General features: G+C 38.2%; 208 protein-coding genes, 1 tRNA gene and 1 pseudogene (1 of these 210 only partly in view). 60 read left to right on the plus strand and 150 right to left on the minus strand.

Annotated elements, in window-relative coordinates:
• Nucleotides 1-449, minus strand: a 449-nt coding sequence (locus F931_RS22515) for a KGG domain-containing protein (RefSeq protein WP_016141358.1), incomplete at its 3' end; no start/stop codon positions are given.
• A 471-nt stretch (nt 450-920) separates the two neighbouring features.
• Here F931_RS22515 and F931_RS10590 point away from each other — a divergent pair.
• Together F931_RS10590 and yhxC are read left to right on the plus strand one after the other, a co-directional pair.
• Nucleotides 921-1,322, plus strand: a complete 402-nt coding sequence (locus F931_RS10590) for a DUF6367 family protein (protein ID WP_016141359.1) — start codon at nt 921-923, stop codon at nt 1,320-1,322.
• A 140-nt stretch (nt 1,323-1,462) separates the two neighbouring features.
• Complete coding sequence (gene yhxC, locus F931_RS10595) at nt 1,463-2,341, plus strand: SDR family oxidoreductase (protein WP_016141360.1); 879 nt, start codon at nt 1,463-1,465, stop codon at nt 2,339-2,341.
• A 56-nt stretch (nt 2,342-2,397) separates the two neighbouring features.
• Here the strand turns inward: yhxC and katE are convergent, their stop codons facing one another.
• Nucleotides 2,398-4,542, minus strand: coding sequence for a catalase HPII (gene katE, locus F931_RS10600; protein WP_080649479.1), 2,145 nt, complete (start codon nt 4,540-4,542; stop codon nt 2,398-2,400).
• A gap of 49 nt (nt 4,543-4,591) precedes the next feature.
• Nucleotides 4,592-6,004 carry an iron-containing redox enzyme family protein gene (locus tag F931_RS10605; RefSeq protein ID WP_016141362.1) on the minus strand — a complete coding sequence of 471 codons (1,413 nt, stop codon included), beginning with the start codon at nt 6,002-6,004 and terminating at the stop codon, nt 4,592-4,594.
• 316 nt (nt 6,005-6,320) lie between these two features.
• Here F931_RS10605 and F931_RS10610 point away from each other — a divergent pair, with 316 nt between their 5' ends.
• From F931_RS10610 to F931_RS10620, 3 genes are all read left to right on the plus strand, one after another.
• Nucleotides 6,321-6,797: a CinA family protein gene (locus F931_RS10610; RefSeq protein WP_016141363.1), complete on the plus strand. Its 477-nt coding sequence runs from the start codon at nt 6,321-6,323 to the stop codon at nt 6,795-6,797.
• A 279-nt stretch (nt 6,798-7,076) separates the two neighbouring features.
• Nucleotides 7,077-7,304 (plus strand): hypothetical protein, encoded by a 228-nt coding sequence (locus F931_RS10615; protein ID WP_016141364.1) that lies wholly within the window; start codon nt 7,077-7,079, stop codon nt 7,302-7,304.
• A 116-nt stretch (nt 7,305-7,420) separates the two neighbouring features.
• Nucleotides 7,421-7,726, plus strand: coding sequence for a hypothetical protein (locus tag F931_RS10620; protein ID WP_016141365.1), 306 nt, complete (start codon nt 7,421-7,423; stop codon nt 7,724-7,726).
• Between the two features lie 118 nt (nt 7,727-7,844).
• On the opposite strand, the gene F931_RS10625 is transcribed toward F931_RS10620, so the two are convergent.
• The 3 genes from F931_RS10625 to F931_RS22470 all read right to left on the minus strand — a co-directional run bounded on the left by F931_RS10625 (nt 7,845) and on the right by F931_RS22470 (nt 9,003).
• The gene (locus tag F931_RS10625; protein ID WP_016141366.1) at nt 7,845-8,063 is read right to left on the minus strand and encodes a hypothetical protein; all 219 of its coding nucleotides are present in this window, start codon (nt 8,061-8,063) and stop codon (nt 7,845-7,847) included.
• 101 nt (nt 8,064-8,164) lie between these two features.
• Nucleotides 8,165-8,593 carry a hypothetical protein gene (locus tag F931_RS10630; RefSeq protein ID WP_016141367.1) on the minus strand — a complete coding sequence of 143 codons (429 nt, stop codon included), beginning with the start codon at nt 8,591-8,593 and terminating at the stop codon, nt 8,165-8,167.
• A 266-nt stretch (nt 8,594-8,859) separates the two neighbouring features.
• Nucleotides 8,860-9,003, minus strand: coding sequence for a hypothetical protein (locus tag F931_RS22470; protein WP_016141368.1), 144 nt, complete (start codon nt 9,001-9,003; stop codon nt 8,860-8,862).
• 904 nt (nt 9,004-9,907) lie between these two features.
• Between F931_RS22470 and F931_RS22600 the strand changes: the two genes are divergently transcribed.
• On the plus strand, nt 9,908-10,210 hold the full coding sequence (locus tag F931_RS22600) for a hypothetical protein (protein ID WP_016141369.1): 303 nt from the start codon (nt 9,908-9,910) through the stop codon (nt 10,208-10,210).
• Here F931_RS22600 and F931_RS10640 read toward each other — a convergent pair.
• Entirely contained in the window at nt 10,203-11,108 is a 906-nt protein-coding gene (locus tag F931_RS10640; protein ID WP_016141370.1) for a LysR family transcriptional regulator, read from the minus strand. The genes F931_RS22600 and F931_RS10640 overlap by 8 nt on opposite strands.
• 111 nt (nt 11,109-11,219) lie before the next feature.
• On the opposite strand from F931_RS10640, the gene F931_RS10645 reads away from it, so the two are divergent.
• Nucleotides 11,220-12,458 carry an SGNH/GDSL hydrolase family protein gene (locus F931_RS10645; protein ID WP_016141371.1) on the plus strand — a complete coding sequence of 413 codons (1,239 nt, stop codon included), beginning with the start codon at nt 11,220-11,222 and terminating at the stop codon, nt 12,456-12,458.
• Between the two features lie 47 nt (nt 12,459-12,505).
• Here F931_RS10645 and F931_RS10650 read toward each other — a convergent pair whose 3' ends face one another.
• From F931_RS10650 to F931_RS10670, 5 genes are all read right to left on the minus strand, one after another.
• On the minus strand, nt 12,506-13,861 hold the full coding sequence (locus F931_RS10650; RefSeq protein ID WP_016141372.1) for an MFS transporter: 1,356 nt from the start codon (nt 13,859-13,861) through the stop codon (nt 12,506-12,508).
• A 100-nt stretch (nt 13,862-13,961) separates the two neighbouring features.
• The gene (locus F931_RS10655) at nt 13,962-15,245 is read right to left on the minus strand and encodes a DcaP family trimeric outer membrane transporter (protein ID WP_080649690.1); all 1,284 of its coding nucleotides are present in this window, start codon (nt 15,243-15,245) and stop codon (nt 13,962-13,964) included.
• A gap of 278 nt (nt 15,246-15,523) precedes the next feature.
• Nucleotides 15,524-16,195 carry a class I SAM-dependent methyltransferase gene (gene cmoA / locus F931_RS10660; protein ID WP_016141374.1) on the minus strand — a complete coding sequence of 224 codons (672 nt, stop codon included), beginning with the start codon at nt 16,193-16,195 and terminating at the stop codon, nt 15,524-15,526.
• A gap of 71 nt (nt 16,196-16,266) precedes the next feature.
• On the minus strand, nt 16,267-17,961 hold the full coding sequence (locus tag F931_RS10665; protein WP_016141375.1) for an AMP-binding protein: 1,695 nt from the start codon (nt 17,959-17,961) through the stop codon (nt 16,267-16,269).
• 109 nt (nt 17,962-18,070) lie between these two features.
• On the minus strand, nt 18,071-18,688 hold the full coding sequence (locus tag F931_RS10670) for a TetR/AcrR family transcriptional regulator (protein WP_016141376.1): 618 nt from the start codon (nt 18,686-18,688) through the stop codon (nt 18,071-18,073).
• Between the two features lie 144 nt (nt 18,689-18,832).
• On the opposite strand from F931_RS10670, the gene ivd reads away from it, so the two are divergent.
• The 5 genes from ivd to mvaB are packed head-to-tail and all read left to right on the plus strand — an operon-like array spanning nt 18,833 to nt 25,346.
• Nucleotides 18,833-20,005, plus strand: a complete 1,173-nt coding sequence (gene ivd / locus F931_RS10675; protein ID WP_016141377.1) for an isovaleryl-CoA dehydrogenase — start codon at nt 18,833-18,835, stop codon at nt 20,003-20,005.
• 24 nt (nt 20,006-20,029) lie between these two features.
• Nucleotides 20,030-21,631, plus strand: a complete 1,602-nt coding sequence (locus tag F931_RS10680; protein ID WP_016141378.1) for a carboxyl transferase domain-containing protein — start codon at nt 20,030-20,032, stop codon at nt 21,629-21,631.
• Nucleotides 21,632-21,640: 9 nt separating this feature from the next.
• The gene (locus F931_RS10685) at nt 21,641-22,444 is read left to right on the plus strand and encodes an enoyl-CoA hydratase/isomerase family protein (RefSeq protein ID WP_016141379.1); all 804 of its coding nucleotides are present in this window, start codon (nt 21,641-21,643) and stop codon (nt 22,442-22,444) included.
• Nucleotides 22,445-22,455: 11 nt separating this feature from the next.
• Nucleotides 22,456-24,447 carry an acetyl/propionyl/methylcrotonyl-CoA carboxylase subunit alpha gene (locus F931_RS10690; RefSeq protein WP_016141380.1) on the plus strand — a complete coding sequence of 664 codons (1,992 nt, stop codon included), beginning with the start codon at nt 22,456-22,458 and terminating at the stop codon, nt 24,445-24,447.
• On the plus strand, nt 24,444-25,346 hold the full coding sequence (gene mvaB, locus F931_RS10695) for a hydroxymethylglutaryl-CoA lyase (RefSeq protein ID WP_016141381.1): 903 nt from the start codon (nt 24,444-24,446) through the stop codon (nt 25,344-25,346). The genes F931_RS10690 and mvaB overlap by 4 nt, the downstream gene beginning before the upstream one ends.
• 251 nt (nt 25,347-25,597) lie before the next feature.
• Here mvaB and F931_RS10700 read toward each other — a convergent pair whose 3' ends face one another.
• Nucleotides 25,598-26,539 carry a LysR family transcriptional regulator gene (locus F931_RS10700; protein WP_016141382.1) on the minus strand — a complete coding sequence of 314 codons (942 nt, stop codon included), beginning with the start codon at nt 26,537-26,539 and terminating at the stop codon, nt 25,598-25,600.
• A 204-nt stretch (nt 26,540-26,743) separates the two neighbouring features.
• Between F931_RS10700 and iorA the strand changes: the two genes are divergently transcribed.
• Entirely contained in the window at nt 26,744-30,226 is a 3,483-nt protein-coding gene (gene iorA, locus F931_RS10705) for an indolepyruvate ferredoxin oxidoreductase family protein (RefSeq protein ID WP_016141383.1), read from the plus strand.
• Between the two features lie 73 nt (nt 30,227-30,299).
• Here the strand turns inward: iorA and F931_RS10710 are convergent, their stop codons facing one another.
• Nucleotides 30,300-31,103: a thioesterase family protein gene (locus F931_RS10710; RefSeq protein ID WP_016141384.1), complete on the minus strand. Its 804-nt coding sequence runs from the start codon at nt 31,101-31,103 to the stop codon at nt 30,300-30,302.
• Between the two features lie 196 nt (nt 31,104-31,299).
• The gene (locus tag F931_RS10715) at nt 31,300-33,102 is read right to left on the minus strand and encodes an acyl-CoA dehydrogenase C-terminal domain-containing protein (RefSeq protein WP_016141385.1); all 1,803 of its coding nucleotides are present in this window, start codon (nt 33,100-33,102) and stop codon (nt 31,300-31,302) included.
• Nucleotides 33,103-33,406: 304 nt separating this feature from the next.
• On the opposite strand from F931_RS10715, the gene F931_RS10720 reads away from it, so the two are divergent.
• The gene (locus F931_RS10720) at nt 33,407-33,856 is read left to right on the plus strand and encodes a PaaI family thioesterase (RefSeq protein ID WP_079284144.1); all 450 of its coding nucleotides are present in this window, start codon (nt 33,407-33,409) and stop codon (nt 33,854-33,856) included.
• Between the two features lie 20 nt (nt 33,857-33,876).
• Here the strand turns inward: F931_RS10720 and dcaY are convergent, their stop codons facing one another.
• The 6 genes from dcaY to F931_RS10750 are packed head-to-tail and all read right to left on the minus strand — an operon-like array spanning nt 33,877 to nt 40,331.
• Nucleotides 33,877-35,094: an MFS transporter gene (dcaY, locus tag F931_RS10725; RefSeq protein ID WP_016141386.1), complete on the minus strand. Its 1,218-nt coding sequence runs from the start codon at nt 35,092-35,094 to the stop codon at nt 33,877-33,879.
• An 18-nt stretch (nt 35,095-35,112) separates the two neighbouring features.
• A complete protein-coding gene (gene dcaP / locus F931_RS10730) occupies nt 35,113-36,429 on the minus strand; it encodes an outer membrane trimeric porin-like protein DcaP (protein WP_016141387.1) in 1,317 nt (438 codons plus the stop codon).
• A gap of 36 nt (nt 36,430-36,465) precedes the next feature.
• On the minus strand, nt 36,466-37,119 hold the full coding sequence (gene dcaJ / locus F931_RS10735; protein WP_016141388.1) for a 3-oxoacid CoA-transferase subunit B: 654 nt from the start codon (nt 37,117-37,119) through the stop codon (nt 36,466-36,468).
• Nucleotides 37,119-37,787 carry a 3-oxoacid CoA-transferase subunit A gene (dcaI, locus tag F931_RS10740; RefSeq protein WP_016141389.1) on the minus strand — a complete coding sequence of 223 codons (669 nt, stop codon included), beginning with the start codon at nt 37,785-37,787 and terminating at the stop codon, nt 37,119-37,121. The genes dcaJ and dcaI overlap by 1 nt, the downstream gene beginning before the upstream one ends.
• 47 nt (nt 37,788-37,834) lie before the next feature.
• Entirely contained in the window at nt 37,835-39,118 is a 1,284-nt protein-coding gene (dcaK, locus tag F931_RS10745; RefSeq protein WP_212749811.1) for an MFS transporter, read from the minus strand.
• 58 nt (nt 39,119-39,176) lie between these two features.
• The gene (locus tag F931_RS10750; protein ID WP_004793088.1) at nt 39,177-40,331 is read right to left on the minus strand and encodes an acyl-CoA dehydrogenase family protein; all 1,155 of its coding nucleotides are present in this window, start codon (nt 40,329-40,331) and stop codon (nt 39,177-39,179) included.
• A gap of 311 nt (nt 40,332-40,642) precedes the next feature.
• On the opposite strand from F931_RS10750, the gene dcaE reads away from it, so the two are divergent.
• The 6 genes from dcaE (at nt 40,643) to F931_RS10780 (ending at nt 47,213) form a co-directional block, all read left to right on the plus strand.
• Nucleotides 40,643-41,431 (plus strand): enoyl-CoA hydratase, encoded by a 789-nt coding sequence (gene dcaE / locus F931_RS10755; RefSeq protein WP_016141391.1) that lies wholly within the window; start codon nt 40,643-40,645, stop codon nt 41,429-41,431.
• Between the two features lie 29 nt (nt 41,432-41,460).
• Nucleotides 41,461-42,222, plus strand: a complete 762-nt coding sequence (gene dcaG, locus F931_RS10760; RefSeq protein ID WP_016141392.1) for an SDR family oxidoreductase — start codon at nt 41,461-41,463, stop codon at nt 42,220-42,222.
• A gap of 61 nt (nt 42,223-42,283) precedes the next feature.
• The gene (gene dcaH, locus F931_RS10765) at nt 42,284-43,807 is read left to right on the plus strand and encodes a 3-hydroxyacyl-CoA dehydrogenase (RefSeq protein WP_016141393.1); all 1,524 of its coding nucleotides are present in this window, start codon (nt 42,284-42,286) and stop codon (nt 43,805-43,807) included.
• A gap of 14 nt (nt 43,808-43,821) precedes the next feature.
• Nucleotides 43,822-45,027, plus strand: a complete 1,206-nt coding sequence (gene dcaF, locus F931_RS10770) for a 3-oxoadipyl-CoA thiolase (protein ID WP_016141394.1) — start codon at nt 43,822-43,824, stop codon at nt 45,025-45,027.
• A 107-nt stretch (nt 45,028-45,134) separates the two neighbouring features.
• Nucleotides 45,135-45,977 (plus strand): IclR family transcriptional regulator, encoded by an 843-nt coding sequence (dcaR, locus tag F931_RS10775; protein ID WP_000081480.1) that lies wholly within the window; start codon nt 45,135-45,137, stop codon nt 45,975-45,977.
• A 63-nt stretch (nt 45,978-46,040) separates the two neighbouring features.
• Nucleotides 46,041-47,213 carry an MFS transporter gene (locus tag F931_RS10780; RefSeq protein ID WP_025470327.1) on the plus strand — a complete coding sequence of 391 codons (1,173 nt, stop codon included), beginning with the start codon at nt 46,041-46,043 and terminating at the stop codon, nt 47,211-47,213.
• 59 nt (nt 47,214-47,272) lie between these two features.
• On the opposite strand, the gene F931_RS10785 is transcribed toward F931_RS10780, so the two are convergent.
• Complete coding sequence (locus F931_RS10785) at nt 47,273-48,244, minus strand: NAD(P)H-dependent flavin oxidoreductase (RefSeq protein ID WP_016141396.1); 972 nt, start codon at nt 48,242-48,244, stop codon at nt 47,273-47,275.
• A gap of 281 nt (nt 48,245-48,525) precedes the next feature.
• Here F931_RS10785 and pecI point away from each other — a divergent pair, with 281 nt between their 5' ends.
• On the plus strand, nt 48,526-49,335 hold the full coding sequence (gene pecI, locus F931_RS10790) for an enoyl-CoA hydratase (protein ID WP_016141397.1): 810 nt from the start codon (nt 48,526-48,528) through the stop codon (nt 49,333-49,335).
• Between the two features lie 65 nt (nt 49,336-49,400).
• Here the strand turns inward: pecI and pcaR are convergent, their stop codons facing one another.
• A complete protein-coding gene (gene pcaR, locus F931_RS10795) occupies nt 49,401-50,246 on the minus strand; it encodes an IclR family transcriptional regulator (protein ID WP_013198245.1) in 846 nt (281 codons plus the stop codon).
• 184 nt (nt 50,247-50,430) lie between these two features.
• A complete protein-coding gene (locus F931_RS10800) occupies nt 50,431-51,648 on the minus strand; it encodes a CaiB/BaiF CoA transferase family protein (RefSeq protein WP_016141398.1) in 1,218 nt (405 codons plus the stop codon).
• Between the two features lie 331 nt (nt 51,649-51,979).
• Between F931_RS10800 and F931_RS10805 the strand changes: the two genes are divergently transcribed.
• Together F931_RS10805 and F931_RS10810 are read left to right on the plus strand one after the other, a co-directional pair.
• Entirely contained in the window at nt 51,980-53,131 is a 1,152-nt protein-coding gene (locus tag F931_RS10805) for an acyl-CoA dehydrogenase family protein (RefSeq protein ID WP_016141399.1), read from the plus strand.
• 61 nt (nt 53,132-53,192) lie between these two features.
• Nucleotides 53,193-54,443, plus strand: a complete 1,251-nt coding sequence (locus tag F931_RS10810) for an MFS transporter (RefSeq protein WP_016141400.1) — start codon at nt 53,193-53,195, stop codon at nt 54,441-54,443.
• A gap of 206 nt (nt 54,444-54,649) precedes the next feature.
• Here the strand turns inward: F931_RS10810 and phnX are convergent, their stop codons facing one another.
• The 8 genes from phnX to pobA form a co-directional block, all read right to left on the minus strand.
• Nucleotides 54,650-55,465, minus strand: a complete 816-nt coding sequence (gene phnX / locus F931_RS10815) for a phosphonoacetaldehyde hydrolase (protein WP_016141401.1) — start codon at nt 55,463-55,465, stop codon at nt 54,650-54,652.
• Between the two features lie 33 nt (nt 55,466-55,498).
• The gene (gene phnW / locus F931_RS10820) at nt 55,499-56,647 is read right to left on the minus strand and encodes a 2-aminoethylphosphonate--pyruvate transaminase (protein WP_016141402.1); all 1,149 of its coding nucleotides are present in this window, start codon (nt 56,645-56,647) and stop codon (nt 55,499-55,501) included.
• A 65-nt stretch (nt 56,648-56,712) separates the two neighbouring features.
• The gene (msoX, locus tag F931_RS10825; protein WP_016141403.1) at nt 56,713-57,867 is read right to left on the minus strand and encodes a TIGR03364 family FAD-dependent oxidoreductase; all 1,155 of its coding nucleotides are present in this window, start codon (nt 57,865-57,867) and stop codon (nt 56,713-56,715) included.
• A 105-nt stretch (nt 57,868-57,972) separates the two neighbouring features.
• On the minus strand, nt 57,973-59,682 hold the full coding sequence (gene fbpB / locus F931_RS10830; protein ID WP_016141404.1) for a putative 2-aminoethylphosphonate ABC transporter permease subunit: 1,710 nt from the start codon (nt 59,680-59,682) through the stop codon (nt 57,973-57,975).
• Nucleotides 59,676-60,878, minus strand: a complete 1,203-nt coding sequence (locus F931_RS10835; RefSeq protein WP_016141405.1) for an ABC transporter ATP-binding protein — start codon at nt 60,876-60,878, stop codon at nt 59,676-59,678. The genes fbpB and F931_RS10835 overlap by 7 nt, the downstream gene beginning before the upstream one ends.
• Before the next feature lie 22 nt (nt 60,879-60,900).
• Entirely contained in the window at nt 60,901-61,938 is a 1,038-nt protein-coding gene (locus F931_RS10840; RefSeq protein ID WP_016141406.1) for a putative 2-aminoethylphosphonate ABC transporter substrate-binding protein, read from the minus strand.
• A 91-nt stretch (nt 61,939-62,029) separates the two neighbouring features.
• Nucleotides 62,030-62,752 (minus strand): UTRA domain-containing protein, encoded by a 723-nt coding sequence (gene yvoA / locus F931_RS10845; RefSeq protein WP_016141407.1) that lies wholly within the window; start codon nt 62,750-62,752, stop codon nt 62,030-62,032.
• A gap of 174 nt (nt 62,753-62,926) precedes the next feature.
• Nucleotides 62,927-64,141 carry a 4-hydroxybenzoate 3-monooxygenase gene (pobA, locus tag F931_RS10850; protein ID WP_016141408.1) on the minus strand — a complete coding sequence of 405 codons (1,215 nt, stop codon included), beginning with the start codon at nt 64,139-64,141 and terminating at the stop codon, nt 62,927-62,929.
• A gap of 141 nt (nt 64,142-64,282) precedes the next feature.
• Between pobA and pobR the strand changes: the two genes are divergently transcribed.
• Complete coding sequence (pobR, locus tag F931_RS10855; RefSeq protein WP_016141409.1) at nt 64,283-65,098, plus strand: IclR family transcriptional regulator PobR; 816 nt, start codon at nt 64,283-64,285, stop codon at nt 65,096-65,098.
• 62 nt (nt 65,099-65,160) lie between these two features.
• Here pobR and F931_RS10860 read toward each other — a convergent pair whose 3' ends face one another.
• The 10 genes from F931_RS10860 to F931_RS10900 form a co-directional block, all read right to left on the minus strand.
• The gene (locus tag F931_RS10860; RefSeq protein ID WP_000064100.1) at nt 65,161-65,544 is read right to left on the minus strand and encodes a carboxymuconolactone decarboxylase family protein; all 384 of its coding nucleotides are present in this window, start codon (nt 65,542-65,544) and stop codon (nt 65,161-65,163) included.
• The gene (locus F931_RS10865) at nt 65,541-66,998 is read right to left on the minus strand and encodes an NAD-dependent succinate-semialdehyde dehydrogenase (RefSeq protein WP_016141410.1); all 1,458 of its coding nucleotides are present in this window, start codon (nt 66,996-66,998) and stop codon (nt 65,541-65,543) included. Before F931_RS10865 ends, F931_RS10860 begins: the two co-directional genes overlap by 4 nt.
• Before the next feature lie 138 nt (nt 66,999-67,136).
• A complete protein-coding gene (locus tag F931_RS10870; protein WP_016141411.1) occupies nt 67,137-68,306 on the minus strand; it encodes a hypothetical protein in 1,170 nt (389 codons plus the stop codon).
• Nucleotides 68,307-68,331: 25 nt separating this feature from the next.
• Entirely contained in the window at nt 68,332-69,738 is a 1,407-nt protein-coding gene (locus F931_RS10875; RefSeq protein WP_016141412.1) for a purine-cytosine permease family protein, read from the minus strand.
• Between the two features lie 38 nt (nt 69,739-69,776).
• A complete protein-coding gene (locus F931_RS22000) occupies nt 69,777-69,920 on the minus strand; it encodes a hypothetical protein (RefSeq protein ID WP_075382724.1) in 144 nt (47 codons plus the stop codon).
• Between the two features lie 122 nt (nt 69,921-70,042).
• The gene (tgnC, locus tag F931_RS10880; protein WP_016141413.1) at nt 70,043-71,512 is read right to left on the minus strand and encodes a (Z)-2-((N-methylformamido)methylene)-5-hydroxybutyrolactone dehydrogenase; all 1,470 of its coding nucleotides are present in this window, start codon (nt 71,510-71,512) and stop codon (nt 70,043-70,045) included.
• A gap of 11 nt (nt 71,513-71,523) precedes the next feature.
• A complete protein-coding gene (gene tgnB / locus F931_RS10885) occupies nt 71,524-72,561 on the minus strand; it encodes a flavin-dependent trigonelline monooxygenase oxygenase component (protein WP_004793333.1) in 1,038 nt (345 codons plus the stop codon).
• Nucleotides 72,562-72,563: 2 nt separating this feature from the next.
• On the minus strand, nt 72,564-73,496 hold the full coding sequence (gene tgnA, locus F931_RS22385; RefSeq protein ID WP_016141414.1) for a flavin-dependent trigonelline monooxygenase reductase component: 933 nt from the start codon (nt 73,494-73,496) through the stop codon (nt 72,564-72,566).
• A gap of 30 nt (nt 73,497-73,526) precedes the next feature.
• Nucleotides 73,527-74,318, minus strand: a complete 792-nt coding sequence (locus F931_RS22390; protein ID WP_016141415.1) for an alpha/beta fold hydrolase — start codon at nt 74,316-74,318, stop codon at nt 73,527-73,529.
• Nucleotides 74,287-74,889 carry an amino acid synthesis family protein gene (locus F931_RS10900; protein WP_000420415.1) on the minus strand — a complete coding sequence of 201 codons (603 nt, stop codon included), beginning with the start codon at nt 74,887-74,889 and terminating at the stop codon, nt 74,287-74,289. The genes F931_RS22390 and F931_RS10900 overlap by 32 nt, the downstream gene beginning before the upstream one ends.
• 152 nt (nt 74,890-75,041) lie before the next feature.
• Here F931_RS10900 and F931_RS10905 point away from each other — a divergent pair, with 152 nt between their 5' ends.
• The gene (locus F931_RS10905; protein ID WP_016141416.1) at nt 75,042-75,704 is read left to right on the plus strand and encodes a GntR family transcriptional regulator; all 663 of its coding nucleotides are present in this window, start codon (nt 75,042-75,044) and stop codon (nt 75,702-75,704) included.
• Nucleotides 75,705-75,766: 62 nt separating this feature from the next.
• Nucleotides 75,767-76,051, plus strand: coding sequence for a DUF1330 domain-containing protein (locus F931_RS10910; RefSeq protein ID WP_016141417.1), 285 nt, complete (start codon nt 75,767-75,769; stop codon nt 76,049-76,051).
• Nucleotides 76,052-76,116: 65 nt separating this feature from the next.
• Here F931_RS10910 and F931_RS10915 read toward each other — a convergent pair whose 3' ends face one another.
• From F931_RS10915 to F931_RS10935, 6 genes are all read right to left on the minus strand, one after another.
• Nucleotides 76,117-76,761: a glutathione S-transferase family protein gene (locus F931_RS10915; protein WP_016141418.1), complete on the minus strand. Its 645-nt coding sequence runs from the start codon at nt 76,759-76,761 to the stop codon at nt 76,117-76,119.
• 85 nt (nt 76,762-76,846) lie between these two features.
• Complete coding sequence (locus tag F931_RS10920; protein ID WP_080649481.1) at nt 76,847-77,044, minus strand: hypothetical protein; 198 nt, start codon at nt 77,042-77,044, stop codon at nt 76,847-76,849.
• 147 nt (nt 77,045-77,191) lie between these two features.
• Nucleotides 77,192-77,662, minus strand: coding sequence for a hypothetical protein (locus tag F931_RS10925; RefSeq protein WP_016141420.1), 471 nt, complete (start codon nt 77,660-77,662; stop codon nt 77,192-77,194).
• Nucleotides 77,663-77,758: 96 nt separating this feature from the next.
• Nucleotides 77,759-77,905, minus strand: a complete 147-nt coding sequence (locus tag F931_RS22010) for a hypothetical protein (RefSeq protein ID WP_016141421.1) — start codon at nt 77,903-77,905, stop codon at nt 77,759-77,761.
• Between the two features lie 219 nt (nt 77,906-78,124).
• Nucleotides 78,125-78,334, minus strand: a complete 210-nt coding sequence (locus tag F931_RS10930) for a cold-shock protein (RefSeq protein WP_000072127.1) — start codon at nt 78,332-78,334, stop codon at nt 78,125-78,127.
• A 232-nt stretch (nt 78,335-78,566) separates the two neighbouring features.
• Entirely contained in the window at nt 78,567-78,887 is a 321-nt protein-coding gene (locus tag F931_RS10935; RefSeq protein WP_016141422.1) for a hypothetical protein, read from the minus strand.
• 386 nt (nt 78,888-79,273) lie between these two features.
• Between F931_RS10935 and F931_RS22015 the strand changes: the two genes are divergently transcribed.
• The 3 genes from F931_RS22015 (at nt 79,274) to F931_RS22520 (ending at nt 80,301) form a co-directional block, all read left to right on the plus strand.
• Complete coding sequence (locus tag F931_RS22015) at nt 79,274-79,426, plus strand: hypothetical protein (RefSeq protein WP_016141423.1); 153 nt, start codon at nt 79,274-79,276, stop codon at nt 79,424-79,426.
• A gap of 183 nt (nt 79,427-79,609) precedes the next feature.
• Nucleotides 79,610-79,726 (plus strand): hypothetical protein, encoded by a 117-nt coding sequence (locus F931_RS22395; RefSeq protein ID WP_122975058.1) that lies wholly within the window; start codon nt 79,610-79,612, stop codon nt 79,724-79,726.
• Between the two features lie 341 nt (nt 79,727-80,067).
• Complete coding sequence (locus tag F931_RS22520; protein WP_025470329.1) at nt 80,068-80,301, plus strand: hypothetical protein; 234 nt, start codon at nt 80,068-80,070, stop codon at nt 80,299-80,301.
• Between the two features lie 235 nt (nt 80,302-80,536).
• Here F931_RS22520 and F931_RS10950 read toward each other — a convergent pair whose 3' ends face one another.
• Nucleotides 80,537-81,430 carry an NAD(P)/FAD-dependent oxidoreductase gene (locus F931_RS10950; RefSeq protein ID WP_016141426.1) on the minus strand — a complete coding sequence of 298 codons (894 nt, stop codon included), beginning with the start codon at nt 81,428-81,430 and terminating at the stop codon, nt 80,537-80,539.
• Between the two features lie 278 nt (nt 81,431-81,708).
• Between F931_RS10950 and F931_RS10955 the strand changes: the two genes are divergently transcribed.
• Nucleotides 81,709-82,353: a TetR/AcrR family transcriptional regulator gene (locus F931_RS10955; protein ID WP_016141427.1), complete on the plus strand. Its 645-nt coding sequence runs from the start codon at nt 81,709-81,711 to the stop codon at nt 82,351-82,353.
• Nucleotides 82,354-82,441: 88 nt separating this feature from the next.
• Here F931_RS10955 and F931_RS10960 read toward each other — a convergent pair whose 3' ends face one another.
• The gene (locus F931_RS10960) at nt 82,442-82,996 is read right to left on the minus strand and encodes a TetR/AcrR family transcriptional regulator (RefSeq protein WP_025470330.1); all 555 of its coding nucleotides are present in this window, start codon (nt 82,994-82,996) and stop codon (nt 82,442-82,444) included.
• Between the two features lie 698 nt (nt 82,997-83,694).
• On the opposite strand from F931_RS10960, the gene F931_RS10965 reads away from it, so the two are divergent.
• The gene (locus tag F931_RS10965; RefSeq protein WP_016141429.1) at nt 83,695-84,309 is read left to right on the plus strand and encodes a hypothetical protein; all 615 of its coding nucleotides are present in this window, start codon (nt 83,695-83,697) and stop codon (nt 84,307-84,309) included.
• 6 nt (nt 84,310-84,315) lie between these two features.
• On the opposite strand, the gene F931_RS10970 is transcribed toward F931_RS10965, so the two are convergent.
• The 15 genes from F931_RS10970 to paaA all read right to left on the minus strand — a co-directional run bounded on the left by F931_RS10970 (nt 84,316) and on the right by paaA (nt 101,206).
• Nucleotides 84,316-88,263, minus strand: a complete 3,948-nt coding sequence (locus tag F931_RS10970; RefSeq protein ID WP_016141430.1) for an NACHT domain-containing protein — start codon at nt 88,261-88,263, stop codon at nt 84,316-84,318.
• A 293-nt stretch (nt 88,264-88,556) separates the two neighbouring features.
• Nucleotides 88,557-89,327, minus strand: a complete 771-nt coding sequence (locus F931_RS10975) for a hypothetical protein (RefSeq protein WP_016141431.1) — start codon at nt 89,325-89,327, stop codon at nt 88,557-88,559.
• A 512-nt stretch (nt 89,328-89,839) separates the two neighbouring features.
• On the minus strand, nt 89,840-90,223 hold the full coding sequence (paaI, locus tag F931_RS10980; RefSeq protein ID WP_016141432.1) for a PaaI family thioesterase: 384 nt from the start codon (nt 90,221-90,223) through the stop codon (nt 89,840-89,842).
• A gap of 75 nt (nt 90,224-90,298) precedes the next feature.
• Entirely contained in the window at nt 90,299-90,904 is a 606-nt protein-coding gene (paaY, locus tag F931_RS10985) for a DapH/DapD/GlmU-related protein (protein ID WP_016141433.1), read from the minus strand.
• The gene (gene paaX, locus F931_RS10990) at nt 90,891-91,856 is read right to left on the minus strand and encodes a phenylacetic acid degradation operon negative regulatory protein PaaX (protein WP_016141434.1); all 966 of its coding nucleotides are present in this window, start codon (nt 91,854-91,856) and stop codon (nt 90,891-90,893) included. Before paaX ends, paaY begins: the two co-directional genes overlap by 14 nt.
• A gap of 53 nt (nt 91,857-91,909) precedes the next feature.
• Complete coding sequence (gene paaK, locus F931_RS10995) at nt 91,910-93,199, minus strand: phenylacetate--CoA ligase PaaK (protein ID WP_000377865.1); 1,290 nt, start codon at nt 93,197-93,199, stop codon at nt 91,910-91,912.
• A gap of 40 nt (nt 93,200-93,239) precedes the next feature.
• The gene (pcaF, locus tag F931_RS11000; RefSeq protein WP_016141435.1) at nt 93,240-94,448 is read right to left on the minus strand and encodes a 3-oxoadipyl-CoA thiolase; all 1,209 of its coding nucleotides are present in this window, start codon (nt 94,446-94,448) and stop codon (nt 93,240-93,242) included.
• Nucleotides 94,449-94,460: 12 nt separating this feature from the next.
• A complete protein-coding gene (paaH, locus tag F931_RS11005) occupies nt 94,461-95,999 on the minus strand; it encodes a 3-hydroxyacyl-CoA dehydrogenase (protein WP_016141436.1) in 1,539 nt (512 codons plus the stop codon).
• A 2-nt stretch (nt 96,000-96,001) separates the two neighbouring features.
• Nucleotides 96,002-96,793, minus strand: coding sequence for a 2-(1,2-epoxy-1,2-dihydrophenyl)acetyl-CoA isomerase PaaG (paaG, locus tag F931_RS11010; protein WP_005041595.1), 792 nt, complete (start codon nt 96,791-96,793; stop codon nt 96,002-96,004).
• Nucleotides 96,793-97,566 (minus strand): enoyl-CoA hydratase-related protein, encoded by a 774-nt coding sequence (gene paaF, locus F931_RS11015; protein ID WP_016141437.1) that lies wholly within the window; start codon nt 97,564-97,566, stop codon nt 96,793-96,795. Before paaF ends, paaG begins: the two co-directional genes overlap by 1 nt.
• Nucleotides 97,567-97,574: 8 nt before the next feature.
• Nucleotides 97,575-98,636 (minus strand): 1,2-phenylacetyl-CoA epoxidase subunit PaaE, encoded by a 1,062-nt coding sequence (paaE, locus tag F931_RS11020; protein WP_016141438.1) that lies wholly within the window; start codon nt 98,634-98,636, stop codon nt 97,575-97,577.
• A gap of 23 nt (nt 98,637-98,659) precedes the next feature.
• The gene (paaD, locus tag F931_RS11025) at nt 98,660-99,160 is read right to left on the minus strand and encodes a 1,2-phenylacetyl-CoA epoxidase subunit PaaD (RefSeq protein WP_001177938.1); all 501 of its coding nucleotides are present in this window, start codon (nt 99,158-99,160) and stop codon (nt 98,660-98,662) included.
• A 16-nt stretch (nt 99,161-99,176) separates the two neighbouring features.
• A complete protein-coding gene (gene paaC, locus F931_RS11030) occupies nt 99,177-99,932 on the minus strand; it encodes a 1,2-phenylacetyl-CoA epoxidase subunit PaaC (RefSeq protein ID WP_016141439.1) in 756 nt (251 codons plus the stop codon).
• Nucleotides 99,933-99,944: 12 nt separating this feature from the next.
• Complete coding sequence (paaB, locus tag F931_RS11035) at nt 99,945-100,235, minus strand: 1,2-phenylacetyl-CoA epoxidase subunit PaaB (RefSeq protein ID WP_000389648.1); 291 nt, start codon at nt 100,233-100,235, stop codon at nt 99,945-99,947.
• A gap of 32 nt (nt 100,236-100,267) precedes the next feature.
• Nucleotides 100,268-101,206, minus strand: a complete 939-nt coding sequence (paaA, locus tag F931_RS11040; RefSeq protein ID WP_016141440.1) for a 1,2-phenylacetyl-CoA epoxidase subunit PaaA — start codon at nt 101,204-101,206, stop codon at nt 100,268-100,270.
• Between the two features lie 265 nt (nt 101,207-101,471).
• Here paaA and paaZ point away from each other — a divergent pair, with 265 nt between their 5' ends.
• Nucleotides 101,472-103,574 carry a phenylacetic acid degradation bifunctional protein PaaZ gene (paaZ, locus tag F931_RS11045; protein ID WP_016141441.1) on the plus strand — a complete coding sequence of 701 codons (2,103 nt, stop codon included), beginning with the start codon at nt 101,472-101,474 and terminating at the stop codon, nt 103,572-103,574.
• Nucleotides 103,575-103,617: 43 nt separating this feature from the next.
• Here paaZ and sdaA read toward each other — a convergent pair.
• Nucleotides 103,618-104,997 (minus strand): annotated as a pseudogene (gene sdaA, locus F931_RS11050) (L-serine ammonia-lyase).
• Between the two features lie 351 nt (nt 104,998-105,348).
• On the opposite strand from sdaA, the gene F931_RS11055 reads away from it, so the two are divergent.
• Nucleotides 105,349-106,257: a DMT family transporter gene (locus tag F931_RS11055; RefSeq protein ID WP_016141444.1), complete on the plus strand. Its 909-nt coding sequence runs from the start codon at nt 105,349-105,351 to the stop codon at nt 106,255-106,257.
• A 367-nt stretch (nt 106,258-106,624) separates the two neighbouring features.
• Here the strand turns inward: F931_RS11055 and F931_RS11060 are convergent, their stop codons facing one another.
• From F931_RS11060 to F931_RS11070, 3 genes are all read right to left on the minus strand, one after another.
• Nucleotides 106,625-107,059, minus strand: coding sequence for an I78 family peptidase inhibitor (locus F931_RS11060; RefSeq protein WP_016141445.1), 435 nt, complete (start codon nt 107,057-107,059; stop codon nt 106,625-106,627).
• A 162-nt stretch (nt 107,060-107,221) separates the two neighbouring features.
• Entirely contained in the window at nt 107,222-107,686 is a 465-nt protein-coding gene (gene soxR / locus F931_RS11065; RefSeq protein ID WP_016141446.1) for a redox-sensitive transcriptional activator SoxR, read from the minus strand.
• Nucleotides 107,687-107,887: 201 nt separating this feature from the next.
• Entirely contained in the window at nt 107,888-108,181 is a 294-nt protein-coding gene (locus F931_RS11070; protein WP_016141447.1) for a hypothetical protein, read from the minus strand.
• 453 nt (nt 108,182-108,634) lie between these two features.
• On the opposite strand from F931_RS11070, the gene F931_RS11075 reads away from it, so the two are divergent.
• Nucleotides 108,635-109,294 (plus strand): epoxyqueuosine reductase QueH, encoded by a 660-nt coding sequence (locus F931_RS11075; RefSeq protein ID WP_016141448.1) that lies wholly within the window; start codon nt 108,635-108,637, stop codon nt 109,292-109,294.
• Between the two features lie 277 nt (nt 109,295-109,571).
• Here the strand turns inward: F931_RS11075 and F931_RS11080 are convergent, their stop codons facing one another.
• Nucleotides 109,572-111,050, minus strand: a complete 1,479-nt coding sequence (locus F931_RS11080; RefSeq protein WP_016141449.1) for a MocR-like pyridoxine biosynthesis transcription factor PdxR — start codon at nt 111,048-111,050, stop codon at nt 109,572-109,574.
• A gap of 111 nt (nt 111,051-111,161) precedes the next feature.
• Here F931_RS11080 and F931_RS11085 point away from each other — a divergent pair, with 111 nt between their 5' ends.
• The gene (locus F931_RS11085; RefSeq protein WP_016141450.1) at nt 111,162-111,617 is read left to right on the plus strand and encodes a GNAT family N-acetyltransferase; all 456 of its coding nucleotides are present in this window, start codon (nt 111,162-111,164) and stop codon (nt 111,615-111,617) included.
• Between the two features lie 40 nt (nt 111,618-111,657).
• On the opposite strand, the gene F931_RS11090 is transcribed toward F931_RS11085, so the two are convergent.
• The 4 genes from F931_RS11090 to F931_RS11105 all read right to left on the minus strand — a co-directional run bounded on the left by F931_RS11090 (nt 111,658) and on the right by F931_RS11105 (nt 115,298).
• Entirely contained in the window at nt 111,658-112,815 is a 1,158-nt protein-coding gene (locus F931_RS11090; protein ID WP_016141451.1) for a winged helix-turn-helix domain-containing protein, read from the minus strand.
• Between the two features lie 134 nt (nt 112,816-112,949).
• On the minus strand, nt 112,950-114,131 hold the full coding sequence (cynX, locus tag F931_RS11095; RefSeq protein WP_016141452.1) for a cyanate transporter: 1,182 nt from the start codon (nt 114,129-114,131) through the stop codon (nt 112,950-112,952).
• Complete coding sequence (locus tag F931_RS11100; RefSeq protein ID WP_025470334.1) at nt 114,128-114,613, minus strand: nucleoside deaminase; 486 nt, start codon at nt 114,611-114,613, stop codon at nt 114,128-114,130. The genes cynX and F931_RS11100 overlap by 4 nt, the downstream gene beginning before the upstream one ends.
• Nucleotides 114,614-114,629: 16 nt before the next feature.
• On the minus strand, nt 114,630-115,298 hold the full coding sequence (locus F931_RS11105; RefSeq protein ID WP_016141454.1) for an ankyrin repeat domain-containing protein: 669 nt from the start codon (nt 115,296-115,298) through the stop codon (nt 114,630-114,632).
• A 147-nt stretch (nt 115,299-115,445) separates the two neighbouring features.
• On the opposite strand from F931_RS11105, the gene F931_RS11110 reads away from it, so the two are divergent.
• Nucleotides 115,446-116,303: a LysR family transcriptional regulator gene (locus F931_RS11110; RefSeq protein WP_016141455.1), complete on the plus strand. Its 858-nt coding sequence runs from the start codon at nt 115,446-115,448 to the stop codon at nt 116,301-116,303.
• Here the strand turns inward: F931_RS11110 and F931_RS11115 are convergent.
• The 24 genes from F931_RS11115 to F931_RS11230 all read right to left on the minus strand — a co-directional run bounded on the left by F931_RS11115 (nt 116,300) and on the right by F931_RS11230 (nt 147,514).
• On the minus strand, nt 116,300-117,253 hold the full coding sequence (locus F931_RS11115) for a M15 family metallopeptidase (RefSeq protein WP_016141456.1): 954 nt from the start codon (nt 117,251-117,253) through the stop codon (nt 116,300-116,302). The genes F931_RS11110 and F931_RS11115 overlap by 4 nt on opposite strands.
• A 7-nt stretch (nt 117,254-117,260) precedes the next feature.
• Nucleotides 117,261-117,881, minus strand: a complete 621-nt coding sequence (locus tag F931_RS11120; protein WP_016141457.1) for a hypothetical protein — start codon at nt 117,879-117,881, stop codon at nt 117,261-117,263.
• A gap of 12 nt (nt 117,882-117,893) precedes the next feature.
• Entirely contained in the window at nt 117,894-118,700 is an 807-nt protein-coding gene (icmH, locus tag F931_RS11125) for a type IVB secretion system protein IcmH/DotU (RefSeq protein ID WP_016141458.1), read from the minus strand.
• Between the two features lie 17 nt (nt 118,701-118,717).
• Nucleotides 118,718-120,082, minus strand: a complete 1,365-nt coding sequence (gene tssK / locus F931_RS11130) for a type VI secretion system baseplate subunit TssK (RefSeq protein ID WP_016141459.1) — start codon at nt 120,080-120,082, stop codon at nt 118,718-118,720.
• A 16-nt stretch (nt 120,083-120,098) separates the two neighbouring features.
• The gene (gene tssA, locus F931_RS11135) at nt 120,099-121,193 is read right to left on the minus strand and encodes a type VI secretion system protein TssA (protein WP_016141460.1); all 1,095 of its coding nucleotides are present in this window, start codon (nt 121,191-121,193) and stop codon (nt 120,099-120,101) included.
• 22 nt (nt 121,194-121,215) lie between these two features.
• Nucleotides 121,216-123,897 (minus strand): type VI secretion system ATPase TssH, encoded by a 2,682-nt coding sequence (tssH, locus tag F931_RS11140; protein WP_080649482.1) that lies wholly within the window; start codon nt 123,895-123,897, stop codon nt 121,216-121,218.
• Between the two features lie 148 nt (nt 123,898-124,045).
• Nucleotides 124,046-124,309 (minus strand): PAAR domain-containing protein, encoded by a 264-nt coding sequence (locus F931_RS11145; RefSeq protein ID WP_016141462.1) that lies wholly within the window; start codon nt 124,307-124,309, stop codon nt 124,046-124,048.
• Between the two features lie 16 nt (nt 124,310-124,325).
• Complete coding sequence (gene motB, locus F931_RS11150; RefSeq protein WP_016141463.1) at nt 124,326-125,093, minus strand: OmpA family protein; 768 nt, start codon at nt 125,091-125,093, stop codon at nt 124,326-124,328.
• A 2-nt stretch (nt 125,094-125,095) separates the two neighbouring features.
• On the minus strand, nt 125,096-126,055 hold the full coding sequence (tagF, locus tag F931_RS11155) for a type VI secretion system-associated protein TagF (protein ID WP_016141464.1): 960 nt from the start codon (nt 126,053-126,055) through the stop codon (nt 125,096-125,098).
• Between the two features lie 37 nt (nt 126,056-126,092).
• On the minus strand, nt 126,093-129,914 hold the full coding sequence (tssM, locus tag F931_RS11160) for a type VI secretion system membrane subunit TssM (protein WP_016141465.1): 3,822 nt from the start codon (nt 129,912-129,914) through the stop codon (nt 126,093-126,095).
• Nucleotides 129,915-129,944: 30 nt separating this feature from the next.
• On the minus strand, nt 129,945-131,354 hold the full coding sequence (locus tag F931_RS11165; RefSeq protein WP_016141466.1) for a hypothetical protein: 1,410 nt from the start codon (nt 131,352-131,354) through the stop codon (nt 129,945-129,947).
• The gene (gene tssG, locus F931_RS11170) at nt 131,351-132,349 is read right to left on the minus strand and encodes a type VI secretion system baseplate subunit TssG (protein ID WP_016141467.1); all 999 of its coding nucleotides are present in this window, start codon (nt 132,347-132,349) and stop codon (nt 131,351-131,353) included. Before tssG ends, F931_RS11165 begins: the two co-directional genes overlap by 4 nt.
• Nucleotides 132,313-134,124, minus strand: coding sequence for a type VI secretion system baseplate subunit TssF (tssF, locus tag F931_RS11175; RefSeq protein ID WP_016141468.1), 1,812 nt, complete (start codon nt 134,122-134,124; stop codon nt 132,313-132,315). The genes tssG and tssF overlap by 37 nt, the downstream gene beginning before the upstream one ends.
• Before the next feature lie 16 nt (nt 134,125-134,140).
• Complete coding sequence (gene tssE / locus F931_RS11180) at nt 134,141-134,617, minus strand: type VI secretion system baseplate subunit TssE (protein WP_002048404.1); 477 nt, start codon at nt 134,615-134,617, stop codon at nt 134,141-134,143.
• Nucleotides 134,618-134,695: 78 nt separating this feature from the next.
• Nucleotides 134,696-135,199, minus strand: a complete 504-nt coding sequence (locus tag F931_RS11185) for an Hcp family type VI secretion system effector (RefSeq protein WP_016141469.1) — start codon at nt 135,197-135,199, stop codon at nt 134,696-134,698.
• 49 nt (nt 135,200-135,248) lie between these two features.
• Entirely contained in the window at nt 135,249-136,730 is a 1,482-nt protein-coding gene (gene tssC, locus F931_RS11190) for a type VI secretion system contractile sheath large subunit (protein ID WP_016141470.1), read from the minus strand.
• Nucleotides 136,723-137,226 carry a type VI secretion system contractile sheath small subunit gene (gene tssB, locus F931_RS11195; protein WP_005041656.1) on the minus strand — a complete coding sequence of 168 codons (504 nt, stop codon included), beginning with the start codon at nt 137,224-137,226 and terminating at the stop codon, nt 136,723-136,725. The genes tssC and tssB overlap by 8 nt, the downstream gene beginning before the upstream one ends.
• 16 nt (nt 137,227-137,242) lie before the next feature.
• Nucleotides 137,243-137,932, minus strand: coding sequence for a hypothetical protein (locus F931_RS11200; RefSeq protein ID WP_025470336.1), 690 nt, complete (start codon nt 137,930-137,932; stop codon nt 137,243-137,245).
• A 685-nt stretch (nt 137,933-138,617) separates the two neighbouring features.
• The gene (locus tag F931_RS11205; protein ID WP_016141472.1) at nt 138,618-139,523 is read right to left on the minus strand and encodes a tetratricopeptide repeat protein; all 906 of its coding nucleotides are present in this window, start codon (nt 139,521-139,523) and stop codon (nt 138,618-138,620) included.
• A 478-nt stretch (nt 139,524-140,001) separates the two neighbouring features.
• Complete coding sequence (locus F931_RS11210; RefSeq protein ID WP_016141473.1) at nt 140,002-141,069, minus strand: PoNe immunity protein domain-containing protein; 1,068 nt, start codon at nt 141,067-141,069, stop codon at nt 140,002-140,004.
• Between the two features lie 126 nt (nt 141,070-141,195).
• A complete protein-coding gene (locus tag F931_RS11215) occupies nt 141,196-142,059 on the minus strand; it encodes a type VI secretion system immunity protein, TaeI family (protein WP_016141474.1) in 864 nt (287 codons plus the stop codon).
• A gap of 13 nt (nt 142,060-142,072) precedes the next feature.
• Complete coding sequence (gene tafE / locus F931_RS11220; RefSeq protein WP_016141475.1) at nt 142,073-143,662, minus strand: type VI secretion system effector DNase TafE; 1,590 nt, start codon at nt 143,660-143,662, stop codon at nt 142,073-142,075.
• A 6-nt stretch (nt 143,663-143,668) separates the two neighbouring features.
• Nucleotides 143,669-146,512: a DUF2345 domain-containing protein gene (locus tag F931_RS11225; protein WP_016141476.1), complete on the minus strand. Its 2,844-nt coding sequence runs from the start codon at nt 146,510-146,512 to the stop codon at nt 143,669-143,671.
• Nucleotides 146,513-146,620: 108 nt separating this feature from the next.
• Nucleotides 146,621-147,514 carry a LysR family transcriptional regulator gene (locus F931_RS11230; RefSeq protein WP_016141477.1) on the minus strand — a complete coding sequence of 298 codons (894 nt, stop codon included), beginning with the start codon at nt 147,512-147,514 and terminating at the stop codon, nt 146,621-146,623.
• A 98-nt stretch (nt 147,515-147,612) separates the two neighbouring features.
• On the opposite strand from F931_RS11230, the gene F931_RS11235 reads away from it, so the two are divergent.
• Together F931_RS11235 and F931_RS11240 are read left to right on the plus strand one after the other, a co-directional pair.
• On the plus strand, nt 147,613-148,953 hold the full coding sequence (locus F931_RS11235; protein WP_016141478.1) for an MFS transporter: 1,341 nt from the start codon (nt 147,613-147,615) through the stop codon (nt 148,951-148,953).
• Entirely contained in the window at nt 148,946-149,347 is a 402-nt protein-coding gene (locus tag F931_RS11240; protein WP_016141479.1) for a hypothetical protein, read from the plus strand. Before F931_RS11235 ends, F931_RS11240 begins: the two co-directional genes overlap by 8 nt.
• Nucleotides 149,348-149,432: 85 nt before the next feature.
• On the opposite strand, the gene ybdR is transcribed toward F931_RS11240, so the two are convergent.
• A complete protein-coding gene (ybdR, locus tag F931_RS11245) occupies nt 149,433-150,596 on the minus strand; it encodes a zinc-dependent alcohol dehydrogenase (protein WP_016141480.1) in 1,164 nt (387 codons plus the stop codon).
• 242 nt (nt 150,597-150,838) lie between these two features.
• Nucleotides 150,839-151,789, minus strand: a complete 951-nt coding sequence (locus F931_RS11250; protein ID WP_016141481.1) for a 3-hydroxyacyl-CoA dehydrogenase NAD-binding domain-containing protein — start codon at nt 151,787-151,789, stop codon at nt 150,839-150,841.
• A gap of 118 nt (nt 151,790-151,907) precedes the next feature.
• Here F931_RS11250 and F931_RS11255 point away from each other — a divergent pair, with 118 nt between their 5' ends.
• Both F931_RS11255 and yddG (F931_RS11260) read left to right on the plus strand, forming a co-directional pair.
• Nucleotides 151,908-152,963: a GlxA family transcriptional regulator gene (locus tag F931_RS11255; protein ID WP_025470337.1), complete on the plus strand. Its 1,056-nt coding sequence runs from the start codon at nt 151,908-151,910 to the stop codon at nt 152,961-152,963.
• A gap of 159 nt (nt 152,964-153,122) precedes the next feature.
• The gene (gene yddG / locus F931_RS11260) at nt 153,123-154,070 is read left to right on the plus strand and encodes an aromatic amino acid DMT transporter YddG (protein WP_016141483.1); all 948 of its coding nucleotides are present in this window, start codon (nt 153,123-153,125) and stop codon (nt 154,068-154,070) included.
• Nucleotides 154,071-154,107: 37 nt separating this feature from the next.
• Here yddG (F931_RS11260) and yddG (F931_RS11265) read toward each other — a convergent pair whose 3' ends face one another.
• The 8 genes from yddG (F931_RS11265) to F931_RS11300 form a co-directional block, all read right to left on the minus strand.
• The gene (gene yddG, locus F931_RS11265) at nt 154,108-154,995 is read right to left on the minus strand and encodes an aromatic amino acid DMT transporter YddG (RefSeq protein WP_016141484.1); all 888 of its coding nucleotides are present in this window, start codon (nt 154,993-154,995) and stop codon (nt 154,108-154,110) included.
• Between the two features lie 33 nt (nt 154,996-155,028).
• A complete protein-coding gene (locus F931_RS11270; RefSeq protein ID WP_016141485.1) occupies nt 155,029-158,466 on the minus strand; it encodes a pyruvate carboxylase in 3,438 nt (1,145 codons plus the stop codon).
• Between the two features lie 95 nt (nt 158,467-158,561).
• Nucleotides 158,562-159,737, minus strand: coding sequence for a hypothetical protein (locus tag F931_RS11275; RefSeq protein ID WP_016141486.1), 1,176 nt, complete (start codon nt 159,735-159,737; stop codon nt 158,562-158,564).
• A 129-nt stretch (nt 159,738-159,866) separates the two neighbouring features.
• Nucleotides 159,867-161,363 carry an aldehyde dehydrogenase gene (locus F931_RS11280; protein ID WP_016141487.1) on the minus strand — a complete coding sequence of 499 codons (1,497 nt, stop codon included), beginning with the start codon at nt 161,361-161,363 and terminating at the stop codon, nt 159,867-159,869.
• Entirely contained in the window at nt 161,363-162,271 is a 909-nt protein-coding gene (locus F931_RS11285; protein ID WP_016141488.1) for a dihydrodipicolinate synthase family protein, read from the minus strand. Before F931_RS11285 ends, F931_RS11280 begins: the two co-directional genes overlap by 1 nt.
• 81 nt (nt 162,272-162,352) lie before the next feature.
• Nucleotides 162,353-163,684 carry an MFS transporter gene (locus F931_RS11290; RefSeq protein WP_016141489.1) on the minus strand — a complete coding sequence of 444 codons (1,332 nt, stop codon included), beginning with the start codon at nt 163,682-163,684 and terminating at the stop codon, nt 162,353-162,355.
• Nucleotides 163,685-163,854: 170 nt separating this feature from the next.
• Nucleotides 163,855-165,180 (minus strand): NAD(P)/FAD-dependent oxidoreductase, encoded by a 1,326-nt coding sequence (locus F931_RS11295; protein WP_016141490.1) that lies wholly within the window; start codon nt 165,178-165,180, stop codon nt 163,855-163,857.
• Nucleotides 165,181-165,261: 81 nt separating this feature from the next.
• Entirely contained in the window at nt 165,262-165,939 is a 678-nt protein-coding gene (locus F931_RS11300; protein WP_228681259.1) for a GntR family transcriptional regulator, read from the minus strand.
• Nucleotides 165,940-166,210: 271 nt separating this feature from the next.
• On the opposite strand from F931_RS11300, the gene F931_RS11305 reads away from it, so the two are divergent.
• A complete protein-coding gene (locus F931_RS11305) occupies nt 166,211-166,642 on the plus strand; it encodes an SRPBCC family protein (RefSeq protein WP_016141492.1) in 432 nt (143 codons plus the stop codon).
• 47 nt (nt 166,643-166,689) lie between these two features.
• Here the strand turns inward: F931_RS11305 and F931_RS11310 are convergent, their stop codons facing one another.
• Nucleotides 166,690-167,256 (minus strand): TetR/AcrR family transcriptional regulator, encoded by a 567-nt coding sequence (locus F931_RS11310; protein WP_016141493.1) that lies wholly within the window; start codon nt 167,254-167,256, stop codon nt 166,690-166,692.
• Nucleotides 167,257-168,572: 1,316 nt separating this feature from the next.
• Between F931_RS11310 and F931_RS11315 the strand changes: the two genes are divergently transcribed.
• Nucleotides 168,573-169,793 carry a reverse transcriptase/maturase family protein gene (locus tag F931_RS11315; RefSeq protein ID WP_016141494.1) on the plus strand — a complete coding sequence of 407 codons (1,221 nt, stop codon included), beginning with the start codon at nt 168,573-168,575 and terminating at the stop codon, nt 169,791-169,793.
• A gap of 28 nt (nt 169,794-169,821) precedes the next feature.
• Here the strand turns inward: F931_RS11315 and F931_RS11320 are convergent, their stop codons facing one another.
• From F931_RS11320 to dos, 15 genes are all read right to left on the minus strand, one after another.
• Nucleotides 169,822-171,042 (minus strand): chloride channel protein, encoded by a 1,221-nt coding sequence (locus F931_RS11320; RefSeq protein ID WP_016141495.1) that lies wholly within the window; start codon nt 171,040-171,042, stop codon nt 169,822-169,824.
• Between the two features lie 304 nt (nt 171,043-171,346).
• Entirely contained in the window at nt 171,347-173,065 is a 1,719-nt protein-coding gene (bccA, locus tag F931_RS11325; RefSeq protein WP_031945519.1) for an acetyl/propionyl/methylcrotonyl-CoA carboxylase subunit alpha, read from the minus strand.
• Nucleotides 173,065-174,648, minus strand: a complete 1,584-nt coding sequence (ybgK, locus tag F931_RS11330) for a 5-oxoprolinase subunit B/C family protein (RefSeq protein ID WP_016141497.1) — start codon at nt 174,646-174,648, stop codon at nt 173,065-173,067. Before ybgK ends, bccA begins: the two co-directional genes overlap by 1 nt.
• A 32-nt stretch (nt 174,649-174,680) precedes the next feature.
• Nucleotides 174,681-175,496 (minus strand): putative hydro-lyase, encoded by an 816-nt coding sequence (locus F931_RS11335; RefSeq protein WP_080649483.1) that lies wholly within the window; start codon nt 175,494-175,496, stop codon nt 174,681-174,683.
• A 2-nt stretch (nt 175,497-175,498) separates the two neighbouring features.
• The gene (locus F931_RS11340) at nt 175,499-176,263 is read right to left on the minus strand and encodes a LamB/YcsF family protein (protein ID WP_016141499.1); all 765 of its coding nucleotides are present in this window, start codon (nt 176,261-176,263) and stop codon (nt 175,499-175,501) included.
• A 34-nt stretch (nt 176,264-176,297) separates the two neighbouring features.
• Nucleotides 176,298-177,551 carry an NRAMP family divalent metal transporter gene (gene ycsG, locus F931_RS11345; protein ID WP_080649484.1) on the minus strand — a complete coding sequence of 418 codons (1,254 nt, stop codon included), beginning with the start codon at nt 177,549-177,551 and terminating at the stop codon, nt 176,298-176,300.
• A gap of 297 nt (nt 177,552-177,848) precedes the next feature.
• On the minus strand, nt 177,849-178,760 hold the full coding sequence (gene mumR, locus F931_RS11350; protein WP_016141501.1) for a LysR family transcriptional regulator MumR: 912 nt from the start codon (nt 178,758-178,760) through the stop codon (nt 177,849-177,851).
• A 96-nt stretch (nt 178,761-178,856) separates the two neighbouring features.
• Complete coding sequence (locus F931_RS11355; RefSeq protein WP_016141502.1) at nt 178,857-179,801, minus strand: DUF4424 family protein; 945 nt, start codon at nt 179,799-179,801, stop codon at nt 178,857-178,859.
• 123 nt (nt 179,802-179,924) lie between these two features.
• Nucleotides 179,925-180,269, minus strand: coding sequence for a hypothetical protein (locus F931_RS11360; RefSeq protein ID WP_016141503.1), 345 nt, complete (start codon nt 180,267-180,269; stop codon nt 179,925-179,927).
• Nucleotides 180,270-180,582: 313 nt separating this feature from the next.
• Nucleotides 180,583-181,044, minus strand: coding sequence for a hypothetical protein (locus F931_RS11365; RefSeq protein ID WP_016141504.1), 462 nt, complete (start codon nt 181,042-181,044; stop codon nt 180,583-180,585).
• 250 nt (nt 181,045-181,294) lie between these two features.
• A complete protein-coding gene (locus F931_RS22035; protein WP_079284409.1) occupies nt 181,295-181,489 on the minus strand; it encodes a hypothetical protein in 195 nt (64 codons plus the stop codon).
• 174 nt (nt 181,490-181,663) lie between these two features.
• Complete coding sequence (locus tag F931_RS11370) at nt 181,664-181,981, minus strand: hypothetical protein (RefSeq protein WP_016141505.1); 318 nt, start codon at nt 181,979-181,981, stop codon at nt 181,664-181,666.
• A gap of 127 nt (nt 181,982-182,108) precedes the next feature.
• The gene (locus F931_RS11375; RefSeq protein ID WP_016141506.1) at nt 182,109-182,804 is read right to left on the minus strand and encodes a hypothetical protein; all 696 of its coding nucleotides are present in this window, start codon (nt 182,802-182,804) and stop codon (nt 182,109-182,111) included.
• Nucleotides 182,805-182,970: 166 nt separating this feature from the next.
• Nucleotides 182,971-183,525: a TetR/AcrR family transcriptional regulator gene (locus tag F931_RS11380; protein WP_016141507.1), complete on the minus strand. Its 555-nt coding sequence runs from the start codon at nt 183,523-183,525 to the stop codon at nt 182,971-182,973.
• A 670-nt stretch (nt 183,526-184,195) separates the two neighbouring features.
• On the minus strand, nt 184,196-185,539 hold the full coding sequence (gene dos, locus F931_RS11385; protein ID WP_016141508.1) for an EAL domain-containing protein: 1,344 nt from the start codon (nt 185,537-185,539) through the stop codon (nt 184,196-184,198).
• 368 nt (nt 185,540-185,907) lie between these two features.
• Between dos and F931_RS11390 the strand changes: the two genes are divergently transcribed.
• Nucleotides 185,908-186,606, plus strand: a complete 699-nt coding sequence (locus F931_RS11390; RefSeq protein ID WP_016141509.1) for a DUF1826 domain-containing protein — start codon at nt 185,908-185,910, stop codon at nt 186,604-186,606.
• A gap of 209 nt (nt 186,607-186,815) precedes the next feature.
• Here F931_RS11390 and F931_RS11395 read toward each other — a convergent pair whose 3' ends face one another.
• Together F931_RS11395 and F931_RS0103790 are read right to left on the minus strand one after the other, a co-directional pair.
• Nucleotides 186,816-187,403 (minus strand): biliverdin-producing heme oxygenase, encoded by a 588-nt coding sequence (locus tag F931_RS11395; RefSeq protein WP_016141510.1) that lies wholly within the window; start codon nt 187,401-187,403, stop codon nt 186,816-186,818.
• A gap of 162 nt (nt 187,404-187,565) precedes the next feature.
• On the minus strand, nt 187,566-188,612 hold the full coding sequence (locus F931_RS0103790; RefSeq protein ID WP_016141511.1) for an omptin family outer membrane protease: 1,047 nt from the start codon (nt 188,610-188,612) through the stop codon (nt 187,566-187,568).
• A 638-nt stretch (nt 188,613-189,250) separates the two neighbouring features.
• Here F931_RS0103790 and F931_RS11400 point away from each other — a divergent pair.
• Both F931_RS11400 and F931_RS11405 read left to right on the plus strand, forming a co-directional pair.
• Nucleotides 189,251-189,730 (plus strand): PAAR domain-containing protein, encoded by a 480-nt coding sequence (locus tag F931_RS11400; RefSeq protein ID WP_016141512.1) that lies wholly within the window; start codon nt 189,251-189,253, stop codon nt 189,728-189,730.
• Between the two features lie 3 nt (nt 189,731-189,733).
• Entirely contained in the window at nt 189,734-190,336 is a 603-nt protein-coding gene (locus tag F931_RS11405; RefSeq protein WP_016141513.1) for a hypothetical protein, read from the plus strand.
• A gap of 112 nt (nt 190,337-190,448) precedes the next feature.
• Here the strand turns inward: F931_RS11405 and F931_RS11410 are convergent, their stop codons facing one another.
• The 4 genes from F931_RS11410 to F931_RS11425 form a co-directional block, all read right to left on the minus strand.
• Nucleotides 190,449-191,264, minus strand: coding sequence for a DUF6502 family protein (locus tag F931_RS11410; RefSeq protein WP_016141514.1), 816 nt, complete (start codon nt 191,262-191,264; stop codon nt 190,449-190,451).
• A gap of 468 nt (nt 191,265-191,732) precedes the next feature.
• Nucleotides 191,733-193,310, minus strand: coding sequence for an AMP-binding protein (locus F931_RS11415; protein ID WP_016141515.1), 1,578 nt, complete (start codon nt 193,308-193,310; stop codon nt 191,733-191,735).
• Between the two features lie 145 nt (nt 193,311-193,455).
• Nucleotides 193,456-193,722 carry a hypothetical protein gene (locus F931_RS11420; protein ID WP_016141516.1) on the minus strand — a complete coding sequence of 89 codons (267 nt, stop codon included), beginning with the start codon at nt 193,720-193,722 and terminating at the stop codon, nt 193,456-193,458.
• 450 nt (nt 193,723-194,172) lie between these two features.
• A complete protein-coding gene (locus F931_RS11425) occupies nt 194,173-194,979 on the minus strand; it encodes a hypothetical protein (protein ID WP_016141517.1) in 807 nt (268 codons plus the stop codon).
• Between the two features lie 602 nt (nt 194,980-195,581).
• Between F931_RS11425 and F931_RS11430 the strand changes: the two genes are divergently transcribed.
• The 3 genes from F931_RS11430 to F931_RS11440 are packed head-to-tail and all read left to right on the plus strand — an operon-like array spanning nt 195,582 to nt 198,519.
• Complete coding sequence (locus F931_RS11430; RefSeq protein ID WP_016141518.1) at nt 195,582-196,817, plus strand: class-III pyridoxal-phosphate-dependent aminotransferase; 1,236 nt, start codon at nt 195,582-195,584, stop codon at nt 196,815-196,817.
• Nucleotides 196,817-197,878 (plus strand): zinc-dependent alcohol dehydrogenase, encoded by a 1,062-nt coding sequence (locus F931_RS11435; protein WP_016141519.1) that lies wholly within the window; start codon nt 196,817-196,819, stop codon nt 197,876-197,878. The genes F931_RS11430 and F931_RS11435 overlap by 1 nt, the downstream gene beginning before the upstream one ends.
• Nucleotides 197,879-197,886: 8 nt before the next feature.
• Nucleotides 197,887-198,519 carry an HAD family hydrolase gene (locus tag F931_RS11440; protein WP_016141520.1) on the plus strand — a complete coding sequence of 211 codons (633 nt, stop codon included), beginning with the start codon at nt 197,887-197,889 and terminating at the stop codon, nt 198,517-198,519.
• Nucleotides 198,520-198,689: 170 nt separating this feature from the next.
• On the opposite strand, the gene F931_RS11445 is transcribed toward F931_RS11440, so the two are convergent.
• The 3 genes from F931_RS11445 to F931_RS11455 all read right to left on the minus strand — a co-directional run bounded on the left by F931_RS11445 (nt 198,690) and on the right by F931_RS11455 (nt 201,001).
• Nucleotides 198,690-199,016 (minus strand): hypothetical protein, encoded by a 327-nt coding sequence (locus F931_RS11445; RefSeq protein ID WP_016141521.1) that lies wholly within the window; start codon nt 199,014-199,016, stop codon nt 198,690-198,692.
• Between the two features lie 367 nt (nt 199,017-199,383).
• Nucleotides 199,384-200,508: an LLM class flavin-dependent oxidoreductase gene (locus tag F931_RS11450; protein ID WP_016141522.1), complete on the minus strand. Its 1,125-nt coding sequence runs from the start codon at nt 200,506-200,508 to the stop codon at nt 199,384-199,386.
• A 265-nt stretch (nt 200,509-200,773) separates the two neighbouring features.
• On the minus strand, nt 200,774-201,001 hold the full coding sequence (locus tag F931_RS11455) for a hypothetical protein (protein ID WP_016141523.1): 228 nt from the start codon (nt 200,999-201,001) through the stop codon (nt 200,774-200,776).
• A 1,008-nt stretch (nt 201,002-202,009) separates the two neighbouring features.
• Here F931_RS11455 and F931_RS11460 point away from each other — a divergent pair.
• On the plus strand, nt 202,010-203,038 hold the full coding sequence (locus F931_RS11460) for a MerR family transcriptional regulator (protein ID WP_016141524.1): 1,029 nt from the start codon (nt 202,010-202,012) through the stop codon (nt 203,036-203,038).
• A gap of 560 nt (nt 203,039-203,598) precedes the next feature.
• Here the strand turns inward: F931_RS11460 and F931_RS11470 are convergent.
• On the minus strand, nt 203,599-203,913 hold the full coding sequence (locus F931_RS11470) for a hypothetical protein (RefSeq protein ID WP_016141526.1): 315 nt from the start codon (nt 203,911-203,913) through the stop codon (nt 203,599-203,601).
• 125 nt (nt 203,914-204,038) lie between these two features.
• Nucleotides 204,039-204,497: a hypothetical protein gene (locus tag F931_RS11475; protein ID WP_016141527.1), complete on the minus strand. Its 459-nt coding sequence runs from the start codon at nt 204,495-204,497 to the stop codon at nt 204,039-204,041.
• A gap of 723 nt (nt 204,498-205,220) precedes the next feature.
• On the opposite strand from F931_RS11475, the gene mutS reads away from it, so the two are divergent.
• From mutS to F931_RS11500, 5 genes are all read left to right on the plus strand, one after another.
• Nucleotides 205,221-207,860, plus strand: coding sequence for a DNA mismatch repair protein MutS (mutS, locus tag F931_RS11480; RefSeq protein WP_016141528.1), 2,640 nt, complete (start codon nt 205,221-205,223; stop codon nt 207,858-207,860).
• Nucleotides 207,861-207,921: 61 nt separating this feature from the next.
• Entirely contained in the window at nt 207,922-208,452 is a 531-nt protein-coding gene (locus F931_RS11485) for a GNAT family N-acetyltransferase (protein WP_016141529.1), read from the plus strand.
• 344 nt (nt 208,453-208,796) lie between these two features.
• Nucleotides 208,797-209,120 carry a ferredoxin FdxA gene (gene fdxA, locus F931_RS11490; RefSeq protein ID WP_003650851.1) on the plus strand — a complete coding sequence of 108 codons (324 nt, stop codon included), beginning with the start codon at nt 208,797-208,799 and terminating at the stop codon, nt 209,118-209,120.
• Nucleotides 209,121-209,250: 130 nt separating this feature from the next.
• Nucleotides 209,251-209,973 carry a D-Ala-D-Ala carboxypeptidase family metallohydrolase gene (locus tag F931_RS11495; protein WP_212749812.1) on the plus strand — a complete coding sequence of 241 codons (723 nt, stop codon included), beginning with the start codon at nt 209,251-209,253 and terminating at the stop codon, nt 209,971-209,973.
• Nucleotides 209,974-210,110: 137 nt separating this feature from the next.
• Nucleotides 210,111-210,779 carry an O-methyltransferase gene (locus tag F931_RS11500; RefSeq protein ID WP_016141531.1) on the plus strand — a complete coding sequence of 223 codons (669 nt, stop codon included), beginning with the start codon at nt 210,111-210,113 and terminating at the stop codon, nt 210,777-210,779.
• Between the two features lie 116 nt (nt 210,780-210,895).
• Here the strand turns inward: F931_RS11500 and F931_RS11505 are convergent, their stop codons facing one another.
• The 11 genes from F931_RS11505 to kdsD all read right to left on the minus strand — a co-directional run bounded on the left by F931_RS11505 (nt 210,896) and on the right by kdsD (nt 221,639).
• Nucleotides 210,896-211,738: a universal stress protein gene (locus F931_RS11505; protein WP_016141532.1), complete on the minus strand. Its 843-nt coding sequence runs from the start codon at nt 211,736-211,738 to the stop codon at nt 210,896-210,898.
• Between the two features lie 155 nt (nt 211,739-211,893).
• Nucleotides 211,894-212,505, minus strand: a complete 612-nt coding sequence (locus F931_RS11510) for a chloramphenicol acetyltransferase CAT (RefSeq protein WP_016141533.1) — start codon at nt 212,503-212,505, stop codon at nt 211,894-211,896.
• Complete coding sequence (locus F931_RS11515) at nt 212,498-213,097, minus strand: IMPACT family protein (protein ID WP_016141534.1); 600 nt, start codon at nt 213,095-213,097, stop codon at nt 212,498-212,500. The genes F931_RS11510 and F931_RS11515 overlap by 8 nt, the downstream gene beginning before the upstream one ends.
• Nucleotides 213,098-213,189: 92 nt before the next feature.
• Nucleotides 213,190-214,380, minus strand: coding sequence for a beta-barrel domain-containing protein (locus tag F931_RS11520; RefSeq protein ID WP_016141535.1), 1,191 nt, complete (start codon nt 214,378-214,380; stop codon nt 213,190-213,192).
• Nucleotides 214,377-216,518 carry a type I secretion system permease/ATPase gene (gene paxB / locus F931_RS11525; RefSeq protein ID WP_016141536.1) on the minus strand — a complete coding sequence of 714 codons (2,142 nt, stop codon included), beginning with the start codon at nt 216,516-216,518 and terminating at the stop codon, nt 214,377-214,379. Before paxB ends, F931_RS11520 begins: the two co-directional genes overlap by 4 nt.
• Nucleotides 216,515-217,981 carry a TolC family protein gene (locus tag F931_RS22680; protein ID WP_016141537.1) on the minus strand — a complete coding sequence of 489 codons (1,467 nt, stop codon included), beginning with the start codon at nt 217,979-217,981 and terminating at the stop codon, nt 216,515-216,517. Before F931_RS22680 ends, paxB begins: the two co-directional genes overlap by 4 nt.
• 273 nt (nt 217,982-218,254) lie before the next feature.
• A complete protein-coding gene (gene lptB / locus F931_RS11535; protein WP_009389082.1) occupies nt 218,255-219,001 on the minus strand; it encodes an LPS export ABC transporter ATP-binding protein in 747 nt (248 codons plus the stop codon).
• Complete coding sequence (gene lptA, locus F931_RS11540) at nt 219,001-219,549, minus strand: lipopolysaccharide transport periplasmic protein LptA (protein ID WP_016141538.1); 549 nt, start codon at nt 219,547-219,549, stop codon at nt 219,001-219,003. Before lptA ends, lptB begins: the two co-directional genes overlap by 1 nt.
• Nucleotides 219,533-220,081 carry an LPS export ABC transporter periplasmic protein LptC gene (lptC, locus tag F931_RS11545; RefSeq protein ID WP_016141539.1) on the minus strand — a complete coding sequence of 183 codons (549 nt, stop codon included), beginning with the start codon at nt 220,079-220,081 and terminating at the stop codon, nt 219,533-219,535. The genes lptA and lptC overlap by 17 nt, the downstream gene beginning before the upstream one ends.
• 37 nt (nt 220,082-220,118) lie before the next feature.
• Nucleotides 220,119-220,658, minus strand: coding sequence for a KdsC family phosphatase (gene kdsC, locus F931_RS11550; protein WP_016141540.1), 540 nt, complete (start codon nt 220,656-220,658; stop codon nt 220,119-220,121).
• 3 nt (nt 220,659-220,661) lie between these two features.
• Nucleotides 220,662-221,639, minus strand: a complete 978-nt coding sequence (gene kdsD, locus F931_RS11555) for a KpsF/GutQ family sugar-phosphate isomerase (protein ID WP_016141541.1) — start codon at nt 221,637-221,639, stop codon at nt 220,662-220,664.
• 213 nt (nt 221,640-221,852) lie between these two features.
• On the opposite strand from kdsD, the gene cysS reads away from it, so the two are divergent.
• The 3 genes from cysS to F931_RS11570 all read left to right on the plus strand — a co-directional run bounded on the left by cysS (nt 221,853) and on the right by F931_RS11570 (nt 224,642).
• Nucleotides 221,853-223,274, plus strand: coding sequence for a cysteine--tRNA ligase (gene cysS, locus F931_RS11560; protein WP_016141542.1), 1,422 nt, complete (start codon nt 221,853-221,855; stop codon nt 223,272-223,274).
• A 63-nt stretch (nt 223,275-223,337) separates the two neighbouring features.
• A tRNA-Gly gene (locus F931_RS11565) sits at nt 223,338-223,413 on the plus strand.
• A gap of 215 nt (nt 223,414-223,628) precedes the next feature.
• Nucleotides 223,629-224,642 (plus strand): tyrosine-type recombinase/integrase, encoded by a 1,014-nt coding sequence (locus F931_RS11570; RefSeq protein ID WP_016141543.1) that lies wholly within the window; start codon nt 223,629-223,631, stop codon nt 224,640-224,642.
• Between the two features lie 473 nt (nt 224,643-225,115).
• Here the strand turns inward: F931_RS11570 and F931_RS11575 are convergent, their stop codons facing one another.
• Together F931_RS11575 and F931_RS11580 are read right to left on the minus strand one after the other, a co-directional pair.
• Nucleotides 225,116-225,745 carry a hypothetical protein gene (locus F931_RS11575; protein WP_016141545.1) on the minus strand — a complete coding sequence of 210 codons (630 nt, stop codon included), beginning with the start codon at nt 225,743-225,745 and terminating at the stop codon, nt 225,116-225,118.
• Nucleotides 225,746-226,132: 387 nt separating this feature from the next.
• The gene (locus tag F931_RS11580) at nt 226,133-226,726 is read right to left on the minus strand and encodes a DUF4142 domain-containing protein (RefSeq protein ID WP_016141546.1); all 594 of its coding nucleotides are present in this window, start codon (nt 226,724-226,726) and stop codon (nt 226,133-226,135) included.
• Between the two features lie 686 nt (nt 226,727-227,412).
• On the opposite strand from F931_RS11580, the gene F931_RS11585 reads away from it, so the two are divergent.
• The 3 genes from F931_RS11585 (at nt 227,413) to F931_RS11595 (ending at nt 229,185) form a co-directional block, all read left to right on the plus strand.
• Nucleotides 227,413-228,132, plus strand: coding sequence for an AzlC family ABC transporter permease (locus F931_RS11585; RefSeq protein ID WP_016141547.1), 720 nt, complete (start codon nt 227,413-227,415; stop codon nt 228,130-228,132).
• On the plus strand, nt 228,125-228,424 hold the full coding sequence (locus tag F931_RS11590) for an AzlD family protein (RefSeq protein WP_016141548.1): 300 nt from the start codon (nt 228,125-228,127) through the stop codon (nt 228,422-228,424). The genes F931_RS11585 and F931_RS11590 overlap by 8 nt, the downstream gene beginning before the upstream one ends.
• Nucleotides 228,425-228,789: 365 nt before the next feature.
• Nucleotides 228,790-229,185 (plus strand): Fur family transcriptional regulator, encoded by a 396-nt coding sequence (locus tag F931_RS11595; RefSeq protein ID WP_016141549.1) that lies wholly within the window; start codon nt 228,790-228,792, stop codon nt 229,183-229,185.
• Between the two features lie 50 nt (nt 229,186-229,235).
• Here the strand turns inward: F931_RS11595 and F931_RS11600 are convergent, their stop codons facing one another.
• Nucleotides 229,236-229,919, minus strand: a complete 684-nt coding sequence (locus F931_RS11600; RefSeq protein WP_016141550.1) for a Fe2+-dependent dioxygenase — start codon at nt 229,917-229,919, stop codon at nt 229,236-229,238.
• A gap of 94 nt (nt 229,920-230,013) precedes the next feature.
• A protein-coding gene (locus F931_RS11605; protein WP_016141551.1) for a TonB-dependent receptor crosses the window boundary here: on the minus strand, nt 230,014-230,686 show its 3' end. It continues 1,562 nt past the right edge of the window; 673 of the gene's 2,235 nt are visible here — the last part of the coding sequence; the start codon falls outside the window, past its right edge; its stop codon occupies nt 230,014-230,016.

Raw genomic sequence — 230,686 nt, forward strand, 5'->3', positions numbered from 1 at the left:
CCTGAGCGGCCACCGCGATCATCATCGTCATCGTCGTCATCACGGCTACGACCTCGGCCTCGGCCACCTGAACGGCCACCGCGATCGTCATCATCGTCATCATCATAACGGCTGCGACCACGGCCACTTGAGCGGCTACCGCGATCGTCATCATCATCATCATCATCACGACTGCGGCCACGACCATTACGGTCATTTTTATGACTTAAAGCACCCGCTTCACGTGCTTCTTCAGACGTAAATTCATGAGCGTTACCACTTGCATGGGCTGCTCGGCCAGCTTCACGAGCTTCTTCAGACGTAAACTCATGTGCATTACCACTTGCATGGGCTGCTCGCCCACCTTTGCTGGCTATTTCTCGTACTCTTTCAGGATCCATACTTGCAAATCCACGATTTGAAGTACCTGTTCTATTGTTATCATCATCTTCATATCTAGTATTAGCCATAGTTATATCTTCCTATATTTAATTATAGTCACTACCGCTTTTGGTTAACGGATTTAATTAAGATAGAAGATCTGTAATATTTTCCCACCTAGGCTCTGTATCAATCGATTTAAATGTATATAAAATTAAAATTTTAATTTTTTATAACTATATTATTTAAATAAGAATTTATATATTCCAACTTTTATTCAACTTTACCTTTTATATAATTATTCACTCATTATTACTCAAGCGTACATTAAAATATATTCTTACAATCGGTTTTAAAACTATCATGTAAATAACAAAACAGTTTAAATAAAAACAAAAAGTAAAACTATGAAACATCCCCACCTAAAAAAATACAAATGAAAAACAAATAATTTTATTAAAAAACAGAAACATATATCATTACATTTCTTTAAAATCTTTACTTGAGTAATAAAAAATACTATTTAAAAATTAATTTAAGATATTTTGAGTGAGTTAGCCATGAAAGCAGATCAACAATCATCACTTCCACAATATATTCATATTTCTATTCCAGAAATTCTATTAGGTCATATTAAGTCTAAGAATTCATGGCAAAATTATGATCAAGAATGGAGTTATAGATTAGAACCCCCACATGCAAGCCATCCCTTCCAAAGAGACTTATACATTATTAAATCAAAAGATATGAACCAAGAAGATATAAAATTATTACACGATAATATCGTACATCAAGATAATAAAGCTCCACACAATATAGAGGGAGCAAAAAAAGTTATTCAGGAAATATTAGACTTATCTAACAATATACCGATAGAAAATTGGTTAGAAGACACAGGAAACCGTTCTATTATTGAGAGTATGATTGATAAAAATAAAATTAAATTAATGGATATTATGTAATTCTCAAATCTAAAATATTTTTTTACATCCTTATATATAAAATAACAAAGACAACTTATTAAAAAATTCATTTTACTTATATTTACGCAACAACAGTTCACCCTATGAAAATTAGATATTCATACAGAGGTATTTAAAACATGGAAAACTCAACAAATCAGTATCCGACGTCTGCTCCAGCACAAGTTCAATCTCATCAACCAGGCGATCAGGAAAAAATGCATCCTGAACCAGAGATTATAAAAAGTTCCCATAAAGGTAGCGAGAAGTTAAAAGGTAAAGTTGCCGTTATTAGTGGTGGTGATAGTGGTATAGGCCGTTCTGTCGCTGTATTGTTTGCCCGTGAAGGAGCCGATATTGCCATCCTTTATCTTGAAGAAGATCAAGATGCCGAAATAACTAAACAGCTCGTGGAAAGAGAAGGACAACATTGTCTTTTATTAAAAGGTGATATTTCTGATCCAGATGTTGCAAAACTAGATATTGATAAAGTTCTACAACAGTACGGCAAAATTAATATTTTAGTGAATAATGCTGGTGTGCAATATCAACAAAAGGAAATTGAGAGTATTAGTAATGAGCAGTTAGAAAAGACATTTAAAACCAATATTTTTCCAATGTTTTATCTTACTAAAGAAGCCATTCCTTATATGGAAGAAGGCGACAGTATTATTAATACGACCAGTATTACCAGCTATCAAGGTCATGATGAGCTAATCGATTACGCAAGTACTAAAGGTGCTATTACTACTTTTACGCGCAGCTTATCGAACAATTTAATGAAACAGAAAAAAGGTATACGAGTGAATGGTGTGGCACCTGGCCCTATCTGGACTCCCCTCATTCCAAGTAGTTTCGATGCAGAAACCGTTGCAGAATTTGGTAAAGATACGCCAATGGGAAGAATGGGACAACCAAGTGAAGTTGCACCTGCTTATCTTTTCCTTGCCTCAGATGATGCGAGTTATATTACAGGTCAGGTTATTCATGTAAACGGTGGTCAAATCGTTAATGGCTAATCATTAAGATATAAAAAAGCCCTGAAAGTAAAAGCTTTCAGGGCTTTTTTTAGTTGTTAAGCTGGTACGTGAGCAGCTATTTGTTCTCGTGACCAAACACGATGAGCCATAATCAAGTTTTTGAATTTTTCAGCAATTTGCTGGAATTCATCTTCAACTAGCGTACCTTCATCGGCAACTAAACCTAGCGGTTCAAGTAAATCAGATTTATTTCCTAAAAATACAATTGGTTTTAAATGTTTATAAGCTTCGAGTACATAGTGGCGCGCTACGCCATCTTGCATAACAGCATTTAAATTATCGCCATCAGGAATAATCACCGCATCATAAGCGATTGAAGGTTCAGCCATTTGCATTCCATCAGCCACAATAATGTTGTCTTGATGATCTTTTACTGGAGCCAAGCTCGGGGCTAGTAAATGAACAACCGCACCTTCTTTAATCGCCCAATTTTTAATAGCTTCAAGGGTATCTGACTTCACAAGGTTATGAATAAGCACAGCAACTTTTCGGCCTTGAATATCTTCTGGAGGGAAAGCCAAGAAAGATAATTTAGCCGACTTTTCAACTGCGGTTTTCTTATAATCTAGCGTTAAATCAGGAACTTCAATTCCTAAATTAGCACCTACTTGTCGAGCTAAGTCGAGATCAATATTTGCCAAAATTTGTTGAACTTGGCGCTCACGGATGTGTTTTCTTTGCACTTTACTTAATTCAAAAGTATAGGCATCGACCACATGCTTTTGCTCATGAGGCGCAAGGCTCTTGTAGTAAAGGCGCGGTTGTGAAAAATGATCGGAAAAGGTTTCACTTCTTTGACGAAGTTTATGTCCACTAATATTTTCAGGATAGCTTTCGAAACCACCATTTGAAGCCGCAGGTGGTGTTTCTGCTGGCCAATCATTATCAATTGAGTTTGGTTGGTATGCAGCCTGCCCTTTGTGAATCGTATGTTGGTGAAGACCATCTCGTTGATTGTTATGGAATGGACACACAGGTTTATTGATCGGGATTTGATGGAAGTTTGGTCCGCCTAAACGACTTAACTGCGTATCGGTGTAAGAGAATAGACGTGCTTGTAAAAGTGGGTCATTTGTAAAATCAATTCCTGGCACGATGTGGCCTGGACAGAAAGCCACCTGCTCTGTTTCTGCAAAGAAATTATCTACATTGCGGTTCAAAACAAATCGGCCAATTGGTGTTACTGGAACCAACTCTTCAGGAATAATTTTTGTTGGATCTAACAAATCGAAGTCAAAGTTCATTTCATCATCTTCTTCGATAATTTGTACACCCAATTCCCATTCTGGATAAACCCCATTCTCAATCGCTTCATAGAGATCTCGACGGTGGAAATCCGGATCTTTACCTGCAAGCTTTTGAGCTTCATCCCATACTAAAGCACTTAAACCTTGTTTAGGCGTCCAGTGGAATTTCACGAAATGAGATTTGCCTTGAGCATTAATAAGACGGAATGTATGCACACCAAAACCCTGTATTGAGCGTAGGTTACGTGGAATAGCACGGTCCGACATCGCCCAAATGACTGCATGTGCTGACTCAGGCACTAAAGATACAAAATCCCAGAAAGTATCGTGAGCAGTTGCGCCTGTTGGCATTTCTGTATCTGGTTCAGGTTTTACGGCATGCACGAAGTCTGGAAATTTAATACCATCTTGTACAAAAAATACGGGTGCATTGTTACCCACTAAATCGAAATTACCTTCTTGGGTATAAAACTTAATTGCGAAACCGCGAATATCACGCACAGTATCGGCAGAACCACGTGGGCCTTGCACAGTTGAGAAACGTACAAAAATTGGCGTTTGAATACTTGGATCGGTTAAAAATCCCGCCTTTGTAAAACGTTCATTTCCTTCATAGGCCTGAAAGTAACCATGTGCACCTACGCCACGTGCATGCACAATACGTTCAGGAATACGTTCATGGTCAAAATGAGTGATCTTCTCTCTTAAAATAAAATCTTCTAGTAGTGTCGAACCACGGATGCCCGCTCTTAAACTATTTTGGTTATCCGCTATTTTAACCCCTTGGTTTGTGGTTAATGCCTCATTGGTTGCATCATCTCTGACTGAGTCTAATTGTTCAGTTTTTTGGGTAGTATTGGCTTTATTTGCAGCGTCCGCACCAGCCATTTCACTTGTTTTATTTGTTGATTTAACATTATCAGTCATGTTCATTACCTATGTTTTAAAGTTAAACGTGGGGTGAATTAAAAAACTCCAAGAGTTAGTTTTTGTTAAAGGAACTTAAATATGGAAAAAGGAGCTCAACATATTTACGTGTGCTCCATAGACCAATGCTTTTATGATGTGAATCTGGGGCCAAAAACGGGATCAGCTTACATATCTTTATGGCAAGATCAGGTGTTTGACGTATACGTTCCTGAAGTGCGTCGAGTTCGCCATCAGAAATATAGCTAAAGAGATAATCTTGAATACGCTGACTATTTTTTAGTTCTCTGCTGTAAGCCAAAAAGTTAGAAGAATGGTCATTACCAGCAATCCAGTCATGAATAATTTGTCGTTCTACAGGGTTAAATACCCCAAACATTTTTCCATATTCTTCATTAATCATTCGCCAGAACACGCTCTGTTCGGGGTCAGTATTAAATTTAATCCATTTATGATCAATGAGATGTGTAACCAGGCCTTTAACGTCTTCAGGTTTTGATAACCATTGGTTAATGGTTTTACATCCAAACTGTCTTTTTTCGTTATGAATGAGCTGACCCACAAGCGCTTTTCTTTTTAAAATTTTAAGAACTAAATCTTCAAGATTTAAATTTTTAATAATTTTAGAAGATGATACGCCATGGCTATTAAGAGCAAAACCGCGCTTCAATTTATTAAAGAAGTGTTCTTTGTCTCTATATTTATCGTAAATATTTTCTATAACTTTAATTGCTTTATCTGCATGGCCGTTATCAATGTTATCGATAGTGATATGCAAATTAAAATATTTAGAATCAATACCAAGTTCCGCAAGCTCATAATTACTGATGAGCAGATGAAGTGGCAGTTGCTCATAGCCTAAATTAAAGCCAACAATTTCAGGAATAAACTCAGATGGAGCATAACCAAGCGCCAGCTGAATCACAGCATTATGATAATATTCATCTTCTAAGAGTAGATCAAAACTATCGAGCCCAAGACTACGTAATAAGTCATCATAGATACACACATGATTTGCTTTCGGCTCACCTAGCCCCAGCTCTTCCAAATAGGTAATAATAAGGTCATGAAAAACCGGATCATTCCAGTAATGAACTGAACTATATAGCCATGCACCGTCTACTTTTTTAGTGGGTGAAACTTTAATTAAAAACTCAAATGCCTGACCGACATTTTTAAAGTACTCTCTCTCACCTCCACTTTGTCTACGATTCAAATAGGTCTGAAATAGCTCACAATTTTCTTTATTGTCTTTTTCACACCATTCTTTAACCATATTTATAGAAGAAGGAAAATCAATTTCATTTTGATCTATTTTATCTATTTCCTTAATAAGAAATTCTCTTGCTGTCTTTTCTTTTTCAAAACTAGAAATATCAGGATCAAGGAAAAAAACAAATAATTCGTAATAGTTCTGTTGATTATCTTGTAATAAGTCTAATAATCTTTTTTTCACTACAACAGGCATTTCTATTCTCCTTTAGTGAGATATAAATTACCATACTTCAGCTAAACCATAATCCCAGCGTAACTTTGTTAGGTTACGTTATCAAGAAACAACTTATAAATTTAAAAATATTAAAATTCAATAAGATAAAAAATAACACAAACTTACATTCTCACTTTTAGAATAATTTAACTGTCTGTTTTTATAAAAAATAAATGAATTATAAATTTTATTTACATTTAACCTACCTTTAAAATTATAAAGACCTAAAAATTAACAAAAAGAAATTAAAAATAATCTTATAACTAAATTAAAAACAGTTGTAAGGAGAAAATAAATGTTTAACTCATGTTGCAAATTACTCGCACAAGAAAAAATTAAAATCGCATTTTTTGAAAGTGCTTCGGCTGGGTATCTGGCTTACCGCTTCTCTTTAAGCCCTTATTCAGGTGACATTCTTATTGGGAGTTTAGTCAGCTATGACTTACGTGTTAAAGAAAATACTCTTCATATTTCACCTGAACTTATTGAAAAATATACGCCTGAGTCTATGCAAGTCACTGTAGAGATGATCAAAAAAGGCAAAGAACTCTTGCATGCCGACCTCTATGTTGCCTGTACTGGATTGCTAAAAAAGGGGGGCTCAGAAACTGCTGAAAAACCTGTAGGCACTTTCTTTTATTCTATTTATTATCAGAATAATTTTTATAACTTTAGAAGAGTATTTAAAGGTTTACCGTGCCTTAAACTTAGACAACTTCTTTATTACATTACCCAAGATATTGAATATATAATATTAGATAATAAAAAATAGCTTTTCTTTATAAAAGATAACAAATACATATTTGGAAATGATCATAGTGTTTGCTTAATTCCAATGTACCTAAATGTAATTTTATCCATCTTCATATTAATTATGTTTATTGATTAAAATTACATTTTATAGAAATCAAGGTTTTATTTAATAATCATAGTTACAGTTAAATATAGGGTAACACCCCAAGGCTACACAATAAAAATTTTCATGTTTTAATGAACCTATCTGAAGCTCTCAGATAAAACACACATCATAAATGATATGAGGTAATTAAAGATGAGCACTACTAATAATCAAAGCAATCAACGCGATAATCAACAGCAACAACAACAGCAAAATGACAACCGTAACAACCAGCAGCAACAAGGCAACCAACAGCAAAACGATCAACAGCAACAAAACAACCAGCAACAACAGCAAAATGACAACCGCCGCCAACAACAAGGCTCTAATCAAAAAGATTCAGGCCAACAAAACTCAAATAACAATAATCAGCAACGTTAATTCGTTGCTGACTTAAATGTCATTTGATGCGGTCATTCATTTTATTTAGGAAGGTGCCCTCACCTTCCTAAATTTACCATAAGCATAAAATTAAATAATAGATGAGGAAAAAACTGATGACAGATCAAAATAGCGATCACGCACGACTGCCAGCTGGCGACCATAATTATTGGCGCGAAAGTTACGTTACTCGTCCTTATTATCAAGAAGCTCAGCTCACTACCCCAGACCTCGATTATGACCGAGACTTTTCGACAGCCTATGAATTAGGTCATCGTGCACGTGCTGAATCGGAACGAGGCACTCAATTCGAAGATGTCGAAGGCGGTTTAGAACAAAAATGGGAAGAATTAAAAGCTGAATCTCGTTTAAAATGGGAACATGCTAAACAAGCCATTAAAGATGCATGGAATGGAAGATAACTTCTTCTAATCACATTCTCTATTGGTCCAAAGCCATGAGCTTATTTCCTATTGGCCCTCGGAAATAAGCTCTTTTTATTGCTAAAATTTCTTAAAAACTTCAGTTTAGAACCCCTCTTTAGAAGAAAGGTGGCATATTAAAATTATTATTTAAATATTGATTGGCTAATTGAGCATTATCAAAAACTTCTTTCTTAAACTGTACACTCGATGCCGATAATGTATGAGTCGGTTTAATGGTTACTTCAACTACATACTTATTTTGCTCATATTTGGCTTTTACCCCATAGATTTCAGACTCATTAATACACGTCCCATCCGTAAAGTATACAAACATGCTTAACCACCTTAAGTATTCATTTGAGCGTCATCGTAATAAAATTCTAATATTATTTAAGCCTGATCTAGTGTTAACATCAGGCTTGTCTGAAAATTGATTTAATTTTCTTTTTTCTTAAAGTATTCAATAATTTCTTCCCCGTTATTTACGGGGCTTCCCGTAGAGGGATATGTTTCTTCATATGCATAGGCAGGCAAAGCAACTTTTGCGCGGATGGGAGGTAATTTTTCTTGACCGCCCGTCGTAATTCGTTCGATAAAACCTGCAAGCCATAGCACAAATTCCTGTGTATTCTTACTTTTAGGAATAATACTTAAATCTAATTTAATTTTAGATTCCTGAAGAGGTTTAATCAGTAATTCAGCGAAATCAATATAATTGTATAAAAGTTTAAGCTTTGTCCCCTTAATCTCGTGTCTGAGCTCAATCATCAAATTGTTAAGGTCTTCCATAGGATCATCTGTAAATCCTTTTTTTTCTTTAACATTTTGATAGATTTTCTCAGCTATCCTTAAGTACTGGGGCATATCCTTACCTTTAAAAAATTGTTTTCACTAAAATGAATTTTGGATGAATATAAGTAATTTATTGTGTTTATTTTATTAATTTTTTGAAACTATAATTTATGTTAGACACAATTCAATAACAACAAATTTATATAAACATAATAACTCACTAATTTATTGATTAATTTTATATTTTCATATAATTGCTTTTTTTATTATGTTACATATTTTATAGAAATAAACGATAAGAAAACCCACATAACAGTGAGTTTTCTTAAGCAAAATTATTATGAGTTTTTATCCATTTGTTGAGGAGTAGTTGGGTCATTAGCGCCATGGGTCCCATTATCTCGCGGATCCCGATCTTGACATGCACTCATACCAACTGCAATTGTCACTACCATACTCACTGCACAAAATATTCTTAACATTGAGGTCACCCTTTTAAATCTTAAGATGTAGCTTTATGAATAACATTTTCTTATGTTTACCTATCGCTATCGTTCTCTTAAGTTTTGTAGGTTATGCAAGCTTTTGTAAAAAGCTAAATAAAATAAATCTAAAAAAATTTACTATTCTTGCAATTGATATTTTGATTATTTTTTGGCAACAGCTAATTATTTAATTACATCATATTTATAAAATTAAAAATTCTTACCCTTTTTAGACTTATGCCTTATTAAGTTAATAGCCCTCTACACTATACAAATACACAATTAATAAATATTTGATATATAAACATTAAAACTCATTTCTTAAATTTGATTGAATGTTTATTCAATACTTCAAATTCTAAATAACTCCTTATTTTATTAATAAAAATTTAAAAATATTAATATTTGTTTATATAAACCAATCTTTTATTTTTGCAATTGACCCGCTTTAAGGCTCAGCTTATGATGCTCCCGCTGACCTATTTTGTCAGTCGGTTTTAGCAGATCGTCTACCTAAGTGCACTAAAAACAAGTTTTTTGGTGTGGAGCCCCTCGTGCCTTTGACGGAGGAACGGGAGTGGGACACCTTCGGGTGTGCTGGTTTCTTAGGTATCAGTCTGCTAACCCTCTTTCGTTTCACCACCATAATTAATAGCAGTGATTGGGCGCAACTTCTTTTATCAAGGAGTCTCTAATGACTATTATTTTATATTATTTTATTTTTCTTACTCTTCACTACCCTTTTATTTGGCTTAAAACAGTTTTAAAAAACTTTTTGTATTTCTTTGCCCATACACACACTCTTCTCTCTCGACAAAAGATCTCAATATTTAACGCATGTTAAAGATTAAGACATCTTCAAACCCAACTGAACGATAACAACAACCAACAAAGAGCAATAATGATGTTTTTTTTATATCGTATTGTTTTAACGTGCATCCTATTAATAAGTTCTATAAGTTTAATAGGTTGCAGATCTATTAGTAAAAATGAATTTAATACACATTGTGTTTGGGCAGGTCGTGCACTTTCACAATGCAACTGTATTTATAACTCTTTAGAAAAACATTATTCGCCACAGTTTGTAGAAAACTTACCAAAAGTAAGCTTACAAAATATTGATGCGGATATGCACTTTGTGGAAACAATGAATGAAACCATGGATCAATGTCGATTAAGTGCCAGAAAAAAACCAATTAACTAATGTTTGCATGCTCGACCAAGAAATCTAAAAAAGCCCTGACACGTTTAGGAACATATTTGTCATGTCCGATCCAGACGGCATGAAATTCTTCAGAAGCATTGGTATTCCAGTCTTCAAGAATTTTGACCAATAGTTTTTGCTCTACAGCTTTTTGGATTTGGAATTCATTAAGCTGTGCAACGCCCACACCTTTAAGTGCTAACTGTAAGATCGCTTCTCCATGATTTACTCTTAACACTTTAGTGGGGACAAGCGTGATTTCTTGATCGTCTTTTTTAAAGAACCATGTTTTATTCTGGCGTTGATAACTTACATCTAAAAGCTGATGTTCATATAAGTCTTCTGGGTGCTGCGGACAGCCATACTTTTCAATATAGGCTGGTGAACATACATAATGTTTCTGCGTGCTCCCGAGTGTACGAGCAATCAAGTTTGAGCTTTTTAAAGGCCCTGTACGAATTGCAACATCTATTCTTTGCTCAACCAAATTAATCACTTCATCGCTTAAATGAGCTTCTAATTCTATTTGTGGGTAGCGTTGATTAAATAGAGAAATACAAGGCAATAGAAAATGCGTCCAATATGAAAGACTAGTATGAACTCTAATTCGCCCTTGCGGCATGTGGTTTGCAGTAACAGATTGTTCAAGTTCGTCTAGATCGTTCAGGATTTGAATGCCTTGCTCATAAAACTGGCATCCTTCACTGGTGAGTTGGAACTGACGTGTTGAACGGTTCAGTAGCCTGACGCCAAGTCTTTTTTCCAACCGAGAAATTAACTTACTGACCGCAGACGGCGTCATGCCACACGCTCTTGCAACAGCAGAGAAACTTCCAAGCTCGACCACTCGAATAAAAATTGCCAACTCACCAGACCGATTAATATCAAAGTAGGACATAACAAAAGCTATTTATGAATTTCATTCACAAATCTTATTCCGCTTATGTCGCTATAACAAGTCAGCAATTTGTTTCAAGATAACTTTAATTTATTTTAAAGAGTTCACGAGATGAAACTTTATCAATCCGCCCTATTTTCTCTTGTTTTATCATCTACTGTAGCGCAAGCAGAAGTACAAAATAGCCAATGGATTACCACTTGGGCAGCGAGTCCACAAAAAGTTTGGAATAAAGATTTCATTTTTCCGACTCTAATTCCAGATCAAATATCTAATCAGACCATCAAACAAATTAGTCAAATTAGTTTAGGTGGTGAAGCTGTTAGGCTTATTTTTACCAATCAATATGGGGATCAACCGATCTATATTGATAAAACTACCGTGGGACTAATCAAAGGACAAAGCCTAAAATCTAAGAATACTTATCCAGTTTATTTTTCTGGAAAGCTTAAAGCACAAATTTTACCTGGCAAACAGCTAATGAGTGATCCAATCCAGCTACCTGTTCCCAATCATGGGCAATTAATGGTTAATACCTTTATTCAAAAGCCAACTACATTTAAAACTTTTCATTGGGACGCCAAACAAACCAGTTGGCTAATTACAGGCAACCAGACCGCCAACTTAAATACCCCTAGCAAAGCCAAAACTACCACTGCGCGATTATTATTGTCAGCTGTGGAAGTAAAACCGAAGCGTAAAGCACATGTTATTGCAGTCATTGGAGATTCAATTACCGATGGTGCAACTGCAACTTTAGATGCAAATACCAGATGGACCGACTTTTTAGCTAAGCGCTTATCACCACATCAAGTAGCGGTCATTAATAGTGGAATTTCAGGAAATCGGTTACTTAACGACGGTATGGGCGACAGTGCTTTAGAACGCTTGAAAAAAGAAGTATTTCAATATTCTGGAGTGAAAACATTAATTGTTCTGGTGGGTATTAATGATATCTCATGGCCGGGTACCGCATTTGCACCTAAACAACCAATACCGACTTTTGAAGCATTAACCCAAGGCTATAAACGTGTGGTAGATGAAGCACATCACCAAGGTATTCAAGTGATTGGGGCAACGTTACTTCCATTTTCAGGTGCCTTACCCAACACTCCTTTAGATAATTACTATCAACCGAATAAAGATGAATTACGTCAGCGTATTAATCACTGGATGAGAACCAGCCATACATTTGACGGCGTACTTGATCTTGATCAAGGCTTAAAAGACCCTAAACATCCTGATCGATTAAATCCAATTTATGATTCGGGAGATCATTTACATCCTAATGACCGTGGTAATCAACAAATGGCAAATCTGGTCGATGTAAACCAGTTACTTCATAAATAAAACCCAGATACAGGTAGGAATTTGCTCCCTACCTGTATCAATATTGATTAATTACCTTCTAACTCGACGTTAAGTTTTGGTGTAATGGACTGTTTTTCAGCTACATGTCTTCGGAGTACCATGACAGCAAAAAGTCCTAAAATTGCAGGGATTGCGATCATCACAAAATTCATCTTATGTGGAAGTTCAAAACCTAATAACAGACCCGTTAAGATAGGACCAACAATTGCCCCAATACGACCGACACCAGAAGCACAGCCAATTCCAGTAGAACGCACACTTAATGGATAATATTGCGCCACATAGCTATAAAGCAAAATTGAGGTACCAATCGTTGCCGCTCCTGCCACAGTCACCAAACCATATAAAACATAAGCTGGTGAGTTAAAACCTAAGCCAACCAGTGCCAGAACACCCGATAGCAGCATTCCCATAATTACAGGTTTTAAGTGGAATTTATCAGACAAAATCCCACCACCGATTGAACCGATCATTGCACCAACATTTAAGGCAAGCAAGAATAAAATACTCTTTCCGAGCGAGTACCCTGCTGCCAGCATGAGTTTTGGTAACCAGCTACTTAAGGCATATACCATGAGTAAGCACATAAAGAATACGAGCCAGAACATGAGTGTATTAAATGCACGGCCTTGCTGAAATAATCCCTTTACAGAGCTACCTGTTGGCACATTATCTTCATTAAGCACTAAGTGTGTGTTGATAGTTAAGGTTTGTTCAGGTGAAATTTTTTGAATAATTTTATGTGCCTGTTCAGTTTTACCAGTCTTCACTAGAAAGGTTAATGACTCAGGTAAAAACTTCCAAATGACAGGTAATAAAAGTAATGGAATACCAGCAATTAAAAACATAATTTGCCACCCCTGACTTTCAACCAAATAACTACCAATTAAGGCTGAAAGAATTCCCCCAATCGCATAACCACTAAACATGGTCCCCACCAGCGTACTGCGTATACGTTTAGGTGCATATTCCGAGGTAAGTGCCACTAAATTTGGCATGACCCCGCCAATGCCTAGTCCCGCCAAGAACCGAAGTACCCCAAACTCAAGTGGGCTTGATGCAAAAGCACCTAAGAAGGTAAAACCACTAAAAAGAGTGACACAAATTAAAATTACATTTTTACGGCCTATTTTGTCTGCCAAAGTTCCAAAGAACATTGCTCCAAACATCATTCCGCACAGTGCTGTACTTGCTAACATCCCCGCTTGTACAGCTGTTAACGACCACTCTTGCATCAGCAAAGGCAGTACTACGCCATAAATCACCAGATCATAACCGTCAAAAATAATAATTAATAAACACCAAAGCAAAATACTCCAGTGAAATGGGGTAAATTTGGCCTGATCAATAACTTCATTTACATTTAATTTAGATGTTGTCATTTACTCACCTCCTCTGTGAGATAAATTCATATTCAATTTTTTAAAACGACATATTGCACCCTAAAGAAAAAACAGATTATTCAAGGTTTTGCTGAATAAATTAAAAGTCATAACTCGCCATCATATTGAAGCGGCTATCAATCCCGTTACGGCCATCAAAAGTTTCTCGTTCGCCATAAACATATTCGACGCCCAAGGTAATTGGTTTATATGGGTTATAAAGTGCATTCACCCAGCCCTGCCAAAGCTCTTTATTTTGAGTGGTGCTATTACTTTGTAATTCAGCAAAACGGTTATCATCTTTGGCTTTCATATAGCCATAACCCAAGGTTGAACGAATTTGTGGCGTAAATTGATGAGTGATACCCAAAGAAACGGTATCAAATTCATTGCTGTGTATATTGTTTTGATCATCTATTGCATAGCCGCTATTACTCCATAGTAGGAAACGCCCATCTCCTTTGACATGGTAATAATCGGCTTTAAGTAATGTATCGGATGTAATCTGATATTTACCGCCGAAGCCTACACCCCAAGACATTTCCTCATCATTATTGGTTCTCTTTTCGGCAACAAAACTACGCCCCGATAGCATCGAACCATTGGCAAATTTATGATTTAAACGCCCAACCAAAGCTGGTAAACGCATTTTGTTATCGGGGTCTGATGCGGCGGTATATTTCGGGTCTTCAACCGATACAGCAAAACTTGTATTGGCAGTTAAGTTATCGCTATAACGAACCAGTGGCGATCTTAATAATGCACTTCCTACAAATGTGCCTGCATCGATCGTTTCTGGATAATATTCTGGAGCAATAAAGGTTGACCATGTTTGACCGACGAGCCATTTGTTAAAGGTTAAATAAGCATGGCGTATCCGAAACTGATCACGAGTGGCTGCCCCAAAGAAGTCCATTTCCAGTTTCCCGCCTACCTCACCCGCAGCAGTTGGGGTTTTAAAATTCAGCCCAAACCGTGTCACATTAACGGTGCTGTGCAACTGGTCTTTTTGTGCGGACTCTTCTGGCGTATTTTCGAGCGGTACTCCACTAATATTGTTATACATAGTAGAGGCCCCCTTCATTTGATAAGAAGCGTCTGCCCGTATATAACCGTATAAGTTAAATTCTGCACCAGACTTGGTTAAACCTTGCTGTATTGGCGATACGGCTTGAGGAGTTACTGAATTTGCTAGTTCCACTCGCCCTTGCGATAAAGATTTTTGCGCCTCCATGTTAGCTTGTAACATAGCCCGTAACTCTTTCACTTCTTGGCGAAGTTGTGCTATTTCAGGATCTCTTTGGCCTGCAAAAGCAGAAGACACACATAGAGTGATCGAAACAGCCAACAGGCTTTTTTGAACCGTTGTATTTAAAACTTTCATCATGAAATTTTCCTTTTGACCTTTAATTAGACTTAAAGATCTCGACATCCCTTTTGTTAGGTACCTATCTAAAATAGGTGCTTAAAATTTTGTATTTCTTTTACAAGAAAGACCTTCGATCATATTTTTTAGTCAAAACCTCCCTAAAGCGGCCTAAAAGCCACTTTTTAAATTGTTTTAAGTAAAGCTAAATCTTTTAATTTTTTTCAGTTTTTATATTCTCTTCCTCATTGAGAATATGTAGGTTTTATATCCGTATTAACGCTTTCCCAAACCGATTATTTTTTTGCAATAAATCCCTGATACGTCAAAATTTGCGTATAAGATTGCACACTTTCAAAACCAGCTTTTTCTAAATGTTTTATATATCCTTCAGTAGTTAAGCTAAAAAAGTCTTGGTCCATACGCTTTAACATTTTTTGACATTGCACTTCCGTTAAACCTTGAGCCAAGCATAAATAACGTAGTGCTTGAAGCTGCTGTGCATTTACACAAGTCATTAAATCGTAGGTCAGTAAAACTGCTTTTTCTTTTAAACGATCATAAATATCCTTAAAAAAAACAGGTTTTATCTCATCTGCAATAAAATGAGCCACCAGTATAGAAAGTGCAGCATCAAAGCAATTTTCCAGAGGTAAAGCTGAAGTTTCACCGTGAATAAAGGTGACTTGGGAAGACTTACCTAAAAGTTCAACCTGTTCCTGAGCTTTTTGCAGCATAGTTAAAGATGGATCAACTGCTGTAAATTTCCAGTCGGGATGTCGTTTAAGTAAATATTCGAGTTCATAACCCGTCCCACAGCCCACAATTAAGATATGAGCATTTGGTGACAACACCGATTGTAAAATGGCATCCACCTGTAGATGGATCACTTCATAGCCCGGAATCAATTTACGAATATGTTGGTCATACCCGTCGACTACTTTTGGGCTATTAAAGTCTTTTGCCATTTTGTTTTCCCTCTATTTAAACTGCCTTTACATTTATAGTTCGCTGCACTTTGACTGGACTCTTGACTTCTTTAGTCAAAGACATTGCCTGTTAAATTAAGTTCAGCTCGCATAATTTCCTGCAATTTAAACTTTTGCGCTTTGCCTGAAGCAGTCATTGGAAACTCATTAAAGAATCGGACATAGCGCGGCACTTTATTATGAGAAATATGCTCTTTACAGAATTGGCGAATACTATCTTCATCAATTTGATGATGTTCATGCAAAATAATACAAGCACAGAGTTCTTCACCATATTTCGCATCTGGCAGCCCAATGACCTGTACGTCACTCACATCTGGATGAGTATATAAAAAGTCTTCAATTTCTTTTGGAAAGAGATTTTCCCCGCCACGAATCACCACATCTTTAATACGGCCTTTGATTTTAATAAAACCGTCTTGGTCCATTTCGGCAATATCACCCGTGTGCATCCAACCGGCTGAATCAATCACTTCTCGAGTCTTTTCTTCTTCACCCCAATAACCCGCCATCACTGAATAACCACGAACACATAGCTCACCTAAAGTACCTTGCGGAACAATTTGCCCTTCTAAATCGACAATTTTAATTTCAACATGCGGATGAACATGTCCAACTGTGCTTACTCGTTTATCAATCGAATCATTTACCGAGCTTTGTACACTTACTGGCGAGGTTTCAGTCATACCGTAACAAATCGTGATTTCAGACATATGCATACGGTCTATAACTCGCTGCATAATTTCACGTGGGCAAGGACTGCCTGCCATAATGCCCGTTCTTAAGCTCGATAGATCAAACTCATTAAACTGTTCATGTTCTAAGGTGGCAATAAACATAGTTGGCACACCATAAGCTGCCGTACAACGTTCTTGATGAATCGCTTTTAAAGTTTCTAAAGGATTAAACACTGCCGATGGATAGACCATGGTTGACCCATGCGTAACGCAGGCTAAATTCCCCATGACCATGCCAAAACAATGAAACAACGGCACAGAAATACACACTTTATCTTGAGGGGTTAAACGTATGCCTTCACCGACAAAATAACCATTATTTAAAATATTATGATGGGTCAACATGGTTCCTTTTGGATTACCTGTTGTACCTGAAGTAAATTGGATATTAATGGTTTCATCAAACTGGAGCTGTTTGGTTAACTGCTTTAACTCTTCTAGCTGTTTTGATGTCGGTGTAGTGACTAAATCACTAAAGCGATGGATACCCGTATGTTGCTGATCATCAATTTTAATGACAAATTTTAAATGTGGCAGTCGCGCTGAACTGAGCACTTTATCTGGACTGTTGGTTAACTCAGGGGCAATTTTTGTAAGTAATTCTTGGTAATCAGTGGTTTTGAATTGAGAAGCAATCACCAATCCTTTGCATGAGACTTTATTCAACACATATTCAAGTTCATGGCTTTTATAAGCTGTATTCAGATTAACTAAAATAATCCCTGCTTTAAAAGCTGCAAATTGGGTAACTGTCCATTCCACACAGTTTGGCGACCAGATGGCTAACCGATCCCCTTTTTTTAATCCCAATTTTAAAAGGCTACAAGCAAAAGCATTGACTTCATCCTGCAAAGCTTTATAGGTTAATCGTCTGTTTTGATGAAAACTAACGATTGCTTCCTTTTCAGCATATTGCTGACAGGCCTGATCAAATTGTTCACCAATGGTCATACCCAATAAGGGCTGCGTGCTTGGTCCCGAGGCGTAGCTTAACCGTTCTTGTTGCATTGAATCATTCTCCTTGATTCTTTTATTCTCTTCTTACCTGATCTAATTTTTGTTACTGCAACTACTTTTCCAAACTACTTATTTTGTGTTGTTTTATCCTTTATATGCCCTATTTCCTCTGCACAGCATCTACACAAAAGTCAGCAATCTGTTTTGAAAAATAGTCTTTGTGGGCATGATCAAACTTTGTATTTTGAGCTGGATCTAGAGGTTCAACCACCACATAGGTCATGGCGCCTACAACACAAAGTGCTGCTGTGTTTAAATCATCCAAGACAAACTCACCACTTGCATTTCCATCTGCTAGTATTTTTTTAATACTTTGTTTAATCAATTGCTTCACACGAAAACGCTCATGCTCAACCGTTGAATCGACGGGTTCAAACATGAGTGAATATGCAAGCTGAGGACTATTCAGTGCCCGTTTTACAAAGGTCGCCACCGCCTTATGTAATTTCTGTTTTGCCGATAACTCACTTTCGGTAATCGAATCGATGACCAATAACTCTGTATTAATAGCCTCAGACAAAACTTCAATCAGCACTTGGCTTTTATTATCAAAGTAGCGATAAACCAGTCCACTTGATACACCCGCTTGCTCTGCAATTGTTTGTATTTGCGCGTCTTTAAACCCTCCCTCTGAAATTAATTTTCTGGCTGAACTCAAAATCGAATTACGATTTTGCTCCATCCGCTCCTGCATTAAAGATGATCGTTTATAGCTCATAATTTATTCTCTAACAAATAAAATGAATTGTAAATCATTTTATGAATCTGTATTCACTTTTTTGAAAAATCATTGTATGGTACATATCAGATATCCACAAAATATTTTATGGACAACAAATATAACCAATAGGATGAAAATATCATGAACCTACGCAGCTTGAATTTCGGTCTAGATGAAACTTTAATTGCGCTTCAAGATTCAGTAGCCGCATTTTGTGCAAAGGAAATTGCACCAATTGCCCAACAAGTTGATCAAGACAATAAATTCCCTGCACATCTCTGGAAGAAATTCGGAGATATGGGCCTTTTAGGTATGACAGTTTCTGAAGAATACGGCGGTGCCAATATGGGTTATTTAGCTCATATTATTGCCTTACAAGAAATTTCTCGTGCTTCGGCAGCTATTGGTTTGTCTTACGGTGCTCATTCTAATTTATGTGTAAACCAAATTAACCGTAACGGTAACGAACAGCAAAAACAGAAGTATTTACCAAAATTGATTTCCGGTGAATATGTAGGTGCCCTTGCGATGTCGGAGCCAAATGCAGGTTCTGATGTGGTCAGCATGAAATTACGTGCTGAGCAAAAAGGAGATCACTTCGTTTTAAATGGTTCAAAAATGTGGATCACCAATGGCGGGGATGCAGATGTATTGGTGGTATATGCCAAAACTGATCCGCAAGCTGGTGCAAAAGGCATGACTGCTTTTTTAGTTGAAAAAGGCATGAAAGGCTTTAGCCATGGTAATCATTTAGACAAACTCGGCATGCGTGGCTCTAACACTTACCCGCTGTTTTTTGACAATGTAGAAGTACCTGCTGAAAACGTACTCGGTGGTGTTGGTAATGGTACAAAAGTACTGATGAGCGGTTTGGACTATGAACGAGCAGTTTTAAGTGCCGGGCCTTTAGGTATTATGGATGCCTGTTTAGATGTGGTAATTCCATATTTACATCAACGCGAACAGTTTGGCCAAGCTTTAGGTGAATTCCAGCTTATGCAAGGTAAACTTGCCGATATGTATTCAACTTGGTTGGCATGTAAAGCCCTCGTCTATGCCGTTGGTGCTGCATGTGATAAAGCTGACCATGACCGCAGTCTACGTAAAGATGCTGCAAGCGCCATTTTATATGCTGCTGAAAAAGCAACATGGATGGCCGGTGAGGCAATTCAAACTTTAGGCGGCAACGGTTATATCAATGAATTCCCTGCTGGCCGTTTATGGCGTGATGCAAAACTTTATGAAATTGGTGCCGGAACTTCTGAAATTCGCCGTATGCTGATTGGCCGCGAACTCTTCAATGAAACCAAATAATAATTATAAATAAGGACGCATCTTATGAACCAATTACAAAGCAAGATTAATGTTCGAAGTGAAGACTTCAAAACAAACCAGCAAGCCATGCAAACATTGGTCACAGATCTAAAACAAGTTGCCCAGCGTATTGCGTTAGGCGGCGGTGAAAATGCCCGTCAAAAACATTTGGCTCGAGGTAAACTTTTACCCCGTGAACGTATTGATCAATTGATTGATGTCGGCACGGCATTTTTAGAAATTGGACAGTTGGCAGCGTATAACGTTTATGAAGATGATGTTCCTGCCGCAGGTGTGATTGCAGGTATTGGTCAAGTCAACGGTGTAACTTGCATGATCGTTGCCAACGATGCAACGGTTAAAGGCGGAACATATTACCCACTTACGGTTAAAAAGCATTTACGCGCACAAGAAATTGCCGAACAAAATCACTTGCCTTGTATTTATTTGGTGGATTCAGGTGGTGCTTATTTGCCAATGCAAGATGAGGTTTTCCCAGACCGCGATCATTTCGGGCGTATTTTCTATAACCAAGCACGCATGTCGAGCCTAGGTATTGCTCAAATTGCTGTCGTGATGGGTAGCTGTACCGCTGGCGGTGCGTATGTTCCTGCCATGTCTGATGAAACCATTATTGTCCGTAACCAAGGTACGATTTTCTTAGGCGGCCCTCCTCTAGTAAAAGCTGCAACTGGCGAAGTGGTGAGCAGTGAAGACTTAGGCGGTGGCGATGTACACACACGTCTTTCGGGTGTAGCTGACCATTTAGCTGAAAATGATGAACATGCCATTGCGATTGCGCGGAACATTGTTGCGAACTTAAATAAAAAGCCAAACGACTTAAATAAACAAGTTGATGAACCGCTATTTGATGCATCAGAACTCTATGGCGTGGTGCCAAGCGATGCGCGTAAACCTTTTGATGTTCGTGAAGTGATTGCACGTATTGTAGACGGCTCTCGTTTTGATGAGTTCAAAGCACGTTTTGGTTCAACATTAATTACGGGTTTTGCTTCACTTTACGGTATGCCAGTCGGCATTATTGCCAATAACGGAATTTTATTTTCTGAGTCTGCACAAAAAGGTGCGCACTTTATTGAGCTATGCACGCAGCGCAATATTCCATTGTTATTCCTACAAAACATTACGGGCTTTATGGTTGGTCGCCAGTATGAAAATGAAGGGATCGCAAAAAATGGCGCTAAATTGGTGATGGCAGTTGCAACCGCAAATGTACCAAAACTCACCCTGATTATTGGTGGTTCGTTTGGTGCAGGTAACTACGGTATGTGTGGCCGTGCTTATTCACCACGCTTTTTATGGACATGGCCGAACTCTCGTATTTCAGTAATGGGCGGCGAACAAGCAGCAAGCGTACTCTCTACCTTAAAACGTGATCAGATTGAGCAAAAAGGTGCTGAGTGGTCAGCGCAAGAAGAAGACGAGTTTAAACAACCAATTCGTGAACAGTACGAGCGCCAAGGCCATCCATACTATGCTTCTGCGCGCCTTTGGGATGACGGTGTCATTGACCCAGCTCAAACTCGCCAAGTACTTGGTTTAAGTCTTGCTGCTGCAATGAATGCCCCAATCCAGCCAACCAAATTTGGCGTGTTCCGCATGTAAGAGGTGTATATGAGCTATCAATTTTTACAACTCGAACAACAAGGTCAGGTTGCCTATGTTTGGTTGAACCGCCCTGAATTGCACAATGCTTTCAACACCACCGTTATTGGAGAGTTACATGCTTGCTTTAAGCAAATCAATACACGTGATGACATTCGTGTTGTAGTTTTAGCAGGTCGCGGTAAAAGCTTTTCGGCAGGTGCCGACCTCAACTGGATGAAACAGGCAGGTCAGGCATCTTCAGCAGAAAATGAAGCAGATGCATTAAAACTTGCACAAATGCTTGATGCACTTGCAACACTTAAGCAACCGACTATTGCCCGAGTACATGGCATTGCCTTTGGTGGCGGCATGGGCTTAGCGTCAGCATGTGATATTTGCATTGCCAGTACCGATGCCAAGTTTGCAACATCTGAGGTTCGTTTAGGGCTTGCTCCATCTACCATTAGTCCCTATGTGATTCGTGCAATTGGCGCAAGACAAGCTTCACGTTACTTCTTAACTGCCGAACGAATTTCAGCACGTGAAGCCAAACAAATTGGCTTGGCACATGAAGTTGCAGATGCCGAAGACTTAGACAGAAAAGTTCAAGAAATTATTGATGCTCTATTACTTGGTGGCCCGCATGCTCAAGCGGCATCAAAACAACTTATTCAAATGGTGAGCAACCAGACTATGAGCAATGACTTGCTGCAACAGACAGCGCATCATATTGCTCAAGTTCGTCAAGGTAGCGAGGCAAAAGAAGGTCTGAATGCCTTTTTAAATAAGCAACAGCCTGCTTGGATTTCTAACTCGAATAACAACAATTAAGGACGATCATCATGTTTGAAAAGATTTTAATTGCGAACCGTGGCGAAATTGCCTGCCGCGTAATTCGTACAGCTAAAAAATTAGGTATTGCAACAGTTGCCGTTTACTCAGATGCAGATGCAAATGCACAACACGTCAAACTTGCAGATGAAGCGGTTTATATTGGTCAGTCCCCTGCAACTCAGAGTTATTTACAGGTTGACCGTATTATTCAAGCAGCAATTGATACAGGCAGCCAAGCGGTACATCCAGGCTACGGCTTCCTTTCAGAAAATGACCAGTTCGCACTCGCTTGCCAACAGCACAATATTTGCTTTATTGGGCCGCCAGTAGATGCCATTTTGGCAATGGGCTTAAAAGCGACCTCTAAAGCTTTAATGGAAAAAGCAGGTGTTCCTTTAACACCGGGTTATCACGGAACCAACCAAGATGCTGACTTTTTAAAGCAACAGGCAGACCGAATTGGCTATCCTGTTTTAATTAAAGCCAGTGCTGGCGGTGGTGGTAAAGGCATGAGTCTGGTTGAACGCAGTGAAGACTTTCTGCATGCCTTAGCTTCTTGTAAGCGTGAAGCCAAATCGAGCTTTGGTAATGATGATGTCTTGATTGAGCGTTATGTGATTCAACCGCGCCATATTGAAGTTCAAGTATTTGGTGACACACATGGCAATTATGTTCATTTGTTTGAACGCGACTGCTCTGTACAACGCCGCCATCAAAAAGTGCTAGAAGAAGCCCCTGCTCCACAAATGCCAAGCGAGAAGCTCGATGCAATGCGTCAAGCGGCAATTGATGCGGCACGTGCTGTAAATTATGTTGGTGCAGGTACGGTTGAGTTTATTGTGGAACAAGACGGTACGGCGTATTTCATGGAAATGAATACTCGTCTACAAGTCGAACACCCAGTCACTGAAATGATTACAGGTGAAGACTTGGTTGAATGGCAACTTCGTGTGGCTTATGGCGAACCTTTGCCTAAACTACAAAACGAATTAAAAATTCACGGACATGCGCTCGAGGCACGTATTTACGCTGAAGAACCTGAAAAAGGCTTTTTACCTGCAATTGGTAAAATTGACTATCTGCATTACCCAACTAAAAACCAATATGTACGTGTAGACAGCGGTATTGTTGAAGGCGATGAAATCACGACCTATTACGACCCAATGATTGCCAAACTGATCGTATGGGGTAAAAACCGTGAAGCTGCGCTCATTCAAATGCAACATGCCCTAAGCCAATTCCATGTCGATGGTTTAGGCAACAATATTGCCTTCCTTGAAAAAATTGTTCGTAGCGAATCGTTTAAACAAGCCAAGCTTGATACCAATCTGATTCAGCGTGAACAAAACTTCTTGTTTAGTCCTGAAGAAATTAAACCTGAACTTGTGGTAGCAGCGGCATTTATTGAGTTTTTAAGCAAACTTAATAACAACAGTTCAAGCCAAAAACAGCTTTGGCAGGCTCAACCACTTTGGCGTTTAAATATTGCCTATCAGCACAGTATCAAACTGAACTATTTAAACCAAAATATCCAAATCAAATTTGCTTCAAATAACGATGGCTTCACCGCAGACTATAACGGTCAAAGCTACCCGATTTCGGGCCAATTGCTTGATGCACATACGGCGTCTGTTCAAATTAATGGAACTCAGCAAAAGCTATCTTTTAACCAAAGTCAGCAAGGCATTACCTTGTTCCAAAATGGACAAAGTTATAAGTTTGCTTATATTCGCCAAGACTTTAATCAAGCAGATAGCCAAGCCGATGAAGGTCACTTAAAAGCACCAATGCCGGGTGTGGTCACTCAAGTGCTAGTCAGTGCAAATCACAGCGTGAAGAAAGACGATATTTTAATGACGCTTGAAGCCATGAAAATGGAATATACCATCCGCGCCCCTAAAGACGGCGTGATTGTAGATTCTTACTTCCAAGTCGGCGATCAGGTCAAAGCTGGCGATGAGCTTGTGGAATTTCAGCCTGCGCAGGAGGAAGTTGCATGAGTGAATTTGTCAAAATCGTGGAGGTTGGTCCCAGAGACGGCCTCCAAAACGAAAAGCAGGCTTTAACCGTCAAGCAACGCTTAAACTTTATTAATGACTTAATAAATGCTGGCCTAAAATCGATTGAAGTGGGTTCATGCGTCTCGGCAAAATGGGTACCACAAATGGCTCAAAGTGATGAGCTATTTAAGCAATTACCGCAAACAACCGATGTGCAATTTAGCTTGCTTACCCCCAATATCAAAGGTTTTGAAACTGCTCAAGTGGTAGGATGCAAAGAAGTTGCGGTGTTTACCGCAGCTTCTGAAAGCTTTACACGTAAAAACATTAACTGCTCAATCGACGAGAGCTTTGAGAAGTTTAGCGATGTCATGGCCGCAGCCAAAGCACATAACATCCGTGTACGGGGTTATGTCTCTTGTATTGTCGATTGTCCTTATGAAGGCGCAATTGCCCCTGAGCAAGTCATAAAAGTGGTTAAACGGCTCTATGACATGGGCTGCTATGAAGTGTCTTTAGGTGAAACTATTGGCACAGCTACTCCAGATCGCGTTCAAAAGGTGTGGCAAGCCTGCCTCGCCGAACTCGACAGCAAGATTCTAGCTGGGCATTTTCATAATACCTACGGCATGGCAATTGCCAATATTTATCAGTCGTTACAGCAAGGTATTCGTGTTTTTGACTCGTCTCTTGCAGGACTGGGCGGCTGCCCTTATGCCAAAGGGGCTTCGGGCAATGTATCGACCGAAGATCTGTTCTATTTACTCTCCCACATGGGGTTTGAAACTGGCATTGACTTAGAAAAACTGATGCAGGCCAGCCAAAATATTAGCAATGTGTTAAACCGAAAAAGCTTGTCGAACTATGCAAATGCTTATTGGCAAACCAAGTGTGCATAGTCATAAATTAAAATAACTCAGCATCTGGTATATGGCTGAATATTAGACCTAGTACCAGATCATTCTATCTCATCTTTATCTCATTTGGTTTAGGAATTGGGACTAAATCCCTCATGCAATTTTTTAAAATTTATCATTTATCTCTGTATCAAATGCCTCTGTCAAAAGAAGCATTTTCTACCCTATTTTTATTCTAATCCGTATTATTCTTAACCCTTTTTTACCTTAATCCTTAAAAAAAATTTATTTCATTATTTATAAAAATAAGAAGCATCCATTTCGATTCTTGGAGAAATATATTCTTCCACCCAATCTAACCATGCACGTGTTTTGGCATCAATAAAATGGCGTGAAGGCAATAAGGTATAAACCCCAATATCGGGCGAACGCCACTCAGGCAAGATATGACATAATCTTCCATTTTGAACCGCATCTAAAGCCGAGAACATCGGCAATAACGCGACTCCCATATCCTGTTGCACCACATCTAATAACAACTCTGGATTATCTGCAATGAGTTGCCCGCCAGTATCTATTTGATAAGACTCACCCTTTGCATTTAACAAGTGCCAATCTGGCGTAATAGACGGGTTTACCAAGCGTAAACAAGCATGATTTTTTAAGTCTTCTGGAGAAGACGGTACACCATGTTTCTCGAGATACGCAGGTGAAGCACATAAAACAGAAAAAATGGTGCCTATTCTACGTGCAACAAAACGAGAGTCTGTTAATGATTCAGTGAGATAAAGACTGACATCGACCCCTTTTGCCAACAGGTCTGGGACGTATTGTGAAGTCGTATATTCCACCGTTAATTCGGGGTAATGCTTACAAAACTCGGCCATCACTGGAAAGACATAATGATGCCCAAAGCTTCCCATGCTTAATACACGTAAACGACCTTTGGGTTTAGATGCTGTTCCTGTTACTTCTGACTCCGCTTCATCCACCATTGAAATGACTTGGCGACAGCGCTCTGCATAGGTCGCGCCAATGTCGGTGAGTGCCTGCTGGCGGGTTGAGCGTTGTATTAATTTTGTACCTAAGCGTGTTTCTAGCTCGCTGATAAGACGTGAAACCTGTGCTGTGGTCAGATCCATCTGCTCAGCTGCTGCTGTGAAACTCCCGCTATCAATCACTTTCAGGAATGCATGCATTGCATGCAATAGTCCACCATCGAGATTTTTGCGCATAACGTAAATATGTTTTCCTAAATTACGGATTGTTGCACCAGTTTAGTTCAACCACAATGACTAAATGTACATACATTGGCACTAATTCTTTTTTAAGAAGAGGAACCGATCTTTTTTATTTCGTATGTCACTTGCTCCAAATATTCAACTGGATGTTGAAAAAAGAAAGTAGTCCGAGCTACTAAAAATTCTAAGGAGATATAAATGAATATAGCTACAAAAGTCACTCCAAATATTATTGCAACAAAGGATGTGTCACTTGAAGATAAATATGTAAGTGATAACGGTACAGCATATATGACCGGTATTCAGGCACTTGTTCGGTTGCCTCTTGCCCAAACTCGCCGTGACGCGTTGAATGGTTATCATACTGCTGGTTTTATTTCTGGTTATCGCGGTTCTCCTGTTGGTAACTATGATAGTTTCCTTTGGCAAGTTCAAGGATTACTTAAATCCCATAATGTTGTATTTCAACCTGGTGTAAACGAAGACTTGGCTGCTACCGCAATCTGGGGTACCCAACAAGTTAATCTTTCAGGCCAAGGCAAATATGATGGAGTGTCTTCATGGTGGTATGGTAAAGGCCCGGGTGTTGACCGTTCAGGCGATGTACTCCGCCATGCTAACTTAGCTGGTACCTCTGAACGTGGTGGTGTTGTTGCTTTATTTGGTGATGACCACTCATGTAAATCTTCTACAATCCCTCACCAGTCTGAACATGTCATGATTGGTTGCGGTATTCCAATTTTCTACCCAACATCCGTTCAACAAATTTTAGACTTTGGTGTTCATGCCATTGCTGTTTCACGTTTTTCTGGCCTTTGGTCTTCAATGAAGCTGGTTAGTGAAATTGTTGAAACTTCTGCTTCTGTTCATGTCGACCTAGATCGTGTTACTCCGGTTATTCCAGAAGATGTTAATTTCCCAGAGGGCGGCGTTAATATTCGTTGGCCAGATCATGGCATTCAGCAAGAAGAACGCCTTTATAAATATCGCTTACCTGCTGTTTTGGCCTATGCTCGCGCGAATAAAATCAACACCGTAACATGGCCTTGTGAAAATGCCCGTGTCGGTATTGCCGCAAGTGGTAAAGGTTATTTAGATACCATTGAAGCCTTACGTATTTTAGGTATTGAAGATGAAACTGCCCAACAGCTCGGGCTACGTGTTTATCAGGTTGGTCTGATTTGGCCTTTAGAACCACAAGGCATTCGTGAATTTGCCGAAGGTTTAGAAGAGCTCATCGTTATTGAAGAAAAACGTCCAATTCTTGAGACGCAAATTAAAGACGAGCTGTACTCATTGCCTGATGGCAAACGTCCTCGTGTCATTGGTAAAGCAACTGATGGTAAAGGTGAATGGAGTACCACTATTGAAGAAGCACCTCTCATTGGTCACTATGAGTACCAACCAGAACCAATTGCAAAAATGTTGGCTGTTCGCTTCTTAAAACTCGATATTCCAGAAAACTTAAAAACACAAATCCAAAGCAGAATCGACTTACTGCTAAAAGCAGAACAAGAATCAAAACGTGTCATTGATCTTGCTGAACGTAAACCGTATTTCTGTAGTGGTTGCCCTCATAATTCTTCAACAGTTGTCCCTGAAGGTAGCCGTGCGCTAGGTGGTATTGGTTGTCACTATATTGCTGTTTCACTGGACCGCGGTACCGAAACGTTCTCGCAAATGGGCGGTGAAGGCGTAAGTTGGGTTGGTGCATCACCATTTACCAATGAAAAACACATTTTTGCTAACCTTGGGGATGGAACTTACTTCCACTCTGGTTACTTAGCAATTCGCCAATCTATCGCTGCAAAAACGAATATTACCTACAAAATCCTCTACAACGATGCGGTCGCTATGACAGGTGGGCAGCATGTAGATGGGCATTTAAGCGTTGCGCAGTTAACTCGTCAACTTGCTGCGGAAGGTATTAAAAAACAAGTCATCGTGACTGATGAAGTTAAGCTATTAAACGAAGAAGACGGCATAGCACCGGGCGTAGAAATTCGCCACCGTAATGAACTTGATGCAGTTCAACGCGAATTACGTGAAGTTTCAGGTGTAACCGCTTTAATTTATGTACAAACTTGTGCCAGTGAAAAACGTCGTCGCCGTAAACGTGATGTCTACCCTGACCCAGCTGAACGTTTATACATTAACAGTGATATTTGCGAAGGTTGTGGCGACTGTTCGAAAAAATCAAACTGTTTATCTATTGAACCAGTAGAGACAGCTTTAGGTACTAAACGTCAAATTAACCAAAGTAGCTGTAATAAAGACTTCACTTGTGCTGAAGGTTTCTGCCCAAGTTTTGTGACTGTTCATACACGTGATATGAAACGACCAGCTAAATTTGAAGGCATTGGCGCAGGCTGGCCAACATCACCAATTATTCCTCAGTTATATGACGTTCCAAGTCGTATTATGGTCGGCGGTATTGGTGGTACGGGTGTTGTGACGATTGGTGCACTGCTTGGTATGGCAGCTCACCTAGAAGGCAAAGCAACACGTGTTATGGACATGGCTGGACTTGCCCAAAAAGGTGGTACGGTTTATTCATACGTACAACTTGCAGCAAGTGATGAGCAAATTTCTTCTACTAAAATTCCAGCAGGTCAATGTGAATTACTCATCGGTGCTGATGCTGTAGTCGCTGGTGGTAGCGCTGCTCTCTCTCGCTTAAAAGATGATGCATTGGTTATTGTAAATGAAGACAGTACGCCTACTTCTGAGTTTATTAAATCTCGTGACTGGTATGCGCCTATTAGCGATTTAATTGACCGCCTTCGTGGTCGTGTTCGTCAAGGTCAACTGGTTTCTCTGCCAGCAGCTCGTATTGCAACACTACTCTTAGGTGATTCAATTTATACCAACCAGTTATTACTCGGTATGGCATGGCAGTCTGGTCGCATTCCATTACTGCGTGAAAGCATTGAAAAAGCAATTCGCTTAAATGGTACTGCTGTTGAAAAGAACCTCGAAGCTTTCCGCGTGGGTTGTCATCTTGCAAGTGACCCAACTTTAGCTGCACGTTTACTTGCGGCAATGCCAAAAACCAAAACTCCGCAAACTTTAGCTGAACTTGTTGAAGACCGTTCTGCTCGTCTAACGGACTATTGGAATGAAGCTTACGCAACTAAATACCGTACACTTGTAGAACTGGCAGCTAAAAAGTTACCTGAAGAATTAACAGGTACGATTGCAACTCAGCTTTATAGAGTTATGGCATATAAAGATGAATATGAAGTTGCACGTCTGTTAACAGGTAAAAGTTTTAAAGAATCGATCGAAACCCAATTCGGTAAAGGCTTACGTTTAACGTATCATCTTGCTCCACCAGCGTTACTCGGTGGTCTGAAAAATGTTCGTAAACGTGCGTTTGGTTACTGGATGCGTTTCCCAATGATGATGCTTGCTCGCTTACAATGGCTTCGTGAAACTTTCCTCGACCCATTTGCGCGTCAAGAAGAGCGTCAGCACGAACAAGCATGGCGTGATCGTTACATCGCATTTGTTGAAGCACTCGTTGAAGCTCCAGAAAATCACAACTTGGCAGTTGCTGAACAAATTGCAAAATTACCGGCAGAAGTTCGTGGTTATGGTCATATTAAAATGAAAGCAATGGACGCTGCAAAACAGCGCTGGGATGAACTTACACCAACACTTCTTAAAGTGCGTAGCTAAGAAATTGCTTAAAAATTAAATCTCAAAATAAAAAAGTCATCCTTAGGGATGACTTTTTTATTGGCTCAAATATTTATTTAGCCATTTTACGTAACGTCAAAATCTGCTCGCTTCGACCAAATGGACCATACACGTCATGTAAAACTGCACTAGTTAAACCAATACCATCAGCCCCATATTGCTGAACGGTTTCCAGACCTAACCATTTACCTTGCGGATAACGGTGCATGTGAACTTGCAAATCAAGATTTGGAAAACCCCAAGTAAATTCGCCTTCTTGTCTTGGTACAATGCCGTTTGCGGTATCTACCATACCAATTAAATGCGCAAAATCTGTGGTCGATTGCCCTTCCACGATTTCAATATCATTATTGAGCCAAACAATACCTTTACCCGCGCGGTGCTGATCATCAGTTTTAGTGACTAATGTCTGGATAAAACCACCTGGCCATCTTTTCATGCCCGTCCATTCTGTAAAGGTATCTGGATGATGAATGGGCTGATCTTCAAGCCCCGCAATAGCGGAACTGTCTTGAGTACACATGCGCCACGCTCGAGCCACAATACAGGTTTTACCTTGCGCTTGCATTTCTGCTTCAATCAATTCGATGGTTTTACCGGCACGAATCACATGGGTCTTAATCGTAAATTCACCAAACGCAATCAATCCAAAAATATCAAAACTAATTCGACCAATTCGCATATCTTGTCGTGGTGAAAATTGCTCTAACTCTGCCGCAATTACGCCACTTGCAGGTGCCATATGCTGTTCATGAGGATTCCATGCCCCTTGTGCATGAACAGTTGAGCAATAATGAGCAATGACTTCACCTTGAGGACCAATTGTTCTATTCAATAATTGATAATAAGCATTCATGATTTTCTTTCCGTAGTCCTTATTCAACATCAATATTTGATGAAAATTCACGTTTTAATGCTTATGTTAACCCTCTATTTGTTTGGCTCAACTGGTTTTTCCTACCAAAAACTCATGAGTCTAAAATTACAAATTTAATCACTAGGTAAAATTCCGCATGTAAATTTCACCTAGTGTTTCTAACAATGACTATTCACTAAAATGCAAAAGCATCTTGATCGAGTTCCATCACAGCGTCAGCGCCAGATTCAATAGAAGCAGCATGGCTCTGTGTACGATGCAAAAGCTTTTGATAGAAAAACTTAGCAGTAGTTAATTTTGCTTTATAAAAAGCTTGCTCTTGTGTACCTGATTCTAATTTTTCATGGGCAACTTGTGCCATTCGAGCCCACAAATACGCGAACACGACGTAACTGGAAAAATAAAGATAATCCACCGAAGCGGCCCCTATTTCTTCTGGGTTGTGCTTGGCTTTCTCTGCAATCGATTTGGTCAGTGACAGCCACTGCTGCTTAAGCTCAGCTAATTTTTCTAAATAAGGTTCCAAGACTTCATTGGATTGCGCTTGACCAATAAATTGATCAATTAGATCTGTCATATTTTTTAGAAGTTTGCCTTCTGACTTGAGAACTTTACGTGCAAGTAGATCTAAAGACTGAATTTCGGTCGTTCCTTCATACAATGTTGAGATACGCGCATCACGTACAATTTGCTCCATTCCATGCTCAACAATAAAACCATGACCACCGAATACTTGAACGCCATGCTTGGCAGACTCATTGCCTGACTCGGTTAAAAAAGCTTTGGCAATTGGCGTTAAAAAAGCCAGTAATTCATCTGAGTGTTTTTGCTGTTGCTGATCATTTGAGCTTTCCACAATATCGACATGCTGAGCTAAAAAGTAAGCTAATGCACGGCCGCCTTCAGAAAACGCTTTTTGGGTCATTAACATTGAACGTACAGCGGGATGGACAATAATTGGATCGGCATTTTTCTCAGGATATTTAGGACCAGATAGCGAACGCATGGCGAGACGCTCTTTGGCATAACTTAATGCGCCTTGAAATGAAATTTCAGAAGCAGCGAGCCCTTGTACTGCCGTTCCAATACGTGCGGTATTCATAAAGGTAAACATACAATTGAGCCCGCGATTTTCCGGACCAATCAAGTAACCTTTTGCGCCATCAAAATTTAGTACGCAGGTGGCATTTCCATGAATCCCCATTTTATGTTCAATCACGCTACAGACGACTTTATTACGGTCTTCTAAATTACCTTCATCATCTACATTAAATTTAGGCACAATAAATAAAGAAATACCTTTGGTCCCTGCGGGTGCCTGAGGTAAACGAGCTAAAACAATATGAATAATATTTTCGGAAAGATCATGTTCACCCGCCGAGATAAAAATCTTTTCGCCAGTAATGGAGTAGCTACCATCCGGATTTGGTTCTGCTTTCGTTCTAATTAACCCAAGGTCCGAACCCGCATGTGATTCGGTTAAACACATGGTTCCAGTCCAGACTCCGCTAATGAGTTTAGTCAAATACTGCTGTTTTTGTTGCTCAGTACCATGGTGCTCAATGGTTCTCATCGCGCCATGAGACAAACCCGGATACATTGCCCACGCCCAATTAGAACCACATAACATTTCAGAAATAGCGATCCGCAACAATGTCGGTAAGCCTTGCCCACCATATTCCGGATCGGCCGTTAAAGAGGTAAAACCTAATTCGGCATATTTTTGGTAGGCTTCTTTAAAACCTTTCGGCGTTGTAACTACGCCTTGATTTAAATGACACCCTTCCTGATCACCATTTTGGTTAATCGGTGCCAACTCATTTTCACAAAAATCTGCTGCTGCTTCTAAATATTGATCAATTAATTCTCGATTTACGCTTTCCTGATATTTGCTTAAACCTTGGTAGTTCTGTTCTGTTTGAAGCATTTCATGCAGCACAAATTGCATATCACGTAATGGAGCTTTATATAAAGGCATAGTTTTTCCCTTTCACGTTACTGCCTTTGTTAGGGGGCAGATATCGTTTTTTCCTTAAATGGACTTTTATTGTTTCAATCTCACCAAAATATCAAAAAATTTCTTATAGCAAAATATATTTTCACTAATTTAATAAAATTATTGTCACCAAAATATAGGTATAAAATGTAAGTTCATGTTTTAAAGTAAAAATATTAGAAATAAATTAATAAATATTGTTTATAAGAATAATTTTAAATTTTGTATAGCAAAATTTTATTCCGTAAAAATTCAATTTATAGTATGGTAATTAGATTGCTTAATCATCCAAGGACGATTTATGGAAAGCCCGAAATACACAGGTCTCGAATTTTTAACCGCTTTAAAAAATGGTGAAGTTTCTCCATCACCTATGGCTCACACCATACCGATGGAACTCGTTGAAGTTTCCGAAGGTAAAGCAACTTATAAAGTTACTCCTCGCAAAGAACATAGAAATATACAAGGCGGTGTACACGGCGGCTTTTGCGCCACCGCTTTAGATACAGCAACAGGCAGCGCAGCTCATACATTACTTGAACATGGCGTTGGCTATGGAACTATTGATTTAAATGTAAAAATGATCCGTCCCATGCAAGTTGATACGTCGTACTATGCGACAGCCGAGTTGATTAACGCAGGCCGCAATATTATTAGTACCGAAGGAAAAATCGTAGATGAAAATGGCAAAGTGTATGCCTTTGCCTCGGCAACCTTAATGATTATTCGAAAATAATAAAATATCCAAGCTCCTGTTTATGGAGCTTTTTCTTGCTTTGCAATCTTGTTCATTTCATAAAAATCTAAGCGATCAATCATAAAACTCACCATTGCCATCGCTAAACCTAAGGCAGCACACGCTTCCCATCCCCAGTGTTTCCATGCATAAACCGCAATAAAAGAACCTAAAGCAGCCCCACCAAAATATAAGGTCATATAAATTGAATTAATACGAGAACGCGCCTCGGCCGAAATTCGGTAGACCAGATTTTGGTTAAGCACATGAAATGCCGACAAACCAAAGTACGCCATAATCACGCCAACAGCATAGGCCACCAAAGATTGCTGGGCAAAAAATAGTGGTATCCATGCACTTATTAATAGCCCCATGCAAATCACTGCAATTTTATTTTCAAGTCCTGCTGCAATTTTCTTGCCTGCCCATGGGGTCGCAAATACACCAGCTAACCCAACAATTCCAAATAAACCAATCTGGAAATCGTTAAAGTGATAAGGCTCATTCGCCAAAATAAAAGTCATGGTGGTAAAAATGAGAGCCAAAATACCAAAGCCAATTCCCCCTGCCAAACCACGGCGTAGTAAATGAGGCTGATGAACAGCTAATGAAAATAGTGAACCATAGATCTGTAGAATATTAAGTTGATGAGACTTACGCGCAATTGGCAATTTCACCCACATTACCCAAGCAAACACCAAAATGACAAGTCCGCTAATTAAATAAACCGCATGCCACGACCAAACTGTAGAAAGTAAACCGGCAATAGAACGTGCCAATAATATTCCCAAGAACAAACCACTCATGAGAGTGCCTACAACTTGAGGACTTTTTTTCGGGCTGGCTAAACCTGCGGCAAAAGGGACTAAAACTTGAGTCGCAATCGAAAAGAACGTGGCTAAAAAGGTAAAGCCATATAAAGCTGGCAAGGTTTGACTTAAGGATAGCCCTACTTGTGCAAAGCCCGTACAACACATGAGCAAGCAAATATAACTACGCTTTTCAAAGAAGTCGCCTAAGGGAACTAATATAAAAAGGCCAACTGCATAGGACAGTTGGCTAATCACAATAGTTAAAGCGACTTGATCTGCATTAACTCTTAATGCTTCAGCAATTGAATAGATTAAGGGCTGGTTATAATAGTTTGAACCCGCACAAATTCCACATGTCATTGCCATGATAAAAATAAAGCTTTTTGACAGTATATTTTCTGCATTGGGCTCAACTATTTTTTCCATTTTTAATTACGCCCCATTTTAAAATTTATACATCGATACAAAGTTTACGCGTGATACATCAGCGGTTCTGCCATCAAATACTTCTCGTTTACCTTGATGATATTCCATACCAATATCCATTTGCTCAATCGGTGAATAAAAGACGTTCGCGGCATAGTCAGTTAAGCGTTTATTGGCATCTGGATTGAGTTTGGCATAAGCCGTGTCGTCATCATAATCAAACATTGAAGCCGATAAGTTTGCACGCCATTGCTCGTTGAATTTATATGAATAACCAATATTGATGCTATTCAACTTATTCATCACCAACTCTGTTTTGTCTTTATTTAAAGAAAAATCACCCGCTGCATTTAAACTTGCCGAATTTGCCAAGCCACTTTGGGTGGTGTAAGGCATAAATTTTTGATCGCCAACAATATATTGATAATTTGCTTGTACCGATTGTTGTGGCGTGAGTTGATATTTTAAGCCGCCGCCAGCGCCCCAGCTTACTTTCTTAACCGTAGCAGTTGCGACATCCGTAGATTTTTCATTAATAAAGCCTTGAGCAAGGGCCGTTAAAGGGCCTTGTTTAAAGGTATAGCGACCCGTTAAAGTTGGAAATGCCGAGACTCTCGAACCTGTATATTCCAAGGCTACTTTTAAATCATTATTGGCATCAATTTTCCAGTCATAGCGTATTTGAGGAGTACGTGTATAAGAGGTTCCTACAAATTGAGTGTAATCGACAGCTTCGGTACGAGTTTCCATGTTAGACATGAGTGACCATGTTTGACCAAAGGTCCAGTCTTTATAGGTAAAAAAAGCATGGCGGATACGGAATTTACCATCCCCCGTTCCCATGTTAGAGCTATCAAAGAAATCGGCTTCGATATTTCCCGTCACTGCTTTATTTGGGCTATTAAAATAAACACCAATTCGACTTGCATTAATCATCGCATCAGAGCGCGCATGATTTGAACGCTTTTCACTTTCAAAAGGTGTTCGGTACAGACTGCTGGTCGTTCTACCGCCCGAGTCAGGTGATGATTTAAAATCGACCGCTGCATCAACACGGGCAATACCGTAAACCTTCACATTATCCGTCCAAGTGACCCATGAAGGAGCAATGGGCTTCTCTGTTACCATTGCTTTAGTTTTTTCGATATTCTCTTCGATCTTTACCTGTTTAACCTGTAAATTATTTTGAGTTTGTTTCTGAGCAGCAAGTTCTGCTTTTAATTTTTGCAGCTCGGTTTCTAGCAAATTAATTCTTTGTTCTGTTGTATCTGAAGAATTTGCAAAAATAGTCCCTGAAGCCGCAGCGCAAGCTGCAGCTAAAATTAATTTTTTCATCTCTTAATCCTTAAAGAAGCGTTTATCCGTGTATATTTAGGCTACACGTGCATCGATTAATTCACAGTCTGTGACTGCCTGTAATTCATCAAAACTTAAGCCTTCCACCATTTCCGTGACATAAGCTTTTTGGTCTTTGAGTTCAATAATGCATAAATCGGTATAAATACGATTTACACACTGCTCACCTGTCATTGGATAGCTCAGTTCTTTTACAATTTTGGACTCACCTTTTTTGGTGACATGTTCCATATAGACATAAATTGTTTTAGCACCGACTGCCAAATCCATAGCACCGCCAACTGCGGGTACATCATCTGCTTTACCGGTATGCCAGTTTGCTAAGTCTCCATTTACCGCAACTTGGAATGCCCCAATCACACAAATGTCCAAATGACCGCCACGCATAATGTCAAACGAGTCACCATGATGCATAAAGCATCCACCATCTAATAAAGTGACAAGTTCTTTTCCGGCATTCACTAAGTCTTCATCTTCCTCACCCGGTTGTGGTGGTGGACCAAAAGCCAAGACACCATTTTCCGAATGTAAAAAGATTTCTTTGTCTTTTGGCAAAAATTTAGCAACGTTGGTCGGTAAGCCAATGCCTAAATTGACATAAGAACCTTCCGGAATGTCATTAGCAATGAGTTTGGCAATATCTTCACGAGAACGCTTTTGAACTGACATTAGATATCTCCTACTTTTACAACGTGCTGAACAAAAATTCCCGGTGTAATAATGCACTCTGGGTCAAGCGTTCCTAGCTCTACGGTATCATTCACTTGAACAATTGTGGTCTTAGAGGCTTTTGCCATAATTGGCCCAAAATTGCGGGCTGCTTTGCGGTAAGTTAAATTGCCCCAACGGTCGGCTTTATCGGCATAAATCAATGCAAAGTCAGCTTCAAGTGGATATTCAAGTACATAATTTTTACCGTTAATAGTTCGTGTTTCTTTACCCTCGGCGACTTTGGTGCCATAGCCAGTCGGAGTAAAAATAGCACCTAAACCAGCCCCCGCTGCCTGAATCCGACATGCCAAATTACCTTGTGGAACCAGTTCTAACTCGATTTTTCCCGCACGATATAAGTCTTGAAAAACGGTTGATCCAGCAGATTTCGGAAATGAACAAATCATTTTTTTAACACAACCCGCAATAATGAGCTTAGTTAAACCACGATCACCAGAAGCCGCATTGTTATTTACAATGGTGAGTTCTTTTTTTCCTAAATCAATTAAGGCTTCAATTAATTCAGCAGGTTGCCCCGTCACACCGAACCCGCCTGTCATGATGGTTGCTCCATCAGGAATCGCTTTTAAAATTGGTTCAATGTCACTGGTGATTTTATTTATCATCTCACTTGTCCCTTTTCATCCTTAATTTAAGGTGACAGATTGATCTGTCACTCTGCCTTTTGCGGGTTAAATAGTCGGTCTTTAATAAATAACAATGGAATTACCCCGCAGATAAAATAAGCTGCAGCCATTACTAAAAGCCCTAAGCCAATAGAACCATGTTGTGATAGATAACCAATTGTTAATGGAGAGAAAATTGAAAGTACTTTGCCGATGTTATAAGCACCACCCACTGCCGAACCACGAATGGAAGTTGGGAAGCTTTCAGTCATATAAGTGGCATTAATTGCGTATGGAATACCGTAAAGGAAACCGAAGAACAGCATCATCCATAAAATGTTGGTTGGTGTATTTAAATAAACAATAACTGGAATAAATAAGGCAGTCCCAATGGTTCCGAAGGCGAATACAGCACGGCGTCCTAATTTATCGGCAATAATTCCTGCAATCACTTTGGCGAACATCATAATCAGGAAAGTACCGACCATATACATGGCCATTTCTTTAAACTTGATACCAAGATCAGACTCTAAATAAGCTGGTAACCAGTTACTTACGCCGTAATAACCGAACTGCAATGCACCAGTACTAATTATCCAAAGAACAAACATGGTGCCATGTTTCTTATCTCTTAAAATTTCAAGATATGGATTTTGACGTTTTTTAGGCTGGTTACTTTGAGCGACTTCTAACGCTTTTAATTGACGAGATTTTTTCCAAGACTCTGGTTCAGGTACACAAAAGTGCATCAAAATTGACAACACTACAGGAGTAATCGCAATCCAATACAGGAAACGCCAGCCATGTTCAGGAATAATATGTCCTGCTAATAAAGTCGCTAGCAAAGAACCCAAGGTATAACCTGTCATGAGCGTAGCCAGAACAGTTGAGCGATGTTTGGTTGGCACCATTTCAGACATTAAAATATTACAAGCAATATAGAGCGCACCTAAGCCCATCGCTCCAAAGGTTCTTAAAACTGCAAATTGCATATAAGAATCAGCAAAACCCAGTGCACTGGTTAAAACTGAAGAATAAGCAATAAAGAACACAATGATGCGAACTCGCCCAAAACGGTCACACGCCCAGCCACCAATCAGACCACCTATAGCCGATCCAAAAAGCGTTAAGCTACCTAGTGTTCCAGCTTGTACCCCCGTCAAATGAAATTCTGTTTTAAGACTGGTCAGGCTTAATGCCAAAAACCCTAAGTCTGCCCCATCACACAACAATGTTAAAAAAGCGAATATAAATGCGGTAATCCAAATTTTTTTTGGTGTCTGGATAGCTTCACTGCTAGCCGTATTTTGCGTAACTGTTTCTGTTGTCATATCCATATCCTCAGAAGGAACATGAGGCATCCAATGCCTCATGGCATTTGATTTTTTATTAGGCTGTAGCTTCCCTAATCATATTTTTGGCAATAATAATTTGTTGAACTTGTGTGGTTCCTTCATAGAGACGGAACAAACGGACATCGCGATAAAAACGTTCAATGGCATATTCACTGATATAGCCTGCGCCACCGTGAATCTGTACACAGCGGTCGGCAACGCGGCCACACATTTCGGTCGCAAACATTTTTGCGCAAGATGCCTCTGTACTAATGTTTTCACCATTATCACGGCGGCGGGCTGCATCTAAAACCATACATTTAGCCGCATAAATTTCGGCTTTTGAGTCAGCAAGCATGGCTTGAATCAGCTGGAAATTTGCAATAGGCTGACCAAACTGCTTACGTTCAATCGCATAGTGCAATGCGTCGTTTAGCATGCGTTCAGCAACACCCACACTATAGGCACCAATGTGCAAGCGACCTTTATCAAGCACTTTCATGGCCGTTTTAAAACCGACACCCTCTACCCCACCAATCAATGCAGAAGCAGGTACACGGCAGTTATCAAAAATTACATCACAGGTGTGTGAGCCTTTTTGTCCCATTTTTTGGTCAATTTTTCCCAATGTAATACCTGGTGTATTGGCCTCAACTAAAAAAGCTGAAATACCGCCTGACCCTTTAATTTCAGGATTGGTTCGCGCCATTACGGTGAAAGTTGCAGCGTGAGGTGCATTGGTAATAAAACGTTTGGTACCGTTTAATACATAAAAATCGCCATCTTTTACGGCACTAGTTTTTAAAGAAGCCGCATCAGAACCAGATTCAGGCTCGGTTAAACAAAATGAACCAATAATTTCGCCACTTGCGTAACGAGGTAAATATTTTTGCTTTTGCTCTTCTGTGCCATCAATCAAAATTGCACTTGAGCCAATCCCGTTATTGGTACCAATTAAAGAACGAAAAGCCGGTGAAGTTTGTCCAAGTTCAAATGCAACTCTGACTTCCTCTTCCATGGTAATGCCTAGGCCACCATATTCTTCGGGAATTGTGAGACCGAACAAACCTAGCTCACGCATTTGCTGCACAATGTCATCCGGAATTTTGTCTTTCTCTACCACTTCGTTTTCACGAGGGATCAATTCATTTTTTACAAAATCTCGAATTGTTGAAAGTAACTGCTCCAACATCCCTTCATCACGGATCATCTGTGATCTCCCTTTTTATGTATTTCCATCGTACCCATCAGCCATCTCCAGCTTGTCTGGATACCATGTTTTAAATCTTGTTTACTGCGGATGTGTTTCATAGTACGAGAACGAAAATACAAATTTCAAGCTTTTTTGAAAATTAATTTCGTTAAACGAAATTTAAAAACACACCATTACGGAATATCAAATACTTAGCTTATTTAATAAATCCTAATTGCTCTAATGGACTAAATAAGACTTGAAATAAATTCCAAAATAAGCATCATAAAAGGAATATAGTTTTGATATGCGAAACAAGGAATTCAAAAATGAGTGTATTAACAGGGAATAATTTCGTAGAAGTCGACTTTTCTATTCAAAAAATAGCGATTGTAAAAATTAACCGACCTGAAGCAAAAAATGCACTGAATACAGAGGTTCGCAAACAATTAGCACAAGCTTTTACCGAATTAAGTTTTAACGATGAGATCAATGCAGTTGTGCTCACAGGTGGTGAGGAAGTCTTTGCGGCAGGTGCTGATTTAAAAGAAATGGCAACCGCAACTTCAACTGAAATGTTATTAAGACACACTGAACGTTATTGGAATGCGATTGCTCAGTGCCCTAAACCCGTGATTGCTGCTGTAAATGGTTATGCATTAGGGGGTGGCTGCGAACTTGCAATGCACGCTGACATTATTATTGCAGGTAAAGGCGCAACCTTTGGTCAACCGGAAATTAAAGTCGGTTTAATGCCAGGTGCTGGTGGGACACAACGTTTATTCCGTGCGGTTGGTAAATTTCATGCCATGCGCATGATTATGACGGGTGCTATGGTGAAAGCCGAAGAAGCTTATATCATCGGTCTTGTTTCACAAGTCACAGAAGACGACCAAACCATTCCAACTGCGATTCAAATGGCACAGAGCCTCGCAAAAATGCCTCCTATTGCCCTGCAACAAATTAAAGAAGTTGCACTCATGAGCGAAGACGTGCCATTAAATGCAGGCTTAACTCTAGAACGAAAATCATTCCAGTTACTGTTTTCTACCGAAGATAAAAATGAAGGCGTTCAAGCTTTTATTGAAAAACGTAAACCGTCTTATCAAGGTAAATAATTTAAAACGATAATAACAAAGGAATGAAAATGAGTAGAAAAGTATTAATTAGTGCAGGTGGTTCAGGGATTGGACGATACATTGCTGAAGTCTTTTTAAACAATCATGATGAAGTTTTCGTTTGTGATATTAGTGCTAAAAGCCTAGAACAATTACAACAAGATTATCCTAAGCTGCATATACATACGTGTGATTTGGCTGATCATGAGCAAATTAAACTCATGTTTAATGAAGCAGTTCAGAAACTTGGCGGTATTGATATTTTAGTCAATAACACCGGCATCTCAGGCCCGACTGTTGCCGCAGATGAACTAAGTTTTGATGATTGGAACACGGTGATTAATTTAAACCTGAATAGTACTTTTTTAATTACCCAGTTAGCCATTCCCTATTTAAAAAAAGCACAAGCAGGCGTAATTATAAATATGTCGTCTATTGCCGGCCGCTTAGGTTATCCATACCGATTGGCTTATTCCACTTCAAAATGGGGGCTGATTGGTTTTACCAAAACGCTTTCTATGGAACTCGGTGCAGACAATATTCGAGTTAACGCTATTCTTCCGGGTGCAGTAGATGGTGATCGAGTTCAACGTGTATTACAGGCCCGTGCCGATGTAGCGCATACCTCACTTGAAGAAGTGACTCAAAACGCACTGAAAAATCAGTCGCTCAAATATTTTGTAAATCCAAAGCATATTGCAGATTTATGCCTATTTATAGCCTCAGATAGTGGTCGCTCAATTTCAGGACAAATCTTACCCATTGATGGTGATAAACAATGCTTAAGCTAAATCACCCCACCCTATTTTTCCGTTTAATTTCAAATATAGATTAATTATCAGGATGATCGACATGACTTATGATATTAAAAGCATGGCTGTGATTGGTGTCGGTATTATGGGCAGTGGTATTGCTCAAATTGCGGCGCAGTCAGGTCATACTACTTATTTATATGATGCCAAAGCAGGCGCAGCAGAACAGGCTAAAGAAAAACTAGCTGCCACATTTCAAAAGTTAGTCGACAAAAATAAAATTACATCTGAGCAAGCAGCAGCGGCAAATAACCATTTAATTGTTGCTCAGCAAATTGACGATTTAAAAAATTGCGACCTTATTGTAGAAGCAATTATTGAACGTCTCGATATCAAACAAAGTTTGATGCAACAGCTTGAGGACATTGTTTCAGAAAACACCATTTTAGCCTCAAACACCTCTTCTCTTTCTATTACAGCCATTGCGGCAAACTGCAAAAAGCCTGAGCGTGTTGTGGGTTATCACTTTTTTAACCCAGTTCCACTCATGAAAGTAGTCGAAGTCATTCGTGGTTTAAAAACTGACCCACTTATTATTGATGCTTTAAATGATCTGTCTCGTGCATTTGGTCATCGCCCTGTTGTTGCGAAGGACACCCCTGGATTTATTATTAATCACGCTGGCCGAGCTTATGGAACCGAAGCGCTTAAAATTTTAAATGAAAACGTCTGTGACATCAGTGAAATTGACCGAATTTTACGTGATGGCGTTGGTTTTAGAATGGGTCCTTTTGAATTACTCGATTTAACTGGCCTTGATGTTTCTCATCCTGTGATGGAGTCGATTTATCACCAATACTATGAAGAAGCCCGCTACAAACCAAACCCGCTGACCAAACAAATGCTAGATGCCAAACAACTTGGACGTAAAGTTAATCAAGGTTTTTATAACTATGAAACTGGTTCAAAAACAGGTGAACAACCTGCCAAGTTTGTAGAGCGTTTAACGCAATATCCAAAAGTTTGGATTGCGGCAGATTTCTTAGACGATAAAAAACAGCTTGAAGATTATTTAACTCAGCAAAATATTGACCTAGACACCAACCCCGAACCTCAAACAGATAGTTTATGTTTACTCGCTTGCTACGGTGAAGACACAACCCAAGCGGCAATCCGCCTAGGGATTAACCCAGAACAAGCTGTTGCTATCGACATGCTTTATGGCATTGCAAAGCACCGCACCTTGATGCCTTCACTTGTTACCAAACCTGAATACCGACAAGCCGCTCACTCTATTTTCAATCTAGATGGAAATCTGGTGAGCATGATTAATGAAAGTATGGGCTTTGTTGCTCAGCGTGTTTTAGCGATGGTGATTAATCTAGGCTGTGATATTGCCCAGCAAAATGTTGCCACGGTAGATGACATTAATGCCGCGGTGCGTCTTGGTTTAGGTTATCCGTTTGGACCAATTGAATGGGGCGATCAAGTCGGTAGCGAAAAAATCTTACTCATTCTGAACCATATAACAGCACTTACGCATGACCCGCGCTATCGCCCTAGTCCGTGGTTACAGCGTCGTGTCGCACTTCATTTACCTCTTACTTTTACTCACGAGTCTTGAAAAGGAATTTCTCAATGTTAAATGCATATATTTATGATGGTTTACGCAGTCCATTTGGCCGTCATGCAGGTGAACTTGCCTCAATTCGTCCTGATGATTTAGCCGCAACCGTCATTCAAAAGTTGCTTGAAAAAACTGGTGTGCCGGGAGCGGATATTGAAGATGTGATTTTAGGCGACACCAACCAAGCGGGTGAAGATAGTCGTAATGTGGCGAGAAATGCCCTGTTACTTGCAGGTTTACCTGTCACTGTACCGGGCCAGACGGTAAACCGCCTATGTGCTAGTGGTTTAGGTGCTGTGATTGATTCAGCACGTGCCATTACTTGTGGTGAAGGCGAACTCTATATCGCAGGTGGTGTAGAAAGTATGTCTCGCGCACCTTTTGTAATGGGTAAAGCCGAAAGTGCTTATAGCCGTGATGCAAAAATTTATGACACCACCATTGGATCTCGTTTTCCAAATAAAAAAATTATTGCTCAGTACGGCGGACATTCAATGCCTGAAACGGGTGATAACGTTGCTGCTGACTTTGGTATTACCCGCGAGCAAGCTGATTTATTTGCAGCTCAATCACAAGCCAAATATCAAAAAGCCAAAGAAGAAGGTTTCTTTGCCGATGAAATTACTCCAATTGAAGTTTTTCAAGGCAAAAAATTACCGCCTAAACTCGTTTCAGAAGATGAACACCCTCGCCCAAGCTCAACTGTTGAAGCACTCACAAAGTTAAAACCTCTATTTGAAGGTGGCGTGGTTACAGCTGGTAATGCCTCAGGGATTAACGACGGTGCAGCAGCACTTTTGATTGGTTCAGAAGCTGCTGGTCAAAAATATGGCCTAAAACCAATGGCAAAAATCTTATCAGCCGCAGCTGCGGGTATTGAACCGCGCATTATGGGTGCAGGCCCGATCGAAGCTATTAAGAAAGCCGTTGCGCGTGCTGGTCTTACTTTAGATGACATGGATATTATTGAAATTAATGAAGCCTTTGCTTCACAGGTTTTATCTTGTTTAAAAGGCTTAGATGTTGATTTTAATGACCCACGTGTGAACCCAAACGGTGGCGCGATTGCTGTTGGTCATCCACTTGGTGCATCTGGCGCTCGTCTTAGCTTAACAGTAGCTCGCGAGTTAATTCGCCGTAAAAAGAAATATGCCGTGGTGAGCCTATGTATTGGTGTAGGTCAAGGTCTTGCAATGGTGATTGAAAACGTTTCATAAACTGCACCAGATATCCATTCATCACAACAGCGCAGTGATGAATGGATTTATTTTGCAGAGCGAAATATAATGGCAAAACTATTGCTTTAATTATATTTGAGGATCGAATGTCTCAAAACACGGAAACTGAAAAACCAATAAATTTTGATGAGATACGTTTAGATCCTATTTCGCATATACATCGGGAAAATAACCCGCAATTTATTGCTTCTTTAGCGCGCGGTTTAGAACTTTTAAGATGCTTTTCTGCAAATAATCAGGTGCTTGGCAACCAAGAATTAGCAAAAATGACAGGTTTACCGAAACCGACCATTGCACGTATTACCAATACCCTTGTGTCATTAGGTTATTTAAAACAATTGCCTAATTCGACTAAATACACACTAGATATTGGTGTCTTATCTTTAGGATACGCAGCATTATCTAACATCTCGATTCGCAATATTGCTCATCAATATATGGAAGAGATGAGTCAGTATGTTCAAGCACCTGTAGCGATGGCAACGCGTGATCGCTTAAATATGGTGTATATCGATGTTGTGCAAATTGAAACTGCATTAAATATGCGCCGTCCCATTGGTTCGACTTTGCCAATTCATAGTAGTTCAATGGGCCGAGCATGCTTAGCTGCGACCCCTGAACGTGAACGCAACTTTCTACTTGATGCGTTGAAACAAAAGAATCCCGAAAACTGGCCAGCCATAAAACGTTCTTTAGAGCGAGCTTTCCGTGATTACCAAGATTATGGATATTGTTTGTCTTTAGGCGAGTGGCATAAAGAAGTGAACTCGGTGGCTGTACCTTTAGTCAGCTCCAAACATGGTCTTTATGTTTTTAACTGTGGTGCGCCAAGTTTTCATTTAAATCCGGAAAAACTTGAAGGTGAAATTGGACCACGTTTAATTCACATGGTGCACAATATTCAAGATGCCTTGAATGAAACGCACTAACAATCGTACTTAAAACAGTCATGGTTGTGTTGATTAAAGTTCCACTTTCATTATGACTAAGGCATGATGAAAAACGCACTCTATACCCCAACCATTATTTTAATGGCGATTGCCGCAGGCATTTGTACAGGTGGAAATTATTTTAGTCAGCCACTTATTCACTCAATTAGTGTAAGCCTAAATTTAACCGAAACAACTACAGCGTGGGTGCCAACTCTAGCCCAAATCACCTACGCATGTGGCTTACTCTTTTTAATGCCGTTGGGCGACCTAATAGAAAAGCGCAAACTGCTATTTATCTTTATGTTATTGGCTTCAAGTGGATTAATTATTAGCGGTTTTTCGCACAATATTTATCTTTTACTGCTTGGTACCGTCATTACTGGTCTATTTTCCAGTTCAGCTCAATTGTTATTACCCCTTGCTGCAAGTCTGGTTCCGATTCAACAAAGTGGCCGTGTGGTTGGTTTTTTACTGAGCGGACTGATGATGGGGGTTTTACTCGCCCGTTCCCTATCAGGATTGATGTCTACTCTTTTTGCTTGGAACATTATTTATCTGGTCAGTGGTTTTCTATTACTTATTATTGCCTTTATTTTGCACCGTAATATCGGGTTATTCCCACCGACTAAATCTGAAAACTATGCAAAAACCATCCGCTCACTTCCGCAGATTTTTATTCAAAATCGACGTTTAAGAACCAGAACTTATATTGGTGGTTTTACATTTGCTTGTGTGAGTTTAACCTTTACGACCATGTCGTTGCTTTTGGCTCCAGCACCCTTTTTTTTTAGCGACTTTACAATTGGGCTTTTCAGTTTTGTTGGCGTGTTAGGAACGTTCGTTGCCAATTTCTCAGGCAAATTTATTGACCAAGGCTATATCCATAAAATTTCAATTTATTGTGGCGTCGGGCTTATTGTAAGTTGGATTCTTTTTTCACTTTTAGCCTACCATTTCGCCTTTTATATTATTGCTTTACTCATTCTCTACGCTTCACTTTCTGCTGTTCATGTCACCAACCAAAGTATCGTATTTAAACTTAATCAAGAATTACGCTCACGGTTTAATGCGATTTATATGACAGGTTACTTTGCTGGCGGCGCATTAGGCACAACAGCGGGAAGCTATGCTTGGAAACACTACGGATGGATGGGTGTCTGTATTTTAGGCTTATTTTTTGCCGTTTTATGTCTTTATTATTGTGTGAGTGATGCAAAAAGTCAGCACAATTAAAACTTGTGCTGATCTTATATAAAATAAGCTAATAATGAGTTATAGAAGCTAGGATAATTCTATAAAAGTCCTAATAAACGCCCACGAATAATATCTTCTGCCTCTTTGACAATTCGGTTAACCAGTTCATCGCATGTCGGAATATCATGAATCAAGCTTGCGACTAAACCGCATGACCATGCACCTGCATTAACATCACCATCAATCATGACTTTTGGATAAACACCTGCAACTTCTTCGATAATATCTTCAAATTTAATGTTATCGCCGAGTGCTTTTTCTCTTGCCACGATTTTTTCTACAGCAGCATTATTCATAACACGTTCTGTATTGCGTAAAGCGCGCATAATTAAACGTGTATCTCGTTCGGTTGCATTTAAAATTGCCTGTTTTACATTTGCGTGTACGGGAGCTTCCTGAGTCGCAATAAAGCGCGTTCCCATATTAATTCCATCGGCACCCATCGCTAAAGCAGCGGCGAGTGAGCGTCCATCTGCCATTCCACCTGAGGCAACAAATGGGATTTCTAATGCATCGGCAGCTAAAGGCAATAAAATCATATTGGGCACATCATCTTCGCCGGGGTGACCACCGCACTCGAAACCATCTACAGAAACCGCATCGCACCCAATTTGCTGAGCTTTTAAGCTATGTCGAACTGAAGTACATTTGTGAATTACTTTAATGCCAGCAGCTTTTAAATACGGCATGACTTGTTCAGGATTCCGCCCTGCTGTTTCTACAATCTTTACACCACCTTTAATAATTGCATCTACAAAACCCGGATAATCAGGAGTATTCACCGTAGGCAAAAAGGTTAAATTTACCCCGAAAGGCTTATCGGTCATTTCTCGGCAACGTGCAATTTCTTTTGCCAAATTTTCAGGCGTACGCTGAGTCAGGCCAGTGATAATGCCTAAACCGCCCGCGTTTGAAACCGCAGCCGCCAGCTCTGCAAAACCAACATAATGCATACCGCCTTGAATAATAGGATGCTCGATTTCAAATAGTTCTGTAATTTTGGTCTTCATATTATTTCCACTCACTGTTCTATAGCTAGCTTCTCATTTCCTTCGCAGAGCTAGATGCTTATTTACGCATAAATCCATCATTTAAAGTGATTTAAGGTAAAAATTTCACAATACAAAATTTTATACCACAATATAAAACAAAATAATTGATAACGGAATTATTTTTCGATAGCATCACTTTAATAAGTTTAAATTTTAGACGGCAAGTTATTTGAATAAGTATGAGTTTCCGTAAAAAAGAAACAAATAATTTTCAAATAGTTAATTTAAAGGAATGAATGATGCAACAGGACAATAGAGCTCAAAACGTGCTTAAAACAGGCTCAATTCAACAGTTTTTTGATAAAAATATACTAACGCTCACCATGAGCAATCCCACCAAAAAAAATGCAATTAACTATGAAATGTATGCGACTCTAAGTCTGGCATTAGATGAAGCTGCAACCAATCAAAACGTTCACGTGGTTATACTGACTGGTGAAGGAGCTGCATTTACCAGTGGCAATGATGTCAACGCATTCGAAACACGCGATACAACCTGTTCCGAACCGCCTGCTTCGATTGTTTTTTTAAAAAGCTTAGCAACCTTTCCAAAACCAATTATTGCCAAAGTAAATGGTGTGGCCATTGGCATCGGCAGCACCATGCTTCTACATTGCGACCTTGTGTATGCAAGCCAAAACTCTATTTTTCAGTTCCCATTTGTAAACTTGGGACTGGTACCTGAAGCAGGTTCAAGTTATATCTTGCCAAGATTATTGGGCTTTGCTCGTGCTTCAGAAATTATTTTACTCGGTGAAAAGTTTTCGGCAGATCAAGCAAAGAATTATGGCTTAGTAAATGAAATATTTGAAGCAACTGAGCTGGATCAAGTCGTTGAAGATGTGGCCATTAAACTCGCTCACAAACCAAACCAAGCCTTACAGCTCAGTAAAAAGTTACTAAGAGATATGCCAATTGATGATCTACTCAATCGTATTGATCATGAGTCGACTATTTTCTCGCATTGTTTGCAAGGTTCTGAGTTTAAAGAAGCATTAAGTGCTTTCAAAGAAAAAAGAAAACCGATCTTTCACAAGCAAACAGCTTAAAGTTTGCCTACTAAAAAGCCAGCTTTGATTTTCAAAGCTGGCTTTTATAAGTAAATCAGATTGGTTTAGCTAATCTCGGTGCGAATATTATTCACCATATGTAAAAGACGTGGTGCGATATCTTCTTCAAGCTTTTCACGGTTCATAATAAAACTTGGACCGCCACAGTTAAACACCAGTAAACCATGTTGTTCATGAATGAGTGGAACAGCAACCGAGTTCACGTCTTTATGCCATTCACCGATCGAAAAACAATATCCAAAATCTTGGTAGTCTTTAAAAGCTTTGTCTAGATCACGGTTAATTTTGATCCAGTCTTCTTTATGTTTGCTACGAATAGCATCTAGCAGAAACTCTCTTTCATCTTCAGGCATTGCAGCTAAACATGCACGCCCCATCGAACTTAAATGAATCGGTAAATAGGTTCCAACTTGACGGCGCATGGTCATATTGCCTTTACCTTGTACCACATCAAGATAAATCATATTGAGTCGATCACGTGTTGCCATTGCAACAGCAGCGCCAGCATAGTCTGCCAAATTTTTCATATATGGATGAGCAATAGAGCGAATCGACACGTTAGACAACATGGAATAACCAAATGCAAGAACCCCCACTGAAAGCTGGAATTTGCTTGAGTTAGGTACTTGTTTGATATAACCCAAACGCGACAAGGTATGTGTAAGGCGAGTAATGGTTGGTTTTGGCAAACCAGTCATCTGAGCAAGTTCTTGGTTGCCCAAATGCTGATGCTTAGGCGTAAAACAACGTAATAGCTCTAAACCACGTGCTAATGCAGTAATAAATTGGCGATCATTTTCATCCTGCATGTCTTCAATCGGATGTAATAATTCATGCCTTAACGGCGCTAATAATTTTTCTGTCGGTTCTGCATCTACTGCATCGTTCATTGTCATACCAATCCATATTTTGTTTCGCACTGCGAAAATTATAATCTATTTTTTCTATAAATAGCAAAAGAGCAAACATCCTAGTCTGCGTCTAAAACATAACTTCATTTAACTCGTTAAAGCAAAAGGTTAAATATTTTATTTTCTGTTTTAAATATAATTTTAACCTTCCGCTTTAAGCAACTTATCCAATTACGCCCTTTTCTTTCAACTCAGCCAGTTTTTCTGAAGAAATCACTCGACCTAAAACCGCCTGAGTATGTTCTCCTAACAACGGAGGTGCTGTTTTGTACTCAACAGGTGTTCTAGAGAGTTTGATTGGTGACCCAATTACCTTCAATTTTTCACGTTGCGGGTGATTCATCTCGACCAACATTTCTCGAGCAATCACTTGCGGCTCTTGGAAAGCTTGTTCCAAATTATTAATCACACCAACCGGAACTTTAGCAGCGTAGATTGCATCTACCCACTCATCTGCCGTTTTAGTTAAAAAGTGTTTTGATAAAATCCCGATAATTTCCTCACGGTGTTTGATTCGATCTGCATTTCGGGCAAAACGTGCATCATTTGGTAAATCGGGTAACCCAATACTTCTACAAAGCTGAATAAACTGAGTGTCATTTCCACACGCGATAATAAAATCACGATCAGAAGCTTTAAATACCTGATAAGGCACAATATTGGCATGTGCATTGCCATAACGCTTCGGGATATTACCCGATGAAAGATAGTTCATTCCCTGATTTGCCATTGTGGCAATTTGAACATCAAGCAAAGCCATATCAATGTATTGGCCTAAACCCGTTACATGGCGGTTGAGTAAAGCAGCTTGTATGGCAATCGTAGAATAAAGACCTGTTGCTAAATCGGAAAATGCGACCCCTACTTTTTGTGGACCGCCACCCGGCAAATCATCACGTTCACCCGTAACTGACATGAGTCCGCCCATGCCTTGAATAATAAAGTCATAACCGGGTTCTTCTGCTCTTGGGCCAGTTTGACCAAAGCCTGTAATGGAGCAATACACCAGTTTAGGGTTAATCTCAGATAAAGACTCATAGTCCAAACCGTACTTTTTCAAAGAACCTGCTTTGTAGTTTTCAATCACGACATCAGTGTCTTGAATGAGGGCTTTAATTAGCTCTTGTCCATCAGGACTAGCAATATCGATGGCAACCGATAACTTATTGCGGTTAGTGGACTGGTAATAAGCGGCTTCTTGGGTGTCTTGGCCTGAGTCATTTTTCATCCAAGGTGGCCCCCAAGAACGAGTATCGTCACCGACTTTCGGTCTTTCAATCTTGATTACTTCTGCGCCCAAATCGGCAAGAATCTGCCCACACCAAGGTCCAGCCAATACCCGACTTAAGTCAAGTACCCGAATTCCATTTAAAGCACCCATCTTCATCCCACTATATTTTGTGACTCATTTCCTATTGGAAAATTTATCCATTTAAAATTTCGCATAGCGATATATATTTTTAATATACACAGCTCATTTTAAAAATCAAACTTTAATTTTCCACTAAAAATAATGATTTTTCATAAGAAAATATAGCTTAAATAAATCAATAAATTAGACAAACATAAAACAACAACAAAGTATCGCATTGCGAAATTAATTTTCAAAATATATTGTTTTACGCTCTTCCTTTGATTACTATCGCTTCAAATATTGATGATTTTACGAACATCACATTGATGTTTTTTGCATGTAGTAAAAGGACGAGACTATGATTCGAGATCAGGAAACCTTAGATCAACTTGTTGATATGATTCGGCAATTTGTTGAAGGTGTATTAATTCCTCATGAGAATGAAGTCGCTGAAACGGATGAAATTCCTCAACACATCGTTGAACAAATGAAAGCGCTGGGATTATTTGGTTTAACCATTCCTGAAGAGTACGAAGGTCTTGGCCTAACAATGGAAGAAGAGGTCTATGTCGCTTTTGAATTAGGTCGTACCTCTCCTGCTTTTCGCTCTCTGATTGGAACCAATAATGGTATTGGTTCAAGTGGCCTGATTATTGACGGGACGGAAGCACAAAAATCATTTTTCTTGCCGCGTTTAGCACGTGGTGAAGTGATCAGTTCTTTTTGCTTAACCGAACCAGACGCAGGATCGGACGCAGCTTCTTTAAAAACCAGTGCTGTAAAAGATGGCGATTTTTATGTGTTAAACGGTACTAAACGCTTTATTACCAATGCACCCCATGCTGGCGTATTTACAGTCATGGCACGTACAAATTCTGATATTAAAGGTGCTGGTGGTATTTCTGCGTTTATTGTCGACAGTCAAGCCCCAGGCATTTCACTTGGTAAACGCGACAAAAAAATGGGACAAAAAGGTGCCCATACCTGTGATGTGATTTTTGAAAATTGTCGTATTCCTGCCTCAGCACTCATTGGTGGCGTGGAAGGTGTTGGTTTTAAAACGGCCATGAAAGTACTCGATAAAGGCCGTTTGCATATTGCTGCTTTAAGTGTCGGCGCAGCAACACGAATGCTAGATGATTCTTTAAATTACACCATCGAACGCAAGCAGTTTGGACAACCTATTGCCGAATTTCAACTCATTCAAGCCATGCTTGCCGACTCAAAAGCCGAAATTTATGCGGCTAAATGTATGGTTTTAGATGCAGCCCGCCGCCGTGATAATGGTGAAAACATTAGTACAGAGGCATCTTGCGCAAAAATGTTTGCGACCGAAATGTGTGGCCGCGTTGCCGACCGCTGTGTACAGATTCACGGTGGCGCAGGCTATATCAGTGAATATGCCATTGAACGTTTTTATCGCGATGTTCGTCTGTTCCGTCTCTATGAAGGGACCACTCAAATTCAACAAGTGATTATTGCCCGAAATATGATTCGCGCTGCGTCTTAATCAAATTTTAAGCACTTTAAAACGACTTGAAGTGCTTTCAATCAAATGTAGGTAATGGATTATGGCTACAAATTACAAAGAAGGTCTTTCTCGTATACAACCTCATACGTGGAAAATAGCATTCATTTTTGCTTTTCTGGCCCTATTGGTAGATGGTGCAGATTTGATGCTGCTGTCTTATAGCTTAAATAGTATTAAGGCAGATTTTGGATTAAGTTCAGTACAGGCAGGTATGCTTGGCAGTTTTACATTAGCAGGTATGGCTGTTGGTGGCATTTTTGGGGGATGGGCATGCGATAAATTTGGTCGTGTGCGCATTGTGGTTATTTCTATTTTAATTTTCTCACTTCTCACCTGTGGCTTAGGTTTTACTCAAAGCTTTCTTCAGTTTGGTATTTTAAGATTTTTTGCGTCACTGGGTTTGGGTTCACTCTATATCGCCTGTAATACCCTCATGGCGGAATATGTACCAACACGTTACCGCACAACAGTCCTTGGGACCTTACAAGCTGGCTGGACTGTTGGATATATTGTTGCGACTTTACTTGCAGGTTGGATTATTCCTGATCATGGCTGGCGTATGCTGTTTTATGTTGCCATTATTCCCGTCGTTATTGCTGTTCTCATGCATGTTCTGGTACCCGAACCAGAAGCATGGCAAAAGTCTCGACTACAACAACCTGTTTTGGCACAAAACGCTCCGAAAACTTCAGCATTTAAGCTTATTTTTCAAGATAAACGAAACCGCAATATGTTTATCTTATGGGCGTTAACCGCGGGCTTTTTACAGTTTGGCTACTATGGCGTAAATAACTGGATGCCGTCATACCTTGAAAGTGAACTCGGTATGAAGTTCAAGGAAATGACGGCTTATATGGTAGGTACATATACCGCCATGATTTTGGGTAAAGTTCTTGCAGGCATGATGGCTGATAAATTAGGACGTCGCTTCACCTATGCATTCGGTGCAATCGGTACTGCTATTTTCTTACCTCTAATTGTTTTTTATAACTCGCCAAGCAACATTCTCTATTTACTCATTACCTTCGGCTTCCTCTACGGCATCCCTTATGGCGTAAATGCAACCTATATGACCGAAAGCTTTGCGACAGCCATTCGCGGTACGGCCATTGGTGGCGCTTATAATGTCGGACGTTTAGGCGCTGCCTTAGCTCCTGCAACTATCGGCTTCTTAGCATCCGGCGGATCTATTGGTCTAGGTTTTGTCGTGATGGGTGCAGCTTACCTGATTTGTGGTGTGATCCCTGCTCTATTCATTAAAGAAAAAATATACGACCCACAAAAGTCGTAAAGAAATTCATTACATATATCTATATGTGGTGATGGAACTAACTATTGGAGCATATGTTTAGATAGTTAGAGGAAAAAAGGAGTTTAATCTGCAAGGTTGCTCCTTATTTTCAAATATGTGGAGTTTATTACTCTTCATTTTAATTTTTTAGGTAAGCTTAGCTCCCAAGGGAGCTAAGCTTAAAAATATATTGACCTAAACTATATTTAAGGTCGTTCACCCTGTCCCAAACGGCGTTCAATATCGTCCAGTACATTTGGCAAGTCTGCGACACTATCAATCACATAGTGAGCACCTGAGGCATTCATTTTTCGATAGGCCTTATCTTTTAGAACAATTTGTTCATCAGGCGATAATGCACTCCACTCTTCATAGCTTAAACCGACTTCATTGCCGCTAATCGCCAGTCCTACGGTCCAGCATCCCGCATTTAAACCTTCATCAATACCCACCACGGTATCATCCACTTTTACAACAGTTTTGATGTCTGATACATCAAGTTGAATTAAGTTTTTCCATAACATTTCAGGATATGGACGACCAAATTTCACATCACTGGCAGTAACGATACAGTCCGGTCGATAGCCTTGATCGGCAGCATCCTTAACCAATCGCCCAATCATCATTGATGCATAACCTGTGTTACTACCAATTTTTGCACCGCGGCCTTTAATATTTTCAAAAGTCGCCAATGCACCCGGAATTAAAGCAGAACATGTGGGAATCGATTTTAATTGGTAAGGAATAAAGTCTTTATATAAACGGTCAATATCTACCTCTGTCGCAGGCTGCCCATATACCTCCTGCCATGCTGCTGCTACGCGCGGCATTTTTAAAACGGCAGCAATATGATCACGTTTTTCCAAACCCATTGGTGCACGAGCTTCTTCAACCGTAATTTCAACTTTATTGTCTTTAAATAAAGCCATAAAAGCCAAAATGGGTGCGCGTGAACCAAAATCTACAGTTGTTCCAGCCCAGTCAAAAACCACAGCCTGAATTTGTGTATTGTTCGTCTTCATGATGTTTAACCTTTAATTTAAATGATTTAAAAACTATGCTGTTACAGCGTGCTGTAGATGGTTCTTGCAGTAACTCTCAATGGCAGCAAGAAGCCCTTCAATGTCATGAACATAAACTTCGCCAATATTGCCAATACGGAAACAGTTAAGATCGGTGACTTTGCCCGGATAAATCACGTAGCTTGATTTTTTCAAGGTTTCATAAAAGCTCTGAAAGCTAAATGTTTCAACTGTCGGGTAAAGGAATGTCGTGATAATTGGTGATTGAGGTGCTTGATTGCCTAATACCAATTCAAAACCAAGCTGTTGCATACCTTGCGATAAGGTTTGCTGGTTTTGTAAATAACGTTGATAACGTGCAGCTACTCCACCCTCTGCCTCAAGCTCAAGCAAGGCTTGATAAAATGCACGTACTACATGAGTTGGCGAGGTAAAGCGCCATTTACCGTTATGCTGCTCCATGGTATTCCACTGGTCATATAAATCGAGGCTGACCGAACGTGCCAAACCTTTACACGCTTCTAGGCAATCACGTTTCGCCAAAATAAAGCCAAAGCCCGGCACACCTTGAATACATTTATTCGCACTTGAAATCAGAAAATCAATTTCAAGCTCCGCGATATCCATAGGCACACCGCCAAATGAACTCATCGCATCTACAATCCAGATTTTTCCTGCCGATTTAACTAAACGGCCAATGTCTTGAATCGGGTTTAAAATTCCCGTGGTGGTTTCACAGTGCACACAAGCAACATGGCTAATAGTTTGATCTTGCAAAACACGTTCAATCTCTTGTAAATCTGGTGTTTGGGTTTCTAAATAGTTCAGCTCTATCACTTCAATATTTAGGCAACGCGCCATTTGCACCATACGTGCACCATAAGCGCCATTATTAATAATCAAGATTTTGCCATCACGCGGAATAGCTGACCCAAGCACAGACTCCACCGCAAAACTACCACTGCCTTGCATTAACACAGCCGTATATTTTTCAGGTTGACTGGTTGCCAAATTAACCAATCGAGAGCGGATATCTTGTACAAGCGAATTATATTCTTGGTCCCAAGTACACCAGTCTTTTTGCATGGCACGGCGGACCGTCGCAGATGTTGATAATGGACCTGGTGTCAAAAGCAGATATTTGTTTTCTAAATCCATATCGAGTTGTGGTTGCATGTTCATAAGATTGCTCATTTCGTTCACGTTAATTTAAATATACACCAATCTGGTTTAAACCAGATGACAAACTAGTAAATATTTTGTTCTAATATTTCTTTCATAAATCCAGCCCCTGTGGTCATGCCTTTGCCAGCAATTGCACTCACCAGAAAGATGCTCTTTTCAGCTTCAGTAACACAGGCCAGCTCATGTTCATGGGTGAGGTAATAACCATTCCAACGCTTTTGAATTGGAGGTAAAGTCAGCCCCAGTTTTTCGTGGCAGTAGGTTTGAATAAATTGATTAATGTCTTCGCGTTGCTCAAATTGAGGTGCTTCATCAAGCGGATGGTATTCGTGACTATCACCCACAATCAGTTCACCAAATTCGTTTTGTTTAATCAGAATATGAATCCCAAATTCTTTAACAAATCCTTGTTGTGATGCTTTAATCAGCTCATCATGACTTGGGCAAATTTCAAAGGCTGGATAGCGCGAAATCGACAAACCTGAATAAAGAGAAGCATTTAATTTTTGTTGAAATGGTTGAGTCAGCGCCATTTGTAAGCCACAACGTTTCAGCTTCAAACTTTGCAGCAACTCTGGATATAAAACATCGATGACCTCACCGTGACAGATCAAAACTTTATTTGCTCGATAAATCTGGCCATTTGCCAGACGAACCTGACACTTTTCCTGCTGATATTTGGTTTGTACTACACACGCATTGGTATAAATCTCTACACCTTTTCTTTGTGCATATGCCAATAGTCGCTGACCGATCACATGCGGCTCTATCGAATAATCTTCCTCAAAGATTAAGCCGCCTTGGAACTGCTGCTCAGGATTCAAATACGAAAATTGTGTGGTGAGTTCTTCATGGCTGAGCAGATGAACCGGAATCTGGTACCGGCCTGCACGCTCGACAAACTCATTTAAAACCTGCCATTCAAGTGCAGTGTTTGCCAGATATACGCCTTGTCTTTGCTCAAATGAAATATCGGTTTCAGCCTGAATACGCTGGTAAAAAGAGCGTGTTTCAAGTGCATACTTTCGCCACGGTTGTTCTGGATGGGTTAATGTCGATGTTCCGACCATGCCAAAATTACGGCGAGTTGCACCTACAGGCTTGGTATTTTTCTCAAAAATACACACTTTTAAGCCTTGTTCTTGCGCTTGTATAGCAGCTGACAAACCTAAAATACCGGCTCCAATAACAATTAAATCAAACTGTACGTTATTCATAAGACTTCCAATTTGCGAAATTTAGGATGAACAAACCCTTGCCTTGTTGAACAAAGCATTTCGTTTCAGTCGGTTAAATAAAAATTATATTTAGCTAAACATCACTTAGTGGGAACTTTCACGCCATTGTTGGCTTCTTGCCATGATTTTTCGGGTAAACAACCAATGAATGAGTTTGACAACACATGAGGTCGTTAAAATCAAAATACTCATCGCAACAGCAGCAACCGTATCACCTGCATCATCCATATTTAAAACGGCCACCGCCGCTAAACTGGTGTCTGGTGAATAGAGGAAAATTGCAGCCGATACGGTCGTCATGGCATTTACAAAAACATACACCGATACATCGCATAGCGCTGGGAAACACATAGGCAAATACACTTTCCAAAAGGTTTTCCACTTCGATGTCCCTAGAGCTTGTGCTGCCTGATCAAGCTGTAGCGGAATCTGTTTAATGGCATTGGTTAAAGTCAGATGTGGAACGGTGTAATAATGCACAATGGTTGAAATCACCAAAATGGTCATGGTTCCATACAGCACATTTAACGGGTTGCTTTGCTGGTTAAAAAACAAAATGTAAGCAATACCTAGAACTAGCCCTGGCACTGCAAGAGGTAATAGAACCAAAGCTTGTACATAATTTTTAATAAGTGGATGTGCCTTAAAACGTTCAGTTAATAGTGCCACCATAAAAATAAGTGCCGTGCCCACAACCGTACTAAAAAAGGCCATACGAACCGAGTTAAAATACGCTGCCCAACCGCCGCCATCGACATATTCAAAGCTGTAATGTGTTAAGGTCAAAGACAAATCGTAAGGCCAAGACTGGATAAATGACGCCAAGACTGCTGTTAAAATAATGAGTAAAATCGAACCCGAAACCAAGCTACAAAATAAAGTCAAAACCGTTTCAAGCTTTTTATTACGCGCAGAGACATAAGGTTTAGTCTGAAAAGATTGAAAACGTGCATGGCGTTTGCTTTGTATACGGTCAAAAATGAATACAAACACAGCTGGTAGCAATAATAAGATGGAAATGACTGCACCCATGCTCATGTTTTGCTGACCAATAATCTGTTTATAGACATCAAGCGCCATCATGTTAAATGAACCGCCAATGACTTTTGGAATACCAAAATCTGTTAGTACATAAATAAAAGCCACCAGACTTGCGCTGATAAGTCCATAACGAATTGCAGGTAAAGTCACATGATAATGCGTCTTCCAGACATTTTTACCCAGCGACAAAGATGCTTCAATTAAACGCTGATCGACACTGCGAAAAGAGACCATCATCAGCATTAAAATTGCTGGAAATAGCCAAAAACAATAACTGATTAAAATACCGATTGGGCCATAAATCTGTACATCACCTAATAAAGGCTTGAATACACCTTGCTTGCCAAATAAATAGACTAATGCCAAAGAAGGTAAAAGTGACGGTGCCAAGATTGGTAAAAATGCCACCAATTTAAAGAAGCCTTTGCCTTTAATATTGACATTGGTCAGTGCAAACGCATAAATACTGGCAAGAAAAACTGTAATGACAGTAGCAGTACAAGCGATCCATATAGAGTTAAATACAGAACTGAGTAAAGCGGAACTACCAAAATAATTATAAAAGTTTTCAAGGCCAACAAGATTTTGATTTTCATCAAAAAATGCACTTTGAAACAGCATTATTAAGGGAGCAATAATCGCTAGAGTCAAAGCAATTGCGACGCTCGCTAAAGCAATATTTGACCTTAATGAGTATTCAGTTTTTTGACGCGGCAGTGTTTTTAAAACCGCTGAAGCAGTTTCATTTAACATAGTGCATACCCTTGATCGTCAAAAACATGGATGAGCTGATTAGGCACTTTTATAAACATGAGTTCTTGCAAAGATTTGAACTTTGTATTTTCAATTTCAATTTGCAAAAGGTGTTTTGCCTGCTCAATTCCGTCAATATGAATGGCGCAAAACAAACGACGTTTTGCACCTAAAAATTCAGTGCTTAATACTTTAACTGGCAAATACAGCGATTCTTTGTCACTGCCAAAATCATCTACCAACTCGACAGCTTCGGGTCTAAAACCCATACTGTAGTTTTGCCCCGCTTTTAGCTTTTGCTGCTCCAGATTTAAAGGAATAAAACCTAAAACATTGAGCTGATTCGGTACTGCACAAGTAGCTTTTAAAAAGTTCATAGTCCCAATAAACTTTGCAACGAATTGGGTTTGTGGCTTGTAATAAATATTGTGTGGCGTATCAATTTGCTCAATCACGCCATGATTCATCACCACAACACGGTCAGAAATGCTTAATGCTTCTTCTTGGTCGTGCGTCACCATAATGGTGGGCAAATTAAGCTGCGATTGAATCGAGCGAATCTTTTGTCTTAGGTTCAAACGTACCTGAGCATCAAGTGCTGAAAGCGGTTCATCTAGCAATAAAATATCCGGATTCGGTGCAATTGCCCGAGCGAGCGCAACACGTTGCTGCTGCCCGCCCGACAATTGATTTGGATATTTTTTTGCAATATCGGGTAACTCAATCAGCTCTAATAACTGTTGAACCCTTTGGCTACGCTGTGCTTTATCCCACTTTTTTTTGTCCAAGCCAAAAGCAATATTCTCTTCGACATTTAAATTTGGAAATAACGCATAGTTTTGAAACACAATGCCACAGCGACGTTTTTCAGCACTCAGCAAAGTAATATCTGTTCCCTTTTTTATAACCTTTCCATAATCAGGTTTTTCTAGACCTGCAATAATGCGTAACAATGTGGTTTTACCACACCCTGATGGCCCCAAAAAGCTGACAAACTCGCCTGCTTTCAGGTCTAAATTAATATGCGTGAGGGCCTGAAAGTGTTGGAACTTTTTTTGAATATCCACCACTTCTAAAACCGAAGGGCCATGTTCAGGATATTTATAGGTCGTTAATGTTGACAATAAATGCCCTGCTAACTCGGCTTTTTGGTTTTGACCTAGCAGTGATGATTGCAATGACGAAGGTATTTGCATAATGAGGCCCTTATTCAAAAGATCACTTTTCAAAACGCTTTGACCATTCAGCCAAAATACGTTCACGCTGTTCGGCCGCCCAATAAAAATCATTTTTTACAAGCAGTTGAGGAAGGTTTTTCGGGAAACTCATGGTGGTATTTTCAATACCTTTATAAGCGACCATTGAAAAGTTATGCGCATAAGCTTCATTTGCCGCTTTGCTTACCGACCAATTAATAAATTTTTGTGCGCTACTTAATTTCTTGGTTCCTTTCACAATTGCTGAGGCTTCCATTTCCCAACCTAACCCTTCAGTTGGATAAACCACTTCCAAAGGTGCGCCATCTGCTTTTAATTTAAATGCTGGATAACCGAAAGAAATACCAATTGGAATTTCGCCTTGTGCGGCCATTTTGCAAGGTTTTGAACCAGAATGAGGATATTGCGAAATGTTTTTATCTAAAGCCTGCATATAGTCCCACGCCTGCTTTTCACCCCAGATCTGCATCCAAGCAGTCACATCTAAATACCCCGTACCGCTTGATGCCGGATTTGGCATCACAATTAGGTTTTTATAAATCGGGTTGGTTAAATCTTTCCAAGTTTTTGGAATCGGTAACTTACGTTTTTCTAATTCGACTTTATTTACACAGATTGCAGATTCCCATGCATCCATACCCGTCCAAGTCGGTACAGGTTTTTGACTTACAAATTCGGGTTTTAAATTTTGGACACCTTCAGGTTTAAAAGGCTCAAGCATGTCTTTCTTTTCCATGACCAGCAAACTGGTTAAAGCCACACCAAAAATCACATCCGCTTGTGGGTTTTTCTGCTCTGCCAAAAGTTTAGCGGTAATTACACCAGTTGAATCTCGTACCCATTTTACTTTTAGCTCTGGATAAGCTTTGTGTAATTCTTCTTGGTATTGTTTAAGCTGGTCGGCTTCCACTGCCGTATAGACTGTAATTTCTTCTGAGTTTTTTGATGTTGCTGATGAACATCCCATTTGAAAAGCGACCACCACTCCTAAAACTGATGCAGTGCCAAGTTTAATTGTCTGTTGAACATACTGTTTCATCTGCAAACCATCGAATGCAATTATTTGATGATCTTATTTCAACAGGTTTATATGACAGTTTGATTAATCTGGTTTAAACCAGATTGTATTTTTATGCTCGTGCTTCGAAATGTAAATCTAAGACATCGTGTAGCCAATATTCTTGGTCAACATCGGTAATCACGCCCTTTTCATTTCTGTTACTACGGCAAATATATAAACCGAGTGCACCGACATTGACATGAAGCGCTTTGGCCTGTTGTTCCGATAGAGCTGTTGGATAGAGGTTAATGTCGGCTCTGGTGATATGGCAGTTATATTCATTTGCCATCAGTAAAGTAATGGATTGCTTGAGATCATGAGTTAAAAACTCAGGAAAAAGCTCTGCATTCACACGTAAATGTTCAACCAACACAGGACGTCCATTAATACAGCGACGACGCCAAACTGAATAAATCGGATGCCCTTTTTCAACTTTTAAATGCTTGGCATCCCAAGAAGTGGCCTGAGTCAGCTCACTGGAAATCACTTCGGTCGAAGGTTCATAGCCTTGTTCAATCACAAACTGGTTAAAGTTTTTTGTCGATTGAGGGTGATAAATAATACGTGGAGAACGAACATACCAACCACGGCGGTCTAATCGATAAATCAAACCATCAGTTTCCAAAGCCAGCAAAGCTTCACGTGCAGCCACGCGAGTGGTTTGGAATTGCTCAGATAGCACTCTTTCCGATGGGAGTTTTGCATGAGCGTCTAATACACCAGATTCAATGTCATGGGCAATTGCATCGCGAATAGGAATATATTTAGGTATGCGTGCTTGGTCCTGTTCCATACAAACTTAGAATTTATAAATAAAGAAATTAATAACAATATACTGAAAAAATATGACAAAAGCTTTTATTAATGCTGATCTTTTAAGCAAAGCGCACCGCATCTCAGACTTTTTCCAACTAAATTTTTCCATAGAAAAAGGGCATCTATGTGCCCTTTTATCTTTTTTTAATTATTAACTCGCATGTTTAAAACTATCAATTTGCTTAATCTCATAAGGCAAACCGACATAGTTTTCGGCTAATGTAGTTTTACCCGCAATCGAACCGAGTACATAACTTAGCTCTGCTTGCTTAATCTTATGATCAAACTCACCTTCAGTTTCAAAACGATGCAGCAAGTGAGTCATCCACCAAGAAAAACGCTCAGCTTTCCAAACACGTTGTAGGCATTTTTCAGAGTATTCATTTATACCTTGTTCTGAACCCTCCACATAATATTCAACAAGTGCGCTTGATAAGTAAGCAATATCAGAGGCAGCGAGGTTGAGACCTTTTGCACCTGTCGGTGGAACAATATGCGCAGCATCACCTGCTAAAAATAGTTTCCCGAAACGCATTGGCTCAGTCACAAAGCTACGTAACGGCGCGATACTCTTTTCAATAGAAGGTCCTGTCACTAGCTTTTCACGGCTTTCAGGGTCTAGGCGGTTTTTTAACTCATCCCAAAATTTTTCATCGGACCAATCTTCGACGTGATCAGTTAAAGGGACTTGTAAATAATAACGGCTGCGCGTTTCTGAACGCATACTGCATAAAGCAAAGCCACGTTCTGACTGTACGTAAATGAGTTCATCGGCTACAGGTGGAACATCGGCCAATACGCCTAACCAGCCAAACGGATAAACTTTTTCGAAGGTTTTAATTTTATCTTCGGGCACGCTGGCACGGCAGACGCCATGATAACCATCACAACCTGCTATAAAGTCACACTGAATTTGATAGGCTTTACCTTGGTACTCAAACTCAACTTTCGGCGCCGTGTAGAAATCTTTCACCTGTACATTTTGAGCTTCATAAAATGAAGTGAGTTGTGCTGCTTCACGGGCAGTCATTAAATCTTTAGTCACTTCGGTCTGACCATATACGGTCACTTGTTTTCCGCCCGTGAGTGCTGCTAAATCAACCCGATGCAATTCACCGTTGGTTAAGATTTCGATGCCCGAATGCGGTAATCCTTTTTCTTTTAGGTTTTGGTCAACGCCTGCTTGTTTCAGCAAGTCGACCGAAACTTGTTCTAAAATTCCTGCACGAATCCGTGAAGCCACATATTCAGCACTACGTTGCTCAACAATAATATGATCGATGCCAGCTTTATATAAAAGTTGCCCAAGCAATAACCCTGCTGGTCCAGATCCAATAATTGCAACCTGTGTCTTTAAAATATCCATAACTTCATCCTTGTTTCATCCTGACTTTTAAATTACTGGCTTTAAGTTTTGTTCACTATGTATTCAAGACGAAAATAACCGTTTATCATTTAGTTTGTCCGAATAGCGGACAGAAACAACCAAAATAATAGGAATGAATGGATGCCTTCTCTCGATGCTTTTTTAGAGCACCCGACCTCGCATGAGAAAATTCGTCAAGATGACTACATTGCAGGATTAGCTAAAGGCTTGGCTTTACTGGAAGCTTTTGGAACAGATCGGCAACGGCTTAATGTCACTCAAGTGGCTGAGCGAACCGGTATTAGTCGTACAGCGGCAAGGCGCTATTTAAAAACTTTAAAATACTTAGGCTATTTAGAAACAGATGAACATTACTTTTGGTTGACTCATCGCGTGCTACGTTTTTCGAGTTCTTATTTGAGCTCTGCTCACCTGCCTAAAGTCGCTCAATCATTTTTAAATCTTTTGTGCGCACAGACATCTCTTACTTTTTCGATAGTAGTTTTGGACGATAACGAAGTCGTACCCATTGCCCGTAGCTATTTACCGCAGCAAGATAATTTGCGTGTAAGCCCTTATGGTATGCATTTAGGCAACCGACTCCCTGCCCATGCCACTTCTACGGGTAAAGTATTGCTGGCAGCACTGTCTGAAGAAGCTCAGCACACGTGGGTAAAAACTTACGGTTTAAAGCGTTTAACCCCTTTTACACTCGTAGATGAGTCCAAGTTTTTTGAAGTGCTTAAGGGCATTTCGTTATCGGATTATTGTCTTTCTAAAGAAGAACATGAACTTGGCGTGATTGCGATTGCCGTACCTGTTTTTAATGCACAAGGTCAAGCGGTGGCAGCGCTTAACTGCATGTCTCAAACCAACCGCGTACAAGAAGATTATTTAGTTCAGCAAATTTTGCCCTTACTGCGTAACACAGCAAATGAACTTAGAAATGTGATTTAAATTATATAAATAAGGCCTCGTCCACTTGAACAAGGCCTTTTTATAATATTCAAACCGAAAGTTTATTGCTCAGATTCAAACTCTTTGATTGCCTCTTTTGCAATACGAAAGCTATCTACAGCAGCAGGCACGCCACAGTAAATGGCTACCTGTAAAAGCACTTCACGAATTTTCTCTTTAGGCACACCATTTCGAAGTGCGCCTTTAACATGTAGTTTTAATTCATGTGGACGATTTAAAGCTGAAATCATTGCCAAGTTAATTAAACTGCGCTCAGGCTTACTTAATTCTTCACGTCCCCAAACAGCTCCCCAGCAATATTCAGTCACTAACTCTTGAAGAGGAAGATTAAATTCATCGGCATTATTAATCGAATTATTTACATATTCTTCACCAAGCACTTGTTTACGGATTGCTAAACCCTTTTCAAATTTTTCATTACTCATATATTCAATCCTCCAAACAAGGTGTATTTAATTTCTAGATAATCTTCAATACCGTATTTAGAACCTTCACGCCCCAAACCAGACTGTTTAATTCCACCAAAAGGCGCAACTTCATTTGAAATAAGGCCTTTATTAATTCCGACCATGCCATATTCGAGCTGTTCACTCATTCGCCAAGCACGGCCTAAATCTTTGGTATAACAATATGCAGCTAAACCAAATTCAGTTGCATTTGCCATTTCTACCGCTTGTTGCTCGGTTTCAAATTTAAATACGGCTGCCAGTGGGCCAAACGTTTCTTGAGTTGCAACGTCCATATCAGCGGTAACATCTGCAATCAGTGTCGGTTCAAAAAATAACTCACCCGCTGTATGTTTTTTACCACCAATCACAAGACGACCATTTTTATCTAAAGCATCTTGAATATGAGCTTCAACTTTTTTCACCGCATTGGCATTAATTAATGGCCCAATGTCATGCCCTGCTTCTAATCCATTACCAATATTAAAGTTTTGAATTTTTTGGCTTAAGGCAGCAATAAATTTTTCATAAATGCCAGCCTGCACCAAGAATCGATTGACGCAGACACAGGTTTGCCCTGCATTTCTAAATTTGGCAATGAGCGCTCCCTCAATTGCTGCTTCTAAATCGGCATCATCAAATACAATAAACGGCGCATTGCCACCCAACTCTAAGGAAACTTTTTTTAAAGTTTTTGCTGAACGCTCAAGCAGCATTTTGCCGACGGGTGTTGAACCGGTAAAAGTAAACTTGCGGACAACATCACTTTCAAAAATCGCATCACCAATATGAACTGCATCGCCCGTAATCACACTAAAAATTTCAGCAGGCACGCCAGCTTGTACAGCTAAGTCGACTAAAGCCAAGGCAGTAAAAGGCGTTTCAGGTGCCGGTTTTACAATACAAGGACAACCTGCCGCCAATGCTGGAGCAACCTTACGCGTAATCATGGCAGCCGGAAAATTCCAAGGTGTAATCGCTGCAACGACACCAATTGGCTGTTTATTTACAACAATTCGAGCATCGGGATATGGGCTTGGAATAATATCGCCATACACTCGTTTTGCTTCTTCGGCAAACCATTCAATAAAACTGGCAGCATATAAAATTTCACCTTTGGCTTCGGCTAAAGGCTTTCCTTGCTCACTTGTTAAAATAAAAGCCAAGTCATCTGCATTTGAAATAATTAAATCAAACCATTTTTTTAAAATAATTGATCGATCTTTTGCTGTTTTATTTTTCCATAGCGGCCAAGCTTCTTTGGCAGCTTCAATGGCACGCTCGGCTTCAGCCTTGCCCATATTTGGGACAGTACCAATCACTTCTAATGTCGCCGGATTTAAAATTTCGGATGTTTGTTGATGGTCTGCATCGCGCCACTTTCCAGCAACAAAGGCTTGCTGACGAAATAAAGCGAGTTCATTAAGCTGCATGATCATTATCCTGTTGAGATCTTCTGCATTGATAGTGGAGCGATATATAAATTAAATAGCTCACCATCAACTTTGTATTATGGCATACCAAAAATTAATTTAAAAAAATTTTCGGTATGCCCGAATGTTTAAATGTTTTTAGAAATAATAAAACAGCGTTAAGTTAAGCAACTTATTCCATGGGTTATCATCCCCTTGTGCCAATGAATCTTGAGTTCCCCCAATGAACGGGTCATTTTTACTCATGATGTATTCAGCCACCAAAGATAGCTGTTTATGGTCAATAGACACACCAATAATATTACGGATGGAATCTTTCATATTGTCCTGATCTTTATCGTACTGACTGTACATAAAGTACGGCGTAATGTTTCCGATCTGCTTAACATTTTTGAAAGAGTAGCCCACGTCTGCGGTATAGAACGTTCCTTTGTTCGCGACATAATATTCAGTGTCGTAGGAACCCATGAGTGACTGATTAGGATTAAGCTGATCCTGATTAGTTACATCATTTTTACCGCCTGTAAGGGTCACATTAAAATTGCCATAATTGGCTTTACCAAAAAGTGCCCATGCATGACGACGCCCATCTCTCGAAGCGGCTTTATTTTCAATATCCGATGTCCAATATGAACCACCGAGCTGTGTGGTTAAACCATTAATTCCAAGATTTACATCTTGAGTCACTCGGCCTACCCACATGTTCTTTTCTTGCAAATCGGTTTTATTCGGATCATCTGAACTCACATAGTTTGCAGTGTAGCGACCTGAGTCTTGGGTAGAGCCTGTGTAGTTTCCACCATCTACCGCAAAATACCCCACATCAAATTTGGTTGATGTCGGCAATTCAAAGTGATAATTCAAACCAAGATTATGAACATCTTCTAAACCTGCGGTTGTGCTCATACTTCCATATAGGCTATTGCCCCAGAAACGTCCCGGCCCAAATGGAATCGGCTGAACACCTGCCACCACCTGATCTGTTTTATTTAATTTGTATCCTACATAACCATCAACCAATGTAGAAAAATCACATAGACGGTCATATTGATAACAACGATATTCCGCATGGCCAAATAACGGTCCACGCTCGTAGTCCAGTTTTAACTGCGCAGCATCAAAACGAATTTTTTGATCAGAAGCAGTTTCGCCATAATGTTTATCTTGATAGTTAGCGCGGACATAACCCGATACGGTGAGCTTACCGTATTCACCATCGGTATTTCCAAAACTTACACCTGCATAACTTGGATAAATTACGGCCATCAATGCTGTGCTTAGAGCCACTTGTAAATAGCTTTTTTTCATTGTGAGATTCCTTTCACTACAATGCTTATTGAGGTAATTTTGCGTTTAATGCGGGAGCTGAACATTTAATCTTTCCTAGATTAAAGACGTAATACACCACCAGACTCACCACCAATCCAATGACCCAAGAAATATCCGCATCCGGAATTACATCGGCCAATGTACCTGTGAAAAACGCATTTTTTAAGAATGGAATTTGTACCGCGATCCCAATGAAATAAGCCGTAAGCGCTTTTGCATTAAATTTGCCATAAATACCGCCATCACGTGCAAAGATCGATTGAATGTCATAAGACTTTTTATTCACCACATAGAAATCTAGTAAATTAATAGACACCCATGGCACCAAAATAAATAACAAGGCAAAAATCACATTCAAGAAGAAACTAATAAAGTTACTTGATGCCCAAAGTGCCGTTAAAGTCGCTAGAACTAACACAATGATTGATAACACGACGCGGATATTTCGGCTTGGCATCCACTGCCCTGCAAAAGTCTGAATAGAGGTAATACAAGACAGAACCGCACCGTATAGGTTCATGGCATTATGACCAATGATATTGCATAGGAACAAAATCATAAGAACATAACCGAATAGCCCAGTACCCGACTTTACCGCTTCCATCGCATCTGTGGTTGAGCCAATGCTGACCGCAATCGTACCAAATGCCATCGCAAAAATAGTTCCTAACGATGCGCCTAAATAGGTAAAGATAAATGGCTTATAAATACCAATCGATTTCGGTAAATATCGTGAGTAGTCTGAGGTATAAGGCGAGAAACTAATTTGCCATACAGCACACAACCCAAACATGGCAAACCAGCCTTTCATATTGAAAGAGCCTTTAGCAAGTACATCTGCATTAATATGCGGCACCATAATCATGAGGCCGATGAGCAACGAACCACCCATAAACCAAGTTCCAATTTTATTGAACTTATGAATAAAGTGGTAACCGATCACGCCAATTGTGGTTGCTGCAATTGCGCCAATCACGGTCGCGGTCGGCACTGGAATGGCAGGAACAACGGTATGCAGGGTTTTGCCTGACAAAATAATGTTAGAGATGAAAAAACCTAAATAAATGAGGGTAGTAAACAGTACAACCAGCAATGCCCCATAACGCCCAAACTGTGCGCGGCTCTGAATCATTTGAGGAATGCCGACCTGCGGACCTTGCGCAGAGGTTAAAGCCAGAATCGCTGCACCAAAAAAATGTCCACAGCAGATCGCAAGCAATGCACTTACAATATTGAGGTTAAAGGTTAAAATTGACATTGCACCCGTAATCACGGCAAGCGGTGCAATATTGGTACAAAACCATAATGTGAATAGATCGCGAACTTTCCCATTACGTTCAGAGGGAGCAACATAATCAATAGAATGACTTTCGATAGCGAAAGCATTATTGCTATTTTCGTTTTGGCTCATATCCTTAATCTCTCTTTGAGGAATTCATTTCCTCAACATCAAAAAATCTGCCCAGCCAAAGTCATTTCAATATGACTCGGCTTCATCTTTTTATTTCCTTTTACAAACAGCTCATTTCTCTGTTTGTGTTGTTTTAGCCAAGAAAAAGGTAAAGCCAGTCCGATCAATACTTGATTAAGCATCGATACATCTAGTTTTACGTTTTCAACTATTTAAAGCTTTAGGCGATTACTGGGTTTGACTGATTCATTTTTTCATCCTTGAAATTAAAATCCCGTTATATTTTCATACCTCAAGTCATGACTTATCTCATGACAAATGGGTCATCAATTGGCTCATCTGAAGTACGTAACCAAATTGTTTTGGTGGCGGTGTAATCTAGAACTGCATTTGCGCCACCTTCCCGACCATGTCCCGAAAGCCCATGTCCACCAAAAGGTGCAAGTGGTGAAACAGCGCGGTAGGTATTTAACCAAACAATTCCCGACCCAATGACTTTGGTCATACGGTGCGCACGGCTTAAATTGGTGGTAAAAACGCCTGCCGCCAACCCATAAGGTGTGCTATTGGCTTTTTGCACAGCTTCCGCTTCATCTTTAAAACTATCTACCGATAAAACCGGACCAAATAGTTCTGTGGTAATGCAATCTGCTTGAGGTGCATCGGTGCAATCTAAAATGGTCGGTGGATAGTAATACCCTGCTCGCTCAAGGCTTTTACCGCCAGTAAGAAGTTTTGCACCTTGCTGGATTGAACTTGCAACGACTTGCTCGATTTTTTGGCGTTGGCGTAAAGTACAAAGTGGTCCAAACTCGGTTGCCATTTCATGAGGTAAACCAATTTTTATGGTTTGTACACGCTCAACCAAACGCTGAACAAATTCATCTTTAATGCTTTCTTCAACCAGTAAGCGTGAACCTGCCACACAACTTTGCCCAGTAGCAGCAAAAATAGCAGCGACCTGAGCATTTACCGCACTTTGAATATCTGCATCAGCAAATACAATAAATGGAGATTTGCCACCTAATTCGAGTGAAACTTTTGCAAGATTTTCAGCCGAGTTACGCACAATGTGCTTTGCCGTTTCTGGGCCACCTGTAAATGCAACATGTGCCACATCTGGATGACTACTCAACACGGCGCCACATTCAGGTCCAAAACCCGTAATCACGTTGACCACTCCAGCCGGAAAACCCGCCTCATGCACTAATTTAGCAAAAGCCAATAATGGCCCAGGACCGTCTTCAGATGCTTTTAACACGACTGTACAACCTGCCGCTAAAGCTGGGCCGACCTTCACTGCCGATAAAAATAACTGACTGTTCCAAGGAACGATTGCAGCAACCACACCCACAGGTTCACGAACAATCCATGCTTGCATGTCTGCCTTATCAATCGGTAGAAAACTACCCTCTAATTTGTCGGCAATACCTGCGTAGTAGCGATAATATTCAGCGACATAGGCTATCTGGCTCGATGTTTCACGAATAATTTTACCCGTGTCACTGGTTTCAATTTGAGCCAATTGCGGTGCAGCTTTTTTAATTAAATCAGCCAGTTTATAGAGCAATTTCCCGCGCTGTGAAGCAGTTAACCCTGCCCAAGCCGGTGCTTTTAACGCACTTGATGCGGCCTGAACTGCTCGATTGACTTCATCCGTTCGAGCTTCTGGCATGTGTGCCCAGACTTCACCTGTTGCAGGATTAATACTTTCAAAAGTCGCTGCACCAGATTCAAACTGACCATTAATATAAAGCTGAAAATCTGCTGTCATGATATTCGCCTCTATGCAAATGCCGGCATAACTTCATTGATCATACGTTCCAATGACGCTTTTTTACGTTCAAAGCTCATGCCCGTATCAATCCAGAAAGAATATTCGTTATAACCCATCGCTTCATAAGCTTTTAAGCGGTCAATTACTTCTTGGGCCTGCCCAATCACGTTATTTTTGCGCATCGCTTCTGGTGTATAAAAAGGATGTGCAGCAATTTCTTCAGCACTTAAAGGTGCGATTAAACCTTGATTAATTTCACGCTCATTTTTAAACCATGCCCCGAAATAGTTATAGAAGGTGTTAATTTCATCTGCTGCCAGTTGAGCATCTTCTTCACTATCTGCCACATAGGTATGGCGGAGCAACATAATTTCAGGGCGCTGAATTTCATTGAACTTTTCGCAAGCTGCATTGAAATGCCCCATAAGCTTCTCAACTTCCTCATCGCCTAAATGCAAAGGTGTTACCTGTACATTACAGCCATTTTGCACGGCAAATTCATGGCTATTTGGATCACGAGCAGCAACCCAGATTGGTGGATGCGGTTGTTGAAGCGGTTGAGGTGCTGAAGTGGTTTTTGGAAACTGCCAAAATTCACCGTTATGCTCATAATCGCCTTTCCAAAGGTTTTTAATGGCAGGAATCATTTCACGTAAACGCTGACCTGCACTCCATGCATCCATGCCCGGAACCATACGTTCATATTCAAACGAATAAGCACCGCGAGCAATACCAATATCTAAACGGCCATTGGTAATAATGTCGGTCATTGCAGCTTCGCCTGCAAGTTTAATCGGATGCCAGAATGGTGCTACTACCGTGCCTGTACCTAAACGAACATTTTTGGTTTTATTCGCTAAATCGACCAGATTTAAAAATGGGTTGGGTGCAATGGTAAAGTTCATGGCATGATGTTCGCCTGTCCAAACCGCATGCATCCCGCCACGGTCTGCAATCTGACAAAGCTCAATCATTTCATCATAAAGCTGTTTCTGAGTTTGCTGATCAGAAACACGTTCCATATGCACAAATAATGAAAAACGCATGATTAAACTTCCTCTTTAACGATTTGACGAACTGTACCTGTTGTCTGATTTCCGTAATAAACACCATACGTTTTCAGATGGTTTTCTTTGCGATAGCGCATCAACATACTTTCTAAAGCGCCGTCTACAAACTCTAGCTTTTCAAGGTCATTTAAATCGACAAACTGACCTTTAGTGGCTTTAGCTACGGGTGTGTTGCATAAAAATGAAATATATTGCTGCTGGTTTTCAACGTTTTCATATACAGAGTAAATGAAGTTGGCAGAAGCATCTGGCTGATATTCTGCAAAGATTTTCTCAAGCGCTTTATCGGCACCGTCTTTATCTACCATCACATGTGGAATAGTCCATTTATGATCGGCAGTTTCTTCAAGCAAAATGGTATTTTCATGACCAATGATCGCACTCATCACCACTTTAGGACCAGAGATGACCTCGGCAGAAAGTTTGGCCGGAGTGAAATATCCACCACGATAATAACCAAGACCTGCAAAACCTGTCGAAGCAAAATCTTCAACTTTACCAATTAAAATGGCGTGGTCACCTGCATCGACAACTTGGTAAGTTGTACAGTCAAACCATGCACTCACATGATGGATTAGTGGATTTTGGCAAGCACTTTTTGACCATGAAAGATTTGCAAAACGGTCTTCGCTTGGACGAGCAAAGGTATTTGAAACATCCTTTTGCTCTTCTGCCAAAATATTAATTGCAAAATGAGTGGTATTTGCAAAGTTATGATAATTGCTTGATGTCTTGGCAATACTCACTAGAAGTAAAGCTGGGTCCAAAGACACCGAAGCAAAAGAGTTTGCTGTAAAGCCAAGTGGCGTTCCATCTTCTTTACAGGTTGTGACCACGGTAACGCCCGTCATAAATGACCCGAAAGCATCACGTAATTCACGTATTTTATTAATTGTATCCATTTCACTCATTGTTATATTCCTTCAGCAATGTGTGGCAATTTAAACGCTGGTTTCCAACCACGCTTGCATTGCATTATTCACTTTATCAGGTGCAGTTAAGTTCACCATGTGACGTTCATTTTCAATGACAATTGCAGTGCCATGCTTTGCCTGATTCGCCATTTGCACGGCCATTTCTGCAGTTGAGTTCGGATCATCCGTTCCAGTCAACACCAAAGCAGGACAAGTAATCTTTGACCAGTCATCTGCATAGGTTTCATCGCCTTGCGCAAAAGCAGAATATGCAGTGGTATAACCAGACAAGTCGACATTTTCGAGCCATGATTTCACTTTAGCTGCCGCTATACGCTCGACTTCGCTTTCGCCAAACCAGCGCTGTAGCGGAGTCTCAACATCAATACGGCCTGTTTTTAACTCTTCAGCTCTTTGGATCACGGCATTACGTGCTTGGGTTGTACGTTTATATACACCATTAAGCACTGCCATCCGTTTAACTAAATCAGGACGGGTAACGCTAACTCCTGTGGTAATTAGCGAGCCCATTGAATGTCCCGCTAAATTTACAGGTCCTAAATTTAAGGCTGTAATAAATTCGATGGTCCATTCAACAAAATCTTGTAATTTTGCGTCTGACGGTAATTTGGTGCTTTGACCATGGCCCGGCATATCTACTGAAATTACATGATAATGTTTAGAAAAATATTCAATTTGTGGATACCATGCCGCAGCTTGCATTCCCACTCCATGGATCAGAACCAGAGGCTCTCCTTCGCCTTGCTCAAAATAGTGAGCAATACGGTTATTTGACAGCTGCAGGGTTTTTGACATCATGACCTAACTCTTCCAAATCTTTATAACGATCACCAATACGATGATGTGGTCGACCACCTGTTGCTGCACCAATCACAACAACCAGCTCATCGGCAGCAGGTGCATCTGGAATTGCAAATTGCAATGTTAAGTAATGAGAACGACGGCCTTCGTCATTTTTATCCATCATTGGAATTAAAATCGGCGCATTTGCTGGGCCACGGGTATTGTTAAATGCTAAATAAGATTTCGCACCGACAGCGCTACGGTAAGTATTACCAAAATGTAAGGTGTGAATTAAAGCTGATGCATGCTCAAGTTCACCATTTAAGCCAACTACTGCACTTTTACCAAAAGCTTCAACAGCTTCGCCCGAACCGACTTCATCAAGAATAAGCTTGGTTAAATGTTCGCTTAAGATCGGCGCAATGCGGCGAATTTCCGGTGTTAGGTTTTCTACATAGCCTTGCCCTGCCCACGGATTTTTAATAACCGCTGCGGCTGCCACCATTTTTAAAGGCTTTGCTGCTTCTTTGCCGCCATCTACATAAGTGGTTTCTACATGAAGCACTGTTTTACGTATGAGTTCCATTGCTCTTCCTTGCAAGTAAATTATCTTGTCATTCGTATTATGGTATACCATAATACATACTGAAAAAAAAGCAAGAGTTTGCTATGCTAATTTTTATTGAAAAACATGTGATGAAACTCAACATGTTAAAAAACAGGAAAATTTAATTATTTATGAATCTTAAAATTGAAAACCCGCCCGTAACATTACGAGAGCTGTGTTTAGATAAAGTGCGCAATGCCATTATTACGGGCTATTTCCCTTCAGGAAAAAGACTGGTTGAAAGAACGTTATGTGAAGAACTCGGCGTGAGCCGCTCTGTGGTTCGCGAAGTGATTCGTTATTTAGAAGCAGAAGGTTTAGTTGAGATTTTGCCAAATAAAGGCCCTATCGTTTCGCTACTTAACTGGGACATCGCTTCACAGATCTATGAAATTCGTCTTTTGTTAGAGCAAAGTGCTGTGGTTGACTGCACTAAAAACCTCGATGATAAAACTGCTGAAAAATTAAAGCTTCTATTAGAAGATCTTAAAGCTGCTTTTGCTGCTGATGACATCAATCTGATTATTGAAACTTCAACCCAGCTTTATCAAACCATCTTCGCTACCGCAAATCATCATATTGCATGGGAAGTGGTGCAACGCTTAAATGGTCGAATTAGCCGTCTTCGTGCCATGACTATGAAATCGACAAAGCGTGAAATTTCAGGTTATCAACGTATTAAAAATATGTGTGAAGCCATCTATCTTCACAAAGACCCAGAAAAGGCAAAAAAAGCAGTTGCTGAACATATTGCTGAAGCTGCTGCTGTCGCAAAAAATATTTTAGATGCGTGAAATCACAAATTTTAGGAAAAGGTAAATAGACCTTTATTTAATAAATTATAGGGAAATACGATATGTCTGCTTACTGGATTGCTCATGTCACTATTCATGATATGGAACAATATAAACAATATATGGCCACTGCTCCGCAAGCTTTTCAAAAGTACGGTGCCAAGTTTCTTGCCCGTGGCGGTGCCTCAGAAGTTTTAGAGGGGCAAGAGTTTGAACGTCACGTGGTGATTGAGTTTCCAGATATGGAAACTGCACGTGAATGTTACTTTTCACCTGAATATCAGCTTGCCAAAAGTAAACGTCAAGGCTGCTGTGAGGTCATGGTGAGTTTTGTTGAAGGGATTTAAATTGCTGAATTGATTTCTCTACTTGAGAAATCAATTCTTTTTGAAGTGCTTAAGAACATTTTGTTTTAGGCATTGGTTTGGTGATGAAGATTTTGTTCTATAGACATAGCTTTTTGCCAGCTTTCTAAGCTTTCTAGACTTTTTACATATTGTTCAATATTGAGATATTTTGAGCGAATATTTAAAGAATTAATTAGACCATAGACTACGAAACCAATCATAAAATCTGCACCTGTTAAGCTATCGCCTACTAAGAATTTTTTACCTAGTAATTGTTGATCTAAATACGAAAATACTTTATCCAACTCAGCATGCGCATATCGGTCCAAGAACTTTAATTGAGTGCCATTTTTTAACTCAATCGAATTAAAAATATTTAATAAATATGGAACCATAGCCGAACTTTCTGAAAAATGAACCCATTGTAAATAATCAAGATAGCTGTCTGAATCTTTTGCAGGCATAAGTTGTGGAGCAAACTTTTCAATCAAAATTTCTACAATTGCACCTGATTCTGCAATCACTTTTCCATTGAGCTCAATCACAGGTGATTTGCCTAAAGGATGAATGTTTTTTAATTCTTGAGGTGCAAGATTTGTAGTTTTATCTCGGAAATAACGTTTTAATTCATAGGGTTGATTAATTTCTTCAAGTAACCACAGAATGCGAAATGAGCGTGAAGCATTTAAATGATGAAGAATAATAGACATTAATTTTCTCTTTTAAACTAGGAGGACAACAAAGTAAGACCTCACTATATAGATTAGTAGACGACCGGTCTAATATTTTTTGTTATCAGTACAGCAAACGACTATATATTGGATCTTCCTCAACAAAAAACACTTCCCCCGATGAGGGTAAGACCCATTGATAAGTTCCTTCTATTTTCTGCATTTTTTCTTTAAAAATATCATATATTGCTACAAGAACATGTTTTTCATCATATTCTCCTATATAGCCAATTTCCTTTTCTTCATGAAAATCTCTAAACATTTTGTGCATTTTTACTGGTTTAAGTTCCATATCCTTTCTCTTTTTTATTATCACTCTAATTATTATGATCCTTTTTTTATTTTAAATACTAAAAAAATGTACCAAAATATATCTTATAGCAATATCAATTAAATGGTCATTAGGAATTTAATATTTATCAAACCTAAACTTTTCCATATCATAAGGGATATCTAGCTTCACGCTCCATTTGCTTGTTTTTTCACTTATTATAACTGCATCAACCTCAAAAGCATCTTTATCACTAAAACCTTTTATTTTTAAAAAATTAACAAAACTTGAAGCATTTATTTTATTAAGATATCCAACTCTTAAAGTATCTATATAGACAGCAATTTTATCTGTTTCTTTTTCGAGGCATATTACAGCATTTTTAAAAACCTTAGTTCTATCACCATTTTGGTTACCGACTAAAGTTATCAGTTCTTCTTGGTATAAAGTTACAACAATTTCATGTTCAAAAAAGTTTTTATTCTCTGTAAATATTTTACCAGCTATTTTCAGGGTACTTTCGGGAAGTTCCAGACTAACTTTAGAAAAAACTTTAAATAAAATATAAGCCAAAACAAAGAAAATAAAAATTATTATAATAAAAGACATATTCAAAATATTCCTCTTAATTTTATAAACTGGCAAAAAGAATAGTTATTCTTTCTACCAATCCATCATTTAAGAAAAAATAAATTTATTATATTATTATTTTTTCTCTTCTTTCTCATTTGGATTTACTTTTTCTACATCATTCTGATCAGGAGTTTTTGGCTCAAACTCTTTACCATCTTGCTGTTGCTGTTGTTGCTCTTTTGATTTGTCTTGATCGCTTTGAACTTGGTCTTGAGACATTAGAGTCTCTCCTATTTAATGGTGTGCAGATGATTATCTAACACTTAGTTAACATAGTCCTTTTAACTGTATATAGATACAACGCAAGTGTATCTGAATGTGATAGTGTTGTTTATTATCATAATAATGCATATTTTTTAATTTATTTAAAATTATCTTGGTGATTAATATACTAAAAACAAAAAAAAAGCACCTAAGGTGCTTTTTTATTTTTAAATATTATTGAGCAATAATATTAGTAGCTGTAGGTCCTTTTTGGCCTTGAGCTATATTAAAAGTAACACGTTGACCTTCATATAATGTTTTAAAACCAGAACTACTGATTTCTTTGAAATGTGCAAAAACATCTGGGCCTGTATCTTGTTGAATAAAACCAAAACCTTTAGTTTCATTAAACCACTTCACTGTACCAATTGCTGTATTAGACATAATATATCCTTTGATTTTTAATAATATAAAGCCATATTTCATGACTCATTAAACTTTGAAAAAATAATAACAAATTGAGCTTAAGATCTTAAAAAACGAAGGATTATGAATAAAACTACGATACTAAAAGAGGATTTACTAATAAGTCTTTTTTTCTAGTTAATTCGAGTATACGCTAAATAAATATTTATACAACAAATTTAAAAATATTTATTTATTATCACCCCGTAATTTAAAAATAATAATTCTTAGATACAGAAATACTTTTTATAAAACCTGCTAACCAAAGAATAAATTCATGTTCATTCTCAAAATTAGGAAGAAGGCTTAAATCTATTTTCACCACACGCTCTTTCATGGGCCGATTTAAGCAATTTTCAAAATCAATAACACTATATTTTAACTGCAAATTATTTGTAGCAGCTTCCTTTTTAATTTCAACCAACAATCTATTGAGACAATCCACTAAATTCTTAGAAGTCTGATTTTTAAGATGAATATTATGATAAACACTTTCAGCCACATCAAAATATTTATTCATTTCAGTATCCATATTTTTCTCATTTTCTAAGCAATTTGATTGAGTATGCATGTAAAACTGTATCTTTATGTTGTATAAATATATTTGAAGATCAACTATAGCACTTCAATAGAAATACCTAACTTTCACTTAAGGAACTTAAATAATATATTTGGTTGAGTTGTAATTATTAAAAAACCATTAAAAACAATAGCGATTTAGGGCTATGTTAAATCTTGTATTTGATTAAAATACCCTTCTACTTATATATCAACAGACTATTTGATTTAAAGAAATATGATGTCGATAATTAAACAGTTTCAGGCACATATTTCTACATAGAGTTCTCACAATCACCGCAATGTAACTAAATTAGAAGCCTACGATAAAGCTTCCTTACGATGATTAAGAAGTTTAAAATGTCTGATTTCAAAGAATTTTCTAAAAAAACCACACAAAATCAAAATGATTCGAATGCTAAACCTACTGAGGATAAAACTGAAAAGACTGTACAACCCCCTAAAGCAGAAAATAATCCTGCCGAAAATAATAATAAAGATAAAAAGGAATAAATAATTAATTAACTCAGAAGCTCTATACTAAATAGAGCTTTTGTTTAGCATTATATTAATTAAAAAATATTTTACCTAAAATTTCTTCATTAAAAATCAACTACCCACCTAATTTCACAGATATATTTATTTTAATTTAAGCAAGTTCAAATCTTTTATTTAATATTAATTCAACTCTTCTTTGTGCATCACAAAAATCAATCTCTTCACTTATCCAAAACGTATGAAGTTGTCCATGTAAATGAAAATGCTCTTTATTATATTGTGAGCCATGGTCAGAATAATGACTATCTACTCTGAAATGATTTTGATCGTCTTTTCTTTTTTTCCCGTTAAGTATACCGCCAATACAGATATCCATTTTAAAGCCAATAATTAATCGAAATTGACTATAACACATAGAGCGCTGTTGCTTAAAAAAGAGTTGTTACCATTATTTTTACAGAATCATATAAAGTTTTCTTATTGTGATGTATCTACTTAAATTTAAACAGAATAAATAAATATGATGTATGTTAAAAATACTTCGATATGTAATATGAATATTTATTTATCTAAAATTTATAACATTTTCAAAATAATTCTTCTGGGAAGAGACAAATCACTATATGCTGCATGAACAACTTACAGAAATTATCCTCATGTCACAGCAGACCCTGCTACAAGAACTGAACTCCAGAATCGATTATTACTCTAACAGAACAGACTACCCACTACGCAGAATTTTGATAGGTTACCGTGCATACGCAAAATTGATGCTATGTGCATCTTTCTCAGATGAAGTTATAAATTCTGCAATTGACCCAAATAAACGAAAATATAAAAAGTTAAAAATCAAAGTCACCAAAGATGATGACCAACTCGAACTTGAATGAATCAATCAAAGCGGCTCATCCATTCGTGCTTTTAGACAATTGATGTCATGAGGCTAGAAAGCCCAATTCTAAAATATAACCTTTTCAATTCTCGAAATGCTTAGAAAAACAAAGAGGCCGAAACCTCCTTATTCTTATTACAATAAAATTCAGTCATCAATTGGCGAACGCTTGCTTAGAAGTGCCTTTAATCAAAAGCTAACGATCACATAGCCAAAGAAAAGAATATTTGCACTCAAACTAGCATCGACTGCTGAGCAGAGATACCCGCGAGTGCGCCCTGCGATGATGCTACGGTAACTGAGGCCATAAGTGGATTAGCGAGATCACCAGCGGCATAGATACCAGGCATACTGGTTTCACGACGTTCATCAACTTTAAGAGCTATACCGAAAGGTGTATTGATCGTGGCAAGACCCAATGATTCATGTAAGCCTGCGGACGGCTTAGTGTCTGGATGTGCGAATAGAATATCAACCATGATATTTTGATGGTTATCAAGACCTACAGTTACTGTGCGCCCTTCGTTGTGGGCAATTTCGGTAATCAGACCTTCTACAACATTTACATTACGTCGTTCGAGATCTGCGAGAACATCAGCAGAAATCTCGTGACCATTGGTGAAGACTGTTAATGTACTCGTCCAATCATGATATAGACGTACATAATTGTGGGACTTTGGACCAGACCAGACGAGTCCCCAATGTTGTTCAGCAACTTCAAAACCATCGCAATAAGGGCAAGGCACAATAGATGCACCCCAATTTTCAGCGAAACCAGAAATATTAGGCATCTGATCGACCACACCATAGCTTAAGATAAGGCGGCGTGCGCCCATAGTTTTGCCATCGTGAGTCAGAACAGAAAAGTTATCGATAGAACCAGAGATGCTTTCGGCCCGAGCATTGACTAACTGAATCGTTGGATAGCGTTCTAGCTGCCGACGTGCTTCAGCTAAGATTTCTAGCGGCGGTTTATGGTCATGTCCAAGCAGTCCATGAGAATGACTAGCAAAGCGATTGCGTGGAAGGCCAGTGTCAAGAACAGTGACCTTACGACGGGCACGGCCGAGTTGCAGCGCAGCGGCAAGACCCGCAAAGCTGCCTCCTATAATAATGACGTCATCCATAGTAATAGGCTCCTAATTTAAATCAAGAAGTTAGCTGATGCCTGAGTTTCAATACCTTGATCAGATATTTACTTGTAACAGGCAATTAATACACTTCGATATTGCAGAGAAAGTCACCCATCACTGTGCTGCCCCATCGAACAACATGGCGTTAGATATGCAGGAGGAGATCTAGGTCTAAAAGACATCGCTGAGATCTAATCACTGGCTTGCACATTTTGGATACTTCATGGTATCGTAATTCAGTAATTAAGATACTGTCAAGGACTATAATTATTGTGAGCGAGAAAAAAAGAAGTCAGCGTGGTCGGCCAGTCAATCAAGCATTAGCTCAAACGATAGTAGATGCTGCGTATGAACTTTTTGTCGAATTGGGTTTTCAAGCAGCAACATTGGACAAAGTTGCTCAGAAAGCAAAGATATCGAAGCTTAGTATCTATCGACATTTTGAAAATAAAGAAGCCCTTTTCAGCGCAGCAATATTAGATCGGTGCCAACAGTTTGCACCACAAACTCTTTTTGAAGGGCTCCAAGGTTCGGCCGAAGAACAGCTCATGGCGGTGGGATCTTCCCTGCTGCGTACGTTATTAAGCCCAGACGTTCGTAGTGTCGAGGCTATGATCGTAGCCGATAAGACAAACCAAAAGACATTAAGCAAGCTCCATTATGAAGCTGGCCCTACTCATGTCATCGCCCAAATTGAAATCCTACTACTCCAATTGCATAAAAAAGGAACTTTGAACATACCCGATCCTTTTCAATCGGCTCGAATGTTTGCCGCACTTTTTAAAGGGTGTGATCTGTTAATGATTGCGCGTTTTGATGAAGCACGAGCAACGGACGACCATGAAATCGAATCCTATTGTCGATCGGCTGTCAAAATGTTCATCACGGCTCATGGTGGCAACGACAAGACGGGTTAATACGCCTTGCCGTTGCAAATAACACCTTATCTTTAGCACCATTCATATAGCGAACATCAGCCTATAGGCCCTTATTTAGGTATATGTCTTAAACGAACCCTTCAAAAAAACAATCCAACACCTTTTCTCTCTCATCCATTTGATTTGAGTCTAAAAGCTGAATGATTGCGCCTTCAATCATATATAAAAACAGTTTGGCGTCTTGAAAAGTCGCATCGGTTTTTAGTTTTATAAGTTGGCTATAGATTTCATTAATCAGCCATGTTCTATATTTAATCGCAACTTGATAGGTGTTTGGATAGATCAGTTTCGTTTCAAAAATGGCTTTAAATAATAAATAGTAAAGTCCCTCTACATCGGTGTGTAAAAAATAAAGCTTTTTAAGTTTATCAGTCGCGCTTGTGACTTGGTCGTACTCAACAATTGAAACCACTTTTTCTTTTAAACGTTCTTTTTGTACGATCAAACAAATTTCAATAAATCGCTCTTTTGAATGAAAAAAGTTATAAAAAGTCGCTTTGGTAATTTCACACTCTTTCACGATTCGATCTACCCCAACGGTATGAAAGCCACGGTGGTGAAATAAATCAATCGACTTATTGATGACGTGTATGGCACGGGAAGAAAGCACTAAATTTGGCATAGTTTTACCGTTATAAATTCTTGTTGTTTCTAAGCGAGATACTTTTTTGGGAGAAAAAAAGGCATAGCAAAGCCGTAAAGACTGTGCTTGGCACATCTCAAATTTGTTGTTGCTAAGTTTTAAGTAAAAATGACTTTAAGCCTGAAAACCTTAGGGCGTTCAAGCTGCTTTATTTTTTAAGCTGTGTCGTTATAGCTTTTGGCATTGAGAGCCAAGAAATAATAGATGTGCAAAGCCAACTCCTTTTTATTGGGAGTTCTGCCGACATTAAAATTATGGTGGCAGAACGAGAAAGGGTTCGCGGACTGGTTTCGACTCCAGCACACCCGAAGGTGTCCCTCTCCCGTCCTACCGCTACGGGAGGGAACGAGGAGTTTTCACATAAGACTATTCCTCAGAAGAAATAATCCTGATGTGGTCGAAAAAAGCGGTCCGCGACGACCGACTGGCAATGTGGCCAGCAGGCAAAGAATAGTGCCCAACCCTTTTGCAGTCAAGCACGCAAAATGCCATTTGTTTTAAATTAAATCATTAGAAAAGTAAGGCTAAATAATGAGGGAGTTATTGTTAAGTGGGGCGTTATAGAGGGAGGAAATAAAAAACAGCATACTGATAAGCTGTGTGAGATGTACGTGAGTATTTTATATAGGGTATATTATGTGAATGTTAAAAAATAAATATAGTTTTTGGGAAATTAAATGAATAAAAAAGAATCATTAATAACTGTAACAGATGTTGGAATCGAAGTATTAAGTGATGGAGCACCAATTGTTTCTCCAATATATAAGTTATTCAAAGCTGGTCAACATGCTTTTATTCAAAATAGGATCAATAATTTTGTGAAAGCAGCAAATATTGAACATTCGATTTTAGAAAAAATTATTGATGATGAAGACTATACAAACATCTTATTCTTATCATTAGATGTTGTATCTAAAACAACTTGTAAGATAGCAATTGCATCATTGGCATTGATATATAAAAATCATAAAGAGAATACTCAATTTATTAAAAGATCATTGCGAGCTTTTAAAGAAATTGATGATTTAACATTATCTGTTTTTGAAAAAATATATGAAGGGTATACTGATACTAGCGAAGCGCTGCATTTTACTGAAAAAAAAGAAGATGGTCTTTATTTTATAAATGAATATGATGAGGTTTTGGATCTCATAAATAGAGGTTTTTTCAGCCAAGTCGCCTCTTCTAACCATATTACAACTAAATTCAGACCACTTTCTGCAATCAAGAACTCCTCAACTGATGTGTTTTATAAAACTATACAAGAAGCTAAAAAATTGATATCGACCTAGTAGTTTCTAAACCAATTTTAAGTTTTTACTTAATCTTTCAATATCTAAAACCACTATTTCAATTTGCCCAGATTTTGCAGCTTGGCTACTTTCAATCAACATATCCTTTAACTGATCAGCGGTAGTAGGAATAAGTTCTCCTCTACCTCGGCTTTTTAACTTCTTATTGTCAGTCCTTGGGCCAAACCATAGCACAAGATAGATACCTCTACCCTCGGCACGCCAGTCTTGTGCATATAATTTATTGAGCTGATTATCAGCACCAGTCCATAATTCAGAATGCCATTGCCCTTTTACTTCAATTGGTAAACGTAATTGCCCTACAGTACATCCTATATCAGCTTCTTTATCATCAGCTTCATGAACTTCCACCTCATAAACTACTTCGTTACTTCCTTGTCGGAGCAATCCTATCAAATGATCTCGACAGCGCTCTTCTTTATATGGTTTAGCATTATCATCATAAAAACCACGCCAAGATTCTGCATCATCACTTCTGATTTTAGCTTGAACTATAGTTAGTTCTTCTAGAATAAAAGCTTGCAAGTCAGAGATAGACTGAGGGGGTAGATCTTCTGAAATTGCTTTAATTTGTTCAATTGTAGGAGGCGTATATAAACTCTCAACTCGTATTTGTTTTTGTTCATACTGTAAAGTCTTAATTAAATCTGTATAACTATCTAGCTCTGCATTCTTAAGCCGCTCTAATGCTCTAGAAGCTTCATCACTAGGATTTTTAGCTAACTGAGCAACAATCCCCTTAAGAAAGTCAGCAGCATCCCAAGGTTGCCTATCCCCTGAATACACTCCTCTAGGATGACCTACATCGGGATATTCATATCGAAATGTATTCATTATCCATTCTAATAAGTTAACACTTAGCTGAAAGTTTGCTTTATTTTCTCGATATCTTCCATTTAACCTATCTCTAATAGTCCAAATAAAATCTCTATCGGATAACTCTTTTTGAAATTTTTTAATCGTCTCTTCAAAATCTATAATTAAACCTATACCAATCCAATTTTTCTTCTGTTCAATATTTTCAGGCTTTGTACGTTGTGATAGAAATTTTTTTAGAAAATCAAACTGGCCTGCATAAAGCAAACTGTTTACTATTTCTAATTCTGGATCAATAGAAATAAGTGAAAATCTTTCCATCCATCGTTTAGCTAAATCAATATTGAAATTTTTATACTTCGCACCATTCAGAATATTAGCTAAACCTTGAATATAAGTAAATCTGCTTTGAAATAGGGGTTCATAAAATAATTGTAGTGCTTCTTCTAAACGTCCACGTCTCATCAACTCATTTTCAATTTCCTCGAATACTTCAGGAATTTTTACATCTTGGTCATATCGATGATTCATTAATGTAAAATAACCCGAAAATAAGCGCTCATCAGGTAGATCACCCAAGCCAATATTTTTTCGAACACGCTCTACCAATGCGGCAATGAGGATAAAGCATTCATTATAAATTTTACCTTCTTTTCTAATTTCCAGAATATCTTCAGCCTTTACTTTGGAGGCACTATTCGTTAGAAAGTTTTCAAACCCTTCCATACAAATATTTGTTATTTCATCCCCTAGCCATGCCGCAATACTTTGGTGAGGTACAGGTTTACTATTATTATCGTTTAATCTTTTTAAATATGTTCTTGCAGGATTCAGAATCAGCTTATAATCACCTTTACGTAATAACTCACTATTTTCATGATAAAATTTCTGCTCTTTAGCTTGAAGTTCTTTTTGTTCCTTTTCTAGCTTTTGTCTACGTAAATTATTCTTAATTTCCCAATTATCTAGTTGTCTAATAGAAATTTGCTCTAACCATAGCTTATCTTTTACATTACCTCTAGTAAAAGGTAGTGCTACATTACGAGCTTCCTGACCTATCTCACCATCATGTTGTAATAACTGAACAATTTCTTTCCAACGCTCATCCCTAGGATTAGTTAAAAACATATTTTCTAATAATAAAATAACATCGTTTTCATTCGGTATAAGACCTAATGATGCTTGTGAAAGATTTCTAGATCGTTGCCCTATAAGCTTCTCATTGGTCAGTTCAAGAAGGACAAAGCTCTGTATTTTTTGTCTTAATAAATTATTCGTCCGGAAAAAGTTTTCTAATTCTTTTATTTTTTCATTATTGTAACCATAGCTATAATCAAATTCTTCAAGCCATCTCCATAATTTTTCAACTGGAATTTCTTTAAAATTAAGAATTCTTAATATTAAATGAGATAGAAGATTCTTTATTTCATATCTTTCATCATGTTGAAATTGGTTTTCTTCTGACTTTAAATATTCAATAAAAACATCAAGAAATTTTTCTATTTGACCATCAGGTAGATCAATTTCGATAAACCAAAGTGGTCCCGAAACAGTTTCTCCAGTCTTTAAGTATGAGTAAGCTAAAGTGGCTATTAGCTTACTATCAATTCTGTTATATCCAATATCTTGTAGTAGCTCTAAAGCTAGTCGGAATGATGATTCATCATTAAATTTAGAGAGATTAAGATAAATTTCTTCCCAATCTATTAGTTGCTTTTGAATTGCTAATGTTTCACCAGCAGCTTTACGAATCGCATACTCTATCTCAGTCTCTAAAACTAACTTCTTTAAAACTTCAATAAAATAAGCTGGCAATTGAAATGATTGAATAGATTCAAGTAAAAAAATTCTAAACGTAAAAGAAATTTCATAATTTAAAAGAGTATCTTTAATTTGGCTTAAAATAACTGGTGTGGTGAAAGCCCGAATCTGATAGCTATTTCGTTTATAAAACCTAGGATTATTTTCTGCTAAGTTTTCTATACTAGACAATAAAACTTTAGCTTGTTCTACTGAAAGATTATCGACATCCCCATATTCTAATATTCCGATTGGATCGGATTTAATAACTTCGAAAGCTAAATTATGATCCATAATTAACCATGCATGCATACCACGTAAATTAGCAGGAACAAGCTGATATGCATGAAAAAAAGATAGAAGACGTTTTCTTTTACGGCTCGTATTTGCTTGTTTAATTAGCCATTTAGCACCTAAAAACTCTCCTATCCTACGATGTAAATAGGTAAAGCGTTCAACACCATTAGCTTTAAATAAGCGAGAACCAATTACATTTTCAATATACTGTCCATTTTCAAGACTTTTTATTTCACTTATTGGCAATTCACCATCATCAATCCTGTGAATAGGCTTCCTAGCAATAGCTTCATTTGCTGACAATATTAAACTTCCAAATGCAGCTCCTGCTACTTCAAGTTCAGTTTCTTTGGATAGTTGTCTTTCTATCTTCTGTTCAGAATGTTCAATTCTTAATAAGCCAACTGCTTGTTCAAAAAGTTGAGTTAATGTTTCAGGTAGTTGAGTCGACCTAGCTACTTCTGAAATCAAATTTAATGTTTGTGGATTACCCAATAGTCCTTCTAAGCCGAGGTTTACAAAATGGTTCACAACATTCAGTGCTTGCTCATTTCCTATTTTTTCACATAAGAAATCATTCATATCACTTTGAGAGAAAGGATTTAAATGAAGTTCTAGTGGTTCAATATTATATTGTTCTTTAATTGCTACTAAACCAGTAGCACTACGCCAATCTGCTACACGACAAGACAAAACAAACTGTGGATAATCAAGTTCTCCCAATTTTTGCAAAACTAAATCGATACCATCTCCATCCTTAGATGAACTCAATTCGTCCAAAGCATCGATTACAAGAACTTTTTTATTATTTAGCAAAGTATTAGGTTTATGACGATAGATTAACTGTCGAGCAGTACAATATGCAAAATTATCCAAGCTTCCTAACCACTCAAGCAGGCAAGATTTTCCCATACCTGCTTCCCCTAGAATAACTAAGGAGTTATCTATATTAGGTAAATCTTCTTGAGTTACTGGCAAATACTCTTTTTCAACTTGATACCACAAAGTTCGTTTAATCATTTATCTTTTAAGCACCTAATTTTTGGAATATCTTGTAAGAAAAATCTAATCATATACTAGATAAAAACAAAAGCACCTATCCTTGACTGTAGATTCAGCTTTTATCATTAGGCCTAATGAAGGCTTAAAATATTATAGTTAAATGAATTCCCTACTATTTATTATAGATATTTTTATTTATACATACACTATTATGGTTGGCTAGAATACAACTAAATTAAATTTTCAATCAAATAAAATTATTAAAATTCATAAAAAATAGTCTATCAATGATAGACTATTTTTACAAACCATTAATCTTCTAATTTTTTTACTATAACTTTAAGATGCTGCCCACTTCCTTCCATAATTAAAAAATAATTATTTGCATGCAATCTAGTTCTTTTATCTTTGTCGATCTTTGGATAATTATATAAATATTGATAATCTACATAATAAGCAATATATCGAATAGATGGATAAAATGAAGATTGATGGTTAACAATAAATTGAAACATTCCTGCCAACAATAGACTATTAATAGAAAAAGCCAAGAAATGTAAAAAAACCCTATGATCAAGATTAATTTTATAATTCAGATTAGCCCTACCTGATATTACTAAAAATGGATGAATAAAAACATATAGGTAGTTTTTAAACATCAATAATATCAAATATATAAAAATTCCTAAATAGATTATAATAAAGATAAAAATTGTAAATGCTATTGCTGCTGGAATATAACAAAGAAGTACTAATAAATGTAAGGTAAGACTAAAATCTTCAGCTGGCAAACCAAAACTTTGTACAATTAACTCCTGAGCATAAACATTTGAAAACCACAATATAAACAAGTTAATTATACTAAACGCAAATATATAAAATGGCTTTCCTCTTATATTATCCTTATAAAAATTAATTGCCCAAATTATAAAACCAACCTCAATAGCAACAACACCAGATAATAAAATTACTTGTGAATAAATTAACTTATGACATAAGGCATATATTATTAGCAACATAAAACCTAACAGGTAACTCTTATAATAATTTTTTTGCTTCAATTCATTCAACGAAAAACCCACATCAACCTCACATACATATATAAAAAAAATATAATCAACAAATAAACCAAAGAAAATTTAAAATCAACTTTAGGCATTGCACAATTATAATACATTTTATTTAAGTGTAAAAATTATGCTTAATCCAGAGTATTTTTATTAATTTATTTTTAACAATTAAAATTATATTTAAGATTTAATAATTATTAATATTTTAATTATAATTATTTTATTTCAGTTTCATAATTAAATTAATTCTTCATACTACTTATACCAAAAATTAAAAAAGTTTAATTATGATAAATTTTTCGAGTTGGATATACTCTGACATGTGGCATAAGGTTTAATAAACAATGTTGGATCAGTATGGAAAGTTCCAGTATCAGGAAAATTTTATATAAGTTCGAATGGGAAAACCTTAAAAAGCTATACCTTAACTTTTTACAATGAAAGCCAGGAATTAGTTTTGTCGAAACAAAATTATTATGAGTATTTTTCTGATTCGACATACTGTGTTCAAAACTATCCTCATATCACGGCGCAAGTCTGTAACAGGTAGATGTAAATAAAGCGACTCTATTATTCAAACCGTCTGTTATCAACACTTCATAATGCGCAAATTTTTTACTGCTTCCGACCTTGGTTGCCGTTGCAAATAACACCCTATCTTTCGCACCACTCATATAGCGAATATCAGCCTGTAGGCCCGTATATGGTGCATCCCCTGCATTACAAGCCATCGCAAAAGCGATATCGGCTAAAGAAAATATGACCCCACCATGCACGCCGCCCAAGGCATTCATATGTTCGTCTTTTACATTAAGCTGACAACGTGCTTCATCAAAACTGCGATGCAGCACTTGTACACCCAATAGCTCTGCGAATTGATCAACCGCAGTAGTTTCTATTTTTTGCACAAACGTCTCCCTACTCGTGCGAGTATTCCTTAAGTGTTAAACCTATATTTATTGAAATCGACTGATTAAAAACCGTTAAACGCTATCTTGTTTAATCTGATAGTTTGAAGAATTAAAGTCTTTATAGGTCAGACGGTCATCTAACTCTGAGGTTAAAGGCTGAACTTCTTGCATTGAGTTTAAGCATCGCTGTGCAAGTTCAATGTATTCTTGCGTGCCTCTAGTTTTCCATTTTTTTTCTTGTTCTGATAAATCACGTGCAACCTTGGCAGGACTGCCCATTGCCAATACATTTGCCGGAATAATATCTTTAGTTTTGACCAAACTATTTGCACCAATAATGGTGTTTTCACCAATTTCGGCATAGTCCAAAATTACGCTATTCATGCCGACCAAAACATTTTTTCCAATACGGCAGCCATGCAAAATTGCCCCATGCCCAATGTGCCCCATTTCCTCAACTAACGTCACGCTTTGCGGAAAACCATGTACGGTGCAGTTATCTTGTATATTGGCATTTTGCTTAATATGAATACGACCAAAATCGGCACGCAACGAGGCAAATGGCCCCACATATACGCCCGCTTCAATAATCACATCACCAATTAAAACAGCCGTTGGGTGTACAAAAGCCTCTGGGCTGACTACCGGAATAACACCATCAATACTATAACAAGGCATGATTTAACCTCTCATTTGTTGCAACCAAACCTCCGAAACGGCGCCAATAATGTGCTGTGGCATTTGGCATTGGCCCTTCTGCTGTTGCGGCAACAGACAAGAAGTATTCATCAGCAGGTTCAAATACTTTTTTATAAATATTCATTGATAACGTTCGTGCACTAATCGCAGGCCAGTCAGTTGGCAATAACTCAAGCGGTAATGCAGGGTCTTTTAATAAAATCCGTCGATAATAATGAATCAACAAAGTTCGAATTTGAAAGGCCTGAACTGGTTCGAGTTGTTCGTTTTCTTGCATCAGCAACACGCCAATTTCTCTAAAAATATCGAGAAACTGTAGATATCTTTGGCGTAATTCATCAATTGGCCAGTTGGTTCTGAGCATACGACCAATGGTATCGACCGAATTATTAAAGAGCTGCAAGGTTTCGGCTTTAAACACCACCACTTGCTCACTCATATTTAAGTCAACCAACAAGCGTTGCAGTTCAATACGATTACAACCTGGATAAGCCATTAAGTTGGTTGAAATATTGGCAAACCCTAACCATTCAAGTTCTTTCTTTAACAACGCTTTATTTTCAGTGTCGAGGCTAGACATTAGAATAAGATCCCAATAATGGTCCCACTCTTTCATCTGGTCGTTGTAAATGCGTTGCTCGGCTTGCAAATACGTCGAACGGCTTGAATCGGTAATACGATAAAAACTGGTTCTGCCGATTTTGTCCGAACATAACCAATCATTTTTAACTAAACGAAAAACAGAGGTTCTCACAGCACGGTCATTAAAACCAAATAGCTCTAATAACTGAATCAGGCTTGCAAGACTGATATTTCCACCCCGATGAAGTACAGAATCTCCAAAAATTGTCGAAATAAGCGAAGTTCCACTTAAGGTTTCATTCTTTATAACAGAATCAATTATTTGCTGTATTTTTGCACTCATACTCATGTCTTGGCGTTTAGTTTCAGGGTATAGATTCTATACCCTGAATGATCTTGATGTTAAGCAATCTGACGCATATCGATTACCCGCTTTGCCTTACCTTCCGAACGAGGTAAGGTCGCTTCTGTCACAACTTCTACAGTAACGCTAATCCCAATCATGGTTTTAATACGTTTCATCAACTCCTGAGCAAGTTGATTGGCCTGTATAGTACAGTTATGACACATCTCTGTACGAATATGCAAAGTATCCATATGGCCTTTTTTAGTCACCAAAATTTCATAATTTGGAACTAAATGCGGAACTTGCAAAATTTGCTCTTCAATTTGAGTCGGGAAAACGTTCACACCGCGAATAATCAGCATGTCGTCGCTACGACCCACAATTTTATCCATCTTACGCATTGCCAGATTTTCACCCGGTAGTAAGCGGGTCAAATCACGAGTACGGTAACGAATAATCGGTAAACCTTCTTTGGTAATGGTGGTAAAGACTAATTCGCCAAGTTCGCCATCTTTACAGACTTCACCTGTTTCAGGGTTAATAATTTCCGGATAGAAATGATCTTCCCAAATGGTTAGCCCTTCGCCCTCACCTAAGCACTGCATCGCAACGCCCGGCCCCATCACTTCAGACAAACCATAAATATCGAGTGCTTTAATATTGAGGCGTTCTTCGATTTCACGGCGCAGTTCGTTGGTCCACGGCTCGGCACCAAAAATACCTACTTTTAAAGACGTATTACGTGCAGTACCAAATTGTTGCTCGAGCTTTTCAATAATGCTCACGCAATACGATGGCGTAACCATAATTGCAGTCGGTTTAAAGTCTTGAATGAGCTGAACTTGCTTTTCAGTTTGCCCGCCAGACATTGGAATAACCGTTGCACCTAAGCGCTCGGCACCATAATGTGCACCTAGACCACCAGTAAACAGTCCATAGCCGTAAGCCACCTGAACCATATCTTTCGCAGTTAAACCTGCCATGCGTAAGCAACGCGCAACAATATCCGACCACGTATTAATATCTTTTTGGGTATAACCCACCACGGTCGGTTTACCCGTTGTGCCTGATGATGCATGTAAACGCACAATTTGCTCTTGCGGTACGGCAAACATTCCAAACGGATAGTTGTCTCTTAAGTCTTGTTTGGTTGTAAATGGAAACTTTGCCAAATCGTCTAAAGTCACAAAGTCATCAGGATGTACACCTGCTTCATCGAACTTTTTCTTATAGACCGGACTATTTTCATATACAAAAGTCAGGGTTTGCTTTAACCGTTTAGTTTGCAGCTCTCTAAGCTCTGCAAGTGTTAATTGCTCAACATTATCCGTTGTAAGGCTGTCCATCGCCTCTCTCCTCATTATGTAATTTTAAAAACCGTCTGAATTAATTTAAATTTTCCAAAATCAGTGCGACGCCTTGTCCAACACCTACACACATCGTGCAAAGTGCATAGCGTCCACCTCGTTTTTTTAGCTCACGTGTTGCCGTAATCACTAAACGTGTACCACTCATACCGAGCGGATGTCCGAGTGCAATCGCACCACCATTTGGGTTCACGCGTTCATCGTCATCTTTTAGCCCAAGTTCACGCATACAAGCCAACGATTGGGCTGCGAATGCTTCATTCAGCTCAATCACATCCATCTGATCTAGCGTTAAACCTGTCTGCTTTAAAATTTTCTGCACAGCCGGAACAGGACCTATACCCATATATTTGGGTTCAACTCCTGCACTTGCAATGCCAATCACGCGTGCTAAAGGTTTTAAACCATGTGTATCTGCAAATTCACGGTTGGTAATGAGCACACATGCGGCACCGTCATTTACACCAGAGGCATTTCCGGCAGTCACCGAGCCGCCTTCTTTTTTAAATGGCGCTTTTAGTTTAGCGAGTGCTTCAAGTGTCGTTTCACGCGGATGTTCATCACGGTTCACCACAACCACGTTTTTCTTACGGTCTACAATCTCGACAGGCAAAATCTCATCGTTAAAGAAACCGTTTTGTTGTGCAGCAGCCGTTTTTTGTTGGCTACGCAATGCAAAAGCATCTTGGTCTTCACGACTAATCTGATATTTTTCAGCTACATTTTCAGCAGTTTCCGGCATGCTGTCGGTGCCATATTGCGCTTTCAGTTGCTTATTCACAAAGCGCCAGCCAATGGTGGTGTCATAAATTTCAGGTGTACGGCTAAACGCTTCGGTCGGTTTAGCTTGTACAAATGGCGCTCGGCTCATTGACTCAACGCCACCTGCCAAAACAAACTGCGCTTCACCTGCTTTAATTGAGCGTGCCGCAAGACCTACCGCATCTAAGCCAGAAGCACACAAGCGATTGACCGTCATGGCCGGAACTGTATCAGGTAAGCCCGCCAAGAGTGTCGCCATACGTGCAACGTTACGGTTGTCTTCACCTGCTTGGTTAGCACATCCTAAAAACACTTCGTCTACTGTATTCCACGGTAAGTTCGAGTGTTTATCTTTTAAATATTTGATGGGCAAAGCTGCTAAATCATCTGCACGTACAGCACTTAAAGCACCTGCATATCGTCCAATTGGGGTACGAATAAAATCGCAAATTAAAACGTCTTCCATGTTGACTCCTGATTATGCAAATTCGGTCATATCACGTGAATATTGAGTAGCAATATTTTGAGTTTTCGCTACATATTGCTTGAGGTAGATACTCGCGCGATATTTTTCCTCTCCATACAGTGCATATAAGTTATTTAAAGTTTGGAGCACATAAGCACCGCCCATTTGTGTCAACCACTGGTAAGGACCCTTAGGATAATTCACTCCATATTTCATGGCATTATCAATATCTTCCAGACTCGCAACACCATGTAAACTTGCTTCGCAGGCTTCATTAATGAGTAAAGCGATGGTGCGTAAGGTTAACAGTGCCGGATGGTCTTTAATCCACATCACGCTAATACCAAACTGTGCAAAGTAAGCTTCAACTTTAGCCAGATCACTTGCTTCACAAAGCTCGTTATGACTCAGTACTAAAGCCTCTGCGTGCTCAAAATCATGATGCCAATCCATTAAAACCACTTTACGGCTCAAGTAATGAATATTGGCTGACTCACCTTGGCTCAAACGTAAGTCGATATCATCAATTTGAAGAATATTGTCGTCGCTCGCAGATCCGCTTTTTACACCCAAACGCGTTAAAAAAGCAGGTAGCTGAGACCAAGTCCCTTTGAGCTGAATATGGGCATCAACTGGTTTGACAGTCACAGCTTGAGGTTGAAAAGTCTCGTACTGATTTTTTTCGTTATAGTGATAAAAGCCCTGTTTTGACTTACGCCCCCAAGCACCTGCATCGACCAATTCTTTTTGAATCAGGCTTGGACGGTAGCGTGGTTCGTAAAAAAACTCTTGATAAACGCTTTGCGTCACCGAAAAGTTAACATCTTGCCCAATGAGGTCGGTAAGTTCACACGGCCCCATCGCAAAACCGCCACATTGCTTTAAAGCATAGTCTAGCTGGCCGTAGCTGGTGACTTGTTCTTGCAGCGCTCTAAAGCCTTCTGCATAAAACGGACGTGCAATTCGGTTCACAATAAAACCAGGAGTTGACTTGGTGAGTACCGGAATTTTTTTCCAGCCCAACATCAAGTTTTTTAAAGCCACACATAAGCTGTTTGGGGTTTTTAAGCCTTGTACAATTTCAACCAGTTTCATGACTGGCGCAGGGTTAAAAAAGTGTAAACCCACTACGCGCTCAGGGTGAGCAATGCCAGCCGAAATTGCAGTCACTGAAATTGAAGATGTATTACTTGCAAAAATGGTTTGCGCACTACAAATTTCAGCAAGTTGCTTAAATAAAGACTGTTTAACTTCTTTTTTCTCAACAACGGCTTCAATAACTAAGTCAGCATCACTTAAGGCTTCAACTTGGTTGACCACAGTTAAACGCGCTAAGGCTTCATCAGCTTGCTGTTGTGTAAGCTTGCTCTTTTCAACTAGCTTTTTAAACGTTTGCTCCAAGCCGTGGGCGGCTTGTTGTGCTTTTTGAGCGTCCAGATCATACAAAACGGTCGAGTGCCCATTAACGATGGCTAACTGAGCAATGCCGATGCCCATGGTGCCAGAACCAATAACGGCAATTCGGGCACGAGATAAGTCTAAATCTGTCATGTTTAGCGCCCTTTAAAATTTGGTTCACGTTTATTCATAAAGGCTTGTACACCTTCACGATAATCTTCTGAACGACCCGCAATACGTTGTAAATCACGCTCTAACAGCACTTGCTCATCAAAAGTGTTATTACTTGATTGATGAATGGCTTTTTTAATGAGAGATAAACCAAAAGTAGGCTGTTTCGCTAAACGTTCTGCCAGTTCAGTGACCTTAGTTTTAAGCTCGGCGTCTTCAACCACATCCCAAATCATGCCCCATTCTTTTGCGGTTTCTGCCGGCAATTTGTCACCTAACAAAGTTAAGCCCATCGCACGCGCATGGCCTACAGCACGTGGTAAAAACCATGTACCCGCAGAGTCTGGAACCAAACCTAAGCGGCAAAATGCTTGTACGAAGTTTGCCGATTTAGCTGCGATCACCAAATCACACGCTAGTGCAATATTTGCTCCTGCACCTGCTGCCACACCATTTACGGCGCAAATCACAGGCTTTGGCATATTTACAATCGTTTTAATGAGCGGGTTATAGTAAGTTTCAATGGAATATCCTAAATCTGGAGCTTCAGCATTTGGGTCAACTACACGATCGCCTAAATCTTGCCCTGCACAAAAGCCGCGACCTTCACCACTAATCACCACACAGCGAACATCCGGATTTTTAGTCCACAGGTTTAAAACCTCAGCCACTTCACGGTGCATATCAACGTTAAAGCTATTCAGTGCTTTTGGGCGGTTAAATGTCAGGTAGCCAACACCATTTTTTTCTTCAGCAATAATATTTTGATAGTCCATCACTCACCTCTAAACACTGGCTTTCTTTTCTCAAAGAAAGCATTAATCCCTTCGTTTCGATCTTTTGTAGCCGCCAGCCAGACAAAGTTTTGACGTTCAAACTTGAGTCCCTGACTTAAAGTCGTTTCATGAATACTTTTAATTGATTGTTTAATCACGCGAATCGCTAAAGGCGCTTGTTTGGCAATTTTGGCTGCAAGTTGAACCGCATATTCGACGGTTAATTCAGTCGGCACCACTTGGCTGCAAATGCCATGTTGCTCTGCCTGTTTTGCCGAAATCATCTCACCTGTCATGGCCCAGCGCATGGTGAGTTGTTGCCCTACCAAGCGCGCTAAACGCTGTGTTCCGCCTGCACCCGGCAACATGCCTAAAGTAATTTCAGGTAAAGCAAAACGGGCATTCTCACCACAAACGACCATATCTGAATGCAAAACCAACTCAAACCCAGCGCCTAAGGCATAGCCATTCACTGCACTAATCAGTGGTTTACTAAACGCATCAATCTTTTGCCAAAGCTTCGGGCGAATATCGAGTTGCAAAGACACGGCGTCCATTGCAGCCAATTCGCTAAGATCTGCTCCAGCAGCAAAACACTGAGCGTTACCTGTTAAAACCACCGCTTTGACTTGAGCATTATGTTCAGCTTCTTCGAGCAACTCGCACAAACACTGCAATGTTGCATTGTTTAAAGCATTTCTTTTTTCCGGACGGTTTAGGGTTAATAACAAAACACCGTCAGTTGCTGTACTGGCTTTGATTAACTCTTGCATGGCGGCCTCTATTCATCAAAACTCAAACGAACATTTGAGCCTTTTGGTAAGGTTTGACAGCTCAGCACATAGCCCTTTTCAACTTCATCTTCTTCAAGACTATAGTTAAGGAACATATCGACTTCGCCAGAAAGCACCTTACAACGACAGGTCGCACACACCCCACCTTTACAGGCATACGGTAAGTCGGCACCTGCGCGTAAAGCCGCATCTAGAATACTTTCATCATCTTGAGCTACAGAAACAATCAGCTCACGGCCATCTAAAATGATGTTGACCTTTTCTTCTTTACGGTTTGCATCCGCTTCAACACTACGTTTACGCGCTTGGCCTGTATGGAAACGTTCGGTGTGAATGCGCTCTTTTGCAATACCAAAGTTCGGCAAGGTGCTTTCTACAGCATTCATCATTTCGTCTGGACCACAGGCAAATACATGATCAAAACTCGTTTCAAGCACATCAAAATCAAAAAGTTGTTTTAGCTTTTCTTCATCAATACGACCATTCATGAGTTCACTGTCATTGAACTCACGAGAAAAGATATTGATGAGTTGAAAGCGTTCTTTAAACTGATCTTTCAAATCCATAATTTGCTCGGCAAACATGGTCTGTTTCCATGAGCGATTGCCATAGAGCAACGTAAATTTAGCTTCAGGCTGTTCAAACAAGACTTGCTTAACAATTGATAAAATTGGGGTAATGCCACTACCCGCAGCAACGCCTAAATAGTTTTGGCCGCCGATTTTAGCTGCTTTTTGAAAAAACACACCTTGTGGTGGCATGACTTCAAGCACATCACCCACTTTTAAATGGTCATTTGCCCAATTTGAAAATTGACCTTGATCAATTTTTTTAACCGCAATACTGATGTCTTCTTTGCCTGCATAACTACAAATTGAATAACAACGGCGGATTTCACCCGCTTCGGTTAAATGGCGAATGGTTAAGTGTTGACCCGGTTGAAATTGAAATTGTTCTTGTTGTTCAGGTACAACGTCAAATGCAATACAAATTGCCTGATCGGTTTGCGGCGTAATACTTTTTACTTTTAATGGTACAAATTGGCTCATGGCTGATTTCCTTATCTAAAGACTTAAATACATTTGAAGTAATCAAAAGGCTCAAGACAGTCCTGACATTTATAAAGTGCTTTACAGGCGGTAGAACTAAACTCTGTTAACAGTCGGGTATGTCGGCTTTTACAACGTGGGCACTCGACACCATCATTTAAATGAACATGGGTCCCACATTGATGCGCCAACCCTTCAGGTGGTGCAATGCCATAGACTTGTAGTTTCTTTTTACCCGCTTCAGACATCCAGTCCGTGGTCCATGCTTCTGACAAATCGACCATAACTTTGACCGGTGTCAAAGCTTCTGCGGTAAATGCCTCAACAATTTGTGCTTTGAGCATATCTGTTGCTGGGCAACCGCTATATGTCGGAGTTAGACGAACAATGATTTCTTGTTGATCGTTAATCTCTACACCGCGAATCATGCCTAAATCGACAACCGATAAAACCGGAATTTCAGGGTCACTGACCGTTTGTAGAACATCCCAACATTGGTCGATGCAATGACGAATCATTTGCATGGCTCACCTCCTTGTCTTACCAGGTCATGCCCGGATAAGTTCTTTGAATACTTTGCATTTCAGCCAACAAATAACCTAAATGCTCGGTATGCAATCCTTGTTTCGCACCACGGCGATAAGCACCATTCACAGCAACATTTAATTCAAAGCGCTTAAGCTCATCTGCAATGGTTTGGTTCCATTGTTCTTTTTCATTTGAAAAATCTGGAATCACGCCTTGTGCGACTAATGCTTGTTCGTCTGCACTCAGTTCAAATAACTCAGCGGTAAAACGCCATAAATTATTTAAACCGTCTTGTACACGTTGATGCGCTTCATCTGTGCTTAAACTTAAACGCTCCATCCAGCTTGTCGAAAAACGGATGTGATATTTCACTTCTTTTAAAGATTTCACTGCAAGCGCGCTTACTTCAGGAAGTGAGCTTTGCGCTAAAGCCGTAAATAAATGAAGATGGTAATGATCCATCAACCACTGACGTACAATCGTTTGAGCAAAATCACCATTGGGTTGTTCACATAACAATAGGTTTAAAAACTCACGCTCAGTACGGAAATATGCAAGCTGATCTTCATCACGTTGAGCTTCATCATATTGACCAGCCAAAGTCAGAAAGTTTCTTGCTTGACCCAATAAGTCCAAACCGATGTTTGCTAAAGCAATATCAATTTCAAGCTCAGGTGCATGCCCGCACCACTCAGCCAAACGCTGCGATAAAACCAGTTGACTGTCGCCAATATGTAATAAGAATTTAGATAAAACTGACTGATTCATGTGCCATTCCCCTTACATGTGCTCAATGCCATCTGGGATATGGTAAAAAGTCGGATGACGATAAACCTTGTCTAGAGAAGGATCAAAAAATTCAGCTTTTTCATCTGGCTGTGAAGATTTAATCAGTTCAGAACGAACCACCCAAATGCTAATTCCTTCGTTACGGCGCGTGTAAACATCACGCGCATGTTGCAGTGCGATTTCATCATCAGGTGCTCTTAAGCTGCCTACGTGACGGTGGCTTAAGCCTTGTTTACTACGTACAAATACTTCGTAAAGCGACCAGTTGTTTTTATCTTCCATTTTGATTTCCTCAAATTTTTCCATAAATCTTGTTAAGCCACTTTGTTTGCTTCAAGCTGCTGCTTTTTCGCGTAGACCACTGCTGCATCACGAACCCATTTGCCGTTTTCCCATGCTTTACGGCGTGCTTCGATACGCTCGTGATTACATGGTCCACGTCCGGCAATCACTTCATTAAATTCGTGCCAGTCGATCTCACCAAACTCATAGTGGCCTGTTTCTTCATTCAATTTTAAATCTGGGTCCGGCACTTCTAAGCCAAGCTGCAACACTTGTGGCACAGTGTTATCAACGAACTTTTGACGTAATTCATCGTTACTAAAACGTTTGATTTTCCATGCCATGCTTTGTGCGCTGTTTGGAGAATGCTCATCACTTGGGCCAAACATCATCAGTGCTGGCCACCAGTAGCGATTTACTGCATCTTGTGCCATCTGCTTTTGTTCTGGTGTACCGTTTGCCAAAGCCATCATGGCTTCAAAACCTTGGCGTTGGTGGAAACTTTCTTCTTTACAGATACGTACCATTGCACGTGCATATGGTCCGTAAGAGGTACGGCAAAGTGCAACTTGGTTCACAATGGCTGCCCCATCGACAAGCCAGCCAATTGCAGCGACATCTGCCCAAGTCAAAGTTGGATAGTTAAAGATTGATGAGTATTTCATTTTCCCATCAATTAATTTTTCCATCATGTCATCACGGTCAGCGCCTAAAGTTTCTGCTGCGCTGTACAAATACAAACCATGACCCGCTTCATCTTGTACCTTCGCCAATAAAACTGCTTTACGTTTTAAAGTTGGCGCACGAGTAATCCAGTTCCCTTCAGGCAACATACCTACAATTTCAGAATGGCCATGTTGCCCGATTTGACGAATCAATGTTTTACGATAGGCATCAGGCATTTGATCCTTAGCCTCGATCGTAATTTCATTGGCAATATTTTGTTCAAATTTCTGGTAGTTGTTTTCCATTCTTTCATTCCCTGTAGGCATCACCCTTAAATCTATTTTTCGATACACTAAAAACAAAGTCAATCACTTTTTTAGTATCAAATTAAATACAACCAATAATTTGAAATTAAATATTTGAAATTATTGAATTTAAATCAACTATAAAAAACCTTTTTACTTTTTCAAATCAAAATAAAGTTGACTTTTTGACAAATTAATCTGAAATTATGAATCATATTTTTGCAATTTTTATAATTGATGTATCACATAAAAAAGGAGTTTGGTCATGCTTGAACAAGCACACCTAGAAGGAACCTCAACTGACACAGATTTTCAGCAGTCTGAGCATCAACTGCCTCACCTTGCTTCTTATGTCTATGGAACATGGCATTCGACGGGCGAAGAACTACGTCCTGTTTATCATGCCATTACAGGTGAACCGATTTATGCCGTAAGTAGTCATGGCATTGATATGAAACGTGTTGTTCAATATGCCAAACAAAATGGTTCAGAATTGGCTAACTGGACGTTTCATCAACGCGCTAATGCTTTAAAACAAATTGCCCAATATTTACTGGAACGTAAGGAAGAGTTTTATAAGCTTGCTTATGCAACAGGTGCAACTCGTAAAGATGCATGGATTGATATTGAAGGTGGCATCCAGACATTATTTGCTTATTCAAGTTTGGTTCGCCGTGAACTCAATGACGAAAAAATTATTACCGAAGACAGCTGGATTCAGTTATCTAAAAATGGAACTTTTGGTGCTAAACACATTTTAAGTCCTAAAGCGGGTGTTGCCGTTCACATTAATGCTTTTAACTTCCCAATTTGGGGAATGCTTGAAAAGATCGCTCCGACGCTACTCGCAGGTGTGCCATGTATTGTTAAACCCGCGACCGATGGTGCTCAATTAACTCAAGCGGTTGTAAAAGCCATTGAAGAAGCACATGTATTACCAAAAGGCTCGCTACAACTCATTTGCGGTCAGACTTATGACTTGTTAGAACAGTTAGGCCCACAAGACTGCGTTACGTTTACAGGTTCTGCCTACACAGGTCAAAAACTACGTAACCACCCTCACCTCAATAAATATTCGATTCCATTTAGCATGGAAGCTGACTCGGTAAACAGTGCAATTTTAAGCCCTGAGGCAAATGAAGAAACTGTCGATTTATTTGTGCGTGAAGTCTTCCGTGAAATGACGACAAAAGCAGGTCAAAAATGTACTGCAATTCGTCGTGCTTTCGTTCCTGAAAACTTGTTAACGACTGTACAAGAGAAGCTAAGCGCCAAACTTGCTAAAGTTGTGGTGGGTGATCCTCAAAAAGAAGAAACCACCATGGGTGCTTTAGCGAGCATTAAACAAAAACATGACGTTGCAGAAAAAGTTGCCGAGCTTAGCAAAGATGCAAAAATTGTTTTTGGTGGCAATGATAGCTTTACGTTTAATGCGGACCATCCTGAAAAAGGTGCTTTTTTCGCTCCAACTTTATTGGTGTGCGAACAGCCTTTACAAGCGACGAATGTTCATACCACAGAGGCTTTCGGCCCTGTATGTACTCTCATGCCATATCAAAACATTGAAGAGCTTAGCGATCTTGTTTCACGTGGTGAAGGTAGCTTAGTGGCTTCTGTCGTTAAAAATAACGATGAGAATATCGAACAGATTATTCAAAAAATTGCACCTTGGCATGGACGTGTACATGTACTCGATGCAGAGTCAGCAAAAGAAAGTACAGGACATGGTTCTCCACTTCCTCATCTTGTACACGGCGGCCCTGGTCGTGCAGGTGGCGGTGAAGAGTTAGGTGGTATTCGTGCCGTTAAACACTACATGCAGCGTACTGCAATTCAAGGTTCTCCAAATAGCCTGACTCAAATTACCCACTCATGGACTGCTGGCTCAAAAGTTAATGAAGACCGCGTACATCCATTTAAAAAGTCTTTTGATGAGTTAGTAATTGGTGAACGCTTATTAACAGCGCGTCGTACAGTAACCGAAGCTGATATTGTCAATTTCGCTTGTTTAAGCGGTGACTACTTCTATGCACATACTGACAAAATTGCAGCTGCCGAGTCTTTCTTTGGTGAACGTGTAGCACATGGATATTTCATTGTGTCTGCCGCAGCAGGTCTATTTGTAGATGCAGCACAAGGCCCTGTAATTGCCAATTATGGTATGGACAACTTACGTTTTGTTGAACCGGTTAAAATTGGTGACTCAATCCAAGTTGAACTCACCTGTAAACAAAAAACACCTAAACCACAAAAAGACCCGTCTCAGCCTGCACATGGCGTTGTGGTATGGGATATTAAAGTCAAAAACCAACGCGGTGAACTTGTCGCAACTTACGACATTTTAACTTTAGTTGCTCGCGAGGCTTAATGTTTAAAATGAGATGGGGTCACCTCGTCCCCATCTCATTTTTTTAACACTCAATGGCGTTAACAGCGAGACCGCCTTTTGAAGTCTCTTTATATTTTTCAGACATATCTTTACCTGTTTCCTTCATAGTCTGAATGACTTTATCTAGTGTGACAAAGTGTTCATCGTCATCATGAAGTGCCATTTGGGCTGCATTAATGGCTTTTACGGCTGCAATTGCATTTCGTTCAATGCAAGGCACCTAAACCAAACCACCAATCGGGTCACACGTTAACCCTAAATTATGTTCAAGCCCAATTTCAGCCGCATGCTCCACTTGCTCAGGTGATGCTCCTAAAATCTCGGCTAAACCCGCCGAAGCCATCGCACACGCCGAGCCGACTTCGCCCTGACACCCTACTTCTGCACCAGAAATAGAAGCATTGAGTTTACATAAAATGCCAACGGCTGCCGCACTTAAAAAAAAGCGAACCACTTTATCTTCGGAAAAGTCTTTAGAGAAAGTCACGTAGTAATATAAAACCGCCGGAATAATTCCTGCGGCCCCATTTGTAGGTGCCGTCACTACTCGACCGCCAGCAGCATTTTCTTCATTTACCGCTAAGGCAAATAAATTGACCCATTCCATCGCATGAAAAGTCGTCACAATCAGGTTTGAGTTTTTCTTATTTAATAACTTATCGTGAATTTTTTTAGCCCGACGTTTTACGTTTAATCCGCCCGGTAATATGCCTTCATTAATTAATCCGTTGTGAATACATTGCTGCATCACTTTCCAGATTTCCATAATCTTGCTACGAATCTCAGCTTCACTACGCCAGCTTTTTTCATTTTCAAGCATTAACTCACTCACTGATAAATGATGAGTTCTACATAAGCTTAAAAGCTCAGCCGCACTGTGAAACGGATATGGAACCTTAACGTCGTTAGTTTCAGTTTGAGTTGTTGCTAATTGCCTTTGGCTAACAATAAAACCGCCACCAACCGAATAGTAAGTTTCTGCATATAAAATTTCTTGAGCCTCGTTATACGCAATCAGTTCCATTGCATTGGGGTGATAAGGCAAAGATTCATCTAAAAAAAGCACATCATGCTTATAGTCAAAAGAAATAGTCTTTTGCTGATTAAGCTGGATGGCTTTATTTTCAAGAACATCTTCAATCAAGCTTGTACTTACTTGGGTATCAATATGTTCAGGATCAAAACCCATTAAACCTAACAGAACAGCCTTATCTGTCGCATGACCAACACCAGTTGCCGACAGCGAACCGTATAACTTCACCTGAACTCTTACCGTTGCTTGTAAATCGTTTTGCTTCAATAAATCATCCACAAAACTGTATGCCGCTCGCATTGGTCCAACTGTATGGGAGCTAGATGGGCCGATTCCAATTTTAAAAAGATCAAATACACTAATAAACACGTGGTCCTACCTTCGATTCATTATTATTCGTATGTTCGTCATTATTATGTCCTTTCGGATAGTTCTAAAATTATCATTAAACCGTCTATAAAGCACTGAAAATAAATGGCTCATAGCCTAAAAACAACGCAATCAATACAACATTTTCTATTTTTTTAAATAGTAGATTTTTCTATTAAATTGAATGATAAATTCTTCAGCAAAATTGTATGATTTGCATATACTGTTCCATTGACGGATAACCGTCAAAAAGGTTCCTATCCATTCAGCTCAATTATTTTTACAAGATCAGTCAGGCTTATCTTGTAGAAATTGTGCTGCATAAAACTTTTTAAGTTTGAGTCACTTCATATGAATGCGCCAACAGAAACAAAATTTTCCCTAACTTATTATACGGGTTTCTTATCTGTACTATTTGCTGCATTTTTATGGGGTACTGCCGGTACCGCAGCATCTTTTGCAAAAGGCATTAGTCCTGTCGTGATTGCCACTATATCTGTAGGTTTTGGAGGGTTAATTCACACATTTTTAAGTTTAAAAGCAATTAAGAAAGATTACCGAAAGCTTTTTAACTATAAAAAGAAAGTATTTATTGCCGTTGTTGTTTCAATTCTTTGCCCTTTCGCATTCTATTCATCGGTCTCGTTAGCGGGTGTTTCCATCGGTACAGTCATTTCAATTGGCTGTGCTCCTTTGTTTTCGGTCATGCTCGAATGGTTATTAGATAAACGCAAACTCTCTATAAAATGGCTTATTAGTTTTATTTTAGGCTTTTTAGGAGTCGTCCTACTTTCGTATTCAGGTGAACATAGTCATCAACAACAAGTCGTACAATCTGATCGTCTTTTAGGTGTATTTTTTGGCTTACTCTCTAGCCTGAGCTATGCAACATATTCTTGGATAATGAGAACCCTAATTCGTCAAGATGTCGACTCAAGAGCTGCTATGGGAGTGATTTTCGGTATCTCCGCAGTTCTGTTATTACCTACATTATTTATTACAGCAACTCACCTATTTGATTACCCAACAAACCTTTGGGTTGCGATTTATATTCCAATTGTTCCTATGTTTTTGGGCTATTTATTTTTTAGCTTTGGTCTTAAAAGAATTCCTGCGAGTCAAGCCATGACTTTAGCACTCGTCGAAATTCCAGTTGCAGCATTATTAGCAGTTGTTGTAGTAGGTGAAAGTTTAACAATGCATAGTTATGTAGGTTTAATTCTTATTTTCCTATGCGTTATTGTTCTCACCAAGAAATAAAGTTCTAGTAATAAATAAACAGTAGAAATTTGAAAATTTACGCAATCAATCAAAACTAATTTACAGAATCGAAAATTTATCTTATGGACTGTTATAAATTACAGTCCATTTTTCAGTATTAAAGCGTATAAAAAACGACCACAGAACATTAGCCATTAGTCGCACCTCTCTATTTTTATTCATTTTTACTGGTAAAGTGCTTTACATGGTTTGATACAACCTACTTAACTCAGATGCATAATTCACCTGTTCTTGCATCTGAAGTTTTTCTGCCTCTAGTCCGCTAGAGGCTTTTTTTTATTACTTAATAAAAAAAGCCTGCATTTCAGCAGACTTTTATTTCACGATTTAATTTAGCAAAGCTTAATTAACCACAGGTTGCCTGAGTAATTTTCTTAGTTGCTGGATCAATAGTCACTGTAACTCGGTTTGTACGATAATCCATAGTCATAGGCTGACCTGGAGCTACTTTACGCACAATTTCCGATTGAGTTTTTTGCTTAATTTGGTCATCAGTAAGTCCAGATTGACCTATCAATTTTTGAGCTTCTTCTGCTACACAGTTTGCTTGATTATCACGGAATAATTTCCATTCTTCAACGACTTGGCCGTTTGGTAAATGACAATACCCAACCTGTCCATTTGCTTCATTTCTAATTTCTAATTTCCCGCCTTGTTCAACACAATATTGACTAGCTGGGTTTGGTGAACCAATTTTTGGTGGAGTTGAATCTTTATGTTGTGCAGATGAACAAGCCGTTAACGAAACAAGCGCTAAACCAAGAAAGATAATTTTTTTCATAAATTTTTGCTTCTTAATAAAAAAAATAAAGATATCAAAAAAATTCATGTTTCATGGGTCTTGTTTACAATAAAAAACTCTCTTAGCAATTTTATTAACCGCTCTTTAATTGATTGGAATTTAAAATATTCTGTCCTAAAAACAATTATTAAAATATTGTAATTAAGGTCTTTCTAAAATTCGTGCACCGGAACCTTCTTGTCCTAAAACATCTTCAGGATTTCTTAAAGGGCATTGCTCTAGTGACAAGCAACCACAGCCAATACACCAGTCCATTTCATCGCGGAGTCTAGTTAATTTTTGAATACGCTCATCCAGATCTTTTCGCCAATGGCTTGATAACTCTTTCCACTGTTTGGCTGTTAATTTGCTTCCCATAGGATATGCACTAAGAGCTGCTTTAATTTCATCTAAGGAAATCCCTACTCTTTGAGCAACTTTAATAATCGCAATATATCTTAAAACGATTAATGGGAAACGGCGTTGATTACCATTCGTTCTTAGACTTTTTATGAGCCCTTTCGCTTCATAAAAATGCAGAGTCGAGACAGGAACTCCACTCCTTTTTGCTACTTCACCCACTGTCAACACTCGACTAGGGTCAGCTTTTTTATTTTCGCTTATCATGATTGACCTCAACTTTACTCGAGGTTATAAGAGAGCCTCTGTGTTTTGTCAAATGAATAAACCAAGCAACTTGACTGCTAAGAGCCATTTTTCTGAGTTTGTTGGCCTTAACTTTTCGATAAAACCTGAGAGGATAAATGTGATGAGATTATTAATTTAGGAAGTCTATAAAATGAGTTGCTAACATTTAAAGTTAAGAAATTAATTTTGTAGAGTACATGGGCATCCGCAAATCCAAAACATGTTGTAAACAAAAGGCATTGGTGCTCCTAGAGGATAGACCTTAGCTTGTTCGATTTTATAAGTTTTTTTACGTGACTCAATGTGAAGTATATTATCGTAACGAGCAACAACGATTCCCTTTTTATATAATTTTTTTCGTTCATTCTTTGCATCAAATTTATATACCAAAAAGTAAACTTTTTCTCCTACGCTGATCTTTGAATGATTAACCATAATGTAACCATTACAATACTTACATTGCCAATCTTTCATATCTCAAATTATCACACGCTTAAGTTTAAAAACACATTGAATTTTATAGTATAGATTTATTAAAGCTACAAATCTAAAGAAATATTTTAATTGAAAAAATAAGGTTTATTTGTGATGTACATCACAAATAAAAACCATAAAATTATAAATTATATCCAGATACATCAACCACTTACCAAACAAAATTTTAGGTTTATTATTTTCATAAATATAAAAATCTTATATATTTTATATTGTCATATAGTATAAAAGACAGAGAAATTAAATATGGCATATAATTAATTCTTAATACTTTACAATATACTTATTTCACTATATTTAACTTAATATTAAATGGAGTAATAAATTATTTTTAAATATTAAATTAATTTCACTTTTAATTGAAAATAATTCAGTTCACATAATATAAACTCCAAATATATAATTATTAGAATTGCAATTTAATTTTTTATTATGGCAACTCAACGTTTAAAATTAGAACTCCCATCTGGACATGATCAATTATTACTTCACTCTTGTTGTGCTCCTTGTTCAGGAGAAGTCATGGAAGCATTGATTGATTCTGGAATTAAATTTTCAATATTTTTTTATAATCCTAATATTCATCCAGTAAAAGAATATCTAATCCGTAAGGAAGAAAATATTCGTTTTGCAGAAAAGCATAATATCCCATTTATCGATGCAGATTATGACACGGATAATTGGTTTGCCCGAGCCAAAGGTATGGAGGATGAACCCGAACGCGGCATTCGTTGTACCATGTGTTTTGATATGCGTTTCGAGCGAACTGCCCTTTACGCACATGAACACGGCTTTAGTCTCATCAGTAGTTCGCTAGGAATTTCTCGTTGGAAGAATATGGCTCAAATTAATGACTGCGGAATTCGGGCAGCATCTCATTATCCCGATATTCAATATTGGGATTATAACTGGCGCAAAAATGGTGGCTCTAGTCGAATGATTGAAATTAGTAAGCGAGAGGAATTCTACCAACAGGAATATTGCGGCTGTGTATATTCTTTGCGTGATACCAACCGTTGGCGTATGAGTAATGGTCGAGATCGAATTAAATTAGGTGTTAAGTTTTATAGTAATGCCATGGAAGAAGATTAATTTTTATTTCTCTTTAAGAATTAATTAAGTTATTCGGAACTATATTTATTTTTGATAAAAAAACGGCCACATCTGGAGAATGTGGCCAAAAGGTGTACTAAATAAGCTTTGATGTAGTTAGATTAATTGTGCTAGCTTAAAATAATATTAATTAAAATTAATTTTTAAAAATTTTAATAACCTCTCTATTTTCATATAACCAATTGATCATCATAGAAATTCGTATTTAAGCATTTAAAAAATGATTAAATTTATCTAAATAACAAAACTTAGGCTATTATTTTTCTTGTAAAAATTGTGCAATTTTTTTAATGTTTTCAATAATTTCATTAGGTGTGTGGGCCGCATAGCCAAAAAGTACCGCGGCCTTTTTGTTTGGCATCTGACAATATCTTGATAGTGGTTGAACAGCCAAGTTTAGAGCTGAACATTGATCAATAAATTCTTGCTCTGTCCTCTCACCTTTTAACCAGCACACTGCATGAATACCTGAATCTGTGGGTTGAACACTAAGCACATCTGAAAGATGCTCATCAATAGTTTTAATCAAGGCTTGTTGGCGCTCATAGCAAGCTTTTCGAACTTTGCGCACATGCCGAGCATAGTGACCTTTTTGTATAAATTGAGACAAAGCCACTTGCTCTAAATAAGAACTTCGAACATCCGTATAGTATTTTGCTGCACTAAAGGTTTCGATTAATGCTTCAGGCACAACCATGAATCCTAACCGAAATTCTGGAAACATCATTTTGGTAAAAGTACCAGAGTAAATAACTCTTTGCTGCTGATCTAAACCTTGTAGAGCTTGAATAGGATGTGTGCCATAGCGGAACTCACTATTATAGTCATCTTCAAAAATCCATTTCCCTTGTTGAGATGCCCAATCGAGTAACGAAAAACGGCGGGCAAGACTTAAGGTTCCACCTACAGGGAATTGATGTGAAGGTGCTGTATAGACCAGTTTGCTTTTTGAATAACGATGAATAATATCAGAGACTAGCATCCCCTCTTCATCACTTTCAACTAAATTTACCTGTGCACCAAAACTTCGAAAAATGTTAAAAGCAGCGTCATAGCCTGGTTCATCTAAACACACCTCATCATTTGCTTGAAGTAAAGCATAGGCCGTTAAATGAATAGCTTGCTGCGTCCCATTTACGATAATAATTTGCTCTTCTTTGCAGTTCAGCCCTCGGGTGGAGCGAACATATTCACAAATTGCCTGACGTAGAGGCAAATAGCCACGCGGGTCGTGAAATTGACCAAGCTGATAATACGACTGCCGCCAAGCTTGATTTAATAACTTTCCCCAAAGTTGATGAGGAAATAAGTCAACACAACCTACCCCCACATGGAACATTTTTTTCTTTTGACTTGACCACGACTGCTCTAGCCATGAAGTTAATAATGCTTCCATATTCGGATTAATATTTAAGGATTGATGATTATTTTTAGACGTTTTTTTTGAATTTTCTTGAACATGTATTAACTGATCTGGCACAACCTCAGCAACATAGGTACCCGAACTTGGTTTGGTAAATAAATATCCCTCATCAAGTAATCGTTCAAGAGCTGCCAATACAGAGTTTCTTGAAATTGACATCATCTCTGCTAGGGCACGACTTGAGGGTAATTTTGTTCCGGCAGATAGTCTTCTATCTAAGATAGCATCACGCAAAGCCGAATATAGCCCATCTTTAATCTGCCCTTTTGGCAAAATCAAATGTGGGAAAGATGCCGAAATCGAAGCTGCCATAACAAACTGGTACTGTAAAAAATATCAAAAGTGTACCTTATAAAAATACCACTATCAAAACTACACTCTAGTTTTCCATTTTCCATTACTTTAAAATAGAGTGTAATTATTATGCAAAATCAAGATATTCAAATCATCCCTGTTCAACAGCAGGACTATTCACAATGGGAAAAATATTGGCTTGCTTATCAAAATTTTTATCAGGTCAATTTACCTCTTCACGTCACGAAAGTGACTTGGGAACGCTTTTTCGATGAAAATGAACCCGTTTATTGTGCTGTTGCTAAACAAGGTGAGCAGGTTTTAGGAATTGTGCATTATGTTATTCATCGTTCAACATGGGCAAAAAATAATTATTGTTATTTAGAAGACCTCTATGTTTCACCTGAAGTCCGTGGTCAACACATTGGTAAGCAACTTATTGAATACGTACAGAAGCAAGCAATTGCACATCACTGTGAACGTTTATATTGGCATACTCAAGAAAGCAACCACACAGCCCAAAAGCTTTACGATTGGATTGCCCAAAAACCAGGGATTATTGAATATCGTATGCCTTTGAACTAAAGAAAGTAAAAAACACCAAAAGCTGGAATGCTTTTGGTGTTTAAATCTTAGCAAGAATAAGCTTAATCACTTTGTCATTAATAGTTGAGCATTGATTAAACGCTGCAAAACGCTTGAGCTCTTGCTCCAATTCGAAAAAGAAAAGCTCCTTATTTTTTACTGTTTTTTCTAGATGTAGACTAATTACTTCTAACTCTTTTATAGAACGATGCGCTTTACAATCTACTCGGCCGACTAACTCATCTTGATATAGAATCGGCAAACAAAAATAACCATATACCCGTTTAGCCGCTGGTACATAGCATTCAATCCGATAATCAAACTCAAATAAAGAAGTTAAACGGTCACGATGAATAAGCGAGTTATCAAAAGGTGAAAGTATTTTTAAACCGAACTCAGTATTAAGCTTTTGTTCTATTGCGGCGGCATCAACATATAGCGTTTGACCATTCTCAAGCTTGATTACAGATACTACACCTGCGTCAATCTGCTCCATCAGCACGGCACGCATAGTTTCTTTTAAATCATTTTTCTTTAAATGAACCAGTTGTTTCCATGTAAATGCACCATGTGCTCGAAGCGTATTATTAAATAAATACTGCGCATATTCATAAAGCGTAGGCATAGTTAAATCAATATTTTCAGGTAAACAGCGCTCGGTCAAATCATAGACCTTTTCCATTCCGTTACGTTCACAGATCATCAGGTCACCCTGCATATATAACTGCTCAAAAGCACGGCGACCTGGTCCGGTATTCCACCAGTTTCCTAAACTCTTTTTATTATTCTTATCAATATCTCTTAATCGAATTTTACCTTCACCACCAACACGCGCCAAAATTTCATTCATAAGCTGCTGATCGCCTCTATTAAAATAACGGCTTTCCCCTTTCCTAACAGACATCATGGCAGGCAGTGCATAGCGATAATCTTTCATAGGAAGATAAGATGCGGCATGATACCAATATTCAAAAATCTGGCGCTCGCGTACCAAACTATTGAGATGACTTAGATCATAATCAGGCACTCGGCTCCACAATATATGGTGATGAGCTCGCTCTACAACCGATATGGTATCAATCTGCACATATCCTAAATGCTCAATCGCCTGTAAAGTGCCTTCCAAACCTTTGGCAAATCGACTAGTTTTTCCTAGGCCTTGATTGAATAAAGTAAGCTGTTTCAAAGAAGAAGTCATAAAAATCAAATATTGTTGTATTCATTTAAAAGCGGGAAATTTTCAGTTCTATCGTATCACTATTTCCTGATTTACTTGTGTTTTAGAATCGGTAATTCTCTATAAAAAGAATCACGATTAACTCAACGTTCGTTTTACAGACTCAGCTTAAAATAACTTTTAGGCGCCAATCTAATCACTAAAATAACTACTAATATCACACTGGCTAAATGGAAAAGCCATCCCGCTTTGTAAGCCCCCGTAAGATCATGCAAAATTGCAATAATCCATGGCGGAATTGCTGCCAATAAGAAACCACCGCCTTGCATCAGTGCAGATAAAGCACCTGCATAAATCGGCTCATCAAAATGATCTAATGCAACTATAAGCGTTAAGGCAAAACATCCTCCCAAACCCGCGCCTAAACAAATTGCCCAAAGTATAGAGGCAAACTCAGGCATAAAAGCCATTCCTGCAAACCCAACCATTTGCATAGCTAACGTAAACCATAGCCATGGACGTCGGTCTTTATATTTTCTTGCTAAAACGGGCAAAATAAGTGCTGAAGCTGCTTGGCCCAAGGCCAATAAAGCAAGTAGTTGTCCACTTTGCGCTGCGCTCCACCCCTGATCTTGAAAAGAAGGCGCTAACCAAGCTACGACTGATGAGTAGCCCCCATTTACAAGCCCGAAACAAGCCATTAATAACCAAGTTCGAGGTTGATTTAATAATTTTCTTACAGGCGCACGATGAATGGATGAGCCAACTTTTGTAGGTAAAAAAGCCAGTGCCAATATAAATGCAAATAAAGCTGGAATAGCAAAAGAAGCCAGTCCAATCGACCAAGAGCCCGTTATATTTGAAATTATGGGAGCTAACCATGCTCCTAACGCCCCACCGCCCATGAGCATAGCTGAATAAAGCCCCATCATCGGACCTATATATTGGCTAAATTCTCGTTTAATCATGCCTGGAAAAGCCGCTTGTATCATCGCAACGCCAAATCCAATTACTATTGCACTAATAATTAATCCTTCGGCTGTAGGTAATAAAAAACGGACAGCACATCCCGCACAAATAGCAAGTAATGCACCAACAATAGCTTTTCGTTCGCCCACATAGTTCTGCAATATTGGCCCAACAAATGCAACAAGCCCCATAAGCATCATCGGTAGCAAAGTAAGTAGTGCCATTCCTTGTAGGCTTAAGCCAGTGGCTGTTCGAATATTGGCAATCAATGGTCCAATACTTGTGATAAATGGTCTTAAATTAAGGCCCACCAAAGCTACCGTTACAACAAGCATGGGACGAGTCAAAAAAACTCCAGACTGCTTCATTCTTCTGAGCCTAAATTCTTGGCCTGATAATTCTTCCAATGCACATAAAGATCAGTGCGGTTTTCAACTCTGATCGGTATATATTGAATTTTCATTGATTGCTCAGAAAACGGCTTGGCAAGCTCAATATATATTTCGGCTGTAGATAAACCAAATGGTGTTCCATCTTCATTAGAATATGCATAGCTCACCGACTTGATACCTGCTAAACGCATTGCAGCCATACACATTGGGCATGGATGGCCACTTGCATACACAGAACAGCCTTCTAAATTGGCAGATCCTAAAACTTGGCTGGCTGCACGAATTGCCAGTAATTCGGCATGTGCGGTGGGATCGTTGGTTGTCAGAATCTGATTTACGCCTGAAGCAATAATTTCTCCATTCTTTACAACAACAGCTCCAAATGGTCTGCCACCTTTTTCAATATTGTTATAGGCAAGCTCCATCGCATTACGTAAAAACTGTTCACCTTTTTCCATCATGTACTCTCACTTTTTATTTTGCACCAGCTGCAAGAAGTCTTTTTTCAATTTCGCGGTAGCCTCGTGAACGTGCATGTTGTAATGGCTTAATGCCGTCTTTATCTGCTAAGTTCGGATCGGCACCTGCTTTTAATAAAAGCTCTACAATGCGTTGATATTTTGATTCTCCATTGCCCAAAATAATGGCCTCAAGCAATGCGGTCCACCCTAAATTATTGACATGATTAACATCTACACCAGAGGCAATTAATGTACGAACTGTTTCAACATGGCCTCGCTCCGCTGCGGGAATGAGCGCAGTCCCACCGTAACGATTAGTACTTTTTAAGTTCGCACCATGCATGAGTGTCATTCTTAGAATTTTTAAATATCCCTGTGCGCCGGCGTACAAATACGGACTGTCTTGAATATTATCTTTTGCATTTACATCGGCACCCGCCTCTATCAGCATATGAGCAGCATGTACATTATTTGCTCTTGTTGCGACCATCAAAGCAGTCGAACCAGTTTCATCCCGCTCATCAATTAAAGCCTTTTGAGATAAAATCTTTTTTATAGATTGAGTGTCGTTATTTATCACTGCCTGATGTAAAGGGTACTCACTCATTGCATTCGTCATATTTGTAAAACCTAAAGCCCCTAACGCGACGATCAGATTCATCCATATTAGTGACTTACGCATGGTGGCCTCCCAATAAAAACTTTTGGCAAAACATTTTGCAAATAGAATAAACATCACCAAAAGTATTTGGAAATTAAATTATTTAATCGATACTATTAAGATTATAAATACTTATCTAATCTGCTTTTAAACGTAGCGGTGCATAATATGTTTGATCCTCGCCTTTTACGTGCTTTTGTCACTATTTTTGAAACGGGCAGTTTTACTGCAGCTGCTGATCGATTACACCTGACTCAATCAACGATTAGTCAGCAGTTAGCACGGCTTGAAGAATCAGTGGGTCATGCGCTTATAGATCGAACAGCAAGACCTTTCAAATTGACCGTTTCGGGAGAATATCTGATTGGTTATGCACAAAGGATTTTGACTCTTCAACAAGAAGCTGAGGCCCTACTTAAAGATCCGGCAGGAAGTATTCCTATTCGTATTGGTTTACCAGAAGATATGATGAGTTCTGCAATGGCTGAAGTTTTCGGTATATTTGCCAAAGAGCATCGTTCTATTCGTTTAGACGTAACCTCGGGCTTAAGTCGAAACCTAACAGAACGTTATCGGAATGGGGAATTCGATATTATTATTGTCAAAGAACCCGCGGCCAGTGCTGATCATCACGCGACATTCCCAGAAGAAATGGCATGGTTTGCAAGTGAAAACTCAAAGATTCCATGGGCCGACCCCGTGAGTTTAGTCACTTTTCCTCAAGGAGGACTTTATAGGGACGAAATGTTCGCAACCTTAGAACGTGAGCGGCGACGTTGGTATATTGCTTTTACTGGTAGTAGTCTAGAAAGCGTGTTAGTTAGTGTTGAAACAGGATTAGGGTTATCTTTATTGCCTGTAGCTACGACCAATGGACGTAGAGTACGTCGATATGATTCATTGGGTGCTGTACCACCTATGGTCGTTTCAATTTACACGTGGGAAAAAGCTGGGATCATTTCCCAGCTTGTAGATAAAATGACGTCTGTTTTACAAAAACGTTTTCAATCCTCAATCAATTCTTAACTTATATCATTCGAACTTTCAGCAATAAGTTTTTCCGCCATTTCTTGAGTTTTTCTTAAGCCCGGCATACGGAATTCGGTATGCCCATAATCTTGGATAGATTTCCAACGTCCACCCCAAGTAAGCCCCACCGATTCGGCAACTTGTCCATATAACCGATAGCCTTGCATCGCCCATGGATCCCGTTCAGAAATAACCACTTTCCCATTTCGTTTAAATGCTACATCAGCAGCTAAACCAAATTGATGATAGCTTTGATACCCCCTCGCTCTAGTCGTGTTAGGATTGCCCGCCAGCATATTCTGACGTGCGGGGCTACGATAACCTTCTAATAGAACCAACTCATAACCATATTGTTCTTTCATGATTTTAAACACCATGAGTAAACGCTGTTTATAACGTGGGTTCATTTTGTCCCATTTACGATCAACTAAAGTCGTGTCCAGAATAGCTCGACCATCGAAACTTGCATTATCAATCGGTGAAGAATTAATAGCTCCACTATTTTGAGACGAATATTGTTGTTCTAACTGCGTCGCCTCAACAATTGCGGCCTCAATTAAGCTTTCATCCACTTCTGGTGGTGGTGATAATATTTCACCATTTAAAAGTGCATAGATTTGAGGGTCAGTTTTTTTCAGATATTCAGCTTCAATTCGAGTTGAACTAATCGGACGAGTAAAAGCAAAAATTAATATACTGGCAAACAAAAAAAAGCCTGCAATTACAATCCACCATTGCTGTAAATGCCAATGAGATTGTAATTTTTCAGGAGCAGCTGCCTGATTCATCGTTTGAGCAAATTGCTTCACCTGATTCAGCTGTTTACGGCCTTGTGGCAGTAATGACAAGACGAAATCTTTGCTTCTACTCCTTAGTTCATAAGACATTAAAAATGCTAAACCAATTGCCAAGCACGTAAAGCAAAAGAAAATGAGAAAGATCATCATCAGTTCATTAATTCACGGCAAAAGGACTTCGTGTAATTTTAATATCTACCGATGCTTTAGGCGGTTCAACCTCAGGTTCTGGTTCGGCTGGAGCTTTACTCTCAACTACGGGTTTAGCCTGTACCACTTGCTGCTGCGGCTTACCCACTGTTTTTTGCTGAGCTGGCTGTACTTTAGGTTGAGTCGTTTTAGCTACGCTTGTCTGTAATTGAGGCACAACTTGAGCTTTCTTCTCACCTGTTAGCTGTTCATCAAATGGTGAAACTCGCTGTTCATTCGCAGCAACAGTTTTATGCGGAACAGGTTTAAAGATATTACTTAATTCATTATCTTTTGGCTGTTCAAAGCCATCACGGCTCATTGAGTCTGTTTCATTGTCTTGGCTTATAGCAACCTGATTTTGTTCATCAGAAGAATGAGCAGCATCTTGATTTAAAATTTGCTCTTCTGTTGATTTACTATCAATTGCTGCTGATTCCGGCGAATTCGGTTGAGACAAGAACAGGAATAGCGAGATGCTGACAAACACCCCTGCAATTACACCAATCACAATATAAAGTAGTGGTGATTTCGGCTTTTTTTTATTCGATTGTAAAACTCGAATAGAAGTTGGTTTTTCCTGAGCCATTTCGTACCATCATCAAGGTAAATAAATTGTAATATGCGCTTGCTCTTGAGGAGCAGAAATCACATTTTGATAATTAGATAATGCTTTATCATTTTGATTGTTCAGCATAAATCTTAAGCCTGCAAAGGTAAGTAATGCAAAAATCAATAAAAAGATCAAAATCCAAAAGAAAGGCACTTCGCGATGAATAATATTTCGTATTTGATCGGGAATTGCCGAGAACGGCGAAAATGCAACTTTTTTCCCTTTTAAATAGTCGATCTCATCACCCACTCGTGATACTAAGTGGTTAAGACTTTCAATAGACTCAATGCGGTACTTACCTTGAAAACCAAGTAAAAGACAGTAATGAAATACTTCAAGAGCAGCTAGTCGTTCTTTTCCACGGCTTCGCAATTGCTCCAAAATTTCAAAAAAGCGATAGCCCGCTAACTGAGAACCAAACAAGCTCAATTGCAATGGGCTAATCAACCAAGCATTTTGTAAATTAAAATAGCTTGGATCTTGTTGCGTTACGATGGTTTCATCAATTAATGCACAAAATGCATATTTAGCATCATGAATATCATCAGCTGAAAATTGTAGCTTTTTAGCTTGTTGCTCAAATTGATTAAGCAAATTTAAGGTTTTTTCACGGAATTGCTGCGCATCTGCCGGCACATATTGATTTCGAATTAAAAAAATCAAATAAAAGCCATCATGCAATAAATCAATAAGATTAATTGCCTGTAGTTTTGCCTGCGACTGGCTATTGTTATTTCCGCCCGTCCCGATTTGCCCATCGTCAAATAAAGAAGGAGCGCCTGTAGATTGTGACATTTTTCTCTCCTTTACCTTTAAGCGTTCATGACCGCAATCAATTCAATACTGATATCTTGGAAACCAGCTGGAACATAAATACAGATCGTCTCTGAATCTAACATGCGCTGATATAGCTCGTGATGCGGTTCAATTTCAAAATAACTCACACCAGAACGTACCGGTATCGCAGTTGGAACCTGAATCAAATGATGTAATGGAATCGCAGGTAATGCAGCAACTACACGTTGCTCTACATCTAAAGTGCTACCAATCTTAAATCGTAAAGGTACGATCTGGATTAACTCATGAGTCTGCATAGCACTACTTGATACTGCAATATAAAGTCGAGTGTCTCGAGTAATCTTATCTGTTTCAAGACTTCCCACCCAATATGAAGGCCGGATCTCTTTAAGCGCAATACTGATATAACGACTTGAAATAATCGTATCGAGTAAATCACGTAGAATCGTGTCTAACTGAGTAAAACTTTCTTGTAAATTATGGTGTTTATAAGCAGGCAGCTGATCAACATCATAGGCTGTCGAGAAAGTTAATAATGAACCTGCTAAACGTAATAATTCGAAAAACAACCGTTCTGGATGGATTTGTGGATATTGCACAAAGTGATTTAAACCAGCATGAGCTGTATTTAAGGCATTTACTAACCAGAAAGAAACGATATCGCCTGAACGAAATTCAATTAATTTCTGTTCATTTTCTCGGTTATTGGTTTGAATCGTCTTAATTTTTGCCTTAATAACATTCAGAGTTCTTTTTAAATTTGAAATGAGTGTTTCAGAGGCATCCACGTGCAAAATTGGTGGAATAAACTTTCGGTCAATTTCAAAAGCACCAGAGCTTTGACGCTTAATTTTTCCAATCGGCAGATATAAAAAACCATCTAAATTATGGTCTGGATTACTATGAATATCTAATAATTTAAAAACAGCACGGCGGCGTAGCAAACTAATATCCGCTTCGGTAGCATTCGTAAATAGATCATGCGTTTCGACAAGGTGAGATTGATATCTGCCCTTTTGCGCTTGGTTTTGATCAATTAGATTTTGCTTATTTGCTTGTAAGAGTGGCAATGCTAAATAGATTAGCATCTCACCACGTAAATTAAGATCATCTAATAAAATTGGTTCAGGCAATAGATCGTATGCAGGCGCCTGATAAATTTCACCGTCTTGCCAGATCATCTCTACAGACTCAAGAGCAAGAATATGCGTACTCAATTGAGCCTCATCGAAACTTAACTTCTGAATACCATACGAAAAAGGCACAACCGCACGAACCGTATGATTTAGGCGTTGTTCATGATAGGTATCTTGAATTTGGAAATGTTGAGGTCTTAAAAATAAACCTTCGCCCCACAGGACTTTTTCAGCTTTAAACATATGTCTTTACCAATCTTTATTCATATTCATTTTTAGGCTGCACACCTAACATTTCCTGAACCATTTGTAATGGATGCTCATCTTTAATGACTTGCGCTAACCATTCATGTAATGGCATTTGACTCCATTTAATCGTTTTTTGAAGCATATAACTCACAGGGCTATGAGGTTCATTGGCTTGGAAGTAATCAGCAATCTCTTGCAGCACTTTCATTGCTTGCTCTCGGTTAGCCAAGTGCGTTTGTGCTTGAGGCTGAAAAGCAGGCTGAGCTGAAACAACTTGTACAGGCGCTTGATTTTCCATAGATGAACTCGTGATGACAGTAGCCTGTTCTTGGATTGGTGCAAGTCCTGCACCAAAAGCTTCTGCTTTATAAATCTTGCGTAATGTGCTGTGAATAGTCTCAAATGCTGAATCAATCGCAGCAAAACTTGGCGAATCTAGTCCCATTAAATGATCGAGAGTTTGCTTTAAAACATCCCACTCAGTTAACACTGAACTAAAATCTTGATAGTTAGAATATTGAAAAGTTTTAGACGTATTAAAAATAGCTTGGTCGAATTGTTCTAATTCCGATGGCCCCGACTGGCTGTCATATTCTTCTGTTTGTTTACGGCGAACATTTTCATGATAAAGAAAATTATCGTAATCAAGCAAATTATAATAAGGAGCTGTATTGGTTAAAGGAACTTTCTTTAGCAACATCGGAAGTTGATTAATTAAACCCTGTAATAAACCAATGCGTTGATCTAAATCATCATCTTCAATAATAGGATGAATTTCCTGCCAGTATTGATTTAGCATGGAATGGCTTAAAGTTAAACCTTTCGCCATACCTTCAAAACCATAAAGATGAGTCCAAGCTTCTAAGAGCCAAGTTAATAGACGAATATCTTTCGTTTTATCTTTTAACAAAACACTTGTGTTCTTTGCTACAAAGTCCCAATCGGCTTGTTTGCGCTCAGCAACCCAATCACCTTGATCTAGCAATAGATCATCTTGTGTCTTCGCTTTTTTTATTTCATGAAATTCATTAGAAAATGAAAAGTCATCACCACAAGGCAAACTATCACTAATGGGTTCAAGTAGTTCAGAAATATCAATATTCATCTAATTTTAGCTCTATTCAATTTTAAACTTCTGACTTCAATTTTTTACTAGTCCTTTTTTTAGCAGCTTTAGCAACCGGGTCTAGTACATATTGAATTTCGTCATCTTTAGCATCAATCATGATAATTTTTGGTAGTTTTTGCTCTGCTAAAGCCACCAAAATTTCTGTAGCCAATGCAGGTAACACTGTAGAATTTAAAATATTATCAACGTTACGTGCACCGCTATCGACTTCTGTGCAACGGCTTAAGAGTAGCTCTACCAAATCATCAGAATACTGGACTTGTGTTCCATATTGTTTCTCAATTCTTGCGGTGATCTTGCCTAACTTATGCTTAATGATTCGTACAAGGAGATCATCATGCAATGGGAAATATGGCACCACTCTCATTCGGCCTAAAAATGCGGGCTTAAATTGTTTATATAAACTTGGTTTTAGGTGCTCAATCAACTCTTCAGCTGTAGGCCACTCTTCTACAGGTCTATTTAAACAAGCTTGCATAATGGCACTTGAACCAGCATTTGAAGTCAGCAAGATAGTGGTGTTTTTAAAGTCAATTACTCGTCCTTCACCATCTTCTAAAGTACCTTTGTCAAATACTTGATAGAACAGTTCCTGAACATCACTATGAGCTTTTTCAATCTCATCAAGCAACACAACACTGTAAGGATTACGGCGAACAGCTTCTGTTAAAACACCCCCTTGACCATATCCGACATACCCTGGAGGCGCACCTTTTAATGAAGATACCGTATGCGCTTCTTGATATTCAGACATATTAATGGTGATTAAATGCTGCTCACCACCATATAATTCATTTGCCAAAGTTAATGCAGTTTCAGTTTTACCCACACCACTTGGGCCAACCAAAAGGAATACCCCTTGTGGCTTATTAGGATCTTCAAGCTTTGCTTTTGAAGTTTTAATACCTTGAACTAATTGTGTGAGTGCATAATCTTGCCCCATTACACGCTCGCCCAATTTATCTTCAAGCGTTAATATCTGTTTAATTTCATCATTGACCATTTTTCCAACAGGAATACCAGTCCAATCAGAAATAATTTCATTAATAATTTGAGAATTTACTCTTTCAAATACTAACGGTTGCTGGCCTTGAATTTCAGCAAGTTCCTTACGCAGTAGATTGATCTGATCATAAGCTTCAGACTCATTAGCATGATTTTGTGCTTCTAAATCCTGAATTTTATGAACAAGTTCTAATTCTTTTTGCCACTGCTCTTCGGTTTCATGAATTTCTTTTTGCAAAGATTCTAAATTAGCTTTTAAAGCTTCCAATCGTTCATGATGAATTGGAATCTGACGATGCTCATTTTCTAAAATTTGCTGTTCAAGTTTTAAGTTATGTTCTTGGGCCTTTAACTGGTCAAGCTTTACTGGTTGAGCATTTTGGGTCAACGCAACACGTGCTGCTGCCGTATCAAGAACACTAACTGCTTTATCCGGAAGTTGACGGCCACTAATATATCGATGTGAAGAGTGAACTGCTGTAACGATCGCCTCATCATCAATTTGTAATTTAAAATGCTGCTGCATAACTGGAATCATCGCACGCAACATATCTACCGCAACTTCTTCGGTTGGCTCTTCTACTTTCACCACCTGAAAACGTCGGCTCAATGCCGCATCTTTTTCAAAATACTGTTTATATTCTGCCCAGGTAGTCGCAGCAATCGTGCGTAATTCACCACGTGCAAGCGCTGGCTTTAAAAGATTTGCAGCATCATTTTGCCCTGCTTGTCCACCAGCACCAATTAAAGTATGAGCTTCATCAATAAATAAGATAATAGGATAAGTAGAAGCTTGAACCTCTTGAATCACTTGCTTTAGACGATTTTCAAATTCGCCTTTAACGCTTGCACCTGCCTGTAATAATCCCATATCCAGCACATGCAAATGGACATTTTTAAGGGCATTTGGTACTAAACCTTGTGCAATTTTTAAAGCTAGACCTTCAACCACGGCTGTTTTACCAACGCCTGGCTCTCCAGTTAAGATCGGATTGTTTTGGCGTCTACGCATTAAAATATCGAGCATTAAGCGAATTTCATATTCACGCCCAATAACTGGATCTATACCGCCTTTTTTCGCTTTTTCAGTGAGATTAATCGTATATTGATCAAGCGCAGGTGTTTTAGCTGTTTTGGTATTTGTTACAGTTGCGTCTGTTGGTTCCGCTTCATCCGAAAGCGTTTTTGTCTCATCTTGTTGTTCAACACTCTTCTCACAAATTTCAAGAAACTTATGTTTCATTGAATCAATTGGTAAAAGATCAAATAAACTCGAAGCTCTCGTTGCAATTTGATATAAATCAGGCGCAGTTAACAGTGCAACTAATAAATGACCGCTACGAATAACTGGATTTTGTTCAGCCGAGGCCAATAACCAAGCTTGCTCAAATAAACGAACAATAGATTTAGCAAAAATAGGAGTTCGAGTATTACCTTTTGGTAATTGAGAAATTGTTTCTTTTAAATCATCAGCTAAAGCTTCAGATGAAATTTTATACTTCTTTAATAAAATTTTTAAATCATTCTCTAAAGATTGATTAAGTAATTCTAAAAATAAATGCTCAATTTCAATTTCGTAATTTTGTTGAATAACACAAGCATTAGCCGATTTTTCTAAAGCAGTTCGTGCAACTGTAGAAAGTTTTGTAATTAAAATTTTTAAATTACTCATCATTACTCTCAATATTTTTAAATAATTTAATGCTTAAAATCATAATGCCTGTATATTAACAAAATTCAGCTTTATCAGACAAACTACTCATCATTTCAAGCGTTAATATGTTTTAGTAGATATTTATATCTATATAAAAATATCTCAACCCTTATCCTTGATTAACTAAACTCTGTTTTGGCAATAATTTACAGCCACATGATAATGAATCATTTACACGTGCTGCGGATTTTCCCATAACAAGCATATTTGAATCTCCCGATACAATCGTAGAAACCGTTTTGTGTAACGGACAAGTTGCCTTATCTCCTACACAGGCAATTGCAATTCCATCAATTAAAAATGTACTGTTCCCTGAAATGACTTGCCCTCCACCAGTGGTTGGGCATCCAATCGTAATGTAAGGGCTAGCCATGTTCTTCTCCTTATATTTATAGAACAGTAAACTCAATTCGACGGTTTTTCTTTCTGCCTTCTGGAGAAGTGTTATCTGCAACTGGCTTAGATGAACCTAAACCTTCTGTAGATAAATGATCGGCAGGAATACTTTTACTAATCAAATAGTTTTTCACTGCTAATGCTCGATCTTGGCTAAGTTTTAAGTTTTTAGTTGCATCACCTGAACTATCAGTATGACCAATAATTTTGACTTTTTTACCGCCTACTTTATTTAAAGCAACAGCCATCTCGTCGAGAATTTTTTGACCTGCATCAGTTAAAACTGCACTACCAGATTCAAACTCAATAATTCGATTTTTAAGTGCGTCATCAATGATTTTTTGCTCAGCCTGATTAACTGATAACTGTGAATACAGTTGATATGGTGGCTGCACTAACCCTTGAAAAGATTGAATTGTAGGCTGGATATCTGCTGGATTCAGCATTTTTCCACTTAGCTCAAATCGAGTACCATTTACGCTTAATTTCCCTTGCGAAACCTTTTTAAGGTCAGGGGTAATCACTCGCGTCACCGAGTCACTCCACCCATTTGGAGCGGCTACAGGTCTTACTTGTATTTTATCTACAACCTGATCGGCACCATAAACAGACTGCATTTTTAATAAGATGGCCTGTTTACTCGCTTCGTTAGGAACTACACCTTCTACAACAATGGGCTGAGCCAAAGCATAATTAGCAATAGCATAGATAAAACAGCCTTTTATGAGCTGTAAAAGTTTAGTTTGATATCGTTGATTCATTATTATTCACCCAAAAAAGTCTGTCTAAATAGTTTTAAGCCTTGGTTTAAACTTAATTGGCGTTGACATAATGATTGTTCCAGCGTAGCTAAACCAGCATTCTGCTCCAAGTAAGTATCAATCCACTGAGCTTCTATTAGAGAAACCCAATGCTTACTATCCATATTCTGAGTAAAAATATCGCTAAGGGCTAAAATATCAGCCCCTTGGAAACCGAAGAATAATACGGGTTGATCTCGATGTAATAAACCTATCAATACCTCAGTATTATGTTCTTTTAAAAAGCGACAAATAATGCTGACCCAAAAGGCTGCTATTTCATAACTGTAAGCAGGATTATTAATAGGCAAAATTAAAACTTTATTTAAGCGACTCGTTCCATTTTGTAAAATTGGTTGTAGTAGTAATCCCAGCCCAATCATACTTTGCGCCAATTCATAAATACTCAACTTCATGAGTTGAGCAAATGAATGCATCGTATGATTTTCATAGAATCCTACACACTCGCGTTCAGTTAAGACCTGAATCTGATTTTGTAAGTGACCTAATTTCCCAAGTAATAGATCTGAATCTTTAATTCCTTTTAAAGCACGATTGTTTTGGAATAAATCAACAAGTACATGTTTATAGCTATATGGCGCATATAACAAATTATCATATGGCAAATCAATTTCTAATAAATGGCTCAGTACCATTGGAAAAGATCGACCTGAACTATCTTCACTTGCCAGTAGGTTCGCTGCTAAAAACATATTTTCTTTTGGATTTGCAATAAAGAAGTCCAGTGAAGGCAATGTGTTATAAGCTTCTTTAAAGCTGCCTGATTGCATTGCATATTCCAATGCTTCAGTAATCCACTGATCAAGCAATTGTATTAGCGCATTCTGTCCTTTTGTTTTTAAAAAGTCACCTCGTGCAGGACTTTTGCCGTAATACAAAGGAGTGGTTTTTAATGTTTGCATTATTGCTCCTCCTTTCGCATAGAGGTTATTTTCCAAGTCATGGTTTAACTCCCGCAGAAGGCTGAGCGAGTGCTGAAACAGGATTTTCAGTTCTTGCTGGAGCAGCTTGAGCTGGTGCTTGCTGAGCAGATACCACACGAGCCGCTTTATCAGCAGTGACTTTGTCAACCAGTTGCATGCCTGCATAACCACGGCTTGAACCGATACTGCCTGAATTGCTGCTGATGAGACGGAAATTCATTTTTACAAATAAAGATGGATCAGTTTTACTACGCCAAAGCATTTCAAATCCGCCATTTTGTTCTTTACGCTGAGCACTATCAATTAAACGGTTAATACCATACTCACCCGGCTCATCAAAAATCGTATGTGTTTGGCCTTGTAAATCTACTGCAGTAATACGAGCGCCCGGAATACTTCCTTGGTTTGGCCAAATGAAGTTAACCCACTGCTGGACACCATTTTCATAAGTCATACGCTGACCATCGATATCAACGGTATATGAAAGTAACTGTGGGTTTGGAATTGGGTAGAACTGGAAGTTCGATTGGTTGGTTGCTGGTGCTGCAGGAGCTTGAGCATTCAACTCACCTGTTGCCATACCATTGGCTGGTGAAACATATCTTTGGAAATTCATGACGAATTGAGGATTTAAACTAATTCCTAAATCTTTCCAAGTTTTAGACGTTAATGTATAACCACGACGAATCACAAATGGATCTAGGCTTTCTTTGACAAAGCGAGAAATACTACCGTTCTCACCCAAGATTTGACCAATTTCACTACTTGTCGCCTGCAAAGAAGCTGATGAGTTAAATGGATATTTCTTAGCAAGATTTGCTGTAAATGGCTGATAAGCTTGCATTACCCATAATTTATTAATTTCGTCTTGGGTCGGTATGATTAAACTTTCAAAAGCTTGCGTAAGTGGGCTAACTACTAATTTTTGTAGTAATCGCTGATCAATTTCATTGAAACCAACCGCCATTTTTTCATCGACAATTTTTTGAGTTTGGTTAAATACAGACGTTTGCTCATTAAGGGTTTGCTTGACTAATGTCATCGCATTAGGTCCAATTTCACCCGCATTCTTAAGCTCGTTAAACTTACTACGAACGAGAGCTAAATTTGTCATATATTCATCAAGCAATGACTTACCTTGTTGGTCATCACGTTTGCGAACCAACTGATAGAACATTTGATATTCTTGAGAAATAGCGCCTTGAGCATTATTTGCCACTTGATTAGCAACTTGCTTATCATCATGATTTAAAACTTTACGCTTAAACCATGCAATAAATCCTTTTTGTGGAGCTGCGAGCTCAGCTTGAACAACTGGATTATCCCAGTTTGTTTCGACTGCTACTCTTTCAATTAATGTTCTAATTGGAGAATTTTGCGGTTCACCTAAGACATCAATATTTTTAACTTGCTGAGCAAATTGACCAGCTTTAGCATAGTGAATACCACTTAAGAATTTTCTCCATTCCGCAATATATTCTTGCTTATAGAGAGCTGTCAGCTGCTTTCTAATTTGCTCTGGACTACCTGAGAAAGTTAGATCATCAGATTGACGACTATTTAGCACCCAATCTTTACTATCTGTTGGCTTATCCGCGGCCTCTTCAATTGCTTTTTCTACATAGTCATTCCATGCCTTTTGAGTAAATACGCCAGGCAATGCATAACTTCCTAATACAACATTTTTATTGGCTTCACCTACAATCTGACTTACAGTCAACGCAGGGAAACGTACTGCTGCACGCATTTTTATTTCATTATAAACACGATCACGTGCAGGCATTCCTCGAACAACCGAGAGCAATACTTGACGTGTTTGATCTACAATTTGAGAGTCAGCTTCTAAAACTGGGAATTGCTTATCATTTGCTAAAGTCATTGCGTAAGACAAGATCTGTTCAGCTTCTTGAATCATGTCTGCACGTGGCATTTGGCCTTTATTTGCATCTAACCAAGAGCGCCAGAAACGCGTAACCTGATCGCTGAGATGACTTGCATCCATATATTGTGGATTACTCATCATTAAATAAGCTTTTAATGCGTTATAAGCATCTTGCGGATTGGTATCTGAAGGTTCCAAATATTGTTGAGACTGAGCAGTCTGCTTAATCTCAACATTCGTATGATTCGCTTTTAATGTTGCTTCATTATTTTTTACACGTTGCAAATATTGAGCAATGTTTTGCTGTGTCGGCGTTAATACAATTTGCTTAACACCTTTTAAATATTCGGCTTTTAGCTTTTCACGAAGCTCATTGCCCTGATATAAACCAAAACTAAATTTAAGTGGTCTATTTTCATCAAACTCGTCTAACTGCTGTAGACGTCTTTGAAGAATTAGCAAAGCTTCTAATTGAGTAGATAGTTGCTGACCAGAAGCTCTTTCTAATTGAACTACCTTATTTAAGTCAGCTTGCACTTCACCAATTAATTGTTGGTTGTTACGATAAGACCAAACCCATACACCCAAAATAATTGAAACACCCGCTAAAGCACCAATAAATGCAATATAGCGCTGACGTTTTCTGCCCGTATTTACATGCTGCTTAACTAAATCTTTATCTTTTAAAATAACATCTGAAAATAGACCATTTAAGAAATAGCCATGATTAGGAGTATTTTTTGAATAATCTTTTAAATCACCTTGAGCAATTTGAGTAAGCTGGAATTCTTGGGCAATTTGTTCAGTCATTGGACTTTCAATTACACCTTCCTGCAAAGCACTGGTGAAGTAAAACCCACGGAAAACAGGTTGAAATTGATATGGATTATCTTCAAAAAGTGTACCAATAAAGCTTTTTAAAGCTGGTTTTAGCGTTTTAAACTCTAATGGGAAAGTCATTACACTTGGTGAAATATTTTGCGAATGACGGCGGCTTAAATGAGTCGAACTTACCCCTTTTAGACCATCGTAAAGAATGTTGTAATGTTTTTCGAATAATTCTACAGCATTATGTGATGAACTCTGTTCATATGGAAGCGTTGCTCCCCAAGCTTGGTTGTATTCTTGAGCTTCGTAAAACTCAAAGAATTCAGTAAAACCTGCAATTAAGTCCATCTTTGAAAAGACTAAATAAACAGGCACAACAACTTCTAAACGTTCAGTTAGATCTTGAATACGTGCACGTAAGTTTTTAGCAAGCTTTAATGAGTTTTCAGGACTTTGACTAATGAGCTCAGCAATACTAACAATTAGAATCAAACCATTGACTGGCGCTTTGGAACGGTTCTTCTTTAAAATATTTAAGAAACCTAACCACTCAGAGTGATCTTCACTATAAACAGAATAACGACCTGCTGTATCGAGCAAAATACCTTCTGTAGAGAAGAACCAGTCACAATTTCGAGTACCACTTAAGCCAGCAGATACCATTTTCTGATGCGTTTCTTCAAATGGGAACTTTAAACCAGAGTTATAAATAGCCGAACTTTTACCTGCTGCCGGGTTACCAATAACCATATACCAAGGAAGCTCATATAGTGCAGCATTCCCTTTTTTATCACCCAACTTAGATTTACGAATCAATTGAATTGATTCTTTCATTTGTTGATTAATAAGCTGAAGTTCTTCTTTATCTTTATTTTTGCCATATTCAGCTTGGTTATCTTTTTCAATTGCTTCAGCTAACTCTTCACCTTGAGCAGCATGCTTTCTTCTTTGAATAAGCCAATAGATACCATAGACAATAAGACCCAAAGCATAGGCAGTTGCTAAAGCCCAGAATATATGACGAGGAATTGAAGTATATGAAGACATCAATGCCACGAACAATGACACGGCGATAATTGCTTTAGGATTCGTGATGTACTGCCACAAGTAGCCTAAAATTGTATGCATTCTATTCTCGTTCTAAGTCCAAAGTTTAAATTAGTTATTCAACACCATCACATCATCTTCTGAATTTTCAGTGACAGATTGCACAAATGTATGCGCTGACACCGTATTTTCTCCAAAGACAAAAGGAATGATATGTTCAGGAAAATGCATGCTCAGCATAAAGCCATAAATATCAGCTAAATGCTGGGTATGCCCTAATGAAGATTTCACATAAATATAGTGATGCGGTTCTACAGGCGTTTGAAGAAAGTGCTGCTGCAATTTTTTCGAAACTTTTATATCCGTCTGATCTGACAATATCAGTACATAAGGCTCCTCACCTTCATGCTGAGGCAAATCATTAAATTTAAAATTATTAAAAAGCTTTGCTGTATCTTGTTGGCCCACAACAACTTTCAGTGCCTTAGAAGGTTCTAATTCCTGAATTTTCACTAGAGGATCGGCCAGTAAACAGCTTGCCGCAAATTCAGCAGGAATATAATCTTTAATCATCCAAGATTTTTCATCGACCAGATCCTGATCAATTTCAGAATCAGCTACGACCAACAAGAACATCTCATGTTCTCTTTTATGAATACCTTTTAATAGGTGTATCAACTCTTGGTAAGCGAGTTGCTCTCCAAAAAAATGATATTCAATATGGAGCTTTTGAGCAGGAATACCAATCTCAGCAAAGAATTCTAAAATTAATTCATTACTTTGGTCATCATTCCAGATATGTAATAAATCCTCCGAAAGAAGGATGTGTAGATTTAAGCGATTTAAACGATAAACTTCTACAATCGGCATTTGAAAATCATCATATTCAGACTCAGGATCCACCCATGCCGGATGCATGTGATATTCACGGGACTGTTGCGACTCATAAAATAAAGTTGAACGTTTTAAATGCTCGGCTAGAAGATATAAATTTTCTATATTTTGTTCTAGTTGCTGTCTTATCAATGACATCATACGAACTTGTCGTGGAGAAGTATATTCGCTCTCCTCACGATTCTCTTCATCCAAATCTTTAATTCGGTAAGATAAAAGAGGCAATCCGTAAGAATTTAACAGTTGATCATCCAACTCTGGACTTTTAAAGTTTTGTAGCTGCTCAATAATGCTTTTATTCTCACCTAACGCATGTAAAGCAAAAGCAGAGTAAATATTAAAATCTAGTTGTTCGAGTGGTGCATCGGTTACTGCAGTTTGTTTTTGACTGTCATCATCTTTATCTTGGTTTATAGCTTGTTCTTTCTTTTCTTTATAATTTTTATAAGCGCTATAAATTAACCATGGCGATAAGATCACCAAAGTAATAATTGCAGGTAATAGCAGAAAATAAAGGAAAAAATCACCCTTATCAGGGTTATATTGAACATCACGCCAGTAGAAAATAATAATTCCACTAACCAATGAAAAAATAGCAATGAATGAGAGTAATATTTTTTTAATCATATTTTCTCTCCAATAAGGCTATAGCAAGTTTCATGGTTATGTACTTTTGGTTGTCGTGATATGAGAAAAGAACCCTGCCCTAAACCACTCTCGTTATTGTGATTTAAGCAAATAGGTTGTATTTCTGACTCATCCAAGATAAGCCGCAGATCTATCGATAAAGTTGGGCTACACCAAGTTTCCACGAGTTTTTTAAGCTTTAAACTTAACTCTTGATTTGGTAAGAAATTTAGATATTGCTGACGTTTTAATGGCCCAATTTGAATTTCAATTTTTCCATCAATCTGCTGAATGGTTTCCCCACAAAAGGTGTTAACACCAAGTAAACTCGGCTGATTTCCACCCAATGTTGTTAATTGGTCACTTGCCAACTTAAAAGATTCTTGTACGAATTCTTTAATCGTAATGTCATGTTTAAAAATACATGACAGCATCGTTTTTAATGCATGAACTGTATTATTTTGTCCCTGCATTAATCCTGAAAATTCTGCAAAATATTCATCCAAATCAGCTTGTTGATGCTGTGATCGCACATAGCCATTCAAAGCATGCAGAATATCTAAATAATCGTTTTTATGTTCTATCTCATATCTAATCGGCAGATTATAGGTAATACTAGACTCTACATATTGAGCAGTAAGCTTATGATTAAATAAGCTTAAAAACTCTTTAGTTTCAGCCCGTTGCTGACGTGGAGCCTGTTTAATTTTATTCGTATATGTATAAGGCAAAGCACCTTGTATGCCCGTAAGGCCAACGATTAAATTTGTGATATAAATCCGCTCGTCCGTTAATTCTAAATTTTCAATCTCTGTAGCAGGAAAATTTAAATTAAAGGATGTCTCAAACTTAAAATGATCACTCCAAGATGAACACATTGCCCGACTTGAATCGTGTCTTAATAGCCGTGTAGCTTGAATAAATTCAAAGGACTTGGGCTTTGTAAAGAGCTCAGCTGTTACAGAAGAGTCTTGCCACCAACGTTCTGACTGCATTGGTATAACTCCTGCTGAGATGAATAATCCTTAACAACCAAATCAACAAAACTATTAATTTGAACCTTTAAATTAAAAACACGACTTAGCAATTGACTAAAAATGTATAGGCTATGTCCTCTAAATACCGATGAATCAATCTGTAATTCTGCTTTTACCCCTCTTACAAACATTGGGAATGGCTTTCCATCTACAAGCTTGTGAGTGAGTGAAAATTCGAGATGTTTGATTGACTCAATAATTAGATAATTTTCTTTTGATAAAGGTAAGTTATATAACGCAAGTAACTCTTTAATATGAGATACCGCATCACCTTTCATTAAAGCTAAACTATTTAATGAAAGATGCGAAATAACACGCCACTGCTCACTCTGGCTTTGACCAAATTGATAAGGTTTTGTAGGTCTTTTTAAAACAATGGCACGGCGAGCCAAACTACTATCATTTAGATTTAATATATTATTGGACTGTCCTAATGCTTCATGTGGTAAGTCACGATTTGAGCATAATAGTTTAGTACTAATAAAATCTGAACGTGTTGAAGAAGGATTTAAGTTTTTTGAAATAATTGAATAACCCATTTCGACGAAATTGGGTTGTAGTTTTTGATAATTCACCGAATAGAAAAAACGTGCCGTGTCAGAATGATAATGGCTCATCGCAAAAAAAGGCAGTACTGGAACATAACTTTCTTCTTGACTCGTTTTTTCGCGAACCATATTCATTTCAGTAATTGAATACACCTGATAAAACTCAGGATGATGAGCATCTGTAATCAGTGGGTATTCTAATTGTTTATGTACAATTTTTTGAGGTTCAGCATATTTTTCAAATAAATTAATGACTGGTGTAGTGAACAACTTAAAATTAGCAACATTTAATTCAGAATAATTTCGAACTACGGCTTGATCATTTAAATTTAATTTAAAATGTATCAACAGTTCAAAATTACTTTCTTCTAAAGATAAGCGCTTTAAAAAACCTAAATCGAGTTTCAGATAATTAAATTTTTCAGGAAAACAAAAATATTCCATCAGTAAACGATAAGCATGATGAGTATGTTGATCGAGTGGCAATAGACTTTCTTGCTCTGAAAAACCTGTTAACTCAAATGGATTTTTGTCCAATTCAACAATTTTCTGTCCTATTTTAACAGCAAAAGTTGTGCTCTTTTTAAAAATACTATCTAGTACTTGAAGTGGAAAATTAGAAATTGCATCTAAATAAATAGGTAATTTTTCGTTTATTAAACACGCATGAGCACGATTAAAAATTTCAAATTTAAAAGTTAAAGTCGCATTTTGACTTAAATGCATATGGGCACTAGGTGTACTTTTGAACTCTAGCGCTTGCAAGCTTATCGGGAGTAATTTGACTTCTTGCGTGGTATTAAACTCACACTGAACGCCTTTAAAACTGCGAGACTTCAAAACTGTGTGTGCAGGAACAATATGTGCTTCTGTGAGCTGCTTTATTTTATTTATATCTTCAAAACTTATTACAGAACAAGCCGGAAAATGACGTAAGTATTGAGGGAACATCACCTCAAATAAAGAACGTGTAAATACGTCATAACTATCAGCAAGCTTTTTATCAATACGAGCCGAAATTAATGAAAAAGCCTGTATAAGACGTTCAATATGCGGATCATCGATCTGCTCTTGATTTAAAGATAGACGCTGAGCAATTTTCGGATATTTTTGGGCAAATTCACGAGATTGCTGACCAAATTCCTGTAGTTGTTTTTCGTAAAAAGGTAAAAGCTCTTCTATCACAACACACCCACTATGCTTAGGTTCTCGCTGAAATTACATATTGCTGCGTTGTTGGTTTTAACAATGCATCAAAAACGACAGGTTCATACAGTGGATGAATATTTAGATATGCTTGAATGCTTAAACACAATGCCCCCATATTGTGCCCATCCAACAACATCTCTACCCGTATTTGTCTTAATCTGGGTTCATGAGCTGCAATTGATTGTTCAATTGATTGGCAAATCTTGTCTCGATCTAGCGGATTAGCTGTAGAAAGCCCCACAAAATCAATAATACCGAACTGAAGTATAGATTTTTTAACTAGTGGATAATCATCGACTACATGATCCAACTTAGCGACTCGACTGTTAAGCAAGTCTTCTAAATCTTTTGCTACCGATTCTCTTAATTGCTGAATAGAAAGACCTTTTGCATAATCTTCACTTTCAGGAATTAAGCGGTCAAACAAAGTTGAACGAAATCCATAGGGATAAAGCCGATCTAAATTCATTCGAGTTCACAACAAGCATGCTTAAAGACAGCAGAGGCTAACTTTATGTCAGCCTCCACCAAATATTCACTTAAACAATTACGCCGCGTAAGAAGCAGTATTGTTAGAAAGTGACCATTTCTTAGTAACAGCACCTTTAGCAGTACCGTTAATATCTTGTTGATTGTAAGTCCACTCAACAGCTGCGTATTTCAAGCCAAACGCTTCTGTTGGAACACCTTCTTCATTAACTGTTGGAGTTACACTAGAAACTAGAACATGTTTCAATTTAATTTGTAAGTACTTGATGCGCTTATCACCATTTGCACGGTAGAAGTCGATTTGTACTTCATCAAATGTATAACCAGCTGAACATGCTTCCCATAACTTCGGGCTAGTTGCATCTAGGTCTTTAACAAAAACCATATCTGAATGTTCAACACGTTCAGCAGTATGACCACCAACACTACTTGAAGTAGCAGATTTAGGTTGACGAATGTTGTGAGACCAAGAGTTAACTTCTAACCAGCCTTTGTGCTCAGCGTCACGAGACTCTCCGTCAACTTTATACTTACCACGAAACTCAACGTATATATCTTTCATTTAGAACTTTCCTATTTTTAATTTAAAGTTATTCTTTCGCTGACCTTTATTAATTTGAGGACTGAGGTAACTCAGTGACAAGTCGTAAAGAAACTGACAACTCATCCAGCTGGAAGTGTGGTCGCAAGAAAACCACAGATTTGTAGTGACCTGGTTGAGCAGGGTCTTCTACAACTTTTACAGACGCTTCACGCAAAGGGTATTGAGCTTTTGCTTCTTGAGAAGCACCATCGTCAAGTAATACATACTGTGACAACCACTCATTTAAGAATGCTTCAACATTTCCAGCAGAAGCAAAACTACCTACTTTGTCTCTCATCATTGCTTTTAAATAATGAGCAATACGTGAAACGGCCATGATGTACTGAATTTGACTTGATAAAGCAGAGTTAGCATTTGCTGTATCATTGTCATATTTTTTAGGTTTTTGAGTTGACTGCGCACCAAAGAAAGCAGCGTAATCAGTGTTTTTACAATGAACCAAAGGAATAAAGCCTAAATCGCTTAATTCTTTTTCACGGCGGTCAGTGATTGCAATCTCTGTTGGGCACTTAAATACCACTTCACCATCTTGTGTTTTAAATGTATGTACTGGCAAGCCTTCAACTAAACCACCACCTTCAACACCACGAATTGCAGCACACCAACCATGCATATCAAATGCATTAGTTAAACGAGTACCGAAAGCGTAGGCAGCATTCATCCACAAATATTCATTGTGGTTTGCGCCCGAAACATCTTCAGCAAAGTTAAACCCTTCTGTAGCTGTTCCTTCCTTTGGATGATAAGGAAGACGACCTAGTACATGTGGCAAGGTTAAAGCAACATAACGAGCATCCTCACTATCTCGGAATGAACGCCATTGAACGTATTCAGCTGTTTCAAAGATTTTTGACACATCTCGAGGACGGTCAATATCTGTAAATGACTCAAGGCCAAGAATGCTTGGGCTAGCGGCCGAAATAAATGGCGCATGGGCTGCTGCAGCAACATGAGAGATTTGCTCAAGCAAATACATATCAGAAGGCGTACGGTCAAATTCAAAATCGCCGATTAATGCTGAGTATGGCGCACCACCAAAAGAACCGTATTCTTCTTCATAGATTTTCTTAAACAAAGTGCTTTGATCGAAGTCTGTAGCACCTTGGAAATCTTTTACTAACTCTTTCTTAGTCGTATTCAACATACGAATTTTAATAAGAGGGTTAGATGGAGTCTCTTGACAGAAGTAATAGAGACCACGCCAAGTTGATTCAATCTTTTGGAATTGCTCATTGTGCATGATCTGACTTAATTGATTTGAAATCAGAGCATCAATTTCCGCAATACGCTTATCAATTGATAAAGTCATATTTTCAGAAACTGTAATTGTCCCGGCCATTACTTCTTTAGCAAGTTCACCAATTAAGCTTTTTGCACGCGAATGTTCTTCTTCATTTCGGGCAATACGGCTTTCTTCAACAATCGAGTCTAAAAGCGTAGCTTGCTCATTTTCAACAAGTGGCATTGCTGCAGATTGAGTATTATTCATGATCAGCCTCCGCACTCAATTTACGAATCTGATCTGTATTTTTAAGAACTTCATCAAGTAAATCTTCCAAACGTTCACTGTTAGAAATTTTGTTTCTTAAATCAGTTAAACGCTCACGTGCTTCAACAAGTTTTTTTAATGGATCAACCTGTTGAACCACATTTTCCGGACGAAAATCTTCCATTGACTTAAATGTTAAATCGACAGCGATTTTACCACCCTCTTCTGTCAACGTATTATCTACTTGGAAAGCAGCTCTTGGAGATAAAGACTCCATAACTTCATCAATGTTATCTAAATCAACATTAATGAATTTTTTATCTTTTAATTTTGTACGCTCAAGCTCAGATGCAGCCGAAAAATCACCCATCACACCTACAACGAATGGTAGTTCTTTCGCTTCTTTTGCATCACCAATTTCGACATCATATGTAAGTTGAACACGTGGAGGTCGAATTCGCTGAAGCTTCTTTTGTACGCTCTCTCTCTTAGCCATAAGATTCTATTCCGGATTATTTAATTAAAGGGTCAAAAGGCGAACTTTTTGATTTATTCACAGTGGCTGCAGGTGCAGTTTTAGGTTTTACTGTAGTCGTCTTTGCTGGGCTTGATACTCGTTTATTTGATGTTCTAGAAGTACTCGCTTTATTACGCGTTACATACTGTTTTTTATAACTTCTCTTTTCATTATCATCTGAGCTACTATCAGAACTCGCTTTAAAGCTCGATGGATCAGGAGCAGGCATCGCAGTGTGAATATTTTCAATTAACTGCTTTGCAGGAGGATAAGTCACATCATTGCTTAAATATCTCAATTCCTGAGTACGCATTTGCTGCAAAGAATTATTTGCAATGCTCACACCAGATAAAAACAAGACATCTGTTATTAATGAACCGCGTATATTTTGACTTTGCAATTGACTTGCTAAATTCAATGCTTTAACTGGTTGATTGGTCTGATAAAACCGCATAGCAGCTTTAGCTAATAAATCATTTTTTTGAGTTGTATTATCGCTATCACAAACTTGTTTAAAAATATTCAATAACTCAGGATCATTTTGACCTTCAGCTAAAGGGTTCTTCTTAATACAACTTTTTTTAAGTTTTACAGGCTCTAGTTCTGCTGCTTGAGCATATGATAGACCGATAATGTTTCCAGTCAAAAAAAGTATCAAAATACTTCGTTTCAACACAACTTTCATTCCTCTGTTTTCTTATTTATTCAAGGCTTTACCGAAAAGTTAATATTCTTAAAACATTAAAAAATCAGTCTAAAAACCTTATATTCAAAAAATTTAGACGCAGTTTATCATATAAACAAACATATTTTATATAAAAATCATATCAACTTAAACTAAAAGTAAATAGTTAAGATGCTTATAAAATATAGCTTAATAAAGTTATTCTTATAAAAATATAATATTGTTATTTTTTGTAATTAAAAATAAGTTGCTGTTTTTTATAGATTAAATAAAAATTAAAACTAAACTTAAAATTATCATAAATATCACTTAGTTAAGATTTACGAAACATTTTCTTAAAAAGATTTTATCTAATAAAAAAGATAAATAGATTAAATGATTGTAAAAGATACATTTCAAATTTATGAAACTAGAAACTCGGTATAAATAAAAATCGACTTGTCAAGACTAATCTGTCTATTTGGTATATTTTTTATTTCAGTTTGCAAGAGCAAGTAGAACTAATAAAGCCCGTAGATTTGCAAATAACCATCTTTCCTTTAGGGCCAAGCTCTTGCACAACTCAAAATCATATTTGATATCAAGAAAATTAAACTATTTGGCTTTATATTTTTAAAAAATATTGCGATTTTTTAAGTTTAGAAAAGCTCTTCTATTCAAAAGAGCCTTTTATTTAAGTATAAATTTATATTTTAGACTTCCAATAATTAGCTTTTTCAGGATTATACTTTGAACTACTATCATCCGAATAAATATTAAATAACAACTCTATTCCAGCCTTATTTCCATTGCGTACAGCCATTTCTGCATATCGTATTGACTCATCTAAATTTTGTTTCATACCCGCACCATTATAATATTTAAGAGCAGTATTATATTGCGCTAACGCATGTCCATGATCAGCCGCACGCTTAAACCAAACAAGTGCTTTAAGTGGATCTTGCTCTACCCCCTCACCTCGCTCATAAGCCAAACCTACATTGTTTTGTGATTCAAGATCTCCCTGTTCAGCAGCTTTTAATATCCATTTAAAAGATGCTTTGATATCCTTTTTAACGCCATCTCCACCATATAATTGAGCAGCAACTACTGTCTGGGATTGTATGAGTCCTAACTCAGCAGATCGAATAAAATATGTAAACGCTTTTGCTCTATCCTGTTTTACATTTAAACCTTTGTAATATGCCAGCCCAACATTATGAATTGCGGAAGGATTTCCCTTTTTAGCGCCTTCTTCAAACCACATTAAAGCTTTTTTATCATCTTTTTTTACAACTTCATTGCCATTTCGATAAATCAGCCCTAATTGAAGCATGGCATTTGAGGAGCCTAATTGTGCAGATTTCTCAAATAGTTCCAATGCTTTCTTTTGATCAAATTTTTCACCTTCGCCTGTGACATACATAGATGCCAATACAAGAATAGCCTCAGCATCATTTGCTTTTGCAGCCTTTTCTAGTTCATGTTTAGACTTATATTCAGATACATCTTTATAATCTTTAGTCAAAGCTCCGTGAGTGTGTTCTTCTTTGTCTTGAGTGCATGCAGATGTGAATAATATTAAGGTAATGACAAACAATCTAAGCTTCATTAAACAAACTTTTACTTCAAAAATTTTTCTTATCAAAATAATATTCTAGATAAGGATCTTGACCTTTTAATAAGTGAGCCAATCTATTTTCTGTCCGTCTGGTCGTAGTTCGATTATTTAATTCACCTTAGAAATTCCCTCACATCAAAAAGCCTATCAATTGGATAGGCCTCATACATAACGGATTAAAATATTATTGATTTTCCATAATAAAAATAATCAAAATCTTCATCTATTAACAATTCACTCTTTTTTACAACTTTCCAATTTTGCATGTATATCTTTAGAAAATACTAAATAGAATAATGGAAGGCCCTAACGGGCTTTAAGCATCCCCACCTCGGCATTGCTCATCCACAAATTTCCCTATATCAAGTATTATTCGTAGAGTACCACGACAAGCTAAAAACTCTAAAAAGCTAGTTCAAAACTGAAGATTTCCATTGCGCTTTATAAAAATGCCCTTTCGGGCATTCAATTAACTCTCACCATCCCAATACCAATACACTTCACCCCAGTCCGTTTCTGAAAGTATTGGCAAGATTGCACCTTGCGTAAAATACAGTCGTGTATCAGGTTTAGCTGGAGTAATCCAATGACCTGTTTTAATACAGGCTTCGCCACCTTTTACTTTTATACGCTCTGACTGTTCCTCATTTGGAATTACATTTGATTGTGTACGCGCAAAATCCACTAAGTCTTTTGGATAGAACTCATGTTCACGATATAAAGTATCATCTATCTCTAATAGCCAGGTTACTGCTGCGGCTTCCCATGACCAATAGCCGTAATAACTAACACCAGATCTTAGATCAGTTTGTGGATGTTGGTCATGATAAGGTTCTCGACGGCTTGCTTCATACCAGCTTTCTAAATATTGCAGCATTAAAGCAGGTCGTTGCTCTGGCGCGGCATTAAACACCTTAATTAACTTTCGATAAGGCAAATGTCTTCTGGCTTCATCTGGTGGAGTGCCACGGTCCGCTATAAATGGAGCAACCAGACGTTCGATTAAACCGTCTTTTTCCTGCCCTTCTGGAGTGGCTTCAACATAGTCAATAATCTGCATAATCCGATACATTTGATCAGCATAACCCGTCAATAAACCGAAACAGATTAAACGTAAAGCAATATACCAATAGTCTTCTGTACCTAAACTGATATGCCAGACATAGCGACCACCAGCATCAGGGCTTAAATTATATAAATGACTGGTTTCAGCATATTCTTCAGTCCAATGAAGTAGGTAAGGATAAAGCTCTTTAATAAAGCCAATATCCCCACCCGCCGAATATTGCAAAGAAATCAAATCTAAAGCATCTCTTAAACGTTGATGACCCGCAGCAATGTAACCGCCAAACTTCTTTTCATTTTTATAATTGCTAAAGCCATCAGTAACTAAATACAATCCATTTACAAGCTCATCAAAGTTTTCATGATAATCCTGTTTTAATAAATGATTATCTCTAAAATTGCTTTCATCAGTAATTTCTAAATCTAACCATTTTTGCCAATCTATTTCTTGATCATTGACTATTATTGACATTCTTAACGCTCCAGCACTTCATTTGACCTAACAAATTCTAAAGTAATTTCATGTATGGTCACTCTGCACTAGAACAGGCAAAATTATAAATAATTTGCAAACAAAAATGCCCTTTCGGGTATTCTATTAATCTTCACCATCCCAATACCAGTACACTTCACCCCAGTCTTGTTCCTTAACTTCAGGAAAAACTTTCCCTTTCTTACAATAATGACGTGTATCTGGTTGTGCAGGCGTTGTCCAGTAACCTGTTCTAGGACAAACTTCTCCAGCTTGAACAGATTCTTGATATTGTGATTCAGCATTTTGTCCACTTGTTAAATCGTCCACACTATACGGTGTCCCATATAGAGCAGCCGAAAGGTCCTCAAAAGTTCTCAGTCTTAATGGAGTCACCTGTTTTAATAACTTCATGTGAACTGGAAGATTTACTTTTGCCAGATATGTTAAGGACTCTTCCCCACCAAATGCCAAAGCAGGTTCAAATGCATACATTTCATCTGCCTTTAACACCCCTAGTTTTTTTACAGCTCGATCAAATAGCTTCTTCCCATTTTTATCAATATGATCTAATGAGTCTTTATCTGAATAGAAAAAAAAGAGGTCTCCATAAAACTCAGCACCTTCTTCTTGTAATCCATTATCATGCAAGATACCTTCCATCGTTTTAATGTAATATCTACCATAGTTACGTTCGCCCCAAATTAACAGCTCACCAAATGCGGAACGCGCCAACACATGGTAGACATCATCATCTGGTAATGGCGTATCTTCCAACCAGTCATAAATCACTTCAGCATAATCATCTGGGTTTGTAATCCAGTACAAACCATTCAAGTAACCTGCAAAACCAATAATTCGCCACTGTTCTAAAATACTTTCAGGCAGTTTACCCCGATATTTTTTTATGAGGTCCTCTGGGACTTCAACTTTATCAATTGGCTCACCAAACAGTTCTTTAAAATCTTTTGCATAATCTGGATGTAACATATTTAGAATCCTCTTATTTACAACGTTTTAATTCAACATCCATCGCATCTTTCCCCATGCCCTTCGCTTTAGCCTGAGCCGCTGCTGTATCCATACCATCTAGACGCCGCTTTGCTGCCATTTGGGAACCAATAGAACGGTTTACGCCACTATGCCCGAAGTCATCTAATTTTGGTGGTTTTGTAGGATCATGTTTAACATCAAAGCCACCCAATTGCATATCCGGGTTATGTAAGACATCCAAGCCCTCTAGGGTCTTTTTAGCATTACTATCTGCTAAATTCCTCATTTGAACTGGTGACAGGTTTGGTTGTTCTTTTGCTATTTTACCCATTTCAGATCTTCTTAACTGCCCAAGCATATCCTCTCGAATTTTCTGTTGTTCAGAACCCGTCCCAGCTCGCTTATATTTTTTATAAGTTTCACGATTTTTTTGGTACTCATCTACGGTCAGACGGTTAAGACCTTCCTCTTGTCGCTTAAGCTGACGATCAAACTCGGCATCCAGCTCAGCCTGAGATTTACCAGTCTTTTTCCCCCAACTATTCTTCAACCCTTTTTTCGGTTCCAAACAAGGCTCAACCACATGCTTCGGTTTCATTTTCCTTGGCGGTGGAGGCGTTTCTTTCTTTTGACGATGGCTGGCTTCTGTTTTTTTACCGGAACTAACATTGGCCTCATAACGCCCTGTAGGGGTGTTCTTACCGCCCCCACCTGCATGTGCCATTGCTAATGGTTGTTGAGGTAATAAACGACCGACTGCCTTATCGACTTCATCACACAACTGATCAATATACTTTTTGATGGTATTTAAAACATGGTTTAGTGTTGCCTGAAATTTTGCTAAGGCGGCTTTCAATGCGCCATTGAACCTTTTCAAACACTTATTAATTACAGATAGGATTCGGTTAATGTTATTTTTTAAAGCATTAAAACCTTGTATCGCTATGCCCTTCCAAGGTCGAGACCTTAACCATGCCTCAGGTGCCTTGCCCCATGGACATTTGATTTTGAGTTTTGTTAAAGCTTCCTCAAAATATTCCATGAACTTAAATAACTTGACCTTACTGACATCTTTCGCACGACTCGATTTCACAACGGTTTTGATTGCCGAACCAACTTCAGGAATGATCCCTACACTTGTGAGAGCCAGTGCCATATAGTTATCTTTCGTTCGGGCTTTCTCATCCGATAAGGTGATAAAGTTTGCAATCAAATCACGGATATCACACACCTGATCAGCTACAGGTATAAGACTAATAAGTCCACCAACAATAATCTGAGACATTGAAGGGTCTTTATTAAAGTCACCTTTGAGCATGCCCCACAACCAGCTCCCTTGATCAGCGATTACTTTACCGGTGTTATAGTGAGTCACGGCCTCATTGTAATGAGCCTGCCCACTGTAAAATAATATCTTTTCCCACCATGACAAATTAGGATCAGGCTTACTCGTATCATAGGTCATATAACCTTTATACATAGCTGGGTTATCATTGAGATACTTTGCTAATTTTTCAGCACCATACCAGAACTCCTGTTGTATTTCCTTAGGTCGTTCTGCGATCTTAGACCAGAATTGTTGATTTTGAGGATTTGGCATAATTCTTTATTCCTCTTTTCCAGTCTTTGCACTGTTTCCAAGTTGAGTAAACCAGTCATCTACTTCTAAAGCTGGAAACTCATCTTTACTTTGGTCTTCCCCATATTGGATTTTGGCTCGTCCAGCAGGTACGCCACTCACAATAGCCTTACCCGAAGCATCTAATTTTCCTTTACGGATAGAACCATCCGATAATAGAACCTCATAATCAGCACCTTTAACTGGTGTGCCATCACTATGTAAATATTCCAGTACTAAGTCATCAGTCTTAATTTCTTGTGTTGGTAAAGAAGGCAAAGCATAGTTCGCTTTTGCCCCTCCCATAAACACATGCTGCCCAGCCTTCACCTCAAACTTACCGCCAGTGACTGGGAAAATTCCCGAGCCATTAATCTTGATTTGAGACCCACCTGCCGTGATAACGATTTCTTTAGAAGCACTAATTTCAATTTTGTCTTCTGTTGAAATAATTTGAACAGCTTTACGGGCAATTAAGTCTGCTCCGTCAACTTGTGCTTGTATTTCAACTTTGCCTTTGCCTGCATAGAGTCTTGCCCCTTCTTGAGCTGCAAAAAGGCTGATTTTATTTTGGGCATGCGCAATCAGGTTCTTTTGAGTGGTCAGGTTAATGCTATCACCAGCAGTTTGACTTAACTGAGCATCTGCGCTGAGGTGAATGTCTTCATTACTGGCTAGAGCAATACTGTTAGGTGCGGTCAATATCATCAAGGCTTGCTTAAAAGCGGCAGCTTTGTCTTGATCTTTTTCTTCAATTTGTTCTATGAAGGTTTTTAAGTTCTCAAGAACTTCCAATGGATCAGTTTGCTGATTTTTAGCAACTTCACTGAGTGCCTTGGCATTGCTAAGACCGCCTTCAATTTGCTGTTTAGCCTCAGCTGCGTCTAAGTGTACGCCTTGGGCTTGGTCCTGTTTATGAGTACTAAGGAGTAAGCCACTGCCAGCTCTTATCGCGCCCCACTGGTCAGTTCTAAGTTCGAAACCTTCACCACGACCGTCACTTTCGGCTTTGTCTTTTGGATGGCTTAAGTTACCGAGGTTTAATTGGCTTGCCGCATGGCTGCTTTGTAGCTGGGCACTGATTTGCCCTGTGGTGTCATCAAAACGTAACTGGTTAAAACCTTTGCCATCGACTTCTTCGGAGCGGATGCCGCTGAGTTTTTTAGTGTCAGGTAATTGGCCTTTCTGGTCGAATTGCGTTGGGTGGCGTTCAGCTTCATGAATACGGCCCACCACAAACGGGCGGTCAATGTTACCGTCAAAAAAGTCGATGACCACAATCTCACCGACACGTGGTAAGAAGCGTGCACCATAACCTGTACCTGCCCAAGGGGTCAGTACATCGACCCAAGCGGAGTCGGTGTCATTGTCGTTACTACCTGCGCCACCGTCATGGCTATGGTCGTCAGTTCGAGTAAACAGGAAACGGACTTTAATACGCCCCCACTGGTCAACATGGATGCTTTCACCCTCTAACCCCACCACTCTAGCGCGCTGTGGGTAAGCTGCTGGTCGGTGCTCTAACGGGCTATATTCAGGGACAGCTTTAACATTACGTCGAACAACATTCAGCTCAGCAAAATGGCGTTGCTCAGGATTTTGCGTGTCGAGTTGGGCAGCTTTGAGCTTATCCTTTGGCAACAGACGCTCAAGTTGCTGTTGTAATTCTTTCGGTAAATTATTCTGGTTATAGTAGTGTTTGCTTAAGATTAAGAACTCTTTATCAGCACTGTCGTGTTGGTCGAGTTCTGGGTGATCATTAAGTTCAAACCAGTAACCCACCTGTGCATCGCGGACGTTGCCTGAAACGGTAAATTGTTTAGAGTTCAAGTGATGGTAAGCATTAATGTGCTGGTTAAGCTGTTCAATCTGGCTATTGCCTGAAGCTGTAGCTTGGTCTTCACCGTTTAAGTCTTGCATCCACGCTGGGCTAACATGCCATGCATCTTCAAGGTTTAAGCTGGCATTGTCATAGTGTTCGCTGTGCTTTTGTGTACCTTGTACGCTGCCACTACCCTCTTCTTGTTGCAGGGCATCGGCTTGCCAGCGTTGCACATGAACAGATGTCGGCTGTAAGCGGCGCTCAGCTTTAACTTGGGTAATGGTATCAAACTGCTCTGTTGCACTGCTGCGTTGATAACGTAGGCTACGACGGTCAAGCGCCTGATAATTTTGGTTATCATCAATTAAGCGCAAGACTTGTGGCTGAATGGAAGCATTTGGATCTGCGACAAAAAGCTGAGATTCATCGACCAGCCAATTAATGCCTTCGCTACGCCACAAACGGGTTAAAAAGTCATAATCGCTTTCATTTGACTGCATCATAAATGGACGCACATCGTAGTCTTTAATTAAGCCAGATGTGTCGAGCGTTAAGCTTGGGGCAAATAGCGGGCTTTTGCCCTGCCATTCTTTAAACAGAATTTCGCTAATGTCCCGCACGCTTTTGTTCATAAACACGCGGCTATTACGGCGTTTATGCCAGAGTGCAGTTGGGTCTTTTAAGGTTAAGTTATAAATGGTGAGTGAGCCGTCGCTTTGCCCCTGACTCGCTTCGATAATAATACCTGTTGTTCTAAAAAACTGACCTGTGTCAGTGACCTGATCGACAGCAACCTGACAGCCAATAAATTGTTTTAATGCAATATGCGCGTTCGTCGACAGACACAGTAACTCAGCAACGCTGCCTTGGTTGAGCGTATGTTCGCCCTCAATGCGCTGTAAGAAGACTTGGTTATTTAATGATGCGTTGGAGAATTGCACATGAAGAACGCGGTTCTGTGCAACTAAACCTAAACTATCTAAAATTTGAAATATTTTATGGGACATCATTATTATAAAAACTGAGTCATAATCGCCGTTATTTTATAAAAAACAGACAGAATTGTCTATTTATATAAAATAGTTTAGCTTCCATAACTTACATAATTTTTAGTTTATCTAAAAAGAAAGACGACTTACTAAAAAATCTATAAAAGCACGAGTTTTGGCTGATAAATTAGAAGTATTCGGGTAAAGCAATTGAATATTTTGTAATGGCAAAGAAAAATCTGGTAATAATCGAATTAAGCGATTTTGTTGAATATCTTCATCAACTAACCATGCTGGACAAATCGCCACACCTAAAGATGAAAGAGCCATTTGGTGAATTGCAGTAACCGAGTTTGATTCATACTGACTTCGAATAAATGGTAATGAATATTGCTCCCCTAAACTGTTTTGCAAAATATATTGTGAATCTTGCCAATTTAATAAGGTATGGCCAATCCAAGGAACAGCCGCTAAATCGGATATATTTTCTATAGGATGGTCTTTTATAAACTGCGGAGTAGCCACAAGATAAATTGGATATTCTCCGATTTTTCGAGTTTTTAGAGAGGAGTTTTTTAAATTCCCTAGCCGAATAACCAGATCTAATTTTTCAGTCACTAAATCATCGAGAGATGAATTAAACGAGTACTGTAAACGTAAATGTGGATAAAGCCGACAAAACTCAGGAAGCAATGGGAGAATAAAACGCTGTCCAAACTCATTAGTTGACGAAAACCGTAAAGTGCCTGTAATACTTGTTCCTAAATACTGACTACGTTCCAAAGCCTCAGCAATATGAAGTTGAATTTGCTTAAAATCTTCATAAAACTGTTGACCTATTTCTGTCAATGCAATGTTGCGGGTATTACGAATTAAAAGGCTTGTATTTAACTGCTTTTCTAATTGTTTTATATCAATACTTACCATTGATCGGCTTAAGCCTAAAGTTTCAGCAGCCTTAGTAAATGATCCAGAATCAACGACCTGTAAAAAACTGGTAATTTGCTTAAGATTTTTTTGCACAATTTAGCCGATTGTTTGAAATTATTAAACAATGATTTTACTTCGCCTGCATCGACAATAAAAGTGCTGGATCTTACCCTGCCTGCTCGGAGGTAGGTATGTCTTATCGATATAAAATAGCAACGGTGTTTTTACTTGGGTTCTTTATTGATTGCATTAATATTTTTATGTCAGCAATCGCATTACCCAATATTGCAGCATCATTTTCAATCAACCAGAGTATGGTCGCTTGGGTAACAAATGCTTATATTCTAGGTCTGATTCTAATCATGCCAATGAGTTTATGGTTAGCCAGCAAGTTAGGAAATCAAAAGTTATTGTCTTTTTCAATGCTTCTATTTTCTTTAAGCATCTGGCTTATTGGCTCAAGTGAATCGATTTATAGCTTAATTTTTTGGCGATTTATTCAAGGCATAGCAGGTGGTTTATTAATTCCAGTCGGACAAGCACTGGTATATGCCTTATTCCCAAACCAAGAACGCCAACGCATTTCTACAATGATTATGGCAATTGCGCTTATTGCCCCTGCATTTTCACCAGCGATTGGTGGAGCGATTATTGATTCATTAAACTGGCGATGGGTATTTTTTTCAAATCTTCCCTTTTCTTTAATTGCTTCGGCTTTAGCATGGTTATGGATTAAACAAACAGAGAATGTACCTAGCGTAAAACCTGATATTTGGGGCTTACTTATTTTTAATATAAGCCTTTTATGTTTATTACTCTCCTTTTCGTTTTATGGGGATTATCATAATGCCACGTTGGCTATAGGCAGTTTTCTAATTTCGGTCGGAATGCTTACTTTTTATCTTCATCATGCAAAGAAAACCGATCATCCAGTTCTCAACCTACAATTATTAAAAAATAAAAATTTACGCAATGCATTTATTATTTATTACGCTGTTCCCGGTGTTTTTACAGGCGTTAATTTACTCAATATTTTTAATTTACAGATCAACTTTGGCTTTAATGCAAAACAAACCGGCTTATTTATGTTGCTCTATGCAGCCGGTGCATTGGCGGCGATGGTCAACGGCGGACTGCTCTACCAAAAACTGGGTAAAAAATATTTACTTATCATTGGAATTATATTGCATAGTCTTGGTATTTTCTTTTTAGTTTATATTTCCAATAGCAATCAATTCAGCCTCTTAATTTTCGCTTATTTATTGATGGGAATGGGAGGCGGACTAAGTGCCAACATTGCCCAAATTAGTTCATTGATTGATTTCACTGGAAAAGATTTATTACAAGGAAGTGTGCTCTGGAATATTAATCGGCAAGTTTCATTTAGTGTCGGCACGGTTGTTCTTATTTCAATATATAACTTGATGTCTTCTTCAAACGGCATAATCGGTTATCAACATACATTTTTAATTGCAGCTCTACTCTGCATCATTTCATTAATTCCCATTTTAAAGGAGAAAAATCATGTCTAACCCAATGGATCAAGCCATTCAAAGTGTAATTGACTTGCATGTGTTGATCGAAAATGTATTTACAGGCCAAAATGCAGAACAAAATCTGAGCCCGCTTTTAGATAGCTTTGATCAAAATTTTAAGATGGTAACGGTTCAAGGTCAGAGCATTGGTTTAACTGAAGTGAAGAGTTTATTCAGCCAAAATATGGGCAAGAAACCTTCTTTAAAAATTAGCATTCTTAAAAGTGCAGCTTTATACGAATTTGAAAATTATTGTTGGGTGCAATATCAGGAACATCAGCAAACTGATGAAACCGAAACATTACGCACTTCGACGGCCTGCATTAAAGTAGAAGACGAAAAATGTTATTGGGTTTACTTACATGAAACTTTAGTTCCACTCGACAATTAAAAATCGATGCCAAATTTTCAAAAGCCTCTTCACATTAGTAAGAGGCTTTTGGATGATTAGAAATGGAATGATAAGACTAAGAATTTTAAGGAAGCAGAATCACCTTACGGCAGTCCTCTTCTCTTTCATTAAAAATACGATATCCCTCTGCGGCGTCTTCTAATTTCATTCGGTGGGTAATGATGGTTTCAGGTGTTAATTCGCCACGCTCAATCAGTTCTAAGAGTTGCGGTAAATATTGATGCACATGGGTTTGGCCCATTTTAAAAGTTAATCCTTTATCAAAAGCATCGCCAAATAAGAAACCATGAATCGGACCTGCATATACACCCGGTACACTCACCACTCCACCACGACGAACTGCCGCAATACATTGACGCAGTGCTGCTCCACTTGAACCTTCTAGTTTTAAATTGGTGAGAACTGTTTCAATCACACTGCCCTTTGCTTCAAAACCAATTGCATCAATCACAGCATCGACGCCGCGGTAATTGTCTGTATGTTGAATAATAAACTCGGCCGCATCGACTTCATCAAAATTCACTGGAATGGCGCCGTATGTTGCCGCTGCATAATTCAATCGATAGTCATTGTGATCGACCATAAATATCTTTTCAGCACCAAGCATCTTGGCACAAGCGGCACTTAATAGTCCGACTGGACCAGCACCATAAATTGCAACGGTTGAGCCACGTTTCACTTGGGCATTGGTCACGGCTTGCCAAGCAGTCGGTAGAATATCAGTCAAGAAAAGTACTTTTTCATCTGACAGTGAAGTTGGCACTTTAAAAGGGCCTTTATTGGCTTTTGGTACACGCACATATTCCGCTTGCCCACCCGGTATACCGCCGTAAAGATGACTATAGCCAAATAAAGCTGCACCTGGTGGAATTTGTTTTTTATTAATAATTGCGCCGCGCCCTGTATTAGTAGTTTCACATGCAGCGGTCAGGTCAAGTTGGCAAAAGAAACATTCACCACAGGCAATGACAAAAGGAACAATGACTCGATCACCCTTTTTCACTGCGGTGACGGCGGGACCGACCTCTTCAACCACGCCCATAAACTCGTGCCCAAAGATATCACCCTGCTCGGTTCTAGGGATTTTGCCTCGATATAAATGCAAATCAGAGCCACAAATGGCTGTGGCGGTCACGCGCAAAATAATGTCATCCGGTTCTTGAATAATAGGGTCTGCTACAGTTTCTACTCGAACATCTTCTGCACCGTGGTAAGTAAGAGCACGCATATTTTTATTCCTCTATTTTCTATCATGTCATTTGATTATGAGGAGGCTTTCTTTACGGTTTGCAACGTTTCTTACCTTTCACGTAAGGCATATAGTGCAAATGCAACGCGACAGAGATTTCAGTAACATTTAATGAATGTAAATTAGTTTTTGCGAGGGCTGTTTTTGTTATTTAACCCAGCAAAAAGCCAATCATCCATGCACTAAAGCTAAAATGATTGGCTTTGTCTTAAAAATTTGAATTAATCTAGTTTAAGTTGCTGTCTGAGCTTTAAAATATCAACCAGACCTTTGTCTCTGGTTTGATATAAATCGACATCTTTATATTGGTTTAAAAGCTGGTTGGTTTCTGCTTCCAATAACTCTGTTGTCTCGTCGGAATGTTGAAATGCGTGCATATCATTCCACCATTCTGTCATTGGTGGGCCTAAATGATGAATTGCCTCTTTAAACCCTTTTTGGTTTGCAAGCTGCATATTAATATAGGGTCCAAAGAGCGCCCATCTTAAACCTGGCCCACTGGTAATCGCGACATCAACATCTTCGGCAGTGCACACGCCTTGTTCAACCAATGAAAAAGCTTCTCGCCATAGCGCAGCCTGCAAACGGTTTGCGACATGTCCTTTTACTTCTTTATTTAAAACGATTGGGTGCTTACCCAACTGTTTATAGAAATCAGAAGCTTGTTTTAAAATTTGAGGATCTGTCAAATTACCGCCAACGATCTCGACCAAAGGTAAAAGATGAGGCGGATTAAAAGGATGACCTAATAAAATACGTTCAGGATGCCGCGCCTCTTTTTGAAAATCAGACACTTTTAAGCCCGATGAACTTGAAGCAATAATGGTATGTTCAGGGCAATATGCTGTGATTTCTTGATATAACTGTTGTTTTACATCGAGACGTTCAGGGGCATTTTCTTGAATAAAATCTACATCTGAAACCGCATCTTTTAAGTGATTAAAAATTTCCAGATGAAGCAGCACATCTTGCGGAGAATAACCGTGTTCAGCGTTTTGGTCTAAAGCCAATAAATCGTTTAAATTTGCAGATATTCTATTTTTAAAGACCGCTTCATCAATCGGATACGGGTCATAAACCTTAACTTTAAATCCTTTATATAAAAACAAAGCAGTCCAACTTGCACCTATTACACCAGCTCCAACAACACCAACCGTTTTAATGACTTCCATATTTTCCTCGTAAAAATGTTGTTTTATTAAGAAATTTCTTTTGTTCCATTTCATGCATATAATAAACATAGCAGATTCTAAGAATCACTGCTCTAAATGGATATTGACGGTGAAAGATATGAAGAACTCATCTTCTCATGCTTATGATGAAGCATCTCCCTCTGAAGAAAGTCTCTCCTCGGTTCACCCGGATTTACGTGTTGGATTTATTCTGATGAATAAATTCACCTTAGCACCTATTTCCGGTTTCGTTGAATCTCTTAGATTTGCAGCAGACAAGTCTTTTCGTAGTTTGCAAATTTACTGCAAATGGGACTGGATGACTTTTAATGATGAGCCAGTTACTGCAAGTTGCGGATTATCCGTTAATCCAACAACCTCACTTAACCTAAAAGCTTTAAAAGAAAATTATGATTACATTGTCATTGCAGGTGGTTTACTCACAGAAACACGCAATCCCCCAGAAAAATTATTAGAAATACTCAACGAAATACATAACGCAAAAATACCAATTATTGCCTTTTGTTCAGGCTGTTTTGTGTTAGGAAATGCAGGACTCATGGATGGTCGGAAATGTGCAATTCACTTTACGACCAGAGAAGAGTTTTCAGAACGATTTCCTAAAGCAATCACGGTGGTGGATAAAGCTTATGTTGAAGATCAAGGTATTTTCACTTGCCCTGGTGGAACTGCTATAGATTTAGCTGCGGATTTAATACGGCGTCATTGTGGTGATATTCGGGCACAAAAAAGCTTAGAATATTTACTCATTAATGCTGACAAACAAATCATTGATGAAAAAGACGAGATACATTTAGATAGCCCAACTACCTATGAAAATAATATTGTCTCTAAAGCTATAGCTTTTATGAGTGAAAATTTAAGTGCGCACGTTACATTAAAAGAAGTAGCAGAGCATGCGAGAACTAACCCAAGACAACTGCACCGCGCCTTTTTATCGAGTACCAATGAACCACCATCAAATTATTGGCGTAAATTAAGACTCGAACATGCCAGAAAATTACTTGCCAACACCAATGCTTACATCACCAATATTGCTATTGAATGTGGTTTTTCTGATGCCTCTCATTTTATTCTCTGGTTTAAAAAACAATATGGCGAAACTCCTTTTACCTATAGAAAACGTCGTCATGAAGTAGAAAAACTCAAATAATAATTCTATTTAACCACGCTACTAAAACGCGATATTTTATATAAATTGTCCTATATAACCTATTTTTTGACCTTAAATTCTTTTAACCTGTCATGCTTCATGCTTTTTTCCACTTCCTATTAACGGCTCAGTCAATTATTTGAGTTATTCAGTTTTCCTATGTCAAAAAATTTAGCAACATTGATTGGTTTAAGCGCCATTCTCATGTGGGCATCTATGGTCGGCCTTGTTAAGCATATTACTGCCGCAATTGGTCCCGATATGGGTATTACGCTGATTTATACTTTCAGTGCCGTGCTATTGCTTATTATTTTTAGAGTTCCAAATTTTAAGTTAATTTCTAAAAAGTATTTAATTTTAGGTACTGCTTTATTCATTGCTTATGAACTCTGTTTTTCATTTGCAATTGCTTATTCCAAGACAGCTCAACAGGCTATTGAGGTGAGTATTGTGAATTACCTCTGGCCAAGCTTAACAGTTTTAGCCTTTGTCATTTTTAAAGAACTAAAGTTTAATTTTATTATTATTTTAGGTTTACTCATCTCAATTTCAGGCATCATTTTTATTCAGACCGGAAATGGTGATTTTAGTCTCAATAGTATTGTTGATAATTTTCATAGCAATCCTTTAAGTTATATTTTGGCATTTGCAGGCGCTGTCATTTGGGCTTTTTACTGCGTGTTAACCAAGAAAATGAGCAATGGACAAAATCCAATTTCTATTTTCTTTATCTGTGTAGCGCTCACCCTATGGATTAAGCTATTTATCACAGGTCACGCAACTCTACCCTCTATCGATCTACTGACCTTTATAACTTTAGCGGTCGCTTCTGTTGCTATTGGTTTAGGTTATGCAGCATGGAATATTGGTATTATTCATGGAAATATTACCATGCTGGTTGTTGCATCTTACTTTACCCCGATCATTTCATCTCTTTTGGCAATGCTCGTTTTGCAAACTCAATTGTCTATGAGCTTTTGGCAAGGAACTGCAATGGTGACAGCAGGTTCCTTTATTTGCTGGATGTCTACAAACTGGTCAGTTATTCGTCCTTTTATTAGAAAGATGGCTAGAGAGATTCAATATCTCTTTACTTCAAACCGTTAAAAATTGAACTCAATTTTGAAAACCCCACTATCGGTTTTTAACGCTTCTGCCGCGTGGCAAGCCAACATAAAACCGAGCCGATGCATACCATAGCTGCCCCCTGCCAAAACGACATTGAAAGCGGTGTTTGTAAAACGATTGCTGCCAGAGCTGCTGAAAACACAGGTATAAAATAAGACGCACCTGCCAGAATCGTTACATTGCCATGCAAGATCCCGACGTTCCATGCGGCATAGCCAAAACCCATTGCCGCAGCAGCAAGCACAAGATAGATCACAGCATGGAAGTCAAATACCATTGGTGCCCCGCCAATGAGGAGGTATTTCACCCATAACACCAGAGCTGTAAGCATGAAAAAGAGTGTTACACCATTTTTTCCGTTGGCGATTCTTGCAGTTACTGTACAGTAAGTGGCCCAAATTAATGCACCGATAAAAGCCAGCCCATAACTGAGCGGATTATCTTTTATATTTTCGAGCATGCTTGCCAAATCAAGTCCTTGCTCACCCCCAAGTACCCAGCAGATTCCCAAAATGGCAATCACAAATCCGGGAATCACCAACCAGTTAGATTTTTGATTATTAAATAAAATAGCTGCGACCATGGTTAAAGCTGGCCATAAATAATTCACCATTCCCACTTCAATGGCTTGGCGATTGGTATTTGAATAACCAATAGATAAGGCAAGACATAACTCATAGGACACAAATAATAGACTTCCCCAAATTAAATAGCGCTTAGGGAATTCACTCAGTTTTGGAAATCCAATGCTAATCAGGAGAAAGACAGAGGCAACGCTATACATCATGGCTGCACCACCAGTTGCTCCCAAGCTTTCGCTTACACTACGAATTAATCCAACAATAGAACTCCATAGCAAAACTGCGATGAGCCCTATTAACGTTGCATTTCTCTTGCTTATCATATCTTTAAACCACTTCTCAAATTGAGAGTCGCTCTATTGAACGACTAAAACCAAATCCATATTTCTAACTTGCTTACCAGCACTCATTAAAACTTCCTGAACCACACAGTCCTGATCAGCTTTAATGGCAAGCTCCATCTTCATCGCTTCAATGGTAAATAAAGTATCGCCTTTCTTGACAGACTGTCCCAGTTTCACAGGTACTGTACTGATCATGCCCGGCATCGAAGCGCCAATATGTTTCGGATTTGTCGGGTCAGCCTTCGGATGAGCCGTCACTTCTTTTTGGCTTGCCTGTTTAATCTGAACCAGACGCAACTGACCATTCAGCTCTACAAACAGATCAATCATGCCATCTTTGGCTTCTGAACGGCCCAACAGCTTTATTTCCAGTGTCTTGCCGCGTTCAAGCTCAATTTCAACTGGACTTTGCTCTTTTAAACCATAAAAGAAAGCTGAAGATGGAATGCTTGATACCGTGCCATATTTCAGTTTGTGTTTCATAAAGTCGGTAAAGACTTTTGGATACATCAGATATGACGCCAGTTCCTGTTCAGTTAGTGTTTTCCCGAACATATTTTCAAGCATTGCTTTTTCACTTGCTAAGTCGACTAGCGGCATCACTGCTCCAGGACGATCACTTAACGGGGCTTCACCCTTTAATACCTTGTGCTGTAACTCTTTTGGAAAACCATGTGCTGGGGTACCGAGCTCACCTTTAAACAGTGAAACCACCGATTCAGGAAAATCAATCTCAAGTTTCGGGTTTTTAATATCTTCTGAATTCAGGTGATTCGACACCATATATAAAGCCATGTCACCCACCACTTTAGAGGTTGGGGTAACTTTCACAATGTCACCAAACAATAAATTGACTTGTGCATAGGCATCGGAAACTTCAGACCAGCGTTCTTCAATGCCCAGTGAGCGAGCCTGTTCACGTAAGTTGGTATATTGTCCACCCGGCATTTCATGGTGATAGACATCGGCTGTACCCGCACGCATATCTGCCTCGAACGGTGCGTAGATATGGCGTACACCTTCCCAGTAAGTAGAAAGCTGCTGCAGGTTGTTAGGGTTGAGTCCTGTATCACGATCGGTATTTTGTAAGGCTGCCACAACAGAGCCCATGCTCGGTTGTGAAGTGAGTCCACTCATGGCATCCATGGCGGTATCGACTGCATCTACACCCGCATCAATGGCAGATAAAATGCTGGCCGCGGCAATACCACTGGTATCATGTGTGTGAAAATGAATTGGCAATCCGGTTTCTTCTTTCAATGCCTTGATGAGTTCACGGGCTGCGGCTGGCTTACAAATACCAGCCATATCCTTAATGGCAAGGATGTTAGCCCCCGCTTTTTGCAGTTGCTTTGCCATATCGACATAGTAATTAAGGTTATATCTGCGGTTGTTGTCAAAGATATCGCTGGTATAGCAAATTGCTGTTTCACACAACATGCCTGACTCTCGAACTGCATCAATGGCAACCCGCATGTTATCAACTGCATTGAGCGAATCAAATACACGGAACAGGTCGATCCCGCCTTGTGCAGCCTGTGCAATAAAGTGACGAACGACATTATCTGGATAGTTGGTATAACCCACTGCATTGGATGAGCGAAGCAGCATTTGAAATAGAATATTTGGCACTGCTTCACGAAGTTGAGCCAGACGCTCCCATGGATCTTCTTTTAAAAAACGCATCGACACATCAAAGGTTGCCCCGCCCCAACACTCTAGTGAAAATAGCTCACTGGCCATATGGGAATAATAAGGTGCAATCGCCAGCATATCTGCGGTACGCATTCGTGTTGCAAATAAGGACTGGTGGGCATCTCGCATGGTGGTATCAGTGACCAATACACGCTTTTGATCAAGCATCCAGTTTGAGAAACCTTCTGCACCCAGTAATTTAAATTGGTCTCGGGTTCCACTTGGAAGAGGCTGGTTTAAGTTAAATGTCGGTAACTGTGCCGGAGCTGGAACGGTTTCAGGAAGTGAACGCCCTTTGAGTTCAGGTTGTCCATTGACGGTAATGTCCCCTAAAAACTCTAGTAACTTAGTCGCACGATCCTGCTTCGGTTTAAGGTTAAATAATTCAAGCGTGGTATCAATAAATCGGGTGGTACAGGTGCCTTGTGTAAATAAAGGATGGGTTACCACATTTTCTAGAAATGCCAGATTATTTGAGACACCGCGGATACGGAACTCCTGTAACGCTCGTAGCATACGGGCATTGGCTTCATCACCACTTGCACCGCGAACCGTGACTTTAGCGAGTAAAGAATCATAATATGGCGTAATGACTGCACCAGTATAAGCTGTACCACTGTCTACCCGCACCCCAAAACCGGTTGCACTACGAAATGCAGTCAGGCGCCCATAGTCGGGCATAAAGCCATTTTTAGGATCTTCGGTGGTGAGTCGGCATTGCAATGCATGGCCTAAAAGTTTGATCTGCTCTTGTGGTGGAATAAAACTATTGCCATCGCCAACCGCAGCGCCTTCGGTCACCCGAATTTGTGCCTTAACAATATCAATGCCAGTAATTTCTTCAGTAACCGTATGCTCAACCTGAATGCGCGGATTAACTTCAATAAAGTAGAAGTCCTCTGTTTCAGCATCCATTAAAAACTCAACCGTACCCGCATGGGTGTAATCTACTGCGCGAGCCAGTCTTAAAGCAGCGTCACAGATTTTACTGCGCTGTATTTCAGACAAATAAGGTGCGGGCGCACGCTCAACCACCTTCTGGTTGCGTCGTTGTACGGTACAATCCCGTTCAAACAAATGCACGATATTGCCATGGGTATCACCCAAGATCTGTACTTCGACATGGCGGGCATGGCGAATGAGTTTTTCTAGATAGACTTCGTCATTGCCAAATGCAGATTTGGCTTCACGACGTGCAACCGTAATTGCATCTTCGAGTTCATTTTCATTTTCAACCACACGCATGCCACGGCCACCACCACCCCAGCTCGCTTTGAGCATAAGTGGATAACCCACTTCAGCGGCCAGTAACTGACAGTCTTCAATACGTTCCGGTAGTGCCGATGTAGCAGGAACAACAGGCACACATGCAACCATTGCAACATTACGTGCCATTACCTTGTTGCCTAACTGACGCATCACTTCCGGTTTTGGACCGATAAAACGGATTCCCGCTTGGCTACAGGCCTCGGCAAACTCAGGGTTTTCGGACAAGAAACCATAGCCTGGATGAATCGCATCTACCCCTGCCTCAAGTGCAATACGGATAATATCTTCAATATCCAGATAAGCCGCGATTGGCTTTTTGCCAGCACCTACCCGATAAGCTTCATCTGACTTGAAGCGATGCAGGGCAAATTTATCTTCTTCTGCATAAATTGCAACCGTGCGGATACCCATTTCTGTGGCAGCACGCATCACTCGAATTGCGATTTCACCACGGTTAGCAACTAAGATTTTACGTATTGGTTTCATCTTTTTAACACTTTTAAATTGCTCTCAAGCATTCTTGTCAGGTCTTCTTGAGAGCGTAGTTAATAGAAGTAGATTGATCAGTTAAGGCGCAACTCTTAGAAGTTATAAACCAACATTACATTTAAGAGCTTGTTCCACTTTCCATCATCACCCGCTGCAAGTGAGCTGCCCGTACCACCCACAAATGGGTCGTTTTTACTCATTAAATATTCGGTATATAACGAAATATTCTTGTAGTCCCATGCCACGCCCACAATGTTGCGCTGTGAGTCGTCAAAGCCTTGTTCTTTCTTGTTGAAACCACTGAACACTACATAAGGCGTAACATTGAGTGAATCTTTTACATTCTTAAAGGTGTAGCTCGTGTCTACGGTGTAGAAATAGCCTTTATTGGCAATGTCATATTCACCATCAAACGAACCAAAAGTAGAGCTTGCTGGGCTTAAGGCGTCTTTGTTGCTAATCGACTGTCTGCCACCTGTCAGTACCACATTCAAGTTTTTATAGTTAATGCGGTTAAACACAGCCCATGTGTTTCGATTTCCATCGGCAGATGTCTTTTTATTTTCAATATCTGAATACCAGTAGCTTCCCCCAACTGATACTTTTAAATCATCTGTACTTAAAAATTTAAGGTCTTGATCAACACGAACCATCCACATATTTTTTTCATTTAGGTTGGTTTTAAGTGGATCAGATGAAGTAACGACATTGGCGGTATAGCGCGCAGAATCTTTACTTGTTCCGTGGTAGTTACCACCGTCAGTTGCGAAATATGCGAAATCAACTTTGGTCGCAGTCGGCATCTCAAAGTGATAGTTCACACCCAAGTCCAGTGCGTCTTGCAGGCCCATGGTATTGTTAATACCTGCATAGAAGCTGCTATCCCAATAGCGGCCCGGACCAAAAGGAATTGGTTGTAAACCGACCGTAATATTATCGGTCGCATTTAAACGGTAACCTGCATAGGCCTGTACCAAGGTCGAAAAATCACAGAATTTATCGTATTGATAGCAGCGGTATTGGACCTTACCAAACCAGTCTGGTGACTCATAAGCTACATTTAAAATCGCTGCATCGAACTTAATTTTCTGGTCAGAAGCAGATTCACCATAGTGTTTATCTTGATAGTTAGCTCGTAAAGTTCCAGAAACTGTGACTGCCCCAAGTTCAGTTTTTGGGTCACCGAAAGTTACACCAGCAAAAACAGGTGTAGACATACCGACTACAAACAAACCCATTCCCACTTTTTTGATATAGACATTATTCATTTACATTTCCTTATTTAAATGAATTTTTGGATAAAACGATCCCTTCAAAAACTTTTTTGTTTTCGAATTAAAAGTTAACGTGTTTTTTTAAACTCCCTTGGCCCCTAAGAACCAAGGTTTACAGAAGTTTTAAGACTCAGACACATCAATCCAGATGGTCTTTAATTCTGTGTATTGGTCATGTGCCCAAATCGATTTATCTCGGCCACCAAAACCAGACTCTTTATAGCCGCCAAACGGTGTCGTAATGTCACCTTCACCAAAGCAGTTCACGGTCACTACCCCAGCACGAATAGCACGTGAAAGCTTGATCGCATTGCGTAAGTTACTGGTATAGACCGAACCTGCAAGGCCATAAACTGAATCATTGGCAAGTGCGATGGCTTCATCAATTGTATTAAACGTGGTCACTGACAAAATTGGACCAAACACCTCTTCTTTAAACAAGGTATCTGTCGCCTTAATGCCATCAACCACGGTAGGCTGAACAAAAATATCTTGTTCTGTGTTGCCACCAAAAACGATGCTTTGTTTTTCAGCTTTTGCCTGATCGATATAAGACTTCACTTTTTCGTAGTGTGATTTGCTGACCATCGAACCTAGTTTATTGTTCGGATCAAGTGGGTTACCCATTTTCCAGTCGTTCAGATGAACACCGATTAAACCTAATAGCTCATCTTTAACATCAGAATGCACAATTAAACGTGAAGATGCAGAACAGTTTTCGCCCATGTTCCAAAAAGCGCCATTCACGATATGCTGTGCAACTTGATCTAAATCGTCGACATCATTCATCACAACAGCAGGGTTTTTTCCCCCACACTCAAGAACAACACGTTTTAGATTCGATTCGGCAGCATATTGTAAAAATAGGCGGCCTGTTTCAGTTGAGCCAGTAAAACTCACCATGGTGACATCCATATGTCTACCTAGTGGCTCGCCGACTTCACGTCCACCACCCGGCAAAATATTGAATACACCAGCCGGAATACCAGCCTCGGCAGCCAACTCAGCAACACGCAGCGCAGTTAAAGTCGTTTCCTTAGCTGGTTTAATCACCACCGAACAGCCTGCCGCTAAAGACGGCGCAATTTTCCAAGCCAGCATCAGCAATGGGAAATTCCAAGGTAAAACAAGCCCAACTACACCAATCGCTTCGCGCACCACAAGCGACAAAGTATCTGAACCTACAGGTGCTGTATTGTCATAAATCTTGTCGATCAGCTCCGCATGCCAACGAATGGTATGAATCATTTCTGGCACATCAGTTAACTGGCATTCACTTACAGGCTTACCACTGTCTAGACTTTCCATAACAGCCAGTTCAACCGTATTTTTCTCTAGAAGGTCAGCAAATTTAAGTAAAACGTGTTTACGCTCATTCGGAGACAAACGATGCCAGCGACCATCCTCAAATGCAGCTTTAGCTTTAGCAACTGCAAGGTCCACATCTTGGCTGTTACATGCCGTAATTTCTGCAAGTAACTCACCTGTTGCAGGGTTGGTCGTTTTAAACGTGTTGCCTGAAATAGAAGCCTGAAACTGACCATCAATAAAGGCTAAAGTCTGAAACGATAAGTTTTTGGCAATCGTTGCATATTCAGATGCAGTCAGAAGCTCAGACATTAAACACCTCCTGTAATGGCTGCAACTTCACGCTTAAGCTCTTCTACAATCACTTTGAAAGCTTGTTTCTTTTCAGCGTCCATATCTTGTAACGGTGCACGAACACTGCCAGCTTTTAGGCCATTCAGTTCACAGCCATATTTAATGCATTGGATGAAATGACCCGTTTCAAGGAAATCCATTAATGGCATCATGGCAGCCATGATACGGCGGCCTTTGTCGAAGTCTTTCTCAATCACACAAGCTTGATATAAAGCAATGTGTTCACGAGGCACAAAGTTTGAACCCGCACAAACCCAGCTACGTGCGCCCCATGCAAAGAACTCAAGTGCCTGATCATCCCAACCGCAAGAAATTTCAAAGAATGGATAATTACGCGCCAACATATGTAGCTGGTTCATATCACCAGAACTTTCTTTAATGCCAACAAAGTTCTTTGACTCGGCAAATACAGTATCAAAAAACTCTTTACCCATGCTCACGCCCATACGTGCAGGATAGTTATAGAACATGATTGGTAAGCCTGCTGCTTTATCAATTGTTAAAGCATGAGCTGCAACTTCTTTTTCAGTTGGCAATGCATAAGGTGGAATAGTCACTAAAATACTGTCGGCTTTAATTTCTTTAGCCACTTTTGCATATTCAACTGAATCTTCGGTGCGAATTGCGCCTGTACCAATCATCAATGAAGTACGTGAACCAATAACATCTTTCGCGTATTTAGCAAGGTCATAACGTTCTTCGGCAGTATGTGCGTAATATTCACCAGTTGTTGCTGCTACGATAATCCCATGTACTTTTGCATCGATCAAATATTCTAAAACTTCTGCAAAAGCAGCTTTATCAATTGAACCGTCAGCAGCTAAAGGAGTGATTGCTGGTGTATAAATGCCTTCAAAAAATGTCATGATATTTTCTCCGTTTTAAAGTGTGTTGAGAGTTGCCATCATCAATTTGAGAACTTGGGATCATGGCAACCCGATCCATTGTTAATTTTTCAAAGAAGTTGCTTGTTCCAAACTCAACCCTTTGGTTTCTGGTGCCGTCATAATCGAAACAATCAAACCAAGTAGGGTGACACCTGCTGCTACAAACATCGTGTTGCCAATACCAATCGTGTCTAATGACATTGGAACCAGCCATGTACCCACCGCTGCGCCGATTCGAGAAAATGAAGTTGCCATACCAACACCAATCGCACGCATTTCTGTTGGAAAGAGTTCATTGGGATAAACCAATTCCAAGACTTGTGCCCCACCAATTAATACGGCGTATGCACAGAACAAAACCAAGACCAGCATTTGTGAACCATCAGCAAATGCACCCAGACCTAGCAATGCCAAACCTGACCATAAGAAACTGTGAATGATTAATTTACGACGACCCATCACATTGATCAGTTTGGTTGCAATAGCACAGCCCACCACGAACATTAAAGTAATTGCCACTGAACCATATTCAGCCCATGAGCCTTTAAGATTCATTGCATCTAAAACACGAGGTGCAAAGGAGTACACGGCAAACACAGGAATCACGGCACACATCCAAAACATCGAGCAGAAAAATACGCGTTTGCCATAGCCCGAAGCCAAGATTTGAGTAAGAGATAAATTTTTAACTTCTTTCTGAACAGGCACATTAGCAAGTGAAAAAGATGGTCCGTATACTTGTTTAATAATGGCTTCCGCTTCAGCATTACGACCTTTACTAATGAGCCAGCGTGGTGATTCTGGTGTACCTATTCGGATTAAAATTAAAATCAGACCAATCACGGCAGGACTCGCAAATACCCAACGCCAAGCCTCGTTAAGATCCATCTTTAAAATCATATTGCCGAAGAGATAAGCTAGCATCGCACCAAAAAACCACATGATTGTAAGCATTGCTAAACGAGGGCCACGTGCTTTGGTCGGTAGAAACTCAGTCAGTAATGACCCGCCTGCGGCATATTCAAAACCGACTGCGATCCCGATCATGAAACGACATAAAAATAATACCCATCCGGAATCAGCCCAAAGCTGAGCTACAGAACATAAAACAAATAAAGTTGGGGCAATGAAATACAGTTTCTTGCGCCCTATCAAGTCACTTAGCCAACCACCTAGAAAGCCGCCAAGAAACATGCCGAACAGAGCGGATGCCGCAATCATGCCTTGCCAAAAATTGGTTAACTGTAATTGCGCAGCGGCCTGCATTAATGCAACGCCGATAATACTTAGAACATAGCCATCCAGTAGCCAACCACCACCTGTACGAATACTCAATAACTGATGAAATCCATTTACGGGCACATCATCAATTGACATATGATTCGTTGCCATTTTTATCTCCAATACTCGTCCACCGAAGTGGATGTGTTTCCTACACATTTAAGAAATTTAAGGTTGAATAGCCCCTGCGAAACTGAAAACTCAATTTCGCTACCTTCGCTGTTTAAAGCTGTTTACCTAATTAATTTGATTTAAAACCTATAAACCTAATGCCACTTACATCACTCTTCTAACCCTGCTTTTCTTTGCCCCCACCACAAGGTTGCATTGACACCAATGGATAAGAATGGCTCAGGTGGAACTTTATTTGGACCTGAGGTTTCTAAAAGAAAATCAATCAAGTCACTACGCTGGCCTGCAATCCAGTCAGCTAACAACGTACCTGTGACTGTTCCGCGGGTAATTCCCAGACCGTTACAACACAATGCACCATAAACATTTGGAGCAAGTTGACCAAAGAAGCCTTTATGGTTTTGCGACAATGCCAGTGAACCACTCCACGTATATTCAAAGTTAACGTCTGGCAACATCGGAAAACGGTTATCAAACGAACGCTGATGTTTATAAATAAAACGCTCTAGACAATGCGGTTTCGGTTTTCCATTTGGGTTAAAACTAAAACTGTTGCGCATTAAAATACGGTTGTCATGGGTACGACGAACTGTACTACCAAACGGGTCTGATGGAATCACACCCCAGAAATCCTTACCGCCTAATTCAGCTTGCTCACTTGGCGTTAAGGGACGAGTCATACTTGCATATAAAAAGACTGGCAACATGGTGCGTTTTAACTGTGAAAAACCAAAACGTTGCCCAAAAGCATTGTTCGCCAAAATCAACTTATCCGCAGTGATTTGACCAAGGTCGTGCTTCAATACCACTTTATCGCCGTATTCAACTTCAGTGATTGCTGTATTTTCATATAGCGTCACATTCGACGGTAAACTGTCTGCTAAACCTTTGACTAACGCCGATGGTTGAAGCAGCATTGTTCCTGGTGTGAACAGTGCTTTTTTATAAAATGATGTTCCAATATGACTCGGTAATTCTGAACCATGAATGACTTGGTATTCTTGCCCGAGTTTGTCTAAGCCACGTTGATAAGCTTCCAAAACCTTGATACCACGGTCTTCTACGGCACCTTGATATTTACCGCTTGGACGCATGTGACAATCGATTGCGTGTTTTTTTACCAAGTCATGCAAAATAGACTGACCCAACAAATTTAACTTCAATGTTGTTTTGGCAATGTCGATATCACCGATATAGTCTTCGGCACCAATATCATGTGGAAGATCAATTGCAAAACCCGCATTTCGACCAGCCGTACCAAAACCAACTTCTTGAGCTTCAATCAAGATCACTTCATCATTTGGAAAATTAAGTGCCAATTGACGTGCTGCCGCCAAGCCCGTATAGCCTGCACCAATGACTGCCCAGCGCGCTGTACTTTTACCTCTATGGCTTGGTTTAACCATTCGTTTTGGGCTCAAGTGATACCATGCACATCGCTGGTCATCGGCAGGTAAGGCTGTAACTTTAGTCATTTCAAAAACTCCATTTATATTTTCCACTCACCTACTTTTCCTGTAAGTGAAAGTATTATTTGTAAAAGGTTTTGCCTTTAATTAATAAGTAAGTGGAATCTCAATACCTTCCGGAACAACATATTCAGTCATTCGACGGCGAGATAAATCCATGTGCACGCGGATCAGCTCACCGGCTTCACCTGCGTTGTGACGCTCTATGGCATCAATAATCTGGTCATGTTGAATAACCGCTGTATCAAGATCTTCTTGCATATCTGATGAAGTCGGCTGGCGATAGAAAATCTTGCCCAAACGGGCATGATCAATCAGCAAACGCTCTAAACTCGGCATGAGATATGCATTTTGGGAAATTTTTCCTATTTCCAAATGAAATTGGTTGTTGTAGTAAACGCGACCTTCCAAATCATTTTCATCAATGGCTTTACGAAATTGCATCTGGATTTCTTTTAACTGCTTAATATCAATTGAACTAGCATTAATTGCTGCCAATTGTGTCGTAGCGATATAAACTAATGGCGCAGCTAAAAAGAAATTACGTAGTGATTGATGGCTCATCGAAGAAACACGCGCAGCACGATTTGCTTCAAGCTCAAGGTAACCTTCGGCTGCCATTTGGCGGATGAGTTCACGAACGGGGGATCTGGAAATTCCAAATTCTTCGCTTAGGGATATTTCATCTACAATAGCGCCCGGCGCCAATTCCATACTAATAATGCGGCGTTTTAATGTTTCGGCTAAACGTATTTTCTTATCCATGTTAACCACTCCATCCATAAGCCTGAGCTCGGTTCCTACCTTCTATGGAAGATGTCTACAATTTGTATAATTCTCCATTTCCCAAATAATACAATGTGTCTACAATCCAAAAAGATAAAGAAAAGGACAGAAAATATAATGGATTTACCTAAATGAATTTTTTTAGAGTTTCCATAACTCCGACGAAGAAGAATTTCCACATTGCCCAAAGCGTGCTAACATCCAAATTCTGACAATTACCAATGTCAAAATAATTTCTAGAGGAAATAAGATGTTAAAAACTCAAAAAATCAACATCGTACAAGAATTTGATACACCTGTAGACAAAGTCTTTGCAACCTTAAGTGAGCATGAAAACCTAAGTAAACTTTTTGCACCTGCTAAAGTGACTCGTATTAGCAACGGAAAGGATGCGCGCAATGGTGTTGGTTCTGCTCGTAAAATGTCTATTCCACTCACCCCTTCATTTGTAGAAACAAATTTAGTCTACAAAGAAAATGAACTGATCGAGTATGCAATCACAAGCGGCATTAGCCCAATTAAAGCCCACCGTGGTGTCATGAAATTTACTGACTTGGGAAATAATCGAAGTCGTTTAGATTACACCATTAGCTTTAAAGGCCGCGTGCCCTTTATTGGTCTTATTATCAAAAAAGCTTTAGAAAATGGCGTGAGCCGTGGACTTAAAAAACTTAAGTTTTAATCGCCGCATCTAAAAGAAAAAGCCCAGTTACGGGCTTTTTTTAAGATTTAAGTTGAATGCTCAGATAGCATAAATAAAAAGTAATCTAGTAATTTATCCCGTTCATCTACGCTATTGGCACTTAATAACTGAACCATTGCTCCATCAATTGCAAATAGAAACATGTGTGCGTCTTTTATTGAAGCGCTAGTTTTGACAGTAAGAAGTAGCTTATAAATCTCATTTATAAACCAGTTTCTATAATCAATAACCACCCGATAAGCCGTTGCATAGCACTTTTCAATTTCAAAAATTGCTTTAAATGGTAAACGGTAAAACCCTTCTAAATTGGCATGTAAAAAGTAAATTTGCTTGAGTTTATCGAACACCATAAGTTCACTGTATGAATTGATAATTGAAAGGACTTTTACTTTGAGCGCATCCGTTTGAAAGGTTAAACACATCTCGATGAGTCGTGCTTTTGAATGAAAGATGTTATAGAAAGTCGCTTTAGGAATTTTGGCCTCAGCAATAATTCGGTCAACCCCCACCGTGTTAAATCCATCTTGAGTAAATAAATCTTTTGCCGTGTGCAGCACTCGTAGTGCTCTAAATGAAGGTTCTAAATTTTTCATATATACCGCTTAAAATAATTTTTTGTTGTATCTAAAAGAGATAGAAATGCCGTCACTCTTAAAATGAGTGCTAAAAACAGGCACGCAAAAACGACACAATAAAGTTGTGCTCGCCTATCTCGGGTTTATTGTTGCTATGATTTTTGAGTCGTAATGATCTAAGGTTGTAGAAAACTTAGAGTCGATTAAACCAATTTATAGACTGTTTAAACGGTATAAATAGAGAGATTTTGGCAAAGGCCAATAAATGAGAAGAATTAGTACGCATAGCGGACTCCTAGATGAAATAGAAGTTCTACCTAATCACTGTCAAATGATTATGGTGGCAGAACGAAGGCGGGTTGACAGACCAGTCATCTAGGAACTGGCACGCACAAGGCGTCCCTCCTCCGTCCTACCGCTACGAAGGGGGACGAACGAGTTCAACACCAAAAAATTACTTTTTTGATGTTCTAGATGATAGCGGCCTGTCAAAGCCGACTGGCGATGTAGGCCAGCACGCAAAGGATAGTATTCGCTCTTGTTGGCGTCAAGCGTGGGAAATGACAATCGTATTAAAGTAGAGCGGTTGGAGTTTTGAGAAAAATTTAAGTAAATGGACAATCGAATAAATACTAATATAGAAAACCAACATCTTACCTAGATAAAAAACTAGTCGATTTAATTTTTATAAATAATTAGATTTTGTTCTTGAAAAATAAACCATTATCCTCATTATTGTTAGAACGTAGCTTCCAATTTTCATCTTTGCGAGTTGCGCTGCACGTATCCAAGCGGCAATGTGATACCACGGTCACTAGTTGGTCATGGGTATCTGGCGTGTCTCTGGCCTATTCATTCGCGCATGACGTGGTGAGTCGGGATGAGATTCTTAGTTTGGGCCCGTCTTCTTCCCTAGGTAATGTCGGGAAGGCGGGTAAAGAGCGTGTGGGGCAGCCCATGAGCACGGATGGGGAAGCGCGTAAGTCGTCGCCTCACTCTGGCTATGTTTTCGGATGGCTTTTATACGGTCTTTGTACCTTATTAAGTCATTTATACATCTGTTATTGGGAGGATTTTGATTTGAGTGAACTAAATAACTTAATATTGCGTCTCATTCTCATTTGCTCGGCGGCGGCTGCACGGTTTACGGTTTGCATCTCTTTGCGAGTTGCGCTGCACGTATCCAAGCGGCATACTGATACCACGGTCACTAGTTGGTCATGGGTATCTGGCGTGTCTCTGGCCTATTCATTCGCGCATGACGTGGTGAGTCGGGATGAGATTCCACCTCTTTAACGCAAACCTAGGGTTAGACATTTGCGGCAAGAATTACGATGACAAAAAAAGTAAAAACTGCATTAGTTCAGGTCGCGAGCCTTGCTAATCTTGAAGAAGCTTGGGACCATATTTGGAAAAATTCAAAAAAACAATCTAAAAGCTCATTGGATTTAAACAACATAAGCCTCAATGATTTTAATCACAATAAAAAACAGCTATTGAAAAAAATTTCAAAAAAGTTGTTAGATAGATCTTATGGATTTAGTGATCTCCATCCGTTTTTAGTTCCTAAAGCGAATGGTAAATATAGGTTAATTTGTGTACCGACTATTGAAGACCGTATAGTACAACGAGCCTTATTAAATGTATTGAACAATTATTATCATAATCAACTTGATAATGGTATAAGCTATGGTTTTATCAGTAAAAAAACAGTTAAAGATGCGGCTAAGAAAGCCTGTGAACTTCGAAAGACGCATAATTGGGTTTATAAAACTGATATAACTGCATTTTTCGATAATGTAGACCGTGAAAAACTTAAGGAAAAAGTTAAATCTTTAGTTAAACATCGCTCCCTCCATCCTCTATTATTTTCGATAATAAATCGTGAAGTACGAATTACTTCAAATTCTCAAGGATCAAGGATTAAAAAACTTGGAATTAGAAGAGGACATGGTGTCCGTCAAGGAATGCCTTTGTCTCCTTTTTTTGCAAATTTATTTTTAGGAACTTTTGATAATGAAATTAAAGCTACTGGTTTTAGGGCTGTAAGATATGCCGATGATTTAATTTTCTTTGCTAAGAGTAAGCATGAATGTGAACAAATTGACAGTTTTTGCCGTACATCTTTAAAAAAATTAGATTTAGATATTCCCCTACTTGGTGAATTAAATTCAAAGACAGTAATTTACAACCCAAACGAAACAGTTGAGTTCTTGGGATTAGGTTTAAGTAAGAAAAAATGTAATGCTGACTATGAGCTTATTTTGACAAATGAACAATTACAAATGATCCGTACGGAATTACTACAATTAGGCTCAATCAAACAACTACTGGATAGTAATATTAAGTTAGCTAATCTTGGGATTGCTATTGAATCACGTATATCTGGATATAAAGCTGCATACTCAGATTGTATTACTAACTATACTGAACTTGAAAACCACATGATTGATTTACATCAGAAAGTTCTCCATAGAATATACGGAGTTGGTGGTTTAAATATTAACTTAAGTTCACTTTCTAGTGAAAATAGAAAATTTCTTGGTTTAACTTAATCTACTCAACTTCCTTAGAAAGGCTTAATCAATCCATCAACTTTTTACGGCGATACAACCCACAATTTCCAGAAAATAACGCTGCCAACAAACAAGTAATAATGGCATAAGTCGCAACATTCATTCCAAATAGCTCAATGGCTAAAATAATAGAGGTTAACGGCGCCTTACTTGCCCCTGAAAACAGACTCACCAAACCTAAGCCTGCAAGCAATGAAATTGGTAAGTTTAAAATTGCCCCTAAAGCATTCCCTAATGTCGCCCCTACATAGAATAACGGCGTAATTTCCCCACCTTTAAAACCTGAACCTAAAGTGATGGCGGTAAAAACGGTCTTATTAAAAAAGTCGTAATACTCAATCGGTACATAAAAAGATGAAATGATTTTATCTGTACCCAAACCGTTGTATTGCTGATGTGCGGTGAATAAAGTAAGTAGCATAATGACAATACCGCCGACCATGGTTCTTAAAGGCAAATAGCGAATATATTTATAAAAGACGTCACTGGCAAAATGAATGGCGGCAATAAAGAAACGTGCAGCTAAACCAAAAATTAGTCCCGCCACAATTAAACTCATGAGTGTGCCAAAATGAATCGCTGGAAACTCACTAATCACATAAAAAATATGCGGATGAACAATATCGAATAGTTCAGGAATGGTCGAAGCAATAAGCGCCGACACAAAACACGGGAAAATGGCTGAATATCTTAAATTACCTAAAGCTGTAATTTCTAAACCATAGATCGCGCCCGCCAAAGGCAAGCCAAACACCCCTGCAAAGCCAGCACCAATACTGGCGATTAAACAAATTTTTCGGTTATCTTCCGAGATTTTTAATATATGGCTCAGGTGGTCAATTAATGCACCCGAAAGCTGAACTGCTGGCGCCTCACGTCCTGCTGAACCACCAAACAACTGCGTTAAAATTGAGGTAATAAAAATGATAGGGCTCATTCGTTTTGGAATAAACGACTTCGGCTGATGAATTTCATCAATCAGTAAATGGGTTCCCCGTTCAATCGGCGATCCATATTTTTTAATGAGGTAACCAATACCAAAACCCACAAAAGGCAAAAAGTAGATGAGCCAGTGATGCAGACTTCGGACTTTGTTTGAAATATCAAAGGCAACAAAAATTAAGGTCGAGGCTAGCCCTGCTACGACTCCAATCACAATCGAAATGACGAGCCAATAGACACTGTATTTTAGAATTTGATCATATTCAGATGAAGGTAGAATTTTCATTCGCTTTCTTCAATTCGCCTTTGAGTGGATGCCAAATTCTCAAATTATTTTTATGCTGCCAGTTCATTAAGTGAGAAATGCTTAAACTGGGCTAAAAATTAAAGCCCGCATATGCGAGCTTTCAATACAGTGATTAATTTTTGGTATCACTAAACTGTGACAAATATCTCATAATTGGCGCTATTTTTCAAGTTGAAAATAGTTAACGAGTACTGTGAAAAACAATTAACTAAGTGAATAAATAAGCATTGGATTTGACCACATTAAAGTCACGCTCAATTAGGCCAAATCTCTTATTTAAATCTCAATCAATGCTAGCAATCACAGTTTCTGCATGACAGGTCGCGCCTTTCTCCGCACTAAGCTGAATAACACCACTGCGATGCGCCAGTACCTGCACTTCCATTTTCATAGCTTCCATAATGGCAACCACTTGGCCTTCGGTGACTTGCTCACCATTTTCGACTTTCCAAGTGCTAATCACACCATTAATTGGGGCAAGTAAATGCTCAGCACTCACTTCTGGTTCAGCGGTTTGGGCTTGAACTGCGGTTGCTGGGCCTTGTGCAAACATACCCGCAGGTAAACCTAAACGGTGTAACTTGCCATCAATTTCAATATAGCTCAGCAACATCGGTTGTTGATGATTTGGAATGCCCCGTTTAGTTGGCTTTAACTCTTGTTTAAAGTCGTTTTCGATCCAGCGTGTATGGACATTAAATTCATCGGTAAAGTCAGGTTCATTAAGTACTGCACGGTGGAAATCTAAAACCGAAGCTACACCTTCAATTTTAAATTGCTTTAATGCACGTTTGGCGCGAGCAATTGCAACTTCACGGGTTGGACCAGTCACAATCAGTTTTGCCATGAGTGAGTCAAAGTGGCTCGACACTAAAGAGCCAGTACGCACGCCTGTATCCACTCGTACACCATGACCAAACGGTGCCTCGAATAAGCTCAACACACCAAACGCAGGAATAAAACCACGTGCGGGGTCTTCGGCATTAATACGAAACTCAATCGCATGACCTTGCGCTTTTGGGGTTTCTTTAATAGAAAGTTCATGGCCTTGTGCCACGCGAATTTGCTCAACCACCAAATCGACTTTTGAGGTTTCTTCAGTTACTGGGTGCTCAACTTGCAAACGGGTGTTTACTTCTAAAAATGAAAGCTTGCCGTCGCGACTCAGTAAGTATTCAACTGTACCCGCTCCCACATAGTTTGCGGCCTGACAAATATTTTTTGCCGAGGTTAAAATTTGCCGGTAAATCTCATCGCTAATAAATGGCGCTGGTGCTTCTTCGACTAACTTTTGGTTACGGCGTTGCAACGAACAATCGCGTGTACCAAGCACCACAATGTTTCCATGCTGATCGGCAATCACTTGCGCTTCTACATGGCGCGGTTTATCGAGATATTGCTCGACAAAACATTCACCTCGACCAAAGGCAGCTTTTGCTTCTCGTACTGCCGACTCATAAAGCTCTTTGACTTCTTCGAGTTTCCACGCAACTTTTAAGCCACGGCCACCGCCACCAAATGCCGCTTTAATGGCAATGGGTAAACCAAACTGTTTAGCAAACGCTAAAGCTTCATCTGCATTGTTGAGTGGGTCTTGCGTACCTTGAACTAACGGTGCACCGACCGAAGCAGCAATTTTACGTGCTTCGATTTTATCGCCTAGTTTTTCTATGGCACTTGGAGATGGCCCGACCCATTTTAAACCTGCATCAATCACAGCTTGGGCAAACTCAGCCCGTTCAGATAAAAAGCCATAACCCGGATGCACCATCGTCGCTTTCGATTTCTTGGCAACTTCAATAATGGCAGGAATATTTAAATAGGTTTCACTGGCAGTTGCACCAGCCAAACCCCATGCTTCATCTGCAAGTTCGACATGCATGCTGCCGATGTCATCATCTGCATATAACGCGACTGATGAAATGCCCATATCACGGCAAGCATGAATAATACGAACGGCAATTTCACCACGGTTAGCAATCAATAATTTTTCTGTATTCATCATTCATTCTCAAAATCTGTAAATTCGGCAATTTTTTTAAATTTGATACGGCAACCTGCTGGAATCTGTGCCACCAAGTCCCAATGGTGTTTAGCAACAGAGCCAATGACTGGATATCCGCCCGTTAAAGGGTGATCATTCATAAACAAAACGGGTTGGCCGCTCGGTGGAATCTGCAAAGCACCAATGCATGTGCCTTCACTTTCCAGCTCATGGGTAATTTTGCGAGTTAAAGGCTCTGCACCTGAAAGTCTTAGCCCGACTCGGTTGCTTTCATTGGTCACGAGCCATTCTTGCTGACACAGTAGTTCAATACTGTCTTGTTCAAACCAGTCTGTGCGTGGCCCCATCACAATATCTAGCTCAACGACTTCGCCAGCTTGCGGCAAGTCACTTTTGCCCACTTCATTTACGCTAATGTTGGCTGCTTTGACCTGCCCTTGATAAATAGTATCTCCAAGCTTTAATGGTTCTGGGCCTAACACAGCCAAGCTGTCAAACGAAGCACTATTGAGTACTGGCTCAACGTCTATACCACCACGAACTGCCAAATAGTTTCTTAAACCTGCCGTCGGTGGCTGAATTTGAAATTCATCGCCTACATCCAAATCAATCGGTTGATAGCTTGCAAAGTCTACGGTTTGCCCGTCGGCAAATTTCACACGAATGTTCGAAATAGCCCCAGCCACCGCAATAACACCTGCATGCTGCATTTTGGCTTTTAAGCCACCCTTTAAAGCTTCAATGACTGGTGTATCGGTTGGATTACCCACAATACGGTTAGCACTATGCATGGCAGATAAGTCCATTGCACCTGCAACCCCAACGCCAATATTGGTCTGATTTAAGCGCCCTTCATCTTGAATAAGCATCTGTAAACTTGGTGCAGTGATCGTAAATAACGGCACAGATTGTTTCGGCTCAACTGTACGAGTGATTTGCTGCGGTACAGTTACAGTTGTTGGACTATGCGTGACATCTTCAAAATGCACGGTCATGCCCGGTAAAAGTAGTGCTGGATTTTTACGCTCTAAATCCCACATTTTTTCCGATGTAGTCCCAATCAGCTGCCAACCACCTGGGCTGTCTTTTGGGTAAATACCAGAGTATTTTCCAGCCAAACCCAGAGAGCCTGACGGTATTTTTTTACGCGGAACCGTTAAACGTGGAATATCGGTAAAAGGCTTATCGGGACTGCTCATATAAGCAAAGCCCGGCGCAAAACCAATAAAAGCCACATTCCACACGCTTTGGTGATGTTTTCTAATCACATCAGCCACAGACAAACCTTGTAGTTCTGCAACCTGTGCAAGGTCTTCGCCATCGTAACGAATCGGCACAATCACTTCTTGGCTGCTACGCTCAAATCCAGAATCAATTTTGAGCCTTTGAATTGAAGCGACCAGCGTTTTAAAGTTAGTTTCGATCTCGTTAAAAAAAACCAAAATTGTTTTTGCAGCAGGGACTAAGTCTTTAATTCCATTCAATTGCGTATTTTGCAATTTATTGTATAACGCCAAAGTTTCTTCTAGGCTCGCAAGCTCAATCAGAAAACAATCGGCGTTTACCGATAAAAAACGCATTTGCTTATCCTTTTAATTCTTCTTTAGTCCAATTAGCCAATCCAAGCGCGGTCAGGAATGTCGGTAATAAACATGTGACCCGGTGCATGACTAATCGCAAAAGGAATTTTCGAGTTCATAACGGCTGCTTGCGGTGTTACCCCACATGCCCAAAACACTGGAATTTCACCTGCTTCAATGCGGGAAGCATCACCAAAGTCAGGCTTATTTACATCCAAAATTCCTAAGCTTTCAGGGTGCCCAATATGTACAGGTGCCCCATGCACGCTTGGCATACGTGAGGTAATTTTTACTGCTTCACTAATTTGATGTGATGGAATTGGTCGCATGGAAACTACCATATTTCCTGAAATACGTCCTGCCGGTTCACACTTGATATTGCTTAGATACATCGGCACATTGGTATCGTCATGAATATGGCGAACTTCAATCCCCGCTTCTTGCAAAGCGGTTTCAAACGAAAAACTGCAACCAATTAAGAAAGTCACCAAATCAGGATGAGCATTATAAATCTCTCTTGCATCGGTCACTTCATCGATCATTTGGCCATCTTTCCAAATGCGATAACGTGGGAAGTCAGTGCGGATGTCAGAATCTGCCGCAAGCTTAGTTGTATAGATGCCTTCTTCGAGCACATCAAGCACCGGACAGCTTTGCGGGTTACGGTGTGCGTATAGTAAAAAGTCATATGCCCACTCTTTTGGCACCGAAATCATGTTGACCTGCGTCATGCCAGCCGCCATGCCTGCTGTCGGTTTATCAAAACCAGCACGGATTTTTAAACGCGCATCTAAAGCGGCTTCAAGCTGAGCTGGGTCGACTTTAATATCCTTATACATGGTGCTCATCCTTATGCTTTATTTACAAACGGGCGGATTTCAATATTATTTTTTACAAGCTCGGCTTTAATGGCTGCCGACATCTCTAGCGCACCGTCGGTGTCGCCATGTAAGCAAATGGTGTCGGCTTGAATTGGGGTAAATACACCATCAATTGACTCAACCCCACCATCTTTAAGCATAGACACCACACGGCTCGCAACAAATGCCGAGTCGTGTAAAACCGCACCTTCGAGACGGCGAGATACCAATGAACCATCGCTGTTATAAGCACGGTCTGCAAAAGCTTCTGACACAACTTTTAAACCAGCCGCACGTGCCTGCTCGACTAAGTTTGACCCAGCCAAAGCCACTAAAACCAGTTCAGGGTTATACATTTTAATAGCATCAATTACTGCTGCTGCTTGAACTTGGTCATGTGCAATAGTGTTATAAAGTGCGCCATGCGGTTTAACATATTGCACTTTTGAGCCTGCTACTTTCGCCAAACCATCGAGTGCAGAAATTTGATAAAGCACATCGGCAATGAGTTCGTCACGCGACAAATCCATATTACGGCGGCCAAAGCCTACAAGGTCTGGATAAGACACGTGAGCGCCAATAGTCACACCCAGCTCAACAGCTTTACGAACCGTTTTTAAAATGCCGAGCGGGTCGCCAGCATGGAAGCCACAAGCAATATTGGCACTGGTCACAACAGGTAAGATCTGATCATCATTACCCATTTTCCATGAGCCAAAGCTTTCACCCAAATCACTATTTAAATCTACAAACATGGCATTATTCCTTTATCACTTCACGCAGTCTGGCTTAAAGCTTGGTCAAATAGTTAAACACTGTCGTAAACGACATATAGCCCATCCACCATGTCAACAGACATGTTAACCCACCCAAAATAAGCAACCATTTTGGATAGTTATAATTACCCATTAAATCTTTACGGCATGCAGCAACATACACAAAAATTGTAAGGCCAATTGGCAACACCAAACCGTTAAAACCACCTACAAAAATGAGTAGACCTGCCGGAGTTGCACCCAATACCACATAGAGCAACAAAGCCAATGCGATAAAGGTAATGGTCGTATAGTTGGTTTGCTTTGGGGTTAAGTTCTTTTTAAACGCAGTAAAGAATGAAACTGAAGTATATGCTGCGCCAATGGTGCTACTAATCCCTGCTGCCCAGAAAATTAAACCAAATAATTTAAAACCGAATGTACCTGCTGCATATTGGAATGCTTGAGCTGCCGGATTGGCATCATGGCTGGCTAAATCAATCGTTGCACCGCTCACCACCACACCTAAAAATGCCAAGAACAACACATAGCGCATGATGCCGACCACAACAATACCCTTGGTCGCAGCTCTAGCAACTTCATCAATATTTTCAGGGCCAACCGCGCCTTTATCGAGTAAACGGTGTGCACCCGCGTAGCAGATATAGCCACCCACTGTACCGCCGACAATGGTAGTAATAATGGCAAAGTCGATTTGATCTGGAGCGAAGGTTTGATGTACAGCTTGCCCAACAGGAGGCATTACAATAACGGCAACAATAATAATCAGTAGGATTTTAAGTAATCCCAACACAATCATGCTTTTATCCATGGCAAGCGTTGCTTTTTTTGATGCAAAAATCAAAATAGCTAACGCACCACTTAAAATACCGCCCCACTTTGTGTCTAGACCAAAAAGTGCATTTAAGCCTAAAGCTGCACCTGCAATATTACCGACACTAAAGAAAAAACCACCCAAGATCACTAAAAATGCCAGCAAATAACCACTACCCGGTAATGCTTTATTGGCAATGTCTGATGCACGCATTTGAGTCAGTGTGACCACTCGCCAAATATTTTGTTGAACCACATAATCAATCAGAATGGAAACTAAAATGGCAAAGCCAAATGCCGCCCCTAACTTGACTGTAAATACAGCAGTTTGGGTTAAAAATCCGGGCCCCATTGCAGAGGTCGCCATCATAAAGATAGAGGCTACAATGGCCCATTGGCGATCTGATAAAAAAGAAGATTTCAGTAAAGACATATTAATGCGTTCCTCATCCATTTGAGCTTAACAACGCTATTTTCAAGTTGAATTAAGAACACCATTTTTGTCCTAAACGATATTCTTTAATCCTTTAAAATGACAAAGATTCCCTGTTCCCCAATCAACACAATCGGTGATCAAATCTTGTAGCTAAAATAAAAACATAGCTCATCCTTACGGACAATAAGGCTTTTTACATTAAGTTAAAAATTTAAATGACTGATTTTAAATAATTTATTCTTTATTAAAAAATCAAGATAAGCTCTACTTATTGAAGTTAATAAGCTGCCTTTATTGTTTTACATACAAAACAGCTTATTTTTTTATTTGCTCATTGAGTCTTTTCATAGCGCATTCAGATACCTTAACTGCAACTTCGGTCAATTTCTCTTTTAAAGCCACATCGTTTCCTTGAATGTAAATCGAGGTGAAATGAAAGGTTTTTAACTGAATAGGCGTATTTAATATTTCTAGTCGCCCATCGGTAATTTCTTTTAACGCCGTTAAGGTCGGCACTACAGCAATACCTAAACCCTGCTCGGCTAAACGCAATAAAGTTGCCAATGAATAACTGGTAATTGAAAGTGGTTCATCAATCCCCTGTTCTTTCATTCGGGCTTTTAATTCTTTATAGGGATAGGTAATTTTTGGATAAGTTAAAATGGTATGTGACATGAGAGTTTTAAAAGACATTTGAGCAACTCCGCCTTTAAATGACGGTGAAGCCAAGAAACTTAGTTCAAAGTCACACAAAGTCTGTTCAATACATTCAAAAGCTAAAGTTGGCCCAAGCAAGAATGCCATGTCTAAGTCGCCTGTCCGAACGCCTTCTTGTAAGTTAGGTGTAAGGTCCACCACAATCTCGACTGAAATTTTTGGGAACTCTTGTTGAACCTTTTCGATATATTCAACCAACCATGTATAAACAATAGTTTCGGAAACTCCTAAACGAATAGTACCCGTCAGGTGCTGATTTTCTGTCAGTTCTGCGACCAGATCTGTTTCTAGGCGCATAAATTTTTCGGCGTACTTAAATAAAGTTAAGCCTTTATGAGTCGGCTTAAACTGTCGATAGTTTCGATCTAAAACTTTAAAACCTAATTCATTTTCAAGAGCTGTGATTTTTTGAGAGACCGCAGGCTGAGTGGTTTGCAATTTAGTCGCCGCTTTATTGAAGCTATTTAAAGTCACAACCCAATAAAATGCTTCCAGATTCTTTAAATTCACGTGTCATCCTGTCTTAATAAACGTCCCTACTTTTATAGTATGGGAGTTGTTAGCGTGATTAGGCTACCCATTTATGCATTTTTATTTGAGTTTGGCCTATTTCACTCTCACAAAAATAATATCCAAATCTTTTTTAGGCACAAACTTGGTTTTGATCATTTGAAATTGAGTTAGGCTAATCTTTTTGACTGGTCCATCCCAACAAAATGACACTAGTTCATCTTTATCTCGCTCAATGGTGAGCTTAAAGTTTTCAATCGGCTTTGCCCAATTTGCACCCGTCGTCAAAATATAGCCCAAAGCACTAAACGGCGAATTTTCTGCACTGGCTTTTTTTAAGCCTTGCTTAAATTGTTTATTCATACAAAATTGCTGGTTATATTCATCTGGATAGAGCGCAACAGAACCACCAACCAACGGTTTATATTCATGGTAAATTTTAGTCAAACTATTGGCTTTAAAGGTTTGTTTCCAACTATAGATCACTTGAGATGACCAAGGAATTACATCATCTTTTTTAAAATTGGCTAAAACTTTCTGTATCTGTGGCTTATTACATTGTTTTAGCTTATCTACATAATATTCATAATCATAGGTATTACGTAGCCACGGGTTTAACATATCTTTTTCACTAAACCCACACTGCTTAAACTCTTCTGTGGTATCAATCAGAGGTGATTTTTCATCTTTTTGAATAAACGTTCGCACATGTATCTCTGGTTTTATATTTTTACCATCCACCACAATCTTAAAACTTTTCAAAAGATGTTCTGTATGGGCAAAATCAGACTCAAAGAAATTATCAATACGCGGTAGCGGAAATAAGATCGTTTCTGTTACGTCCTTATTGCTTAAATTTTTATAGGCGTATTCGACCTTAACCAGTTTTTTACTGATAAATAGATCTTCGCTGTGCATGGCAATCTGCGAATTTTTGAGATATTGAATCCCACCTGTACCTACGTAACCCGTAGAATCATTGGCTAAACCATAGGTTGATAACTGAACCAAAACAGCAAAGGTTATTGCAAACTTTTTCATTTTAAGTGCTCTATATCATTTTCTAATTATGAAATGTCGATCTGCAATAAAGCATAACTGTTTAAGCGTAGATGTTGTTAATCTTTTAGTGATGACTCATATATCTCTATAAACTCTAATTTTTTAGTGAAAACTTAATTTCTGCCTCGTCATCTTTTTAGGCACACTAATTTTCCCAATAAAGTTGGTTAGCCATAAAATGCATTCGTCACGATATTCAAAATGAGGAATTAGACTAAGATCAATTTTTATATCTCTATCGGCTACAGGCAAACTCAGACAATATTCAAAGTCGATAGAATTATATTTTAACTTCAGATCTTTTTCTTCGGCCTGTTTTTTGATTTCCGCCATAATGCGGTTGAGATTAACAATCAAATTATTTGAAAATTGATTATTCTCATAGACACTTTCATAGACGTTCTCAGCAACGTCTATATATTTTATAAGCTCTGCGTTTTCATTCATTTCATTCATGCTCTCTTTTTTTTAAAGATTATGAACAGCTAAATGTTTCATTGCGTTACGTGGCACATTGCTTATGTGAAAAATGTATATTTTTCTTTACCAAAGAATATAACTAAAGTTTTGAAATTTAAAAATAATTAGTTAATCCAAGCACATTTGTATACATTTAACATTTTCTTAAAGATAGCTTTAGGGAAAGTAATAAATCGTGTGATCACTATTTACAGGCAAAAAAAACCGCCCCAGAAGGCGGTCGCTGAGTTAAAACCAGCAGGTATATAGAAGCAAGGTGGACATTCGCTTCTATATTCTTTTACGAAGGAGTTTTATTAGATTTAATAAAATCCTCAGATTTAAAATAATTGATAATCATGTCTGCATGCTCTTCTTTTGGAGCAGTAACAGTCACAGGAAATGACGCATCTTTCGACATCTTAAAACCTGGTGGTAAAAAGTGTGAAATTGGCGGTAATTTAGGTTTTCCACCTTCTGTGATTCGCTCAATAAAACCAGCTAACCATAGAAGATATTCCCCTTCATTTGCGAACTTTGGCATAACACTCAGATCAATTTGAACCTTGCACTCACTTAACGGCTTGGTTAAGTTTTCTTCAAAGTCTATATAGTTGAATTTGAGCTTAAACTCTGTTCCTTTAATAGCTTTTCGAATCTGACTTATTAAACAGTTAAGGTTCTGAGTAATGTCATCAGTGAATAAGCTATCTTTTTTTATATTTTTATAAACCTTTTCGGCTACAGCTAGATACTTTGGCATTAACCTCTCTCCGTACTATTGTTATAAAGTGCTGATCTATGAATGTTTTATGAGTTTGATTATGCTTAAAGACATGTAAGCAAAAGTAATCTTATTGGATTTAATTGTAAGTAGTTATAGCCTTATGTAAAGTGCACCAAAAAAACACCTAAAAAAATTATGGTTTTGATAACTCATCCACAAAATAAACGCTTGAACAGAGATACTTTGAAATATTTTCTTTCATATTGAATTTTATCATTTGGTAAAATTAATATGTTTTCATCTGCTTATCGCGTCGAACTAAACCAAGCACAGCTCTACGTACTCTTATTTCTTCTTCGGAAAAAGGGAGATGGACTGTAAGTTCGTAAATTGAGAGAGAATTATTTTCTATCAAGAAGCAGTCTTGCTCTGTCGTCCAATGAGAAGTGGTTGTGGGAGTTTGTTTAAGATAACGTTTCATATTTCCTAGCAGATCTGTTTACACATATAAAAAGCCTGCCTTTAGGGCAAGCTTAGTTTAAATTTTGTGGTGATCATTATTATAGCAGCCTGTAGATAATATGTTCAGTTAATATTGTAGGTACCCTAACTAAATATTATAAAAAAAGCCCACGCTCTGTGGGCTTCCTCTCGGTTATTTTGCGGCATTCACACCAACAATAAACTGGCTACAATGAGATCCTTCAGAGGCGTTACCTAATTGCTTTTCAGAGAATTTAAATTTAGAAGCAACTGACTCATAATCTTTTTTAAGGCTTTGGCCTGTGAGCTCACCGAACTCTTTCACTTGCTCTGGTTGCAAGAGACCATGTTCAACTGCTTGGTTTACCATTACACATGCTGTGGTCATCGCGTCATAACGTGCGGCAGTTTTAGAGTAACCTAGAGCACCTATTACTCCACCCACAACCAAACCAATAATTACCGCTAAAATTACGTGCATTTTATTCATTTTTTAAATACCTAAAAATCGAACTTAAAAAGGAACACTTTAAGATGTTGTGTTCAAGTTCAATTAGGATAGTCGTATTTACATGATATAAGAAGTTAGAATCTGTCACATTTATTGATGGAAAAAATCAGTCCTTTCTACTTCGCTTTTGTTTTTTAGTCGGTACTTTTATAGGAATAGTCACCTTACCCGTACCTAATCCGCGGAAAAAATAATTAATGATATATAGAAATAAAAGACCAAAATAAAAAATAGGAAATATACTAAATACAGTTATGATGATTTCCCATATCATCACCCCCACTCTGTAATTATAGCCCAATACTATAAGCCCACCTCTACGTCTGGGCCTCTGCTGAGTAATATCATCCTCAATAAAGTGAAAAATTCCGATAATAAAACATAGGGCAAATAAACTTGAGACTAATGTCTTTTTGATTAAAGGTTTCTCTAACCAAGGGTATTTTTTTGAAGATTCAAATTCGGCTTGAAAAAATAATTTGTAAATTTCCTCTTGATAAGATTTATTAACCCCATATTTTTTAATAAAAAAATAGCAGATAACACAACCCACAAAGAACATGACTATGGTTATGTAAAGACTATAAAGAATCGTAAAAAATGGTAATGGCCCTTTTGTACCAACAGTTACATGCATAATTTGAGTAATGTATTGATATAGCTCGTACTGCCATTCATTTTTAGGATAAGCAGGAAATACAAATAAAGGAATAATAAAAAGCATAGAACATAAGGCTATATTTCCTCTGTTTTCTTTACTTTTCCGTGCAAGCTTAGATATAAAGCTTTCTTTAGTGGTCATATTTATATCTTACAATTTGGAATAATGGGTTTAATTCTATAAAGTTCATTAAAACCCTTTTATAATATTCATAACAATTCATTCATTTGAATTAATAACTGCATGTTTTAGATTAAATCAAAAATTAATCCAATTTATAAAAATTTTTCCTCTTTCTAATCGCTCCCTACCCAAACCCCATCAAGAAATACTCAAGCAACCGCTCTCTTTCATCTGGTTTATTTGGGTCTAAAAGTTGAACCATCGCCCCGTCAATTACAAACAAGAACATGTGGGCATCTTGCTTTGTGGCAGTACTTTTCACTGTTAGAAGCAAATTGTAGATTTCATTGATAAACCAGTTTCTATAATCAACTACAAGCTGATATGCCTTTGGATGTGATTTTGAAATTTCAAAAATGGCTTTAAACGGCAAATGATAAAGCCCATCTAAATCGGCATGTAAAAAGTAAATTTTGCGAAGTTTTTCAACCAGTGTTAAATCTTTATCCACGTAAATAATCGAAATGACTGCATGTTTAAGCCCTTCTTTTTGAAAGCTTAAGCTCATTTCAATAAGGCGCTCTTTTGAGTGAAAGTAATTATAAAAAGTCGCTTTGGGCGTTTTTGATGACTCGATAATTCGGTCTATTCCAACATTGTGAAAACCATATTTATTAAAAAGAAATCTTGAGGTGTGAAGCACGCTTAAAGCACGGAATGAAAGATCTGAATGTGGCATAGTTTTTACCGTTATAAAATAAATTCTTGTTGTTTCTAAATGAGATACTTTTTGGGGAGAAAAAAGGCATAGCAAAGCCCGTAAAGACTGTGCTTGGCATATCTCAAGTTTTATTGTTAGTTAAGTTTTAGACGAAGTGATTTAAAGCCTGAAAACCTTACGGCGATCAAACTGCTTTAAAAGTTTAAGTAGTGTCGTTATAGCTTTTGGCGTTGAGAGCCAAGAAATAATGGATGTGCAAAGCCAACTCCTTTTTAATTGGAGTTCTGCCAGACATTAAAATTATGGTGGCAGAACGAAGGGGGTTCGCGGACTGGCCTTAAGACTCCAGCACACCCAAGGGTGTCCCCCTCCGTTCCACCATAGAGGGGGCACGAGGGTGTACACACTAAAAGTATAAAACCTTTAATGCTCCTAAGGGACGGTCCGCGACGACCGACTGGCAATGTAGGCCAGCAGGCAAATGGTAATCTTCAATATCTAAGGTGTCAATGTGAAATTGAATAGAAAATATTTAATTAATTATTGTTTTTCATTTAATTACATATTTAAGGAAAAACTTAAATATAAAATAAAAAAGGTGGAAACTTAACTTCTCCATCCTCTTGTAGCTGACTTGAAATTTTTAGCGACGAACCGTATAAGCTCCTGTTATTAAATTATCTTTTGCCTATTTTTTAAAATGTGGCAATTGTTCCATAAAATCATTTAGTGGCATTGGACAGCCCCATAAGTAACCTTGAAACTCAGTGCAGCCATTATCTTTAAAAGTATTAAATTGTTCAGTCGTTTCAATGCCTTCTACCAACACTCTGAGGTTCAGATCTAGTCCAATTTTGATGATACCTGTGACTAATTTATTACTGCGCTTATCCTCCAAAGCTGCTTGCACAAAGCTACGGTCAATTTTGATTTGCTTAATCGGCATTTTCTGCAAATAGCTTAAAGATGAATAACCTGTACCAAAATCATCAAGAGAAAGTTGAATTCCATTTTTTGATAGGAAATGCATTTTTTCAATCATGCTTACACAATTATTTAAAGCAATATTTTCAGTAATTTCTAAAATGAGCCGAGATGGATTTATGCCGTATTGCAGAACCAAATCAATCAAAGTTTGCTCAAAGGTGGGCTGCATAAAATGATCAGCACTAATATTAATTGAAAGCGTAAGATCTTTGGTCTCGGCTTGTTTACTCCAATCTTGTAAAACTTTGCAGCCCTGAGCTAATACCCACTCCCCAATCTCCGGCATTAATCCATAGTTTTCAGCTGCTGGAATAAAGTCTGGTGTTGGAACATAGCCCAAAACAGGATGACGCCATCTGAGCAGAGCTTCCGCACCAATCAGCCTTTCGGATGAATCTATTTGGGGTTGATAGAAAAGCTCAAATTGTTCCTTCGCAAGCGCTAAACGTAGGTCTTGCACCATGGAGCTTTCGGTTTGTATCTCTAATTGCATGGTATAGATTGAAATACAAATCATGAGTGTCGCCACACAAGTTGCAATCCATCCCCCATGGTCACGAATATCTTCAGATAGCGGTATAGCACTCTCAAGATTAAAAGAGCTTCCACTAAAAAATATAAAACATCCGACCGACAATAAGATTAAAACGATTTGTAAAAAGCTTGGATTTCTACGGTAATTTAAATACCCCAATATCGCGCCAGCGGGTAAAAATAAATGAGCTACCTGCGGACGGTCATTGGTTGCCACATCAAAAAATAAGCAAAAAATGACTGGAAAAACGAGTAAAACAACTTGAGATAAAAGAATGCCCGCTGAAATGCGATTTATATAAATAAGAAAAAGGCTAAATATGGAGATCAATGTAAAAAAGATATCCATATAAACAATTAACCACATTTGTGCGAATGCAAAATATATGGTCCAAAATAAACAAAAAATGATGCAAATAAAGATATTTGCTTTGGCTGCGATTGTAAGCTGCTGGTCCTTTACGGCGCGGTAGTTTTTCTGACGTTTTTTAAAGTAAGACGAAGCTAACATACATAAATCAACCTAAAATATAAAAAAGCACTCTCTTTGTCAGTCATGCTCTATTTCAAAATCCACCAATAAAACTTAGTTTTCTATAAAGTTATTATTTATCTAATATTTTTGAGTTTAAAAACCGCCTACTCTTCACAATAAAATCCATTTATTTAAGAGGTTTAATGAAAAGATATCCGCTTTTCAGGGTTCCTATAATTTTAAAGTATCAGTCTCTAACGATACATGCTTCGGCCTAACAGGTACAAGTCTTAAATACTCACAGTTTTACTCGCTTCAAAGAGACCATGACCCACCTAAAGTGGAATATTTTCAACTCAGCTCAGGCTATAATATTAGACCTGCTCTAATATTTTATTTCTCCAATGAAGAATGCTTTTTCTAACAGCAAACAAATTAGACAAGTTTCTAGCTTCTCTGAACTTGTAAATACAAAGTTCCAAGGAGAGACAAATGCGATTTGCTGGCATAGAAATTTGATGGGCGACTTCAAGGAAGTTGTGAATAAACTTAAGTTAAAAGAAAATATTACAGAAGTTTCTGTTGATGACCTTTTAGCGCTACAACTTTCAGAAAAAGGCAATGTAGCCAGAGAAACTATTTTACAAGATATCAAGCAGTTAACTGAATTTGGTGCCTCACCTGTACTTAATTTGCTTAAACACTATGAACGCGATGAAGAGCTAGATTTTATTTCAACAGATGTATATTCATTTCATGTTGATCGCTCCCCAATTGAAACCGATACATTCTTATGTACCTATCACGGCGCTGCGAGTGATATTGTGCCCAATGATCAGGTTCAACAAAAAGTTTTAATTCCAGAAATTAGAGAAAAGCTTAAAGCATTACATGACGGACCAGATGCTGAGTTTGAAGCTTTTTTGGCAGAATATTTCTTTGATTTACATTATCAGCCTAAACCAAATGCACAGCCTGTAAACTTAGGTACGGGACATATTTGGCGTTTGGCAGTAGATCATCCTACTCAAAAGGTTTTGCCATGTGTTCATCGGGCACCTGTTGAAAAAGATGGCGAGTACCGATTGCTGTTGATTTGCTAAATATGTTCTCTCTATCTAATACAAGAAACCTCTCCCTTTAAAATTTAGATGTTATACCACTTAATAACTGAGAGCTTATTAATGATTTCTACAGCAAATTTAAAATATCTAACAAATTAAATTAGAATAATTTTAATCACATATAAAAAATTAGGGCTATATTACATAAAATAATTTAGCCCTGCGCTAAAGTTTTGATTTCTTATTATTTAGATCAATTCATCTAACTTTTCCAACATAGTCCCAAATTTATTAAACGCAGCAAATGCGCCGTCTACTACCAAATGTTGTTGATCCAGACTTAAGTTAAGTTGGTTTAATTGATTTATAAAATTTTTCCAATATTTAAGTCTACCTTCAGGATGCTCTGCCAAGTTTCTTGCACCAAAATGCTCTGATAGATAATAGCTCTCTTTAGCACTTTTTAACAAAATCGCTGCGCCTAAAGTAAACTCTTCAGAAACATATAGCCAGCCTAAAGCTTCATATATATTTAAAGTTTTCATATCCTTTAACACATCATTTTCTGCCACGATGCCAAGGTCTTCCATATCTTTTTTTATGGCATTCAACCTTTCAGCACATTTAATACCAGAAATTAAATGAGCAATACTATGTACATTAAAAATCTCTGTAACATAAACATGGAAATAATATTGAGCTAATGTGAAGTTTTTATACCGACCTATATTATTAAAAAGGTCTAAACTGATCATTAAATTTCTTAATCTTTCATGCTCACTTGTAGTTTGTCTTTTTATTTTACAATGTAAAGTAGGTCTTACAAAGGTATTCATATAGCCGCCCAAAAATCAAAAGCAAAAATCATAATTAAAAAAAACCAGACATAATACATAGTCAATTAAATAGATATACCTCATAATTCCATGAGGTATATCTAAAATCAAAAAATTAAATTTAATTATTTAAATTAAAAATAATTTTAAGATACAACTAAATTAGAAAGTATGTTTTACACCCACACTTAAAGTGTAGTGTTTGTTTGAGATACCACCTGTAGCACCACTATATCCCTGCTCACCATCAACATCTTGCCATGTCTGAGCTTTTGCAAGCTTATATTCATTCCAATTAAATTCGGTGAATAACTTAGTTCCCGGAATTACATTATATCCAACATTAACTGTTGCCCCATAATAATCAGAACGTTTTGCATTATTTGTAGAAACAAATGAGCGCTCATAATGATTATCAAAATCTTTGGCTTTTGCCCAAGGACTATATTTTACTAAACCATTTAATTCAAAGTTCTTGTAAATATATTGTGCTGCCAAGCCAAAATATGGAACACTAAATTTTTGTTGGTACCCAATAAGCATGTATCCTGGTTCAAATTCACCTTCATTACTTTGCGCACTGTCAGGAATATAATTACCCTCTTCATCTTTACTAGAATAGTGATAAGTTCCTCCACTTGCGTTCCAGCTAAATCGGCTCTCTTGGTATCCCACTAAACCACTTACCTTTAAAGAGGGTTGATTAAAAATCAATCCTTGAAAGTTAAGGTCAAATTCATTTGCATGATTAAGTTTTGTATTAGGGTGATGAGACCAATCTGTGACTAAATTTGAGTCTTCCTCATCTAGCCAATCATAATCATCCATTGTGGTTTTGTTACTTGAAACTGTAGTCCAACCTTTCGCGTTAAATGCTAACCACGGTAAAAATTGCCAAGATAAATCTGCTTTTACAATAGGCGCATTTTTCATTTCCCAGTCTAACTGAGACACTTTTTCAGTATCGGCCAATACTAACTCGCGTGCTTTACCGCCATTTAAAATACCTGATGACAAAGATGCAGATACATTAGAAGGAGTAAAATGAGTCCATTGACTATCTGTATTTGCTTGAACGGAGCAAGAGGCCAAAGTGGCAAAAATTAAAGAATACTTTTTCAATTTTAAATTCCCAAAATAAGAGATGAAAGAAATACCAAAGCTGATTTTTGTGAAACCTATCACAAAAAATATAATAATAAAAATCAATTAATCTCTATGATTTAAATAAATAATAATGATAAGGCCTTAATTAACTCACTTTTTTTTCTAGTATTTCATATAAGATATTGAAAAAAATAAAGTTACAAAAACTATCATTTTATTACATTCCCTACATTTTCTATACAACAATAAAAAGGGAATAAGATAGACAAGAAAACACTTTTTATAGGCTCAAAATAAGCAAATTATCTAGCTCAATAGCCTCTTTTAAATTTTAAACGTGAATATGTCTACCCGCTTACTTATATATACATATGTTTCTTATACTTTTCTTTTTCTATTAAAAATAAAAACAATAACTTAAAAGACTTAAATAGTTAATTTAAAAAGTTATTAGAATTATATTTTTATCAAACTTCTATTACTCAATTAATTATTATAAGTTTATACGACGTAAAATCATTAAACACCAAACTAAAACAAAACACTTAACCTATTGACATATTAAATAAATGAATAAATAAAAATATTAAAACAAAAAAGAAAATAAAATTATTTAAAATCAATATGTTAATCAAAAAAGAAAAATAATATATTTTTAAATAATTATAAAGAAACTTCACAAATAGGGCTTTGGAGTGATTGCTATCCTACATAGAGAAAAATATAGGTTTATGCACTTTATGACAATGAAATATATTTTTGTAGGAAATCCTACCTCTGGTGGTGGACAAGTAATTTCAGGAAATAATCTGCCTTTAAGTAAGGGAGTGGCTATTGCTTGTGTAGGAGACAAAGCTATCTGCCCTAAACATAACACTGTTTCAAAAATTATTACGGGCGATCCTAATCATAAAATAATGGGCAAACCTGTAGCCAGAATAAATGATTTACTATCCTGCGGTTGTAAATTATTGCCTCAATCAAGCTCAACAATTGAAGATGATATTGAAAATTACGGTATTAAGTTTCGACTCATCAATGAAATTTCGGAAAATCCTTTATCGAACCAATATTATAAATTAGAAATTTGTGGGGGAAATGCTTTTGAAGGTTTAACAGATGAGTATGGCAATACATGCCTATTAGAGTCAGGAAAAGAAGTTAAACATATCATTCTTACTACTTACGACTTATCTAAACCAATGGAAAGCTGGGATTAACATATGAATAATAAATTAGAGAATATACAACCCAATATCGCTTGGAATTTACCCATATGGGATATCTCCCCTAGAGAACAAAAGATTTATAAAACTACTGAACTATTATGTGGAACTCATACAAATCTTCAAAAATATTATACGGCACGTCCTTATAATTTTTTAATGAATACCCAACAATGGGCTTCTATCGAAAATACGATTGAATTATTAATGGCAATACGTTTTGGTATGGAATGGGACACATACAAAATATCTGATACGCTCTTTAAAGACCCAGACTTTCACCAGAAAATGTATAATAAATTTCATGACTATGTACTTAAGCACTCACAAAAAGAGGTTGATGAAATTATTAGAGAATTTGAACATACAGCTTTTAGAGTTAGGTTTTTATCTACTTTTTCTATCGACAGTCTCATTAATTTAAAAGATTTCGCCCAATTAAGTTATATTAATTTTTTACCAAAAAACTTACATGAGTTAAAATATAATCATATGAAATTAGATAGAAATAAAGCCTATAAAGATTTACTAGCCTTAAAAAACAATGCAGGCCCTTTATATATTAACGAAAAAATGTTTAAAGAAGTTTTTAATTTATAATCTCTTAAATTTACAAGTGTATGTCAATCCAATTTGTTTGACATACACACTTTAATAAAATGCTTAATCTCAAATTTTATTATAAAATTTTCATTTTCATCATATTAATTTTCTATTTATTGGACATAAGCCCACTATAATCATAAACCCCTAACCGAAAGTTAAATTTTGCTTGCTCTTTGCCTTCATCTTCTTTACAACACTCTATTGCTTCTTTTAATATTTTTTTTGACATATCCTCCCACAACTCCAAACTTAGATATTTTAATCTATTAATAGAGTCGAGAGTTATCTCATCTGCAATTATTGCCTGTTCAAGGTATTTATCATCATTTTCTATTAGATTATGAATCCCTGCTGATAAATGTGAACATACATTTTCTATAAAAATTTTTTTCGCTTCGCTCAATTTAGCCGAAGGAGAAAAACAGTCCTTTAGCAAAGTCACAGTTTTATCACTTACTTCAATTAGTCCAATACGCTTTAACTCTAACAGTATAGATTTCGGATGTTTTTCAGTAGAAATATTTTTAACTAGCCACTCAAAACTATTTTCCTCGCCATATATTAAAATTTTATGAGGCAAATCTAAACTTATCCACAAACCTATTACTCGGGCAGGCACACTAATTGGTAAACTTACATTATTAACTTCTATTAGCTCATGACTCCCATTGTTTACTTGTCGAAGCTCACTTACCTCTCTTCTACTTAAACCCGCCAGCAAACTAATTGATGAGTCTGTTTTTTTCTGATTAATTCTTTCTAACTCATAAATAGCTTCATTATAAAATAATGGTCTTAAAGCAGCTGAAAACTCACTATATCCAATTCCCGATCTAACCAATAGAGGCATAAGTACACGCATGATTTCTAAAGCACTCTCTAAAGTGACTTCTGACTCATGAGATAAAGTTGGCAGTGACAAGTTTAGATCCTCTTAATCCCTAATGAATCTTTCAAGATAATTTATCCATCCAAATTTAACATAAGAAAGCAAAAGCATAGTTAAGATATATAAATTAACTTTATTACTTTAAACACTATATATTATAAAACCATTCTTATGTTTTTTTACCATTCGTTATAATTTATAACACAAAAAAATTATAAGCTATTGTTTTAATAAAAATAAAAAAAATCTAATTTTAATTAAAACCCTACTTTCACTGTCATCTTACTATAAGCCCCCTAAAAGCAAGTTCGGCTGATTGAGTAAATCGCCATATCTATACAGGGCAACTTGCTATTAGGTAATTGTAGGCCTAAAGATTGAATTAATATTTCTCTATGTGTCTTTAAACGAAATTTCTTTTATAAAGAGAAAAGTAAAACTAAAAAAGCTCATATAAATATATGAGCTTTGAAAAAACACTATTCATTAGTCTTTTATATATTAATTTTTAAGTGGTCTTAATTCTTTACGTAAAATTTTACCTGAAGCCGACTTTGGAATAACTTCAATAAAATCAATCCTTCTAACTTTTTTATGAGGAGCTACCCGCTCACTCACCCACTCCATTAATTGTGATTCACTTAAATGGGTATTCGGCTGCAAAACTACAAATGCATAAGGAATTTCTCCCGCATCTTTATCAGGATGTCCCACCACCGCCACATCAGCAATAGCCGGATGTTGAAGTATAAGAGCTTCTAGCTCTGCTGGTGCTACCTGATATCCCTTATATTTAATAAGCTCTTTAAGACGATCAACAATATAGACCTCTTGATATGGACCAACTTCCGCAATATCACCAGTTCGCAACCATCCATCTGAAGTAATCGTAGAGAGCGTCGCGGCCTCATTCCCAAGATAACCAAGCATCAAATTTGGTCCACGAATCCATAACTCGCCAGAACGTGTACGACCACCCGGCACTTCAGGAATATCTTCACCAGTCTCGACATCTACAAGTTTGAACTCCATATTAGGAACTATCAGACCTACCGAACCTTTCGAGATTTTATTATTTCCAATTGGAGTAGCATGGGAGACGGCACTAAGTTCAGTCATGCCATATCCCTGAGCAATATCAACAGCAAAACGTGCTTGTAATTCGTTGCTTAATTTTTCATCTAGTGGTGCAGCAGCTGTAAGAATTAAACGAAGTGAAGATAAATCATAATTATCAACAATCTGATTTTTTGCTAAAGACACAGCAATGGGAGGGGCTATATAAAGATAAGTCACCTTTTGTTTTTGAATAAGGCTTAAAAAGTCTGCAAAAACCATTTTTGCAAGCGTAACAAGGGTTCCACGTTTGCGTAAGGTTAAATTCATAATTATATTCATTCCATATATATGGAAGAATGGTAAAACAGCCATCACTTTATCGTTATTATTGACATCTAGTACCGATGATGCTTGAGTTACATTTACCATTAGATTTTTATGGCTTAGCATTACTCCTTTGGGAACGCCAGTCGTGCCAGATGAATACGGTAAAACAGCAATATCATTTGTTGGATCAATTTCAATTGCTGGAGGAGTTAGGTTCTCTGCAAGCATATCTGTTAAAGATATATAACCATCTGCACTATCCAATAAAATAATATCATTTTTAGTGAACCCTACTTCATTAGCAGCGGCTTCTGCATGCGGTAATATTTCTTTTACTGTCACATAAGCCTTAGCTCTAGAATCATTAAGCTGTTTTACAATCTCTCGAGAGGTATATAAGACATTTAGTGTAGTAACAACAGCCCCAAGTCTAAGAATTCCAAAGAATGCTATGATATATAAAGGAATATTGGGTGCTTGTATTGCAACAGTATCCCCTTGTCTAATTCCTCTCGCCCATAAAGCACCAGCAAAAGCATCTATCTGAGCCCTTAACTCTCCGTAAGTAAACTTGGACACCCCATCTGTAACAGCTACTAGGTCAAGTTCCTCAGGCAGTAGTGTTCCAAATATTTCTGTATAAAGGTCACGTGTTGGAATCTCAACAGAAGGATAAACACTTGAATAAATCATAATTTGTACTCAGTCATTTCTTTTAATTAAGAATAATCAATATGGCCCCACCAAGAAGCCCCACAACCCTTTGTATTTATCTATTTATTTCACCGCATAAATAGATTTAAATTTATTAATAAAAGTCAAAAAATCTAATTCTATTTTACTTAAATTCAGTTAATCCTCTTATAAGAATTAACTCATCTTCATAAAGTTTAGCCAAAAGTTTGATGAGCTCTTCAATAGTATAAACACCGTAGAGACTATACTCCTGCCTTCTAATATTACTCTTTATATATTTCAATTGATTTTCATAACTATTAAATTTATTGTTAATACATAAGTAAAATTTATATCCTTCCAAGAGCCCTCCTATATTTATTTTTTTATAGCTAGATTCATTGAAATATTTAACTCTTAAATTACTCATCTACGTATTTCCTGCTAATAAAAAATTACAATAAAATTTTGGTTAGTCATTTTATTTCAGATATTTTCTCAAGACTTTTTCTATATCTTCACTCTTTAAGCCGGAAATTTTTTTTCTTAATAAATAAAGTTCATAATCTGTCCACCCCTGCTGTTTAGCTGCACAAAAAAAAATAGAAAGCATAACGAATGGATGTTCATTACGTTTAATAAAGGTTTTAACAAATTTATTAGTAATCATAGAACCAAAATAACTTACCAGATGTAAAACTGAGTTGCACAATAAAAAACGGATTAAACAAAGTAAAATCAATAACTTAATAAATTAAATTTCAGATAACTTGATGAGCTAAAAGTTATTATACACAAAAATGTGCAGATTGCACATTTTTCATAAAACAGAGACTTGATAGCAGAATAATTCTGCTATCAAGTTCACATGGTTAATTTCTTATTTTATGGTTATAGTAGGATAAGTAATTGTAAATTTACATCTATTATTATTTTTTTCAAATATATTAATTAAAGGCTTTTTATAACTTATGGCTTGAGGATATAAATCTAATAAAATATCATTATTATCCTGATTATAGCGATTTACTTCCTTATCCACTTTAAAGTTATTTAAAGCTTCATCTTCTTCATTATCAGACTGAACTTCAGCATATATAATTTTATCGCGAACAGCCTTACATTTAAATTCTTTATTTAAAATTTTACTATTTAAAACCACATAATAATCAGGACTATAATTAAAGTTCCACTCTTGATTAATAAATTTACTGTACTCCAATTCATATTTTATTTTATACAGCTTACATTCCCCAGGTTGATATTCTTGAATTAACTTATTCTGTGGCTGTTCAACTATAGTTTCATCATTATTTTTAAAAATAAATTTTTCAGGCAAATCACTATTATCGGCAACAAAAAATCTTGTATTATTTTTTACTAAAATATCTACATCAACTATTTTCTTAGGATGACTATCTAAACTTTTCTCGGAAGAAAACCTGATTACCCGCTCTATACCGCCACAATTATCATAATAATTGTTATCAAAACTTCCAAATGGAAGAGTCCATTTGAAATTACCTTCCCCTTCAACAGGAAGAGCAGGTTCTTTTAAACCACCTTTCCCTCCACCCGTACCCTGAATAGATACCCCACCGCCCCACAAGCTTCCATTTCCTTGTTCACCACATCCTGAAATAATAAATCCAAGACCTAATAATAAAGGAAGATGTCTAAAAATCATAAAATACTCAATTTAAAAAAACTGAACAAATTCTAACATTTTTTTATTTTTATATAATTCACGTTACAAAAAAAATAATCACACCTTCTTTAGATTTTAATCTTTAAATTCTATTTAATATACTTTTGAAAACCAAAATATTTTAAAACTTCATTAAACTTCTGACTATCTAGAAAAAAATATATCCTACTACTATTACATATTACTTTTACTTGCTTTTTATAATACTGCTATAAATAGTTACCCCACCTTTAATTAATAACAAAGATTATAAAGATTAACCTTATATTTTACAATCATATAAAAATCAAACCTCTACTCTTTCACCCCATCTCACCTTAAATACCACTTCATTTCTATCTTTCAATAAGCCATTAAAAAATAAGTATATTCAATTATTCTTAAAAATGATTTTACAGTTTGTTATCATGGTTAACTTTTGTAAAAAATCTACATTTATTAATATAACTACCACACTACATATAAATATTTATTTATTTTCATCTTTATGATGCGGCTTTATTTTTTATTAGCTTATGAAAATTAATAAAAAATAAATCTTTTATGAAGTAATAGCCTTTAAAACATCTATGGAAAATTAAATGAATAGTAAGTTTGAAAACCTCCTAAATAAATTTAAGGGTGACGGTCCTTATCTATTTATTGACAATCAACCCATGATTGATGCCGCTTCCGGTACATTTAATCTACCTTTAGGCTATACACATCCTCGTTTAAGCAACAAGCTCAAGCAACAAATTGATCGTTGTGCACATTTAAGTTCTGCTTATACGAATGAGATGTCGCAAGAAATTTTGAAAAAATTAACGCCTTATTTACCTTCAGAAATTAATCGAATCTGGCTGCGTGATGTTTCTGGTTCTGGTGCAGTGGAATGTGCAATTCGAATGGCACAAAAATTTACTGGCCGTTCAGGTGTTATCACTCTCTATATGGCACATCACGGTCAATCGCTTGCTACAGCACAAATTTCAGGTAATGCATTTAGAATTAAAGATTTCCAAGTTGTAATTCCTGATTCTTTAAAAATACCATTACCCTCTACTGTAGAAAATCAAAGTGACATTCATAATCTTGATGAATATATAGACTTAGACCATTTGATTGAATTTGGTTCAAATAAAAATATAGCCTGTTTAATTATTGAACCAATTTTAGGAAATGGCGGAAATATTGTTATCCCGCAAAAATTTTATAGTTATCTCCGTGAGTTCTGTGATCGCCACAATATTGTGCTAGTTGCCGACGAAGTACAAACTGGTTTTGGAAGAACAGGAACATTTTTCGCCTCAAACGGTTATGCAAAGTGTTTAAACCCAGACATTATTGTCTTTGCTAAAGGTGCTGGTGGTATTGGTATTCCTGTAGGTGGTGTACTCATGAAAGAAAAAATGGATGTCTTAGAAGCTTTTGAACACTCAAGTACTTCTGGCGCGAACCCCCTTTCTTTAGTGGCCTTAGATGAAACTATTTCAATTATTGAAGATGAAAAAATCTTAGAAAACGTACAAAAAAATGAGCTCTATTTAAAAGAGGGTTTATTAAGACTACAAGAAAAATATCTAGAAATAACGAACGTTCGGGGGTTGGGTTATATGTATGGTTTTGACACCCCTTCTCCAGAGTTTGCAGCTCAATGCATTAAGACAGCTTCGAGTTTAGGTCTCATTATTCGTGGTGCTCGTTATGGAAAAAGTTCTGCTCTAAAAGTACGCCCGCCTTTAATTTGTGAACGAGCCCACCTAGATGAAATATTAAATAAGCTTGATCAAACCTTCAACATTTTAACCCAAGTACAATACGAGGCAGCCGTATAATGAAAGCATTAAAATATTTAGACCAATGGAAAGTCAACTTAACTGAAACTAAAGAATTGCATTGTATTGAGGCTGACGATGTTATTGTAAATATTCAAGTTTGTGGTATTTGCGGCACAGATGTTGGAATTATTACGGGCGATTATCCAGTAGCACATCCGGGTGTTACTCTTGGGCATGAAACAGCGGGAGCTGTAACGCAAGTAGGCAATGACGTAAGAGATTTTAAAGTGGGCGATCGTGTTGTGATTAACCCAACATACTCTTGCCAAAAATGTAGAATGTGCCAAATCGGAAATTTTAATCACTGTGAAACGAAAGTAGGCACAGAGGCTGGCGTTTCTTATGATGGTGCTTTTGCAGAACAGTACCGCGCAAAAGAAAAATTTCTAATTAAAATTGATGATCACGTTTCTTTTGCTGCTGCATCATTAACCGAGCCATTAAGTTGTACGATCACAGGTGTAGATAAACTATCAATTACCCACACCAATATTCGTGCTGCCGTAATTGGTGCAGGACCGATGGGGATGCTCTACTTATGGGTATTACATCATAGAGGTGTGAATGCATTTATGGTCGAAAAAAATCAATATCGTTATGATTTTGCTCGCAGAAATCTTCCTGCAGCAGCTTCAATTTATCAAGATTTTGAAGAGGCTATGCAAGCAGAATATCCAGAACAAGACGCTTATATCGACTTAGTAGTTGATACGACTGGCTATTTGACAGAAGTTGTTTGTGAGCATCTTGCACCGGGTGGAAAATTACTCAATATTGCCCTCAAAGATAAAAAAGCAACTATCGATGTTTTAAAAATTGCAGATAAAAGTTTATCTATTATGGGTTCAATTGACTCGCTAAATAATAGCTTTGAACGCGCATATGCAATGATTCGTGATGGTCATATACCAGCAGAACGTTTAATTAGCCATGAATTTCCAATTTCGGAGTATGAAAAAGCATTTCAAATTGTAGGGTGTGATATTAATCAACAAAAGCTCATCCCACCTCAAAATCCTAATTGCAAAGTTTTACTTCGTATTGCAGAGGTTGGGTAAATTATATTATGACTCAGCTGACTATTATTTTTGATATTGATGGAGTAATTGTAGATAGTGAACAACTCCATTTTGATGCACTTTTAAAAGCGGTTCCTGAACAGGCTAAAAATTTTAACGCTGAACAACTCATAGGTCTGAGCTTAGAAGCAACTTTAGATACTTTAGGGATTCCAAAACATAGACATCTCGATCTAACAGCTCAACTTACTGATATATATAATAGTATGTTACATACTAAATATTTAAGATCAGGTATCCAAGACTTCATCACAAGTTTAGAAAAGAAGCAGATCCCATTTGGCTTTGTATCTACAGCCCCTCGGGATGTCTGTTTATCAAATCTTGGTTTATTAGATTTACGAGGAGAAATACAGCTCATTTCTGGAACCGATATTGCACGTACAAAACCTTATCCAGATCCATATCTTGAGATGCTAAATATTTTAGAGGCAGATCCTAAACAAACAATAGTGATTGAAGACACTGATTTAGGAATTACCGCTGCACATCAGGCAGAGATTAAATATATTTATGGTTGGCCACATGCTTTGTCTAAACAACAAAACTATCTGCAAGCTACCGAAGTAATTCAATCTTTAGATCAGATTAATATCATTAATTTGCTCGAGAGTTTTTAACTTCAACTCTTCCACATATAGTGTTTAAAAAATAATTTGTAGATAAAAGAGAGTTCTGTACTCTCTTTTATCATCACAATACATGTTTGCTAGTCAGGCAATATTGATATTAATTTACTTTTAATATTCACCAAAGTGTACAGCCTATATTTTGCAAAATATTGATTAAATTATGATTTTTTAGCACTACTAAAGCCTTTTAAAAAGGCGCTACAATTAACCGTTTCCAAATCATTATTTAAATTTTGTGAAGGAATAAAAAACTTACTCGCTATAGCTGGATAGCCAGTTTTTAAGTGCCTCCCCGTGATCCAACCCAACTCTTTGACCTGCTCTAGATCCATCATTTCATACTTCACGGCTTTGTTGACTATTACACATGCAGTAATAGCCACATCATCTTGATGGGTGATCGTTTTTGCATATACAAAAGAACCGACTGGGCAACCAATAACCAAACCTAAAACTAAAGACAAAAAAATATGTTTTTTAGTCAAAATAACTTTCCATAATAAATCGAAGCATAAAATTAAGTTCGCTAATATATAACTTCAAAAAATAATTAAAATTTTAGTTTTGTTCACCTTTTTTATAAGTCGTTGTATTTTTAAGTAATTACCCCTTGTCTCGTATAACATGGTCCTTTATAACCAGATAAGTTTTTTGTATATTTTACAAGCAAAAAAACACCTGTATTGGCAGGTATTTTAAAGGTAAAAGAAATACTCAATCAAAATAGTCTTTTCTATTTAGGGTGTAAACCTCTTAGAAAACAATAGACTAACATATTGTTTTTAAAAATAATTAAATACTAATATTCATTTAATTATGACAAAATTGCTTACATACCTGTATAACCTCATACTATTTTGAAAAGTGGTGACTTTGCTCTATAGATGAAGACAAAACGACTCTTTCTTTTAATATCGGCATGACATAATCACGGAAAAATGGAAACTCTTTTGTATAGTCGAAGAAAGAGAGCGTACACCCCGAGAAACCTGCTTCCTCTAGTGATGCTAAACCTTCCGCAACTTGTTCTGGAGTTCCCACAATTGGAAATCCACCAAATGCAGTTGCAACACGATCATGAAAACTTGCAATTTGTTCGGGTGGCATGACTTTTGAAAAAGCAAACAAAGTATCTAAAATATGTTGGACCGCTTGTGAATCAGCATTTTCTAATTGTCGCTTCCATTCCACTTGCGCCTCCTCTTCTGTAGGACGGCAAATAATATGTGTAGTTGTAAGCACTTTAATGACTTTACCTAAAGTTTTTGCTTCATCTTTAAGCTGCTTAATTTCCTTACACGAATCTTCAAGCTTCAAATGTACAGGAGTAAATAAAAAGTCAGAATTTTTAAGTGCAAATTCTCGGCCTTCTTTAGAACCTGCTGCGTTAAAAATGGGCGGTAGTAGGGTTAAATTTGGTTTTCCATATGATCCTTTTGTTTGAAAGAATTCACCATTCCAATCAAATGGTTCTTTACTTTCCCATATTTTTTTTATTAGATTAAACCATTCTTGAGCATAACGATATCTCGTGGGGTGATCTTTAGGTAAATGTATTCCTAATGCGTCATATTCTGGTTTATTCCATCCCGCTACAATGTTTACCCCTACGCGACCTTTACCAATTTGAGCCATGGTCGAAATTTGCTTTGCAGCAATAATCGGATGATTCATGGAAGTATGCAATGTTGTAAAAATTTTAATTTTCTCGGTTTTAGCTAACAAAGCAGTTGCCCAAGTAATTGTATCTAAAACAGATCCCTGAAAATCTTTTTTGCCCCCTAACCCAATGAAACGTGCAACGGGCAACATAAAATCAATTCCAGCTTTATCTGCCATTTGTGCTAGTTCTAAATTTTTATCCCAACTCGCTTCCCACCCATCATCAAGTGTAGAAGGAGTCATTCCGCCAGAACAATTTGAAGAAAAAATACCTAATTTAAATGTCTCAGATGTTTTAAAGTCATTATCAAACATAATTACTCCTTTTAATTAAATCTTTTAAATATAAATAGTTAATTAAGCAAATAAATAAAACGAAGACTCATTTACTTATTCTAAAAATTTACCTAAAAACAAAGCCACCAATAAAATTTTAAAATATAAATTAAAAAATATCAGTAAGTTAAACACACAACCCTTCAGTTCAAAACTAATAAAAAAGTCACTCTAAAGGAATTAAAAATACTATTTCGAATTGAGTAAAATAATTAATTAAGCTCAACCAATAAATAATATATTTTTAGTACTCTCCTATTAAATAATAAACTTTTTGGGCGATGACAACTTCCATTGCCGAGTAATAATCTCCTTCCTCAAATAACTTTTTATCTTTTGGATTATAGACAAAATTACCGCAATCATCACCAAAGTAACATCTAGGACCATATATTCTATCTCCCACCATATATTCAATTAATTTAATTTTTTCCCGAGTATTTGGGTTATATGCAGTAAATTTCATTCTCATGATTTATTCCCTGATACAAGCATATAAAATATTTTCTAGATTTCAAAAAAGATAATTAATATAAAAATTATTTTTTCCTAGTTTTAGAATTTATGCATGCCTCTTGTAAGGCATTTAATGCAGCAGGTTCTAACAGATCTGTCATTAAGCTTTTAAAATGCACACATTCATTTGTCTCTTTGGTTACTCTTGAACTTTGAACTGCACAACCGCAAAAAAAACAAAATATAAAAACCATAGAAAAAAATTTCATAAAAATTTCCAAATAATATATAAAGGTATGAAACAGTCATAAACTGTGTAATGAAGTTTTATATGGGAGAAAATTAAAGACTAAGCTGATAACGATCTATACATTCATATTTATCTGCTTTACTGAACGTAACACGTACAGTAATCAATAAATCGTATTTGGGAATATTTTTTATACCCACATAAATCCCCCCAGTTACTAACTTAAAAGTAAAGGTAAAATAATATGATTTTTTTCATAAATCTCTTTACCCTAATAAATTCAAAAAGATAAATTTAATTTTTTTAATATATATCCTTTAAGAATCACTATAATTTTTGTTTTGTTCCTGTTTCTTATATTTCTTTGTATTTTTAAGTAATTAACTCTTGTCTCATACAACATGTATCGTTATAAACGCATAAGTTTTTTTGTATATTTTATAAGCAATAAAACAATCCATATTGACAGGCTTCGAATACTATATTTGTGGCTTTTAGCTATAGATCATCCCTTTCAGAAGGTCTTGCGTTTTGTTCACCGAATGTCTTTAGAAAAAGATGGTGAGCATCGTTTGCTGTTGATTTATTAAATATTTTAGTGGTTTTAGTCTTTTAATGACTTAAATATAATGCCTCTTTATTAGTTGCATAACTTGAAGTCATTTTTATCCAAGAAAAAGTAAAAACAATAAAAAATTATGATTAAAGTAGTTGACCCTCACGTAACGTAAGCCCCTAGCATAAAACACACCTAAGGAAGAAGGAGCTAAAAAGATGCTGTTAAAAGTTGGTGAATTGGCTAAGCAAACAGGACTTACTGTCCGTGCTCTTCATCACTATGACGATATCGGTTTACTTCAGCCTTCGGTCCGTTCCGATGCTGGTTATCGACTGTATACCCATAAAGACATTACTCGTTTGCATCAGATTCAAGCATTACGAGGACTGGGAATGTCGTTAGCCGAAATCCATACGGTTCTTGAAGACCCCAATCTTGCACTTTTACCTATTATTGATCAGCAGATTCAGGCAATTGATCAAAGGTTGACTGAGCAACAGAAATTGCGAAATCAGCTCAGCAAGCTTAAATCTCAGATCATAAATGGTGAAGAGCTCGGTTTGGAGGATTGGCTAAAAACTCTGGAGCTTATAGCAATGTATGAGAAATACTTTACAAAAGAAGAGCTTGAAAAACTGACTTTCTTACAAACAGGCACTAAAAGCCACCAAGAATGGCAAGAGTTAACTCAAGCAGCAAACGCACTATTTAATGCTGGCGAACCATCTAATAGTGAAGCAGCTCAAGACTTGGCTCGAAAGTGGATGAAAACTCTTGAGCACAATACGCGAGCTAACCCTGAATGGTTAGTTAAACTAAATGCCATAAACTCAGCCGAGCCTGAATTTCAGGAAAAATTAGGCGTAACGCCAGAAGTGGTTGAGTTTTTACTTAAAGCTTTTTCTGAGAGTAAGCTGAGTATATTTGCCCGTTATTTATCTGACGAGGAGTTTGCTTTTCTAAAAGAAAATTACATCCGTGAGATGAAAAAATGGCCTCAATTATTGGTCGATATTGAAAAATTGATTGATGCCGAGGTCCCACCAGATAGTGAAGGAGCAAAGCGTTTGGCACAACAATGGCTCTCTATGCTACAAAGCTATGCAGGTAAAAACCCCAGTACTCAAGAAAAAATCCGTAAAGCAATGCAAAATGAACCGAACCTTGCTGACGGAACTTGGCTCAAACCAGTGACTCTACAATTTCTGGAAAAAGCAGTGGCAGCATTAATGCGTGATGCTTAGTTTTAGAAGTTAAGCCGCTTTTTATAAGAAGAGCGGTTTAACCAAGGGATCTATCCTTGCCCTTTAATAAAGTCTGCTATTCCTAAATTTACAGACAGTTGCTCAACAATCTGGTTTAATTTCTTGCCAGAATCATCCATACATCCTTTATAGTGTTCAAATTTAGTCTTGGTCCCATTTTTATCCGACCATATAAAATTGACAAATTGATGGTCCGTTGCCCTTCTCGCGCAATTGTTATCACTTGCGATTTCACCAGTCTTAGGTCTATACACGTGGAGTTGCTCCACAATAAAGAAGCACTGTAAGAGTTATATATAGTTTTCCTAAAAATAAAAAATTCGATCTATGTTTATGATTAATTAAACTTTTTAAACTATAGATATTAAAAAACCCGCTTCTCAATAAGAGAAACGGGCCACAAAAATAAAAACTTTCAGCGCAGTAATATATGAAATATATATTAAAAGTTTAAATATATAAATTCAATACATGTTTTATACTTTTTTAGAAAATTTAATTCCTTCTCATAGAAAGCTACATAAAACTCAGAGAAGCTTTTAAACCTCATCTTTATAGAAATATTCCCGAAGAATACTTTCTATAAATTCCAGCACAGCTTTAAGATCAGATCCATTTGGTACTTCACTCCAAGTAACAAAGTTCTCGACAGTACTATTCAATGACGCTGATTTAAAAGAAATACCTTTTAAATCGCTAACCACGGTTATAGTTGGTCCGTTATCACCAAATTCACTCCAACCCTCAATAAGTGGTAGTAAAATTTTTTCTATATCAAATGATTTTTCTTTGTTCAAAATAAAGTGATGAGCGACCAAAATTTTTGCAATATCTATAATTGCTTTATCTGCCATTTATTAACCTTTCATTATCTATATTTAATTTTAATATTCATTATTGAAAAAAAACCGCCCCAAGTGGCGGTAGCTGAAACAAATCAGCAGAATATAGAAGCATCATGGACTGACACTTCTATAATTTATGAAGGTACTTTATTTGTTTTAATAAAGTCCTCGGATTTGAAATAACTAATAATCATATCTGCATGTTCTTCTTTTTGAACAACCTTCGCTACAGGGATTGAATCATGAGAGAACTTGAAACCTGGCGGCACAAACTGTGAAATAGGAGGTAATTTAGTTTTGCCTCCTTCTGTGATTCGTTCTATAAAACCAGCTAACCAAAGAAGATACTCACCTTCATTTTCAAATCTTGGCATAACGCTTAGATCAAGTTGAACTTTACACTCACTTAACGGCCGGGTTAAAAGCTCATCAAAATCAATATAGTTATATTTGAGCTTAAACTCTGTCCCTTTAATGGCTTTTCTAATTTGGCTGATAAGACAATTAAGGTTCTCGGCAATGTCATTAGTGTATAAGCCATCATTTTTAATCTTCTTATATACTTTCTCTGCTACAGCTAAATACTTTGGCATTACTTATCTCCGTACTATTGTTATAAGGTGCTAAATTATGAATAGTCGTTGTTCTATAAGTATGATTATGGCCCAAGAAATGTATCAGAAAGTAAGTATATAAGAGCAGAATGTAAGTAATTAAAGCTTTAAGTAAGTTTTCAAAAAAAACACATAAAAAAATTATGGTTTTGATAACCAATCCGCAAAATTTATGGATGAATAGAGATAAAATGAAATATTTTTTAACAAGTTAATTTTACTTTTTGGTAAAAATAAAAATTATTTACTTAAATATTTACTCAAAATTTCCTATAAGCCAATAGACATAAAAAGCCCATCTTCCGATGAGCTTCTTTTTAACTACAAATGTGGTATGTAATATGCATAAAATAATTTTGGTACTGTAGATAATCGAATTATAGATAAAAATACTTGGTCATTACTTTTAAGGAATTATCTATTACATGGGCTGAAAGGTTGCCTACTTTTTGTTGTTTATTTCCTCATTCAATTTAGGAATCCTTTTTGTCAATCAGTCTCAATTTGTTAAGATGGCAACCGTGAGAGTTTAAGTTAAGCTCTCACACACTGTTGACTCAATTTTGACATAAAAAGATACACGAAAAGGTGTACTTTTTTCTTACATTAGGTCAGTTTTGCACAGAAGTTGTTAGAATTGGTTGGACAGCCAAACTTTCAAAATTAACTTATTTATTATTTAAATTTAAGGATTTAACATACATGAATAGCGCTGAAATCATGGCTGACTTATCTTCTCATACACCTATGATGCAGCAATATCTCAAAGTTAAAACGGACTATCAACATGCGTTGCTGTTCTACCGTATGGGTGACTTTTATGAACTCTTCTTTGAAGACGCTCATTTAGCAGCCAAACTTTTGGGTATCACTTTAACCCATCGTGGTAAAGCCAGTGGTCGACCTATTCCAATGGCAGGTGTTCCCTATCACTCGGCAGAAGGTTATCTTGCTCGTCTTGTCAAAGCTGGGCGCACTGTCGCCATTTGCGAACAAGTTGGAGAAGTGACAGGTAAAGGCCCTGTTGAACGTAAAGTTGTCCGTATTCTGACCCCTGGTACATTAACTGATGACGCATTACTCAGTAGTTATCAATCATCTAATCTCGTTTCCTTATGCATTCATCAAAACCAGATTGGTTTTGCTTTACTCGACTTGAGCGCGGGTATTTTTAAAGTTCAACAACAAGATTACAAGCCAGAACAATTGCCTATCGAGCTTGCGCGTTTAATGCCAAGTGAAATCTTGATTGATGAAGACTTGGTCGACACCAATATTATCGAACAGATTAAAAAACACTTAGATTGCCCTGTTACTAAACGCCCAAATGTAGATTTCAATCTAAATAATGCGCAAAAGACTTTATGTGATCAGTTTACGGTATCAACACTTTCAGGTTTTGGTTTAGACCCATTACCTTTAGCTAAAGCTGCTGCCGCTGCACTCATTCACTATGCAAAAGAAACGCAAAAAACTGCATTACCGCATATTCGTTCAATCCAACTTGAACAAAGTACCGACTTTATTGCGCTCGACCCAATCACGCGCCGTAACCTAGAAATTATCGAGCCATTATTTGAACACGGCACCTCATTATTCCAACTGGTAAATGACTGCCAAACTGCAATGGGCGGCCGTTTACTCAGCCGTACACTGATGCAACCTGTACGTGATACTGCATTGCTTGATGCTCGTTTAGATGCGATTGAGCAACTCATTCAGGGATATCACGAAAACCCGGTTCGTTTAGTGCTTAAAGAAATTGGTGATATTGAACGTGTACTTAGCCGTGTTGCATTAGGTAGTGCGCGACCACGTGATTTAGTGCAACTTCGTCACGCATGTGCACAAATTCCAGCTTTAAGAACGGCGTTAACTCCAGTCATTCAAGCAAAAAAATCTAAGTTATTAGTTCAACTTGATCAAGAACTTGGAGATTTTAAAGCGCTTCATCAACACTTAATGGCAGCGATTGTTGAAAATCCTCCTGTATTACTTCGTGATGGTAATGTAATTGCAGAAGGATATGATGCTGAGCTCGACGAATTACGCCAAATTCGCGATCATGCAGGTCAGTTCCTGATTGATTTAGAAATCAAAGAACGCGAGCGCACAGGTATTAACACCCTTAAAATCGGCTATAACCGTGTAAGTGGTTACTACATCGAATTGACTCGTGCTCAAGCAGAACAAGCCCCTGCTGACTATATTCGTCGTCAGACTTTAAAAAATGCTGAGCGCTACATTACACCCGAGCTAAAAAGTTTTGAAGATAAAGTCCTGTCGAGCGAGTCACGTGCACTCTCACGTGAAAAAGCATTATTCGAAGCTTTACTTGAAAATCTTCGTGAAAATATTGCTCAGCTACAAATGATGAGTTCAGCAATTGCTCAAATTGATGTAATTGCAAACTTTGCTCATCAAGCACGTTTAAACAATTGGGCGCGCCCTGAATTTACCCCGGAAACAGGCATTAAAATTCAGGCAGGTCGTCACCCTGTTGTTGAAGCATTAAATAAAGCACCATTTACCCCAAATGATACTTTCCTTGATGCTCAGCACCGTATGGCGATTATTACCGGTCCAAACATGGGCGGTAAATCCACTTTCATGCGACAAACAGCATTAATCAGTTTGCTTGCTTATTGCGGTAGCTATGTTCCGGCGAAAGCAGTCAAACTTGGTCCAATTGACCGAATCTTTACCCGTATTGGTTCAGCCGACGACTTATCTACAGGCAAATCTACCTTTATGGTTGAGATGACCGAAACTTCGCAAATTCTGCACCATGCGACCAATCAATCGCTGGTTTTAATGGATGAGGTGGGCCGAGGAACTAGTACCTATGACGGTTTATCTTTAGCATGGGCATGCGTAGTTGATTTAACTAAACGTGTAAAATGTTTATGTTTATTTGCCACCCATTATTTCGAGTTAACCGAACTAGGTAGTGAAGCAGGAATCGATAATTATCATGTGACAGCGCAAGAGCTTAACGGCAACCTGATTTTATTGCATAAGGTTCAGCAAGGCCCTGCAAGTCAAAGTCATGGTTTACAAGTTGCAAAATTAGCTGGTATTCCTGCCAATGTTATTAAAGAAGCACAAAAGCGTTTGCGTATCTTAGAGAAACAGCAGCAGCAACATCTACAAACCAGTTTCCAAAATGATTTGTTTGCTCCACCAGATGCAAACTCTGATTCACAAATCATAGAGAAAGTTGTCGAGATCGAAGTTTCATCCCCTGCTCTAGATTTACTTAAGCAAATTGAAGTCGATAATTTATCGCCTCGTCAGGCGCTTGAACAACTCTATGAGTTAAAAGCTGCACTCAAATCTTGATAAAGCACTTCCGAATAAGCAGGCTTAGGTCTGCTTATTCATATCGGAGAATAATATTTATATGATCTTAAGATCTCTACAACATTCAGAAATTGATCTTATTTGGCAGCAGATTAGCCGTCGTGAATTAATCACTCAAATGTATATTCAAAATCAACAACAGCTAGATTTAGTTGATTGTTTTTTTGATGTTCAATATTGGGATTCATATCATTTAGAAAATGACCCACCTAAGCTCAAACAACTCTTTGCACAAGGTTCAATATTTGTAGGTGCATTTGATGCCCATGAAAAACTCGTTGGTGTGAGTGTGGTGTCAAACCAAGTTATAGCAGACTATCCTCATGCTAAATTACTCCACTATTTCTATGTCGATGCAGACCAGCAAGGTCAAGGCATTGGTGCTAAGCTTATGCAAGCCGCAAAAGAGTCAGCCAAGCAACTCGGTGCGCACCAACTGTATATTTCAGCAACTCCAAGTCGGCGCACTGTAGACTTCTATATGAAGCATGGCGCGCAACCATTAAGTGCTCCAGATCAACAACTTTGGCAGCTCGAACCCGAAGATATCCATTTACTATGTAACGTTTAGCGCTAAAAATTTAAGGGCTATTCAACAAAAAGAGCAGAAAATCAAAATTTATGAAAGAAAAATGAAAAGTTAAGGTATTTATTAATATAGATGCCTTGACTTAAATGACATCTAAATAATTGAATAAAATATTTTTTAAGTTATTGTTTTATAAAATATATTATTATTTTAATTTTATAGTTTCGCAACTCCTAAGCCTCGAAGATCTGTTTGATTATCAACGTATTAACTTATCTTCATATGCATGAATAAAGAATATCAATAAAAGCAATTGTTTGTTTACCCCTTTTTTGCCTAAAATAAGCTATTCGAAATGAAACCATATTTTTTAGGTAGCTGTCGCCATGACCTTTGTTGTCACTGAAAATTGTATTAAATGTAAATACCAAGATTGCGTAGAAGTTTGTCCTGTAGACTGTTTTTACGAAGGTCCGAATTTCCTAGTGATTAATCCGGATGAATGTATTGACTGTGCATTATGTGAACCAGAGTGCCCAGCGAATGCAATTTTCTCTGAAGATGAGTTACCAGAAGGTCAAGAAGTGTTTATTGAATTAAATGCTGATCTTTCTCAAAAATGGCCTAACATTACTCAAATTGGTGACCAACCAGCTGACCGTGAAGAATGGAACGGCAAACCTGATAAATTACAATATCTTGAAAAGTAATTTCAAAAAAGATCAGCAACCGCTGATCTTTTTTATACCCTATTCAAACATTTCATTGCAAATTCCTCGTAATTTGTGCACTGTTTTGCATTAAAATAGCCGCAATATTTATAAGTGCTTAATTTTTCTTATGCGGAAGTTTTTGCAGAGTTTGGTACCCTTATGCATAATCCCAGCGGTTATGGTAGGTTGTGTCAGCTCTCCCCAACACACAACAACAGGCAAAACCTCTCCAAGTGGTAACCGAATCTTTATTCCACAAGAGCGCGTTATTATCGAGCGCCCAATTCGTCCTAAAGTTGAGCCTGCATCTTATCGAAACTGGTTAAGTTCTGGTGAAAATTACCAGCGTGTTCGTGAGTACGAAAATTTCTTAACCCGAAACAATGTCGCAGGTATTGTGCCAAGCTTTGAGCTATTACGCTCAGCACGTGATTGGCAAAAATGTGGACGTTCAGAATATGCCGTACCTAACCGCGAACTATGGGGAAATTCTTTATCGACCCTACGCGTATTTAAATATTTAGTGGCAGCAAAAGTTCTCACTGACTTTGAAGTAACTTCAGTTTATCGAGATTTACCTTTAAATGAATGTGCCGGTGGTGCAAGCTCATCTAAACATTTATTTAACTCGGCAATCGATTTCCGTATTGGTCCTGAGTTTCCACAAGCTCAAGATTATGCATTTATCGAAAATACCAAGTTTAAACTTTGTCAATTCTGGGCTCAGCATGGTCAAAGCTTAAATATGGGTATTGGCTTATATAGCTCAGGACAGATTCATATCGATACGCAAGGCTATCGTACTTGGGGCCCTGACCTCACCCGAAACAGTTCAATGTGTAATTTCTAATAAAAAACTCCTTTCAACCGAAAGGAGTTTTTTTATTGTTCATTTCCCAATCAACCAAAATTTCTTGAAACGAAGATTTTTGCACTCTATGCATAAACGTTTAAAATAGCCCGATCAACATATAGGTAAATTTGATTATGCAGCAGATGTGGACAGACATTGACCAATATATCGATTCACATTTAATTCCCGAAGACCCGCGACTCGAATATGCATTAAAGAATACCGACGAACACGGCTTTTCAAATCATCTTGCAGTGGCTCCTAACCAAGGAATGTTCTTGCAGATGCTTATTCAAATGAATAAATGCAAACGAGTCTTAGAAATCGGAACCTTTGCTGCATACAGTACCATCTGGTTAGGCCGTGCATTACCTGAAGACGGTTATTTACTCACAATAGAAGGCCGTGCGACTCATGCAGAAATGGCTCAAAAAAATATCGATCACGCCAATCTTCCGGTAAAAGTCGACCTTCGAGCTGGCCGTGCCGTCGATATCCTCTCTGCAATTGACCCTGAATCTATCGAACCTTTTGATTTTATTTTCATTGATGCAGATAAACAGGGTTATCCTGAATATTTAGAATTGAGTTTGAAATTTTCGAGATCTGGCACCATTATCGTGCTCGACAATGTAATTCGTGCAGGTGATATTTTAAATCCTGAGAATAAAAAACCGAGTATTGAAGGCATCCGTGAAATGTTTAAAGCCTTAGAAAATCATCCAAAAATTCTGTCTTGTACAGCTCTGCAAACGGTTGGGTCAAAAGGTCATGATGGCTTCGCAATTGCAATTGTGAAATAATGGTTAAAAAATCATCTTTTTTATTTTATTATTTATAATCAATTAATTACTTTTATTACTGTTGCTTTTCCATATAGTTATCCACAAGATTTGCGGATAACTATATGCAAATCTCATCATTTAGCTACAAGTAATGGTACAGTCGCGTTTCGGAATATGGTTGTCGCAATACTTCCCAAGAAGAACTGGTGAATTTTGCTATGGCTAAATGCCCCTAGCACAATGATCTGAATACCGTGCTCTTGTTGATACTCTAGAATATTCTGCGCGACATCACCATAACGGTAAACGGTAACTACATCGAGGCCCGCTTGTTTAAGATAATGCTCAGGTTCATTTAATATTTCTGGATGATCGCCTACATACACCAAATGACATTGCAGTGTTCGCAATAAGTCACTTTGAGCAATACGGCGCATCATTTTTTGGCATGTTGGCGAGTATTCATAAGCAAAGATAAATCGGGTTGGGACTTTAAAGTTTTCACCAATCGTCAAAACTGTACAGTTCGCACCGCGGATGAAGTTCTCGACATTACTACCAATTGGTTTATGTTTTTCGGCGGCTCTTTCCCCGACTCGACCTAAAATGACGATATCATTTTCATGTAAGAGATTAAAACTTTGTTCTAAAAAATCACCTTTTTCCTGGATTTTTGAACTGGTAATTCCGTGTTTTTCTTGAATAAAATCAGAAATGTGACGAAGTAAATTATTGCTATAGTCTAATGCGAGTTCACTCTGTTTTTGCTCTAGCTCAGCTAACTCTTTTAGCAGCATTGCATTGCTTTCAAAGCCGATTACCCCACTAATTTCACCAAGATGATAACTGGCTGGGTAATAGTCCAGAATTTGTAATAATACAAGTTCCCGTCCGGTTGCTTTAGCAACCCATGCTGCTGCATCTGCAATAGCATTAATACACGGTGATGAGTCAATACACGCAATAACACGGTTCATGTTAGCCTCTCTTCTTCAGGTCTATTGCCTTGGAGATTATTATTAAAACTTAGCTTTAACTTAACATAGATAAAAATTGGTATGTTAAGGTTTATGTATAAAAACCAACTTTTTTGTTTAAAGATCAAACATTTTATTACATTCTTAAAACTGCATTATTCTCTTAAGCGAATAAATTTTGCGGGATTCCCACCGATAATATGGTAGGGCTCAACATCTTTGGTCACCATACTATTCATCCCGACCACAGCATGTTTACCGATTTTTATACCGTCTTTGATCCCCACATGTGCACCCAACCAAACGTCCTGCTCTATTTCAATTCCTTTAGAAGTGACAGGCTGTTGGTAAAGCGGGCGGTCTAATTGCATTCCATGATCAAACGCATATAAATGACAATATGCTGCAATTCGGACTTGGTCATGCAATTTTATGCCAGCTCGTCCACCATCTAAAATACAATGATGATTAATCGCGACTTCGTTACCGATTTCAAGCGGTCCATGTAATGTGCAATCAGCCGCAATAAAACTATTATCACCAATGATAATTTTGCGCCCCAGCTCAGCAAAAATGTGTGCTAAGGGTGAAATAAAACAATTTTCACCAATCTCAACGGTCTCCATATCCATTAAATAAGCTTGATATTCTTTTTGCCACTCTTCAGCCCAAGCACGATTTTTCGGTTTTAAACTCCAATATAACCATGGCATATAGTTTAAGCGATGCTTATGTTGCTCACGATATTTCAATAAGGAATCAATCATCTGTTAATTCCTCTTCTATTTTTAATTCTTCACGACCACGGGTTACATCTCTAAGTTTTAACGCCAGCGGTTCAATTTGATGTATTTGTAACCGTGCCTCAACATCTACACCCGTTGCTGTGTAAGTTTCCTGATATTCAATTTGTTGTTGAGTCAGCTCATATTGGAAGATCGCCCATTCATTAAAATGGCAAGAAAAATAAATCGTCTTTTTCGCAATAAGTTCAATGCGTTCAGCCAACAGTAAACATTGTCCAGCACAGCCACCATATGCTCTAACAAGGCCGCCTGTTCCTAGTTTTACTCCACCATACCAACGGTTAACCATCACTATAATATTGGTTAAGTCATTCCCTTCAATGGTTGCCAAGATTGGACGCCCTGCTGTTCCTGACGGTTCACCGTCATCGTTAAAGCGTACGTTATGCCCAATTTTCCATGCCCAACATTGGTGAGTGGTCGAGATATCTTTGTTATATTCTAAAAATTCTTTAACTTGCTGTTCATTTTCGACTGGCGCAGCGATGGCCTGAAATCTGCTTTTTTTAATTTCTTCTTCAAATGTAATCTGTGATGCAATCGTAAAAGCCATAAATTAAATAAAGCATAATAAAAATCAAATTATAACGTGAATTTAAAAGAATCAAACCCATAAAAAAGCCCCGAATCTCGGGGCTTTTTTTATTATCTTTCTCGTAATGCTTCTTTGGCTTTATTAAATGGTTTAAGTAAGTAATCCAATACTGTTTTTTCACCAGTACGAATATCTACTGTTGCCACCATACCCGGTGTAATTCCAAAAGCCTTACCTTCTTTATTATAAAGCTTGTCAGAATCAGTGCGGATATAAACACGGTAATAGAATTGGTCTTGTTTAACCTCATCACGAATCGTGTCTGGTGAAATAACCGTAACTTTACCTTTTAGACCCCCATAAATTGAGTAATCGTAGGCAGTAATCTTAACCAGAGCTTCTTGTCCAGGACGAATAAAGGCAATGTCACGCGGCAAAATACGCGCTTCAATCAGCAGTTGTTCATCGATTGGTACAATCGTCATCAGTTTACCGTTTTGTGGAATAACACCACCATGCGTAGTCACCGCAATTTCTTTCACAACCCCACGTACCGGAGCTCTAAACACTGCACGATCTAAACTGTCACTACGGCCCAGTACGATTTGTTGCTGTGTTTTACTATCAGTCGTAGCTTTAGATAGCTCTTCACGTGCTTTCACATAATACTGGTTCTGCGCATCATTCATTTTGTTTTGCAGATCATTTGCTTCACGACGTAGACGTAAAACCTCGACCTCACTTGCTGCACCTTTTGCAACTAACGGCTCTGTCATTGCCAGTTCTTGTTGCACCAGTTGTAAAGCCTGTCTTAAACCTGCAAGCGTTTGTTCAAGATCAGCGCGACGCGAGCGGTATAACGCTGTTTCTTCTTGTACAAGCTTTGGTTCTTTCATCACAATTTCAGGGAAAACCAAAGGTGTACCATTTACTTCCGCACGCAAACGCGCTGCTGTCGCTTGAGCAGAGATCAGTAAAGATCTTGATTCACCGACATTTGATGCAAAACGGGTTGGATCAAGCTGCGCAAGAATTTGTCCTTTTTGAACAATGTCACCTTCTTGTACATTCAGCTTAGTTAAAATACCACCTTCTAAAGACTGGATAACCTGCTCTTTAGATGATGGAATCACTTTACCCGTACCGGTAGAAACTTCTTCAAGTTTAAATACCCATGCCCAGATAAAGAAAATAACTAAACCGATTCCCACAATCCAGATCACTAAACTGGCACGTGGTAATGGTGGCTCACTATAAGAGACATTCATTGAACGGGTGAGTTCTTGTTGTTGTTCGCTCATGAATTACCCCCTTGGCTCACTTGTTTTTGTTGGGCTGTTGATTGATTAAGGACCTGATCTCTTGGACCATCCATCACGATTTTGCCTTCGTTAACGACAATAATACGGTCCACCAGATCTAAAACAGCTCGGCGGTGGGTCGCAACGACCAAAGTACGATGTGCTAGCCAAACTTTTAAATGATCAATCAGTTGTTTCTCTGCCACATCATCAATCGCTGCTGTCGGTTCATCCAGCAGTAAAATGTTAGGTTGACGAATCAATAGACGTGCCAGTAACAATGCTTGTTTCTGACCACCAGAGAAACCAACACCACCTTCTAAAATCAGGTGATCTAGTCCTTCTTTTTTCTCTTGAACAAAAGGTAATGCACCCGTCACCACCAAAGCACGAAGAATATCTTCATCTGTTGCAAGTGGCGCACCTAAAGTGAGGTTTTCACGAATTGTACCGTAGAAAAGATGTGCATTTTGGTTGAGTAGGCCCATATCACGGCGTACATCAGATGGGTCAATTAAAGAAAGATCAAGACCATCTAAGTGCACTGCACCTTGAGTTGGAACTTGCATGCCAGATAGAAGCTGAAGCAGTGTCGATTTACCTGCACCATTACGGCCTAAGATTGCAATTTTTTCACCAGCACGAATTTTTAAATGGCGAATGGCCAAACTTGGTTTCGGGTCTTCTTCTCCATATTGGAACAAGACATTTTTTAATTCATAATCGCCATTTAAAACAGCTTTATGTACCAGATGCGAACGGTCCGCCTGATCGATCGGGCGTTGCATAAGTTCATCAAGACTTTGTTTTGCAACTTTTGCTTGCTGTAAACGACCTAACACACCTGTAATTTGTGCAACTGGGCCTAACATACGTGAAGATAAAATTGAACACGCAACTAAAGCACCCGTAGTCATTTCACCGTCCATCACGGCAAAACATCCCACTAACACCACAATTGCATAGGTCAAGCCTTGAAGCATTTGAGTCCATGCCATTAAGGTCCCAACAATTTTACGCTGTCTCATCCCGATATCGGCTGAAACTTCGTTCATGTGGTTCCACTGGTTTTGGAAACGAGACTCAGCACGTAATAGTTTGATATCTTCAATACCTTGCACCGCTTCAACAAGAATCGCGTTACGGATTGAGGATTCTCTCATACCTTCTTGTGCGAGTTGCGCTAGTTTTTTCTGTGCCAGAATACCTGGTAAAAGCATAAGCGGTACTACTAGTAACATCACCCAAAACAGTTTTCCACCAATAATGGCAAAGATGATCAGGAACAGGAAAAAGAATGGGAAATCGGCAATTGCACTAATGGTGGTTGATGTCACCAATTCACGAACCCCTTCGAGTTCACGAATCTGGGAAATAAAACTACCGGTAGATTTTGAACGGTCTTTATTTTTGATGCGTAAGGCATGACCAAATACACGATCAGAAACACGTAAGTCAGCACGTTTACCAATAATGTCGGACAAATACACTCGCGATATACGTAAGGTAAACTCAAAAAGAGCTGCAATCAGTACCCCACCTGCCAGTACCCATAAAGTCGGAATAGACTGTGAAGGTACAACGCGGTCATACACTTGCATTGAGAAAATAATGGTTGCCAGTGCCAACACATTGGCAATGAGTGAGGCAAACATAATATCAACGTAGCGTTTCCAGTCTCTTAGAACGATTGACCAGAACCAGCTCGCTTCATATGGCTTGATATATTCATCAATACGCGCATCGGGAATAGAGGTTTCAGGGCGCAGAATATAGACATTCTTAATTGTAGTTTTTAAGACATCTAAGCTTAAATTTTGAGAAAGGCCATGATCTCCACTAAACTGAATACTGACGTTTCCTTGAGTATCAGCTTTATCAATTACACCGACTTGACCGTCATTGAACTCGACCATGACAGGTAAACGCCATGGGTTGAGCAACTCTAAAGAAAATGGCACTTTACGTAAATTGAGTCCAACTTGACGTGTAATGAGCTGTAAAACATCATCAAGATTTTGATTTTGGTTCCAGTCAAGTTGTAAACGAATTCTTTCTTCTGAAGGCTCAATTCTATAATGTTTAGCAATCGTCAAGACTGCCTGTAACCAGGGCTGGTAGTTTATTTTTGTCATCATGGTTGTACTTCGAACCCCTGAATTGAAATATTATTTAAGTCATAAGCTTGGCGAGAACGTCCTGTTGCTGCAATGTACTGAACAATACTGCTGTAAATATCATAACGTGCAGTTTCGAGTTCTGAATTAGCACTATGAATCGCTTGTTCGGCATTTAATAAATCGACCAATGAACGTGTTCCGAGTTTGTACTGTTCTTGATAAAGCTCACGTGTACGAACTGTCGTTGCTTGGCGATTTGCTAAAACCTGCATTTGTCGTTGTTTATTTTCAATTTGCTCACGGCTGGTTCTGATCTGGTCGAGAACATCCAGATAAACAGAATTCACTTTAGATTTAGCGGCTTCTTCTGCATAACTCGCCATTTTTACCTGAGAAGAAACTGCTCCACCTTGATAAAACTGACTGGTTGCTTCAAGCATGACCGAACTATACAGACCATCGTCTTCATCATTATTTGGATTTTTGCCATTAATGGCCTGACTCAAAGAACCTTTGACTGCCAAAGTTGGATAACGTGTTAAACGGGTCTGCTCTTTTTGCGCTTTAGCAACTTCAATACCCGCTTGAGCTGCGATCATTTTTGGAATGGTATTAAACTGAGGCTCACCATATAAATCAGATACTTTCACCAAATCATCTGAAATAATCCATCCCGTTCGAGAAACATCGCCACCTAATAATGTTCTTAAATGCTGCTGATATTGACGTAACAATGATTGCTGAGCAATCAGACCAGACTGAGCAGCTTGCAAATAAGATTGGGCTTGAATTGGATCGGCTTGGCTACTAATACCGGCATTTGCACGTAAATTAGCGATTTCCTGAATTCGCTGAATACCTGCAATTTGCTGTTCGGCAATCTTATTTAATTGAAGATAGCGCTGAATATTGATAATCGACTGTGCGACATCAAGTGCAATATCATCAATGCTGACCAGAACATTGGCCTGCTCGACTTGCAACTTAGCCTTCTCAACCGATACACCTGATTTCACTTTACCAAAATCATAGAGCATTTGAGTTGCATTTAAAGTCAATAATTGCCGACCACGCTCACCACTGCTCAAGTCACCTGTGGTAATACCACCTGAAATTTGAGGGTAATAACCCGCCTTTGCAACATCAATACCAGCGTTTTGGCCAGCTAAAGTTGAAATGGCTTGGGAAATATCAGGGTTACGCTGGATTGCGATTCTCACCGCTTCCTGCAAAGTCATTTTCCTTGATGGCAGAGTTGAATAAGATGAAGCTGCTCGATCATTGAGTTGAACAGTCGGAAACTCCTGAACTCTAGAACGATCTAGCTTAAAATTACTCAGCTCTTGCATTTTAGCAACTTTAAATTCATCACTACTTTTAGGGGTAAAAAGCTGCGATAAGTTGTTTTTCAATGTGTGATATTGCTCACTTGGTTTAGCGGCATATATCACCATAGGTACATGCAATGTAGTTAAAAGCATCAACCCTTTCAGGAAAGCCGGCTTTTTACATGTCCTTTTTACTCTTCTCTGGTTATATCCAATCATGCTTGTCTTGTTGATCTTGTTTGTTATCGTTTAAAAGCTTCTACATTCTACATATTTTTTTGCATAAAGAAGCATAAATGAAGGAATAATTCACACATTATTTTTTCATCAATTGTTTAGACTAATTTATTGTTTTTAAAATATAAATATAAAAAAACTAAAAAGAGGCACTGACCTCTTTTTAGCCAAACAGATTAACTTTTTTATTTAAACTGTAAAATCGTCACCTAAGTAGACTTTACGTACCTGTTCGTTATCCAGAATTTCTTGTGGCGTGCCTTCGGCAATTACAGCCCCTTCACTCACAATATATGCACGTTCACAAATTGCTAGAGTTTCACGTACGTTATGGTCAGTAATGAGTACACCAATACCACGATCTTTTAAGGTCTGGATAATATCTTTAATATCACCAACCGAAATTGGATCGACGCCGGCAAACGGTTCATCAAGTAACATAAATTTAGGATCAGCAGCCAATGCACGTGCAATTTCAGCACGACGGCGTTCACCACCAGACACACTCATGCCCAATGAATCTTTAATATGACTGATTTTAAAGTCATTCAATAATTCAGTAAGACGTTGCTGGCGCTGTTGCTTATTTAAGTCTTTGCGTGTTTCTAAAATAGACATAATATTTTCAGCAATTGTTAGCTTTCTAAAAATAGAAGCTTCTTGCGGAAGATATCCAATCCCTTTACGTGCCCGCTCATGCATTGCCAAATCAGACATATCAAGATCATCAAGGTGAATTTCACCTTTATCCATACGCACGAGTCCAACAACCATATAGAAACTTGTTGTTTTTCCTGCACCGTTAGGGCCAAGCAAACCAACAATCTGTCCACTTTGCATACTAAAAGATACGTCTTTGACGACCCAACGTTTACTATAGTTTTTTGCTAAGTGCTTAATACACAAAGTTTGGGGTTGTTGAAGAGCTTGTTGCATTAGTCACGCGCTCCTGGGAAACTTTTTGAAGTTGATGGCGGAATAATAATCTGAACACGGTTAGATGATGAGCCTTGTGCTTCAACATCGCCTTTATTCATACTATATTTCAGTGAGTTACCACGAATACTTGAACCATCTTGATATAGATATGCACCACCAGTCAAAGTAATAATGCCTGTATCTGCATTATAAACAATAGTTTGACCCTCGCCTCGTGCAACGCCTTTGTCTGCACTAATTTGCTGTTGGAATTTAGACGGTCTACCTTTGGCAGTAATCGTTTGAATTTCACGCTTAGCGTTTAGAGTAGCCACAATTGAGTCGGCTTGAAGCTTCATCGTACCTTGCTCAATCACAACATTGCCCGTATAAGTCGTTAAACCCGTTTTCTCATTATAAGTTGCACGGTCTGCCACTAACGAAATTTGTTGATTACGGTCAGACGGTAAAGCAAAAGTCGAAGCAGATGATAAAGCAACGAATGTAATTACCGCAGCTTGTTTTAGGAAAGCTGAAGAACGTTTTAAATTAAGACTTTGGTGCATACTTTCCTCGAATATTAAAAAATTCGTACTGACCATTATTCAAATTGGCTTTTAGTCCTTTGCTGACAAAATCGCCTTGCGGAGATTGAACAACGACCTGATGATTCGTTTCAATTTCTCTGGTTTTTGGATAGCCAGTTAACTCATCAGTATGGAATTCAATCTTACCTTGTGGCGCAAGTTTAGTAGCGACCACATCGCCCGATAATATAACTTTACGGTTATCATCGTAGCCATTTGCCTGTTTTGCAAAGAACGTTGCATCAACTTTGCCATCTTTATACATCGAGGCATTGAGTTGATCCAACTTTGATGTTTTTTGTTGCATATCCTGTTCAAGCTGACGAACTTCAGCACGAATATACAAATTGCCTTGATCATCAGTTTGAGTCAAATGGACGCCCTGCGCTGAATATGTCATATTCTTCGCAGAACCAATGTCTAGTTTTTTTGCCTTGCCACTATAGTAGTAATAACCACCACTTATAGCAGCAACTACTACAGCAACAATTGATAAAACTCTGGTATCCATGAGCAGGAATAGCCTACCTTTTTAAGTAATCTTATTATTAATGCGGTACTGCAAGATATTTTTCAAGAAGTTCTTGGTAAATGCCTTTTGCGATCAGCAACATATCACAGACTTCACGTACAGCACCACGCCCGCCCATCGATTGCGTAACCAAATGCGCACGGCGACGTACTTCTTCGTGACCATTTGGCACAGTAACACTCATACCTGCAATCGCAAAAGCCGACAAATCAGGCCAATCATCGCCCATATATAAGCAGTCCGACGGCAAAATATTAAACTGTGCACATGCTTCACGAAGTGCTGAGCCTTTGTCTTCACGGCCTTGAAAGACCAGATCTACACCTAAGTCAGACATGCGTTTTTCAACAATATTACTTTTTCGGCCTGTGATAATAATGACTTTCATGTTCGCTTGCTGCACAAGCTTCATGCCTAAACCATCACGAATATCGAATGATTTAATTTCATCGCCACTATTGGTTAACGTTACAAAGCCATCACTCAAAATACCATCAACATCCAGAACCAATGCCTGTAAATGACGTGCTTGTTCTAACAATGCATAAGATGCCATTGATTAATTTACCCCTGCCTGAATAAGGTCATGCATACTAATTACACCAATCACTTTATTCTGGTCATCGACCACCACAAACTGACTAATTTTTTTCAGGTTAAGCTGTTGTAGAGCTTCTACCGCACGTGCTTCTTGAGAAATAGTTGACGGTTTCTTTGTCATCACTTCAGAAACAGGCAAATTCACATCGAAACCTTGCTGTTTATCAATTAAACGGCGCAAGTCACCATCGGTAAAAATACCAAGCAAATGGTCTTGGTCATCTACAATCGTGGTCAAGCCTAAACGTTTATTAGAGATTTCATAAAGCACTTGATTCATTGGCGTGTCTGGTGAAACTTTTGGCAGCTCATCGCCTGTATGCATGAGGTGTTTCACATGTAAAAGTAAGCGTTTACCCAACGCACCTGCTGGATGCGAGCGAGCAAAATCATCTGCAGTAAAACCACGTGCTTCTAGTAAAGCGACAGCCAATGCATCACCCAAAACTAAAGTTGCTGTCGTACTCGAGGTAGGTGCCAAACCTAAGGGGCAAGCCTCGTCAGACTCACCTAAAGTTAAAGCGATGTCGGCATTTTGCGGCATTGGGCCTTTATCATCACGGCTAATGGTAATAAGTGGCACGCCAAGATGTTTGATTAAAGGCATCAACATCATGATTTCATCACTTTTTCCAGAATTGGAAATCGCAATTAAAACATCACCACGAACCAGCATTCCCAAATCACCATGCCCAGCTTCGCCCGGATGCATAAAGAAAGAAGGTGTACCAGTTGAGGCGAAAGTTGCAGCCATTTTACGGCCAATATGCCCTGACTTACCCATGCCAGTAATCACAACACGACCTTTACACTGTAACAATATTTCACAAGCTCGATTAAAACTGTCACCAATTTGTGTTGCTAACACGTCTAAGGCTTGTTGCTCAATACGCAATGTTGCTAATGCGCTGCTTTGGAAATCTGTAGGATTGGGCATACGAGTTTGACTCAAAATAATTGATCTGATCTCTTGTGAAGATCGGTGATTTTAATCAAAAGATTTGGGGGCATTCTAACATAACTCAATCACCTACACGTTTTTAAATGTATAAGATTTCACAAGCTTATAAAATTCTTGCATAAAACTTTGTGAAAAATGATGCATCAGTTATGATGTAACACTGTTTTTGTTGAGTGTTTGAAAACCCTTATGCAACCGTTTGTTTTATATAACTCTGAGCAACGAAAAAAAGTTGAATTTGTACCTCGCAAAGAAGGTCACATCGATATGTACGTCTGCGGTATGACCGTTTACGACTACTGTCATATCGGGCATGCTCGAGTTATGGTTGCATTTGACTACATTATTCGTTTCTTACGTAGTCAAGGCTGGAAAGTTCGCTATATTCGCAACATTACCGACATTGACGACAAAATCATTAAACGTGCGAATGAGAATGGTGAAACAATCCAACAACTCACCACTCGTTTTATCGATGCAATGAATGAAGATGCAGCGAACTTAGGCTGTTTGGCACCGGATGAAGCACCTAAAGCGACTGAATATATCGATCAGATGCAAAATATGATTGGCAATCTGGTCAACAAAGGCTCTGCTTACCCTGCTTCAAACGGCGATGTTTATTTTGAAGTGACCAAATTTGAAAAATATGGTCGCCTCTCTGGCCGTAAGCTTGATGATATGCAAGCTGGCGCAAGTGAGCGTGTTGATGTAGAAGTTGAAAAGAAACATCCTTTTGACTTTGTACTTTGGAAACATGCGAAAGAAAATGAACCGTCTTGGGCATCCCCTTGGGGTAATGGCCGTCCGGGTTGGCACATTGAATGTTCTGCAATGTCGACTTGCTGCTTAGGCAATCACTTTGACATTCATGGTGGCGGTTCAGATTTAATGTTCCCACACCATGAAAATGAAATTGCGCAAAGTGAAGCTTCGACTGGTGAGCAATATGTAAACTACTGGATGCATGTTGGCTTCATTAACGTTGATGGTGAAAAGATGTCTAAGTCTTTAGGCAACTTCTTTACGATTCGCGACGTGATGGAGAAGTTCCACCCTGAAGTGATCCGCTACTTTATTGTGTCTTCACACTATCGTAGTCCTGTGAACTTCTCTGATGTGGCACTTAAAGAAGCAAAAACTTCTTTAACTCGTTTCTACCATTCATTTAAAGCTTACCAACAAGTTTACGGTCAAACGACAACTGAAGCACTTGATCAAAGCTTTATTGAACGTTTTAACAACGCAATGTGTGATGACTTCAACACAGCCGAAGCAATGGCGATATTGTTTGAACTGAACAAAGAATTGAACCGTGCTGTAAAAGAAGAGCAAGCTGACCAAGCGACTATTCTTTATTCGACATTACGTCACCTCACCAACATTTTAGGTTTGGTACAACACAATGTAGATGATTTCTTAAAATCAGATATCGGACAAGAAGCGCTTGCTTTGTCTGATGCTGAAATTGAAGACTTTATTCAACAACGTGTGGATGCTAAAAAAGCAAAAGACTTTGCTAAAGCAGATGGTATTCGCCAGTCTTTGCTCGACCAAGGTGTTGTGCTTGAAGATACTCGTCAAGGTACAGTTTGGCGTCGTGCTGATTAAATGTTCAATTAAATCACAAGAGTGTTGACACTTTAGTGAAACACTCTATAATGTGCTCACATTGCGGGAATAGCTCAGTTGGTAGAGCATAACCTTGCCAAGGTTGGGGTCGCGAGTTCGAGTCTCGTTTCCCGCTCCAAGATTTTATGTATTAAAATCAATAGGCTGCATAACTTTAACGAGTTATGTGGCCTGTTTTTTATTGTCGATCGGTCAGCTTTGACTACTCAAAATAGTCAAAATTCGCATTAAAAAACGCTTTATATTTCCGTTGCGACACCAAAAAAGTGGATGTCTTTTAGACACTCGCGAATTTTGGTGTCGCCGCGACACCACGAAATTTGGAGTGTTCTTATGCAAAAGCCGGTTAAGCGCGGAGATGCGTGGCGCATCACTGTTCGTTATCTAGGCAAACGTTACACAGCTACTCGAGATACTGCGAGTGAGTGTGAACAATGGGCCGCAAAAAAATTATTAGAATTACAATCTCAACAGGCTAATCCTGAGCCTGAAAAAATCCATATCTCCTTCTATGCCCTTTTTGAACAGTACTATCAAGAAGAAGGCAGAAAAATGAAGAGTGCTCGCTTGATTGTTCAAATGCTTAAATGCCTAAAGAAAAATTGGGGGAAATTAGCAAATGAATCAATTCACGACCTGACACCAGCATTAGTTAAACAATGGCGAGATAAACGTTTAAAACAAGTTAAAGGTGCAACCGTCATTCGCGAAATGGCCATGTATAGTTCGGTTTTTGACTTTGCACGGAAAGAGCTATTTCTCACAAAAGAAAATCCTTTCAAGGAAATATCAAAACCTACTGCTCCTCCTCCACGTAATCAAAGGATTTATCAGAACCATATAGATGCTGTTTTAGCTGGGCTCGACTATGAGTGGGGAAAAGTGCCCGTTCAGCCAAGACACCGGGTGGCATGGTCATTTCTATTTGCACTTGAAACGGCAATGCGTAAAGGTGAAATACTTAGTGTAGAGAAATCATTAATCTTTCCTGATTTCATTCGCCTATTAGATACTAAGAATGGTACTACTCGTGATGTGCCTTTAACTGCTAAAGCAAAAGAGCTACTTTCTTGGCTACCAGACGATCCTGACGATAACCGTATGGTTCCTCTTACCTCTAATGCCTTTCGATTAATATGGCAACGTAACTTACGTAGAGTTGGCTTAGACGGTGTTATTACGTTCCATGATACACGTCATGAAGCTATTACCCGTTTTGTTCATGACTACCGTTTACCAGTAGAGATCCTAGCGAAAATTACTGGTCATAAAACGATTAGTGTTTTAGTAAATACTTATTACAATCCTACAGCTTCAGAAATTGCGAAGATGTTAAGCGCAGCATAATAAATATTTTTCATAAAACAGTTAGAGAAATAGGTACGACTATTTTCCTAACTGTTTTTTATTATTTGTATATCTTTTAATTCAATGAAGTTAATTTTAAGTTATTAAGGTCCATCTGATTTATAAGAAAGTTATAAATTTTAAGATTATCAATTACTTTCTATAATTACAAATGACTAACTGAACTTAGTAGAGCAAAAAATGCATTGGTTAAACTAAAGGAATTTAAGATGGATGAAGCTAGAAAACTTGGGTCACTTGTAGAAAGCAGACGTAAAATGCTGCAAGATTGGGCAGATATAATTGATAGTTGGAAAGAATAATGAAAATATAGGTAATATTTTATGATTAAGCCCATCATTAAGTTTCTATTGATATTGAAATTAAAAATTGGCTTAAAATTAAAAATTAGCTTAAAAGTATATTATCGCAAAGTCTCCCCCATTGAGGAGACTTTCTAAGTATTAAATGACTTAAGGATGAATTTTTTTCCATCCATCTTCTACAGCAAATTTAGCTTCCTCCCACTGTAAACGTGAACTGCCTTTAACTTGCTCCCATTTAGTTTTCAATTTAGATTCAACCTCGGAAAAATTAATTTCTGCATTATTAGGTACACGATTTTCATAACCTAAACGATAAGCCACCCGATAATCACGATCATATTCTAGATTCTTGTTTTCATTATAATATGGCATTTTTTTATAGTTTTCTCGCCAATAATTATCTACTTCTTGCCAGTAATTACTATCATCTTTTTGATTATTTGTTTGAGCTATATCATTACCTGCTATTCCCCCTACTACACCACCAATAATCCCTCCAACAACAGCACCTGGAGGCCCCCCAACAACACCGAATGCAGCACCTATAGCCGCTCCTCCTAAGGTTCCTGCACTTACAGCTGCCAAATCTTCTCCCCCTTCATTCATATCAGGTACATGATTGTTATTAGTCGGTGGTGAGTTTAAATCTGGACGAGCATTATCATTTGTGGATGAAGTATCTTGTATTGGTTTGCTATTTAATACATTACTATTGGAAGATGGCTCTTTTTGAATCGTATGATTACCATCTGAAATTGATTGTTTTTTATTTACCATTTTCTTACTCCCTATATTTTAAAATCTAGTGTCTTTTAAAAGAGCTAGAATATAAAAAAGCTTTTTGGAATATGCTGAACAATTATTAGTATAATTTAGGTTTCGGTTATTTATGTTTCATAACTGTCCAAATTAAGTGAGGAGATGTTATTAATTAATAAAAAAGTATTTCTCATTTATAAAAATTCTTGTCCAGAGAGTCTTTATAATTAAATCATGCTTCATCTTACAATTATTATATTTCGCTAGAGTAAATATTACCGATAAAATTCCAGCTTTACCCTGACTGGCAAGAAATTATGATTTTATGTATACGCAATTTAAAAAGCCTAGTTAATTGATACTAGGCTTTTTAAAAGTATTTTTAAAAGATATTATAGATGTATATTATTTCATCTTTTTAAATATATCTTCAGCCGCTTTTAAGTGTTTCGCAACAGCATTACGTGTTTGTACGAGCATATTTTTTAATTCAGAACTTTTCGTGTTTGGTATTAACTGCTTATCAATTATCGTCAAAACTTTACGGTGAACTTTAACTTGACTCATCATATAATTTTTATCAGTATCTGATGTTATTTGATTAAGCTTACTAACAATTTTATCACTATCATTTTGCAATGATTTACTAAGATTACTGGTTTGTGAAATCAACTGTAACCGACTTGCCAACGCTTGTGCATTTCTTTCATTGGCTGAATGTTCTTTAATCATCATTTCAGCATATTTCTTAGCTTCATCCATTTTTAGTTTTGGTAATGCAGTTTTTGCCTGCTTAATTTCACCATTATTAGCTGTACTTAATATCTGGAAAATTTGACTATCAGTCAAATTTTCATGGTTTTCATTTAATATTTTAGAGTGATTCTTCCCATCATTTATAGTTTGTTGATTCGCTGCCATAATCTCAAATGCACTGAAGCTTAAAACACCACTAATTGCGATACAGCTAATAATTTTCTTCGTTAAAATAGCTTTCATACCAATATCCTTTAACTTAATTCATGAGTATTTCTACCTATGGGTAGCTCTTTCACATTTCCAATCTATATCCCTACTTATAAATTCAAGGTTGGGGTTATTTATTCATTATTTCAATCAACCATATTTATACCGCTCGTTGAATATTCTTCGCAAAGGGTAAATAGCTTATTTAAAGTAGATGATATAAATTTAATAATGAATCATACATCTGTATCCAATCTTATTAATGTAAATATAAAATATATATAATTTTAAAAAACATCAACTTAAAAACAATTTTTATTTTTTATTTTTACGAAAATAACAATAAAGCTCGTTATATTAACTTATAGATACTAAAGCTAAAATTAAATATATTTAAAGAAAATTTAAACCAATTTAACTTATTCGCCCATCTATAAAAAAGCGTTCTCCTAAAGACTTTAATTCACACACTGCACACAAACAGTGACATGCACTTTTGTAGATATCGTATGAGCTGTGCCTCCTGCTAATTAAAAATCTAAACTTCAAATTTATTTACTGTAAGGTATCTATTCGATTTTCAAATACTATATAAAAGAATTATGCGCTTTTCTTTAGTTATTGTTCATCTCATACTGCAAGCTGGATAAAGAAAGAGGCAGTTCGTTTTACTTATCTCAACATACGACATATGTGAATAAGTGAACTATTGTTGAGTAATGATCGTTAGTACTTCACAAAAAGATGATTTTTTCAAAGGTGTCAAGGATGCGCTACCTCTTCTATTGGCAGTTGCACCATATGGCATCGTCTTAGGCGCACAAGCCTCTCAAGTGGGCGTTTCAATTGTAGAGCTTTTCTTAATGACCGCTCTCAATTTTGCAGGCGGTTCGGAGTTTGCTGCAATTCAGTTATGGCATTCTCCATTACCCATACTTACCATTGTCTTGATTACTTTTCTAATTAATAGCCGACATATTATTATGGGTGCAGCAATTACCCCATATATACAGCATTTACCCAAAAGAAAAATTATTCCCGCTTTATTCTTTATGGCAGATGAAGGTTGGGCTGTGAGTTATAGAGAAGCATTGAAAAATGCAACTAAGCCTATTCCAGAAAAACAGCTCAGTTTTAGCTATTTTTTTGGAGCATGTTTTCCTTTTTATCCAGTATGGGTTGGTTTTGCTTTAATCGGCGCCATACTCGGCCCTATCTTAGGGGATATGGAGAAATATGGATTTGCAATTGCGTTTCCAGCTGTATTTTTAGTTTTACTACGGGGAATGTGGAAAGGATTTCGTGCTGCTCGGCCATGGCTTGTTAGTTTAGTTGTCTCATGTGCTGTCTATCTTTTAATACCGGGTCATATGTATGTCTTAGCGGGAACGTTCAGTGGGCTACTTGCAGCATGGTTATTAGGGGAAAAACATGATTAGTACTACAGCATTAATCACAATTATAGGTATGGCTTTAGTGACCTATGCTACACGCTTACTTGGTTATCTTTTATTAAGAAATAGAACACTCAGTCCACGAACACGAAGTGTCTTAGAGTGTGCTCCAGGATGTGTGATCGTCTCTGTAATTGCACCTTATTTTGTTTCACCTCATCCTGAGGTTGTTATTGCAATGTTGATTGCAGTAGCCTGTGCAACTCGACTCTCAATGTTACCTACCCTAATTATTTCCGTAGCTTCTTTAGGGATATTAAAGTTTTTAATGAATTAAGCCCTCTTCAAAGGGCATTCACACAAATACCTACACTCACTTTGTTATTGATCGCATGAACTGAGCATCCAGATAATCCAATACACAGCAAAACCAGAACCTGCATAGTGAAACTCGGTTAGCAATCCAACCGCTAGGGTTCGCTCACAGATTCCAATGTAGAACCAACCTTATCTGATATGACCTAATAGTACTTATATGATTCCACATAAAATTAATTTTCTAACTTTAATAGTAATATTTTTTATACCAAATGGTTTATTATTAACATTAAACATATTGGTTATTAAAAAAGATTTTTTTAATCTATCAAAGACTTCTTAAGTGATTTAGTCAATGAAATAAGCCTTTAGCAGAGGAACTAAATGGATTACCACCAACAGTTAATTGAAAACGGTTTATCAGCTACCTCTTCTCGTGTTGCGATTTATAAATTTGTGCATGAACACAATACAGGGATAACCGCAGAAGAAATATATGTCCTATCTCAAAAGAAGAACCTGAAGATTAGTCTAGCTACAACCTATCGCGTATTAGCTGAATTTGAAAACAGAAAACTAGTTAAAAGAGCTGTTTTAGGTAAAAGTAATAGAGGGATCTATACTCCAGCTTCAAATAAAATTAACTTAAATATTATTAATACCAAAACCGGAAAATCTCTTCCGTATGACTATGATGAAAAAATAGAAGAGCTATTAGAAAATTTATTAAAAAATATTGATGAAGAAGTTCTAAATATTGAAGTTAATCTTTATAAGTAGCGTAAATTAAAATCTAGTAATTTACGCTACTTACATTAATATTTTTATATTCAAACCTCAGCCCACTTACGAATCAAATTATGATAAGTATTTGTTAAGTTCAAAACTTCTTTATGCTCGTCACCTAGTTGCATACGTAAGTTTTGAATAGTTTGGTCTAAATTAAATAACATATGTCGCTCGGCATCATCACGAATCATGCTCTGTACCCAGAAAAAAGATGCTATACGACAGCCTGAAGTAATAGCAGTCACTTCATGCAGACTGGTAGATGGATACAAAATCATATCACCCGCAGGCAATTTAATTTCATGATATCCATACGTATCTTCAACGACGAGTTCCCCACCCTCGTACTCTTCAGGCTCACTTAAAAAAACCGTACAAGATAAATCTGTTCTTAAACGCTGATTACTGCCACGTATTAGGCGTATTGAATTATCTACGTGAAAACCGAAAGATTCATGATTTTCATAACGATTAAATAAAGGCGGTATGATATCTAATGGAATTGCAGCAGATAAGAATAATGGATGTTTTCCTAATGCATCAAGGATGATGTTACTCAGTTGATGAGTTAGAGGATGATCTTCAGGCAATTGCTGATTATGTTTTACTGTAGCTGAAAGTGTACCAGCAGTGACTTTTCCATTAACCCATTCTACTTTGTCCATTTCTTGACGGAAAAACTGGACTTGTTCTTTAGTAAGTACATTAGGAATATGGTGGATCACGGCGATACCTTTAAAAATAGTTTTAATTAATAAAATAGCCTCAAATTGAGGCTATTTTAGATTACTTCTTAAGACTAATAAATTTTTAAACTTATTAGTATTTAAAGTTAACTGATAATACTGCACTACGTCCTTCTGCTTCAGTTGCATAGTGTGAAGCGTACGCTTTAGTAAAGTAACGCTTATCAGAAAGGTTATTTAAGTTAAGTTGTAAGTTAACATTCTTGTTAACGTCATAACGAGCCATCGCATCATAACGAACATACGATGGAACCCATTTTGTATTAGCTGCATCACCATATACTTTGTCAGCATAGAAAGCGCCAGCACCCACAGTAACTTGAGGCAATACTTTGTATGTAGTCCATAAAGTTGCAGAGTTTTTAGGTACGTTTGGAAGGTGCTTACCTTTAGCTGCATTTTCAGGATTACATACCCCAGCACGACTACAGCTTGGCCCTGGATCAGTATTTTCACTATCTAAGTAGGTGTAGCCTGCGCTCACAGCCCATTTATCAGTGATATTTCCGTTTGCTGAAAGTTCAATACCGTCAACTTTACTATCGCCGCCATTCGTATAATGACTTGAATCTACTTGAATACGTGTATTTTGTTTCTCTGTACGGAAAATGGCAGCAGTCAAATTAAGTTTTTCGTTTAGAACGTTCCACTTTGTACCCAATTCAATGGTTTGGCTTTCTTCTGGCTTAAGGTCCATATAAGCTTGACCGATTGACTCAGAACCATCACCACCATCTACACCTACT

The organism is Acinetobacter pittii ANC 4050 (genome assembly GCF_000399685.1).
Classification (GTDB): Bacteria; Pseudomonadota; Gammaproteobacteria; order Pseudomonadales; family Moraxellaceae; genus Acinetobacter; species Acinetobacter pittii_E.

Coding starts and splice junctions, on each gene's coding strand:
- F931_RS10590 (WP_016141359.1), top strand. CDS start 921: ATGAAAGCAGATCAACAATCATCACTTCCACAATATATTCATATTTCT.
- yhxC (WP_016141360.1), top strand. CDS start 1,463: ATGGAAAACTCAACAAATCAGTATCCGACGTCTGCTCCAGCACAAGTT.
- katE (WP_080649479.1), bottom strand. CDS start 4,542: ATGAACATGACTGATAATGTTAAATCAACAAATAAAACAAGTGAAATG.
- F931_RS10605 (WP_016141362.1), bottom strand. CDS start 6,004: ATGCCTGTTGTAGTGAAAAAAAGATTATTAGACTTATTACAAGATAAT.
- F931_RS10610 (WP_016141363.1), top strand. CDS start 6,321: ATGTTTAACTCATGTTGCAAATTACTCGCACAAGAAAAAATTAAAATC.
- F931_RS10615 (WP_016141364.1), top strand. CDS start 7,077: ATGAGCACTACTAATAATCAAAGCAATCAACGCGATAATCAACAGCAA.
- F931_RS10620 (WP_016141365.1), top strand. CDS start 7,421: ATGACAGATCAAAATAGCGATCACGCACGACTGCCAGCTGGCGACCAT.
- F931_RS10625 (WP_016141366.1), bottom strand. CDS start 8,063: ATGTTTGTATACTTTACGGATGGGACGTGTATTAATGAGTCTGAAATC.
- F931_RS10630 (WP_016141367.1), bottom strand. CDS start 8,593: ATGCCCCAGTACTTAAGGATAGCTGAGAAAATCTATCAAAATGTTAAA.
- F931_RS22470 (WP_016141368.1), bottom strand. CDS start 9,003: ATGTTAAGAATATTTTGTGCAGTGAGTATGGTAGTGACAATTGCAGTT.
- F931_RS22600 (WP_016141369.1), top strand. CDS start 9,908: ATGATGTTTTTTTTATATCGTATTGTTTTAACGTGCATCCTATTAATA.
- F931_RS10640 (WP_016141370.1), bottom strand. CDS start 11,108: ATGTCCTACTTTGATATTAATCGGTCTGGTGAGTTGGCAATTTTTATT.
- F931_RS10645 (WP_016141371.1), top strand. CDS start 11,220: ATGAAACTTTATCAATCCGCCCTATTTTCTCTTGTTTTATCATCTACT.
- F931_RS10650 (WP_016141372.1), bottom strand. CDS start 13,861: ATGACAACATCTAAATTAAATGTAAATGAAGTTATTGATCAGGCCAAA.
- F931_RS10655 (WP_080649690.1), bottom strand. CDS start 15,245: ATGAAAGTTTTAAATACAACGGTTCAAAAAAGCCTGTTGGCTGTTTCG.
- cmoA (WP_016141374.1), bottom strand. CDS start 16,195: ATGGCAAAAGACTTTAATAGCCCAAAAGTAGTCGACGGGTATGACCAA.
- F931_RS10665 (WP_016141375.1), bottom strand. CDS start 17,961: ATGCAACAAGAACGGTTAAGCTACGCCTCGGGACCAAGCACGCAGCCC.
- F931_RS10670 (WP_016141376.1), bottom strand. CDS start 18,688: ATGAGCTATAAACGATCATCTTTAATGCAGGAGCGGATGGAGCAAAAT.
- ivd (WP_016141377.1), top strand. CDS start 18,833: ATGAACCTACGCAGCTTGAATTTCGGTCTAGATGAAACTTTAATTGCG.
- F931_RS10680 (WP_016141378.1), top strand. CDS start 20,030: ATGAACCAATTACAAAGCAAGATTAATGTTCGAAGTGAAGACTTCAAA.
- F931_RS10685 (WP_016141379.1), top strand. CDS start 21,641: ATGAGCTATCAATTTTTACAACTCGAACAACAAGGTCAGGTTGCCTAT.
- F931_RS10690 (WP_016141380.1), top strand. CDS start 22,456: ATGTTTGAAAAGATTTTAATTGCGAACCGTGGCGAAATTGCCTGCCGC.
- mvaB (WP_016141381.1), top strand. CDS start 24,444: ATGAGTGAATTTGTCAAAATCGTGGAGGTTGGTCCCAGAGACGGCCTC.
- F931_RS10700 (WP_016141382.1), bottom strand. CDS start 26,539: ATGCGCAAAAATCTCGATGGTGGACTATTGCATGCAATGCATGCATTC.
- iorA (WP_016141383.1), top strand. CDS start 26,744: ATGAATATAGCTACAAAAGTCACTCCAAATATTATTGCAACAAAGGAT.
- F931_RS10710 (WP_016141384.1), bottom strand. CDS start 31,103: ATGAATGCTTATTATCAATTATTGAATAGAACAATTGGTCCTCAAGGT.
- F931_RS10715 (WP_016141385.1), bottom strand. CDS start 33,102: ATGCCTTTATATAAAGCTCCATTACGTGATATGCAATTTGTGCTGCAT.
- dcaY (WP_016141386.1), bottom strand. CDS start 35,094: ATGGAAAAAATAGTTGAGCCCAATGCAGAAAATATACTGTCAAAAAGC.
- dcaP (WP_016141387.1), bottom strand. CDS start 36,429: ATGAAAAAATTAATTTTAGCTGCAGCTTGCGCTGCGGCTTCAGGGACT.
- dcaJ (WP_016141388.1), bottom strand. CDS start 37,119: ATGTCAGTTCAAAAGCGTTCTCGTGAAGATATTGCCAAACTCATTGCT.
- dcaI (WP_016141389.1), bottom strand. CDS start 37,787: ATGATAAATAAAATCACCAGTGACATTGAACCAATTTTAAAAGCGATT.
- dcaK (WP_212749811.1), bottom strand. CDS start 39,118: ATGACAACAGAAACAGTTACGCAAAATACGGCTAGCAGTGAAGCTATC.
- F931_RS10750 (WP_004793088.1), bottom strand. CDS start 40,331: ATGATCCGTGATGAAGGGATGTTGGAGCAGTTACTTTCAACAATTCGA.
- dcaE (WP_016141391.1), top strand. CDS start 40,643: ATGAGTGTATTAACAGGGAATAATTTCGTAGAAGTCGACTTTTCTATT.
- dcaG (WP_016141392.1), top strand. CDS start 41,461: ATGAGTAGAAAAGTATTAATTAGTGCAGGTGGTTCAGGGATTGGACGA.
- dcaH (WP_016141393.1), top strand. CDS start 42,284: ATGACTTATGATATTAAAAGCATGGCTGTGATTGGTGTCGGTATTATG.
- dcaF (WP_016141394.1), top strand. CDS start 43,822: ATGTTAAATGCATATATTTATGATGGTTTACGCAGTCCATTTGGCCGT.
- dcaR (WP_000081480.1), top strand. CDS start 45,135: ATGTCTCAAAACACGGAAACTGAAAAACCAATAAATTTTGATGAGATA.
- F931_RS10780 (WP_025470327.1), top strand. CDS start 46,041: ATGATGAAAAACGCACTCTATACCCCAACCATTATTTTAATGGCGATT.
- F931_RS10785 (WP_016141396.1), bottom strand. CDS start 48,244: ATGAAGACCAAAATTACAGAACTATTTGAAATCGAGCATCCTATTATT.
- pecI (WP_016141397.1), top strand. CDS start 48,526: ATGCAACAGGACAATAGAGCTCAAAACGTGCTTAAAACAGGCTCAATT.
- pcaR (WP_013198245.1), bottom strand. CDS start 50,246: ATGAACGATGCAGTAGATGCAGAACCGACAGAAAAATTATTAGCGCCG.
- F931_RS10800 (WP_016141398.1), bottom strand. CDS start 51,648: ATGGGTGCTTTAAATGGAATTCGGGTACTTGACTTAAGTCGGGTATTG.
- F931_RS10805 (WP_016141399.1), top strand. CDS start 51,980: ATGATTCGAGATCAGGAAACCTTAGATCAACTTGTTGATATGATTCGG.
- F931_RS10810 (WP_016141400.1), top strand. CDS start 53,193: ATGGCTACAAATTACAAAGAAGGTCTTTCTCGTATACAACCTCATACG.
- phnX (WP_016141401.1), bottom strand. CDS start 55,465: ATGAAGACGAACAATACACAAATTCAGGCTGTGGTTTTTGACTGGGCT.
- phnW (WP_016141402.1), bottom strand. CDS start 56,647: ATGAACATGCAACCACAACTCGATATGGATTTAGAAAACAAATATCTG.
- msoX (WP_016141403.1), bottom strand. CDS start 57,867: ATGAATAACGTACAGTTTGATTTAATTGTTATTGGAGCCGGTATTTTA.
- fbpB (WP_016141404.1), bottom strand. CDS start 59,682: ATGTTAAATGAAACTGCTTCAGCGGTTTTAAAAACACTGCCGCGTCAA.
- F931_RS10835 (WP_016141405.1), bottom strand. CDS start 60,878: ATGCAAATACCTTCGTCATTGCAATCATCACTGCTAGGTCAAAACCAA.
- F931_RS10840 (WP_016141406.1), bottom strand. CDS start 61,938: ATGAAACAGTATGTTCAACAGACAATTAAACTTGGCACTGCATCAGTT.
- yvoA (WP_016141407.1), bottom strand. CDS start 62,752: ATGGAACAGGACCAAGCACGCATACCTAAATATATTCCTATTCGCGAT.
- pobA (WP_016141408.1), bottom strand. CDS start 64,141: ATGGATATTTTAAAGACACAGGTTGCAATTATTGGATCTGGACCAGCA.
- pobR (WP_016141409.1), top strand. CDS start 64,283: ATGCCTTCTCTCGATGCTTTTTTAGAGCACCCGACCTCGCATGAGAAA.
- F931_RS10860 (WP_000064100.1), bottom strand. CDS start 65,544: ATGAGTAATGAAAAATTTGAAAAGGGTTTAGCAATCCGTAAACAAGTG.
- F931_RS10865 (WP_016141410.1), bottom strand. CDS start 66,998: ATGCAGCTTAATGAACTCGCTTTATTTCGTCAGCAAGCCTTTGTTGCT.
- F931_RS10870 (WP_016141411.1), bottom strand. CDS start 68,306: ATGAAAAAAAGCTATTTACAAGTGGCTCTAAGCACAGCATTGATGGCC.
- F931_RS10875 (WP_016141412.1), bottom strand. CDS start 69,738: ATGAGCCAAAACGAAAATAGCAATAATGCTTTCGCTATCGAAAGTCAT.
- F931_RS22000 (WP_075382724.1), bottom strand. CDS start 69,920: ATGCTTAATCAAGTATTGATCGGACTGGCTTTACCTTTTTCTTGGCTA.
- tgnC (WP_016141413.1), bottom strand. CDS start 71,512: ATGACAGCAGATTTTCAGCTTTATATTAATGGTCAGTTTGAATCTGGT.
- tgnB (WP_004793333.1), bottom strand. CDS start 72,561: ATGCGTTTTTCATTATTTGTGCATATGGAACGTGTTTCTGATCAGCAA.
- tgnA (WP_016141414.1), bottom strand. CDS start 73,496: ATGAGTGAAATGGATACAATTAATAAAATACGTGAATTACGTGATGCT.
- F931_RS22390 (WP_016141415.1), bottom strand. CDS start 74,318: ATGATGTCAAAAACCCTGCAGCTGTCAAATAACCGTATTGCTCACTAT.
- F931_RS10900 (WP_000420415.1), bottom strand. CDS start 74,889: ATGGAACTCATACGTAAAACAGTGCTTCATGTAGAAACCACTTATGTA.
- F931_RS10905 (WP_016141416.1), top strand. CDS start 75,042: ATGAATCTTAAAATTGAAAACCCGCCCGTAACATTACGAGAGCTGTGT.
- F931_RS10910 (WP_016141417.1), top strand. CDS start 75,767: ATGTCTGCTTACTGGATTGCTCATGTCACTATTCATGATATGGAACAA.
- F931_RS10915 (WP_016141418.1), bottom strand. CDS start 76,761: ATGTCTATTATTCTTCATCATTTAAATGCTTCACGCTCATTTCGCATT.
- F931_RS10920 (WP_080649481.1), bottom strand. CDS start 77,044: ATGTTTAGAGATTTTCATGAAGAAAAGGAAATTGGCTATATAGGAGAA.
- F931_RS10925 (WP_016141420.1), bottom strand. CDS start 77,662: ATGTCTTTTATTATAATAATTTTTATTTTCTTTGTTTTGGCTTATATT.
- F931_RS22010 (WP_016141421.1), bottom strand. CDS start 77,905: ATGTCTCAAGACCAAGTTCAAAGCGATCAAGACAAATCAAAAGAGCAA.
- F931_RS10930 (WP_000072127.1), bottom strand. CDS start 78,334: ATGTCTAATACAGCAATTGGTACAGTGAAGTGGTTTAATGAAACTAAA.
- F931_RS10935 (WP_016141422.1), bottom strand. CDS start 78,887: ATGGATACTGAAATGAATAAATATTTTGATGTGGCTGAAAGTGTTTAT.
- F931_RS22015 (WP_016141423.1), top strand. CDS start 79,274: ATGTCTGATTTCAAAGAATTTTCTAAAAAAACCACACAAAATCAAAAT.
- F931_RS22520 (WP_025470329.1), top strand. CDS start 80,068: ATGTCACAGCAGACCCTGCTACAAGAACTGAACTCCAGAATCGATTAT.
- F931_RS10950 (WP_016141426.1), bottom strand. CDS start 81,430: ATGGATGACGTCATTATTATAGGAGGCAGCTTTGCGGGTCTTGCCGCT.
- F931_RS10960 (WP_025470330.1), bottom strand. CDS start 82,996: ATGCCAAATTTAGTGCTTTCTTCCCGTGCCATACACGTCATCAATAAG.
- F931_RS10965 (WP_016141429.1), top strand. CDS start 83,695: ATGAATAAAAAAGAATCATTAATAACTGTAACAGATGTTGGAATCGAA.
- F931_RS10970 (WP_016141430.1), bottom strand. CDS start 88,263: ATGATTAAACGAACTTTGTGGTATCAAGTTGAAAAAGAGTATTTGCCA.
- paaY (WP_016141433.1), bottom strand. CDS start 90,904: ATGCCTTGTTATAGTATTGATGGTGTTATTCCGGTAGTCAGCCCAGAG.
- paaX (WP_016141434.1), bottom strand. CDS start 91,856: ATGAGTATGAGTGCAAAAATACAGCAAATAATTGATTCTGTTATAAAG.
- paaK (WP_000377865.1), bottom strand. CDS start 93,199: ATGGACAGCCTTACAACGGATAATGTTGAGCAATTAACACTTGCAGAG.
- pcaF (WP_016141435.1), bottom strand. CDS start 94,448: ATGGAAGACGTTTTAATTTGCGATTTTATTCGTACCCCAATTGGACGA.
- paaH (WP_016141436.1), bottom strand. CDS start 95,999: ATGACAGATTTAGACTTATCTCGTGCCCGAATTGCCGTTATTGGTTCT.
- paaG (WP_005041595.1), bottom strand. CDS start 96,793: ATGGACTATCAAAATATTATTGCTGAAGAAAAAAATGGTGTTGGCTAC.
- paaF (WP_016141437.1), bottom strand. CDS start 97,566: ATGCAAGAGTTAATCAAAGCCAGTACAGCAACTGACGGTGTTTTGTTA.
- paaE (WP_016141438.1), bottom strand. CDS start 98,636: ATGAGCCAATTTGTACCATTAAAAGTAAAAAGTATTACGCCGCAAACC.
- paaD (WP_001177938.1), bottom strand. CDS start 99,160: ATGCAAATGATTCGTCATTGCATCGACCAATGTTGGGATGTTCTACAA.
- paaC (WP_016141439.1), bottom strand. CDS start 99,932: ATGAATCAGTCAGTTTTATCTAAATTCTTATTACATATTGGCGACAGT.
- paaB (WP_000389648.1), bottom strand. CDS start 100,235: ATGGAAGATAAAAACAACTGGTCGCTTTACGAAGTATTTGTACGTAGT.
- paaA (WP_016141440.1), bottom strand. CDS start 101,206: ATGGAAAACAACTACCAGAAATTTGAACAAAATATTGCCAATGAAATT.
- paaZ (WP_016141441.1), top strand. CDS start 101,472: ATGCTTGAACAAGCACACCTAGAAGGAACCTCAACTGACACAGATTTT.
- F931_RS11055 (WP_016141444.1), top strand. CDS start 105,349: ATGAATGCGCCAACAGAAACAAAATTTTCCCTAACTTATTATACGGGT.
- F931_RS11060 (WP_016141445.1), bottom strand. CDS start 107,059: ATGAAAAAAATTATCTTTCTTGGTTTAGCGCTTGTTTCGTTAACGGCT.
- soxR (WP_016141446.1), bottom strand. CDS start 107,686: ATGATAAGCGAAAATAAAAAAGCTGACCCTAGTCGAGTGTTGACAGTG.
- F931_RS11070 (WP_016141447.1), bottom strand. CDS start 108,181: ATGAAAGATTGGCAATGTAAGTATTGTAATGGTTACATTATGGTTAAT.
- F931_RS11075 (WP_016141448.1), top strand. CDS start 108,635: ATGGCAACTCAACGTTTAAAATTAGAACTCCCATCTGGACATGATCAA.
- F931_RS11080 (WP_016141449.1), bottom strand. CDS start 111,050: ATGGCAGCTTCGATTTCGGCATCTTTCCCACATTTGATTTTGCCAAAA.
- F931_RS11085 (WP_016141450.1), top strand. CDS start 111,162: ATGCAAAATCAAGATATTCAAATCATCCCTGTTCAACAGCAGGACTAT.
- F931_RS11090 (WP_016141451.1), bottom strand. CDS start 112,815: ATGACTTCTTCTTTGAAACAGCTTACTTTATTCAATCAAGGCCTAGGA.
- cynX (WP_016141452.1), bottom strand. CDS start 114,131: ATGAAGCAGTCTGGAGTTTTTTTGACTCGTCCCATGCTTGTTGTAACG.
- F931_RS11100 (WP_025470334.1), bottom strand. CDS start 114,613: ATGGAAAAAGGTGAACAGTTTTTACGTAATGCGATGGAGCTTGCCTAT.
- F931_RS11105 (WP_016141454.1), bottom strand. CDS start 115,298: ATGCGTAAGTCACTAATATGGATGAATCTGATCGTCGCGTTAGGGGCT.
- F931_RS11110 (WP_016141455.1), top strand. CDS start 115,446: ATGTTTGATCCTCGCCTTTTACGTGCTTTTGTCACTATTTTTGAAACG.
- F931_RS11115 (WP_016141456.1), bottom strand. CDS start 117,253: ATGATGATCTTTCTCATTTTCTTTTGCTTTACGTGCTTGGCAATTGGT.
- F931_RS11120 (WP_016141457.1), bottom strand. CDS start 117,881: ATGGCTCAGGAAAAACCAACTTCTATTCGAGTTTTACAATCGAATAAA.
- icmH (WP_016141458.1), bottom strand. CDS start 118,700: ATGTCACAATCTACAGGCGCTCCTTCTTTATTTGACGATGGGCAAATC.
- tssK (WP_016141459.1), bottom strand. CDS start 120,082: ATGTTTAAAGCTGAAAAAGTCCTGTGGGGCGAAGGTTTATTTTTAAGA.
- tssA (WP_016141460.1), bottom strand. CDS start 121,193: ATGAATATTGATATTTCTGAACTACTTGAACCCATTAGTGATAGTTTG.
- tssH (WP_080649482.1), bottom strand. CDS start 123,897: ATGATGAGTAATTTAAAAATTTTAATTACAAAACTTTCTACAGTTGCA.
- F931_RS11145 (WP_016141462.1), bottom strand. CDS start 124,309: ATGGCTAGCCCTTACATTACGATTGGATGCCCAACCACTGGTGGAGGG.
- motB (WP_016141463.1), bottom strand. CDS start 125,093: ATGAATCAACGATATCAAACTAAACTTTTACAGCTCATAAAAGGCTGT.
- tagF (WP_016141464.1), bottom strand. CDS start 126,055: ATGCAAACATTAAAAACCACTCCTTTGTATTACGGCAAAAGTCCTGCA.
- tssM (WP_016141465.1), bottom strand. CDS start 129,914: ATGCATACAATTTTAGGCTACTTGTGGCAGTACATCACGAATCCTAAA.
- F931_RS11165 (WP_016141466.1), bottom strand. CDS start 131,354: ATGATTAAAAAAATATTACTCTCATTCATTGCTATTTTTTCATTGGTT.
- tssG (WP_016141467.1), bottom strand. CDS start 132,349: ATGCAGTCAGAACGTTGGTGGCAAGACTCTTCTGTAACAGCTGAGCTC.
- tssE (WP_002048404.1), bottom strand. CDS start 134,617: ATGAATTTAGATCGGCTTTATCCCTATGGATTTCGTTCAACTTTGTTT.
- F931_RS11185 (WP_016141469.1), bottom strand. CDS start 135,199: ATGAAAGATATATACGTTGAGTTTCGTGGTAAGTATAAAGTTGACGGA.
- tssC (WP_016141470.1), bottom strand. CDS start 136,730: ATGAATAATACTCAATCTGCAGCAATGCCACTTGTTGAAAATGAGCAA.
- tssB (WP_005041656.1), bottom strand. CDS start 137,226: ATGGCTAAGAGAGAGAGCGTACAAAAGAAGCTTCAGCGAATTCGACCT.
- F931_RS11200 (WP_025470336.1), bottom strand. CDS start 137,932: ATGAAAGTTGTGTTGAAACGAAGTATTTTGATACTTTTTTTGACTGGA.
- F931_RS11205 (WP_016141472.1), bottom strand. CDS start 139,523: ATGAAGCTTAGATTGTTTGTCATTACCTTAATATTATTCACATCTGCA.
- F931_RS11210 (WP_016141473.1), bottom strand. CDS start 141,069: ATGTCAATAATAGTCAATGATCAAGAAATAGATTGGCAAAAATGGTTA.
- F931_RS11215 (WP_016141474.1), bottom strand. CDS start 142,059: ATGTTACATCCAGATTATGCAAAAGATTTTAAAGAACTGTTTGGTGAG.
- tafE (WP_016141475.1), bottom strand. CDS start 143,662: ATGCCAAATCCTCAAAATCAACAATTCTGGTCTAAGATCGCAGAACGA.
- F931_RS11225 (WP_016141476.1), bottom strand. CDS start 146,512: ATGATGTCCCATAAAATATTTCAAATTTTAGATAGTTTAGGTTTAGTT.
- F931_RS11235 (WP_016141478.1), top strand. CDS start 147,613: ATGTCTTATCGATATAAAATAGCAACGGTGTTTTTACTTGGGTTCTTT.
- F931_RS11240 (WP_016141479.1), top strand. CDS start 148,946: ATGTCTAACCCAATGGATCAAGCCATTCAAAGTGTAATTGACTTGCAT.
- ybdR (WP_016141480.1), bottom strand. CDS start 150,596: ATGCGTGCTCTTACTTACCACGGTGCAGAAGATGTTCGAGTAGAAACT.
- F931_RS11250 (WP_016141481.1), bottom strand. CDS start 151,789: ATGGAAGTCATTAAAACGGTTGGTGTTGTTGGAGCTGGTGTAATAGGT.
- F931_RS11255 (WP_025470337.1), top strand. CDS start 151,908: ATGAAGAACTCATCTTCTCATGCTTATGATGAAGCATCTCCCTCTGAA.
- yddG (WP_016141483.1), top strand. CDS start 153,123: ATGTCAAAAAATTTAGCAACATTGATTGGTTTAAGCGCCATTCTCATG.
- yddG (WP_016141484.1), bottom strand. CDS start 154,995: ATGATAAGCAAGAGAAATGCAACGTTAATAGGGCTCATCGCAGTTTTG.
- F931_RS11270 (WP_016141485.1), bottom strand. CDS start 158,466: ATGAAACCAATACGTAAAATCTTAGTTGCTAACCGTGGTGAAATCGCA.
- F931_RS11275 (WP_016141486.1), bottom strand. CDS start 159,737: ATGAATAATGTCTATATCAAAAAAGTGGGAATGGGTTTGTTTGTAGTC.
- F931_RS11280 (WP_016141487.1), bottom strand. CDS start 161,363: ATGTCTGAGCTTCTGACTGCATCTGAATATGCAACGATTGCCAAAAAC.
- F931_RS11285 (WP_016141488.1), bottom strand. CDS start 162,271: ATGACATTTTTTGAAGGCATTTATACACCAGCAATCACTCCTTTAGCT.
- F931_RS11290 (WP_016141489.1), bottom strand. CDS start 163,684: ATGGCAACGAATCATATGTCAATTGATGATGTGCCCGTAAATGGATTT.
- F931_RS11295 (WP_016141490.1), bottom strand. CDS start 165,180: ATGACTAAAGTTACAGCCTTACCTGCCGATGACCAGCGATGTGCATGG.
- F931_RS11300 (WP_228681259.1), bottom strand. CDS start 165,939: ATGGATAAGAAAATACGTTTAGCCGAAACATTAAAACGCCGCATTATT.
- F931_RS11305 (WP_016141492.1), top strand. CDS start 166,211: ATGTTAAAAACTCAAAAAATCAACATCGTACAAGAATTTGATACACCT.
- F931_RS11310 (WP_016141493.1), bottom strand. CDS start 167,256: ATGAAAAATTTAGAACCTTCATTTAGAGCACTACGAGTGCTGCACACG.
- F931_RS11315 (WP_016141494.1), top strand. CDS start 168,573: ATGACAAAAAAAGTAAAAACTGCATTAGTTCAGGTCGCGAGCCTTGCT.
- F931_RS11320 (WP_016141495.1), bottom strand. CDS start 171,042: ATGAAAATTCTACCTTCATCTGAATATGATCAAATTCTAAAATACAGT.
- bccA (WP_031945519.1), bottom strand. CDS start 173,065: ATGAATACAGAAAAATTATTGATTGCTAACCGTGGTGAAATTGCCGTT.
- ybgK (WP_016141497.1), bottom strand. CDS start 174,648: ATGCGTTTTTTATCGGTAAACGCCGATTGTTTTCTGATTGAGCTTGCG.
- F931_RS11335 (WP_080649483.1), bottom strand. CDS start 175,496: ATGAGCACCATGTATAAGGATATTAAAGTCGACCCAGCTCAGCTTGAA.
- F931_RS11340 (WP_016141499.1), bottom strand. CDS start 176,263: ATGTTTGTAGATTTAAATAGTGATTTGGGTGAAAGCTTTGGCTCATGG.
- ycsG (WP_080649484.1), bottom strand. CDS start 177,551: ATGGATGAGGAACGCATTAATATGTCTTTACTGAAATCTTCTTTTTTA.
- F931_RS11355 (WP_016141502.1), bottom strand. CDS start 179,801: ATGAAAAAGTTTGCAATAACCTTTGCTGTTTTGGTTCAGTTATCAACC.
- F931_RS11360 (WP_016141503.1), bottom strand. CDS start 180,269: ATGAATGAAAACGCAGAGCTTATAAAATATATAGACGTTGCTGAGAAC.
- F931_RS11365 (WP_016141504.1), bottom strand. CDS start 181,044: ATGCCAAAGTATCTAGCTGTAGCCGAAAAGGTTTATAAAAATATAAAA.
- F931_RS22035 (WP_079284409.1), bottom strand. CDS start 181,489: ATGAAACGTTATCTTAAACAAACTCCCACAACCACTTCTCATTGGACG.
- F931_RS11370 (WP_016141505.1), bottom strand. CDS start 181,981: ATGAATAAAATGCACGTAATTTTAGCGGTAATTATTGGTTTGGTTGTG.
- F931_RS11375 (WP_016141506.1), bottom strand. CDS start 182,804: ATGACCACTAAAGAAAGCTTTATATCTAAGCTTGCACGGAAAAGTAAA.
- F931_RS11380 (WP_016141507.1), bottom strand. CDS start 183,525: ATGCCACATTCAGATCTTTCATTCCGTGCTTTAAGCGTGCTTCACACC.
- dos (WP_016141508.1), bottom strand. CDS start 185,539: ATGTTAGCTTCGTCTTACTTTAAAAAACGTCAGAAAAACTACCGCGCC.
- F931_RS11390 (WP_016141509.1), top strand. CDS start 185,908: ATGAAGAATGCTTTTTCTAACAGCAAACAAATTAGACAAGTTTCTAGC.
- F931_RS11395 (WP_016141510.1), bottom strand. CDS start 187,403: ATGAATACCTTTGTAAGACCTACTTTACATTGTAAAATAAAAAGACAA.
- F931_RS11400 (WP_016141512.1), top strand. CDS start 189,251: ATGACAATGAAATATATTTTTGTAGGAAATCCTACCTCTGGTGGTGGA.
- F931_RS11405 (WP_016141513.1), top strand. CDS start 189,734: ATGAATAATAAATTAGAGAATATACAACCCAATATCGCTTGGAATTTA.
- F931_RS11415 (WP_016141515.1), bottom strand. CDS start 193,310: ATGATTTATTCAAGTGTTTATCCTTCTGTTGAGATTCCAACACGTGAC.
- F931_RS11420 (WP_016141516.1), bottom strand. CDS start 193,722: ATGAGTAATTTAAGAGTTAAATATTTCAATGAATCTAGCTATAAAAAA.
- F931_RS11425 (WP_016141517.1), bottom strand. CDS start 194,979: ATGATTTTTAGACATCTTCCTTTATTATTAGGTCTTGGATTTATTATT.
- F931_RS11430 (WP_016141518.1), top strand. CDS start 195,582: ATGAATAGTAAGTTTGAAAACCTCCTAAATAAATTTAAGGGTGACGGT.
- F931_RS11435 (WP_016141519.1), top strand. CDS start 196,817: ATGAAAGCATTAAAATATTTAGACCAATGGAAAGTCAACTTAACTGAA.
- F931_RS11440 (WP_016141520.1), top strand. CDS start 197,887: ATGACTCAGCTGACTATTATTTTTGATATTGATGGAGTAATTGTAGAT.
- F931_RS11450 (WP_016141522.1), bottom strand. CDS start 200,508: ATGTTTGATAATGACTTTAAAACATCTGAGACATTTAAATTAGGTATT.
- F931_RS11455 (WP_016141523.1), bottom strand. CDS start 201,001: ATGAGAATGAAATTTACTGCATATAACCCAAATACTCGGGAAAAAATT.
- F931_RS11460 (WP_016141524.1), top strand. CDS start 202,010: ATGCTGTTAAAAGTTGGTGAATTGGCTAAGCAAACAGGACTTACTGTC.
- F931_RS11470 (WP_016141526.1), bottom strand. CDS start 203,913: ATGGCAGATAAAGCAATTATAGATATTGCAAAAATTTTGGTCGCTCAT.
- F931_RS11475 (WP_016141527.1), bottom strand. CDS start 204,497: ATGCCAAAGTATTTAGCTGTAGCAGAGAAAGTATATAAGAAGATTAAA.
- mutS (WP_016141528.1), top strand. CDS start 205,221: ATGAATAGCGCTGAAATCATGGCTGACTTATCTTCTCATACACCTATG.
- F931_RS11485 (WP_016141529.1), top strand. CDS start 207,922: ATGATCTTAAGATCTCTACAACATTCAGAAATTGATCTTATTTGGCAG.
- fdxA (WP_003650851.1), top strand. CDS start 208,797: ATGACCTTTGTTGTCACTGAAAATTGTATTAAATGTAAATACCAAGAT.
- F931_RS11495 (WP_212749812.1), top strand. CDS start 209,251: ATGCGGAAGTTTTTGCAGAGTTTGGTACCCTTATGCATAATCCCAGCG.
- F931_RS11500 (WP_016141531.1), top strand. CDS start 210,111: ATGCAGCAGATGTGGACAGACATTGACCAATATATCGATTCACATTTA.
- F931_RS11505 (WP_016141532.1), bottom strand. CDS start 211,738: ATGAACCGTGTTATTGCGTGTATTGACTCATCACCGTGTATTAATGCT.
- F931_RS11510 (WP_016141533.1), bottom strand. CDS start 212,505: ATGATTGATTCCTTATTGAAATATCGTGAGCAACATAAGCATCGCTTA.
- F931_RS11515 (WP_016141534.1), bottom strand. CDS start 213,097: ATGGCTTTTACGATTGCATCACAGATTACATTTGAAGAAGAAATTAAA.
- F931_RS11520 (WP_016141535.1), bottom strand. CDS start 214,380: ATGAGCGAACAACAACAAGAACTCACCCGTTCAATGAATGTCTCTTAT.
- paxB (WP_016141536.1), bottom strand. CDS start 216,518: ATGATGACAAAAATAAACTACCAGCCCTGGTTACAGGCAGTCTTGACG.
- F931_RS22680 (WP_016141537.1), bottom strand. CDS start 217,981: ATGCTTTTAACTACATTGCATGTACCTATGGTGATATATGCCGCTAAA.
- lptB (WP_009389082.1), bottom strand. CDS start 219,001: ATGCAACAAGCTCTTCAACAACCCCAAACTTTGTGTATTAAGCACTTA.
- lptA (WP_016141538.1), bottom strand. CDS start 219,549: ATGCACCAAAGTCTTAATTTAAAACGTTCTTCAGCTTTCCTAAAACAA.
- lptC (WP_016141539.1), bottom strand. CDS start 220,081: ATGGATACCAGAGTTTTATCAATTGTTGCTGTAGTAGTTGCTGCTATA.
- kdsC (WP_016141540.1), bottom strand. CDS start 220,658: ATGGCATCTTATGCATTGTTAGAACAAGCACGTCATTTACAGGCATTG.
- kdsD (WP_016141541.1), bottom strand. CDS start 221,639: ATGCCCAATCCTACAGATTTCCAAAGCAGCGCATTAGCAACATTGCGT.
- cysS (WP_016141542.1), top strand. CDS start 221,853: ATGCAACCGTTTGTTTTATATAACTCTGAGCAACGAAAAAAAGTTGAA.
- F931_RS11570 (WP_016141543.1), top strand. CDS start 223,629: ATGCAAAAGCCGGTTAAGCGCGGAGATGCGTGGCGCATCACTGTTCGT.
- F931_RS11575 (WP_016141545.1), bottom strand. CDS start 225,745: ATGGTAAATAAAAAACAATCAATTTCAGATGGTAATCATACGATTCAA.
- F931_RS11580 (WP_016141546.1), bottom strand. CDS start 226,726: ATGAAAGCTATTTTAACGAAGAAAATTATTAGCTGTATCGCAATTAGT.
- F931_RS11585 (WP_016141547.1), top strand. CDS start 227,413: ATGATCGTTAGTACTTCACAAAAAGATGATTTTTTCAAAGGTGTCAAG.
- F931_RS11590 (WP_016141548.1), top strand. CDS start 228,125: ATGATTAGTACTACAGCATTAATCACAATTATAGGTATGGCTTTAGTG.
- F931_RS11595 (WP_016141549.1), top strand. CDS start 228,790: ATGGATTACCACCAACAGTTAATTGAAAACGGTTTATCAGCTACCTCT.